The sequence below is a fragment of the Gimesia alba genome, assembly GCF_007744675.1.
Classification (GTDB): Bacteria; Planctomycetota; Planctomycetia; order Planctomycetales; family Planctomycetaceae; genus Gimesia; species Gimesia alba.
Genome location: NZ_CP036269.1, coordinates 6,411,075 through 6,641,760, shown reverse-complemented (window position 1 = coordinate 6,641,760; position 230,686 = coordinate 6,411,075). Strand labels below are relative to the sequence as shown.

Below are 230,686 nucleotides of genomic sequence, written 5' to 3'. Positions count from 1 at the left end.
ATGCCAAACTTATCGTCGGCCCCTTCCAACAGATACAGGGCCAAGCCATGACTGGTGATGCCGAGTTCGTTGCAGACGGGCGCTACGTTGACAAACACGTAAAACGTGGCGTGGGGATCAAGGGCATGGAAGTTCTCGATCTGATTCAATTTGTTCGTTAGCAGAACCACTTTTTCGCGGAACTTCAGCATGACTTCATCGCGTTCTTTCGAATCGTTATTGAGCGCAGCCGCACCAGCTAACTGAACCAGAGGAGGCGTACAGGAAAGCGTGGTGTTTACCATTTTCCCAATCGAAGTTGCGACTTCTTCTGATGCCACACAGAAGCCCAGACGCCAGCCACTCATGCTGTAGGATTTACTGAAGGTGTAAGCGGACACACATTGATCTATCATTCCCGGTTGTGCAAGAATCGAATGGTGTTTTCCCTGCCAGACCATATGGCAGTAGGGTTCATCGCTGAAGACAGCAATATTTTTCCCGCGAATCAAGTCGGCGATGGCTTTCAGCTCGGACTCGGCAATGACCCCTCCCGTAGGATTGTGGGGCGAGTTCAGAAAGATTGCTTTCGGAGAGGGATCTTCTGCCAGGAATTTTTCGATGTCAGCCAGGTTCGGGCTGAAATTGTTTTCCTGTTTGAGATCGGAAAGCACCATGCGTGCGCCGCGGCGTTCGATGTTGGGTAGATAGGTCGGGAAATAGGGACTGAAAACCAGTACGCCATCACCGGGGTTCAAAAAGGCTTCGCAGAAGAACTGCTCGAATACTTTGGCGCCCGGACCGACGACAATGTTTTCGGGTTTTGCGTCGACCTGAAATTCACGCGAGACAAAGTCGGCAGCCGCTTTACGGAACTCGGGAATTCCCGGGGATGCACAGTAGTGCGACTGATTATTCTGAATGGCTTCAATACCAGTAGATTTTGCGGAAGCAGTACTGTCAAACGGACTGTCTCCCACTTCGAGCTCAACAACATCTTTGCCTTCCGCTTTGAGTTGTTTGGCTACGGCCAGGACGCTGAATGCTGTTTCGACGGTAAGAGACTGAGCGAAATCGCTTAATGGTAAAGCCACGAAGGAATCCCCTTTGAGATTGAAGTTTTCTGGATGCACACTCGATGTAAACTACTTTATAAGGGCGTTCTGGTTTTGGAAACTGGACCAGCCCTCTTTCTCTAAAACACTCTTTATTTCGTTGAAATAGCCTGTGCCAGCGGCCGCAGGACTTGATCAATGACATAATCTTTCATCAGCTGATTTGATTTTGCCTTCAGATCCAGCATGGTATCTTCGAGTTTGGTGTCGGCGGAAAGACTGCCATACTGTCTCAATGTGAAGAACACAGAAATTTGCTCATCCGGATAATCGTCGCGTCGGACCTGATAGGCGTTGGTGCGCGTTTCAATTTGCAATCGCGCCTGGCAACGACAGGAATCGTCCAGACTGAGTGTAATCGATGGTTCATAATTCAACGCCTGGGAGCCGGGAATCTGCAGCAGACTGTCGATGGCCTGATTCGCTCCCAGTGCTTCGGCGACCAGCGCATCGTGATTGCCGCGATAGGAAAAATCGAAGCCGACAATATAATCCAAAGCCTCACAGTCCAGCGGACTGACGGAGAGCATGTAGGGCACCAGTTCCAGCATTAGTTGATGTTGGGACAGACAGTCGTCCGGATCCTTGGGATTTAAATACCCACTGCAGACGCGCTGTGATTCGAGTGACATCCAGCGCTGTTGTCCGACCTCTTCTTTGTCTTCTTCCAGAATGAAACCACTTTCTCCACGGTTATAAAAGTTCCGCATGCTGGGAAACGATTTTTGTACCCGTTCAAAAAAATTCAGAACCGTATCCCGTGAGGATGGCAGTGTCATTTCTGTACATAAATTGAGATTAATAAAATAATCGTCAGACAACATACTGTATTCGTGCATATTCGCTCTATTATCTTGTAACCTGGTCTCAACAAATCCTAAAATGGATTGCCGTATATTTTCGTTTTGAGTCGAGTCCATTCTATCGGAGAGTTTCAGATGGGTCAAAGAACTGTCACTGTTCCCAAAACGATTATGGGTACGGAACATAAAGCCACTTCGGGTGACATTCCCACGGCAAAATTGTCTGTTTTTTCCACAGAGATCGGCTGGTGTGGATTATTGGGCACTGACAACAGGGTCGAACGGCTCAGCATGGGGCACCCGTCTCAGGGCGATGTGCTGCAAACGGTCCAGCGACTCTATTTAGAAGACCATGCCGAAGTCGCGGATGAAATCGAAGAAGCGAACTGGTATCCGGAGTTACGCGCGCGGCTGCAGAACTATTTTCAAGGAGCTATTGTCGACTTCCGGGACGTGGAGTTGAATCTCCCGCGATTGACTGCATTTCAGAGTCGAGTGATCGGTGCTCTGAAACAGATCGGATACGGAGAGCTGATTACCTATGGCGAACTGGCCGCCAAGGCGGGCGCGCCACGCGCTGCGCGTGCTGTGGGGACAGTGATGTCGTCGAATCGTATTCCCGTGTTGATTCCCTGTCATCGTGTGATAGCCTCTGGAGGCAAGCTAGGTGGATTCTCAGCACCACAAGGGACTTCACTCAAGCAGCATCTATTGACAATGGAATCCCAGACGCAGCTGTAACAAATGGAGTAGAATGCGTTCAGCGTCATCACGACTGCTAATTGATTCGTTCATCAGGCAGATTTGCGCGATGCCGCTTCAGGAACTGAAGCGCTGGTTTGTGGCGGACGTGAAGTGGTTTGTCGTTTTTTCTGCGATTCCTGTTGTTCCAGCATGGCTTGTTCAAATAGGAATATTCGCTGGCCCAGTCGATCAATGCGGCGGCTCACCGAAGTCGAAGTATGTTCCATGCCGGCGGAGACGAGAGTAATGACTCCCAGAAACAGCAGCATCTGGCCGGCGGTACTGATCAGCCAGCCTGTGGATGCATAGTTTGCAGGCCCACCATAATATCCCCACAGAACGAGTGTCGTTCCAATGGTCAGAACGGCGACACCACCATAGGCCATTAGCTGACCAACCAGTCCCAGCCAGTTCGGACTCTGATCATCTTCTTCAATCAGATCCTGAATATCTCGATACTCTGAATGAAGTTGAGGAACGCGTGGCGGTTGATAAGCAACCGACTCTTCATTTTCCAGAGAATCGTGATGCATTGTTTCCTCAGCTGGATCAGAGGATTGCTCGTAACTATCAACGGGTATGGACTCGGGAGTTGGTAGAGGAGGCTCAATGTGCTGTTCAACCTGTGGTTCCACAGACGGTTGTGGAGCTGGCTTCGGATACTGTTTTTCCGGTTGATCAAATAGAGATGTCGCTACCTGGGGCCGGGTTTCAGATTTCGAGAGCGGTCCATACGGGTCCAAAACATCGTGATTCGACCAGCGGGCCAGCAATTCGCGGGCTTCTTTGGTCTTGTCACTCATTCGCGCAGCAGACGTGGTTCCCAGATCATTACCACAGATTGCGCAATGAATCCGTTTTGAGTCTGTAGAAACTTCTGCAGCCACTTCGGACTGGCAACTTGTGCACCACATAAGGCACCTGATTTTTTATAACTGGAGAGTAAGAGAGGACTTGAGAAATGTCTGTAAGTCTTTTTGTTTTGGAGAGAGCTCTGATTATCAATACTTGGCCAATTGATGCAATACCGGTTTATCGGAGGTTGTCTCACGCCCAGGAGCAACCGAAGTCTGAACTCTGATTGAGAGAAGAAATCGAAAAAAGAGTACGACTGTGAAATACACCACAGATTGAACCCAGTACTCCAGTCATACTTGGTCTGTGACAAATGAGAAACGAACTGGAATTGAGCAACCCGCTATCAGTTCGATTTTTTTTAGTCATGCAAACAAAACGGCCCCAACCCCAAACCGTAGAACCCAAGTTTTTCAGGAGAAGTCGATGAAGTTAACCCGATTCGTAAAGACCGCCGCCTTGCTGGCATCCCTTGCTTTATTCAGTCAGGGTCTTGAAGCCAAAGAAAATCAGAAGTCGAAAGAGGCCCCTGTTGCGCTCAATGGTCATTGTGCCGTCTGTCTGGTGAAAGGTCAGAAAGTCGTCAAAGGGACTGCAGAACATTCCGTTGTTTATGACGGTCAGACCTATCTGTTCCCTTCAGAGGAAATCAAAGATGTGTTTACTGCCAACCCGGCAAAGTATGCTCCCGCGTTGAACGGTGATTGCTCTGTCTGTTTTGCTCATCATGACGGCGTCCGGAATCCCGGCAAGATTGATCACGTGAGTTTTTATCAGGGACGGGTATTCCTCTTCCCGAATCCCCAGATCAAATCTATTTTTGATCGATCGCCACAGAAATATGCCGACGTCGATCTGGCGTGCGACGGGAAATGTATTGTGTGCAAAGTCGATGGTGGAAAAGACGTTCCTGGTAAGCCGGAATTCACAGCGATTTACAAAGGTATGCGTTACCAGTTTCCCAGTGCAGCTGTGATGCAGAAATTTCAGTCCAATCCTGCTAAATACGTCGGCAAAAAAGCGGGAGCTCAAAGCACAAGCAGTACGACTGCTCCTGCCTCTCAACTGGTTTCTATCAAAGGAACAACGGGTTGCGCTGCTTGTGAGTATGGAGTGCATCCCAAAAAAGATCCGAACACGTTAGGGCTGGCTGTGAAAAGTGATGACGGCAAGATCTATGTCATCGAAGGCGCCCATGATTCACACCCCGATCTTTACAAGCAGCGTTTCGAGAGTCTGAAAATCAGCGTGAAAGGGAAGCAAATTGCACAAAAAGGCAAATTTGTCTGGCTTGAACCGCAGTCGATTGAAAAGGTTCAATAGGGCCTGCAAAAAAATCAGCCTGATACGTTGAACGCATCAGGCTGATTGATCGATTCCTCAGATTGCACCTGGCAGCAGTTTTGTTCCTCTCCCTTCCAACCTAAGTTGAGGAATGCTGTCAGGTGTTTGTTATTTTTGCAGTAGATAGTAGGATGGGTTAGACGAGAACCGATCCCGCTCTGCGGCAGAAGAGAAGAAGACCAGTTTTTCCCGATAGACGCCGCCTGCATGTGGATCGCCTTCCACAGATTGATTTTGATCCAGCTTGGAAACACGACACTGCCCTTCAAAGGCAGGCCAATAGCGATCCGGGTTGGAGTCGAATTGCTGTTTGTGTTCCATAGAGGCAAAGCAGATTTTACGCCCTTTGTATTCAGATGAAATTTTTGGCTGTCCTTCGACCAGCTCTTGCTCGTCCAGCATGCTGACCAGACAAATCCCTTTGAAGGCAAATTCCGTCGTCACCTTTTTTTCGCTCATCTTTTTGATGGGTTGCTTAGAACGAGGTGATGCTTCCTGTTCGTGAGTTGCCAGGCAGATTTTATTGAGATGCCCTTCCATTTCCGGAGCAGCGACATAGCCTGAAATCTTTTTTACGATCTTCAGTTGCGGAGTGATAATCGCAGTGGTGGGTAACCCGGCAACGCCGATGGCTTCGACGAGCTCAGCATTCTGATCGGCGTCGACACGAATTGGAATGAAGCAGGAATTGACGTGTTTGATAACTTTTGGATCTTTGTAAGTCTCTTTTTCCATCTTATGGCAAAACCCACACCAAGTCGCCCCAATTTGAATCAGCATAGCCTTATTTTCAGCCCGAGCCTGTTGGGCGGCCTGTTTTAAATTGGTCTGCCAATGGATTTCTTCTCCCTGAACATGTGAGGAGATTGTTTGAATGAAAATCAAACTGATTGAAAAAACAATAAACTGTTTGGCACGCATAATAGTCCCTTATGAAATTGACCCAAAAGTCTTACACGCTTTACATATCGGTTAGTTTTGATGCTATGTTCAGTTTGCAGGAATATTCTGGTTCATATTTTTGTAATTGATTTGAGGTTTGGAACGGTTAGGAAAAACAGCCGATGAATTACACCGACATAGATCTCCTAAGTCCCCCGCGTTGACGAAGAGGCAATGAAAATAGGTGGGAGGTATATCACTCTGCTGATTCAACGTGATGGTTGGTGATTCAACCCCCAGTTGTAGTCCAGATACTTCACGGTCACATTCGGAGTTATCAAAAAAGACCGTGATGCCTCTGGGGCAAATTTAGCAATATAGTGAAGCTGTTCCGATTGCGTTGATCCGAAATCAGTCGCGAACCAGTCCAGAATTGAGCTGAGGTGTACAGTTCTTTGAGTTGGTTTGATCTGAAAATGTTTCTTTTGCTGAAAGAAATCAATCGCGTTAGCAGTCAATTGTGCATCAACTTTTTCCGTTGTATAGGCTTCGTTTCTCAGCTTTGGACAGCCGATGGAAGCACAGACAATTGCAAAATGAATACGGGGCTCATTCATCTTACGTAAAATTTCGTGTTCTATTTGGTTTAAAGAGTAATTTTTTCCGCCGACATTCAGGGGGAGATCGTCCCAGATGTTATATCCGAATACTTTCGCTGTATGATTTCGAATGCTGGTAGTGGGATAAACCTGCATGATTCCCTCTAGTGTGACTGCGTTGTAGGCATTGATCCAGAAAGCGAGCCGAGCCTGTTTCGGTGCTGTCGCACGTGGGTTGGCCCGACTGAGCAGCTTTAGATAATTCTGTAGAGCACGCCGATCTGTTTGAGATGCTTTCCACGCTTCATAATTAACCATGCCTTTCGTATCGACGTACTTTTTTAACAGTCGATCAAAGGTGCTGTGATCAACCTGTGACATCGAGATCTGTTGACTGGCAGGCCAGCGTTGCCCGATCGCTTCTGCAGCTTCCCCACGATGACTTTGAGGCATACTGAGCAACATGATTCCAAGTGCCCGCACGACTGACATTGAGAGCGATTTCAATCCTGACATGATTCCTGTGATCCTCCATGAATAAAGAATGTTGTTTGCGTCTGGATCAATTATCGAGCTTCTTGAAATTTGAATCTGTGAGTTAACGTACAACTCTTCTTGAGACCGTTGTGTTTCAGGAGCCCCTGTTTCGTAAACCCGGTAAAATCAAGTGAGTTAACAACCGCAAATTGCTGCAAAAAGCTATGGGAATTTTGGCTGAAATTGAGAATCCGCAGTTTAAATTCTGCTGGAAATGTGAGATAACTCACAGAACATAAGGGAATCTCTGTTTAGTCTCATGCTTAAATTTCACTTTCATCAATCCCCTAATCGAAACTCTGAGGTAATCCATGAAACGTCCCGATATCAATCGACGCGATTTTAACCGACTGACCATTGCAGCATTTGGCGGAATGGTGGCTGGTTCGATGACCGGTTGTCAAAAACCGGCCCCTCCGGCACCCAAGACTCCTGCTACCGATGCAGAAGCTGGCAGCTCGACCAAGGACGAGCATGATCATGCTGCAGATGAGACGACCGATAAGGATGTCAGCCTGCTGATGAAAGAGCCTCATGTCTGTCGTGGTCTCAATACCTGCAAAGGAACCTACGCCGGTGTGGAAAATGATTGTGCCGGTCTGGGGGCTTGTGCTACGGTGGCAGAACATGCCTGTGCCGGCTCGAATGAATGCAAAGGGCAAGGTGGCTGTGGTACAAACCCTGGCATGAACTCCTGCAAAGGAAAAGGGTCTTGCCACATTCCATTGATGGAAGACGCCTGGAAACTGGCCCGCGCCGAGTTCGAAAAAGCAATGGAGAAAGCAGGCAAAAAAGTAGGTCCTGCTCCCGCTGCCAAAAAGGAATAACCTTTGATCCAAGACAACCAAGACAGGCTCCTCTATCAACCCGTTTGATAAGGAGCCTGCTTTTTCATGTCAGCCAGAATGCAATATCCCTGTGATCTTCCGGTAACCAGTTGGTTCTCAGGGTAGGAGTTATCACTAATGTTGAAACCACGTCTCGGACATGAAAATCTGGGTTTGGGAGTGGGTCTGCGAACCGTACACTTCTCTCACATTCTGGAACACGAGCCTGAAGTGGACTGGTTTGAAATTATTTCAGAGAACTTCATGGACTCCGCCGGCCGGCCCCGGAATGTGCTGGAGCAGATTGCCGAACGCTATCCGATCGTGATGCACGGCGTTTCTCTGTCGATTGGCAGCACCGACCCGCTGAACCGCGACTACCTGCAGAAGCTGAAAACACTGGCCGAGTCGGTCAACGCGCGCTGGGTTTCCGACCATGTCTGCTGGACTGGAGTGGCGGGACGCAATACACACGATCTGTTACCCATCCCCTACAACGAAGATACACTGGCGCATATCGTCAAACGCATTCAGACTGTGCAGGAAATACTTGAGCGACCCCTCGTTCTGGAAAATCCGAGCAGTTATCTCGAATTCCAGGATTCTACGATGAGCGAGTCTGAATTCGTCTGCCGCATGGCGGAAAAAGCGGATTGCGGGTTGCTGCTGGATGTGAATAACGTGTATGTCTCCAGCGTGAATCACGAATTTGATCCTGTAGAATACATCGAAGCCATTCCCGCTGAACGTGTTGTGCAGTGTCATCTGGCGGGGCACACGAACTGTGGGACACACTTAATTGATACACATAACGGACGGGTAATCGATCCCGTCTGGAACCTGTTTCAGTTAATGCACCAGCGAACCGGCGGTGTCTCAACTCTGCTGGAGTGGGACGCAGATATCCCGCCGTTTCCTGTCGTACACCAGGAAGTTCTGAAAGCACAAAAATATATGGATGAGCATTTGCCGGCTGGGGAACCGGTCATTTCAGAAGACGTAGTCGCTGATACTTCTACAACAGCGATTCCTCACCCTGCTTCATTTATAACGGCTGAATTCGAATGAACCATCAATCACGAGATCTGGAACAGATTCAGCATTGGATGCAAACCGTGATCAGCTGGCCTGGCGGCGTCGAAGCCGGCATTGCTTCGGAGGCAGCACAAAGCAGGATTCCGCTGGACATCGATGCGTTGGAAACTGTGATTACTCGTTCCAGTCAACTGACAAGTCTGGAACGAGTCGGAATCTATGCCAACGCTTACTATGCCCGTCTTCTTGAATGTTTGAGCGAGGAGTATCCCGCTTTGGTGACAGCGATGGGGGCACAGGCCTTCGGTGTATTTTGCATGGAGTATCTGCAGGAATCTCCTTCTACCAGTTATACACTCGGAGAGTTGGGAGCCCGGTTTCCAAAGTTTTTAAGAGAGCACAAGCCTGCCGTGGAAGCAGGAGAGGATGGAGCCAACTGGACTGATTTTTTGATTGATCTCGCCACGCTGGAGCGCGTTTACAGCGAAGTCTTCGATGGTCCCGGCATCGAACAGGAAACACTACTGACACCAGAGACCTTAAATTCCATCGCGCCGGAAGACTGGCCTGGGCTGACGCTCAAGATGGCGCCCTGTTTCCGATTGCTGCAGTTTCAATTTCCCGTCCACGAATTCATTACCAAAGTCAGAAACGGGGATACGCCAGCAATTCTCGCGCAGCAGACAACCTGTCTGGCAATTACACGCCGCAACTTTATCGTGCGCCGAGAAGCGGTGACCCCCGCAGAATATTTCCTGCTATCCCGGCTGCAGGAGGGATTGCAGGTTGGAGAAGCAATCATGGAAGTTTCCGAATCAGGCCTGATCGAACCGGACGAGTTAGGCCACCAGCTCCATCAGTGGTTCAAGCACTGGACCGCATCCGCCTTTTTTATTGATATTTGCCAGGAAGGTTCTTGATTTGAGTACCTGCTGACTCAAAAGCTCCTCTCTTGCGTGCTTTCACTCCTCGGCTCAAAGCGACTTCCAGATCAGTCGGATTTGAAAGTTCTCCTTTTTTCGCTCAAAATCGTGCCTGTTGCGTAAACTGGGGTAAACGGGGCGTGGGGGCAAAAAATACGTGCTGTATTTGACTCCGATTTCTACTTTTGCGGGCGATTGCAATTAGAATTATGGGGACTTTTCCGTATTGGTGACGGCATCGCTTAAACAGCCGACTCTCCCCGCATTGACACAAAATCGACTCGGAATTACAGTCCCGACTTAGAAATTATGGTTCACGGAATGGGTTTCGGTTTTTTACTTTTTCAAATGAGTTGATCAGTTGGTTGGCTGTCAGGGAGGGCAGCGATATGAAGGGCATCATAATGTGTTGTGTCGCGATGCTGCCGGCGATTGAGATTTCAGGATGTACCCAGCAGACATCTTTGCCTCCCGTTACGATTAATTCTCCCAGTCCGATGCCTGAATATCCGCCTGTGGCTGCGAAGCCTGTTCCTCCGGGGGCTCCCCTGTTTACGACTCCGCCAACCATTGCCATTGAACCGCAAAACCCTTGGAAACCTGAAGCAGAAGTACGTGACTGGGAATATATCGTGATTCATCATACCGCTTCTTCAAAAGGGAGTGTGGAGAGTATTCACGAACTACATAGCAAGAAAAAAGATAAATCCGGTAACTCGTGGCTTGGCATTGGTTATCACTTTGTCATCGGAAACGGTAATGGGATGCCTGATGGGGCGATCGAGTCCACATTCCGTTGGCGCGAACAGATGCACGGGGCACACGCTGGAAATAATAAATACAACCAGAAAGGGATTGGTGTTTGTCTGGTGGGTAATTTTGAAGAAGCTCCCCCTACGGAAGCGCAACTGGCGGCCGTCAAAAAGCTGGTCGGCGTGCTGAAAGCAGAATACAAAATTGCCGGTGAAAACGTACAAGGGCATCGCGATGTCAAAGCAACTGCCTGTCCTGGAAAATACTTTCCTATGAGCGAAGTGGCTGCCGCTGTAGACCTGCCTGTATTCGGGGCCACCTCCCCACAAACGACAGCACGGCCCGCCAAGATCGAATTGGCTCAGGAATAAACGACTGTTACTCCCCACATTTAAGACTTACCTCAGATTCAATCACTGAAAGTAAAACGACAATGGATTATACGCAGCGTCTTAAATGGATTGAAAATGGATTCAAAGCCGAAAGTCCCGGATTGCCTTCTTCCTTGCTCAAAGACAGAATGGCAGGGAATACAGATTCGTCTGAGTCTTTGGTCAAATTACCGCTGAAGCACATCGCCCTGTTTCGTCCGGAACATTATGAACCCGGGTATGCATATCCTCTTGTTATCTGGCTGCATCCTGATAGTGGTTCTGAGCAGGCTTTACATGAGATCATGCCGCAGATCAGCACACGAAACTATCTGGGACTTTCGTTTCGTGCCCCTGCCATCAACCCGAAAGCACCGGAAAAAGGCTATTATTGGCCCGACAGCCACCTGTTCGTGAAACAGTTTGCCGAACAGATCCAGCAGACCGTACAGGAGTTGTCCAAAGTACTCAATATTCATGAGCAACGGATCTATCTGGCAGGAACAGGCACGGGTTGCTCAGTCGCCACAAAACTATTGCTGCAGATGCCTCACTTTTTTGCGGGAGCCGCCCTGTTCAAGGGACGCTTCGGTAAAACCGACTTCCAGAACGTGACCAGTGCCAATTTGAGAAACAAACGCATTCTGCTGGACCATTCGCTGGAAAATGCGACAGATGGTCCCATCTCTGCTGCCTGGGTTGCACGAATGTGGCAAAGCACTGGCGGCCAGATTCAGTCGGTCAATTCATTGAATGCCGAGCTGAGTCAGGAATCTGAACAACTGGCGGCTCTGAATCGCTGGATTATGGAGGGGATCTCAACAGCGCGTCTCGTTTGAGAACTCTTTCTCGCAAAAAATACTGTACGCGTTCAGTACTAATTGCGACGATTAATCCGTTTATGCTGAAGTTTCCTGTTGTGACGCCCCTGATCAGGCCGATGAATTAAGTGGTATCCTGAATCTTTCAGAATGCATACGCTTACAGACAGTCCATGCTGGACTGATCGCTTAATTCTACCGACTGGCAAGGAGAGAACTATGATGGTGCGGCGTCTCATGCTCGCAGGGTTGTTCCTGTTTGTGGTTGGGTTGGCCACGTCTACTTTTTCGCCTTCCGATGCAATGGCGGCTGGTCGAGGACAACCTACTGACTGGAACCGATTTTACTATTATCCCTATGTGTATTATCCCCAGAACTTTCAGAGACCACAGGGGAGCTATGATAATCTCTATTACCGGTATCCGGAAAATATGAGAATTCCAGTCTACAATCAGGATTGGCACAACTTCTATCCCAGTGAGCGTCCCTACCACAAAGGGAATCACTTTAAACTTGACGTATTTTAAGATCACTCACACACTCTTGCTTCTAACAGAGTGTCTCCAATTGAGCGCAAGTTGCTCCTGAGCAACAAAAAAGCCTGCGAGCTGACTCGCAGGCTTTTTTAATTCCGCAGACTCAATCACGATTCATTCCCATTCGCCTTTTCAGAATGGCCGCTGATTCTCTAAAATCGAACGATCTAAGTTCACAGAACGTCTACAGTGCCTGTTTGACGGATCGGTCGTAGAGTCTCTTACTTCTCATTCCAGATCGAGTGAACAACGCAAATTTTATCTGGCAGCACCTGACTTATGTCCAATGAGAAAACGGAAGGTATCATTATTCGGCTCGCTGATTTCAGCGAGTCCAGCAAGGTCATTACCTGGTTTACGCGGGATTTTGGTAAAACTGCGAGTCTGGCGAAGGGCGCGAAACGGCTGAAAAGTGCCTTCGAGGCTGCTATTGACTTGCTGGCCACTTGTCGGATAGTCTTCATCCGAAAATCTTCCGGCGGGCTTGATATTTTAACTGAAGCCCAGCTCGTGAATCGTTTTCGCCCTTATCCTGGAAGTCTTTCTAACCTGTATGTGGGCTACTACATTGCCGAACTATTGGATGCTCTGACTGAGGAATATGATCCTCATCCAGAACTGTTCGACGCGGCGTATGCAGTATTACTCGAATTGCAGGAACATGATGATTTTCAGAAAGCGTTAATAAAATTTGAGTTAACCATGTTAGAAGAGATCGGCCAACTTCCTCAGTTCGAATACTGTGCCGGATGCAGTCAGGATTTAGGACAGTTGGAATCGTATCTTTATGACGCCAATAACGGCGGACTGTATTGCCAGCATTGTGAACAACAGCGACACGGAAATGTGCGTGTCTCTCGAGGGACAGTGGCGGTACTGCAAAAGCTGTTAGACGAAAATACACAACTATCCCAGCGATTGAACTTATCCCTTCAACAACAACGAGAGATTCGACAACTGCTGACCACAACCATGTCTCATATCTTGGGGCGCCGTCCTAAAATGGCACCCTACCTGCAACTATAAACACTTCATTTCCCTCAGGTGGAAGTCAGGGATGACCATGTCCACTTATGACTTACAAAATAAATCTCCCTCTGTGACTCGCAGCATGTGCCTTTGCCTGGCTCTGGCGCTCTGCGGATTACTGCCGGGCTGCGCCATGTTTGGCGAACAGACTTCTGATTTTGCAGCATTGAAGCCACCCTGGTCTAAAAAGAGTGCAACCGATGATCCATCGATCGAGGGCGTACGCGGACCGATGCAGCGCGTGATGCAGACTGCACTCTGGAACAGAAAGAAAGATTCCACGTTCATTGAGCCTGCGGTCGGTGCGGCGGAATACAAACAGGCCAATGAAAAATTTGTGGCGAAAGAATATAAACGGGCTGAGAAGGAATTCAAAGCCATCGTCAAAAAATATAAAAATGACCCAATCAAAGAAGATGCTCAGTTCATGGTGGCAGAATGCCAGTATGCTCAAAAAAAATATTCCTGGGCACAGGACAGCTACGATCAGTTGCTGATTGATTTTCCCTCGACCCGACATCTGGATCAGACCACCAAGCGATTGTTCTCAATAGCTCGTTACTGGCTGCAGGAACCATCGATTGTGAAAGGGAGCGAAATTCAACAGGTGAACCTGGAAGAACCCGGTTCAGAAACTCCGGAAATTCCCAGTGACGGCAAGTCGCGCAAATCACGATGGGCGCTGGTACCGAACTTTTTTGATCGCACGCGTCCAGTATTCGATACCGAGAACCGAGCACTGGAAGCACTCAAATCAATCTGGCTGCATGACCCGACCGGACCACTGGCCGATGATTCTTTGATGCTGACTGCCAGCCATTATCTGAAAAAAGGGCGGTATATGGATGCCGACCGCACTTTCAGTCTGTTGCGTGAAGAATACCCGAAAAGTCCGCACCTCAAAGATGCGTTCATGCTGGGTACGCATGTGAAACTGATGTCCTATCAGGGACCTCAGTATGATGCGACCGTGTTGACAGATGCGGGAGATCTCAAAGCGACCACCATGCGTCTCTTTCCAGAGGCGGAACAGGCACGCCTTAAGGAAGAACTGAAAAAAATTGAAAAGGCCAAAGCCAAGCGAGACTGGGAAACCGTTCAATACTGGATGCGGCGCGGTAAACCAAAATCAGCGGCCATTTATTGTAATCTGCTGATCGAAAATCACCCCACATCCACGTTCGCGAATCAGGCGCGGGAATTACTGGCAGAGTTAGGAGACGAGAATACCAGCCATCTTTGGGCAAACTATGCCACACCGAAAAAGACGGTACAGCAACCCGAACCGAAAAGATCATTCGTTCCGGGATTACCTGGGTTTGGAAAAACAGATCCAGTACCAGCAACAACAAAACAAGCACCACCGGCCCAGCAGGGGTTGGAACCACCGGCTCGTTTGAAACTGGAAGGATTTGGAGAACCGATTCGGAAAATTCCTCTGGAAGATGAACCGGAACCAGCAAGAATCAAACTATAAATTTCGTTATCGCGTGGCAGAAACACTGAGTTCTGTTGAATAAATTCATGGTACGTATTGTGGCAAAATTGTTACTGCTGTCACTACTGTCGATAGATCTGACAGGCTGTGGTTACACGGTCGGAAATTCCTATCAACAGGACGTGCAGACCGTTTACGTCCCCATTTTTGAAAACAATACCTTTCGTCGTGGATTCGAATATCAACTGACTGAAGCCGTCCAGCAGAAAATTCAGTCACGGACTCCCTTTCGTCTGGCCAAAGGCATCGAAGCGGATACCCGGCTCAGTGGCACAATTAAACAAATCAACAAAAGCGTCTTAGGAACGACTCAAAATAATGACCCACGAAACCTGAATCTGCAGTTTGTAGTTGAGGTGACCTGGGAAGACATGCGCAGCGGGAGAATTCTGTCTCAACAGGAAGTTCCCATCACTCCGGATGTGGTAAATTTGGTCTCGCAGGCTTCGTTTGCACCGGAAGTCGGGCAATCTCTGGCAACAGCGACCAAAACTGCGACTGACAGTTTAGCAAATCAGATCGTCCAATTAATGGAAGCACCCTGGTAAACTGACATGACATAGAGACAAACATGGATAGTCAGGAATTTGCGTTCCTGCTACACTGCGGCCACATGTGGTCGCAAGACATTTCAGAACTCACAACAACGAAAATCAACCCCCCACCTCACTAGATCAACCTATCTTCTTCAATAGCACGGATTGCTATCACATATCGGGCCTCAAGCCAGTAAATCTGGTTCGTCGATCAGCCAGACCGGCAATTCAGGGAAGGATTTGGACAACTCATGAAATCGAAACTGGTTTTACAGCAAAGAGCACTCGTTTTTACCTGCTGTACTGCATTCACGTTACTGCTGATCAACAACGAAGTACAGGCACAGCTGGACCAACGGAAACCACGCCCCAACCCGGCTGGTGCTGTCCTCAAGGTGCAACAGTTACCTCCCGCGCTGGAAAAGATTTTGGAGAACTGGGAAAACCATTCGGAAAAAATTGAAAAACTGCAAGGTAACCACATTCGCCTCTGGTATGACGATGTATTTCAGATGGAAAAACGTTCGGATGGGAAATTCTATTATGAACATCCTGATAAGGGGCGGATTGATATTACCGGGATGGAAATTCCCAAAGGAGCGGTCAGCGACAAACGCAATGCTGAAGGAAAACCCTATCAATTAAAACCGGGAGAAAATGAATGTTGGATCTGTGACGGAAAACGCATCTTTTCGATTAACGAAGACGAAAAATCCTATGAAGTTTACCCGATTCCGGTGGATCGCCGCGGAGCGAATATTATGGAAGGCCCACTCCCCTTTTTGTTTGGGATGCCAGCAGAGACTGCCAAAAAACGCTACTTCCTGAAATTGCTGGTCAATACACCGGAACAAATTGTGATTGCCGTCAAACCCAGGCGTCGAGCCGATGCTGCCAACTACAGTGAAGCAAAAGTCAAATTAAACCCCAAGACTTATCTACCGGATGCAGTACAGTTGATTCATCCCGGGGGTAATCAGTCGACGGTTTATGTCTTCAAAAATGTAGTGGCAAATAAGAGGAAAGGGATCATCGATTGGTGGAAAGGAGATCCGTTTATCCCGGATCTGGATGACTATCAATTACAGGGAAAGGTTGCTGCGGTTGCCGAAGGGCCGAATACCCCGAATCCGGTTAAGCAGGTGGCGTTCAAAGTGCCTTCCATGATCGGCAGAGATTACAAGGCAGCACAACAAATGCTAGTCAAGATGGGATTCGTACCAGAAATCCACCGTGGTGCAGCAGCCCCGGAACCGAAAGTTATCTACCATGTTTATCAACAGTTGCCCAAGCCCGGAACAACGGCCAAAAAAGGGGAGACGGTTCATCTTCGGCTGTATGACAACCCTAAAACCACTCAAAATTAAGCGTAGCTGAAATTACAGAGACGCGGGACCTTTAAGGCCTTTGGAATTTGTTCCAAAGGCCTTAATTATTGCGTGCACGCATCGCACGCTGAATGTCCATACGTGCGGAATCTTTTTTGAGCTTCTCGCGTTTGTCGTGCAGCTTGCGGCCTTTGGCGATGCCCAGTTTCACTTTTACTAACCCGCGCGTGAAATAGACAGTTAACGGAATCAGCGTCAGGCTGGAATTTTCAGCGCGCTCAGCAAACTTCCTGATTTCTGATTTTTTCATCAGCAGTTTACGTGGACGCCGTGTCTGGTGATTCATTGTGTTGGCCTGGGGATACAGGGCAATATCACAGTTATAGAGCCAGACTTCCCCATTATGAATACGGGCGAAGGCCTCTTCGATCGAAATCTTGTTGGCGCGCACACTTTTGACTTCGCTGCCCGCTAATACAATCCCGCAGTCCAGTGTATCCAGGATTTCATAGTTATGCCGCGCTTTTCGATTCTGGCAGACGGTGCGCGAATTCGGGTCTTCTTTCGCAGCCTTCTTTTTCCCTTTTTTCCCCATTGCCAAAATCTCCCACCGACGACACGCCGGAACCACAGCTCATGTTTTTATCTAATAACTTGTTGAACGAAACAGGGACCAACGCTGTTCCCCGTTCAGGACCGACACATCTTCCGGCGGGAAGGTTCAGTTGAAAAGCGACCTTAATGGCTCTCTGGTCTTACCTGTACCTGAAGTGCTCCCAGCATCCGGGTAATCTGTTTTTCCTTTTTGGAAATGAAAGGCACATTGTCCAGCACGATCGCCCGGGGCTCGTTACGGGGATGCAGCACCAGTCGTCCTGATCGTAACAGGATGTACTCAAAAATATCGCTGATCTCTTTGTCAATTTTCAAATTCGGTGCCGAAAATCGTTCCAGATCGCTTAAAAAACCGTGGTGATGCAGCAACTCGTTGCCTTTCACTTCCCAGTAGTCAAAACGCACACTGATTCCCACCCCGACAAAAATCAGGCCCAGGATGCCGGAGAACATCCAATACATTTGGGAATTCGCCCAGGGACGTAGACTTTTCAAAAAATTGGTCAGGGCAGGCACAATGTCAGGATTGAATCGCAGTAGCATCCAGATCCCCATAAAGATCGCCACCCCCAGAAAGAACAGTGTCAGTGATGTGGTGCGCGGGAAGTCAAACGCCAGCACCGTAATGTTTAAACCAAACACGACGAGAAATATTAACGCCATGACTTCCGCCATGTGTTCGCGATTGCCGCCAATGTGGGCAGACTCCCCTGCAATCGACATGAAAATTGCAGCCACAATCGACACGATCAAGGTCGGATAGAGAAAGACAATTTTGGGATACGAAATCAAATAGATACTAGATGGCGTATCATCTTTGTGAGAAGCTTGATTAGGTTCCTGCTCGTTGCTCATATTGGAATCATCAGCCATTATCGAATCCCTTATCTGTAATCGCGTGTTGACGAAATTGCGTTCCAGGCACAATCCGGACTCTGAATCTTATGAAACGGACTCCTAACGGAAATGGATCACGAAACCAGTGACACTTTTCAGAATTAGAAGTGATTTCCACGATAGCATCGAAAGACACAAATCGTTTCTGGAATTCATATTAACTCTTTGTCAGTCCCAGCGGCCTGAACGGCAATAGTAGACGTGATCAAACAGGACTTCAAGCCTGATACCAGTCTGAAACGTCAGGCAGAGTCCGGAATCGCTGCAATTCAAGAGGTGCTAAAAGCCAGCCCACTCTTTTGTCTGATTCAGTGTTATTTTGTTCTGAAAGAGCCCAGATACGTGAAAAGAAGTCTATTTTTGTATAAAATATATAAAGAAAAATATATATAATATATCAAAATCAAAAGTAAGGACTTATCAGGCTTTCGGTTCCGTGGTAAATATTAAGGTATGAGACTACGACTAATGAGAACAATTCGTTCCACCTCAGTTTTCGGGCTTGGTTTTCTGGCGCTGTTGATTTCTCCGTCATTGCCTGCCGCTGAGAAGGTGGATTACTTAAAAGAGATCAAACCGATCTTCGCGGAGAAGTGCTATGCCTGCCATAGTTCGCTCAAGCAGGAAGCTGAGTTACGCCTGGAAACGCGCGAGCTCATGCTGAACGGAGGCGACAGCGGTTCGGTTCTCAATCCTGGCAACCCAGATCAGAGTCTGTTGCTCGAACGCATTCTCGCCAAAGCAGACGAACAAATGCCGCCACCGGAAGAAGGTTCCCGGCTGAATGAGCATGAAATCGCGCTGATCAAAGCCTGGATCGCACAGGGAGCCGTCACTCCAAAAGAAGAAATCCCCGGCAGTCCTAAAGATCACTGGGCGTTTCAGCCACCGGTCAAAGCAAAGCTACCGGGTGATTCTCCAACGCAAAATCCGATCGATGCCTTTCTGGCAGCGCAACGACAACAACAGGCTTTGATTACAGTAGCACCGGCGTCTAAGCGGGTCTTGTTGCGTCGTGTTTATCTCGATCTGATCGGTTTACCACCCACGCAGGAAGAGTTACAGAATTTTGTGAATGATTCTGACAAGGACGCCTATCAAAAAGTCGTACGCAAACTGTTAGCGAGCCCGCAGCATGGCGAACGCTGGGGGCGGCACTGGATGGATATCTGGAGATATACCGACTGGTATGGCCTGGGTAAGCAGCTCCGCTACAGTCAGAAACATATCTGGCACTGGCGCGACTGGATTGTTGAGTCCTTAAATCGGGATAGCAGTTATGCTGAGATGGTGCAGGATATGCTCGCCGCCGATGAGCTCAAGCCGACCGATCATGAAGCCCTGCGTGCGACCGGATTTCTGGCGCGTCATTATTATCTGTTCAACCGCACGACCTGGCTCGACAGTACTCTGGAACATACTTCCAAGGCGTTCCTGGGGCTGACCATGAATTGCGCCAAATGTCACGATCATAAATATGATCCGCTGACGAACGTAGACTACTATCAGATGCGGGCCATTTTTGAACCGTATCAGGTACGCCTCGATGCCCTGCCCGGCGAAACCGATCTGGAGAAAAACGGGTTGCCCCGGATTTTCGATGCCCACGCCGACGCCAAAACCTACGTACACATTCGCGGCAATGAGAAAGATCCCGATCAAAGCCGGGAAATGAAACCGGCGCCGCCCGGACTGTTTACGTTCGATCCTTTCAATGTCACACCGGTTGCTCTGCCCCCTGAAGCACACCATCCCGGAATTCAGGATTTTGTGCTCAAAGATCAGTTGAAAGCTGCAGACGTCAAGATCGCGGCTGCTGAAAAATCGGCCCAACAGGCAAAACAACAACTGGCGAAACTGGAGCAGGCCGCGCAAACTGAACTGGTTCAGCAGAAAGATCCCGAAAAAGCAGCCCCCTTTCTGGTAGATGATTTCAAGGCAGCGAAACCAGAACTCTGGACGATGGGCCCCGGTCAATGGGCCTATCAGGAGGGCAAGCTGATTCAAACCAAAACCGGATACGGCCGCGCATATCTGCGTTCGAAACAGGACCATCCGCAGAACTTCAAAGCGAAGTTCAAATTCAAAACGACCGGTGGCGATAAATGGCGTTCGGTCGGGTTGGCCTTTGATGTCGATGACAAGCGGGAAAAAATGATTTACCTGAGCGCGGTTCAGCCGGGCTCCAAGCTACAGGTTTCTTACAACGAAGGTTCCAAATCCGTTTACCCCGCCGAAGCACGGCATGGATGCGAAGTAAATCTGAACGAACCGTACGAACTCGAAATCAAAGTTCGCGATCAACTGGTCAACGTGTCGCTGAATGGCGAGCACGCGATTTCCTATCGCTTGCCGCTCCAGCGCGAGTCTGGAAAAATCGATCTGTTGGCATTTGACGCTGCGGCGGAATTCGAGATGATCAACGTCAGTTCGCTGCCCGCTGATGAAGAGATGATTGATGGCAAACAGTCTGTGAAACCTTCGTTAGCTCTGGCGAAAGCAAAGTCCAAAGCAGCCACGCTCTCATTGCAAACAGCACGCCTTTCAAAGACTGCTCTAAAAACTTCCTTCGCAGCCGATAAGGCCCGATATTCAAAACTACCAGAAGAAAAACAGGCAGAATTAAAACAGGCTGCAGCTCTGGCTGCCCGGAAATATGAACTGGCACAAGCTGAAGAAAAGCTGGCGAAAGCCGAAGAGAAGTCAGAAGCAGCAACCGGCGCAGCAAAGAAAAAAGTCGAAAAAGAAATTGCGGCTGCGAAAAAACAGGTCGCAACGGCAAAGCAGGCGATCAGTAAACCGGGCGAGAAATACACGCGCGTGCGGGCATCACTCAAAGCACTGGAAGGGCCAGCAGAAAAAGAGGCTTCCCGATTCCAGCCGTATCCTGAAGCCAGCACCGGACGCCGTGCCGCGTTTGCCCGTTGGGTTACACATCGTCAGAATCCATTGACGGCCCGGGTCGCTGTGAATCATATCTGGTTGCGTCATTTTGGGCAGCCACTGGTGGAGGATGTTACCGATTTTGGACTGCGTTCCAAACAGCCGTTACAGCATCAGTTGTTGGACTGGCTGGCGGTGGATTTCATGGAGCATAACTGGAGCATGAAACATCTGCACGAATTGATGACCACCTCCAAAGCATACCAGCTCAGCAGTTCCACGATGGGCGCCGATCCGCGAACACAGGAAAAAGATTCGGAGAACCATTACTACTGGCGACGTAATATGGTGCGGATGGAATCGGAAATTATTCGGGACAGCCTGCTCTACCTGGCGGGCGAACTCGATTTGACCAGCGGGGGGCCGACTATTGATCCGGCGAAAAACCCTGATAGTAAACGCCGTAGTATGTATTTTACCACATCTCGTGATGCTCAGGATAAGTTCCTCAGTATGTTTGATTCCGCTGATATCTTTGCCTGCTATCGTCGCAATGAAAGCGTGGTGCCACAACAGGCATTGGCGCTGGCTAACAGCAAGGTTTCTCTGCAGATGGCACGGAAAATAGCCGGACAGATTCGCAAAGAGCATTCCGAACTCAGCGATCAGGAATTTGTCAAACACGCCTATGAGAAAATTCTATGCATTGAACCCACGCCTCAGGAACTGGATATATGCCTGTCTGCGTTAGCTGAAACCCAGTCTTTGTTGAAAACGGCAAAAAGCCAGAATTCCGTCTGGCGATCGCGAGAAAACCTGGTTCACGCATTACTCAACCATAACGATTTCATCACGATTCGATGAAGGTGCGTCATGAATATTCAAAATGATTTTCAGAACTCTTCTAACAGTTTACCCCGTCGCAATTTCCTCACCAGTCTGAGTTCCGGGCTCGCGGGCATTTCACTGGCTTCACTGTTGCAAGAGGAAGAGCGCGCCCAGGCTGCATCGGAACATCGACTTCCTAATGGAAAAGCGCATTTCCCTCCCAAAGCGAAAAGTGTGATCTGGATGTTCATGCGGGGGGGCGTGAGTCATATGGAAAGCTTCGACCCCAAGCCGATGCTGACGAAATATGCGGGAAAATCGATTAGTGAAACTCCCTGGAAAAGCGTGCAGGAATCGGAAAAATTAAAGCGGGTCCGTGTGGTTGTCGTGAATGATGCCAATGGACAGCAGCGGAATAAAGTCTATCCGTTGCAGGTCGGTTATAAAAAGTATGGCGAAAGTGGGATCGAAGTCAGCGACTGGTTTCCTCATATTGGCGGCTGTGTGGATGACATCTCCATCGTGCGTTCTATGTGGACGACCGATGATAATCATGGTGCCCAGGTTCAATTCCATTCCGGCCGTCATATGCTGGATGGTCGAGTGCCGACCATTGGGGCCTGGGTAAATTATGGCTTGGGATCACTGAATCAGAATCTGCCGCAGTTTATCAATATGGGGCCACGTTATTTTGATGTCAGAGACGGTCACTATCTGGGGCCTGCTTACGATTCGGTTCCTCTCAAAGTCGACCCGAAGAACCCCCTGCCCTATGCCAAACCGGAACTGGACCTCAGCAACGAAGAACAAAAGATCGAGTTCTCACTCATCAATCAGTTGAACCGTCTGAATGCGGAAAAGTATCCGAATGACAGCACGCTTCAGGCCCGAATGAAATCGTACGAACTGGCTTTTCGCATGCAGACCGCGGTGCCTGACGTCATTCAGTTTGATCAGGAAACCAAAGAGACACAGGACCTTTATGGTTTGAATAATCCCGCCACCAAACCGTTCGGGATGCAGCTTCTGGCCGCACGCCGGTTTGTCGAGAAAGGTGTGCGGTTCATTCAGATCATGCATGGTGCGGGAGCAGCCGGTGCCTGGGATTCGCATTCCAATCTGAAAGCAAGTCACTCCAAGCTGGCAATGCAGGTCGATCAACCGGCGGCGGGTCTGTTAAAAGACTTGAAACGCAGAGGTCTGCTGAAAGATACGATTGTTGTGTTCGCAACCGAATTCGGACGGACGCCCGGTTCACAGGGGAGTAATGGCCGCGATCATCATCCGTATGGTTTTTCCATCTGGATGGCTGGAGGCGGGATTAAAGGCGGAATCGCGCACGGCACGACCGATGAACTCGGATTCCATGCAGAAGAAAATCCCCATTATGTGACCGACGTGCATGCCACGTTGATGAAACAGCTGGGGCTGAATGCCCGGCGTCTGGAAGTGCCCGGTCATAAACGCATCGAAATGGATTACGGCCATCCGATTGACGGAATCATTGCGTAGCCCGCATTTCTTTGATGCTTGTCTTGATCTGAAGTGCATACTATGGTTTCGTTAAGCCCGACTTGCTCTGTATAATTGATCTTTGTGATACCAAATCACAGTTGAATTCTCTTTTTTACACAGCAGATGCGAAAGGCTTCTCCATGTTTCGGCTCAAATGTCTTACTCTGGCTCTGATTGCGTTTCTAATCATCGTTGGGAATGAATCCGCCTCAGCGAAAACATACCGGGTGTATTTTCTGGGTGGCCAGTCCAACATGGACGGTTACGGATATGTCAAAGATCTCCCCCAGGATCTGAAGCAGTCGGATTCGGGAGTAATGATCTTTCACGCGAACCCGGCTCCGGATGGCGTGCCCGTGGATGGTCGTGGCATCTGGGCTCCCTTACAACCAGGGCATGGAGCTGGCTTTAAATCGGATGGCACCGCGAATACCTATTCCAACCGTTTTGGTGCTGAACTGACTTTTGCAAAAAAACTCAAAGAACTCGCGCCAGAAGAAAATATCGCCTTGATCAAAATTTCGCGTGGAGGAACTTCGATTGCCATCGAAGCGGCAGGCAATTTTGGCTGCTGGGATCCCGATTTTGAAAAAGGAACGGGTAAAGGTCAGGGTATCAATCAGTACGACCATTTTCTGGCAGGTATGAAGCGGGCACTGCAAACGCGGGATATCGATCAGGATGGCGAAGCGGATACCCTGGTCCCAGCGGGCATTGTCTGGATGCAGGGAGAGAGTGACGCCCACTACTCCGAAGAAATTGCCCGGCAGTATGAAGCCAACCTAAAGCGGCTGATGGACTTAATTCGCGCGACGATGTTGACAGATGACCTGCCTGTGGTGATAGGCCGCATTTCGGATTCAGGCGATAATCCGGAGGGAAAGGTCTGGAAGTATGGCGAGATCGTGCGGGGCGGTCAGGCGGCGTTCGTAGAAAAAGACAAACGTGCAGCGCTGGTGACGAGTACCGATGATTATGGTTATTCAGATCGTTGGCACTATAATTCAGAAGGTTATCTGGATTTAGGCAGGAAATTTGCCCAGGCCCTATGGAAACTCCCTCAGGAATAATATTATTCTGCTTGAATCATTCGTGCTTACACTTTGTTAAAGTCAAGATTTAGGTATCAAAATGAAACCGGAACTTCTTTCTCCCGCTGGAACTCGCAAGGCCATGCAGTACGCTTATGCGTTTGGTGCTGATGCAGTCTATGCAGGTCAGCCGCGCTACAGCTTGCGAGTTCGCGAAAATGAGTTCAACAAGCTGGAAGTGATGGCAGAAGCCGTCGAAGAAGCACACCGACTGGGGAAGAAGTTTTATATCGCCAGTAACATTGCACCGCACAATCTGAAGGTGCGCAGCTATCTCAAGAACATGGAGCCGGTGATCGACATGAAGCCGGATGCCCTGATCATGTCTGATCCCGGGTTAATCATGATGGTCCGGGAACGCTGGCCTGACGTCCCCATTCATTTGTCCGTGCAGGCGAACGCCGTTAACTATGCCACAGTCAAGTTCTGGCAGAAATTTGGCCTGACGCGCATTATTCTTTCCCGAGAACTCTCCATCAAAGAGGTTGCCGAAATTCAGGAAGAGTGTCCTGATATGGAACTGGAAGTCTTCGTACACGGGGCGCTTTGTATTGCGTATTCGGGACGGTGTCTGCTGTCTGGTTACATGAACCACCGGGATTCAAATCAGGGAAACTGTACCAATGCGTGTCGCTGGGACTACAAAGTCAATGAAGCCGTCCAGACACTGGAAGGGGATATCGTCCTCAAAAATCCTCCCCCGCCCAAAAGTCAGCAGCAGTTGCCGATTGTAGATCAGGTTTTTCTGCTCGAAGAGCCGCAGCGACCTGGCGAGTATATGCCTGCTTACGAGGATGAACATGGTACCTACATTATGAATTCCAAAGACCTGCGCGCCGTGCAGCACGTGAAGACTTTCAGTGACATGGGCATCAGCTCGCTGAAAATTGAAGGACGTACCAAATCGTTCTTTTACGCCGCCCGCACCGCACAGGTATATCGCAAAGCCATTGATGATGCTGCCGCGGGTATTGAATTCAATGACAATTTGCTGGAGATGCTCGACAGTCTCTCCAACCGCGGTTACACCGAGGGCTTCTTTCAGCGACATGCTTCTGAAAGTATGCAGAATTATGAGCATGGTCGTTCGATGGCCAATCAGCAGCAATTTGTCGGCGATATCATCGACCGTGACGAGGACGGCTTGATTGTAGATGTCAAAAACAAGTTTGGTCTGAACGATGAACTGGAATTGATGACTCCCGCCGGAAATACGGTCTTCAATTTGAAAGCATTGTTAGACAAAAATTCGGCGTCGGTTGACGTTGCTCCCGGTAGTGGGCATGTCTTCAAGATCCCGATTAGCGAGAATCAGCTTGAGGACAGCGCGGGGCAACTCAGTGATCACGATCAGCAATTTGCGTTACTTATGAAATCGGTCAGGACGCCCGCCCAAACGTCTCTGGCTTAGCGAATGCTATTTACCGGCAGTCGCAACGGTCAGTTCATTCTTGACTTTGCGTACGCCCGGTTCCAGCATTGCCAGAAACTCGACCAGTTTCTTAGCACCAGCTATTTCGACCTGGCCTCGCAGTGTCACACTACGATCAGCGTTGACTTCGAACTGTACGCCCCGAAATTGTTCATTACGTTCCTTGATCCGGTCGAACGAATTCCCCATCGAGGTTTGCACATTGCTGAGTGGAAGCGGTGGTGCGGTAAAGGCGACGCGCATTTGTGGACGGAAGGCGGGAACTTTCGGCCCTGTTTGCCCGGCATTGAACTGATTCTGTGCAGATCCGCCAGTATTGGCTCGGTTAAAATTGCGCGTCTGACCGGCATTATTAGCCGCGTTTTGTGCGTTATTCCGTCCGATGAATGAATTCTGAGCGGCGTCGGAACGGCCAATGAATCCATTCTGAGGTGTCAGGTTTTGCACCGTCCCCATGGTTGACAGACCGAACTGAGAATTTCCCGTTCCACGATTGCCCGAGTTTGCATTTCCAATTGTGGTTCCCGTGTTCCCCGAAGTCTGAGACGAACTGCTAGATAGAGTTTGTACTTGTGCCTCGGTTTGTTCGGTGATTCCAAAAGTGAAACACGCGCAAACTATTAGGTATAAGGCAGTTGTGATAATAGAGCGTGTCATGATTTTCCCCGAAACAGAAGCCAGAACGGACCGAACCCGTATGTCCCTAATTATAACATCGACATTTAAACGTGGAAGTAAATAATCTGTTTTTCAAGTGGGGAAAGACTTACTCGCTGGGGGCATTTAATCGAAACTGTCGGTAACTTGCGGATTGCTTTGGTGCGTTTTCCTGGAGCAGACTGTTAATTCTCTCAGCTGGTGCCTGGCTTTTATCATTCAGGAGATTGCTAAGCTGTTGCTCCAGTCGGCGAATTCGTTCGTCCCGTTCGTCCGATGAGGGCACGCTGACTTCAGCTTTGACCTGCTGGATTTCGTTTTGCTGTTCCGTAACACGTTTTACTCTCGAATCCAGGAGCTCCGAAGAGAGTTCCAGACGTTTTCCCTGTTCCCGCCGCGCCAAGGTTTCTACGAGTACATTTTCTTTCGGGGCTGGCTTTTGTTGCGCCAGAGGCTGCTCTGCCGCTTTGGGAGTTTTGCCATCCAGTTTGACGGAGATCATTCGTGAATAAATGTCAGCAGAACCCTCCTGAGTTAATTGCACGCGCAAGGCACATTCTGCCTGATCTCTTCCTTTTCGTACGTAGGGAATAAACACCTGATAGGCAGGGCCTAACGTTGAATCGACTGCATGGACCTGCCAGGCACCTGAGTCGAATTTGTATTGATGGATTGGTTTATTCTGTTCGCTGGTGGCTCCCTGGTCGTCGTAGAGATGGATCATGACCTCACCCTTTACATAAACGGGTGAAGAGTTGTTATGTTGAAAAAACATGAGCTGTCCTGCAAATCCGCGCGTCGGCATACCATCTACGCCTTTGCCTTCAGCAGCTTCCCACAACGCGACTATTTCCACGGCTGGTTTTTTGGGTGAAGCAAAATTTTTGGCACCCTTCCAATCCCAGGTAGACAACGCCAGGCTCGTACATCCGGAATTAGATGTCGAAAGTAACAAGAGCAATGCTAAAAATCGAACAGGCACGATCAGATGTTTCATTGTTTAGTCTCGTCCCCAATAAGGAAATTTCGCTTGAAATCGCTTTTGTTTAACCGGTTTTTTCGGAGAACGAACGGGTTGTTGTGTCTCGTAATTGATTTGCTGAATTGCTCCTTCCAAATTCGGATCGGACATGATCTCCGGATTCAGATTCGTTTGTGGCATTACGGTGGTCGGAATTGCTTCCAGCATCCCATCTCCTTCAGGGACAAACTCTGGTTCTCCCGGAGGGACCGCAAAAATAGGTCCCTGCATCTCTTCTGCTTTCTCAACCTGCAGATGAATTCGTTCTGCTTCGACCTGTTTAATGAATTCAGAATCGGCGTCGTTTCGAATGATGCGTGGTGTCAGGAACACCAGCAATTCTTTCCGACGCGTTGAAGTGTAGTCATAGCGGAAAGGAATTCCCACGAGTGGAATGTCACCCAGCCAGGGAACTTTACGCTCGATGGTCGTATCAGATTCCGTAATCATTCCCCCCAGTACAACCGTTTGACCGTTGGGAACACTGACCGTCGTTTGAACCTGAGTGATATTCTTGATCGGAGATTCCACAACGTTCCCTGTAGTAGCATCAGTGAAGATGGGAACGCTTTGACCATTGAAATCACTTTTCTCAGCCTGCGTCTCCATCACGATATTGCCATCAGGACTGATACGGGGGGTGACCGTCAGAATAATCCCGGCTTCTGACTGTTCGATCACAGGATTGGCAGAACCGACGGCAGTCACCGATACACCATTGACAACGGGAACAATCTGACCGACCTGGATCTGGGCTGTCACATTATCCACTGTTCGAATCTGCGGACGACTCAAAATATGCACGTTCCGCTTGGCTGCCAGAGCGCGAATCAGAATACTGACCGATTCGGAACTGGCGGAAAGCACCAAGCCCCCGAAGCCGAGGTCGCTGTTCCCGCGCTGCAGTGAAAAGTTACTCAGTGCCTGCCCTGCGGTATTACCAACGTTGTTGGTATTGTTCGTTCCTAGCGGGTTGATGCTGTTAAACAGAAACCCGGGAGTGGCTTCTTGTGACACAATCGTCTGATTGGTTTGTGTGACGTTGTTCTGTCCGGTGACGGTTTGCTGTACCGTTAATACATTGTCAATAATACTTCGGTTAAAGAGTAGTGAATCCTGAATCCCGAGTTCGACCCCAAATTCATCATCGTTATCCAGTTCCACTTCAACAATCAGAGCCTGGATGATGACCTGAGGCGCTTCCTTGTCTAAATTTTTGACCAGATTGGAAATCTCTTCAAAAAAGCGTGGAGTGGCACTGATGATCAAATTATTGTTGATTGGTTCAGGAACAACAATCACTTCCCGTTCGAGTAATTCGAAGCTACTGATCAGGTCCGGATCTTGCGCAATCAGCGAACGTTGTGTGTCGAGGAACTCATTGATGGCTTCCGAGACATCCGCGACGGGGGTGTTTTTTAGTTGAATTACCGTCGTTTCCCGTTTGCGGCTATCGGCGCCATCCAGTTTGAGCAGAATCGCTTCGACGATCTGGAGTGCATCCGCGCCCCCTTGGGCAACAACAGAGTTGGTGCGACGATCCACGGTAAAATTCAACGGGATCAGATTACTGTTTGCATCATTCACTCCGGCAATTTGAATCCCCAAATCTGTCTGTTGGTTTTCGGGAGAAAACGTAGCTTGGAGTAATGTGACCATCGATTGCGCGTCTGCATTTTTTAAGGTGAATACTTTGAGCTCTGCGACCGTTGAGACTCGTTGATCAAATTGTTTAATTAACGCACCAATCAGTTCCAGGCTGTCTTTGGGAGCAGTCACAACCAGAGAGTTCGCACGAGGGTCTGCAATGACACGAATGTCGGCTAATAGACCAGATCGGAGCACCCGGCTTTGAGTTCCTTCCTGAGCAAGGTATTCCAGAACGACAGACCGTGCTTCTTGTAACTGTTGGGCCGCTTCTCCGCCGGCACCACCAATATTAGTCCCTAAGCCCGAGGTCTGTGCCGCCGCAGGATTCAACACGCTTTGTAGTGTGGAATTCAAAGTCTCCGCCAGATCGGCGGCGATGGCATTCGTTAACGGGAAGATCTTGACGCGACTGACTGCCTGAGATTGGTCCTGGTCAATTTTTTGAATCAGAGCTGCCACTTCCTGCATATCCCGTGGTTGTGCCTGGACGATGATCGAGTTCGTTCGAATGTTGGCAGAAACAATCACCCGTGTTCCCAGTCCGCCACGTTCGTTGTAAAAATCTGTTAATGTGGTTGCGACCTGGCTGGCACTGGCACTTTTCAACTCAAATACGCCAAACTCGGTCTGCGGATTTACTGGCTGATCCAATTCTTCCGCTAATTTGAGAATCGAAGGCATATCGGTATCGGGGGCCAGAATCAGCAGCGCATTCGGTTTGACCAGAGGAATGATTTTGATTTTCTGAATCTGTCCCTGGATGGCGCGCAGTTTCACGAGGTCTTCGTAAACCCCATTCAATAGATCAGCGAGTGCCGTTGAGTTCACGTGACGCAAGTTTAATAAATGGATGTCAGGTCGCGTTCCCTCGCTCAATTTCTCCAGTTCTTTGATGATTTTCATCAACGCATTGACATCTTCATCTTTACCACGCAGGATGAGCACACCCAGATCAGGCACACTCTCAATATTCACATTGCCACTCAAATCCTGTAATAACTCCGGCAGAGAGGGTTGTTTGACGCCTTCGGTTGGTTTTTCTGCAGGTTGAGGCTGTTGTGGATTTTGTACTCTATTTCCAGGCTGTGCATCATCGAAGGCGACTTGATCAACACGCTGTCTGAGGCGATCAATCTGTTGATGTCGCGAGGGAAGACGACGGTTGGAATAAGTATTGACTGATAAGCCCTGTTGAGGACTACGGCGATTGCTTACTGCGCTGGTCTGTTTGTGGAGTGTCTGGGCGACCTGACCAATCTGAGCGGAACCGGTTACCAGTTGAATCGATTCTACTTTTCCGCTGGCAGCCTGATCCAGTTTCATCACGGTTGTTTTTAAAGCACGTGCTTTGGATGCCGCAGCTTCGAATATCAATTCATTATTTTGTTTGTCGAGTCCGACACGAAATTCAACTTGTGCTTCTACGATATTGAGCGACTCGTTTGTCTGATCATCAGTCAGACTTTTTTGATTTTGAGAGTAAACAGCGACTCCCGGCAGGCCATTCGGGCCTTCTCCCTGCAATTCTGCGCGTGATTCAAACGCATGATAAAACAGCCGCAGGATTTCGGTACTGTTTAAGGTACGTGGTCGAACTGCAAAAAGAGTCAATTGTGGTTTTGACGGTTGTTGTGGTAGCTGACGCGCACTCTGTTCAAAGGTTGCCGGAACATCAGCTTGTTTGACGGGCGGTTCAGAATGCTCAGCCTGTTCCACATATTCGACTTGTCTGACAGTCTGTTTTTTCTCTTCTACTTCTCGATGCTGTTTACCGCTTGTCTGAACGGTAGCCCGTACATATCTTGGTTTGGCCTGGCGAAGATCGAGAACAATTAAGAATTGATCTTTTTGAAGTAATCGAAACCCCTTTGGCTCGAGATCACGATTTAATATCTGAAATGTTTCTTTCAGCGAGTGTGATCTTTTATCAATGCGTGAAAAAAAGCCTTTGGGGACCACATCCATGACCAGCGTTAATTGACTCTGTTCTGCAACCTGTGTCAGGACCTTTTCCCAGGTTGCCTGAACGTGATTTAATGAAATGTCAGCGACTTCATTGGTTTGCTTCAAGTTATGTTTGATCTGAGCTGCAGGCTGGTTTTGATTTCGATTTCCCACATTTGAACTGGTCTGGTTTGCTGGCACCTGCGTATCGGACGACTTACGCAGGCGGCTCCAAAAGCCGGGTTTGCTATCGGCGTAAGCAGAAATTGTAGGTCCGCACAGCATGAGCATTGCCAGCAGACACCGCAATTGCCTGGAAACAGTTCTGGTTAATCGTTTAAAAGACAACAACGTTTCACCCCATTGATATCAGGAGTTAAATTCAGGAATTGAAGCCAAGGAGTGTGGACGTATCTCAAGCGAGATCTTCTCCGACAGAATCCCTACAATCGTTAATATCGGCAAAGTTTGACATTTTTGTTGAACAAAGGTTTTAGATTTGCAAAGAAAAAACGAGTTTTTTCGAGGATGACTAATGTCGATAACCTGTTATTTATAAAGGGGATGCGCACGATCTAATTCAGCCGAAGACTTCATTGAAGCCGGCTTCTGAGGTGACTTGATTAACAGGATAGGGCAGGCAGGTGCTTGGGGATAGGAAGGATGAATTGGAGAAAGAGGATGTAATAATCCCTTTAGAACTGTGAAAAGAGAGACGCTAATTCAACACAGGAACTCCCGTCAGGTTTCGCAGGGATCTGAAATTTTCTCCCAGTGAGAGCATCCACTGTTTGCCGTCGATTTCCAGAATGAGATGTTTCTCTGTTATCGCTTTCACAACAGCTTGAATTTCAGCCACGTTGATTTTATCGCCCGTTTGTACTTCCTGTTTCTGATTGGTGGCTCGATTACGAAGCCAGGCGACTTTTTTACCATCGATGTCGATGCTACCTGTCAGGAATGTAAAGAACGCATCATCCAATGCGACTTTGATACTAATCTGCTTTGATGAGGAAACGGGCGGGGTTCCTGAATCAGAAACCGTTACGGTAATCGGATACTCCTTCAGTTCCATGGAAACCGGGGGAGTCCATGTGAGTTCGCCTGTTTCTGAATTGATGCTGACACCGTCAGGAGCACCGGGACCTAACGAAAAGTTGAGTTTTTGTGGTGGGAGGTCGGCGTCTGTCGCTTTTACAATCAGAGACATTGGTTGTGTCTGATAGGCGGTCGCCGACGTGACAACTTCAATTTGGGGAGGCGTATTATTTTCCAGGAATTCGATTTGGAACAGTTTTTCAACGCTCTGTTCTCCTTGAGTGGCAGTCACGATCACCGGATACACGCCCGGCTTCTGTTCTTTTGTTGGGGTCCACTTTAACTTACCTGATTCGGCCACCAGGCTGGGCAGCTCCGCTATAACAGAGAGTACGGGAGCTTTTAATCCAGGATTCACCCCCTGTAAAGTCAGCGCGAGATCCAGAGTATTCCCTCTGACGACAGTCTGATCGGAAATGTCCTTTAGCTCCAGTTTGTAGACTTTATCGGGAACTGGTTTGGCAAACGGGCTGGATGCCGCCACTAAACCATAATCAAAGACAGTCTGTAAATATTGGGGCGCCTGTGTAATCGTGGCACCTTTTTTATGAGCAGCCGGTTTGCTGTCGAGCATGCCGCGTTGAACCGTCCAGTCTCCTCCAGCATGGTTTATTACATTCAGGAATTCCTGATCAATTTTGACAAGGAAGCTCTGGCCTAAAGGAAAATATTTGGTACTGAGAACTTTGATCAACTGTGCGTCTTCCGTAATCGGCTGTTGTAGCTTTGTGTTGCCTTCTGAAAACTGGTTCAAAGGAGCCAGTTCAACAGGAGTCCCCGTTTCATAGCGGGCAGGCACCGTTAGATCGGCACCCCGAACGATGGTCCAGGTATCCCCGGCGATCTCGCTGACGGTCAGAAATTCCTGATCGATGCGAATCCGAAACGGTGTTTGCTTGGGAAAATCAATCGTGTCCTGAACTTTTATTTTCGTTTCATCGAAGTTTAAATTTGAAGCTAACTTTGCGCGGGGAAACAGTTGCTCACGCGGCTTGGCTTTCGTTAATGCCAGCCCTTCAGCAGTGAGTTTGACTTCGAGTTGATCGGACTTGCCGGTGCCCGTGCTATTCAACTTCAGTCCGATAATGTTCTGTTGCAGATCTGCCTGATAGAAGTGTAAGAGAAATCGGCACAGTTGCTCGTATGTCGCAGACCCTTCGAGTGAGACCTGGATCGCGATGTATGTTTTGCCTTCGCGAATACGACGCCCCGGTGAGAGTTTCAAATTGGAAACTCCGGAAAGTTCTGCCAGGTCATTCAACCATTCCAGATACAGCCGCTGTGCATCGTGTTCATCGGGCGGCAAACTGTGTGCAACCCAGTTCCCCAGCTGTTTGGCGGACCGGAGAAGTTCCAGCTCTTTCTGTTCTTTCTGATCAATCTGTTGATTCAATGCTTTCAGCTGATTTTTACGTGATTCCACTGGTTCGATAAAGGTGCTGTCGATGACGGGCATCCCCAACCAGATCACAATCACGGCTCCAAAAACCGCTGCCAGTATTTTTTCTCGTTTTTGCATCGTTCAAACATTCAACTCAATAAAATAAATACAACTTAAACAGATTCATCATCCAAGAGCCTACCATTATTTGTTTTTTTCAGTAGCAGGTTTCTGAGGGGGTTCCGCTTTCGCGGGTAATCGTTCTGCATCGATCTCAAAGGGGACTGGATACGATGTATCCATGGTTGTATTATTACTTCGTTTGGGGTGAACCCGATAATTATGATTGGATAACTGTTGATTGAGGTCTCTGACATCAAGATCATCTTTGGCATGACCCGTTGCTCTGAGCCGACTGATGGATTGACCGGCCGAACGAGTGACATCCAGTTCGCCCAGATAAATTCGATCGGTGCCCGGGAGTACGGTATCTAATTCCTGCATGACTTTTAATGCTTTGGAATTTGAGTTTTCCCATTCATCGATCAACGCTACTGACTCCAGTGTCGGTTGGCCTCGTTTGAGAAATTCATCCAGGTCTTTCTGCACTTTCTGTCGTTCGGCAATCTGGTCATCCAGATCGCTAACACTACGCTGAGTCAAAAACATCGCTGTGAGCAGAATCAAAGCGACGCCGGCCACTCCCAGACCAATTTGAAGTTTACGGCGGTCCGGTTTTTCTTCCGCTTTATGCGGATGTAAAAAGTCGACAGTCTCCAGTCTCTTCTGGCTCTGTGAGTATAGCATTCCCAGTGGACCGGCTAAAACGCCCGGAGATTCCAAAGCAGAAACATCCCCAGTGCCAGTCTTGATCTGTAAGAGTGGGTCAATTACTTCCACGCGACAGTGTAGACGCTCACCTTGAGTTGTTGCAAAGTCCTGAAGAGCTAATGGATCTCCAATCAGAAAGACGAGTTCGATATTATGACCGCCAAGCTGAGCACTGCGGGCGAGAAGAAATCGATTGATTTCTGTCTGGATTGCCGACTCGATGGCTGCCTGATCTCCCGAGGTGATTGATGTCGAATGCGAAAAGAGTAACTGGTATTTGCTGATCAAAGAGAGTTCCAGATAGTGATCGATTTGATTGACGATCAGTGTGGGAACATCCAGATTCGCAAGGTCAACGTCGAGATGAGAGACCCATTCTGCTGCTGCCAGTGAACTGACTCCTGTAGAAACGATTTCCATACCCAACGACTGAAATGTTTTCATGGCTTGTTGATGCAAGTCTTTGGAGATGCTGGCCACAAGTACGTCCCGTGTTGTTTTGCCTTCCTGTGCTGGCAATAACAGATAGTCGAGCATCAGCTGTCCGAGTGGTACCGACGATTTGGTCGCAGTTTGAAATCGGACGATCTCAGGAACTTCTTCCAGCGGTACGTCTGGGATTTCGATCAGACGAATTGTGGAATCGTGGCGGGGAAACGAGATTAGGATCTGCTTGCTGGCGATTTTTAATCGGGAGAATTCGTTTTTCAACCAGCTGCCGGCGGAAATCGGATCTCGAGCCGGATGCAACTCGTCCGGCCAGGCGATCTGAAACGAACGCTTAACGGAAACAGCAGAACTGCTCACGTGTGCTTCGACTCCAGAGAGTCCGGTTTTTCCCCAATTGATTGCCAGATAGTCAGCCATAAATTGCTTCTTAAAAAAATCAGTATCAAAATCGTTTTGCAAAAAACATAATCGGAGAGTTACTCTTCTTCAGTTGCTCCCTGCAATGTAGATACCGGATATCCGGGACCCAGATTGCTTAAATCGCGAATGTAGGTGATTCGTGGGGGAATAAATGTGCCGTCGATGATGGCTTCGACCCGGGTAACCGGGCCTCCCTGACCAAAATAGCCGAGAGATTGAGCGCGAAATACATCACCGCCACTACAGATATGCGGGGCCAGTTTTCGCATTTGCTCTATTGTCGTAAGGCCTTCAATGACAAGCCATCCCGTTGTTTGCCGTGCCTGGCTGATTTCAGTAGAAGGTGCTCCGTTTGTAGCAGTCATTTGGGAATTTACGATCGCATTGGCTAAATCGTCGTCCATTTCCGGAATGCCTTGCAGTGTTTCCAGCCGCGCTTCATCAATCTGGATTCGTCCTTCGATATACTGGTTTTTGCTTGTCGTCAGAAGATCGTGGAGTATAGGCAATTCAGCAGTCATCGTTGCCGGGTCCGCAGCCCAGGGACTGGTGAGTGTTGTCTTTTGCCCGTCGATTTCGACTTCGACTTCTGATCCAATCAGGTCAAAGATCGAGTTGATCGAGTAGACTCCGCCTCCCGACAGATCAATTCCGGCCCGGGTGACTGTGACACCTTCTTCTGAAAACATGGCTTTCGCCAGACCGTTAGCCAGTTCATTTAAAGCCTGCTGATCGGACATGCCTCCACCGACGATGGTTCCGCTTCCCCCTGATTCCAGATCATCGACCGAAAGCACTGGTCCACTGACACGATATGCTACAATGAAGCGTGCTTCATCCGGTCCCAACTCTGCTTCCAGTTCATCATACAGTTCCGTCAGCATGGTGCCGTTGAGATTGATTTTCTCGGAGCCGTCCGGGCGGATATTAATCTCGCGGCTATGTACGGTAAAGTAAGCGAACCAGCCTGAGTCCAATACGCCATCGGCATTATCCATCGGCAGAGTGGCGTCGCCGTCATTTTCGTTTGGATCGAGAATCCCATTCCGATTGGTATCTTCGCCGTAGAGCAGTTCGGGGGTCACATCTCGGACCAGCAACAGCTCATCCAGCGATTCCAGAGGGCCATTTTTAGCAAAGTAAGGTGTTTCGAGTGTTTCGTAATAGTCGCTCTCTGCACCAAACGAACGCGTTTCATCGTCTTCATCGATCCAGTCGAGAATGGCAGCGGCGATGTCTTCCGTCATATTCGGAATATACATTAAGCGATCAACGGCGCTATCAACTTCGATGTCTTCTTCAAGATCTAATGATGGTTCGACTTCTTCAGATGCCAGGATGTTTAGATTCAGTTTGCCCGATTCATTCATCAGCCCGAAGCGGATTGTTTTTGACTGAGAATCTGAATTGACGGGTGCAACCACGCTGAGATAACCACTGGTGCGTGGAATCTCTCCCGGTATCATAATGATATTCTGAAACTGATCGGGATTGTGATACGAATTCCAGCCCTCGACCTCTGTTCGATCCCCCACATAAGCGGCTGCCAGTTCGATTCCCGATAACGCCAATTCGCGCGATTGGATCGATCGGCCATAAATGTTGGTGGCTTCCATTTCAACGATCATCAGTTCCGAAAACGTATAGGCGCCTAGGCTGAGCATGACCACAACGACCAGCACCACCAGCAGCGTGCTGCCTGCGCGCAGATGCGACGCTGTTTCCTGATCAGGAAAAGGTCGTCTGCATTCATGCTGTGAAGTGAGTTGTTTCATGATTCTCAAAAAAATATCTTTACGGATTTAAAAATCGCTGCTTTCCTGTTCTGTCGTCTGCAGGATTGCCGGTAATGCTAACGGAAGTGCAATGACCATGCTGAAGGTGTTTTCAAAACCATTGATTTTTTCATTTACCGTATTCAACACGCTCTGCTCTTCCTCATTGTTTCGAAAGCCAATCGTAACTTTCACTGCCAGGGGGACAGTGCCATATTCAATGCTGTCCCAGACTTCCAGCCAGTCAGTTCCATCAAAGTATTGAAACTGCAGACTGCCGATCTCCGGTGCCAGTAATTGTGACTGTTGCGCCAGCTGTTCATAATTGGCTGATTCATCGGCCTTACTCATCGCCAGCCGATCTCCTTCGAGACGGGCCAGACCCTGTGTTCCATTACCTGTGCCGGACGTTTCACGGAAACGATCCCCAACCGCACCCTGTAGCCCTTCCGAACCAGCAACTGCCAGAAAATACGAGACGGATAACAGGTCACTCTGTGAACTTGTGGAACTGCTGCCGCTGGATGATTGTGAAATAAGCATCGGTTGCCGTGCGGGGCGGCTGGTATGCAGCACCAGTGACTGTGCATCTCCATATACGCCAATGTTCCCGGAAGTGTAAGCGTCATCCGGATTGGTGACCTGGATTTCAACGACCTCTTCCTCATCCCCTGAGGAACTGGAAGAGTCTTCAGAGATTTGCTGTTGATAGGTCACACTGTGTAAATCGTGTGTGATTTTCTGAAACACTGCGCGGGCAATTTGAGCGCGTTCTACCTGCTGATGACCAATGGTTGTGTATTTCCAGTAGAGATCCAGGGCGGAATAAATGGCCGCCAGCAGCAGGCTGGTCAGACCGATCGCCAGAATGACTTCCAGCATAGTGAAGCCGGCAGTTTTTGGTGAGCCTGTTGGATCGCAGGTCGACTGACGTTTCATAACGATTCCTCCAGTACAGAAGTATCGTCGCTGGTTTCCACCGTATTGGCCGCATCGAGCAGCATCGCCGGGTCTCGGACCTGACGTGTTAGCTGATAACTTGATGAGATTGTTTCCGACTCACCGGCATATTGAACGAGGACGGTCAGCTTCAAGAGATTATCGTAGTCTCCCGGTTCGACATTCAGACTCCATTTCCAGTTATCGTCACTCTCTTCAAAACCAGCCTGACTGACCGGCTCCATCGGTTGCACGCCAGCCAGCACTTCAGCCAGTTTGGACTGACATTTGATAATCGCCTGCGTGCGCAGCTGTGATTGTACAGCCGCCCGCGAACCAATGCCGATCAATTGACTGAGAGCCGTCAATGCGCCCAGAAAGATGGAGAGTGAGATCAGGACTTCAAGTAATGTAAGGCCGGAACGGTTCTTGTCAGTTTGGGGAGTGTGTGTTGTAATGGCGTTCATTTCGATTTCTCCTGCTCATAAGAAATCGTCGTGTTGCCGGTCAGAGCCCGCAGTTGGACACGAGCCACCTGCTGATCTTTTTTGAGGACCTCATGCTGCAAGTCGATTGCGGCTGATCCGTCTGGATAGAACGTGATCGGAAACGAGGCTTCCATCCATTTCCAGTCCTTGGCACCAGGCAGCTTCGCCAGCCACTCAAAGGGGATTGCGGGCTGGCTGACTGTTGTGGAAACGGTTTTACTGAATTCGAATTCGTCAGGCAGTTTTCCGTCAATCACGGCGTGTCCGCTGGAGGCCGGCAAGGATCCACTCGATTCGGCGCCCAGCCCTAACAGACTTTGATCAACGGGGACGACCAGATAGTGCTGGCCTCCGAGTTCGAGATAAACCTGATAGTTCACGCCATGTTCAATCGCGCGAATGCGGGCAGCAGAGAACGCCGAATGCAGGTCCTGCATACTCTGTCTTAACCGGTTACTGGAACTGATTCGCAATACAGCCGGCCAGACAACGGAAACGAGCACCAGCAGCAGAGCTAGAACGAGCAACATTTCGAACAGCGTAAATGCTGCTCGAAGTTGTTGCGTGTTCGAATTCTTGTTCTGACTGTCTGTCACGTGCGACATCCCCTGAATTCATCTGTTGCAGTCCTTTTGCAATCGCAGATTATTCTGTCTGATCCCAGTTATTTACATCATCGCCCGAGCCATTTTCATCCTGTTGATTTGGTCCAGAAGACCAGATTGCCGGCTTGGTTGATTTCGATTTGTTGTTCGGATACTCGTATTGGAAGACCTGCCCCCATGCATCCAGTGGCATTGATTCGATAAAAGGCTCTGCAGCCTTATCGCCTGAAGTGGGAGGCTCCAGTAAAAGCTGAATCTGCTCCTGGCCACCCTGTGGATATTCTCCATTATTCTCAGCAGCATAAAGCTTGAATGCCTGCTCCAGATTGTGAATACTGGCGCGGGTAGCCTTGATGTTGGCTTTTTTCTGGCTGCCTAACAGGTTGGGAACCACCATGGCTGCAATGACGAGGATAATTCCCAGTACAATTAACATTTCCAACAGGGTAAAACCGTGACGTTTTTGTTGTGCTCGCTGTGTTTGTTTAACTCGATACATGTCTCCATCCTTTTTTTACTTTATACATTTTCCAGAAGGGAACGTTCTGGGTTCTACCTGCCTGAGATAAAACCAGTAACTCTCTTTTTATTATAGTAAACCGGAGCTTTGAAAAACCGGTAATAATAGCGCTAACATCACAAAAACCACAACGGCTGCCATAATCAACAGCATCAGCGGTTCCAGCATTCGCACAAACATATCCAGCTTACGGTTTGTCTGGCGTTCCATATTGTCTGCAATATCAATTAACACCTGTTCCAGGTTGTTGGCTTCTTCACCGACGGCGATCATTTCCACCACTTCTTCCGGAAACTGTCCGCAGCTCGAAAATGGTTGTGCTATCGATTTTCCCGACGAAATACTTTCAGCCGCCTCGCCGATCGCTTCGCTCATCACTTTGTTTCCGGCAGCATCTTTCGCAATCCGAAGTGACTGCAAAATAGGCACTCCATTTGCCAGGAGCGTTCCCAGGATACGACAGAACCGGGCAATTGCCAGGCTGCGTACGATCGGTCCGAGACCATAGGCACGTAAACGAAACTGGTCGAATTTCATCCGGCCTTCGGTTGTTTCTACATATTTATAAACAGCGACCACGGCGATTCCGATCGCGAAAAAGATCACAAACCAGTAGGATTGCATGAAGGCACTGAAGCCTAACAGAGTCGTAGTGGCCCAGGGAAGTTCGCCTCGTTCAGACATTCTGGCAAAAATGGGTTCGAATTTGGGTACGAAATAGACCAGCAGGAAACTGACAATGACGGTACCAAAGGTCGTCAGGAATGCAGGATAAATCATCGCTCCAACGACACGATTTTTGAGTTCTTCCTGATGGTCGGTGAAGTTGGCAATTCGTTTTAAGACGTCTTCCAGAAAGCTGCCTTCTTCTCCCGCACGTACCATGCTGACGGCAAGCTCGGAAAAGACTTTAGGGTGCTGTCCCATGGCAACGGCTAACCGGGTTCCGTCGGCGACTTCTCCACGTACTTCTTCCAGAACCAGTTTTAACGCGGGATTCGTGGATTGCTTATGTAGTAATTCCAGCGACCGTAACAGGGGCACGCCCGACTTCAACAGGTCTGCCAACTGGGTATAAAATACAGACAGATAGCGCGCCCGGACACGGCGGCCGGAATATTTCAATTGTGCTTTGGCCTGATCTGCCAGATCGACTTTTACCGGAAACAGGCTCCGCGCAGCCAGTGAATTCAGGGCGTCCTGCTGATTGGGTGCAGAGAGAATTCCTGTGACCTGACGGCCTGTAGCTTCTCGCGCGATGTATTGAAAGTCCGGCATATGATTAACTCTGATTTACTTTAAACTACTTCAAACATGATTCTCATTCGTCTTATGTGAAAAAATCTTTAGATATCTCCCTTCGTTACCCGCAAAATTTCATCAATGGAAGTCTGTCCTTCAATGACTTTTTGCCAGCCGGCATCTCGCAATGTCTGCCACCCGTTTTTGCGGGCATAGTCGCGAATTTGACCGGAACTGGCGTGTTCGGTACACAATTTTCTGATGACGGGATCATTCACCAGTAATTCCAGGATTCCAATACGCCCTGAATATCCTGATTCGCGGCAATGCCGACAACCGGCGGGCTCCCATAATTCTTTGATCTTCAAATCCGGAAAATCAGGTGGCAATTTTTCTGACTGTGGCTGGTAAGGTCGCTTGCAGTGCTTGCAGAGAACACGCACCAGTCTTTGCGCCAGAACTGCTTCGACTGTACTGGCGACGAGATATGGTTCTACTCCCATATCGACCAGACGCGTAAAGGCGCCGGGAGAATCATTGGTGTGCAACGTGCTGAATACCAGGTGCCCGGTGAGAGCTGCCTGAATCGCACTATTGGCGGTTTCGCCATCACGGATTTCCCCAATCAGAACGACGTCGGGGTCGTGGCGTAAGATACTGCGTAAGCCGGCGGCGAATGTGAGACCAATGCGGGAGTTCACCTGAATCTGGCTGATGCCCTCACTGTGATATTCGACCGGGTCTTCTACCGTGATGATTTTTGTTTCCGGGTTTTTGATTTCATTCAATGCACTATACAGCGTGGATGTTTTTCCGCTACCCGTTGGCCCAGTGACCAGTACGATCCCGTGAGGCAGTTCAATCATTTCACGAAACGTGGATAACATTTCGGGATTCAGGCCGACATTATCCAACCGGAACACCATACGTTCCTTATCCAGCAGACGCATGACGATTCCTTCGCCATAAATCATGGGGATAATCGAGACACGCACGTCGATTTCGCGGCCGGTAATTCGGAGCTTGATTCGTCCGTCCTGAGGCAATCGCTTTTCTGCGATGTTTAAATGTGCCATAATTTTCAGACGGGTAATAATGGCCGAATAGAAATGATTGATTTCCGGAGGAACGGACTGCACACGCAGCAGACCGTCGACACGGTATCGTACGACCAGACCCGTTTCATGAGGTTCAATGTGCACGTCACTGGCCTGCTGCTGCAGGGCTTCAATCAGTAGCTCGTTCACAAGACGAATGACGGAGGCTGCCTGCGCCATGTCGGCCAGTTCGCCGTGCTCTTCGGATACCTCTTCGAGCAGTTCTACGCCATCTTCTTCTGCGCGTTGGGAGACAAGTTCGTTGATGGTGTCACCACCAACGCCCAGATTATCCTTGATCAGCTCGACGACATCATCATGCAGTGCCAGTACCGGTTCCAGAACCTGACCACTGAGTGAACTCAACTCGTCGATGGCTTCAAAGTCAAATGGATCGCCAGATGCGACCAGCACGCGTCCGTTATTACGCTGTAAAGGAAGCAGGGAGTGTCGGAAAATGGGTGTGGCCGGAAACTGAGAAAGCAGTTCCGTATCAACCTGAAAGTCTTTCAATTCAAAATACTTCATGCCCAGTTCATCGGCGAATGCCTTGAGCAGGTCTTCTTCTGTTGCCAGTCCCATATCCAACACAACACGATCCAGACGATGACCGTTCGCCGACTGCTGCGCTAATTGCAGCTGGCGCTCGTCAAGGATACCGCGTCGCTGGAGAATTTCACTAATTTCCATGGGACTTACACTAGAGTAAAATGAGGAATGTTAGAATAAGCTAACTTAGCGGCCTCGGCTGGAACGTCTGCCTCCACGGGAGCCGCCATTACTACCGGGAAACTGAAAGCCGCGGGAGGAACGGCCGCCAAAGGGGGAACCACTGCCTGGATTTGAATTACCGTCGGACTGGGGAATTCCCATACGTTCGCGCATCCGTTGTTCAAAAAAGCGGCGGATTTCTTCACCGCGATCATTGGAATTCGAAGGTGACGTTGACTGATTGGGAGAACCAGGGGTTTGATCGGTCGTCTTTTTCTGAGCAGTACTGCCTGTGGTGCTGACTGTAACATTGGGTAACAGCGAGGTCAGGGCATTTTGAATTAAAGCGGAATTGGCTTCGTTTAATGTCACAACACGGACAGACTTGCGCGACATTTGTGCGGAATAATCCAATTCGCTCACCAGTGATTGAATTTCCTGGAACAGGGAGTCATTGGCAGAGACCAGCAACTGATTCGCGTTGGCATCCACACTGACGGCCAGTTTTGCTTCCGGCGGTTTGGCATTTGAGGAATTCTGTGAACCTCGCCCCCCCATCATCGCAGCAAAGGGATTGCCTCTTTGTGAATTTTGCTGCTGTTGAGGGGCTTGCATATAGTCTTTGTAAAGTTCTTTGATAATGTTCGCGACTTCATTGGCGGAAGCATATTTGACCGGAATAATTCCTGGTGACCGATCCCGCAGGGAGTCTGGCAGTTCAGAGGCATCGAGTACCTTTAACATCTGCTCTACAGAACGAACTTTATCGGGTGGGCCGGTGACATATAGTGCGTTGGAACGGACCTCCGGAATAATACGTAATGTTTGAGGCCCCATGCCTAAAGTGGTTAAACCGGTCGCATCCATCAAGCTGCCACCAATTGAAGACAGGCCTCCTAGCATTCCGGAATCGGAAGCCATGTCCGAAACCGAACTACTGGGAAACAGACTTTCCAGCATTTTAGCGGTCGAAGTCGCGTCGGCAGAACGGAGGTAAAACACGGTCCATTGGCTTTTCGGCGGAATGGCTTGAGTCAGCGCTTCGATCATCTGTTCCAATCGGTTTAATGCGTCCAGATCGGTTGAGGAAATAATCAGGTTGTCACCGTTCGTCGAAATGGCAACCGGATTCTTTTTCACTGCTGGTGGAGCAGACTCTGCCGGCTTTTTCTGTTCTGCTGGTTGTTGCTTTTCTTTTTCATTCGTGGGTGCTTGGGGAGTTGCCTTGGGTTGGTTCTGTGGTGCTTCTTCAGTTTTTTGATCGCTGGCGGTGAAGAAATAACGCTGGTTGTCTGAGTCAACCGGACGGCGTTTTTGTTGAATAGATCGATTTAGCCGGGTACTTGTGCTTTGCGAGGGGTTACGAAAGCCACGTTTTTGTGCGGGGGCTTCTTCTTCTCCCAGAACCCGTTCACGAATCAATGACTCTTCAGACGGCACCACGATTCGAATCGGGTTTTCATCTCCCGAAGAGGCAGACCAGAGCTTATCGATTAATTGCAGAATTTCTTTGGAGTCACGTCCGCCAAGAGGAATCGTACGAACGGGACCACGGTCACGTGTATCATTGGCTCTGCCCGAACCATCTTCTCCCAGTTGTGCCAGCAGGGCTTTGACTTGAATCACCTGATCGGGAGTACCTCGAATCAGCAGACGGCGGCCAAGAAGATCAGCTTCAATCGTGGGGGCATCATTGCCGTCACGCAGGAAAAGAGAACGAAGTGTTGTGGTTGCAGAAATGGGATCGAGGGAACTGAGGTTGATTACCGAAACAGACTGGCTCCCCCCTTCTCCATCGAGTTGGCGGATCATCTCTGCGATCTTTTCGTGTTCTTTCGGGGTGGCAACAATATGAATTTTATGATTGCGGGCATCTTCATTTACGACCACACCAGGAATCATGGCATCCAGGGTTTTCGTGACTTCGCGTGAGTCTGAAGAGTTGACGGTATAGACATGCAGGTAGGGTTTATTTCCTCCTGGAGACAAGAGGTCTCCGTCATTAACATCGATTGATTTGATGATTTCTTCTGCCAGTTTGATCTGAGCCGGCGTCGCGGTGACCAGTAGACGGTTTGTGCGAGGATCGGCTGTGACTTGAGTGGATGTTTCTTTGGTAGCCTGAGGCGGCGGTGAACTGTCCCGACTGCTTCTACGGGATCGGGATTCGTAATACCGCGCCATGGTCGCGCTGGAGCTGACATTTTGAGTTGCCGCAGGCAAGCCGAACTGGCTTCGGACAATTTTTTCTGCTTCAGCAGAATCAATATATTTCAAATCAAACGAGCGAAAAATCAGGTCGGTCGGTCCGGCATTCGCGATGGCTCCTTCGAGCAGCTTCTGGACACGCGACAGATTGCTGCCAATATCAGTAACAATAATCGAGTTGGCTGTTTTTAGCGCAACAGATTTTCCTTGCGGTCCCAGAATTGCCTGGACTTCTTTGGCAACCTGATCGATGTCGACCCCTTCCAGTTGGAAGGTGACGCTCATTAACTCATTTTTTCCCCGTTCAGCAATTTGATTTGGTTCCACTATGGGGACCAGATTAGGGGGGATGCCATTATCAATATTCAAGACCACCAGAAACTGATTGCGGCGGACGATGATATAACCTTTTTGAATCAGGTAGCCGTTGATAATGTCCAGCGCTTCGGTGGGAGTGTAAGAACCTTTGTCGAAATAGTTGAATGTACCTGGAGGGACATCGTTCAAATCGAGTGTGTAACCTGCAGATTCAGCAAATAATTTCAGGACGTCTCCCCAAGGAGCAAACCGGAAGTTGAACGACATCTTTTTGACCGCGTCTGCCTGTTTCCCATCTTGAGGCTGGTCGGTGGCACTCTTCATCGCAACCGTATTGCCACTTCCAAAAGAGATGCGGCGGTCTTCTGGTTTCAGTCCCTCCGGTTCCATGGGAATTTGAGGACGTGGACGCGGAGAAGGAGTTGCGTTGCTGCTGACAGCTGGTGGCCCGCCAGGACCAGGTTGACTTTGGTTTCGCTCTGAGACGAATGCGGGACCCAACATCTGTTTCCATTGGCCCTGCTGTTCTTTGGTTAAAACGGCTTCAATTTTCTGATCAAATTCCTGTTGTACCTTGTCTCGTTCTTCCGAAGAAGCGCGCCTTCCCAAATCTCGTCGCGCCTCGGATCGCTGCTCTTCGAGTTCTTTGATTTTATTCAGCTGATCTTCGGTCAGCTTGAGTTGTTTGGCAGTTTCGTCATCAGACAGTTGTCGATAGCCGCTTTCCTGTAACTGGATCTGTTTGATCCGGGCTGCCTGCTTTTCATTGAGCAGCCCCATGAGTTTCGCTTCGCCTTCAGTTCTCTGTTTCTGAAATGCGGCTCCCATCTCTTCCCGGACCTTTGTGCGCTCTTCGTCGGTCTGAGCTTCACGCATCCGCGTCATAAACGGTTCCATCATTTCCCGACTGGGGCGTAGCCCCTGTGCGGCTTCCTGCAACTGTTTGATTTGCTCTTCTGTCAGTTGGAGTTCTTTCTGAACATCTTCCCGAATGACCAGGAATCCAATGCCGCCACCACGAAATCCACCGCCGAAGCTGGGGCGTCCGCCTCCAAAACCACCCCCAAATCCGCCGCGGGGGCCACCGAAGCCGCCGCGACCACCAAATCCACCCCGGTCTCTTCTGCCGCCTCTGTCACTCCGATCTGGCTGGTCACTTGGCTCCTGAGCCTGTAATGAATGGTGAACAGATTCTGTACAAACTAAGGTTCCCGTCAGAAGGACGACAAAACAGGCGATGATTTTTGTGTTCCAGGTCATTGTAAACCACTATTCTGAATAAGATAAAACAGGTAACCAGAGAGATATTCTTATGACCATTATGCTATGAATGGCAAAAATCAAATACAAGTACAAAATCGGTAAACGCGTACTATCATCTGATACTTCAACAGCTTACGGTTCGTTTCAAAGATCAGCAGAAACTTTCGGAATTCAACGACCTTTTCCCCGGTGACTGGTGTTTCTATGTTAATACCGGGGAAAACAGCTTGCATCTTAATACTCCAGATGCGCAAAATCCCTGTATCTGTTTATTAAACACGGTAATTGCTTTGAAAGACCGCTCAAAATGACACGGAGTCAGAAAATGTTCCGTTTTATCTCTTTGTTGAGTCTATCTGTAGTGCTGGTAGGGTTCAGTGCTGATCTGGCATATGCGCAGCCCGGTGGCGAAAGTCGCACACGTGGCTTCTTTTCGTTCATTGATAAAAACAAAAATGGTGTGATCGAATCTTCGGAGTTCGATCAGATGCCGGGACGTTTCAAGGAATCATTAGAGGGAGTAGGCGTTGATACCTCTCGGAGTATGACGCAACAAGACTTTGAGCGGGTTATGCCCAAACTGATGGAACGGATGCGCAGTCAACGAAGCTCTTCGGGTGGCGATGATCGAGGACGATCTGGTTTTTCTCGTGGCCCCAGCAGTTTTGGTGGTCCTCCCCCTGGTTCATTTTCCCGATCGGGAGGCTATGGACCAGGACCAAGTGGTGGGGGATTCGACCCGGGTTCAATGCGAGGTCGGTATGGATCGTTCCAGCCAGGTCAAGGCGGCCCTCCTGGGACGCCGTCCAGCATCAGTCGCAGCAAATCAGGCAGTTCCTCCAAAACGGAACCGAGTAAGCCTGTTCGTGCCACGGTCGACTTAAACAAGGACTTTGTTCCCCACGATTCCGATCAGGATGGGCAGATTGGTCTGTACGAGTGGAGAAAAAATAATCCGACGAAGCTGGGCGAATTCTTTACGATGGACTTGAATGGAGACGGTTTTTTAACCCCGCGTGAAATCGCACTTTCCAAAGCAGGCAAGACACAACGCAGCGCTGCCTCATTCATGTTTGCTCTGAATACCGGCCAACAGAGTTCCTCTCCTGCTACTTCCGCTGGTGCGCAACCGGTCGCGAAACAGGATGCGTCAAAATCCGCCCCAATTAAAAAAGAGGCTGTACCCGATGCATCAAAAAAGGAATCGGTTCCGAGCACTGATCCGGTAGTGAATCAAGCCAATTACTTTTTCAAACTGCTTGACCGAAATAAAGACAGCTCAGTTTCTCCTGAAGAATGGAAAAAGAGCCGGTCGATGCGTCGCATGTTTGAAAAGGAAAATATCGATCTCAGCGTATCGATGTCGCAGGAACAATTCGTCAGCCACTACGTGGCGATTAAAAAGAACTGATACCGTTACGTTCTCCCAGCCGAGGCTGGTTGACAGTCATGGTATTAGTTTACCGGCATAGGTATTCTCTTTTTTGCACGGTCCCGTTCCCGCTTTGCCCGCCGTTCCTGGACGCTGTCAAATTGCTTCGAAATCGAGATTCCCAGCAGTTTGAGATAACCTTCATCGACTTGAATCCGTGTTCGAATTCCTGTTTCCAACGGTTGTGTGGTAATCAGAATGAGGTCATTCTCTTTTTGAAAGGCACCGTCCAGAATTTTCATGGTTCCACTCTGGTCAATTTCGGCTTCAGAGAACAGGCTGAGCCAGGGACGCATGTGGAACTCTGCCTGAAAGGGAGCGGTACGTTGTTCTTTCCGCGCTTCAGGTGAGGCATTGTTAATTTGTTCGATTGCTTCATTCAAGGCACCCACAGCGATCTCGGTCCCCATGGCGAACCAGATGACCTGTGAATCGGCGCCGACATACAAGGAAGGCACGCCCCCCAGAAATCGGTTTTGTTTATCGTCGGCTGTTTTCATGGTGGGTTGTAACTGATGCAAGGCGATTCCCTGCACGGTTTCCGCATTGGTATAAATTTTGACGCCATTGCCAGCACGTTGTTCTACGCGATTGACCAGGTCCAGTAACGCTGCTGGCAGATTCGCCGACGGGGAGACTTTCATCCCGCCAATTAATGCAAATTTCTTCGAGGGGGTTGCCACCAGTTGCGCGAATAGATCCAGGTGTCCTTTATCAACGACCGATTTGATCGGCGCAAAGAACTGCTGGACAGAATGGTTTTTCTGCAGGCGCTCATCTTCGGTTAATAATTTTTCAGTCAGCTGTTTCTCTGCGTAGGTCAAATAATTGAGATAGGTTTTTCGATCGCGCCGGGCGACGTTCATTGACATCGAAACCGCTGCAGGCAAGTTTGCGCGAGACGTGATTACACTGAAATAACTGGCTTTACCGGGAACATTTTTGATGTCACGTGCCAGATCACTATTCGGCCGGGCCTTGATCAAAATATCGATGTTTCCCTGTTTTTCTTCCTGGTCAACCCGGGCTCCGAGCACCAGTTCCTGGGCTTCGTTCAGCATGTATTCGATGCCTTCCAGATTCTGCTTACCCGACATGCGGCGCAGTTCATAGGCGGCATCTGTTTCGTTGTCTCGCTGTTGGAGCTGTGTTTCAATGGCGGTGCGGAAAAAGCCGAGGAACGTGGTTCGCATCAATTCAGGGATCGCACTGAAATCCAGTTTGACAGATAAGTCATAATCGTTTGTCAAAGTTTGAAAGGACTGCGCCGGATCACCGAAATCCCGGGAACTAATCAGATCCAGAGTTTCATCGGATTCACCACCGCGGAGCAGCATATGCGCATAAGCATCCTGGAGTCGAATGATCGACTCTCCCCGTCTGCCTTCGATGGTATAAATATCATCGCGTTTGGTGTCTTTTTTAACCCTTTCCTCATCGCCTGGAATCAAGGCTTCCAATGTCTCAACAAATGAGCGGATTTTTGAAACAGGGAGATAGGAAACTAACACAGGCTGAGGCAGAAGACCCGTTTTCAAAAAGACTTCTATACCCAGATTTTTGTTCTGGTCGATCCCTTCCAGATCATTCACATTGGCCAGTGAAGCGGAAGCGATTTCGGCGATTTCAGGACGCTCTGCCAGTTCAAATACCAGATCGATGTCCTGGAGGATGCGTTCGACGCTGGCGAAATTGACAATCACAATCGGTTTAGGGAGCAGCGATTCTACAGCTTGCTTGGGTTTGTCTTTTTTGGGAGGGGCCTCTTTATCTGCTTCCTGGGCAATAAGTGAATTGCCGAATAGCAGGCAAACGGCAACGACCAGGCTCAGAATGCGCCAAAATCGTGATGTCTGTTTTGAGAAAAATCTGTTTGACCATGATGAGAGGGAAACTGCCATGACATACCTTTTGCGCAGATTGAAAATTAACTTGAATGCACCTGTTATGACTGATTCGACAGACAGAGTCAAATATTGAAATTCGTCTACTTTTTTTTAATCAGTCATCAGGCAAAATCAATTCCCGGGAAACTTTATCCGGCCTGTTCAGTATACTCGTTCAGGCCAGAAAAAGATTCAGAGAAATCGAATTTTTGCTGCGAGTGGGAAAATGGTAGTCTCTCAGAGCCTTAGCCTTACAGGGCGGAAGCATCAGGCAGGTTGAGTTGATCCAGAAGCTTTTTCGCTTCTTGGCCTTTTTTCTTGTAGTGATGCGGCAGGACGCGATCATGATAGGTTTCTAATGGACGTACCAAGGTCCGATCCAGAACCAGTTTTCGCAGCCGCCAGTCTTCCTCGGAAATTCCAACTTCAGCGTGAATGTCTGCCATCGTTTCAAACGCCGCTTCAATTGCAGAAATACTAAGCTGAATATCATGCAATGCCTGTTTCGATGTGACAGGCCGTGCTTGCGAACGATTATCCCAGCGTGTCTTCAAGGCTTGCAGTAAGCCATTCAGATGATCCCATTGCTGGTCTTTTGATAAGAACAGTTCCGGTTTGGTCGCCGCCAGTTCGATGGCGCGCACTACAGAATTGATGGCCCGGTCAGAGCCGGCACCATAATTGACTGCATGCAGGCGATGTGCAAATTCCAGCTTCGGTGATGCGCTTTTTGACTTCTTATAAAGTTCGGCAACTTCATCGTGCATAAAGTAGCTGATCATGGGGTCGTAGGTGGATGTAAACCTGACGACGCGGCTGATCAATTCAACCGATGGATCCGCTTTTTCCATGGCGTCCGACAAAGCTTTGAAATACAGCATGCGGCGTTTGTCTTCGTCGTGAATATAATCGTCTTTGGCCAACCCTTCGGCGGCGACCTGTTTAATCAGCGAACGGGGATTTTCTGTGATCTGTTCCTTGGCTGGTTTACGATACTTCCAGTATTGATCTGGATATTGTGCCATCAATTTGTTTTGTACTGTTACTTCAGACAGTCTGCGGAGCACGATGGGGTCATTTTTTTCATTGTGCATCCAGTTAATCAGTCGGCCGGTACGGTCCTTCTGGGAAATCATTTGTTGCACTTCCCGGCGTTTCGGTCCCCAACGCATCATTTCATAGGGTAGTGTGAAGGCAAACGTCCCAGTGGATGTATTGTTAACCTCCGTTTTTACGTCTAAAGTCATTTGGTATAACGCGTCGGCTGAGTAAGCGGCCAGATTCAACAGAACTGACCAGTCCCAGCCTACCTGGGCCAGCGTGCGTCGTACCTGTGGAGCCTGGATGCGATCAATCAGGTTCTCGCGGATGAATCCCTGGCTTGAATTGGTTCCCAGGAATAAGGTTTCACCATTCGCAATTTCAAGAGCCATCACTTGCTTGAATTCGGACAGAAAAGTTTGTGCAACCACGCGCAGAGGCTGAGCACCGAAATCAATGTGTTGAAATCGCTGACAGAAAATTCCATCCTCGTTCAGATGGCGAGAGACATTCTGATAAAATTCAGCCGTGTATTCTGCCTGAGACTGTGTGACGACCGACTGAACCGGGTTACTGATGATCAAGTCATACCCTTTTTCGGTTTCCGATCGGGCGGCCATCGCCAATGCGACCGGCAGTTGATTCAATTGGACTCGCTCTGATTCAAAAGCAGAAATTGAATTCCGAGGTGCAATTTCTTCCTGATACAATTTTACCAGTCCGCTGTCAGACTCCAGGCAAGTGACACGTTGGACCGGAAAATCCAGGCTGGTATTCACGCCGACACCAGATCCCAGACCAAGAAACAGAACGTCTGCAGGTCGCTCATGCAGAATAACAGGAATCAGAAACGGCATCAGTTCGCCTGTTGTGTGGGGACACAATCCCGGGTCGACGCTGGTCACCCCAAAAGGCAATCCGCTTCTCCGGATCTGAATCTGATTCTCGTGATAGGACCAGAGTGTAAAAGTTCCGAATTCACCATCGATTTCGGAAAGGCACCGCCCTTCATCCAGGTGGGGTAACATTTCCGGTTTTAGTCCGTAGCGGAGCCCTGTGAAGGTGTTAGTTGAAAACAGCATTTTGGCAGAATGTCGGGCATCGTAATTGTGGTGAAAGAGCAGACCGAGTGTGAGTGCCACTAAGCCGCAGATACTGACGGCACGTTGAAGTCGCGTGCGCGGAATACCTTGTTGTGAAAACCAGGCGATAGCAGTCAGGCAGAGCAATGCCAGAGAGGTCAGCACCGTGATTGTCTTGATCTCAGCCTGCGCAGAACCAATCAGCCAGAAGCTGATGAACATGCCGGCCAGAAAACAGAATGGTTGCCAGACCGGAAGTAGAACAGTCGGCGTCTCGTCTGTTTTTGAATAACGAGGCGTTAGTGATAAGTTGAGCCATCCACCCCAGCAGGCGCCCAGAAGGGAAAAGATGATTGCCGTGAAACCGCCTCGCACCAGAGCCAGGACCAAGGCATATTCAATGTAAGCGTTTGCATGCAGCATCCAGGATACGAATAACGGAAAGAGGGCCAGGCAGCTCACGCTGATCAGAGCCGCCCCCAGTGTGAATCCGGCAGCCGCTCTTGATTGTTGTGCTGCGCTCCGAGCTCGAAAGCAGGCAAATGCGACAGCGATTCCAGTGAGGAAGGCCGCCCAGATCGTCACTTTCAGATATAAGGAATCAGGGAATAACTGAAACAGGACCCGGCTCAATGTGACAAACAGGATTCCGATCGCCAGACTCATCGGATAACTGCTGGCACGGAGCAGAAGCGATGAAACGGCTGCCTGTTCCCGTTGATCAGATTCGTTCGATGGTGAAGGCGCTGAACCGGACTCTGTCTTGTAGGAATCAATTTTGGACCAGAGGGGCAGCTCCGGCAAATACGCTTTTAAGTAATGCATTAACCATGGTCCGAAGCTGACGATCAGTGCCAGACTGACCGGTAAGATAAGAGTCAGATTCCACCCAAATTGTGGAACGATCCAACAGGCGGCTGAAATCAACGCGAATCCCACACCTGCCAGGTAACGGGCGATGTGTTGGTTCAGTCGAGGAACGGGATCGAATTGATTACCGGACTGTCTGGCTGTGAACCAGAACAGCCGGGTCGACCAGAAGGCAACGGGCATGATCAGCGCCAGCGCAGACAGAATCATGAGGCCAGTTAAAAAGACAAAGTTTGACATCTGCTGAACCGTAATCAGATGTAAGATCTGATTGAGTTGATTCAAGAGCAGCGGAAAACAGACTGACCAGAGAGATAAAACCATCAAGGAGATTTGAATTCTGGTTCGATCGCGAGTGGACTCGGCTGTCGGTTTTGAAAGTGGAGCCGATGCAGGCAGACCCAGCCAGATTCCGACCACAATCGACAGACCAATCCCGGCCAGCACTTCCGGGCTGTCGCTAACGAATGCCTGATAGCGCTGCACGCAGGAAAGAATAAACAGGCCACAGATCCAACCGATTAGAAACAGAAGTCCCAAGCGCTGTTGTAAAATCTGAAGCGAAAAAGTGAGTAGACGATGAGCGATTGAACGTAACATGGCTTCCTTGCCTGTCGATATTTATCAAACAGATTTGCATCTGAACTTAAAGTTGCTTACTCTAAGTCATTTCCTAAGAGTCTTTTAACAGCAAAATTTGCCGATCTATCTGCATGTGATGCAGCCCGTGTTTTATCGAAAATTCGTAAATGTATGCAATACCAGTCGTTGTAACTCAATCTGGATTAGTCCATGGTGACATCTTATGTACACCTCACTAGCCAAAAATGAGGCAAAGAGTAAGAATAGGTAGTCTTTGAAGCTCTCTTATCCCAACTTGAACAGAAGTTTTTCAGTGTGAACGAATTATTGAGCCACCCACATTCTCCATCCTTGTATTGCCAGCCGGAATCACAATTACCACGCATGAAGTATTTGTGGTGTTCGTTGCTGGCAGGGCTGCTATGTTATTTCAATGGCAGTCATTTGCTGCAGGCAGAGTCAAGTTATCCTGCTGAGTATAAAGCGGCTGTGAATTCGATTACGGTGGATGAACTCAAGTCACATATCGAATTTCTGGCCAGTGATTCGCTTGAGGGAAGAGAGGCGGCTTCACAGGGAGGCCAGGCAGCGGGGACTTACATTCGTGGAGAGCTTCAGAAAAACGGCATTCAGCCGGGGCTGGTTGATGAAGGATACTTCCAGGAATTTGACGGCGGCTTTCGAAACATCATTGGCATCATTCCAGGCAACGATCCGGAATTGAAAAAAGAATACGTGGTGATCGGCGCACACTACGACCATGTGGGTTATGGGAAACCATCGAACAGTCGAGGAGGGATCGGCCAGATTCATAATGGAGCCGACGATAATGCCAGCGGGACTGCGGCACTTCTGGAAGCCATCGAGGCTCTCTCTCAGCATAAGGAGCTTCCCCGACGATCATTGATGTTTGTATTCTGGGACGCAGAGGAAATGGGGCTGCTGGGTTCAAAGCACTGGGTAAATCATCCCACGGTTCCCCTGGATCAGATCGCCATCTATCTCAATTTAGACATGGTGGGGCGATTGAAAGATAATCCACTGTGTCTGTTTGGTTCACGCTCTTCATATGGTTTACGGTCTTGTACCGTTAAATGTAATCATCGTGAGACCGGAGTGAAAATAAAATTTGACAGCGCGATTCGCCCAGACAGTGATCATTGGCCCTTTTATCAGAGAGGCATTCCGTTTCTGATGCTGCACACCGGAAAGCATGCAGATTATCATAGACCAGAAGACGATGCTCATAAAATTGACTATGAAGGTGCGCGAAAGTGCTCACAGCTTTTGACTCAGCTTGCGCTCGATTTTGCATTGCAGAATGAAAAACCGAAATACAGAAATGCCAACCAGGATATTCTGGCAGGCATTGATCAGCAGGCACGCATTGATTCCTCTGAGCCACCCCGGCTGGGAGTGGCCTGGAATGCAGAAAAGTACAGACAGGGAAATCTGCTGATTACCCAGGTCCTGGCCAATACAGCTGCTGAAAAGGCTGGCCTGAAAGTCGGTGATGAAATTATAAAAGTTGATGGCAAGTCGCCCGTGTCTGAACCTGGATTTGCAGCCCTGATTCGCAGTGCGCCCGTGAAAATCATCATGCAGATTAAAAGGATGATGGAAGACAAGATTTTGGAAGTACCCGTCAATCTGGCAGGACAACCAGTGAGACTGGGAATTGAATGGAAGACCGATGAATCGGACCCAGCAGTCGTGGTGATTTCTGATATTGCCAAATCATCTCTGGCAGATCGGGCAGAACTCAAAATCAACGATCGAATTTATGAAATCGCTGACAAATCCTTTGCGAGCAGCGATGAATTCCGCAAACTGGCGACTACCTCACCGCTGCCTTTCACCGTTCTGGTGGAGCGGGAGGGGCTATTGAAAAAATTCACCATTCAATCGACCAAGTGAGTTTTCCAGTCAATCATTTGCGTTGAGAGTCCCGCTTTCTTTAATTCATCCTTGAGCTGTGACTCGGGTGTTACGCGGGCAGAACCTTTGCGGTAAACGCGGATGTGGATACCATCTTCGTCTCCCGTGGTCTGTTTAGCGAGCCGGATGATCTCGGCGATCTCAGCTGGTCGATATTGTTTCTGCGGTTGAGCAGCCGATTTGATCAGGTAGCTGCGATCCTCAATCAGGATGTCCAGAACTTTCAAAGGGAGTTCTGACTGTGATTTGTCTTTTTTCGGCTCCGGCTCAATGAGAATGGGCACGATATCAGATTCACTGGATGCTAGAATTGACTGGTTCTCATCGACCGATTCTGTGGTTTTTTCACATTCACCCGGGCCGGAATCAGTATTGATGCCGGGAGTCAAGCCGAAAAACTGGCCGAGAATGATTCCCAGAATCAAAACTCCCCCTCCTGCATACATTAGTCGTTTAGGACGCTTGGTCATATTCGATTTCCATTAGATGGTGAAGCCCGGCAGAAACCGCATTGTAATCGACGGGCTCTTTTTTGAAACCGCACTTTTCGTGTAAATAGGCGCACACTCTTCGGTGGGAGTCAATTCCATGCTACTATTACAATCTGGTCAAGCAAGTTTACGGCTTGTTGTGTAACTTACTCATCAAATCCAAAATGATCGCGACGATTTTATCTGAGGCGTCGATCTGAACGCGATTCGTACCCATCCAGGTTTCATAACCACCCAGTTTGTGCTGCGCGGGAGTTGGCAGGTAGCCATTATAGCCATTCGCGATTTCAATGGTGAATGCATCGTCGAAGGGCGTTTTCTCTTTTAGTTCGAGTCCGATTTCGCAGAACGTTTCGAAAGGGATGGCAGCGATACTTAAATCGCCGATGCGTAATACTTGTAGCATCACGGTCATTTCATCAGGGCCTTCAAGTAACCTTTGAACGCGGCCCGCATAATTGCGCTCGTAGCGATGGTGCTTGGGTGCATCCTCCGGTTGGGCCATGACTTTCTTGAAGTAAGCCTGCATGGTGGCATCCGGTTTGCGGATTGTTAAGGTCAATTCGCTACTCTCAGCACCGATCGGAACCCAGGTATGATATTTCACCTTCTTGTACGCTTCGGCAACTCGTTTCGCGACGAGGTCGGCGACTTGAGTCATTTTTTCATAAGGCTGCATGCGCTTGCCTGGATTGGTGAAATTGATGTTATTGATATCGCCACTGGTACCGTTGGAAAGCATGCCTACAAAGGGAGGCTGGTCTGGCTCGGCACCAATCAGCGAGCCAATTTTTTCGGAAAAGATACCAAAGTAGTCAGCCGAGATTTCTCCTTTTTTAACACCTCCTACATAGTGCAGGGAGTAATTTGCCAACAAGGCCAGCGGGCGACCATCCAAGGCTTGCACACTGATGAAAGAGATTTCAGGATCAATCGGACCGGCTGGTTTGACGAGAGCCGGATTTCCGCGGGGGGGATTCATCCTCACTGTGTCAGTGCCACCAAACGGATTCTTACAGAAATCTGGATTGGTCGTGAACCAGCGGCGATTGAAGACTTCAGATGGTTCATCGATGCCTCCCCAGCCAATTTTTGCAGGCACTCTGTTTTCCAATGCGCGGCGGACACAGTCTGCGATACGACGCGAGAGGAACTCATGATATTTGGGACTGCTGGCTCGTGTGGCGGAATGTGTATGCGTTGCCGCCATCAGGATATTTTCCGGAGGCAGGTCGGTTTCTTGCCTAATGAATTTTCGTGCGTTCTGATAAACATCATCCGTAATGCCCAGACTGTCACAGATGACGAACGCGATTTTGGTTTCCCCATTGTCAAGCACCAGACAGCGGGCGTGCAATTCGTCATGTATATTTTCAGAGGGGAATGGCTTGAAGCCCCCCACAATCGCTTCACCCAGCGGAGGTGTGATGTTACTGGTCGCAGCACCCGCCTTGAAGACTTTTTCGGCTGAAGTGTCTGCTGCTTCTGAAACAGATGAAATCATCAGACTGAAACAAACACACAAAATTCCTATCAAAGCCTGTCTTCGAGTTCCGGATACTGGCAGCATTATGTTCTCTCCTCAATCGAGTCGTAACTGGATGGTCGTGCGGTAGACTTGATTATAAGGAGGGGGATTTCAGAACACAACAGCCGACGTTGATGTGAGGTTGTCGAAAGAGGGGCGCTTACTCCTCTGCTAAAATCTGTTCATCCGGCTCAAGAACGTCTTCGAAGGGGTGCCCATTCTGCCAGCCGCTTTTCCCTGATTCACGCAGATATTCCAGGCGGCGGATGGAAATCTCACAGTAAATCGGATCAAGGTCTGCGGTGAGACAGCGTCGCCCCATTTGTTCACAGGCAATCAGGGTGGAGCCGGAGTGTGAAAAGAAATCAAGCACGTAATCATCAGGCTGTGAGCTCGCATGAATAATGCGTTCGGTTGATTTGAGTGGTTTTTGCGCATAGCAGCCCGATACATTTTCTTCCATTCGATAGAAGACTTGTTGAATATCAACCCAGACATTTCCGGGGCGGATATTTTCAGATCGACCTCGTTCCAGATTTTCCGTTTTTCGTCCATTAATCTTTTTGTAATAGCCACGCAAGATTTTCGGGATGTCTGTGTATTGGACTTCAAAGAATGGAGTCCCTTTGGTGTAGTACAAGAGTTCTTGTCTGACAGCCATCCAGTTCTTTTGAGTACCATAACCTCGCTGATTTCTCATGGTGATAAAAGAACGCGAATCAAACAGTCCCAGTTGCTGCATCAGAATCATGAATTGAGGTAATGGTTGGAAGTGCTGGTTTTGATCTGCGCCTAACCAGACATAAAAGGATGCATTCTCGCTCATACATTGCTCGGAAAGGCGGACCCACTCTGCACACCAGTCAATAAACGCATCTACATTCCGCAAATCAAAGGCGACCAGATTATAGGGGGGATCATGAATGGCAAGCGAGGCTCGGTCGTTGCGGACGAGCTCCTGAATTTGTTGGGGATTTGTAGCATCCGCACAAGCCACCCGATGGAGACCTTCAGGGTCTTCCCAAACCTCGCCTGATGTAAGCCTGCAATGAGGAATTAAACGCTCTCTGAGTTGTGGATCTTCATCAAGACGGGGCAAAGGGTTATTTTTCATATGCTTGTCTTCCTTAACAACGATTCCTCTTTAGTAGTCATCTCAAGATATGATCGAGGCAGTATAAATAAATTGATAATGTTTGAAATCTCAGCTTCGTTAAAACGCGATCCGGTCATTATTGCTGATAAGAATGATAGAGGGGGGATGTGTTCAATAGAATAGATCTGCCTGTGCATGTCCGGTACGTGCGAACATTATGTGGTATGTTAAAAATCAGGAAATGCAAAAACTTGGATGGATCAGAGTTCGAGTTGAACAACGAGTCTCTCAATGTTAACCCCCCGGATGGTATTGATGTTCGATATAAGTTGCTTGGGGATCAAAAAATTTAAAACAGGAAAGCGCAATCTCATTACCCCGGTTTATCTGAAACAGAATTGTCGTGTTTTCTGTACGTCTTGTCATCAAGGAAAACGAGTAGTTGATTGTAGAATCATACTCATGACAAAAGAGATTGTTTGTGAAGATCAGACTTGGCTCCCTGTGAATCAGTTCGATGACTCTGATCATTTATTAGAGGAATCTTGGGAGTAAGTTTGTTTCAATTTATTTCAAAGTAAGAAACCGAATTTGGAAGATTCATTTAGAATCTCATGCCTGAAAAACGAATAGCGCATTTGTATATGCTTGTCGAGTCTCATCTGCAACGGGGGTTTCTGCGAGAATTCGGTTTTGTTTTTCATTTGCTGGTCGTTTTCTACAGCAATCTCAACTTCCACTCTCTTTAATGAAGCAGGATCTTGTTTCTGAAGCAATTTTCTGATCCAGAGAACAGACCTTGTGTTGTCTGTTTGGCAGTGTGAGTTGGACCAGGCTTGCGATGAATTTTAATTCCCCGCATACTTAATGGCAGAAGATTCTTCACTCATTTTGAAAAGAGCGATGTGACCGATGCAGCTGGAACTCACCGAAAAAATAAAGCTTGATGCTCCCTCAGAGATCATTCATGACTGGCTCAGTAATCTGGAAAACTGGCCAAAGATTAATGAAAAAATCAGGTCCATTGCCGTAGATGGGAATAAATGTATTGGCCAGCTCGAATTTAAAGGGAGGACCGTCGATTTTGCTGGGATGGTTCCCGAAGACAATGACCCGTCGAATGTGATCTGCAATATCGTTGTGCAGGCAGATGAGAAATTGAAGGAGCCGGAGCATTTCTCGGTAATCTATGAAATCACTCCCAAGGGAAGCCAAACCCAGGTGATTGAGCGGATCATTTTTGAAAAAGAAATCCCTTTCTGGGGATGGCTGCTGATCAAGTTGATTATGAAACTGGGAAAACCGACAGGCTTGACCAATCTGCAACAAATCAAAGAACACATTAACACGGAAGAGGGATCTGATTGATCAATCGAATTCAAAGTTGAACAGAAGCCTATTTTTTCTGTTTCAACACGAACTCACCATAGTAGCCGATATTCGAGCGGTATTTTCCGCTCAGGGTGGCACCCTTCATAAAGCCCGTCCATTGATATTTGTGGCCACGAATTGTGGCATCACCGGTCAGATTCAGCTGCTGCCCTTTTGCCTGTGATCGAAAGGTTGCTTGATACTTGAACGGGTCCCCTTTGAACAAGCCTGTGAAAGTCGCTTTCCAGATTCCTTTTTCATCGGATGTCGCCACACACTTGAGAGGACCGGTTGTGTTATACTTGCGATTATTCCACTTCCCCTCCCAGGTTCGTGTTTCTCCTGCTTCCAGCAAACAGAACGGCTGCAGCGCAAAGCACACCAACAGAATAAAACGTGCCATTGTGTTTCCCCTTTTGATCAACTGATTCAGTTTGAATACGGACAGGATTTCCTGCCCGTTCCTCAAGTACTTCGTCAAAACAAGAGGGAATGCGACAATTTGAGAACCGCAAGAAGAATCAAAGTTTCTGCTGATTTCACTGACCGGCAGAAACTCTTTTAACAGCAGTTAGTTACGAAAAGTGCATGTGCCCGAAGTATGTCAGGCACTCCGTTTTAACTTTCGATCTTTTTCGCCAGGCTGTTCGTGTTTTGTTGCTGAAACGCTTTTATTACCCTGGGTCAAATTCTTACGTAAAGACCGTTTACGGAGTTGTTCATAGATATTACGCGCGAGTCTTCCATAGTGCAGATTCAGTACGCCCGTTGTACTGGCAAATGCCAGCACGGAACCGATCGTGACTTTGGGATACACGCAGGCAAAGCGTTTTTCATATTCTGGTCGAAATCGGCTTTTGAAGTGACGCAGACCTGTAAAATCAAAAATGCTGGTCAGGTGCTTTTCGGCAAAGGCCAGTCCCTGTCGAACCAGAAAACTGTCTCCTGGTAGCGGATGGCAATCTCGTCCCAGATCCAGACAGAGTCCGGCTCGTTGCACTCCTTCCTGTTTCAGCTGTTGCAGAACGTGATGGATCAAAAACGCCATGGTGCCTTTTACGGAATCGAGCCGATGCCGATAAAGCTCGGTGGCCCAGCCGGTCCCGTTCAGAATGGGATTACAGATTACGAAGCCTTCAATACGCCCTTCCCGGCGGGCAATGAATAGTCTACGCAGACCCAGTTCGTGATTATCAATCCGTCCTTCAAAAAACTGCATCGCTTTTTTTTGTGGTTTGCGAGTCAGTGATTCATTTGCGACTTGAATTACCTCTGAGATGATTTCGAACCACTGTACCGGATGCAGCTGTTCGGGACGTACTTCGCAAGCGGTTACCCCTTGTCGTAAACAGTAATTGGTCTGTCTGCGAACCCATTCGTAATCCTTCCCGCGCCAGGTGCAGGTTTCCAGATTTATCATTGGGTCCTCACCCCATTTCGTAATCTGAAACTGAAAGTCCTGAAACAAGGAGAGGTCTTGCTCACCGATATTATGAAACGCAATCGAGAGCCGATTCTGTCTGGCGAATTCCAGAAACTCTGCCACCAGTTGGGGCTTGTGATCATCGGGAGCGATTAAGCCTCCACCAATGATGACATGATTTCTCCAGCGTTTGTAAGAAATCAGTCCGCGACGACCGCGCGACCAGAATCTGAGTCGCCCCGGTTCCGACGCCAGATAAGAATCAAAATATCGACCATGCTGAAAAATAAAATCTCGTAATTCCGACTCTGAGATCTCTTGATCAGAATCAGGGACGCATGGCAAAAGTTGTGTGCTATTGTCATCAGAGGACTGACGATGAGAGGAATCAATTCTCACTGACAGATCTTGAAAAGGAAATTCGTATAACATTTCGTCTTCAGTTCTCTGATGTAAATTATGTTGGCTTTGCTTTCGCTGATTCAGGCCGAATTTTGGGCTGGGATCAGATGCGGACATCAAAATAACTCCGTTTCCTGGTGTAGATCTTAAAATGGTGTTTCCTGGAGAATTTCTTCGCGGTCAGGCGGCCGCTCGCTGTTCGCTAAAACTGTGGTCCTGAACCAGAGATTGGGGATTCGCTAAATAGGAACGCAATGTATTGATAAACGCTGCAGACTGATTTCCATTGACCATTCGGTGATCGAGTCGCACGAACAGGGACGCCTGTTTTCGAATCAAAATCTGATCTTCGATGGCCACGGGCCGCGGCTCAGTCGGTCCCATCGTGACGGCAATGCTGTAGGAGTTCATCGGCAGAGAGGCAGGCTTATGCGCAATCAGAGGGGGAGCACCGGGAAATCCCAGATAATTGACAAACGCCCCGGCATGGTTCAACCCCTGTTGCCAAGGCCAGATTGTGGGGGCACGCAACCAGTTTCCGGCTGTAAACCCCAGACTGCAGGTATGCAGTATCCAGGAAAGTCGTAAGCGTTTTCCTAATTGAATGCAGCGGTTTTTTAATGTATTTCCCTCTTTGCTTCGTTTACGTTCATCCGCCGTATTGAGTGCCTTTTCCCGGGCTGCCTCCCAGAAAAATCTGGCAACGCCATCTAGAGAGAAATCCTCGGCATTCCGCATGAATACACAGTCCACTTCGCCGGTACTTGTTTGCAGCATCGGCATTACAATATTCACCCCCTCGTACTGAAAGACTTTACGGCCTACAACACGCCGATTGACCTCGGGATGTTGACGCAGACTTTCTGTCACCGCACGAATCAACACGTGGGCGGGGGTGACCAGCGAATTCCCTTGTTGGCTTCTCTGTTCTTCCAGAAAGGGTCCCATTTCTTCCATATCGACAGTGGTTCCCCAGACCAGCATGGGATCACAACGTAGCGAGGTACTTCCCAGATAAGTGGTGTTAATCCAACCAATTTCAGAAAGTGGTACAGGTTTATTATGTGTTGCCCAGTACATGGAATCGTGGCCTGAATGAGAGTCGTAAGAGAAGAATGACGTTTGTGATAACTGTCTGTGAACTTAAGCAGCCTCTGTTTGATTTTGGGTAGCCAACCGATTGGCGATTAAATTTGCTATCGTTTCCGGGTTTTTGAACAGCTCAGGTTTGATGTCCTGGAATTCAAGACGGAGATGAAATTCTGATTCCACAAAGACCAGCAAATCCATCATGGTCAAAGAATCGAGCAATCCGGAATCAAGCAGGTCTGTGCTTGCGGTCAGATCTTGCTGTCCGGTTACGGATCGTAAAAAGTCAGTCACTTGGTTTTGTATTGATGAGTCCATGTTTCATTCCTTTTATCTAGTCTCGTTATTGTTTCAACAGTTGCTGATTTTTCTCGATATCTTTCATCAGTTGAGAGAGCCGCTGTCGATCCACTTTCATGGCATGGTTTAACGGAAAATTATTGACGATGTGGATATGATCCGGGACCATCTGTCGCGGCAGATTTTTGCGGCAAACAGTGATCATTTCAGAAACGGATAATTCTGGCTCATTGACGGCTGGCTTGATGTATAACGCCAATCGAGTTCCGACATTTTTCGATTCGAAAGGGATAGCGACGGCCTGCGCGATCGGAAACGATCGCATGGCAAATTCTTCCAGATCAGCCGGATGAACTCGATAGCCAGAAATCTTGACCAGCGAGTTACGGCGGCCTTTGATGAAAATCCACCCCGTCTCATCCGTCGTTGCCAGATCACCCGTGTATAGCCAGCCACCTCGAATTCGTTCTCTTGTGCTGGCTGGATCTCCCCAGTACCCCAGCATGAGATTCGGCCCCTGGGCACGCAGTTCGCCTACTGTTGCAGGTTCTACAGGCTGTCCGCTTTCATCGACTACTTCCAGTGTCACTTGGGGAATGGCCTGTCCGATACATCCTGCCGAAACATTCGCTAATTGTTCGGGAGGGACATAAGCTAACCGGGCCGTGGCTTCGGTCTGCCCATACATCACGAAAAAACGGGCAGGTGAAATTGATCGACTGATATCAACGGAAAGTGAATGCTCCAGCGCTCCTCCCGCGACACTCATATATTTGAGCGAAGGCGTTTCCGTCTGTCCGAAGGAGGTCCGTTCCAGCAGAATCCGAAATAAGTCGGGAACAGCTGACAGACTCGTGCATTGATGTTGATTCAATGCTTCAATGATGCTTTCCGGGAATGTCGTATTACCATCGAGAACTAAATGTGCCCCCAGTAACAGGTGGGACTGCAAAACCGAATTCCCGAATGCATGATGAAAGGGGAGCACGCATAAAGGGCGCTCCGATGCATCAAACTCAAGATACTCCTGGATTGACTGTGCGTTCGAAATCAAATTTGAATGGCTCAGCATGACACCTTTGGGAGTGCCACTGGAACCTGCCGTAAAAAAAATCGCAGCCAGATCAGTCGGAATATTATTGGAATGAGCAGAGAGCACACAGTCTGAATCCCGGTGCTCGTCACCTGGAGAGTCTGTGTTTTGAAGCTGCTGCAGGTCTGGACGTCGTTTAATGACCTGGGGAGTTGTGATAACCTGTGTTGCGTTCGTGGATTTGAGAATCTTTTCAAACGTGCCGCTCTCCAGGTTGATGGCCAGCGGTACAACCACCCCTTGTGCCATCAGAATACCGTAAAAGGCGGCAATATATTCGACCGAGTTTGGCGTCAGGAGCAGCACACGATTCCCAGGCTGAAAGCCGGGACTGTTTCGCAGTTGCTGAGCAATCCGATGCACTGCGGTCAGAAGGCTGTGGTAACTCCAGGATGTGCTGGCAGTCGAGACGGCGAGAGAGCTGGCGCGTTTTTCTGCGATTTCAGAGAATAAGTCTGCGAGATTGGTAGAGGTCGATTCCGCATGACATGAGGATGTGCCGGAGTCAGGCAATCTAACGGATTGCTTGCATAGATTGATGAAAATCAATTCTGAGATCATGTCAGTCGAACAGCACATAGTAAACAACCTGTTACAGGAAAAGGAGCCGCAATCCGTTCCTGAGTTGAGAGTAGTTCCAATCTTTCTTTACTGAACTGGACCAATAAACAGACTTGGGGGATTACCCTCATTACTATCGGAACTTCTGTCACTTTAAGACTCATTAAACTGAACAGCGTATGAGTTTTTCATCTTGTTTTCCGGCTACATTTCCTAGGTTCCCTATTTATTCGCGACTGGGAGAAATGGGATGGATGAAATGGGGTTGAGGCAGAGGGATTTACTTTAAGCCAGGAGAGAACTATTATCCCCGCAAAATCAATATGTGACTGGGAGGGACCTAATGTCATCGATTGATTTTCTTTGGATAAAAATATAGCTCTCGTCACTTAAGGACAGCCACGGATTGGGGACATAGCAGATGGAACTCAAGACATCTTTTTTAGAGCAAGTAGGTGAGCTTCCTTGTATCGTTGAACCCACTGAGTCAGGTAAAGCAACTCTCGATCAGTTGTTGGATCAGATTGCTGTAGAACAGAATTGGGTCAATCAGACCATTTTGGAAAAGGGGGGCGTCCTGTTTCGCGGTTTTCGAATTCAGGAAACGGAAGAATTTCAACGCGTTGCCCAAGCACTGATTCCGGAACTGAAACCGTATGTTGAAGGGCAATCTCCACGCACCAAAGTGACGGGGAACGTGTATACTTCGACTGAATTCCCGGCACAGTTTCGGATTACCCTGCACAACGAATTATCCTATACGAAAGCACCGCCCCCAAGAATTGTCTTTCACTGTCATATTGCACCCGAGACAGGGGGAGAAACACCCATCGTTGATTGTCGCAAGCTCTATCAGTCCATGCCGCCCGAGACACTTACCCGGTTTGAAGAACGAGGGGTCCGGTATGTGAAAAACATGCATGGACAGGAACGGGGCATTGGGAAATCGTGGATGGAATACTTTGAGACCAGTGACCGTGATCAGGTGGAAGCCTATCTCAAAGAAAATGACATTGAGTTTGAATGGACAGAGGATGGTAATTTGAGGACCTGGTCGATTCGCCCCGCCACGATTCCTCATCCCGTCACTGCGGAAATGCTCTGGTTTAATCAGGCCGACTTGTGGCACATTACCAATGTCAACGAACGCAATCGCGCGCAGATGTTACAACGTTTCGGCGAAGAGAATTTGCCGACGCATGCGTACTTCGGAGATGGTTCACCGATTACCGATGAAGATCTGGAAGCGGTCAGGAAAACACTGTGGGAGCAGGCAGTGATCTTTCCCTGGGAGCAGGGAGATGTTCTGGCGCTTGACAATTTCAGTGTCGCTCACGGCCGCATGCCTTACGAGGGACCTCGCAAAATTCTGGTTGCCATGGGATGACTTATTTCTCGTGAGAGAAAATCAACCGAGATCGACGACCAATCTGGATAGGGAAAAACGGGAATGTCTGTGATCAATTCTGGCAGTGCTACATTAGAAACTCTGCAGCAGTCGGAAATCTGGGTTCCCCCCGATTTAAATCAATCGCTGGAAACAATGCCCTTCTCCCTGCGAATCGGTGGTTGGTTGGCGAATCCCTACAAAAATTATCTGCTACCAGTTCCGTGGCTAAAACGCCTGCTCAAGTCCAGTGAGAGCGAATTGCTTGAGGAGACCTTTCGACGTCCGGGTGGCTGGCGTACGATGGAGATGATGTATCGTAACAGTCAATCGGTTGACTCGTTAGACCGACAGGCTTTAAGGGATAATCCCATTGCGCGTGCCTCTCGCAATCGGTTGCAGATCGTCACTCGAATATTGATGGATTTAATGACACAATATGCTTCAAAAGAAAAGGTCACTGTCGTTGGCGTGGGAGCAGGTCCCGGCCGTCATGTGCAGACCGCGATATCTCGACTGCATTTCAATGCCGATCAGATTACCGCCTATCTGATTGACCTTGATGATGACGCATTCGAGTATGGTCATCGTTTTTCACAGCAACTGGGAATCGCCGATTGCATCCACTTCTTACAGGGAGACGCGCGGCAGATTCACGAAGTCTTACCCGATGTGCAACCACACATCGTCAAACTGATCGGCCTGGTAGAATATCTCGACGATACACAATTGTTAGAGTTACTGGGGGTGTTGCATGAAGTCATACTGCCCGGCGGAACTCTGATCACGCATGGCTTAGTCGATCCTTACAACGGCAGTCCATTTCTCAAACGTGTCTTTGGTTTACAACATGTAAAACGGAGTGCAGACGATATACACCGACTATTAGAATCGGCAGGATTTCGTACGGTCGATCAGGTGACAGAGCCGATGCAAATTTATCCCATCATCACCGTGGTGAAGGATGCGTAGGCATCCCGGACGCATATTCTCGGCGATCACTGTTAAATGTAGTATTCGATCACGTGCTCTTCTTCAACCGAGATTCGATAATCGTGTCCCGGGGTGACCATCGTCACATCGTCCAGTAACAGTTGCGCCACGCGCATCGCCTGGCCGCGCAATTCCGGAACCGCCGTTGTTTCCCAGAGTGTACCTTTCATCAAGGGACCAATGGCAAACAGGAACTCAGAGTGATTTCCTTCCCCATCAATGACGGCAAAGTCGGCACCGACGTCGATCCCCATGTCCAATTCATCTGGACGAATCAGCCCGCGTTTCAGCAGGTTCTGGAACAGCGGCACGCTGGTGTCGGAAAAACCGCAATTCGGGCCGGTGCAATTGATGACCAGTCCCCCTTCCAGGATTTGTTCTCCGCCAGTTTTATTCTGCACGCTGACGCACACTTTGTCATCCTGCGCACTGAGGCCGGTGATTCTTCCTCTTACAACTCTTAAACGGCCTTCCGTGATCGCTTCAGTAATCCGCTGGTGGATCGGCTGGGCAATCCGGTGGCGGATGACATTCCAGCGTGCTGCATAGCGTTTGAGAAATTCCTGTTTTTCTTCAAGCTGAAATTTTTGCCAGATCCGTTGCGTATGTGGTCTCAGTCGGTCAACCACAATGCCGGGGTTCTCACCAATTCGTTGCAGTTGACGACAATGTTTTTCCAGCAACTGCACCAGATTATCCAGCCCCAGGTTTTCTGGCTCTTCTGGCAGAAAATCGGGATATTCAATCCCGCGAAAGTGGGCCTGTGGAATCATGCCGTTATGCGAGATCGCAATCATATTGCCTTCCCACTCCATTTCGCTGAGCGTCAGGAAGACATCAATCATCGAAAGGCCGGTTCCCAGAACAATCAGATCTTCCTGGGGATCCGGGATTTTTTCCATCCAATTTCCCCACGGATCGGGAGAGTAGGCTGCATGTGAAAATGCGCCCTCTGCCAGCGTCGAGGGAGGTTGATTCCCCGTAGCCAGTAACACGCGGTCTGCTTCGAGGGTAGTTCCATCTTTGAGCGTAATTTCAGCGCAGCCATCGAAGTTGAATTCAATGTCGACCGCTTCGCTTTCGATCACTTGAATTTCCGCCGGATGATGGCTGTCGATCGGCTGCATGTAGGTTGAAAGGATACTACGCAGATAGTCGCCGTAGATGCGGCGCGGCACATACGTTTCACGCAGCTGAGGATCTGGGAGGTCACTATAGTCAACACGGGTGCGGAGCCAGTCCAGGAAATGATTGGCATGATCGGGGACGGCTGACATGTTTCGCGCCGCGACATTCAGTAAATGCTCTTCGCGTTTCGTGCCATAAGCAACACCGCGGCCCAAAGGATATTTATCATTAATCAGTTGAATACAAAGCGGGCTATTACTCAAGCGTGCCAGGTTCACAGCCGCCATTGTTCCACTAAAGCCACCACCAATTATCGCCACTTTTTTCATCAGTATCTGGTCCTTTCACACTCATCACAGACAACAGGAATCGATCCTTCGTCAGGGAGTGCTTCACGCTGAATGATTGCGGGTGTATTGACATTGATCAGACTCAGAGAGTCCTTTCAATTGTACCCACAATATCTGCTGAATAACAGGCAGACAAACAGTTTCACGTTTCAAGTGACAGTGGAATTTGATACCGTTCAGCAACCATGTTTGACAATCGGCGTTTTTTTGCCGTGTTTATCAATGGCCACATACGTGAAATCCGCCTCGGTCACTTTGAAGTAGGGGCAGTTTGAATCTTCGTGCCGCAGCACCGGTTCGACCCAGACTTCAAGTTGCAGCCTCATTGACGTGGTTCCGATTTTTTCCACCGTTCCATAACAGCTGACCACATCCCCCACTTTGACTGGGCGGATGAATTTCATCGTCTCAACGGCAATGGTTACCGTGCGGGTTCCCGAAATTTCTTTCGACAGAATCCCGCCGGCGATATCCATTTGCGACATGATCCAGCCGCCAAAAATGTCACCGTTGGCATTGGTGTCAGCGGGCATTGCCAGCGTGCGCAGAATCAGTTTGCCTTCCGGCAGATCACAGGCTTCTTCCATAGCGACTCAATCCCCTTTATAACCAGTCGCGGATTTTCACAGTATGAGGCGACACTGTTTGTTTAAGCAAAACGTGGCGGACGACCATTGTTTTTCGCCACGTGTCCTCCCCAGACGAGCAGGTTCTTACTGCAGTCATCCCGGTCAATAGCGACTTCAATCAACGCCGGGCCATTATGCGAAACGGCGTTTTTGATCGCTTCATCCAGTTCCCCTTCGGTAGTGGCCTGACAGCTCCAGCCGTTCCCGTCTTCCGCGTTGAAAACTTTGACCAGATCGGCGTAGTTCCAGTTCTTGATGGTATTATACGGGCCGTCATGAATTTCCACTTCAATTGTATAACCGCGATTGTTCATCAGAAAAATGATCGGCTTAAGGTCATAACGAATGATGGTTGAGACTTCCTGCGCCGTCAGTTGGAACGAGCCATCCCCGATCAGCGCAATCGGACGTCGATCGGGGGCGCCGACACTGTAGCCAAGCGTGGCACCCACAGACCAGCCAATCGAACCGTATTGCATCTGCACTTCGAATCGGGAGCCGGTGGGCAAATTCAGCTGCATTCCGTTGAACCAGGAATCGCCGGTTTCGGCAATCACGGTTGAGTCGGAGCCTAACATGTTTTGAATGCGTGAAAACAGTTGTCGCGTGGAGAGTGGCGTCTCAGGATCGCCGGGGGAGAGTGGAGTGGCCTGTTCTTGAATGCGTTTAAACGCGATCATGGAACCGTCGTTTGATTTGATTTTTGTAGACAGTTCCTCCAGGAATTCAGCCAGTTTGACATTACTGAATGTCTGATTGGGAAAGACCACACTGTTGGGACGAGCTTGAATGACTTTGGTCGGATCGATCAAAGCCGCATGACCGGTCGTTGTGTAATCGGTAAATGTCCCGCCAGCAAACAGGCAGAGGTCGGAGGAATCGACAATCTCACCACATCCGGGTGAACCAACGGGCCCCCAATAGGTTCCCATGTAATGTGGATGCTGCTCGTCAAACATGCCTTTGGCGTTGGGCATGCTGGCGATCGCATAACCGGACGCGTCGGCCAGTTTATGAAAGCTGGTTTCAGCACCGAACGAGCGCAATTTGACGCCTGAGACCAGCACCGGTTTGGTCGCAGCATTCAGCATTTCTGCTGCACGCTCAACGGCGGCTTTCAATGAAACTGGATCACTGGCGGTCGGTCCGCCGAAGGAACGCACATTGGGTGCGGAAGTCACGGCTGACGCGATGTTGCAGGCAATTTCAATATACACGGGTTTGCGGAACCGGAGCGCGGTCTGAATCGCATGGTCGATTTGCGTGGGCGCTTCGCGCGGGTCGTGAATCGTGACTGCTTCCGCTGTGACTTTGGAAAAAATCTCGCGCTGATAGTCGTAATCCAGTTCACCCAACGTGTGATGGAGCATTTCAAACTCGGCTTCCGAGTTGGTGTTCGGCCCGCCTGAAACGGCAATCACCGGCAGATCTTCGGCATACGCACCAGCGACGGCATTCAGCAGACTCAATCCGCCGACACTGTAAGTCACGAAGACCGCACTCGCACCGCCGGTCGCCCGGCAATACCCGTCGGCAGCATAACCGGCGTTCAATTCGTTGCAGCAGGAAATCATTTTCAGGTTTTTATTTTCCAGCAGCTTGTCCAGCAGGACAAGATTGTAGTCTCCCGGCACCGCGAAATAGTGCTGTAAGCCGATTTCTTCCAGTCGGGAAGCCAGATAAGAACCAACGGTAGTAGTACAATGATCAGACATGAAAGTTCCTTCTATCAATGAATGCGTGCATGCGCCTGGGATATCAAATGTTGGGCTCTGTTAGTACTCGGGGGTCCACATGGTCTCTTCGATCCGCTGGTCGATTTCTTCGGCAGTGATGGAATCAGCCACGCCGGCTTCGATGGCTGCCGCAGCGACTGCCCGGGCAATCTTGCGTCCAACCTCGCGGATTGTCGTCAGAGAGGGGAGCAACGAAGCCGTGGGATCTTTCAGTGCCGGTGATGTTTCTTTCAAGGCAAACGCCGCCGCCATAAACATCGAATCGGTCACCCGGCGTGCCCGCGATGCCAGAATTCCCAGTCCCATCGCCGGGAAGATATAACTGTTATTACATTGAGCGATGTAATGGGTCACGCCATTATATTCGACCGGATCAAAGGGGCTCCCCGTTGCAATCACCGCTTTACCATCGGTCCAGTTCAGCAGATCCGTGGGAGTGGCCTCGGCTCGGGAAGTCGGATTGGAAAGCGGAAAGATCACGGGGCGCTCTGAATGTTTTGCCATTTCGCGAATGATTTCTTCGGTAAAGGCCCCCGTTTGTCCCGTGGCGCCAACGAGAACGCCGGGCTTGCTGTTCCGCACGACATCCGCAAACGAAATGGTGCCTGTTACATCACAGTCCCAGTCTTTTAGATTTTCGGGTGACTGTGCCAGTTGCTGATGCAGTGGATCCAGATCCGTCCTGCCGGAGTGAAGCAGACCGTCCCGATCAATTACATAAAAATGGGAACGGGCTTCGGCTTCCGAATGCCCGTTGTCGAGCATGGCCTGTTTCAATTGCAGGCAGATTCCTACGCCAGCCGAACCTGCTCCCAACATCACGATGTTCTGATCTACCAGTTTGCCGCCCGCAGCTGTAATCGCTGCGAGAATCGTTCCCGTTGTCACAGCGGCGGTGCCTTGAATGTCATCATTGAACGTACACAAATCATCGCGGTACTTATCAATAATTCGTTCCGCATCCACAGACGCAAAATCTTCCCACTGCAGGAGCACGTGTGGAAACCGTTTTTTGACAGCCGTCACAAACTGTTCAATAAAGGCGTCGTATTCCGCGCCCTTGATCCGGTTTTCCCGCCAGCCGATATAACGCGGGTCGTCCAGGCGTTCCTGATTATTCGTTCCCAGATCCAGGACAATGGGCAAAGTTTTCGCAGGATCAACACCGCCACACAGTGTGTAGAGTGATAATTTACCGATCGGAATCCCCATGCCTCCTACGCCCTGGTCGCCCAGACCGAGAATGCGTTCGCCGTCGGTGACGACGATGACGGCAACATCGTGTTCGATGTTTTCAAAGATCGCATCCATCGAGTCGCGTTCGGGGTACGAAATGAAAATTCCCCGTGGCCTGCGGTAGATATGGCTGAACCGCTGGCACGCCAGACCGACGACGGGCGTATACACGATGGGCATCATTTCGGTAATGTGTTCCAGCAGCAGACGATAGAACAACGTTTCGTTTTCATCCTGAAGCTGTCTCAGAAAAATATGCTTGTCGATATCGGTGTGGAAATCACAGAAGGCTTCATAAGCCCGTGCTTCCTGTTCCTCCAGAGTATCCACATGCGGGGGGAGCAATCCCAAAAGGCCATGCTTGATCCGTTCTTCCTGGGTGAAGGCAGTCCCTTTATTCAGGAGCGGATCTTCGATCAGCAGTACCCCGCGTTTTTCAATAGTAAATTCCTCTGTTGACCGTCCTGAATTCATGCTTAGGTTGTCCCGATGTGAATATGACGTGGGTTGATGATGAGTCGACCGTATGCAGTTCCCTGCGGGGTCTCTGAAGTCTGCCATAGAATAGTAGAAAAGCCGTCAGTCTGTCGATGTTACTCTTGAGAAACTGACCGGATTTCGGAAAGCCCCTGATTTTCTGCCTGGAAACAGGTGAAGTTTCTAATGCACTGCTTGCAACTCCGAATCAGATATCGTAAATATCAGGTCCTCTGGATTGATCTGGTTTTCTATCGCGTCGTCAGCCGGATTACAGGTTGCTCCCTTCATGTTCCCGGAAAAAAGATCTTATGGTTCGCCACTTCAAAATTGCTCTGGTGCAGGTATCGCTCAACGGACTGCCTGACCAGAACCTGTCAAAGTGTCTCGCGTGGGTTCGTGTCGCCGCCGAGCAAGGGGGACAGGTGATCTGTCTGCCCGAGCTTTACAGCTCCTTTTATTTCTGTCAGAAAGAGACCACAAAATATTTTGAGTTCGCCGAGCCGCTGTATGACAAATCGTTTACCGCGTTCAGCGAACTGGCGAAAGAGCTGGGCGTGGTCATCATTGTGCCCTTCTTTGAAAAGCGAACCGAAGGCCTGTATCACAACAGCGCCTACATTATCGACGCGGATGGCAGCGAAGCAGGCCTGTATCGCAAGATGCATATTCCCGATGATCCCTGCTTCTACGAAAAGTTTTATTTCACGCCCGGCGATCTGGGCTTCAAAGCCGTACAAACACAGTTTGGAAAAATTGGCACGTTGATCTGCTGGGATCAGTGGTTCCCCGAAGGTGCCCGGATTACCGCACTGAGCGGTGCGAATGTGCTCGTTTATCCAACGGCCATCGGCTGGCATCCGCATGAAAAAGCCGAGCACGGCCCGAGGCAGCACGATTCCTGGATGACGATTCAACGCAGCCACGCGATTGCGAATGGCACGTTCGTTGCGGCCGTTAACCGGGTTGGTTTTGAGCAGCCGGAACCGGATCAGCCGGGGCTGGAGTTCTGGGGTTCCTCATTCATCTGTGGTCCACAGGGGGAAATCCTCGCCCAGGCCTCCACAGACGAAGAAGAAATTTTAATCGCAGAAGTGAACCTGGATCTGATGGCGGAAGTCCGCCAGAACTGGCCGTTCCTCCGCGACCGCCGGATTGACGCATACGGCAATATCCTGAAGCTCTATCACGATGAATCGTCTCCATGAGCGAGATTACGCGCAGACTGCCCGCCGAGTGGGAGCCGCATCAGGCCACCCTGCTCTGCTTTCCGCATAATGGCAATGACTGGCCCGGTAAGTACGAAGTCGTCAAATGGGCCTTCGTCGAAATCATTCGCAAGGTCGCGGAGTTCGAACGCGTGCTGCTGGTTGTGAAGTCGGAAGAACAGCAGCAGAAAGTCGACGCGATGCTTCGGCAGGCGCACGCTGACACAGAACAAGTTAAGTACATCGTTCAAAACACGAACCGCAGCTGGATGCGCGATTCAGGTCCGATCGTGGTACAGCGGAGTGACGGCAAACGCGAGGCACTGCAGTTCCGCTTTAACGGCTGGGCCAAATATGCCAATCATCGGCTAGACTGGCAGATCCCGTCCGCCGTCGCGAAGGCGTTGAAGGTGCCTTTAACGGAAGTGGTCTATCAAGATCATCCAGTTGTTCTGGAAGGAGGGGCGATCGAAGTTAACGGACGCGGGACTCTGATCACGACCGAAGAATGTCTGCTCGATCAGAAAGTCCAAGTCCGCAACCCGGGTTTCACCAAAGAAGATTACGCGGCGATCTTTCAGGAATACCTAGGCGTGACGAATGTCATCTGGCTGGGGGACGGCATCGAAGGAGATGACACGCACGGCCACGTGGATGACATCTGCCGCTTTGTGAATCCGACGACGGTGGTTGCCTGTGTGGAATCGAATAAAAAAGACGTCAATCAGCGCCGTCTGGAACACAATCTCGACCGTCTGAAACAGGCGCGGTTAGAAGACGGCAGCAAACTCAATGTCGTACCCATGCCCATGCCGGGGCGGCTCGACTTTGAAGAGTTACGGCTCCCTGCCAGCTATGTGAATTTTCTGGTCACGAATGGTTGTGTGCTGGTACCGACGTTCAATGATCCGAACGACGCACAGGCACTCGGTATTCTCAGCGAACTTTATCCTGACCGACAAGTGATTGGCATTCATGCCGTCGATCTGGTCTGGGGACTGGGAACGCTGCACTGCCTGAGCCACGAGATCACGGCGGCTGTGGCGAAAAAATAACGAATTCGCCTTCGATTTTCAGGAATCGATTGAGTCTGGCCTGGATTACGGGTACGATAAATAAGGATTGTTTATTTATCCGCGAATGGCTGTTTCCTACCCTTGCCTACACAACCCTCCCGAATTCCTGCTGTTGAGGTCATGACCATGAATCGACTGCTGTCGCTGATCGTTCTGTTTTCTGTTCTCGTTGTTTCTCTGATTTCGGAAGCGGCGGAAGACTTGAATGTATTGCCCCCGTTGGATGGAGAAGCAGCCGAGTCCGGCCTGGTCTATCACGCTCTGCAAAAGCGCGCTCATGAAGCGTTTGCCAATCGGAAGGCGGCGTATGAGGAAATTAAAACTGCCGAAGACTGTTTAGCCTACCAGAAACGGATGCAGGAATTCTTTCGTTCTCAGATCGGCGGATTCCCTGAACGGACGCCGTTAAATCCGCGCGTGATTGGTAAGTTAAAAGGGGACGGCTTTCACGTTGAGAATGTGATCTATGAAAGCTGGCCCGGACATCATGTGACCGCCAATTTGTATCTGCCAGACTCCAAACCCCCTTATCCGGGCGTACTGGTTCCCTGTGGACACAGTCACAACGGGAAAGCCGCCGATGGTTATCAGCGAGCCTGTATCCTGCTGGCGAAAAACGGAATGGCGGCGCTCTGTTATGATCCCATCGGTCAGGGGGAACGCTATCAGGTGCTCTCGGAACAGCCCAATGAATTTTTCCGCGGCGGCAGTCGCTATCGTCCGCCTCATCCCCAGGTTCAGTTTTACTGCACGGCAGAGCATACGCTGATGTCGGTCAGTTCGATTCCGCTGGGCAGCAACTCGGCCCGTTATCGGATCTGGGACGGCATGCGGAGCATTGACTACCTGGTCAGTCGTCCGGAGATTGACGCGAAACGGATTGGCTGCACCGGAAACTCAGGCGGCGGAACGCTGACCAGCTATATTATGGCCCTTGATGAGCGTGTGCAGGCTGCGGCTCCGGTCTGTTATTCCACCATGTTTCGATATCTGGTCGATTTCAACGGGCCTCAAGATGGCGAGCAGGTGATTTTCGGTCAACTCGCTTACGGCATGGACATCACCGACTACACGTTGATGCGGGCTCCCAAGCCGACGCTGATCTGTGCCGGCACACATGACCGCACGTTCAAAATCGACGGCACCTGGGAACTATTCCGCGAAGCCAAACGCTTTTATACACGCATGGGTTATGCCGAGCGGGTTGATATCATAGAAGCCGACGCGCCGCATGGTTTCACGATTCAATTGCGTGAAGGTTCGGCCCGCTGGATGAATCGCTGGCTGATGCATAAAGAAAATCCGATTTTCGAAGGGGATCTGCCCGTCTTCACCGATGAAGAACTGCAGTGTTCGCAGTCGGGGCAGATTCTGCTCGACGCTGGCGAGCGTTCGCTGTTTGAGATCAATGACGGTCTGAATCAACATCTGGCGAAAGACCGGGCTGAGTTGTGGAACAGCGGCGATCTCAAAACGCTGCGTGATCGCGTGCGTGAAGTGAGCGGTGTCAAAAAACTCGGTGAGTTGCTACGACCAGAGTTCAAAGAAGTGGGTAGCATTCAACGACCCGATTATCAGATCACGAAGCTGATCATTAAGCCCGGGCATGGCGTGCCTCTGCCGGCTTTGTTGTTTCAGCCAAAAGAACGGTCGGGAGAACTGGTTCTGTATCTGCACGGCGGTGGTAAAGATGTTGACGCGGGAGCAGGAGCCGCCATTGAACAACGGGTGAAACAGGGAGACGTGGTCCTGGCGGTTGATGTACGCTGCATTGGTGAAACGTCGCGCAAGAACAATCGGAAGATCGGCTGGTCGCACGGCTTGCTCGGCCCCAATTATCATGAATGGGCGCTGGCCAATCTGCTGGGCAATTCGATGGTCAAGCTGCGGGCGGAAGACATTCTGGTCGCGGCGCGGTTTCTGTCGGAAACGCAATCAAAGAACAAACCGGAGCCGGTCGTCCTGACGGCCATTGGAGAAACGGCGATCCCCGCGCTGCATGCGGCAGCTCTTGAGCCAGCTATGTTTTCGAAGGTCAATCTGAGCCAGATGATTCCCTCCTGGGGGGCTGTTGTGAAAACGCCGGAAACGCAGAACCAGCTGATCAATACGGTGCACGGGGCGTTAAAAGTGTATGACTTGCCAGAACTGATCAAATTAGCCGGCGAAACGAAAGTCAAAATCACTCAGCCTGCAGGCGTGACGGATGATCTGGCGGTGAAAGCCCCTTAGGCCAGCTCCCGGTTTCTAAACAACTTTAAACAGCGGTTCATTCTTTGAACCACGCTGGACAAAGCCCGCTGCGCCCCTAATAATAACTATTCCACTCTCATTAAATTCATATTCTTACCGCCACGAAGATCGGCGGTTTGTGCTCGATAGGAGATACATTGATGCAATCATTGACCCGCCGAATGGCTCTCAAACTGTTTGCCTTGGGTACGACATTCTTCGGTTTGAAAAAATCGCACACTTTGGAAGCCGCAGAACAGAAGAGTGACTCTTCTGTCATGGGACGTTGGAATAAGACGAACGACCGAGTCTGGCTGGGTGAAGAATTTTGGGCTAATCCGATGGAAGACTGGCGGATTGTCGATGGTGCCGCCGAGTGCCAGACGACTGCAGGCAGCCGCAATATTCAACTGTTGACACATCAACTCACCAATGTGCGTGCTCCCTTTACGATGTCGGTGCATGTCAAACAGGTCGAAGTCAAACAACAGGATGGCGGCGTTGGTTTTCGTGTGGGAGTCAAAAGTGATCTCAACGAATACCGCAGCAATTGTTTTGCGAAAAGCGGTATCAAGGCCGGCGTGGTGAACGGAAAACTGGTGCTGGGAAATAAAGAACAGAAGCTCAAACAGCCAGTGGATATGAAGGATTGTGTGTTGACACTCACCGGAAAACCGGATGGCGATAAATATTCGCTGACGCTGCTGGTGACTCAATCAGAGTCCGATAAACCGCTGGGAACATTGTCACAGACATTTCCTCCGCAGGCAGTGCTCGGAAATGTGGCGCTGGTCAGTAACTTTGATGCACGATTCAAACGTCAGATCGGCGCCCGGTATCGCTTCAGCGACTGGTCTGTTGATGGTAAAGCATTCACAGTCTCACCCGAACATAAGTTTGGACCGATTTTATGGTCGCAGTATACCCTCAGCGATTCCCGCAGCGATGATGGTTTCGTGATGAAAATCAGCGCGCTGACCGGGCCATTGGGCGAGAAGGATAATAAAGACGTTGAACTGCTGATCAAGCAGGGAGACGCCTGGAAATCACTGGGCACCGCGACACTCGACACCGATGCCTGGACGGCGACGTTCCGGATTCCGAATTGGAACGAAAAGGAAGCCACTCCCTTCAAGCTGGTCTATAAAGAGAACCATACTGACGGAACCGAAACGACGAATGAGCGAACAGGCATCATTCGTGCCAATCCCTCAGGGCGTCCGCTGAAGTTGGGCGCGTTGACCTGCCAGAAAGATTATGGGTTCCCCTACGAACCGGTGGCGAATAACCTGCTCAAAGTCGATCCCGATCTGCTGTACTTCTCGGGTGATCAGTTATACGAAGATCATGGCGGCTTCGGTTTGATTCGTGATCCCGCTGTACCTGCGATATTGAACTACCTCCGTAAATTCTACATGCACGGCTGGGCGTTCGGTGAAGCGATGCGAGATCGTCCCACGGTTTGCATTCCCGATGACCACGATGTGTTCCAAGGGAATATCTGGGGAGAAGGTGGCATGAAGATGAAAGAAGGGACCACCTCTTCAAACGGCGGATACCGGGAGCCGGCGCGGATGGTGAATGTCGTGCACAAAACCTGTGCCGGCCATCATCCCGATTATTATGATCCGACCCCCTGCAAACAGGGGATCAGCGTCTATTACGGCGATATGGTGTATGGCGACGTCAGCTTTGCCATTCTGGGAGATCGGCAATTCAAAAGCGGTCCCGAACACGTTGATACCGGCAGCGGCCGCGCCGACCATGTGACGGATCCCAATTTCGATACCTCCAAACTGGATAAGCCGGGACTGGAATTACTGGGCGAGCGACAGGAAAAATTCCTGGAACACTGGTGTGATGACTGGCGGGGACACGCGCTCAAGGTCTTATTTAGCCAGACCGTCTTTTCCGGCGTCGCCACGCATCATGGTGGTTATAATGGATATCTCAAGGCGGATCTCGATTCCGGCGGCTGGCCGCAGACGGCCCGCAATCGGACGGTGCGCATTCTACGAAAAGGGATGCCTCTGCATGTGAACGGGGATCAGCATCTGACCTCACTTTCACAATATGGAGCCGACGCACAGCGCGACGGCAGCTGGTCTTTCTGCACACCCGCGATTTCCGCCGGTTATCCCCGCTGGTGGCGGCCCGATGAAGTGGGCATGCCGCACAAGAATCGGCCACAGCACGGCTTGCCGAACACGGGAGAATATCTGGATGGCCTGGGCAACAAGGTCTACGTCTATGCAATCGGAAATCCGGAACCGGGTACCGAAAAGAACCGCTATGATCTGGCCCATCAGAAAGGGAGTGGTTTCGGTCTGGTATTGATTGACCCGGAACAGAAAACCTATACGATTCACTCTTATCGTTTTCTGATTGATGCCACCGATGGAAAACCGGGTAACGAGTTTCCGGGTTGGCCGGTGACGTTGCATCAGAAAGAAAATGGTGGTGCAAACCAGCTGCAGTAACGAGTACGAAAGTCGACGTGTCTGATTCCTTTTAACCCGCCGGTGTCAGGAGATGGAACGATGCTGAAGAACATTTGTGTCTGTGTTATAGTTTTTTTGACGACGACTTCAATTTCCTTAGCACAAACGCGTGAAGAAAAAGTTCGTCAGGATCGTGAGAAAGTCGAAGCGGGCGGTTATTGGATCTACAACGATCTGCAGCAGGGCTTCGCACAGGCAGAGAAAACAAAACAGCCTATGCTGGTTGTGCTGCGCTGCATCCCCTGCGAAGAGTGCGTGAAGCTGGACGAAGAACTGATGGAGAAAGATCCTCAGTTGAAGCCACTGATGGACCAGTTTGTGCGTGTGCGGCTGATCTCGACTAACGGTCTGGATCTGTCGCTGTTTCAGTATGACTACGATCAATCGTTCGCAGTGTTCCTGCTGAATGCAGACCGCACGATTTACGGCCGGTTTGGCACACGCTCGCATCATACACTCTGGTCGGAAGATGTTTCGATCGAAGGGCTGGCACAGGCGATGCAGGGGGCTTTGAAACTGCACGCGAACTATGACACCGTCAAAGCATCACTGAAAGACAAACAGGGTAAGCAGCCCGAGGTATCCTCTCCAGAGAAATTTCCTCTGTTGGCAGGGAAGTATCGTTCACGAATCAATGAGAAAACAGACATCGTCAAAAGTTGTATTCACTGTCATCAGGTGGGCGACGCACAGCGGGACTTTTATTTACGTCAACAAAAGCCGCTGCCGGAACGGATTCTGTTTCAGTATCCACATCCCAAAATTCTGGGGCTGATTCTGGACCCCACGCAGAAAGCGACCGTGAAAGAAGTAGAGGAAAACTCGATCGCTTCGAAATCCGGTTTTCAACCCGGCGATGAAATCCTGACTTTGTCGGGACAGCCTCTGCTCTCGATTGCCGATGTGCAGTGGGTGCTGCATCACGCAGGGGAGCAGGACAAACTGAAAGCAGACGTAAAGCGGAATGGGAAACCGCTGAAGCTGACCATCGCGCTGCCAAAAGGTTGGAAGCGAAGCGATGATTTGTCCTGGCGGGTGAGTAGCTGGCCGCTCCGGCGGATGGTGCTGGGGGGAGCCGTTCTGGAACCGACGACCGCCGAACAACGCAAGCAGGCAGGTTTAACCGAAGACGCCCCGATGGCGCTGCATATTCGTGGTCTGGGGAAATATGGTTTGCATGCGACCGCCCGACGTTCCGGATTCAAAGTCGGCGATATTATTATCGGGTTCAATGGGAAAACAGATCTGGCTCGCGAGACGGATTTACTGGCTTACGGGGTGAATGCACTGCAGCCTGGACAAACCGCCGAGGTGACGGTGGTCCGAGGCAAGAAGCAAGTGCAGTTAAAACTTCCGCGGCAGAAATAGGTAGCGTTTATTTATTGGTTTTGAATGTGATTCCCAGGACCGCTACCTAACCCCGTTCGGTTTTAACCGCGGCTAACGCCGTGCGGCTGATTTTGTTTCTTGTACTTTGCCAGCCGGAATGACTTATTAGCCGAAGGGCGTTAGCCCCGGTTCTTCCTCATTTCTAAGGACAATTCGAATTAAGAAACGCTACTTGGCTGTGTTACCGTTAACGCCAGGTGAGCGTTTTCGTTTGCTGGTTCCAGCTATGTTTGGGATCGGTGGTGCGCGTGGTGAGTGTGACGCCGTTCGGGCTCAGTTTCGCAACGGTCCAGCCGGTCGTGGAGAGTTTGGGGTTTGCGACGTAAGACGTGGCCGGCGTGTTAAGAATATGAATGCCTTTGTGTTCGGCGTTGCCGCGATCGTGGATGTGCCCGTGAATGTAGGCTTTGACCTGCTTGCGCGGTGCCAGGATCTCCCACAGTTCGACCGAGTCGGTTAAGCCACCCGGAAAATGATTCGGATCGCCGCCGAGTCGTGGATTGTGATGTGTAACGATGATCGCGGGCTTATCTGCGTGTGCGTCGAGCGCATTGGTCAGCCAGGTGCGCTGTTCCTCGCCCAGCGTTCCCTGTGTGACCATCGTTTTGTGCAGCGAATCGAGCAGGAAGAAGTTTGCATGTTTTGTCTGGACGACGGAAATGTGTTTCGATTTGACTGGCGGCGTGGCTGGTTTTTCTTCCTCCATCACACCGTAAAAGACGTCGCGTTCGTCATGATTCCCCAGCGTCAGATGCGTGTCGATTTTCGCTTCACGTAATGGGCGGATTAGTTTGGCGAAGTGACGATAGTCGCCGGGCTGACCGTCTTTTAATGCCAAGTCGCCGTTAATCAATACGCAGGCCGGTTTCTGTTCGAGGTTCACCAGTTCGCTGACTGCCTGTCGCAAATGACTGGGGACCGGAGAGTTCGTCGGATGCTTTTCACCAATGTGCGTGTCGTTCAACAGATAGACCAGATCTTCCGACTGGTTTTCACTGGCAAAGGCGCCGGTGCTATAAGTGATGAATCCTGCTCCTAATGTGAACAGGAATTGACGACGGTTCTGGGCGGGCAGATGTACGGGCATGGCTGGGTCTCCACGTTGGAATTGATTCAGGTAGGAATGTGCGGAAGTTCGATAATTTTATCCTACTCGACGCACGGACCAGGCGAAACCGAAACTTCGATTAATTTTGTGTGAGCGGTGGTTGCTGATCGAGCAATTGCAGTGATTCTCGGCCCATGCGTTCGCAGATGCCGAGTGCTTCGGAAAAGGGGATGTCCAGTGTTTCGACGCGATCAGGAGTCATGAAGATCACGCAGCCGGACCAGGGATCGGGGGAGCCGGGCAGGTAAATTGAGATCAGGGGACCTTCAGTGCGCTCGGCTTGAAAGGCAATCCGGGTGACGTCATTAAAGCGGACGAGGACCGGAATCATTTCCGGTTTATTATGATCGCCGCCGATGCTGCCTTTGAGTTGCTCCCGATAAATGGCATAACGGGGGAAGAGCAAAATCAGATTCTTTTCGACGAAACGCGAGAGCTTTTTACCAATCGACCAGCGGGCAATCAGGCCGGCGGCAAAACACATCAGGAGGACAATGCCGATCGAGAGGGCAATTAACATCGCGATGCCGGCGGGAGTTTTCACAGGAATATAGTCGGAGAGCACTTCCGCCACGGTCAGCACGATGGGCACAATCTGGCCAACCAGGGCACCGATGACGATCAACGGGAGCAGAAAGATCAGGCCCCCAATGGCGGTGGTTTTCAGGAACCCGAAACTCTTTGTGACGTGCTGTGACATAAGTTGAATATCTTTGCTGTTAGATTAGATTGTCGCGTTGAGAGATCTGCTACTGAAGCCTAAGGTGATAATTGATCGGCAATTTCATCTCGACGTTTCTGGAACTCTGCCAGTTTTTCTGCTTTGTGTTGCTTCTGGTTCTGCTTCTCATAAGGGTCGGTTTTAAGGTCGAACAGAAATTCTTCGCCCGCTTCGTTCTGGATATATTTCCAGTCTCCTTGTCGCAACGCGGTCCAGCGGCCCCGTTTTAATTCTTCATGTGGACCCAGTTGCCAGAATAGTTCTCTCTTTCCGACAGGCGTTTGTTGAGTGAGCAGACCGGAGATATCCTGACCATCCAAGGTTAACCCATCGGTTTTTACATTGGCAAACTGGCAGATTGTGGGAAACAGGTCCAGCGCCCAGGTGACTTCGTTTGTTTCTGTCGCTGCTTTAATCTTTCCAGGCCAGCGCATGATGCAGGGAACGCGAATCCCCCCTTCAAACAGCGTGGCTTTCGCACCGCGATAGGGGTGATTACTGCCACCATAGACGTAGGTGCCGCCGTGATCTGTCATGAAAATGACCAGCGTGTTTTTATCCAGTCCGTTGTTTTTGAGAGTTGCCATCACGCGTCCAATGCCATCATCCAGCGCGACGGTCATGGCAGCGAATTCGCGGCGGACTTTGTCTTTAATGCTGCCGACCCGCTTCAAATCGGCTCCTTGTGGCTGCATGATATTTACGGGGCTTTGATCGCCGGGAGACCAGCCTTTCCCAAAATGCGGGGCGTTATAAGACAGGAACAGAAAAAAGGGTTTGCTCGCTGTGCGCTGTGCTTTCAAAAAATGTTCTGCTTCTTCGGTGATTAAATCGGTCGCGTACCCATTTTCGGAAACATGCTGCTGGTTGTGATACCAGTCGGGGAGATTACCATACGTCATTGTGAAATAGTCAATGCAGCCGCCCGTGTGTCCTCGGAACAGATCAAAGCCGTGGGAGGTTGGCAGGAAGGAATTCGCACCGTGACCCAGATGCCATTTTCCGATCAATGCGGTCTGATAACCGTTCTTTTGGAGAACGTCCGCGATGGTGGTTTCACCGGGTTGAATGCCGCGATTTCGATCAACGTCGCTCATAAACATCAACGCGCCGAGCAACTGGTCTTTTGAGCGACTCGGATTGCGGCCCGTCAGGATTCCAAAACGGGAAGGAGTGCAAATCGCGGAAGCCGAATAATATTGCCGAAACAGCAGGCCCTCTTTCGCCAGTTGATCGATGTGCGGAGTGGGAATTTCACTTCCATAACAGCCGACATCGTTGATGCCCTGATCGTCGGTAAAAATGATCAGGAAATTCGGCTGTTCTGCTGCCTTCGAAAAAGTGAGTGGGGCGAACAAAAACAGAATGAACAGCAGAGACCAGCCTCGGGAATGGTGCGATATCATATTTTAGCCAACGTGAGTTGAGTCATTCATTGGAAACACGGATCAACGAAATCCATGTACTTACAACTCACCATTGTGTACGAAATGCCTTGATCAGGCAATGATGTCGTGCACCACTTTGCCGCCTTCGGTGCCGGTCAGGCGGAATTCCCGTTCCCCCTGATGGTACGTCAGCTTGTCGTGCTGCAGGCCGAGTTGATGTAAGATCGTGGCGTGCAGATCGCGGAAGTGGACTTTGCCTTCGATGGCGCGGGCACCGGTGGGATCGGTTTTTCCATAAGCCAGACCGCGTTTGATGCCGCCACCTGCCATCCAGAACGTGAAGCCGCGGGCGTTATGGCCGGTGCTGTCTTTTTTACTTTCCGGAACCAGACCGGGACGGCCGAATTCGCCTCCCCAGACGACCAGAGTTTCGTCGAGCAGGCCCCGTTGCTCCAGGTCTTCCAGCAGGGCGGCGATGGGAGCATCCGTCGATTCACAATTCGCCGTCAGGTCGGCACGGTGATTCTTATGCTGGTCCCAACTGCCGTGATTGACTTCGATGAACCGCACGCCGGCTTCTGCAAAGCGGCGGGCTAACAGGCACTGGCGTCCGAAGTCGGAATTCTTACAGGTGCCGACCACTTTACCCTGGCCGACACGATAGCGTTCGAGGGTCGATTTCGTTTCCTGGCTGATGTCGAGCAGTTCAGGAGCCGCCATCTGCATGCGAAAGCCCAGTTCCATCGATTGAATGACGGCTTCCAGGCGGGCATCGTCGGGACGACGGGTGGCGTGCTCACGATTCATGGCTTGTACGAAATCGAGTTGTCGTCGTTTGACCGCCGTCGGTACGTGATCACTTTTGATGTTCTTGATGGTTGCCTTTGACATATTCGTGGTGTTGAGGCCAATTGGTGTTCCCTCATAAACCGGGGGCAGTAAGGCACTGGAATAAACGGATGGTTTCGAAGGATAGAGGCTGATGAAGCCGGGGACATTCTGGTTTTCGGTACCTAAACCATATACGACCCAGGAACCCAGACTGGGACGGGGACGCAGTCGATCGCCGGTATGCAGCTGCAGGAAGGATTGGGCGTGATTGGTGATGTCCGCGTACATCCCATTTAAGACGCAGAGTTTGTCCGCGTGTTTGGCCGTTTCAGGGAGCAGCTCAGAAATCCAGAGACCACTTTCGCCGTGCTGTGCGAACTTAAAAGCAGAGCCGGCGTGTTTCTTCTTCCCGGTTTGGGGTTTGTAATCGAAGGTATCGAGCTGGGCAGGACCGCCGCTCATGCAGAGGAAGATGACGCGTTTCGCGCGGGCCGGCAGTTGAGGAGATCGGGCATTCAGATTCGCGATGGCAGCGGAACCTCCGGCGAAGGATGTCTTGCCGCAGAGAGCAGACATCGCCAGATAGCCAAAGCCACACGAGGCTGATTTCAACATTTCCCGTCGCGACATTCCAAGCATGAGCGTATTCCTTGGGGAGTTTCTATATTTCAATTCTGGTCGTTAATCAACGTAGCGAAATTCATTAGTGTTTAACAGTGCCTGGCAGAGTGTGGCCCAGACCGTTTGACGACGAAGCTTATCCTGGGATATTTCTGTTTTCAGTGCTGTGTTGACGTCTTGAATCAATGCCAGAGCCCGCGACAGTTCAGACGATTCCGGAACACGATTTAAAGCGCGCCGATATACGAGATGAATGCGTTGAGAATCATTCAGTTTGGGATTCAACAAAATGTCTTTGGCAAATAATTGTGACTGTTCAATCAGGAAATGACTGTTAATCAGAAACAGACTCTGTGTCGGCAGTGTGGTTTCATTTCGTTTGCCAACCGGTTTGGTTGAATCGGGCAGGTCGAACGAGGACAGCTCCGGTGGTTCAGAATGACGCATCATGCACAGGTAAATGCTGCGGTGATTATCGGGCAGATGCAGGTTGCCGGCTTTGTTGACCAGTTCGTCCACATGTGCGATCGAAGAACCCAGGCCAGGTTCTCTGTTGAGTTGCCCGCTGGCAGCGAGGATGCTGTCACGCAACGATTCGGCATCCAGTCGGCGACGATTATGTCGACAGAGAAGTTTGTTTTCCGGATCCGCATCCAGAATCAGGTCGTCACAGAAGCTGCTGAGCTGATACGTGCGGCTGAGGACGATGCTGCGAATCAGTTGTTTGATCGACCAGCCTTCGGTACGGAAGCGGGTGGCCAGGTGATCGAGTAGTTGGGGGTGAGTCGGTCGTTCGCCATAGATACCAAAATCATCCGGAGTACGAACGAGTGCCTGGCCAAACAGGTGCAGCCAGATGCGGTTGACCATCACCCGCGCGGTTTGCGGGTGATCTGCTGAGGTGAGCCACTCTGCCAGTTGCAGGCGGCCACTTTGTTTGTCATCGATTTTCGGGGGCTGCGTCACTTTACAGGCCGACAGGAAACCGCGAGGTACACTGGGCCCCAGTTTCTTGGATTCCCCTTTGATATTGATTTTGCAGTCAACCGGTTTTTTCTTTTCGCGGACCCCCATCGCCAGAGCCGTCCCGGGAGGATAAACATTTTTCGGTTTCTTTTTTCGAGACAGGGTATGCGGATCAACCTTAGGCTGCGCACCGCTGTCTGGCGGTGGCATATAGTGGTGTTTCGATTTCAGAACATGCAGGGGAGTTTCCGGTGCGGTCAATGGTTGATTGGCGGCATAGCCCCACATCGTTTCGGTACTGAGGAATATGCCGGCCATAGCATAGTAGTCGGCTGTCGGAATGGGATCGTGCTTGTGATCATGACAGCGGGCACAGGCGACACTCAGTCCCATCACGCCTGTGCTGATGACGTTAATCTGATCGTTGACGACGTCCATATCGAAATTCACGTTCATTGCTTTCGCGGGCTTCGAGCCAATGGCCAGGAATCCGGTCGCGAGCAGCAGGCGGTCCCGTTCTTCGGGAGTCTTTGCTGTGAGTAAATCACCGGCAATCTGTTCGGTCAGAAAGCGATCGTAGGGAACGTCGTTGTTCAATGCCTGGATGACAAAATCACGATAGCGCCAGGCATGAGGAAAGGTTGGATTGCGACCCAGACCATCATTGCCGTTCGATTCACCGTAGCGCGCGACATCCAGCCAGTGACGCCCCCAGCGTTCGCCGAAATGAGGAGACGCCAGTAATTCATCGACCAGATGAGCGACTGCCTGTTGTTGACGCCGTTGATAGTCGTCCAGGAATGCTTCCACCTGCTCTGCTGTGGGGGGCAGGCCAGTCAAATCGTAGTACAAACGTCGCACCAGTCTGACGGGTGCTGCATCGTGGGTAGGGTTTAGCTCGGCCGCTTCAATTCGTGAGAGTACAAAATGGTCGAGAGGATCATAAACCCAACTTTGATTCTGGACAGCGGGAGGCGCTGGATTTCTGACCGGTTGAAACGACCAGAGTTCCGGTTTTGCTACCGTGGAATCTTCCGTCGGTTTTTTAGCAATCAGCGGATGATCAATGCGCGGATCAGGCACGCCCATTTTGACCCACGTTATAAAGTCATTGATGACGGCTTCCGACAGTGGCTCATCGGGTGGCATTTCCAGGTCATCATAACGCAGGGCTTGAATCAACAGGCTCTCATTAGGGCGACCTTCGACAAAAGCGGGGCCTGATTCACCCCCGACGCGCATGCCGTCGCGGGTATCCATCCGCAGCTTGCCACCCAGTTCCTCTGATTTGGAGGAATGGCAGGAGTAACATTTTTTGACGAGCACGGGGCGGATTTTATTTTCAAAAAATGCCCGCTGCTTCGGATCCATCTTTGCCTGGGCTGACTTACCTGTCGGTTTCTTTGCACTCCAGGCCGGTTCTTCTGCGTAGAACGAGATCGCGAGAAACCAACAAGCTGCAGAGATCAGGGTGATTCGTTTACGCATGGCCGACAAATTCTATTTGGCAGGAGTAGTCGTACGCGTTAAGGCAAGATTTAGTGAACAAGCATAGATCATACTTGGTTGATACGTTTAAGTCAACAATCTTAACAATGTTTCGGCACCAGGAAGCGGCGGGCACCAGTTTTTTACTGTTCATAGCCTGTATAGTATTAATCGCTATAGTCTGCCTGATTGATGTGACCTGAGGTTTTGCTACGATGATTGCTAGATGAAATCCAAATTGATCTTCAACAGAGAGTGTACAGCGTGTTATCCGAATATGATGTAATTATCGTTGGTGGGGGCGGAAGTGGACTGGCGGCAGCGGCGCGGGCGCTGGAGTTCGGGGCGCGGGTGCTGGTACTGGAAAAGCAGCCTCAACTGGGAGGCACAACGGGGATGGCCATCGGTTCGTTCACAGCGAATGGGACCGGTCTGCAACAGGCGGCGGGGATCAGTGATAACGCCGACGATCATGAAATCGACGCCGGTCAGTTTGCCGCTCCCGAGATTGAATCGCACAGCAACAACGAGCTCCGCCGATTTTTCCTGGGACAGACCGCCGAGACGCTGGAATGGCTGCGCGGCATGGGGCTGTATTTTCACGGTCCCAATCCGGAACCACCCAACCGCGTGCCACGGATGCATAATATTGTACCCAATGCGAAAGCATACATCGCCGCGTTTCAAGCTCAAATTTTGAAACACAAGGGGACGATCGTCTGTGATGCACCCGTAGTAGAACTGGTGTTAGAGGGGCAACGCGTTACAGGAGTGGTCGCGCAGATTGAAGGCGAACGGAAAACCATCAAAGCGAAGCGAGGCGTAGTTCTGGCGGCGGGAGATTATGCGAACGCGCCGGAAATCATCGGGCGGTTTAAAGGGGATCAATTCAAGTCGATCGAAGGCGTGAATCCCAAAGCGGGCGGCGACGGACATCTGCTCGCAGAACACGTCGGCGCGCAACTGTTAAATATGGACATCACCTATGGTCCCGAACTGCGGTTCGTGCCCCCTCCCGGTGATCCGTTTGAACAACTTCTGCCAACGAGTGGATTTCTCGCAAAAGTGATGGGGCGGCTCGTGCCTTTACTGCCCCAGTTTCTCATCAACTGGCGGATTAAACGCTTACTCTTAACCTGGCAGCATCCGGAAAATTCCCTGTTTGACGAGGGAGCAATATTAGTTAACGCGGACGGTCGCCGGTTCTGTAACGAAAAAGATTCTCCCCAGCGGGAAATCGCGATCTCGAAACAGCCGGGCAAAGCCGCTTATATTTTATTGGACGAACGGATCGCCGCGCATTTTAGTGCGTGGCCGCATTTTATTTCGACGGCGCCGAAGATTGCCTACGCCTATGTGGATGATTATCTCAAACTCCGGCCCGATGTCAGCATGGCTGGTACGCTGGAAAAAATCGCGGAGCAGCGTCATCTGAATGTGGCTCACTTGCATGAAGCAGTCAATCAATTCAACGAGTATGTTTCCGGTCAACAGACAGATTCGTTCGGCCGTGTCACAGATTCGCACCCCTTGGACGGCAATCGCTGGGTGTTACTCGGGCCAGCCAAAGCCTATTTCACGACGACCGAAGGAGGCGTGGCCATCAATCAGAGTCTGCAGGCCCTCGATGAAAACGGAACGCCGATTCCCGGCCTGTTTGCGATCGGCTGTAACGGCATGGGAGGTCAGGTGCTCTGGGGGCACGGCTTGCACATCGCCTGGGCCATCACCAGCGGTCGACTGGTGGGGGAACTCTTGGGCCGGAATACGAATTGAGCGACGAGTTGAGAATTGTGCTGACCAAGTGAGATAAGATCAAAGGCTGAAGCCCCCCTTTTCTGTTGTGCTACTTTTTTTCATCGCTGAAAATCTGACAGTGCTCACTGAATAATTCAGCCTTGACGTCAACCCGCGCATCGGCATGATCATGCGGAGATAACGTCGGGCGCGCGAGTGAGCACTACAGATTCAGTGACCAGTTTCAAACCACTGCAAAAATCAGCACCATAAAACCTCCTCGTTTCAGCACGATTTTCAAAACCACTACTCCCCTGCCCCTCACTCATCAAACGACATCGCAACGCTTCACGCCGCTTTCTTATGGCTTCGTAAAGACATCCCAGTCGAATTAGTGTCGTTCGCAAGCAAAACATGCGGTTCCCCCTTGACGCTGTCCCGCTGTTAACGATGATCTTTTTCACCAGCATATTTTCATCCTCCAAAAGTAGGGCGCGACCCTATGTGACCCCCACAAAGACCTGGCCACCCATCACAAACTGAGTGGCCAGATAGCGTTTATTTATTGGTTTTAAGTGTGATTCTCACGAATGTAACTTCACCGAGATCGACCTAAGCCGGGGCTAACGCCCTTCGGCTAATAAGTCATTCCGTCTGGAACATTACCAAAAATCGGATCAGCCGCACGGCGTTAGCCGCGGTTCTTCTCTATGTACAATGGCCAATTTGAATTAAGAAACACTACCTGGCCGCCGTTAGAACGTCTAGCAGCAAGCCAAAGCCAAACCTACCAGATATCACCGCCATACCGCAGATAAACATGAGAAAGCGAGCGTGAATAAAAATGCCCCATCCTCTCTCCCAGCCATTCAAAAACCTTTTGCTTACTCTCAAAATTACTTAGAATCGGGGCATTGTGACACGTACGGTGTTTGTATTGCCAAGCAAGACACTGCAGGGAGAATGAATGAAATGCGACTATCGGAAGAACAAATCAAACAAGCGATCCTGCATCCCGATCTTGATGCCAGAACCCTGGCGCTCCAATATTTCACCAAATCATTCACTGAAGATACTACGATCATGCCGCTCGTCATCAAAGCGGTTGAACAATATGGTCGTGAGCCATCGATCCCCCTGATCAGAGAAAGTTTCCATTTACCACAGACCGAAACCACGATTGAGTGGTGCATCGATGAACTACGACATCATGAAAATTCAGATGGTTCTCGATATACCTATGCCCTGTCTGATCTACTGACTCATGCGGACCCTCAGCTGACGCGGACCAGGGAGTCGGAGATCCTGGCTCTACCATGCTTTGATACGATTTTGGCATATTCTTTTTCTGAACGTATCCAGCTACTTGATGAGGATGCCGATTCCCTCTGGAAAAAACTGTTTGATTTTTGTGAAAGTGAATCAGACCCAGATCTATATGATATGGATTTACCACATGCATGCCGACTTTCTGAAGCCCTGGGACGTTTGGGGGCCGAGGTTGCTGATCGGGTTTTGGAACTGCTGAACGAAGAGATTGACTATTCCGTAAGTTCGCCGAGGCTCTTGATGCAGGCATTCCTGCTTTATCTGGCGGGTAATTTACGACTGACAGCGGCAGTTCCATTGCTGATCGAGTCTCTCAAAATCACCGATGACTGGCTTAACGAAGAAGCCGAAAGAGCGCTTGTCAAAATTGGTGGCGACGTGGTTGTCGAGGCTGTCGTGAATGAATTTCCTACGGCAGATTGGCATTTCCAGATTTCCGGATCCAGTATCCTGGAGAATATACACAGTGATCTTGCCATTCAAAAGAGCATCGAACTTTTTATAGAAGAACCTGACGATACGATTCTCACCTTTCTGGGCCAGGCGACCCTCTCGCATTTTTCAACGGACGCTATTGAACCGGTATGTGAATTCATTCGCACCACCGCAATTGATCCCGACGTGATAAAATTGCGAGAAACGTTGATTGCGGTCAGTACCGTACTGGGCGTCGAATTTCCCGAGTACGAAGAATGGAAGCAGGCCAATGAAGAAGCTGAGACAATCCGCAGGGCTCTTTACTCGGAACAGCTTGGAAACCATACCTTTGGTTTCTCAGGTGATTTGCTGGTCGATCTTGAAGAAGACATTGCTGATACGGAGATCGAACCAGTGACTCAACCAACCTACTTCCCAAATACAATCGTCAGGGAAGAAGCACGAATTGGACGCAACGATTCTTGTCCCTGTGGAAGTGGTAAGAAATACAAGAAGTGCTGTTTGAACAAATCGTGAGAATGAAAATGGTGTCATTTCAAGCAGGTACCTGACAGGGGACACCCAAGGAGTCGGGACGCTTAGTTTTAGCTTCCTGACACGAATGAATAGCAAAAGGGGTCAAGAATTTTTTTCGAGACGTGGCCTGCCGCGGGGGCGGGTGGTACTCTCTAATGAAAGTCTTACGGCGGTGTTGCTGATCCACTTGTCACCGCCGAAGGGGGTACCTCGGACGATGCATTTTCTGACGGCTTCCAGATCGGTATCGGTTTGGGGTTTATTGACCAGCGCCCGCCAATTTCGTGGCAGCGATGGTTTTTTAGGCGTCGCCAGCCATTCTGGTTTAGCCTGTTTCTGCTGTCGGGCCCAGGCGGATCCGTACTCCCACTCCTCGGCCTTCTTGACCAGATTCGCCCGCAAGGGGTTGCGTTCGACATAACGCATCACGGTCAGTAAATGGTCATCTGATTGAACCGGAAACGATTTAAACCGGCCTTGGTACAGATGACCGCTACCACCCGTCTCATAGTGAGCGTGCCAGCGCAAGGAGAATGCACATAGTAGCGCGGAATCATAATCCGTGTGTCGGGGATTCCACCAGATATTTCTGGGCCTGCCTGCATATGAATTACTTAGCCTTCAACGTCGGCGTTCCCCAGACCGCCAGGTTATGGCTCGGTTCGGAACCTTCACCGGCGATGGTTTGCAAAGTGAGTTTCAGCACATCTGCCTGGGGCAGGGGAATGTCCAGTTTGACTGGGGCATCGCCCACGCGAACCGGTTTGGTGCGGACCAGTTCTTTGCCGTTCGCCACGACCGCGAACTGGACGGCTCCTTTCTTACCTGCGGTGGGATGTAGTCCGACGTCGCAGGTGAAACGCGAAAAGACGTTCCCCGGGGCCAGCACGAAATCCAGTTCAAACGGGGTCCCCATTCCATAGCCGGTTTCGTATTCCGTCGCGCCGATTTTCAGGGGGTGCAGTCGTCGTTTTGCGTCCATCGCCTGATTCACCAGGAACGGTTTCACGTAATACGGGTGGGGAATCATCCGCCCCCGGAAGTCAGGCAACCAGTCGGTCAGGGGCTGTCCCTCGAAGAGAAACTCCTGATCTTCACTGTGATCGGTCGCCAGGCAGATCGCAGTGAAGATGACATCCGCCGTGTGGCGTCCGTTGGCCAGGGCCGCTGCCGCCCGGTGTTCGTCCGCTTTTGTTCCGTCTCCTTGCATCGTGTCCTGCACGATGGGAATGATATGTGCCGCGGCATGGTGCCTCAGCAGCTTCTGATGCTCATAGATTCGTAGCGCCGCTTCGCTGCGCGTCCGTCCCAGCAGCCGGGGCGTATACTTTTCGTCCGCCAGCTGATAATCGCCGGAGTCCATGAAGCCACCTGCCCCAAACAGATAATTGAGACGAGCTTTGTCTTTGGGAGGGGGAATCAGCGTTTTGAGCTGCAACTCGGAAACAGGGCTGCTGTGAGCCGAGGGGCAACCCGGATCTTCGTTCCAGTGACAGAGGACTCCCAGGAATTTCATCGCTTCATCCGTTTTGCCGGCCTGCAGGTTGTTGGCGATCTGTTCCAGGTACCATTGAATGGCAGTCGCACTTTGCATTGGCGGGTTGACATCATGTAGAGACAGCCGCACGCCCGGCACCAGGCAATAGGGATCCAGCTGGGGCGCTTTTCCGCCAGCATGTTTATCCTGCAGTGAAGTATAGTCCCGACAGAGACGGGCGAGATTCTCCTGGCCAATCAATTCGGTTTGCCATTCCGGCAGTCGTGCCACCGCCCAGAGTCGAATCAGCCGATGCCCTTTCCCCCAGGCCCAGAGCGAATTCGATGCAGAAACGCACAAGGTCAAGAGTATCAATCCAAAAACAAGACGACGCACGCGCATTTTTCTTTCCTTTGATGAAATGATGCGTTCAGAAAGTAGTCGAACGATTTAATTTTTTCCGTTTCTAATGTTGCCTCTCAGTATTCTTACAATACTAAGGTGTCACCCGAAACAGCACCCCGTAATTATAAGTGATTATTTTCCATTTCTAATCAAACTCAATCAACCGGTCTGATCCGATCACAAAGCGGCCTCAAACTAGATCGCATCACATTTAACGATAGCGTCTCTCGATCTATTCTACTTGGTCCAAATCGACATGTAGACGCTACAGTAGAACTGGACAGAGTCTAAATCACGGTTGATTTCCCTTTGGCTGAGGATCGATTCTCAATTTTCATTGACTATTGCCCCGTGAGTAGGTACGTTTATACACGTGGTGGTGTTGTTGATACCTTCGATTTATTCATTCGCAAACAGAACAAGGTACTCACAAGGCCATTACCGTATCCGTCAGCAGACTATAGCCGGAAGTCGAGTATTCACTTAGATTTCTGATTCAATAGTATCAGAGATAGAGGCCATTCAAACGAAGAGAAAGACCGCGGCGTGGCAGAATCAAAATCAAAATCAACACATGAACTTACCGACACTTTAAACGAGCCCAAAGTCAATGCACTGCGCGAATGGATGATTTACAGTGTCATTTTCACTGGCCTGATCCTTCTGCTTTGTGGTCGCTTAATCTATCTGGCACTCCTGTCGGATGTAACAGGAATCTGCATCCTGATCCTCGTCTTGTTTGTCTGCGCACTGGCGCGAAATGCATGGGACGTATCCTATATAGATCGACAACGTTCATTAGCACATCAGCAGGTTAAAGAACTGATTAAAAGCAACAAAATCAGCGCTGCATTTCTGAAAAATTCAGAGCCCAGCATACTCCGCGACCATCTACTGAATCTGAATGCGATTGCGAAAAAAGATCCCATGGTCTCGCAGGAAAACCTGGTGGTCCTCATGCAAAGCAAACTGAACGCTCGTTTGAGATTGACCGAGCTGGCCTCAAGCATGCTGGTCACTCTCGGCCTGGTAGGAACGATTGTCGGACTGATTGGATCGGTAGGTGGAATCAGCGTGGTTGTGGAAGCCGTTGGTTCCGATCGAGATCAGCTTATGTCCGGAATGCGCGAAACTCTGGGGGGAATGGGAACCGCGTTCTATACAACCCTGCTGGGTGCGCTGTTCGGAGGCATTGTCCTGAGAATTCTGTCTTCAGTCGTGAACAGTCATGCGGACAGTCTGATTGCTTATATCGCTGAACTGGCAGAAGTCTATATGGTCCCTACACTCCGCAGATCCAGCAGAAAAAGAACGAAGAACGGCAATCTCGAGATCGATGTTTCGGAAGCCGTTTCATGATCAAAACGGCAACATGGTATCTGAATGCAATCAGGAATTCCTACAGAGCAGTCAGCGGAAGAGAAACATGCAGTTAATTACACGGCGTGAGAACACAAGCTTCTACGAATCCTTTTCGGATCTGATATTTTGCACTCTGGTACTGTTTATCATTCTGGTCATGATTCTTTCGCTTTCGGTCAATGAACAGGTTGAATCTTACGCTGAAGAACAACAGGCAATCACTGAAAAACTCAAAGCACAGAAAGCAGAGTTGGCCCTGCTGAAAAGGCAGGCTTCAGAGGAACGCCAAAGATTGAGCAGCATGTTAGGCGGCACTCGATTTACATCTCATTTTGGCGATACTTATCTTTATATTGTTTGTGATACTGTCTCAGATCCGCCTCGTTATTGGCCCGTTCCTTCAACTTACTTTGATGATGCATCGACAAGTTTCATTAATGAAACAGACGAAGACCAAAAAAAAAGACTCCGTACGATACGAGCAGACATTCTGGAACTTACAGAAAACAACCGGTCTTATCGTGCTGAAGAACTTGGTCTAATCGTGCGTTCCTTCTCTTTTTACGAAACTGGTGAGCTAGATAAAAACTTCAAAAGTATTGGAGTTGATCTCAAACAGACAGATGCAGGATTAAGAATTGATTCTGTTTATCCATCTTCCGCAGCTGAGGAAGCTGGTTTAGAAACAGGTGATGTAATCACTCATATTCAGGGGATCCCCCTCAGGCAGAATGGATTGAAAATTTTAACAACAGAAAAAAATAAAACAGGGCCAGAAGAGAAGGTCATGCTTAGTGTTATATCAAAAAATCAAGAGCTCCGCAGCGTGATATGCAAGCCAAAATATGCTCAGGAAATAAGTCGTGTAAAAGAAGTCACAAGAGGCAGTTTTAATGTTCTTGTTAATGGATTTGTTGATATAGATGGAAACGCTAAAGATACCTCAGACATAATCGGTGCCATTAAATCCAAACGTCCCGATTTGCAGCGTAATCAAAACGAAACAGAAATCGCCAAGCTGATCATTTCCGTGAAGGACTCATTGAAAATCTATTCTGAAGTGGCAAAACAGGTTGATGCAAGCGAATTTCGTCCCCTTTATATAGGAAGTCTGCCTGAATTAAATATTTATGTCAGCAAAGAAGATGAGAGTGGTCTTATTGCAGGTATGAGATTGACAGCCGATGAAATACTGCAACTGGTTCGCGCCATCGGGGGCAGAGGTGCTGTTCTTAACTGGATCGTGAAGGACAATGCACCGATTCCAGATTGGGTCATAAAGAAAGTGCTCGAACCTTCAGGTTTTCGAGACAAAGCGCCTCTCAATTGATCCTTAATGTTCATTGACAAGTCCCCGGAACTGGGTATTAACAGCTTTTATGGATCACAGCAGTTCGCACCTGTATGCAAGAATTATGATCGGTACAACCCGGAGTGCCTCCTGCTGCCAGTAGCTCCGGAACTTATTACTCAGAGTCAATCCGATTTCTCACATCACCTTCGACTTGAATCGTGAGCCTCGGGCAGCTTCGGTGTAGTCGTCCTATCACCTCGCGGCTCACGCCTGGAACGTCGATGGACAGGTATTTCAGCGAAGACTTTTCGGGAAGTCGCTCCAGTCCACGACCCGTCAGCCGCTGGCCGTACAGCCCGAGATACTCGAACTGCTGCGTCGACAGTAAAAGGGGTCAGGTCTCTTTGTTTATATGCCAGAATCAGTCAGGTGACCGATGGGACAACGAATACGATCATGATTGGTGAAGTCGTCGGCCCGCTCTGTCTCTGGCAGGACTGGGGTTACCAGAGTTGGGGCACGATGGCGCATCCGATCAATTATCGGAATGAAGAGTTCATCGCGGGTACCCTCAGCCGAGGCGATGCGAATGCCTGTATCGGCTTTCGTAGCCGACATGAAGGGGGCGCCTTCTTCACCATGGCCGACGGCAGTGTGCATTTTCTGAGCGAAAACATCGATGGCAATCTTTACCGGAATCTGGGCGATAAGGCCGATGGGAATCCGGTCGATGGATTTGGCGGTTAAGCAATCCGTTGCTGCAAACTGTCTACAACGAGATTGAGTTTGAAATTGAGAGGAGCAACATGACTGGTTTTTCGAACCAAATACAGCGTTTCGTATTACTGTTATCGGGTCTTCTAATTTGCGGCTGCGGGGGCGGTGTGGACGACGCTCCCGAAGTCGCGTCAGTGCAGGGATTGGTGATGTGGAATGGCAAGCCCCTTGAAGAAGGGACGATTGCCTTTCATCCCCCCTCGGGCCGCTCTGCTTCGGGGGTGATTAAAGGGGGCGAGATTGTCGAAGTCACGACGACCACCAAAGGGGACGGCGCCCCCGTAGGCGAGAATCAAGTCACGATCTTTGCCACAAAGCCCGACCCCAAAGATCCCTCTGGAATGGGAAGTATCTCGCTGATCCCCGTGCGATACAATGATGTCAAAAAATCCGGACTGAAAGCCACGATCAAACCGAATGAGGAAAACAGGGTGAACTTTGATCTGGTGAAGTGACTGAAGGTGGTGTCTCTCTGCTGCTTTTTCTGAAAAGGGAGTAGGCAAGTATTAGCTGATATATTGGCTTTTACTGTTTTTTTACCAGTTTCGGAGAAACTTTGATCACGCCCAGGTCATTTTTACCGGGCTTGATCTTGATTTTAATTCTTCCCCGTTTCCATTCATCCTTTGCCTCAATATTCCCCAGCTGTTCATGCCAGACTTTAAACTCATGATCCCCCACGGGCAAATTCTTGATCGTAAAGGCCCCGGTTTCGTCTGTCGAGGTGAAGTAAGGATGGGCGAGGACCATCAGATATGCTGACTCCCAGGGATGCATCTTGCATTTGACTGGCACTGGAACAATTTCATGAGTGTGAAAACGAAACGTTCTCTGATTATTGATTTCTTTTGGTAGCCGATCAGGAAAATGATTTCTTAGTGTGAAGAATTGAATGAGATGCGGATGGGGGTCTTTATTAATGCAAATGAGCTGCTGGCGTTCATACCAGAGTCCTGACACATGCGGTTCATAAATTGAATTCTGGTGCGAAAGAAAGACTTTCTTCGGCAATTGATTATAGCTGGAATGAATTTTAATGTTCTGTGAAAATGTCTCTCGCAAATAGAAACAGATATTTTTGATTCCGCCATTTTTTCCAATGACGAGAGACTGGTTCTGAGGGATTTTAAGTTTTTTGGGGTGGGGGGCAGGAGGTTTACCGGTATAGATAAACTGCCCCGATAAATCCCCCCACTCAGTGGCCTCTAGTGGCTGCACTATGAACAAAAGCAGGCCGCACAGAGACAGGTACTTTGTGATTTGTTTTTGAAAGTCCTTCACAGTCATTTTCTCCTTGTGCGATTCATTTTTTACTTCAGACGTACTGTAAAGGGGTCAGGACTCTTTGATTATAGAGTCGCTAGTATCTTGGGTACGAGCAGTGTTGGACCTGTTTTACATCTTCTATAACTGATTGGCAGCTTCCATCTGAGCTTTAGGGCGGGTACCTCTTGCTTTCAACCAATCGAAGACTTTTGCAAGCCATTGATTCGTCTCTTCATCTGGATATTCCCCAAGTTCCCTTGTCCTCATGAACTCAATAAAAGATTCAGAATCCTTTGTTCCTTTTTGTTTGTAGTTTGCGCCGGCCTCTAAGAGAAAATAGACGATATCAAATCGAGCAAAATGAGCTGCCAATACTAGGGGAGTTTTACCATGTTCATCAGTCTGGCTGAGATCCAGTTTATACTTTACTAACAGTTTTATGTTTTCAAATGCATCATTTGATAGTGCATATATAAATACAGAACCATTACGTACTTTATTTGAACTTTTTATTTGAAGATTCGGATTCCCACCATGCTCAAGAGCAAGCTTTATCCAGAATGTATCTTTGATACTAGCAGCATCAGTCATAACTGAACGATTATAATGGGGCATACTCGCTACGTTATCAGCGATGATATTAGGGTTTGCACCAAGTTTGAGTAATTGCTCATAGCTTTTTCGTTTCCTGTTGATCAAAGCATAGAGTAATGGCGTTACTCCATCCCATGACTGACAATTCACGTCTCCGCCCGCTTTGACATATTGTTCGATGGCCTTCAGATTATCCTTCTCCACTGCCTCCCATACATCCACCCCACCCGCTGATCCACTACAGCTTTGAAGTAAGATCGTAAGAATTCCAAATAACCAGATGAGATAGAAAGATTTCATAAGACATTAAAAAGAGCGTTGGACTTTTTGTGTTAAGTGATCTGGTGAAATAAACAATGGCGTGTCTCAAGACACAGGATTGTTCGAGCCTGGAATGACTTTGGTCAGATCCCGGCCCAGGATTGAGGGGCACCAGTGCGTTTCGATGTGTTCGATAATCATTTCGGTGCCCCGGGTATGACTGACATAAGGACGATCGCGGGGATCGTACAGCGCGTCGGTCAAGTCGCGGCACAGGACCACGTTCTTTCCCAGATAACTCATCTGACGAATTCCAAACGGGCGTCCCAGAACGCACATGTTGGTATGCACGCCCATCAGCACGATGTTCTTGCGCTGTTCCTGCTCCAGAAAATTATAGATCTCCTGGCCGTTGGCACTGACCACATCGTAGCCGACCATTTTAATCGCCGGGTGTTCGTGGCGGTCGGTGTTCTTTTTGTAATCGGCAATCGGATCATCACAGCCTCGCAGACTCGATTCCGTGGAACGTTTTACTGTGTCATCCACAGGCAGCGGCGGCTCTTTCTCCGGGTTCAGGTAACACCAGCCTTGAATCGGAACGGGGGGCTTCGATGGTTTGGCCTCTTTGATCCGTTTGCGAAACGGTGTCTCTTCGTACAATTGAATCCCGCCACTGGGAGCGTGGATAATGGCGACACCCTGATCGCGGGCTTTAGAGATCACCTGATTCATTCTCGGTGCCATCCGGTCCACGCGCTGCGCAGCCAGCTTACAGGGATGGTCGGCCCACATGTCGCAGATGATGATGGCGGTTTCTGAAGCGTCCCATTCCGCCGTTTCGTTGACTGCTTTCAAAGGTGCTTTGGCGGTCCGTTTTCTCAGGTGGATCGAGAGCTTGCCGGGAACCGCGGGAATCTGACGTGTTGACTGAGAACGTTCGTCAGCCAGAAGCGTCGAAAAAGCGGGAAACAGGGAACCGGCTGCGCAGCCTTGAAAAACGGTGTTCAGAAAATGACGTCGGTGTTGGAGAGATGCAGTGGGCATATTGACTCCTGCTGTTTAAAGGAACAAGAAAAGAGGCTCTTGTATTGTGCAGCCGAGGGGGCATCAATTCAATCAGAATCAGGCAAGAAAACGCCAGACTGTTCGTTTCTCTGTGCAAAGCGGACTTTTCTTTGCCTGCTGTTACTCTCATAATGGAGTGCAGGTACAGTCACTTTTCTCAGATTTCTACTCAGGATCGGATTTTATGCGAGCCTCGTTTCTAATGTTGAGTTTCATGCTGGTTGTCTGCAGCAGTTTCCTGTCCACAGGTTTTGCAGCAGACACGCGCCAAAGTGCGTCCTCAGCGCATCAACTGGTTTTGAAAGAAGGAGATCGGATTGTCCTGATCGGGAATACGTTCGCCGATCAAATGCGACTGTATAACTATCTGGAAACTCTGTTGACGTCGCAGGCGGATGTCAAAGGACTCACGTTTCGCAATCTGGCCTGGTCGGGGGATACGCTGAAACTGCAGCCGCGACCACTCAATTTTGGTTCACTCGATGATCATTTGAAGCAGCAGAAAGCCGATGTGATTATCGCCTGTTTCGGCATGAATGAATCGTTCGACGGGCAGGCAGGTTTAAAAGCGTATACGGAACACTGGGAACAGTTTCTCAAGCATCTGGCCTCTCAAAAATATAACGGCGTTTCTGCACCGCGGGTGGTCATGATTTCCCCGATCGCGCACGAAAACATGGGCCCGCCCTTTCCCGACCCCGCGGCACATAATCAGAGTTTGTCAGAGTATACACGGGCAATGCAAGTGATCGCAGAAAAACATCGGGTACCTTTCGTGGACCTCTTCACAGAGACCAGAAAACGGATGGCTCAAAATCCTTCGCAGAAGCTGACCCGCAATGGCATCCATCTGAATGAGTACGGCTACTGGGCGGTCAGTCAATTCATTGCTGGTAAACTGTTGGGAAAGAAAATTCAGAGTCCCCAGTTGCTGGCCGATATGCAAGCCAAAACAGTCGCTGCCACGAATGCCACAATCTCTCAGCAGACATTCGAGCCAGAGCGAATTCAGTTTACCTTCAAAGCAAGTGTCCTGCCAATTCCTGCGGCTCCGGAATCGGCGATTGTGGACAGTGACTTGCAGGCGGCTCAACCGCGGCTGGCCGTCAAACATTTACCGGACGGCAAGTATCGTCTGCTGGTCAACGGGACAACGATTACCGAAGCCAGCGCAGCCGACTGGGGTCGCGGCCTGTATTTGCAGAACCTGCCTGCACAGGCGCAGGTGAATGAACTCCGGTCGCACATCGACCGAAAGAACGAACTGTTTTTCTATGTCTATCGCGCGCATAACGCTGAATATATTTTCGGCCGTCGTACCAAGCCCTTTGGCGCGGTCTCATTTCCTCCCGAGATGTTGACCTTTGCCGCATTGATCGAGGGACGCGAGTCCAAAATCGGAAGTCAGGCCCGGCCACAGAAAGAAACGCGCTGGCAACTGGTGCGTATTGAATAAGGCCCCCGCTTCCTGACGCGATTGATTTCATATGCTTTGGTGAATCACGGTTCACAAAACCTTTTATCATAAGAGTTGATTATGTTTAAGTCTCTAACGTTCCTGAAATGCCCTCTGGTGCTCTCCGTTTGCTGTGGCCTGTTTCTGTCAGCGCATCAAAGTCTTGCCGCCGAACAGGAAGAGAAACCACACGTGGTATTCGTGGTGGGGACGACACATTATTCACCTCAGAAGACGATTCCCGCTTTCGCAAAACGCTTAGAGCAGTATGGCTTTAAAACAACAGTGATTCTCCCCGAAGGAAATCCGGAGCGGAATCAGAACGGGGTGGGACTGCCCGGCCTGGAAGTGCTTGCGCAGGCGGATCTGGCGGTGTTTTATATGCGGTTTCTGCAACTACCGCCAAAGCAGTTTACTCACATTCTAAACTATATTGAATCAGGGAAACCGGTGATCGGCTTGCGCACCAGTACGCATGCCTTTGATTATGAAAACGGTCATCCGCTCTCGGAATGGAATCGGGGGTTTGGTAAGCGGGTTTTGGGTTCGGAATATTTCCTGCACCTTTCCAGTGAGACGGTTGTGGAACATGTGCCCGCGCATCGGAATCACGAAATTCTGAACGGCGTGGCTGCAAAATTTATCGATCCGGGTACGTTATACAAAACAAAGATTCCCGCCGATGCAACGCCGTTATTAAACGGTACCGGGAAGTCAAAGCGGACGGGGCTCATCAAGAATCAGTTCGGAACGCATGAGCTCACAGCCGAAATGAGTTGGCCTGTCGCCTGGACCTGGAAGAACGAATGGGGCAGCCGCGTGTTTACGAGCACGTTGGGGCATGAAGACTCGTTTAAGCTGGATGCGGTCAACCGCCTGCTGGTTAATGGCGTTCACTGGTGTCTGGAAAAACCGGTGGGAACAACCCCCGAGCGGATGGCAGTCGCGAATTCGGCGCCCAATTTGAAACGACCGTTCGAACTCACGCAGGATCATTCGCCCGAAGTCGAGCGAAAAACGTTTACGATGTTGCCCGGTTATGAAGTGAACCTGTTTGCTGCGGAACCGATGCTGGTCAATCCGATTCATATGACCTGGGATCCGCAGGGGCGACTGTGGGTGATTTGTTCGACCTCGTATCCCCAGGTCTCGCCGGGTGAAAAACCAAACGATCAGATTGTGATTCTGGAAGATACAGACCACGATGGCCGGGCCGATAAATCGACCGTGTTTGCAGATGGTCTGTATGTGCCCACAGGTTTGGAACTCGGAGACGGCGGCGTGTATGTGGCGAATGCGCCGGATCTGCTCTTTCTGAAAGATACCGACGGCGATGGGAAAGCCGACCACCGTGAAGTGGTGCTCACCGGTTTTGCGACGGAAGACAACCACCATTCGATCAGCGCCTGGCGCTGGGGGCCGGGAGGCTGGATCTACTTCCAGGAAGGGACGTTCATGCATTCGCAGGTGGAAACACCCTACGGGACTGTGCGACTGGAGAATGGGGGCGTGTTCCAGTTTCATCCCCGCAGCCGCAAGTTGAACGTCTTTGCCGACTATCGTGCGTCGAATCCCTGGGGGCATATGTTTGATGACTGGGGGCAGTCTTTCGTGATCGATAACCCGCGACTTTACTTCACCGCTCCCTTAACCGCCAACAGTCGGGCAAAGCTGGGCTACGATGCCAGCGGTCAGGGAACAAAGCAGTGTGGCGGCGAATTTGTTGCCAGTCGCCATTTTCCAGCAGAAGTGCAAGGCGAGATTTGGACCAACCAGTACAAATCACACGTTGTCGCCCGGTATGAAGTTTCTGATGACGGTGCCGGCTATACGATTAAGGGACTCGATCCGCTGATTCAATCCAGCAGTTCCTACTTTCGACCTGTGGACTTGAAGACGGGGCCTGATGGCGCAGCGTATATTCTGGACTGGTACAATCCGCTGATCGGCCACATGCAACATAGTTTCCGCGATGAACGCCGCGATACGACACATGGTCGTGTCTGGAGAGTGACCTATAAAGATCGTCCGCTGGTGGAGCGTCCAAAATTAGTGGGCGTGCCCCTTGCTGAAGTGGTTCCGCATCTGAAAGATCCCGAAAGTTTTACCCGGCAGCAGGTGAAACGCGTGCTGTATGATGCCAATCCGGATGATGCGAAACAGGCCCTCGACAGTTGGGTGGCTAAACTGGACTCGCTGGAAGCGAATTTCGCTCACCATCAACTGGAAGCACTCTGGTGTTATCAGACCATCGGCGTGGTGAACGAGCCATTGCTGCGTGAGGTGCTGAAATCAAAAGAGTCCCGTGCGCGGGCAGCCGCGTTGCGGGTATTGCGCTATTGGTATCCGCAGATTGAGAATCCGCTGGACTTACTGGAGACGGCCATTCACGATCCGCATCCGCGAGTCCGTCTCGAAGCCGTTCTAACAGCGGGCTACATTCCCGATCCGCGTTCGGTGACGATCGCCGTCAAAGCCATTGATGCGCCGATGGACCGGTATCTGGAACATGCACTGAAATTGACGATCGACGGTTTGCAGGAACATTGGGTCAAACCACTGCAACAGGGCAAAGTGAAATTCGAGAAAACAGATCACAAAAACTACGCGCTGGCGAACCTGCTTTCGAATGAATCGATCGATGTGATAATCGATTTGTTAAACGCGGGCAGCATTGATGCGGAATTGCTGAAAGGCCCGGCCCAGGTCGTTGCGGAAAAAGCGAACGCTAATCAGCTGGAGCCGCTGGTGTTGAGTCTGGTCGAAGTCACCCGCGAGTATAAAACGCAGGGAGGCAAAGGGATTTCGCCGGAAGCGCTGAGCATTCTGCTGGATGCTCTGGACCGTGCCGCCCGCGAGCGTGGTGTGATTCCTAAAGGCAACATTGGCTCAATGCTCAGCCGGTCTGCGGTGGTGCCGGGGCTGCCGGTACAAAAGTCGGTCGCCCGCTTAGTCGGTTCCTGGAAACTGACGCGCGAAGGTCGGCGGCTGCAACGTCAAATTACCGCACCGGACACAGACCCGGAAGTCAAACAGTTGGCGGCGGAATCACTGGGCATGCTTGGTGATGCAGCTTCGCTCAAATTTTTGAACGGACTGGCGAAATCGAAAAAGCCGATTTCGCAACGCTTATTAGGCGTCTATGGTCTGGCCGCACATGACATGAAGCAGGCAGCCTTATTGACGCTCGAAATATTGAATCAAGATCCGAAAGGCACCGACCCCGCCTGGTTCTTGCTCGCATTTACAAAACGCAAGGGGGGATCGGAAATTCTGGCCGACCAGTTGAAAGCGGCGTCGATTCATCCCCGCATGGCAGAGCAAATCCGACAGTACCTGATTGAAACAGGAGAAACGAATCAGGCTTTGATTACCGCCTTTGGTGGCACAGTCATGCAGGATTCACTGGAAGCACAATTGCTCAAAGAGAATGTGTTGGAACTGGCGACAGCAGTCCGCGAACAAGGAGACGCCGCACGCGGCGAGCAGATTTTCCGCAGAGCAGAACTGGCCTGTATGAAGTGCCACAGTATTTCGAATGCGGGACCGGTTCTCGGCCCCGATCTGGCTGCCATCGGTTCCAGTTCGCCTCCCGATTATATTGTCGATTCCTTTCTGCGGCCGTCCAAGGTGATCAAGGAATTTTACGAGAGCATGATGGTCGTGACGGATGAGGGCCGCGTGTTCAATGGGATTCTGGTGGTGCAGGACGATCAGAAAGTGGTTCTCAAAGACGCGGCTCAGCAGGGGAAAGTGGTGACGATTCCAGCGGATCAGATTGATTTTACGAAGAAGCTGCCTTCACTGATGCCTCAGGGACTGGCCAGTAAATTGAAGAGTCGGCAGGAGTTTCTGGATCTGGTGAAGTTTGTGACAGAACTCGGTCGCCCCGGACCTTATGCAACGAGTGTGGCTCAGGTGGTCCGGCGCTGGCGGTTAAGTGGGGCCGAGGCACCATTGACGTCAGAGGATCTGGCGAACTTTAAATCACTGGAACAATCCACGACGGCGGCTTACAGCATGGTGAATGGGACGTTGCCGGCCAGTGATTTGAATCTGCAGAAGCCGTTGACCCGTGCGATCGCGTTCGTGGATGTCAATCAGCCGGGCTATGTGCAGATGGAGATTAACTCAATCAAAGGCTTGAAGGTCTGGCAGAACGAAACGTCGATTTCGTTAAAGAAATCGACGCTATTGTTGCTGCCCAGCGGTCGCACTCAATTGACGTTTGAAATTGACCGGAACGATCGCGGTGATCTTGATCTGCGAGTTGAATTCCAGAAAGCAGACAGGCAACCAGAGGGCCGCTTCAAAGTAGTCGGCGGCCCCTGATGGTTGCGAATGTGTATTTAATTTCCGGTGGTTCGTTTCAGCCAGTCGCCGCATAATTTTGGCCAGCCGGAAATCGGGTTGTCAGAAGGACGCAGGCCGTACCCGTGCCCCCCTTTTGCGTAAATATGAAGCTCACCATCCACTTTGGCGTCTTTCAGGTCGCGTGTGTAGTTGAATGCACTGTCGACCAGACGTCGGTCATCGAGCGTCTGCACGATGAAGGCCGGCGGTGTTTGCGCGGTGACTTTGATTTCCGGAGCCGTTTTTCGTTTGTCCTCTTTTTCGTAGATGTACGCGGGATAAATCAGCACGGTGAAATCGGGACGGCAACTCAATTTGTCGGCGGCGTCGATCGGTTCATAATTTCGCTTCTGATAGTTCGTGGAGAGATTGGCCGCCAGATGACCGCCGGCGGAAAAACCGAGGACTCCAATTTGTTCGGGGTTGATGCCCCAGTCTTTGGCTTTACTGCGCACAATTCCCATGGCGCGTTGGGCGTCTTTCAATGCTGCTTCGCGCTGATTTCCGGGAACCGTGTATTTGACCACGACGGCGTGAATGCCAATTGAGTTCAACCATTCGGCAATTTCGGTCCCTTCCAGATCATAGGCCAGCACGTTATAGCCGCCGCCTGGAAAGATCACGACTGCCGGTGCATTCGGTTTGGCATTTTTGGCTTTATAGAATTCAATGGCGGGCCGATTGACTTTGGTGATGCGGATGATGTGACTGTAGGCGACTTCATCATCGCTTTTATCCAGCAGAGGGCGATCCGGCCAGACGGCGATCCGCTCATCAGGTTCGGGGGTTTCGATCGGCGCTGCGGCCAGGGATAAGAATAAAAAAACGGCCAGACAAAGATGCTTCATTGTTGTGGTCTCCGATATGATTTCGGTTGTGTTTTCCAGATACGGAAAGCTGATGTTCAGGGATTATGATAGCGGGAATTCTGCTCCAGTTGTAGTCCGAAGTGGTTCTCTTCACATTCTACAGTGAGTGATATTTCGGAAAACTGTTGATCACCGCGTTGGAGCCGGGTACGATCAATGTGATGAAACTCTCCGCGATTAGACTCGCTTCTGATTGCAACATGACACTCCTGTAAACGAAAAGGTCCCCAGCATGGTTCGATTCTTACTTTGTCTGCTGTTTGTTTTCAGTCTCTGTGTTTCCTCAAACGCAGCCGAACCTGCCAAGCCAGAACCTGTGGAATGGAAAGCGGGCGTTGCGACAGCCAAGATTACGCCAGCGAAGCCACTGCGGATGTCCGGCTATGCAGGCCGCAAGGAACCGGCGGAAGGAACCGAGCAGGACCTGTACGGCAAAGCACTGGCGATCGAAGACAAAGAAGGCAACCGGGTTGTCTTTCTCACGCTCGATCTGATTGGCGTGATTGACCGCTTACGAGCTGACGTCACAAAACAGGTGCAGGAAAAATACAATCTGCCGCCGCAGGCACTGCTGATGAATGCCTCGCACACGCACTGTGGTCCCGCGTATGGCCGCGATGATGCGAAAGAATATTATGACACACTGGTGCCGGCTCTGGTCAATGCGATTGGCGAGGCCATTGAAGGCATGCAGCCTGCGAAGCTGAGCTGGTCGGCGGCCCGCTGTTCGGTCGCCATGAATCGCCGCACTCCGACCGCGACCGGATATCGTAATCATCCCAATCCCAATGGGCGAGTGGATCATCAGGTGCCTGTCCTGCGTGTGGACGACCCGAAAGGGGAATTGAAGGCGGTCATGTTTGGTTATGCCTGTCACAATACGACGATGGGCTTTCGCAAATGGCTGGGCGATTATGCCGGGTTTGCGCAGGAGTACTTTGAAAAGGATCATCCGGGCGTGACCGCGCTCTTCATGATGGGCTGCGGCGGCGATCAGAATCCGTATCCACGGAGCGAACTGCATTATGCACACAAGCACGGTCGTTCTTTAGCGACGGCCATTGAAGCCGCCCTCGAAGTCAATCAGCGCACGCTGTTGCATCAGCATGTGTTGCATGGTCCGCTCAAGACGGCTTATGAAACGGTCGAACTCGAATATCTGCCCGAAAAGAAACGGGCTCCCTGGGATTATCCCGTGCAGGTGATTCAGTTCGGGAAAGGTCTGACGATTGTCGCGCTGGGGACCGAAGTCGTCGTTGATTATTCACTCCGCATTAAAGAAGAACTGTTCGAGCAGGAAGGACCTGCGATCTGGGTCGCCGGTTATTCGAACGTTTATTCCGGTTATATTCCCAGCAAACGGGTTCTGCTGGAAGGGGGCTATGAAGCGAGCCGCCCTTACAAGCCGGATGTGGAAGAGCGGATCATCGGGAAAGTTCTGGAATTGAATCAAGGACTGCAGAGTGCGGGCGCCCCATAAGGGGGCTTCGAATTCTCGGAATTCGTTCTATCTCTGATTGAGTTTTCCCTCTTGTTCTCATAGGATAAGAGTATATAAACAATCCTCAATATGATTCTGGACGCCTTCCTCAGTCACGTTCCGGAGAAACAACCATGTTTCCGGCCTGCCGATTTCCTTTTCAGATGCTTGTGTGCCTGTGCATTGTACTGCTCATGTCTTGCGTGGCAGGAGCAGCGAATGCGGAGAAGCCGTCGCCCGGATTGGAATTCTTTGAGAATAAAATTCGCCCGGTGCTGATCGAGCATTGTTACGAATGTCATTCGGCTGCGACGACAGAGATCAAAGGGGGCTTGAGAGTCGACAGCCGCGACGCGCTGCGCTCGGGGGGAGAAAACGGCGCCGCCGTGGTGCCTCACAAGGCTGATGAGAGTCTGCTGCTGGATGCACTGCGGCACGAATCGTTCGAGATGCCGCCCGGTAAGAAACTGTCTGAAGAAGTCATCGCCGACTTCGTGAAGTGGGTCGAACTGGGAGCCCCCGATTCGCGGGATAAACCGCCCAGCGTCTCAGAGGCCGCGTCGCTTTCCTGGAAAGCGATTTTTGAAAAGCGGCGGAAATGGTGGAGCCTGCAACCTCTGAAAGAGGTCAAGCCGCCCGTTCCGGAAGAGAATGACTGGTCACAACGGCCAATCGACCGGTTTCTGTTAACGTCGATGCAGGCCGTGAAACTGCAGCCCGCCCCGGATGCAGAGCCGCGAACGCTGGTGCGGCGGCTGGCGTTTGTGTTAACGGGATTGCCGCCTGAGCCTGAGACCGTTGCGCAATTCGTCGCAGATTCAAAACGCGATCCCGCGGCCGCTTATGAACGACTAGTCGATCAACTACTGGCTTCGCCTCACTTTGGTGAGCGATTTGCCCGGCATTGGATGGACGTCGTTCGTTATACCGACACCTATGGATACGAATGGGATAACCCGGCCAAAGGGGCGTGGGAATATCGTGATTATCTGATTCGGGCCTTCAATCAGGACATCGGTTATGACCAGTTGGTCCGCGAACAGATTGCCGGCGATTTACTGGAACAGCCTCGTATCGATCACAACAGCGGTTTTCAAGAAAGTCTGATCGGTCCCATGTTTTATCACATGGGAGAACATCGTCACGGCGACAGTATCAATTTCAATGGCATCCATCAGGAAATGATCAACAATAAAATCGACGCCTTTTCGAAAGCCTTCCTGGCGAATACCGTTGCCTGTGCCCGCTGTCATGATCATAAGCTCGATGCGATCTCACAGCGCGATTATTATGCGCTGGCCGCAGTTTTCATGACGCCCCGCTGGACATCACGCGTGATTGATGTGCCCGGGAAGCATGATGCCACCATTGAGAAACTCAAACAGTTGCGCGGTGAAATTCATCGGGAGTTAAAACAACAGTGGAACGAGGAAGCGGGGAAATTCACCGAGGAAATATTAGCAGCGGTGCAGGAAGCATCCGACAGTCCTCGCGCTGTGCTCTGGCGCAACGCGTTTGGATTGAATTCAGGCAAAGAAAAAAAAGCAGCCCCATCTAAGCCGGGCGATGTGGTTTATCCCGCGCAACAATTACTCTCAGCAAAGCCAACAGAAGTAAACGCGGTCTGGCAAAAACTGTCGATGGAATGGAAAACGGCGCACGAGACACATCGCCGGCAGAATCAGGAACGGTTCAAGGTTCTCACCGATTTTGAACAACCCGGCTTTCCTGATGGTTGGCAGACCGAAGGAGATGGAATCCTCCATGGCTATGTTTCCCATGGGACTCCCTTAATTGCATTGGAAGGGGCGGGGGTTGTTCAGCGTGTGCTGCCTCGCGGTTATCACACGCAGGCACTTTCTTCGAAATTACCAGGCGCGATCCGGCCTCCGTCGGAACGGGATATTCCGGGGAAAATTGTGAGTCTGAATTTAGCGGGCGGCGAATGGAGCGGCTTTCTGCGCGTACCCGACAATGCGTTTCAAACTGAGAATGTCGTCTTTTTCGACCGTCTTGAATCAAAGTGGCAAACGTTCGCCGACCGGCCGCTGGTCAATGGAATCCAACGAATTACGTTTGAAATTGCGACCAGCGATCTGAATCCGAATTTCCCGCCACGTTCCGGAAAAACACGGGCTGGTGGCAAGCTGCTGCCGGCGGAAGACTTTGGTTTTGATAAACGCAGCTGGTTCAGCGTAACAAGTATTGTCGCGCATGATGTCGCGGGGACTCCCGCTGATGAGTGGGGACGTTTTGAACCGTTGTATGAAATGCCAGCTCCCAAGAGTTCTGTGGAAGCCAGCCAGCGTCTTGGCGGCTGGTTGTCTGCGGCAGTGCAGCGATGGGCGGAAGACCGGGCGAGTGCGGAGGATGTGAAGCTCGTCAATTGGTTATTAGAGCAACAACTGCTCAACAATCAAGCCGCGACCGGTTCGCGGCTGGCTCGATTACTGACAGACTATCGACGGGTGGAACAGCGGCTGCCGTTTGCGCATACCGCGAACAGTATGGATGAACGCGGCTTTACTCCTGTCAGCTATCCTCTCAATGTCCGGGGCAATGTGGATGAACTGGGGCCGTTGGTCTCGCGTGACTTTCTGGAAGTCTTCGCCGGTCAAAATCAGGTCAATCAGAGTCCGGGGAGCGGACGAATGGAACTGGCCGAGTTTCTGATTAGTCCTCGTCATCCTCTGACCGCGCGGGTGTATGTGAATCGGGTCTGGCAGTGGGTGTTTGGTGCAGGACTGGTCAGAACGCCGAACGACTTCGGGCATCTGGGAGAACAGCCAACGCACCCGGAACTGCTGGATTATCTGGCGCGGGAATTTATGGCTGACGGTTGGTCGACCAAACGACTGATTCGGCGGCTGGTTCACACGCGCGCGTTTCGGCAGTCGGGTCAGGTCAGTGCTGCATCTGTCAATGTCGATCCCGATCATCGTTTGTGGCATCACTATCCCACGCGGCGGCTCGAAGCGGAGGCGATTCGCGATACGCTGTTAACGGTGTCGGGGAGACTGGACCGGCGGCTGTATGGCCGACCGATTGAAGCACCACGTTCCAAAGAAGATGCTGCCAAACGGTTGTTTAATGGTCCCCTGGATGGTGACGGGCGACGGTCGATTTATCTGCGGATGTCAATCATGGACCCGCCCCGCTTTCTGGTCGGTTTCAATCTGCCCGATCTGAAGTTGCCGACAGGAAAACGGGATGTGACGAACGTTCCGAATCAGGCGTTGATTCTGATGAACGATCCCTTTGTGAAAACGCAAGCCAAAGAATGGTCGGCTTTATTAGTGAAACAACAGGATAAAACTGTTGAGCAGCGCATCAGAACCATGTTTCTGAACGCATATGGACGCGCACCCGACGCATCGGAACTCAAACGCTGGACGGCTCTGGTGCAGGACCTGGGAGGCACGGGCGACCCGCAAGGTCTGCTGGCCGATCCGAATGTCTGGAGTCATGTAGCACACGCGCTGTTTAATACCAAAGAATTTATTTATTACCGGTAATCGACATGAAGATTTTACGCAAACATGCTAACTGTTGTCCGGGACATCTGCCTGTCGTGAATCGGCGTGGGTTTCTTAAAAATACCAGTGCCGGCTTCGGCTGGCTGGCGCTGGCCGGGTTGTTGGGCGAGCAGACACAGGCCCAGGCAAAGGCGAAAGAAAAACGACCACATCATGCTGCGAAGGTCAAGAATGTCATCTTCTGTTTTATGGATGGCGGGCCGAGCCATGTCGATACATTCGATCCGAAACCCGCGCTAAAGAAACATGAGGGCAAGCCGATTGGTGAAGGCGCCGTTTCCAAACGCTCGCAATCGAGCGCTGGTCGTGTCTGGCTGGGGAGTCCCTGGAAATTTCAACAGCGGGGCGAAAGTGGTCTGTGGGTCAGCGATCTGTTCCCAAAACTGGCGTCGGTCGCCGATGAATTGTGCGTGGTGCGTTCGATGGTTGGGGAATTGCCTCTGCATGGCCAGCAGAACTTGTTGCTGCACACAGGCCGCATCATCGGCCAGGCACCGAGCATGGGCGCCTGGGTTTCTTATGGCCTGGGGACCGAAAATCGAAATCTGCCTGCGTATGTCGTGTTGAATAATGACTGGGTTCCCAATGGCGGCCTGGAAAATTTCGGCAGTTCGTTTCTGCCAGCCACCCATCAGGCGACGATGGTCCGTGCGAAAGGGATTCCCGTCGATAATATCAAACCCGGAGATCCATTGGCGCTGCAACAACGCAAACTGGCATTGCTGGCAGAGCAGGATCGTGCGTTTGCGGTTCAGGCCTCAACAGCGTCTCCGATCGAAAGTGCCATTGCCAACTATGAAACTGCGTTTCGGATGCAGACGCTGGTTCCCGAAGTTTCCGATATCAGCGGCGAGCCGTTGCACATTCAGCGGGCTTACGGCGTTGATTCGAAAGACGAACATCAGCATTATTACGCGACGCAGGCGTTACGGGCACGGCGGCTGGTGGAAGCGGGCGTGCGGTTTGTTGAAATTACCTGCCCCAGTTTTGACAGTAATAATTCCCCCTGGGATCAGCACGGCCTGTTGAAGAAAAATCATGAAAAGAATGCCCGCATCACGGAACAATCAGTGGCAGCGTTGATTACGGATTTGAAGCTTCGCGGACTGCTCGATGAAACGCTGGTGGTCTGGGCAGGGGAAATGGGTCGCACGCCGCACACGCCGAAAGTTACGCCGACCTGCGGCCGGGATCACCATGTTAACGGTTACAGCCTGTTCATGGCAGGCGGCGGTTTCAAAGGGGGGACCACCTTCGGCGAGACCGATGAATTCGGCAATTCCGTCGTCATCGATCCACTGTCGATTCACGATATTCACGCGACGATTCTACATCAGCTGGGCGTGGATCATGAAGCACTCACCTTCCGGCACGGCGGCAGAGATCATCGTTTGACCGACGTGCACGGCCATGTGATCAAAGACATCTTGAGCTGAGCTCTCGTCGTGTTTTTCTCTGCGCGATAGAGAATGTTGGTTCGTGAAGTTCGCGTGAAATGTCAGCGAAGCACGTTCTTTTTTGATCATCTTTTGGTAGTGGGTCAGTTTACGTTTTTTCTTGCTTGAGCGATGAGGCATGGATAAAGTATCTACTGGCTATCAAGTCTCGGTAAGTCGAGACATCTCTTGGGGAAAGGACCGATGAAAGAGAAACCAATCGCCAAATTCAAACCGTCATTCAAGCGTTTGTACCTTGTGGTGATGGCCTGGGCTATTTCGGCATTTCTATTGTTTGTGATAGCAGATGTAGCGGTTCGCGGTGTTGAAAACATGAATTTTTCTGGTGCTCTGATCACAATCCTGGTGGCTATTACTGGAATGGCAGTCCTTGCAGTGGCTCTAGTAGCCCCTCTAGTCGCATACTACAAGGTAAGCGTTTATAAGGATCGAATTGGAGGCCATAGCTTTTGGGGTTTCTATCGAGAGCAAAAATGGAGTGAAACAGAGAATGTGCGACCGTTCAACTATCTGTTTGGGCTTAAAACGGCGATACTTCAAAGCCGTTCAAACAATATTTGGATTCCAATGTTCCTTGCGGATATGAATCGTTTCCGAACTCTGGTTACCGAACTGGCCAGCCCCGATTCAGCACTGGCAGAATACCTGACGCAAAACGAGCAACAAGAGATCGAGACCTAGTCAAACAACTCGACGCTTCCGTTCCCGAAGTCAAAGTTCAAATTGACCCACGACCCATCTTTTGTTGACCGTGGTCTACTGGCACTTTAGAATTAATTTCGCTGCCGAGTCTGCTTCCACCAACATACGATTCTCGCAGCACTCACCCCACATGCATCTTACAATGGTCCTTCCCGCCGACCTCCAGCAGAACAGAAAGCAAAGCAATGTTCGATTATCAACAACTCCAGGCAGCGATTAAATCCGAGAACGGCGTCAGTCGGCGGTTATTTCTATCCTATGGGGCGGCGTTATCCTCTCTACCGTTTTTGACACCGGCAGCCTGGGCCGACCGATCGCCGGTTTTTAAGAAAGATCCGTTTACGCTGGGTGTGGCGTCGGGCGATCCTGACTCGAACAGTGTGATTTTGTGGACACGACTGGCACCCGAACCTTTGGAACCGAATGGTGGCATGGGGCCGCAGGCTGTGGAAGTGCGCTGGGAAGTCGCAGACGACGAAGGGTTTCAAAAACTGGTGGCTTCCGGAACCGCTCAGGCAACGCCCCAATTAGGTCATACGGTGCACGTGGAAGTGCCCGGCTTACAGCCGGACCGCTGGTACTGGTATCGTTTTCAGGCCGGTGATGCCGTCAGTCCTGTGGGGCGTACGCGAACCATGCCTGTTGCATCAACAATGCCCGAGCAGCTGAAGTTTGCGTTTGCGTCCTGTCAGAACTTTGAGCAGGGATTATTTACCGCGTATGAGCAGATGGCCCGCGATGACGTCGATCTGGTTTTTCACTTAGGAGATTACATTTACGAGTATGCCTCCGGTCGGAATGGAAAAGTCCGCACACATCTGGGACCTGAAATTGAATCATTGGGTGATTATCGCGTGCGTTATTCCCAATATCGTTCGGACCCGCTGTTGCATCAGATGCATGCGAAATGTCCCTGGTTTCTGACGTGGGATGATCACGAATTTGATAACAATTGCGCGGGAGACATTTCCGAGGAATCGCAGGTCGATCCGGTTGAGTATCTGTTGCGTCGTGCCAACGCCTATCAGGTGTATTATGAAATGATGCCGCTCCGCCCACGCTCGTTGCCGCGGGGGCCGCATATGCAAATCTATCGGCAGGCGTCCTTTGGTCGATTGGCTGATTTCTTCGTGCTGGATACGCGGCAGTATCGTACGGATCAGCCGAACGGGGACAAGAAGTCACCCCTGAATGATGCCGCACTGGCCAGAAAGAATTCCTTATTAGGAAGTCGCCAGCGCAACTGGCTGCAGTCAAAGATGATTGCATCCAACAGTACCTGGAATGTCCTGGCACAACAGGTGATGATGGGCATGGTCGGCTTCACTCAGAAGGAAGGGCCGCTCGCTTATTCGATGGATCAGTGGCCCGGTTGTGCGTATGAACGGATGGGGCTGATGAAGTTTCTCGAAGAGCGGCGGGTTCCCAATCCGGTCGTACTGACGGGGGACATTCATTCGAACTGGGTGAATAATTTGCGTGTGGATGATCGGAACACGGAGACGCCGGTGATCGCGACCGAATTTGTAGGCACGTCGATCAGCAGCGGCGGAAATGGTATGCAGAAGCGAAAGGGGCATGCCGAATTGCTGTCGAACAATCCGTGTGTGCAGTTCCAGAATTCCGAGCGTGGTTATGTGCGTTGTACCTTAACTCCGGCGAAATGGACGAGCGAGTACATGGTGGTTGACGATGTAACGAAGCCGGGCGGTCATGTGACACCCCGGGCGGCGTTTGTTGTGGAAGCGGGGACTCCCGGTGCCCATCCAGCGTAAATGATCACGGGAGGTAGGTCGTGGATCACGGGATGCCAGGTCGTGTTTCTGAATTCGAATGCCTTTTTGCAAATGGAAGGAACCTGGGTTAGGTTGCGGTCCTGGGAATCACATTCAAAACCATTAAAGAAACAGGACCTAGAATGATACTGGAGGATCTTCCGTTTTCACTTCGACGTGTGCCATCCATTTTTCGACGGTCTGTGCGAGGAGTCTCCGATCGACGGGCTTGCTCAGGTAGTCATCACAGCCCGCATCCAGACATTTCTGACGATCTTCTGCCATCGCATGTGCTGTTAACGCAATGATCGGCAGGGTGGCGCCTTCGGCTCGCAGAACTTTCGTCAATGAGTACCCATCCATTTCCGGCATTTGCATATCGGTAATCAACAGATGATAAGGCTGGTCTACCATTTCTGCTTCGAGGTAATTCCGATAAGCTTCAGAGCCGTTATCGGAAACGTCGACTAACGCGCCGAGTTTCTTTAACAGAAATGAAATCAGTCGCTGGTTATCGAGACCATCTTCCGCAAGCAGGATGCGTGTATTTTCGGGAACCTGAAATGCTGCCTTTGTTTCCGTTGTCTCTGAATTTTGTGAATCGTCAAGCGAAGGGTTGATCAGGTAACGCGTTTGCGGCAAGGGTCGCTCAGGCATTTCAAAACGGAAGCAGGTTCCTTTTCCTCTTTCCGTCCAGGCCAGTGAAACTTCACCCCCCATTAATCGTGCCAGTTTTCGAGAGATGACTAACCCCAGTCCTGTGCCTCCATGCTGGCGTGTGACAGAAGTATCGGCTTGTGAAAATGACTTGAATATTTTTTCTGCCTGTCTGGGAGACATTCCCGGCCCCGTGTCTTCGATGTCGAATTGAATGAGCTTTTGATTTTCCTCTTCGATTTGCCGGACGATGATATTGATTTTGCCCTGCTCGGTAAATTTCACCGCATTCCCAACCAGGTTCATCAAAATCTGTCTCAGTCGGGTGGGATCACTTTCGATCACATCGGGAATGGGAGTTTCAATGATGGAACCCAGTTGAACGCCTTTTTCAATGGCGCGGGGACGTAATAAACTTTCAATATGTTCGAGCGTATTGAAGACCTGGGTCGGAGCCTTTTCGAGCCCCATTTTCCCCGCTTCAATTTTGGAGAGGTCAAGAATATCGTTGATGACGGTTAATAAATGATTTCCCGCCTCGAGAATGGTATTGACGGCCTGCTCTCTTTTCTCGGGTGATGTCGTAAATTCCGGATCCACTTTGAGCAGATCTGCATAACCCAGAATGGCGGTCAGTGGTGTCCGAATCTCATGACTCATGTTCGCGAGGAACTGACTTTTACTTTGCGATGCGGCGAGTGCTGCTTCCTGGGCCTGCTTGAGTTCGGTGATGTCGTTGCGAATGGCGAGGTAGCCGGTCGAGATTCCATCGCCGTCTTTCATGGCAGCGATGGTGGTGTCGACCCAATACAGTTCTCCATTTTTTTTGCGGTTGCAGATTTCTCCCTGCCACATTCCTGTATCGGCAATTGTTTTGAAAACGTTTTTCCAGAAATCTTGAGAGTGCATGCCTGAACTGACAATCCGATGTGTCTTGCCAATTGCTTCATGTCGTTCATATCCGGTGAGTTGACAGAACATATCGTTGACATGTCTGATATACCCGTTGAGTTCTGTTTCAGCAACAATCGCGTGTTGATCGAGTACTTTCAGGCAAAGCTCAAGACGGGTCGTGGCTTCTTTTAGTGATTTTTCCAACGCTTTCCGCTCGGAAATATCAACCAGCACATTCACGACTCCCGTCATTTTGCCTTCCAGGTCATGCATGGGACTGATGTGTGCCAACGCTGTTTTCGTGGTGCCGTTTTCACACTCAATAATCAGTTCTTTGTCGTGAAGCACTTCCTGTTTCTGCAAAGCGATCGCAGTCCAGCTTTCGTGATAGGGCATCGTCGATTTGCCCTCTGCATCCAATAGTTTGAAAGAGCCGCAATAACGGTCATTGGGATTGTTCAGATAAGGGGTACGTTCCCAGAATTCAATTGCCGCCTGATTGTAGTACGTAATGAGTCCGTCATTGTCACAGGTATAAGTTGCAACCGGCAGCGCATCCATCAAATGGCGAATTGTTTCACGACTTTCCAGAAGCTGTTTTTCGTTCTGCTTTTTCAGGGTGATATCGATGGCAACACCCAGGTAGCCTTCGATTTCGTCTTGCTGATTTCTGATTGCAGTAACTGTCAGTTCTACTGTTCGATGAATGCCGTCTTTGCAGACATAGGTCCATTCACGCTGATCATAACTTCCCAGCATGGCGGGAGTGACAAAAGCTTCAAAGTTCTTGACGGTTCTACCCAGGATTTCTGTCAGCTCTTGCCCGCGTTGTTCGACTTCTTCTGGCAGGTGAAAACACTCGGGAGTCTTGATGCCAATCATTTCTTCAGCGGTATAGCCCAGTAAGCGTTCTGCACCAGGGCTAAATAAAGTAATGATCCCTTCTGGATTGGTGGCGATAATCGAAACTTCGGTGGCAGCGGAAATGACACTTTCGAGTCGTGCATGCGAACTGAATTTCTCATCCTGCATCATCAGGAATTCGATCTCGCGTTGTTTTTCTGCCGAAATATCCTGGAATGCGCCAACCAGTCGGACCGGTTTGTTGTTTTCGAACTCCAGTTCTCCCTGAGTACGAACCCAGATATGACGCCCTTTGGCTGTGATAAAGGGAAGTTCCAGATCCCAGGGTTCTCCTGTTTCGATGGCGTGTTCCACTGCCTGTTGGATGACCGGACGTGCTTCAGGTGCATAAAAGGCGATACCGGTTTCGACTGTGGGGCGAAAGTCAGGTTCGACTTCATGAATCTTGTATGTTTCCGAGGTCCAGAACAGCTCGTTTGTTTTCAGATCAACGTGCCAGCCTCCGATTTTGGCCACTTTACCGACTTTCGTCAGGAGGGTTTCCTTATGGTCCAGTTGTAGTTTGGCCAGTTTGTGTTCATGAATGTCTTCGACTGTGCCGGCGAGATATTCCACTCCATCAGCTTCGTTCGTGATCATTTTCGCCTGGATGCGAACCCAGCGAAATGTTCCTCCATGAATTTTGGCAGAGAGTTCCAGGTGAATCGGAGCCCCGTTCTCAAGGTGTTGCTGGATTGCCGTTTCGAGCAGACCGCGGTTATCGGGGTCGATGTGTTTGAGAAAAGTTTGATATGTTGCGTCGGGATACTCTGAGGTCTCCTGATAGCCAAAAACCCGCCAGAAGGAATCGGAACACCAGAATTCTCCTATGCTTTCAGTCCAGGACCAGGTTTCATGAAATGATGCTGAAATCGCCGCTGAAAGTTTCTGTTGTCTGTCTTTCATGACACGCGTTAATTTGAGCAGTCTCTGTTTTTCCCGTCTCAGTTTGGATTGATACTTTTGTATTTGTGACAGCATATACCAGATCGCACAAAACAAAACGGCAATCAGCGCAAACAAAAACAGCAACTCCCTGGTCAGTTGGATTTTGTGTTGACTACTTTGCAGCAGATTTTTTTCCGTGGTCAAGGTCGCGTTATACTGATCGAGCAGTGGGACCAGGCGCTGTTCGCTTGCTAAGACAGTGGGGAGTATTGAAGCTGCTGCCCGTTGGCCTGATAAGACTTCATTCACATTTTGTGTGATCGTTGAGATCAGAGATGAAATCTGGTTGAGTAATTTGCGTGGCGACGTTCCGTTCCGGCTCTGGGAGTTTTCATATTGAGAGACTGTTTCCGTCAGAAACTGGTGTTCTCGATTCAGAGTTGCGAGATCTGCTTCAAGTGTCGTGTAGGCGTTGTTCTGATTGACTCCATTTGCGATCAGAAGCAGATTTTTCGCGATACGCTGGCTTAACATTCGCTGGCGCCCTGCGGTATCAACGATTTCACCCAGGGATGCCGCTTCCCGTATCTTTTGATTGTGAGCCTGCTCATTGAGAAGCACGATGGCAAGAAAAATTGCTAAGCTGATGATTCCCGCCTGAACTAACGGGGTTTGCAGCAACAACTTAAACCTGGAATAAAAGTGTGAGGAGCTATTACGATTGTCCTCGTCATGTTCCAAGGAGGGGGAATTCATATCGCCTGCCAAATTCTGAAATAACAACATTGTCTGATCGGATCTGATTGAGACACCGATTCGAATTGATATTAAAAAGTGTACTCCTTAAAGTTCGGTTGTCTGCAAGAGAGAAAAAGAGCAAATCAGAAAACAGGAAATGATTGTGAATTATCCACAATGGTTCAATTATGGGGAAACTTCCATGAGTGATTGTTTGCGTGATTCATGGTTCAGGGATTACCCTGCATTTTTACAGATTTCGCAAAGTAACGGGCAGTGGATTCCCTCCAAAGTACATCCAAAAACACAATAGGCGTGATCGAATGCATGGATTGCATTTCTGTTGAGTATGATCATATGAAAAGAGGGCAACGCGGTTCGATTTCCCCGTTCATTGCCAGCCGAGCGCCTGCAATTCAGAGCCGGAAGATCGTCACGAAGTCGGGGGAGTGCTTTCCGGATTATCTGGTTTCATCGACGATTCGGCTGATTCAACATCAAGATGAGTGGCCTGTTCACTACGACTGTTTTCCAGAAGTTTCTGCAACTTGAGGTCGATGGTTTTGAGTGCGCCTTGTGAATCGTACCACCAGTCGGGAGACCAGACGCGTAGAATTTCCCAGCCCAGATTGCGGAGGACCTGCTCGCGGATTTTGTCGCGATCGCGGGCGGTGGCGGAGCGATGATAGGCGGCTCCGTCACATTCGATACCCGCCAGAAATGAGCCTGGTTTGTCAGGATGAACGATGCCCAGATCCACCCGAAATGCCGAGACTCCGACTTGAGGAACAATTCGCCAGCCTTTCGCCTTTATTGCGGATGCGACCGCTTCTTCAAACGGAGATTCAAATTCGTGTTCCGCTTCACTGGTGTTTGCGCCGAGAATCGATTTTCCTTTCTGCGCATATTCTAAAAACGCTTTCAGGTCGCGCACACCCTGATACGTTGTACGTTCTGCTTTAAGTTGATCGGGCAGGAAGGAGACATAGACGATCAATTCCTGTCTGGCTCTGGTGACGGCGACATTCAGCCGACGCTCCCCCCCCTGGCGATTCAGAGCACCAAAATTAAGAGATACGTGGCCGATCTCACGACGGGCTTCATCCGGTCCATTGGTGATCGAGAACAACATGACGTCACGTTCATCGCCTTGAACGTTCTCCAGATTTTTTACTATCGTCGGTTCGATTCGCGCATCATCGAAAAACCATTCCAGTTCGGGGGCTTCCCGCATAGACTGGTCGAACAAATCCTGAATCAATGTCTGTTGCTGGCTGTTAAACGTCACGACTCCCAAAGTGGGACGATCGTCTTCAGGGAGTGTGAGCCAGAGCTTCATCCTTTCGACCGCATCCGCGACGAGCGTTTCTGCCTCAATCTGATTGGTCCGACTTTTCCCCCGGTCATAGATGGCTTGGGGTAAGTGCTTGAGAGAAACGGCACGGTCTTCCGTAACTGTGGATGGAAACGTGATCAGTTTATTTTCGTAGTAGTTGCAGTTTGAGAATGCGATCAGCGATTCGTGCTGGCTGCGATAATGCCAGTTTAACTGCAGGAGCGGCAATCCCGATGCGGTCGCTTCATCGAGAATGCTTTCCAGGTCACGGTCGTAGTCTTCCAGTTCCTCATTCTCTTCGTCACTGTCGGCGCGGCCAAAGAAATTCGTCGGGGGCAACTGTTTGGGGTCACCCACGATAATCGTTTGCCGTCCGCGTGCGATGGCGCCGATGGCATCCCAGGTTGTGATCTGGGATGCTTCATCAAATATGACCACATCAAACAGAGCCTGTTCGGGAGGCAGATATTGCGCAATGGACAGGGGAGACATCAATAAACAGGGGGCCAGTTTGGCGAATGTTTCCGGCATCCCCGAGATGACTTCGCGGATGGCTTTGCTGGGGCGTTTGAGCCCCATTTGATGTCGTAGCAGTCCCAGTTCTGATTTTCGCGGGACCTGATCGGGTTGTGGTAAATCATGGGCGACCTGATTGCGGACCTGAGTTGCAGACTCTGTTCGCGCCAATTGATCCAGTCTGCGGAAATCTTCAATCGTATCTTCATGTTTGAAGCGTTGGAATTGACGCAGTGTGTCGCTCCGGTCAATGGCTTGGGGCAACCACCAGCGGACAAACGAGACTTCAAATGTCTGACGCAATCCTTCCGGTTCGATCTGCCCTGCCTCTAACGCTTCTACGAAGACACCTAAGCCATGCTCAAAGGCTTGTTGCTTGATCGCCGACCAGGCAACCCAGCGTTTTAGCTCCGTTCGATTTACCTTGATCGATTCCAGAGTCGCCAGCGTCGAACTGATCAGACGAGGCTCCTCTTTTTCAAACAGATGACCTCCTGCAATTTCACGGAACTCGGTACACGCTTGAATGAACGACTGATTGGCGTCAATCAAGGCCTGGGCATCAGACAGAAGCCGGTGGTCTGTCGAATCGTCAATGATGACGGGCGCCAGCCTGGAAGAAACCACTTTGAGCGAGTTCGTTGCCTGGCCAAATTCGACAATCGTTTGCCGGATCTGTTCGGCTCGCTGCAGAAAGGATGTCAATTCATCCACGTCGGTCTGCAGGCCATTCCAATGGGGAGTGCGGTTGGCCAGCGGGCTGTTCGTGATGTTGGTGAGATATTTTTGCATCAAACGGATTTGCGGCAGATCCTTTTCCGGATCAGACACTCCCGCTATAGCATAAGTTTGTAATAACTTCTGAACTTTGCATTTTGCAAAAAAAGAGATCGGCCAAAACGACGTGTTCGCCTGCCGCCATTGAGAATCGAGATCATCGACCGGGATTCGCTGAATCGATTCCGGCCCATATGTCGCGCTACTTGCTGACTGCGCAATTTGATACGCCGTGATTTCTTTCTTCAGTTTGCTTGCCTGATCCGCCAGACTGGAAAAGTCTTTGTCAAAAATGATCCGTAGTTTTTCCCGGGCGGCTTCCTGCACCGTTCCTGCAAGAATTCGCAATTGTTTATACAGTTTCAGCGAATAATCGTCTGTCTCTTCCAGACCGATACTTTTGACAAAGTTCCGGAGTGGTGCTTCAAGGGCCGACACGATGGGAAGCACGGAATCGATGGTACGTAGCAGATTCGATTCCCAGGAGGCAGACCAACTTGTTTTTGTAATGGATTGCAAAGCCGGGTTGGGGGTGATGGCACGAAAGGTCAGCGCAATTTCATCGATGATATTTTCGAGCGTTTCAAATTTCTGTTCGTCAATCTGGATGGAATCGTCCCAGTCCAGTAGCGGTGCTTCCCGCGTATGGTACTTGACGGCAACACCCATGCCGCGATAGATCGACCAGCCACAGGCATCGACTGCATGCAGGGCCGTGACATATTGATTCAATTCATCACGCTTGATTTTCAAGCGATCATTGACCTTGATCCACTCGCTCGCATTGGTCTTCCCGGACGATTTCCAGGATTTTTGCAGCTGCGAATAAAACTGGCTCCGCTCTGCACTATGCGAGTGTAATTCAAGGCAGACATCGCCGAGACCATTCTGGCAGAGACGGCGATAGACCACATCCAGGGCTGCCGTTTTCTCAGCGACGAACAGGACCGTCTTACCGTTCGCCAGGCATTGGGCGATCATGTTCGAGATCGTTTGACTTTTTCCGGTGCCGGGCGGGCCGATCAGGACAAGATCGTGCCCCTCGGCAGCCGCCATGATGGCCGCCAACTGGGATGAGTCTGCCGCAAGCGGGTGAATCAGTTGTGCGGGAATATAATTGCGATCGATGTCCTGTGGTGCAGGAATGGCCGTCGTGGTGTCGGATTCGAAAGGCTTGTCTGGATTCCGGATTAAATGTCGGACCACCCGGTTTTCTTCCAGATGTTCCGTACGATCGACGAGATCCTTCCACATCAGATATTTCGAAAACGAAAATGTGGACAGCGCGATTTCATCGATCACTTCAAAACCGGGGATATCGCGCACCGCTCTGCGCATCTGATCTAATACGAGGGGGACATCAACGCCGCTTTCATCCTGGGGAAGATCCGTTTCGAACTGGGAAATATCGCGGTCAAAATCTTTCTTGAGCAATTGAATTAAGGTGGCATTGAAACGCACATCATCTTCGTGGTGACGCAGATGGAATTGCGACAAGACGCTTTTACGGGTGAGTTTGACGGGAATTAATAGTAAGGGAGCGCGATACGATCGTGCGTCTTCCGGCATCCGTTTCCATTTGAGGAAACCCACAGCCAGAAAGAGTGTGTTGGTTCCCCCTTCGGCAAGATCGTTTTTCGCGGTACGATACAAATTGGTTAAACGGGCATCGAGTTCGAGCCGCTGTAGCGGCGAGGCAATTTCGTTTCGTTCTAAAGCCGAGACGGCAAATTCGGTATGAATGTCCTGACCGGTTTTCTGAAAGTGCAGCTTGGCATCACGCTCACCCAACGGGTTCTGTTCCGGGAGAGAAATGACGCGAATCGAAGACTGATTGGCGAGACGGTCTTCCAATAAAGGGACATTCGGACAAAAAAACGGGACGGTCTGTTTAGTCGAACGAAAGTTCAACAGTCGATTTCGCAGGGAGAGATCGAGTAACTTTCGTTGCCAGCGTTCGATTCGTCCTTCTGGTGTTTTCGGTTTTTCTTCAGGGAGATCAATGGCCAGTTCCCCCGGTGCAGGCAGACTGGGCAGGGGAATCGCGACGTTGCCTGCAGATGGGGGGACTTCTTTTAGCTCAGATTCTACATGCGAAGCCAGCGGTCTGATTTGTGCCATGCGGGCGCGATTGACGTCAATGGCTGCGATAAACTCGTCTGCAGCCGATTCCAGCGTTCTCAATTTCGCGGCTGCGATGGCATCTTCAAAGTGGGACGGCGGGCGATTGGTCACCAGTGTTGTTTCAAATGTGATCAGCTCTCTGGCGGCCAGCCCCTTACGTACTTCTGCGGAGTCAGTCTCAATCAGATTATTGAACGTGCGTTCGATGACCCAGAAGCCGACAAAGCAGTGACCATCGACCAGAATCAGCGCCGGATTCAGGCCGATCGCTTCCAGGGCCGCGGCAAACAGCAGACTGGTATCGAGACAGGTCGCAAGTCCGTCTTTCAAAATCATAGATGGTCTGCGCGTTTTCTGTCCGACCGTCTCAAAACTTTTCGGGGGATTGGTATAGGTGAGTCCTTCCGCGGCAATCGCCGACCAGAGTGCCGCACCCTGTATAAAAGCGCGAGCGGGGTCGCGTTGTTGATATCCATCGAGGGCAGAGGAATGTCCGTGTCGGGCCAGGATCTCGCTGGCCGCCTTGAGGATGCGGCCAATGGCCGGATCATTCGGCATGACGAACGCAGCCAGCAAATCTGCCATCGCATTGAATCCCCCCCACTCATCTCGGGCTAAAATGCGCACATCATCGATTCGTTCTTCAAGTCGTGTGTCACCTTGCTGCAATGAGAACCGGACCTGACCACGTTCTGCTTCATTCAGGCCATTCAAATACGATGGATCCAGATCAACCAGCAGGTCGTTGACCTGGATGCTGGTGCCCGGCTTGATGCGTTCGAACCGCCATTGTTTCGGACGGGCAAACTCTGGCTCGGTGTACATGCTGAGTACGAGATCGGAGAGCGTTTCCGCCGTATGGTTATGAAGCGCAAGTGCTTTCAGAAACGGAACTGAGTTTTGCCAGGAGGCATAGTTCAGGCATTCATCGAGATCTGCGCGAATTTCGGGCTGCTGTGGCAGAGTCACAGAGGCGTCATCATCCTGATTTGGTGCCGAGTTTTCCATCTTGGTCATTGGCTTCATAAGCTGTGAGAGAGGAGCGGGTTGTCGTTTAGTATATCAATTCGAGAAAAAGGCCGCACCTGGAAGGCTGTGAAAAATCAGGTTTCCCGCTTTTACCTTGATCCGCGGTCTCTGCTCTTGCCAGAAGTGGAAAAAACTGAAATCATAGCCGTGAATTTCGATACTGAGTCGAAAAACATCGATCAAGGAACGGCGAGAGTCAATCCGTCGCGCTGCTGATCGCCAGGATGTTCGAATCGTTTTGAGACGATAAAACTCGTCAAATGCATGGAAGTATGAAACAATGTTGAAATCGCCCCGCCACATTCATTCGCCGCGTCTCCGTTTTCTATATCGGATTGCCCTCTTTCTGGGTGGTGCTGTGCTGGTTGACGGCATCGCTCTGATCGCGGGAGCTGTCGGCTTTCATTACCTGGAAGGGCTGGGCTGGATGGATGCTTGTCTGAACGCCTCTCTGGTCGTCACCGGAAACGGTCCCGTCGATCGCCCCGTCACATTCGGCGGCAAACTGTTTGTGACACTCTACGCGATCTTAGGAGTGATCCTGTTCGCCGCCGTGATTGGCGCGTTTTTAACGCCGGTATTCCAACGAGCCCTTTATGGTTTACATCGCCCACGGGGAAACAGCAGAAAGAGCGATTCGGATCAGGCGGCGGGTGACGATTCATAGTGTGATCAGGTGACGGGCGATGTGGATTATAGATACCTGACCTTTCAAATGATTCGGATAGAAAAAGGGGTCAGGACTCTATAATCAAAGAGTCCTGACCCCTTTATAGTACCCTCATAGAGTCACTGCCCCTTTTTATGTCTGCAATTCTGAAATATTTTTGATCCCTCGGCGGCATTTTTCGTTTTCGAAGATATGGTTTTGAAATGCGAAAAATGTGGTGGAAACCAGAGAGTGGTGCTCCGTATTATTCAGTCCGATGTCTGCGAGGTATGCGGCCATATCCCGCTGTCCGGACGTCTAATGCGGCTGTTACTGCAAGTGATTGCCGTGTTTATGTTTGTGGGCTGGTTGATGAGTTTCCGTGAGTCCCTGCTGGCGGGGATATTCGTTTGCGCGACCGCGTTCGCCCTGTTTGCCGTGTCAACAAACAATTTCCGTATTAAAGTGAGAAAGCTGCTGAAAGTGGCACGGAATGTTTCTGCCAAGGCCTCAATGTGGTCGCTCTGTTTTCTCTTTCTGGTACTGCTCATTGTGCCTGTCTGGCTCTGGATGGATGCCAGTTTCCAATCTGCGTATACCTGGGCGCGCATCGATCTGAGGATACCCGACGAGACGGGCCAGGTTTTTCTGAATTTGAACGCAATGGGGGCAAGTTTTTTAGAAGAAGTCGGGAAACCCACGTTTTACCAGCGAACGCACTCCCTCTCGGTCCTTGGACCCCGGATTGGTGTGATGATCTTCATCATGTGTGGCAGTGCCGTCTCTTTGCTGCTGGCAGGAACGCACATCATACTGAAGGGCGCGAGCAGAATGTATCTGCTGGGATTCACATTGGTGGTCTGCGGTTTCGTGGCTGTGATAGATCAACAGGACAATCTACTCTGGTACGCAGCCCGGCAGCGAATCTCCCGTGATCTCCCCCGTTTTGAGAGCGTGCTGGAACCGTTGCTGCAGAAATGGCCCACCAAGTCGGGGACGCTGCCTGGAATCGGGAAATACTTTGCGCATGAACAACGTCCGGGGAAGCTCACCCCCCTTGGAAAGACACAGTATAAAACCCATGAAACATTCGGTGCTGACATAGTGCAACTTCCGGATGGAGGCGTCAGCTTCGCACTGGGGCCGCACTATCTGTTTCTGTTAGAATATCACCCACCGGAGAGTGGGCCGCTGGAGAAAGTTCCCGGCAAATACTGGACTTCGCACCTCATCCGGTCGGAGCGGATTGCGGAGGGCTGGTATCTGACTCAATATGAGTCGGTGCATAACTGACGTGGGGAGGGCAAGTAAAAAGCAGACTAAAAAGGGGACAGGAACCAATACGAAAGAGACCTGCCTCCTCTTAATATCTAAGTTTGAATTGCAATTAGAATCAACTCGACAAGATATTCAATATTGTGAGCGGAGCCAGGTTGCGAGATTTGATTTCGAATTTCTTTTTTTGAAAAAACAGAGCCAAATACAGGCAAGTAACAGGACCACGAAACTGATACCGAAAAGCCAGATGAACCGATGGGGGAAACGGTCGGGTGGGCAGATCGTGTGTCTCTCTCCCGTTTTTCTCTTGCAAGTCACTTATTTTTTTCGTCAAGTTCTTTTAATAAACGCTGTGATTCTGCTTTGTGATAGAGATGCCATTGCGGCCAGATTTGTGTTAGCTCTTGAGTGACCTTTTCCGTGTTCTGTCTGGCAACACTCAGCTCAGGTGGTGGAATACTCAGCCGTTTGTATGTGGAACAAATCAGATGCTGCACATTGATTCGGCTTAAATCCGTCAGCAACTTCGGTAACTCGGCAGGGACCTGTAAGTCTGTTTGTGCAGAATGCAACTCTTCTTGATAGCGATTGCTATGCCGTTCATACATCGTCAGGAGAGTATTTAAATATTCTTCGTTAGTGAGAGTCGAATCGTTTTTTTGATTCTCCAGAATCGAACCTTTGAGGTCTTCCTTAAAAACAAATGATTTCAGCCTCTCATCAGTGAATACGAATTGGGCCCACCAGGCAAGCAACGGTCGAAACTGCTTATCTTCTGCTAATTCCTGGTACACCTTGCCTAGATTGGCTCGATGAAAGGCAATCACCCAGCGCTGTCTCTCTGGGGAATTCTTTGGCTGGAGAATTGTGTTCCATCCGGAGGGCAACTTGCTGAGCTCTTGTTTAAGTTGAGATTCTCTTGTTGACAATTCACCGTTGAGTTTCTTGACAGCTGTTCCAAGAAGTTGATTCTCTTCCAGAATTTTAAGCTGCAATTCACGTTCAATTTTCAGGGCGGATTGCCAATTTTTGTAAGCCTGATCGAACCGCTTTCTTTTCTCTGGCGGAAGATCATCAATCGACTTCGTGGGTGCAGAGTTTCCACTGGGAACCTTGGTCCGAGAATACATCACATATTTGACTTTCCGTGGCAGGGTGAGTGCAGCGCTTCCTGTAGAAACCGGCGAAGTTGTCTTAGAAGTCTCTTTTTTTTCAGGAATGATCTGATTCGGACGAAGACCGTTCTTCCACGGCTGACCCCAACTTTTCGAAAGCGGAGAGAGCAGGAGGACGATGAAACCGAAAATGAAAACAATCGGCAACTTAATGGGGACCGATCGAGTTTGCGAAGTCAATTTGTTGATGCCTGCCATCCCTCCTTGAAACTTTTAAGATTGACCACTGTCAGAAAATGGTGGCTGCTTAAACGTGCTGTTTTGATAGGAGATCATTCATCTGAATGAGATACTGAAGTTTAGTAGTTTTGCAATTTCAGGACAAGATCTAAAAAACTCGCATTCCATTCAGGTGGATGGTTTAGAGGGAAGATGAAAGGGGCTGGATTTTTTATAAGCATGCCCCCTTTATTCTTCTTACATCTCTTACTTCACCAGATCAAAGTTAACCTTATTTTCCTCATTCGGTTTAATCGTGGCTTTCAGTCCGGACTTTTTGACATCATTGTATCGCACGGGAATCAGCGAGATGCTTCCCATCCCGGAGGGATCTTTGGGATCTGGCTTTGTGGCAAAGATCGTGACTTGATTCTCACCCACGGGGGCGCCGTCCCCTTTGGTCGTCGTTGTAACTTCGACAATCTCGCCCCCTTTAATCACCCCCGAAGCAGAGCGGCCCGAAGCGGGATGAAAGGCAATCGTCCCTGCTTCAAGGGGTTTTCCATTCCACATTACCGATCCCTGCACTTGCGCCACTTCGGGTGCGTCGTCAACGCCTCCCCCGCATCCGCAAACCAGAATGCTCGATACCAGTAATACGAAACGCTGCATTTGGTTCAAAAAACCTGTCATATTGCTCCTCTCAATTTCAAACTCGATCTCGTTGTAGACAGTTTGCAGCGACGGATTGCTTAACCACCAAATCCATCGACCGGATTCCCATCGGCCTTGTCTCCCAGATTCCGGTAAAGATTGCCGTCAATGTTTTCGCTTAGAAAATGCACACTGCCGTCGGCCATGGTGAAGAAGGCGCCCCCTTCATGTCGGCTGCGAAACCCGATGCAGACACTGTGATCACCCCGACTCACCGTCCCGGCAATCAATTCTTCGTTTCGGTAATTGATCGGGTGTGCCATCGTGCCCCAGCTCTGATAACCCCAATCCTGCCAGAGACAGAGCGGGCCGACGACTTCACCAATCATGATCGTATTCGTTGTCCCGTCGGTCACCTGACTGATTCTGGCAGAGTAACCACTGCGACTGAACATGCCACGCACATCTCTTACCCTGGGTATACTGCTGAATTGCCCGTAGGCCGCGCCAGACGTTCCCGGAGTAGTCGAAGTATTGTTGGGATGACCGCCGGCTGAGATCGCGTAGTCGGTCTGCCCTCTCTGTTCGCCACTGATATCATCGGCCCCGGTATCGGTATCCTGAATCAACGGATCGGACGGGCATTCAACCACCTTCAGTCGTTCTTTCTTCAGCGCAAGATTGGTGCCATGCATGCCGTCCGTGCTGAAGTTGATCTGATTGTAAAGAGGAGCCTGGTCGACATAAGGCAGAATCCGTACCGTCCAGCTGTGTCGAATTCGCCACGTCTGCGGAGCAGGGGTTCCAGAGTCGGCCGGCCCGCAACAGGTCTGTTGCAGTGGAAATTGTTTGAACGTTTCATGATAATTATGAAAGGCTAACCCAAGCTGTTTCATGTTATTCTTACAGGCACTTTTCCGGGCCGCTTCTCGTGCCTGCTGAACCGCTGGCAGCAAGAGCGCAATCAGGATCGCAATAATGGCAATGACGACGAGTAACTCAATTAATGTAAAACCACGTTTCCGTGTATGCTGCTGCATCATGATCCCGATCCTTTGATGAAATGAAGAAAAACTCAATCGAAACTAAAACCGTCAAGACGGATGAGACATTCGTACACAATGATTCATCGAGAAATTTATTTTGATAGCCAGAATGGAAAACAACGTTTCACACTTAGAATTCAGTGCAAAATGGGACTGGTTATTATGTAAGAGCAGATATGATAAAACATTTGTTTATTAATATACATTAGATTAATTCAAAGTTTACTGATCTGTTAGTGAAATTGTCAAATGTTTTCTGTCTGGAATTAAAAACAGGGATACTTCTACCCGATTGGAACGATTCATGTGGACGATCATGCCCCGACAATCTGTGGGCCCGCTGTGTCTGGGGCAGACCCCCGCCTGGGCGAGATTCAGCTTCTCAACCGCGCGCTGCAGCAGGCAACAAGCGAACTCAATGGAACCAAAAACCTCTTTGAACAGGTCGACGTGGGTCTCGAAAATGCAGAGCTGGGTATTGTGCTGGTAGAAGTCGATGGTGTGATTGATGGCACCCTCGAACCGCTTCAATCACTAAAAGAACTGAGAGCATCACAAGCATTCGCTGTTGGAACAAGAATCGCATTTGAACGATTTGATGATGAAAGCCAGGACTCCAGAGATCCTTTCCAATGAACAACACAGAACTCATTCACAAATTATTCTATTTCGCCTTGATCGAAATGCGAGATGAAGGTCGAATTCACAAAAATAGTGTCGTCTTTCATCTGGCTGATTTATTTCATAATGTGCCCGCAAAATTGCAAAGCGCGGCTAAGGGAGAAATCAGCTATGATGAAATTCTGGAAGACATGATGGATCATGCCAAACGGGGAGGCTATGATTCCTGGATCACAAATACGATCGCCCATTTTGAGAAACAGGAACACCAAAAGTGAAACAGGTCACGTGCGGGAATCACAAGCGGGCTTACTTCATCAATTTCATCCCGATTTGCCAGAGGAAATCGTATGCGCAGAACTGAATCGACTCCAACCACGCATCGTTTCCTTGGGGAGCTCAAGAAACACTCCATTATGAGCGGCTCGTTGGGATGGAGGTCTTGGTACTTTCTCTGTGTTGTCGTTGTCGTCTGTCAACTTTCAATGTCAGTGGCCGCTGCTCAGGATCAGCCCCCGCCAGAAGCGCCACCGGAATCCACCGACACGAAAGCCCCGGAAACCCCGGAGAAGGTTGACGTGAATCCCGTTGCGGCCGACGCCGAAATTGAAACCCGACTGGTTCGGATTCTGGAAGCGACCGGGTGGTTCAAACAGCCTGAAGCGCACGTCGACGAAGGTGTCGTATTCCTCTCTGGTCAGGTGGATACAGAACCGCACAAGGAGTGGGCGGCAAAATTGGCATCCAAAACCCAGGATGTCGTGGCCGTCGTCAATCGCATCGAAGTCCGTCAAAAATCGATGTGGGATCTCTCGGATGCGTTTGGAGAACTCACGGCTCTCGGCTCGAAGATGGTTCAAAACAGTCCGCTGATTGTGGTCGGAATCTTGTTCCTGATAGTGACCTGGTGGGCCACTGGGTGGACAACAAGACTTACGGCCGGTCTGTTTCAAAGACGGATGAAAAGCCTCTTGCTGGGAAACGTCGTTTCGCGGGCGGTCGCCATCCCGGTCTTTCTGCTTGGACTCTATCTCGTCCTGAAGTTTTCGGGTTTAACGCGGCTGGCGATGACGGTTCTGGGAGGGACAGGACTGGTGGCTCTGGTGATCGGATTCGCCTTTCGCGATATCGCCGAAAACTTTCTCGCCAGTATCTTGATCAGTATCCAGAGACCGTTTGTGATGGGTGATCTGATCGAGGTCGCTGGCTACAAGGGGTATCTGCAAAGCGTTAATACCCGCTCAGCCCTGCTGATGACGCTTGAGGGAAACCACGTTCAGATTCCCAATGCCACCATCTACAAAGAAGTCATCACCAACTTTTCGGCCAATCCGAATACCCGCTTCGATTTCCAGATAGGGATCGGTTACGCCGACACCATTTCGAAAGCACAGGCGATCGCCTTGAAGGTTCTCGAGGATCACCCCGCTGTTGTCGCCGATCCGGAATCAATGGTACTGGTAGAATCGCTCGGCGCTTCTACTGTCAATTTAAGGGTTTATTTCTGGGTCAACACGGCCGAATTCAGCACGTTCAAAGTCCGTTCGGCAGTCATTCGTCTCACCAAACTCGCGTTCGATCAGGCAGGAATCTCGATGCCTGATGAGGCACGCGAGATCGTCTTTCCCGAAGGCGTGCCGGTGCAGATGATCTCAGAACACGACCAGATCCCAGAGCCTGTTGTGATACCACAAGAGCAACTGACGCCGTCGAGAGAAGAAGCAGCCTCGGCCAACGAAGCGGAAGGCGATTTGACCAGTGAAGCGAACGAGATTGAACAACAGGCAAAGCAATCCCGCTCACCAGAATCGGGGCAGAATTTATTGGAGGATTGAAAGTAACAGGAGGAAAAGAGGTCAGCGACTCTTAATTATAGACTGCCCCCCTTTGTGAGTAATTGACAATGACATATTTCGAGGATCTTTCTGTTTATAATTATTCGAGCCAGTGGACATATAAGAAAACGTTAAACATTGGTTGGTTAGGCAGAGGATTTGATTATACAATTGGGGAGGTAGAAGAAAAATTTATCGATCGTTTATGGTTATTTTGTTTAACACCTGTCCCTCAAACTAGAGGATTCCACGAGTGCGAACTTTGTAGCAATCCTGCAATTGGTCCACTTGTGTTTGAACATAATTTGCAGAAAAGAAAACTTGGTAGATCTGAAATACGAGTATTTGGCAAACATGGAATTGTGTATGCTGCTCCTAATCTGATTATGCATTATGTATGCGATCATCATTATCAACCACCGATTGAGTTTATTGAAGCAGTTCTCTCATCTGATTTACCATCAACTAAAAAATATGATGACAGAATGAGGGAACTTGGAATACAGGATTGGCCTCCCCCCCTACACGGATAATGCCAGTAATATGATTTAATGATCTGAATGGTTTAAAAGGGTCAGAATAAAGGGCGTTCGGTATGGAAAATATCAATTTAAATCTTGGCGGTGTGATCGGTGCGATTGTTTGCGGCGGTATTGCTGCAGCCATTATTTTTTCAACCGTTGACCTGAAAAACGGCAAGCGACCACAATTTCAGCTCATTACTTTGGGATTGATCGGGGGGGCGTTTGTTGGCAACTATCTCTGGGGACGAATCTTCAAAAAACCAGAAATTGAAGATTAAAAAGGGGGTCACCTGCCCCCTTTTGACTCCTAGTGGTAATGAGCAAAGTAATACGCACGATTTTTGGTCCGGTCATACGCAGCATAAACCCCTCGATCCTCTTTAGACCAACGATAGTACAAACCTTCCGATATCGTGGCAAAATCCGATCCATTCAAATCTGAACTAAGATTGTTAAAACGACGAATTGTGTAGGGTGTCGTGATCGACTGAAGCGAAATATTTGCCGCTTGGGATTCAAGAGATCCAATTCCAGAATCAACCCAATTTATAAATGCAATCTCATCGATTGTGAATTCGCAGGCAATAGTTCCGCGGGGCCCCTGACAGAATGATACGTTGCTGGCACCTGCCGGGAGGAGTTTAAATGGAGCTTTGTTATATGGGATATTTTCAGCATACTGAGGAGCCGTCGATTGTACGAAATAAACGACGAGTATCGTCACACCAGTGAGAGCAATCATTCCAGTAATAAGATCACGAAACATCAAACGATTACTATTGATAGTATGTGATTTTGAGGGAGAGCTACTTTTCAGTTGCCTTGACCAACCTAAATTGAGCCATCCTAAAAATAAAGCAACTACTCCAAAAGTAAGTACAGGAATGAGAAGTGAGACCCAAGGTAAACTTATCTGATTAAATATAAGATTGCCAAGCGTCATTATAAAAGCGCAAAACGCGAATCCGCCTAAAGCGAAAAGTAATTTAGCCGTAGTTAATGCAGCTGATTCTTTTGCATGAAATGTGCCATAATATTGCAGGATTGCCAAGACTAATGGAAGCGGGAGTAGAATAGCGCCGCCGAACACGGAGCATGGATTCCAGGTGGCAAAAAACATCGCAATACATAAAGCGACTAGAATTAAGGATGCGATAAGTACCAATATAGAGCAAACAACTAACGGAATTGATGGTTTTGGTTTGAGAGAGTGATTCAATTCGTACTTTCCAGTGTTTATTGGTATTAACTTGAATCATTATTTAAAACTATAAATAGAATCTAGACTATAAAGGGGCCAGAAAAAATGTCGGGCGATCAAAAGGGGTCAGAACCCGATTCCGCCATTAGGGGCTTTCTCCCCATCGATCAACTGGTTTATCGTGCTGATGATTTTATCTCTAACTATGTAAAATGGCTGTAAATCGGGCTCAATATCAGACCACCATTGGATCTTTTTCGAACGGGGCTGTATACCGACTCGTAAATTAAACCAGGAGCCGTCTTTCCCGGAGTGGGGCGTTCGAGATTTGGGCCAGATCAAGTCACGAACTGCATCGTAAATATCCGCGAGAGCAGCGCGAGTCACCTGGAGCTCCCGATACTCTTCCGATTCTCGGATCTCTTCAAATGTACTCGCCGAAAAGTAACTTAAACTTTGTTTGCGGACAATATAAATGATGTCATCAGCATCACAGTCCCACTTCTGCGCGATCTCATAAATCTGACCCTTGCTGCGGAATCCTGATTGATTCAATAAGATCTGCCAGGGATCCAGTTCATTAAAGCTTTCCAATTCAGACATAATGTAAGATGATCCAGATCTCTTGCCGTTGGACAAAAAAGGGGCAAACTCGAATCCAGCCTGCCAAGTCACACAGCAGGCTCAATAATCGATCACTTTTCGCACGACTGCTCCAACCGACCAACTCATTTACCGACCCGCTGCAATACAATACAGATTGTTGACGGTGCGGATGAAGATGCTGCCGTCGGCGATGGCGGGGGTGCCCCAGGCTTGCTGTTCGAGTTTATTGACGGCTACTACTTTCAGTTCGTCGCCGGCCGCGAGGACGTGGGTGTTGCCGTTGGAGTCCAATGCGAAGAGATGTTTGCCGTCGGTCCAGGGGGAGGCCCAGAACGCGCGGGCGCCCGGGACGCGGCTCTGGTATTCCAGACGCCCCGTTTCGATATCGACACAACGAATGATGCCCCGGCGACGTTCGAAGAAATACAGGTTCCCGTCAAACCAGGTCGGCGACGCCATTTGAATGCCGGAGCCGTCCATCCGCCACTCCACGAACTCCCCCTGCCTGCCGTCGCCCGGCGGAGTAATATCACCCGTGCCACCCGGTTTGACCGAGTAAAGGCGCCCACCACCGTCATCATCGCCCCCCCGGTTGCGCAGTTCGTTTCCGATAATCAGCCGATCGCCAACCGCAACGGGAGTCGCCGACGAACGCCCTTTATTCATATCCAGCGTCCAGAGTAACTTGCCGGTCGCAGGATCATAGGCACGATAGACGGTGCCACCCACGATTAGTTCATTCCGCAACGAATTCTTCCAGATCATCGGGCTGCTGTATTGCGACTTTTCATCGCGGCTGACCTTCCAGATCTCCTTTCCGGTTTTCGTATCCAGGGCGACGAGGAACGATTGCTCCTGGTTGTCAACCTGAATGAACAGCCGATCTTCGAAGAGCACGGGAGAGCTGGACGTGCCCCAGCCGGCCCGCATTTTATACACACCCAGATCTTTCTGCCACAACACGTTCCCTTTCAGATCGAGACAATAAACGCCGTTCATGCCGAAGTACGCGTAGATTCGTTTCCCGTCTGTGACCGGCGTTTCCGTGGCATAGGTGTTGGTGCTATGCCGCGGCAGCGGCGGCTTGCCTTCTTTCACCGTCTTCTTCCAGATCTGCTTACCAGTGGCGGCGTCCAGACAGACGACCTGGTATTGATACTGCACGTTGACCAGATCCTTGCGATCGCGGCCGTAGCCCCCTCTGTTAGATTCGGGCCGCGTGCTGTTTTTCTTTGCTGGATTGGAAGGTACAGCGGTCGTCATATAAACGCGACCATCCCAGACAATCGGCTGAGACCAGCCTTCACCCTCGAGCGGTTTTTTCCAGCGAATATTGGTTTGTTCTCCTTCCGCATCCGACCAGTTGACGGGCAGCGGCGTCGAAGAGACGGCATTGGAATTCGCGCCCCGGAACTGAGGATAGTTGTCGGCCAGGCAGGTGTGCCCCCAGGACAGAACAACGAACAGCACGAAATGTTGATAAGTAAAATGCATCATCTCTTCCTGACATCCATAACACGCTACGATGTTATGAATCATTGAAAACCATACGAGCGGTAATGAACTGACTACTAAATAGTGTAAGGTCTGCCAACGAGAAAGAAATAGCAATTCTGCCTGAGGGAAACAGGAGCCGCAGGTCTGATTCCGGGTAGCGTTTATTTTATCGTTCTGAAAGTGATTCTGAGGACGATAAAATGACCCAGGTAAAAAGTAATCGTGTCCGATGTTGTCCTGTTACCCGTGTTTCAGGAACATTGACAGCAGAAAAGACCAATTAGCCGCAGGGCGTTAGCCCCGGTTATGCGTCTTTGGTATGGACCGTTCGAATTAAGAAACGCTACCTGGCAGAAATGGTCTGGATGTTTCGGCGATCAAAAAAAGTCAGGAATATTTTCTACCAGGCTCTGATTCAATGAAGGCGAGTGGCGGCAAAGTTTACTTCCACTTCGCATGAAATAAAAGCGGCAGCGAGCCGCCAAGGATTCCCCCGGCCAGCACACCGGCGGGAACGGTGAAATACAGAAACACCCAGCCAGCTTGCACGAAACCGTCTCCCATGAGTGTGCAAAGAAAATAAAGTCCATAAACCCCCACGACGGCTCCAAGGATCATACCAATCCCTGCTGTGATGATGGTCAAAATCCATTTCATGCCTGTGGTGATTTCGTCGTCAATTCCATCCTGGATTTCGTTTGCTGCTGACATGCTGGAACCTCGGGTTTAAGTCTGGTAAAGCTGGGACGTTTCCTTTTCTCGTACAACTGAAAGGCGTGGAAGCGAATCAGATATCACGCATTGAATGAAAAAAAACTGATTGAGCAGAAAATGGTGTCAGTGAAAGCGTCGGCGGTCCCGTGATGAACGTTCCTGGTCCCTCTCAAGAATGACGATGGAGTGCAGAAAATGATGACTCCCCCATCCGTGCCGAATCAGATTCCGGAACTCACCAGATCGAAGCGATTCTGGGGGCGGGTGGCCTGGGGGGCTGGAATCGCCGTCGTCATCGCGCCCCTGCTGGGCATGTTGCCTACGATTGCTGGAATGCTGCGGGCTTTCAGGGAAATAGGAGAGCAGGGTGCAGCAGATTCAGAGGCGGTTGCGGAAGAGATTTCGTTTGCGCTACAGGCCACGATGTACGGCTTGGGAATCTCGTTTGTGTCAATGATCCTGTTTGCCGTCGCGCTCACGATCTTTCTCAAACGCCGACAGACATTACGCGCGGTTGAAGCAGAGGATCGCTAAGGGGAGGGGCTTTAATTTTACCCTACATCTTTATTTTGCACTTAGAAATAGTCTTCAAGCTTAAAATCCAGTGATGGTTTTGTTGTTGCAGTAATGAGTATCTCTAATGTGTCTGCAGAATAGAAATAGGGGGCAGTCCCTACTCTAAAACTACTCCCGCTCGAGCTGAAAGACCGTTCCTGTTTTATTTCGGAATAACACTTGTTGAAATCGAACAAGATCAGAATGTACTCCGAGTCCCAGGGCGACCGGGTGAATCCTCCAGTCATCTCGAATCGAAAGCTCTGATTGTTTTCCTTGCCAACGGAATATCTCCTGGTGATCGATCTTGAGAAAGATTGTTGCTGAGTCATCCTTTCCCAAAGTGACTTCGACTTCTACAATGTGCTGTTTTCCATTGACTATAATTCCTTCTCGCTTGACTCCCCAATATTCTCCATTGATGTTTTGAATACGAAACTGGTTCCCTTCGTTACCTAGCGAAACCATGCAGAAAGCATTGCCAACTGGGAGAAGTAGATTAATCTCTCCCATACCTGAGAGCCTCGTCAATTGGACCAATAATTGATAATCACCGGTTGGAACTACAGGCAAGATCAACCGTGAATAATCTTCTCTACTGCTTTCTAATTCTCGTCGTCGATTAGTACCATTCCCTGTTTGTGGGATACTTTTGACAAGCTTCCATGTTCCATTGAATTCGAGCTGTGGTAATTCGATTTTGTCGAGTAAATCTTTCCATTCTTGGTATTCTTCGGTTTTGGATTTTACCCAGTGTGCACGTGAAATCTTTGTATCTCGTTCCACGTTGAGCATCATCTTGTGAAAGATGACTTGCTCATAATGTGCCCCCAAGCCAAAATCTTTTTTGGGAATCTGCCAATCTCTGCGTAAAGCGAGCGCATCAACTGAACCACTCCAATCCAGAATCGACAAATCGTTTAGTTTTGCTTTAATGGATGCCTGTTGTTCCCTGGTCGAGACGGTAAGTGTCAGCTTGTGGCGTTGACCATTCGGGAAATGATCTTGTAAAACTTGGCCGAACTCATGTCCATTGACTAATTGTAGTCCACACCAATCTTCGCGTCCCAGTGATAACATACAAGCTTTGTTTCCAACGGGAAAAATGAGATTGATTTCCATTCCTCCCCATTTACGAGTTAATTCCAATTCAAGTTGATAATCGCCATCAATATGAACAGGGATCGATAATCGTGAATACTGCTGAGGGATCACCATCAAGCCATCCGGATTCAGCGCCCAATGCCCAATGATGACATCACCGGGAACTACGATTTCTCTCAATAGATCAATTTGTTTGGAGAAAACAGGTATGGATTCTGTAGAGACGTTTTGTAAAACTTTAGGCTTTGATTCTGGTGGGGGAGCATGAGCATTGAAGAACATTCCTATCACAGCAGTTAAAAACAAAATTGTAATAAAGGTGACAATCCACCATTTTCTGTATGGGTCGAATATTTTATGTTTTACAGTGACATCTAAGGAAATACTTTTATTATCGATTTGATTCAACTGTTCCAAAATAGCTGCGAATTCTTTCATTGAGGAAAATCGGTCTGTTGGAATTTTGGCAATCGCTTTAAGAATAATATGTTCAAGAGCAGTGGGAATGTTAGAGTTCATCAACGAAGGTGCAGCCGGTTCTTTGGAAAGAATTTGTCCGATTACTGAACTGACGGAGCCAGCAAAGGGTAACTCTCCCGTGCAAAGTTCGTAAAGAATCATTCCCAGTGAGTAAATATCACTGGCAGGGCCGATTCTTTTAAGGTCACCACTGGCTTGTTCCGGAGAGAGGTAGGCAGGAGTCCCAAGAAGTTGCCCTTGATGTGTTAGTTTTGTTTCATCACTATTTTCCAGAAGTGCCAGGCCAAAATCAGTGATCACTGGTTGAGATCGTTTTTCATCGATCAGAATATTGGCTGGCTTCAGATCACGATGAATCACGCCTGCTTCATGCGCATACGCCATAGCTAAAGCAAGAGTTCTCACCAGTTGAATCGATTTTTCCAATGAAAGATTGCGTTGTTCGATTATCTCTACCAACGATTTTCCTTCGATGTAAGGCATTACTAACACGATTCGATCATTGGTTTCTAAAAGATCAAACAGCGGGCAGATATTTTGATGCTGGAGTGCAGCGACTGCACGCGCTTCTCGTAGAAAACGCTCATATTCTTCAGATCCTGGCTGTAAAGACTGCTGCGGAACTTTCAGAGCGACATTTCGTTTCGTTTTTGGATCGTAAGCGAGAAAAACTTGTCCGAATGATCCTTTGCCAAGTAGTTCTTTGACGATATACCGACCATATTTTTGATGGGACAAGTTTTGTTTTGTCTGATCAGAAGACGAATCTGTTGTTTTTGCTTCCCTCTGTGATCGTGTCAAATTTTGTGAATGGCTCACAGATTCTTCATGAGCACTATGGGGAAAGTAATTTGGTTGATCTTGTTTAGCTGCATCATGCAATCTAGAGATCAACGATTCACCGAAATGTGGAAATCGGTTTGTATACTCAGAGACTTCAACTTTTGAGTTCGTTCGCAACCGTAAGATATATTCAGTAGAAATTAACTCATGAAGTGCATCGATATCCTCTGACAGTTCCGGGAAACGTTCCAGGTACTCTTCAACGCGGACAGCTTCTCCTGCTTTCAGTCTCCATTCCAACTCTGTATGCACCAGTTCAAAGAGTAAAACTAGCTCTTTGTTGTGGGAACTCCTCCAGATCGTTTCTACTTCCAGTGCATTCCCATTTCGTAAAGCATCCTCATATTCTGATACGACTTTTTCTAACTGATTCCAAAAATCTTGAGAATAATTGATGGGTTTGACCATAGTGAAACAATTCACGCTTTCTGACAGATCGTGTAGTCGCTTTTGTTTGTATGACTGCAATCCTACAAGGAAAGAAAAAATAGATCAAAAAAAATTCATATTTCTTGACCTATTAATTATTTGAAAACCATTTCCTTAATAAGAAGAGAAGGTTCGCTCATTTTAGCTGATCCTGAAGACCTTTAGATACACCTAATTTTTTACTTAGGAGAAGTCAACTCTTTTCTAACAGACTATTTACATCTAAATCATTCAACGAATTAGAAGGTTTAGAAATCTGACCCTCAGGTCTATAACGCCTCTTGATTTTGCATTTCACAGAGCGTAGCCTAGTGCTAACAATCTGGAAATGACGCAAGTGCGTAAAGTTACTGCTTTCCGAAATACGACCAACCAAAATTCTAGGATTTTGGAAAAACATCGAAGCAGACAACTTGGATCGCGTTCCCTACGTATTGGGAACGTCGGGTCAGGTTTCGTTTGTATGTGCCCTTTGGTCGGGGTTTCGGAAACGTACCTGGTTTCGGCGTTCCTTTTTTTTATGCGCTGAAGATTTTGACTTGTCAGAGACTATGGAAAACTCTCTGTGCTGAAGTTGATATAGCAGCTGGAAGCTCAATCTGGCTAGGCCGAAAACGAATTAGGGAACAAAAACAAAGAAGTCCTGTGTTTTCGCATGATTTCATTGAGAAGCGACTATTTCTACGAAAGGTAACTACGATGAGCTTTGATTCTGATCAGTTAATCTACCAACAAGATTTCGAAGAGAAATTTAAAATCAAAATCACGAAAAAAGGCTTTACGCTGATTGAGTTGTTGGTCGTCATCGCAATCATTGCAATCTTGATTGCCTTATTGCTTCCCGCTGTCCAACAGGCTCGAGAAGCTGCACGACGTACTCAATGTCGGAACAATCTCAGGCAAATGGGTATTGCTTTTCATAGTTATCTTGATTCGCACCGGACATTCCCACCAGGTTGGGTTGAAGCCTCGGGCAACATCCCAACGAGACCGCCAGAGAATGGTTTTAGTTGGGCCGCTTTGATCCTTCCACAACTGGATCAGGGAAATTTATACAGCCAGATACGTTTCACGGCGCCTCTTTTCCTGGAACCGGATCGCAATCCTTCTACGACGGCCATCGAGAATAACGAGACATTGGTAGCAACACAAATTATTCCTATATTTCGTTGCCCCTCCGATGCAGGACCAGCTAGGCAAGACAATTTAGGATCACTTGATCCTGTCACAATTCAAAATCAGGCAACTACAAGTTACGTTGCCTGTTTTGGAGACAAAGTGGTGGCAGATAATGCGAGCGATGCAGGTCCAGGTGGTGGAGTATTTAGCAGAAATAGCGCTGTTCGAATTCGAGATATCACGGATGGCACTTCGGTTTCTCTTTTGGCAGGTGAACGTCGATGGGCCGGTTTCTATTCACCAGGAATCCCAAAATTTGGTGATGCATACTGGGCGGGAACACCAGATAACTGGCTGATGGACATTCTGGGTACTGCAGGAGTTAATATTAATTCCATTCATTCCGCAAAATTCAGTAGTGAGCATGATGGTGGTGCTCACTTCCTTTTTGCAGATGGTCATGTACGTTTTCTTAGTGAGAATGTGGAATCAAATCCTGGAGCGACTTCCGGCTCTGGTATGGGAGTTTTCCAGAAGCTGGCCAATATCAAAGATGGTCAAACAATAGGAGACTTTTGAGCTTAATCCTACTTCTTCCAAGAGAGATTCAGATGACTGGTCAACCAAACTACAGCGAACGAAAAGCTGGAAATGGAGAGATGGATTTTATTGATAAGGGTCCATTTGCTCTGCGATCTATTACTTCCGGAGCTACGCTTTTTTTTCAATACAGTCCTAGCTTAATCGGTCGAAATAAAAAGAAATGCCACCTGATTCTCAATCATAGTTCTGTATCCAGAATACATTGTGCGGTCTTTTGGTCTCGAAATAAATTATGTATTAGCGACTTGGGCAGTAGAAATGGCGTCTACGTAAATAGACAACGTGTAAGTTTTAAAAAACTATCAGTGGGAGATAAAATCCAAATTGGAAGATTTCGATTTCAATTTACTGAAGTCGCCAATAATTCGAATGAAGAATTATTGTTACAGGAAACAAAAAATCCGAATACGAATCATTCTGATAGTGAATTCTCTTTAAAGGATCTTGCCATTTCACCACCGTCCGTCTCTCCATGTGATCTTCCTGAATATGCTGATGATATTAAACTTTTTGAATTTGATGATCTCAGCTCCGATTTAGATGATGATACTGAAGGCTACGAAATCAATCCCGTGGTGAAACTTCCTGTGTGTCCTGAAAAATTAAAACGACGAAAATACAGTGTGCCTGATGAGCACGAAGAAAGTAGGCGAAAAACAACAACAGTTTTGTTTTCAATCGACGGCTTAAAAGAGAACCCTTTGTTGAGACGCATTTTTTACACAGCTGGTTTAATTATGTTTTTTTGGGGGCTAAAGGCGCTCTGGTATTCGGGAACTTCTGACTATGAAATTTACAATGCTTTGCAAACAAAATTGAACATAGTGCAGTCACACCGTAAGAATGGAGCAGGACCTTTACAATGGGAAACTTTAGCAAATAACTCCAAGACTGAATTTCAGCCGATGATTAGCTATCTTGAAAAAAATGCCAGCTCCAAAAATCGAGTTAAGCAAGAGCTTTTACGTGCTGCCCGGGACTGTCTTCCCAAGGTCTTTCTGGAATCTCGCCAAGAAATTAGTTTGCATGAAAAACGTCTGGAAAAACATCTGGAAACCGTAAAAATGATGCTTGAGAACAATTACATTGAAGAAAATAACTATGACTCCAAATATCCGATTAAACCACCAGGTAGCTGAGTGAATTTCGTTTCTCGATTCGGTTTATCCTGATTTCGTTTGGATCGTAGGTTAGAGATCTATTTTCTGTCGCTTCATTTGGACCAGCACCTTTAGGAAAACACGAAAGGTTAAAGCTTATAAAAAAATCTCATATAATTCTTTTTATATCTCACCAACCATTCTTTCTCTGGGAGTCTATATGGCTATCGCATTGAAATCACTCCATCGCATTCGACAACTGAGAACGAATTCGATTGAGCGTGCGACGAACAGTCCGTTCTGAACGGGCAATTTCTTCGCAGATCTCCCGTTCACTAAAACCTTGCAGACGCATCATAAAGATCGTCTGTCCCTGTGGGTCTAGAGAAGACATGATTTCTTCTAAAAGCTCTGTTAATAAAGCCGCTTGTTCCGGAGTCGGTTCATTCGAGATCATTTGCCATTCGTTTAATTTATTTTCTTCTGGCGTTTGGGAGGGCGTCTCTCGATTCAGATCACGCCTCTCTCTGTGGTAATGACGCACCTGTTGACAACATTTCCGGACCGTGATCGTTGCCAGTAATGCCCAAAGTCCATCCCAACTATCGAGGTTGAATTCTTCATTTTGATGACGTCGAAAGAAACTTCGATACACCGATTGCAGCACATCTTCCGGGGCAACTTTTTGTTGTAACCGGGCATCAAGTCGAGTTTGGGCTAACGCCAGTAACCTTCGGGTGAATCTTTGAACGATTTGCCGTGCTGCCTCTTCATCACCCATTCCCAGATCATCAATTATCTGCTGGAATGAACTCTGTTCATCCATCATTTAGTACCTCTGGAAAATTGTTGAAAATGAGAACTTTTATTATGGCCGGTAAACCACTGTTGTTTCTATTTACTTTGTAAGTGATGTCAAACACAGCACCATTGTCTGTCAGTTAAATCCATTTTCCATCAGCCTGAACAAAAAACAAGAAGAAGGTCATGCACATGTATAAATAAGTCAAAAACTGATGCTTCACGAATCTTCTAAATCACAAGCACAAAACTGACATCGTTAGAAACTAACCCGGTGGAACGCGGAAAAGGTGTCCGGAACCATTTTCGCGCTGGGAAACCTACTTAGTGAATCTTCTTCACGCCTGATGCGGTCTGCTTATCTCTCTGGCTTTGTTGCTCTGTGGGAAACTGGTTTGCTGGTTTTGACTGGATTCAATCGGCCGATCGTTTTTTACCGGCGGCTTGCTCCGGACAGCTCACATTTTTTGCTCTAAATCGATTTGAGCGTTGGTTCAAGGCTGCTGGTCGTGAAGCGGGCGGAGACGTGGGTACCACCCCTAACTACTGGGGCAGCATGATTGTGAAACGGATTTTCCTGAACCGCATAGGGTAGTCCAGGGGGACGTCTGTTTCGTGGAACGGAGGGCAGGTTTCTTGATATTTCGGTTGCGGTCAGGCTGAATCAGGGTAAAATAGGAGTACTACCTCAAGCGTTTGTAAATGAAGTTATCTTGCCTCGCTCAAACACCCGATACCTGTTCCAGGTATCCTACCACGACCATCTTACCCGTGATGTCGCGTTTCGCTGCTCCAGGGATGTTTTGAACGGCTCCCGAGACACGCTGAGATCACCAAGAAACCACCGGACTGTTTTCTGAAAGATCGATCATGCTGAACCGTAGAAAAATGCTGCAAACAATGGCCGCTGGTGCAGGTTCTGCACTCGGCTTCTCGCTGCTTCCCGAACGTCTGCTGGCGATGCCGAAGCTCAAGGAAACGCCGAAGCGGATTGTCTTCTTCATGCAGAATCAGGGTTTCGATCCGGCAACCTGTATTCCTGAAGGGATGAAACGTAGCGGTTCGCTGGCGAAAGTCAAACTCCCCGAGCCAATCAGTCCCTTGGAACCTTATAAGGAACGAATGCATATCATCAACGGTCTGCATGGCATTCACACCAGTCCGTCGCATAGTGCCTTTTTCGGCGCGCTCGGCGGCTATCGCGGGAGCGACGGAGTTCCTCCCAGCGCAGCGACCATCGATTATGAGCTGAGCAAGATCCTGCCTCAAACGCTGCTGCCTCATCTCTGCATCGGCATGGACTCCATGGAGAACATGACGACGAAACCGACCATCGCGACGCTGTCAGCGAGTGGCGCCGGTCAGCCGATCTTTATGCATTCCAATCCGAACCATCTGTATCAGATGCTCTATGGTGGCATCTCCACAGGCAACATTCGACGTCATCACGAAGCACGCTCCAATGTGTTCAATCAGATTGAAAAGCTAGCCGCCTCAAAGGGGACATCACTGCCCACAGCAGACCAGCAGCGTTACGGTCAATTTGTTGAGGGTTTCAAAGAAGTCAACGGCCTGCGTGACCGCCTCGACTCGGTTGCCGATCACCTGCGCAAATTCGCGCCGAAAGTCGACGGCCGCTATACCAGTCCTGAGCATGAAACCGACTGGCACGATGTGCTGCTGGACCTGGGAATCTCTTCACTCACATCGGGTATCACCAATACGCTGACCATTGGTTCGGGACGGGGCGAAATTTTCGGTGCCTGGAAAGGACTGGGGATTGAGCAACAGGGCCACAACCTGGGCCACATGGAACAGCCGGGGAATCCGATCTGGATTAAGATCCGTCAATACAACAGCCGGATGCTGGTGCGGATCATCGAAGCCCTGGAAAGCGTCCCGGAAGGGAGTGGCACCATGATGGACCACACGCTGATTGTGTATACCAGCAACAATGCCGACAAACAGCACACCAGCGGTGCCAACTGGCCGGTGATGCTGCTGGGCAATTTCGACGGCGCCTTCAAGACAGGTTGCTTCACCCAGCTGGATGGCAAACGCCCGATCAACTCACTCTATGCAACGCTGCTGGAAGCCGCCGGCGTTCCCTGTGAGCACTTCAACATGAATGAGAAGCTGGCCCGGAAGTTTGATTCCGGTTCAGGCCCCCTGCAGGAACTGCTGGTATGACCGGGTTTCGTTTCGTATCAGTTCTCGCACTGCTGTTGAGTTTTGTCACTGTCGCAAAAGGCGAGACGTACACGCCCGGGCAAAAGGTATCGAAAGACTTTAAGACCTTTGCCAAATCATTTCTGGCGACACACTGCGTCGACTGTCATGGTAAGACCGAACCGGAAGGGAATCTTTCGCTGCACGACCTCGGTCCAGTGGACGAAGTCAATGCTGCCACCTGGCGCAGTGTTTGGGCACAGGTCACTCTGAAAGAGATGCCGCCCCGGGATATGACTCAACCCAAAGTGATCGAACGGTTGCAGTTTTCGGACTGGATTGTCGGCGAACTGACACGCGTGATGAAAGACAAGGGCGGATTTCACGATCACCTTGATCCGAATAAAGCCAACTATGTCGACCACGGGCTGCTGTTCGGTTCCTTGCCTGAGAACATCAAACTCATCCCGACAGCATCACCGGCGCGCCTCTGGCGATTAACGCCGCAGGAACATATCACGCGCCTGAATGAATTGATTAACAAAGAGCCGGAGTTTGATCCGAAAAAGCCGGGCCTGCGAACGCACGGCGATGTCGTTCCCACGAACCATGGTGGCGAACTCAAACTCTATTTTGGTACGGATCGCATCATCAAATGGCAGGGAGGAACCGTAGCGTACGCGACCGCCGTCAAGAGCGTCCCCGCCATTCTGTCTTCGGCTCGCACACACGGGTTGGAAAACTATTCCGATTTTTACACCGTCAACAGTGCGGAAGCCACACAGGTCCTGAGTATGTCCGGGGACATTCTGCGGTACATGGCTTACGGTCCGTTGAGTATCGCCAAGCCGTATCAGATCACCGATGATCCCCGGTCCATCGCAGACAAGATGAAAGGCGATATTCGCGGTTTGCCCACCAGTATCGTTTATAGTACGAAGGTCGTGCGACCTTTAACGCCGGTCTATAATCTCATGCAGCAGGAGGGCGTGACCGATGCGAGTCTGCAGGCCGCCATCAATTATCTGTTTGAGATGTTGACCTTCCGCCCGCCGAGCAAGAAAGAGTCGGATCAGTATCTGACGATCGTGAAAGAGTCGATCGAGAAACTTGGCAAGGAAGACGGCGTTGTCCTGGGTTTGTCGTCTCTGTTCCTCGATCGCGACGCGCTGTTCAGGCCGGAACTGGCAGAGGCCGGTCAACCAGATCAATATGGACGCGTGATGCTGCAGGACTGGGAACTGGGACTGGCCGTCAATCACGCGCTGCGCTACATCAGGCCGGACGAAGAACTGAGAACCGCGATTGTCGAAGGACGCATGCGGACCCGCGCGGATGTAAAACGGGAAGTCGAACGAATGCTGGCAGACGACAGTATCAGGAAGCCACGCATTCTGCGTTTCTTTCGCGATTATTTTGATTATGACCTGGGCGGTTACATTTGTAAGGATGCCCGGGCTCTGGCAAATACAGGGGTGAGCAATCGAGGGCAGGCCCATTATCGGGCAATGTTCGATTCGACGGCGAGTACGGATCGGCTGATTGAATTGATTTTGAAAGAAGATCGGGATGTATTCAAGCAGTTGCTGACGACTGACAAGGTTGTGGCGACCAAAGCAGATGAGATCTATTTTGGCAAGCGACGTACCCGGCAAGAAGAGCTCGCTTCCCGCAAGGCCGCTCAGGAGCGTGCCGCAAAAGAGGCTGCGAAAACCGGAAAGAAACCCACCAAGGCCGACAAGAGAAAAGCCGCGCAGGTCAACCATAAAGTCACACCGACGAAACTCACAGGACCGGAGATATTCGCCCGCGTCAGTCGCCGCAGTTTCGGCAGAGGATCTATGAAACCGGAGCGGATTCTGGCCACTGTCCCCGCCGATCAACGTCTGGGGATTCTAACTCAGCCCAGTTGGCTCGTCTCACATTCCGATGCCATGGATAATCATGCGATTCGTCGCGGCCGCTGGATTCGCGAACGATTACTGGGCGGTGGCATTCCCGATGTACCGATTACCGTGGATGCCATGTTGCCGGATGAACCCAAAAATACGCTGCGCGAGCGGATGCGGGTGACCCGGCAAGAATATTGCTGGACCTGCCACAAGAAAATGGATCCGCTGGGCTTGCCGTTCGAAATGTTTAACCATGCCGGCTTGTATCGAGAGACGGAACTCGAAAAACCAGTCGACACGACGGGTGCGATCATCGATTCAGGCGATCCTAAGCTTGATGGTGAAATCGCCAACGCCATCGAGTTAATCGAAACGCTTGCCGAAAGCGAGCGGGCCGAGCAGGTGTTTGTCCGCCATGCATTTCGTTTCTGGATGGGCCGCAACGAAACGTTGAACGATGCCCCCGTGCTGCAGGCAGCCTACCGCGCCTACAAAGACAACGGCGGCAGTATGAATGCGTTGCTCGTCTCACTGCTGACCTCAGACGCGTTTCTCTATCGCACTCGAAGCGGAGCCGCGCTGGCGGAATCTAACTGAGAAGGTGCGCAGTGAAAGCCGTGGTTGGCAGGGCGTAAAATGAGCCTGCACGGTTTGTCTCGCCCCCCGTTGCTCTTAACGTTGTGAAGTGAACGATGGATTTTATTTCTCAGACAGCGAAAAAAACGGTCGCCATTTTGGGGTTCACGTTATTTGTGAATACCTTAACTCTGATTCTGATTTTTAACATCTCATTTCGTAGAGATGATGCCTATATTATGGGATTTGTTCCCGCAATGTTTTTATTGCCTGGATGGATTTTGTATTTTATTTTTGAACGATATCCGAAACGTTTCATTAATGAATATTCTGCATTTCTCTGCTATTCATTTTTTCCACTATTGTACTTTTCTCTCGGTGTTATGAAGGGAGGGGAAGGTTCGGGTTATGTATTCGTTTTTGGGATCTACTTTTTGGTGGCAACCATTTTATCTCTGCCTTTATTGAAACAACTGGAAAAGCAGTACGTAGTCTATGTGTTTTTAGCTTCAGGCTTGATCTATCTTTTGGGTTTATTATCACCCTTGATAAGAAGTGTTTATTTCAACTAAAAGTTCGCAATAAGTGTGCATAAATTCAAGGAGGGGAACACTAAAGGAGATGAGGTCATTTTATTCAATGTGTCATAGGTAGCGTTTCTTGATTCGAATTCTCCTTAGGATTAAAGATGAACCGGGGCTAACGCCCTTCGGCTAATAGGTCATTCCGGCTGGCAATGTGGCTAGAAACAAGATCAGCCGCACGGCGTTAGCCGCGGTTAAATTCGAACTGGATTAAGTTGCGGTCCAGAAAATTACATTCAAAACCATTAAATAAACGCTATCTAGTATCTCGGATACGAGCAGCATTGAGCAGGGGTACTGAAGTGATGTGGCAATCGAAGGTGACAAGGATAAAAAAAATGGTCGTTGCAAACCACTCGTTTTTAAGTGCTTACAACGACCATAGATTTGAATACGGAGAGAACGGGATTCGAACCCGTGGAACCGTTTACACGGCTCACCGGTTTAGCAAACCGGCGCATTCGGCCTCTCTGCCATCTCTCCTGGCTTTATCGACCGTTGATGTAACGGGAGCGATAAGCACTCTTTATGCTGTTTTTTGTGCAGAATGTCAACGATTGAAGCCTTGAATCTAACAAGACTTCGGTAAATCGACACAACTGCGAAGAGGGAGTGTATCAAACCAAAATCGGTGCTGCAATGGTTTCCTCCGTCTGAAGTGTGAAAGCCAGCCAGTGCGGGGCAAAAAACTGATTTTGCAGTGAAAATCGATAGATCCCGCAATCGCGGAACGGCGCAAATTCTCGATCAGCCACTCAGCATAAGTGATTACTATAAAATTACTTATTGATATCTAAATCGGGTGATTCCAGATACGTTGAAAGTGACTGTTTCCAGTGAGGGAAAGAAAAACCGGTGACTTCTTCCAGTTTTGAACAGTCGAGCACGCTGAAACGAGGACGTTCGGCGGCTGCCTGATATTGTTCTGTTGTGATCGGGTTTGTCTGCACCTCGATCCCCGCTAGATCGAAGATGGTTTGTGCGAATTCATACCAGGTCGTCTTTCCCTGGCTCGTCGCGTGATACAGGCCAAACTGGTCTGTGGTGATCAGTCGTGTGATGGCAGCCGACAAGTCATGTGTGGAAGTAGGCGTGCAATGTTGATCGTTGATCAGAGAAAGTTCATCGCGTTCCTTGCCCAGACGCAGCATGGTTTCCACAAAGTTCCCATTTCCGGTTTTGCCGGCTTTCCCATACAGGCCGCATGTGCGAACGACATAATGTTGCGAGCAGATCGCCCGGATGAAATATTCTCCCGCAAGTTTGCTCTGTCCATACGCGCTGATCGGTCCGGGCGGGTCGTTTTCTTTGTAGGCCGGTTTACGGAGACCTTCCAGACCAAACACATAATCGCTACTAAAATGAAGCAAGCAGATCTTGTGCTTCTGACAATACTGAGCCAGGAGACGCGGTCCCAGTGCATTGATGGCGAATGCGATATCGGGTTCCGATTCAGCCTGATCGACTTTGTTATAGGCGGCGGTGTTGATGATCAGATTGGGGGAACTTTGATCAAGGGCCGCTTCGATGCTGGCGGCGTTTTCAATCGAAATATCTTGATGTGTCAGACAAGTGAGTTGATGACCGTCTGCAGCGAGACTTAACCTCAGATCCTGTCCCAGTTGTCCCCGGGCGCCAATGATGGTGATTTGCATCGCGTCCTCTTCGCTGATTCAAAAGATCTGTCGACTTACGGGCTCTCTTCCCTGGCAGCGGGGGACAGTGGTGCGACGAAATGGACCTGTTTCACAATTTCCTGGAACCCCAGCGAAGTGTAAAGGTGGTTGCCAATCGCATTCTGTTCCAGAGTTTCTATTTTTGCAAGGGAAAGATTGAGCTGACGAAAGTGTTCCAGTGCATATTCCAACAATTTGCGGCCCATGCCCTGCCCCCGGCATTCGGGAATAAACGCCATATTGGGGATATAACCGATACCGGTTTCTGCATCGTGCCAGGTCGAGATATACCCTACTATCTGGTCGTCGATTTCTGCGATGAAAATCCCCTCGGGTTCGCGTTTGGCATCGGCTTCCACATGCCCGGCTTTGCGCCATTTCCAATCGTGGCCGTTGATGATGCCAAACTCGCGTTCGATGCCTTCATCAATGGAAACGCCTTGAAAGGCTTCGACGGTAATCTCTTTCAGAGTCTGTAAATCTTCAGGCTGATAGGGACGAATTTTCATGATCATTAATCAAACAGGATTGTTATGGCGAAACGACAGGTAAGACTGACGAGAGAGCTGCCTGTATGCTATGATGTTTCAAGGAAAATTGAAAGTTGAGACGAATTTACCTGCAACCGGGCCAAATTCTCGAGAAATATAAGCGTAGCCTGATGGGAAAAATGGATGTCAGAATCGCAAATTTATACGGCGGAACAATTTTTAGAGGCCCGGCTTGAGCTGCCGGAAGGAGGTCGCTGGACAGAACTGGACCAGGGAAAAATCATAACACTCGAACCGCTCGATATTGAACATGGGACGATTGTTTTGAATATTTCAAAAGTGCTGTCCGTGTTTTTCCACGAAGCCAATCAGGGATACGCCTGTTTTGACTTGGGATTGATCGTTCAACGGGACCCGGATACGGTTCGTTTTCCCGCGATCAGTATCTTTAAAACCGGGGAACGGTTCGAAGAGACCGATAAAGCAATTTCAGAACGGAAACCAGCTGCGATTATCGAAGTCGCATCGACCAATTTGCGGCGTCAATTGATGAAATCACATGTCACCGAGTATGTGGGTTGGGGGGTAGAACTGGTTTGGGTGATTGATCCTCAAACACGGGAAGTGCTCGAATATCGGCTCGGTAAACAGAGTCAGGTAATTGATGTTGCTGGAAAAATGATTGGTGGAGAGTTGTTGCCTGAGTTTTCGATGAAAGTAATAGACTTGTTTGCGGAACCGGATTGGTGGTAAGTTTCGCTACCATTCTCAGCTTTATTTTTTAGATCTCGTATATTTCAGTAAAAATCATATATCGTTGTTAAAAACTGGCTGCTCGTTTCAGCGATATCTCGTGCGAATTATCAAGGAAAATTTCAGGATGTCAGAAGCACATTTTAATGTGGCAGTGATTGGAACCGGCCCCGGTGGTGAAGGGGCAGCGATGCAAGCCATTAAACAGGGCAAATCAGTGATCTCCATCGAGAAGTTCTATGAGATCGGCGGTAGCTGCACGCATAAAGGGACCATTCCCAGTAAGGCACTGCGGTATTCGATTCTGAGAATGTCCGAGATCAATAATTACATGCGCCAGATGGGGCGCTCCGGAATGATTCTGGATCTGGAGTTTCCGGAACTGCGAAAGACCGCCGCTTCCGTGATTCAAAAACAAGTCGGCATGCGGCGTACATTTTATGAGCGCAATGGTGTTGAGCTTGTCGAAGGAGAGGCGCGATTTTTGGATCCGCATCGCATCCACATCGACACACCCAATGGTTTGACAGAAGAAATCACGTTTGACTATGCCGTGATCGCCACCGGATCGCGTCCGTATCGGCCTGATGACATCGATTTCAGTCATCCGCGCATTTTCTGCAGTGATACAATTCTGGATCTGGATTTCACGCCGCGCTCGATCAGCGTTTATGGTGCCGGTGTGATTGGCTGTGAATATGCTTCCATGCTGCGGACGATGGGCATGAAAGTGAATCTGGTCAATACCCGCAGTTCCCTGCTCGACTTTCTGGATGACGAAATCAGTGATGCGTTGAGTTATCATATGCGCGAGAGCGGTGTATTGCTGCGGCATTGCGAATATTATGAATCGATCGAGGGAACTGATGATGGTGTGATTATGTCGCTTCAATCCGGTAAGAAGTTGAAAACCGATATCATACTGTTTGCGGCGGGGCGATCCGGGAATTCAGAAAAGCTGGGTCTGGAGAACCTGGATATTCAACCCGATTCCCGTGGGCAGCTTGAGGTGAATGACGATTTCCAGACCTCGCAGCCACATATCTATGCCGTGGGCGATATCATCGGTTATCCATCACTGGCCAGCGCCGCCTATGTGCAGGGACGCTACGCCGCCAGTCATCTGGATAATGGTGAATGCGAGCGGGCTTTGATTCGCGATATTCCGACGGGCATTTATACGAGTCCTGAAATCAGTTCTTTAGGTAAGACCGAACGGGAATTAACCGAAGCCAAAATTCCCTACGAAGTCGGGCATTCGATGTTCAAGCATCTGGCCCGTGCGCAGATTATGAATCGACCGGTCGGGATGCTGAAGCTGTTATTTCATCGCGAGACGCTGGAAATTCTGGGGATTCATTGCTTTGGACCGAATGCTTCGGAAATTATTCACATTGGTCAGGCAATTATGTCTCAGCCCGGGTCGGCGAATACGCTGCTGTATTTCATCAATACGACTTTCAATTATCCCACGATGGCAGAAGCCTATCGCGTTGCTGCGCTGAACGGGTATAATCGGTTGTTCTAATTAAAATAGAAGTCAACTCCAGCCTGCTCCGTTCTTTTAACGGGGGGATGTCCGATGGGATTGCGGGAAATATTGCGCAACTATCTGTTCCTGGAACTGGTGTTATGCGTGATCCTGTTCGGCGTGATGGCCTTTCTTGTACTTCAAGTACGAGATGCCCAACAGGCTGCCTTTGATTCGCGTCTTAAAGGGCAATTGAGCTATATTTCCCTGGGGGTTACCAATTACAAGACTGTAAAGGGAACCTCCGTTTTTGAGGATGCACAACAACAGGGGGTCAGCTGGCGAGAACTAATAACGGAGATTGATGACCAACTTCAGAGTGGAATCGAAGGCAGCGGCTCTGAACGCACCGTTCCCGGCTTTCTGCGGACGGATGAGCGCCCCGGGCTACTGAGATTCGATTCAGACAATCCAGCGCCCTCGGATTACCTGACCTGTTTTCGTGCCGTCAAATTGACAGCGGGAGAAGATGGAAAGAGTCCGGTCTGGCTCATCGCGTATTTGCCAATGCAGCAGGTAAACTGGCTATCGTCGGAAGTGCTTTCTCTGGAAACGTTGGAGACTCTGGTCCGCTCCGATACGAAGCAGCGAATTTTCTGTAAAATCCCTGAAGAACGCCGGTGTATACCACGCGATCGATTATTGGAACTTTTACAGGCAGCAAAAGCGAACAGAAGCGTGGAGACGTTCCCGGTGAACCCATAGCGGAGTGTCTAAAATGCTTTCAATGTGTTACCGGGGATGGTTATAATCGTCTGTTCTACTAATTCATCGCCCATTTTCTACACAGAGGGTTTTATGAGTCGCTCGCTCCTTTCGATCTTGTTGTTGGCGTTGTTTGTCTTTTCTGATGCAGCAAGTACCTTTGCTGCGGAGACCAAGCAGCCGAATGTCCTGTTCATTGCCGTTGATGATTTAAACGACTGGATCAGTTGCCTGGGGGGGCATCCGGATTGTAAGACGCCCAACATCGATCGACTGGCGTCGCGGGGCGTGTTGTTTACCAACGCTCATTGTGCAGCGCCGGCCTGTAATCCTTCGCGGGCCGCCTTGATGACGGGCATTCGTCCTTCGAATTCTGGCGTGTATTTGAATCCTCAACCCTGGCGGCCTGTGATGCCCGATGTGGTGACGCTGCCTCAGCATTTTAGCAAGCACGGTTATCATTCAGTGGGATCGGGAAAGATCTTTCATGGTCGCTATAACGATCCTGATTCGTGGGATGATTATCTGAAGCAAACCGGCGATCCCAAGCCAACACCTGCTGTATTAAACGATCCGCACAGTCGCGCCGGTACGATTATCTGGGGCGTGCTGGATGTGGAAGACCGGGAGATGAGTGATTATAAGATGGCCAACTACGCCATCAATTATCTTGGTCAGAAACATGAGAAACCCTTCTTCCTGGCGTGTGGCATTTATCGGCCGCATATGCCCTGGCAGGTGCCTCGTAAGTATTATGACATGTATCCGCTTGACAAAATTCAGTTACCTAAAGTACTGGAAAATGATCTGGATGATATCCCCCAGGCGGGCGTGCGAATGGCGCGGCCGCAAGGAGATCATGCGAAAATTTTGAAAACGGATAACTGGCGTCATTCGGTGCAGGCGTATCTGGCGAGCATTGCTTTTGCGGATGTGCAAGTCGGGCGCGTGCTGGATGCACTCGATGCCAGCCCGTATGCAGACAATACGATTGTGGTTTTGTGGGGCGATCATGGCTGGCACCTGGGTGAAAAACATCACTGGCGCAAGTTCTCGCTCTGGGAAGAAGCGACACGGGCGCCGTTGATGATGGTCGTGCCTGGTGTCACGAAAGCAGGTTCACGCTGTCAGCAGGCGGTTGATTTTATGAATATCTACCCGACGCTGTGTGAGCTGTGTACGCTGCCGATTGGGAAACATCTGGATGGCGTGAGTATGGTGCCTTTGATGAAAGACCCGAAGAAAACATGGGACCGCCCTGCACTCACGACACACGGCCGATTAAATCATGCGATCCGAAGTAATCAGTATCGATTGATTCGCTACAAGGACGGTAGCGAGGAGTTGTATGATCATTCGAACGATCCGATGGAATGGAAGAATCTGGCGGACGATCCCAACTTTAAGACGGTGAAACAGCAACTCGCTCAGTGGTTCCCTGAAAAAAACGCCCCCGATGCACCGCACGATCAATCGCTTGGCAAGAAGAAAAAGAAACAGCGCGGCAGTGGAAAGCAGAAAAAGAAAGCAAAAGCCGTGAAATAATCGGTTGATTTACTGTTCGATTTCCAGAACCACGCGAAACCCGACATTATGTGCGGACCTTGAGGGGGCAAGTTTCGAGCGGGAAGCGGCGCGTGCGTGCTGAGGAAAGAACGACCAGCATCCCCCGCGCAGGACGCGGTCAGATCCGGTTTCTGGTCCCTGGGGATCAGAGGCGACTTTTCCATTGAGTGTTTTGTAGTACTCATCCCCCATCCAGTCACTGCACCATTCCATGACATTGCCGTGCATATCGTAAAGCGACCAGGGATTGGCTTTGAAACTTCCTACCGGTGCGGTAAAGGCAAAGTTGTCCTCGGCTGAGATGCCTTTCAGATTTGCATAGTTGACTCGAAACTGCTGGCTGGCGGTTTTGTCCCAGATATTTCCAAATGGTGCCATCGCTTCTGGATCATTGCCGTAGTAAAACAGACTGGTTGTCCCGGCACGACACGCGTACTCCCATTCTGCTTCGGTCGGCAAGCGATATTTCGCTTTCTCTCTCTGGCTGAGCCATTTACAAAAACTGACGGCGTCGTTCCAGCTGACATTGACGACAGGGTGAAAATTACTTTTAGACCAACCTGTTTTTGCCCAGTTGAAATCTGCGATTCCGGTTTTGAATTTTTGTGAAAAATCGTCCCAGCCTGCGCCTCCTCTACCACTCCGCTCGAGATCTGTTTTATAACCGGTCATGTTGATAAATTGTTTAAAATCATCGATTGTGACCTCATGCATTCCCATGTAGAAAGGCTTTTCGATTTGGACTTCGTGCTGAGGACGCTCATTTTCGAAATAGGATGGATTGGAGTCGAACTGTCGGGCGATTTCTGCTGCAGGTTTGCCACTTCCCATCATGAATTTCCCGGCAGGAATCAAGGCAAAATGCATATCCAGAGAATTGATGATTTTGACTTTTCTGTCCAGTGATTTTGCTGATAACGTCTGCTGTTTTTGTGCGATTGAGTCAGGGGCTCCCTGGCCTGCTGCGAGCAGGGGAGGCACTGGTTGAAGGTCTGTTGCTTCTCCCGGCATGACAATTCTGAGCTTATGAATGCGACCTGAATAGCAGCCGACCAGCAACGTTCTGTTATCGGAAGCAATCGCGATGTCATTTGCTTTATCCTCGAACGCATATGTTTTGAGTAACTTGCCCTGGATCAGATCCCAGAGTCTGATGGTTTTATCGTCAGCATTCGAGACCGCCAATGTTCCGTCTGGAGATACTGCAAGGCACCTCACTCTCTGGGTATGCCCTTTGAGAGTGTGTTTCCGTTTTTTCTCGAGGAGATCCCAGACCAGGATTGCATGTTGTTTATCAACGACGCCGCTGGTCAGCGCGTACTTTCCGTCAGAAGTCAATTTCAGGTGACGAACCAGTCCCATCGGTTCCTCGTAGGTGTGCAGCAATTCTCCCGATTCCAGATCCCAGACTTTAAATTCGTTTAAGCTACCTGAGAAGAGCCGCTTCCCGTCCGCGGAGATGGCCAGACTGGCAATGCTTTTTTTATGTGCAAACATTGTGCGAAGAAGTTTACGTTTCGTGAGATCCCAGATAGTCAGTTTTTTGCTTTGGGTGCGAATGTCTTCTGATGTGGTAATGCCGCGTGATCCGTCCGGTGAGACAGCGACGTCGCCCATGTGGTTTTTGGCTTTGAAATCGTGGATTTCCGCACCCGTGTCGATATCCCAGCCATGAAATGATGCAGATGATCCGGAGATGATGAATCTTTCGTCCGGTAAATAGGAAATCCAGTTATTGGAATGTAACGGCGCTTTGAGATTGTTCTGCAGTTTTCCCTTTTGCAGGTCCCATACTTTTAATTCGCCTTGTGCAGCGGAAACGGCCTGCTTTCCATCTGATGAGATGACGACGTGGTTTACTTCTCTGCTGTGGGCTTGGGGTGTGAGAACCGGACTCTCGTTTTCCAGGCTCCATAATTTCAAGGTGTCATCATACGAACCTGAAATGAAGTGCTTCCCATCGGGTAAAAAAGCAATTTGAGTGACTGTATGGGAATGTCCCAAGAACGTCTTACTCAGTTTACCCGTCGCGATGTCAAATACTAACAGAGCACGCGAGTGTGTGCCGGCGATCACCTGCTTTCCATTGGGAGAAACGGCCAGGCAGGAAATTCTGAATCCTTCGTCGCCTTCGAGATTCAGAATTGGACTTCCTGTGGCCAGGTTCCAGATTTGAGGTTGACTACCGCTCGAAACGATAAATTTACCATCGGGCGACATGGAAAAATTATCGAATGCAGCACGATCCGATTTTAGTTCCAGGATTCCTTGCCCATTATCAATTCTGCTTACGATCAGGTTCTGGTAAGAGGCAGAAAGAATCGTTTGACCGTCTGGTGAAATCGCGATTGATGAAATGGCTTTTTTGTGCAAGCCAGATGATCGCAGCAGCTTTCCTGTTTCCAGATCCCAAAGCTTCAAACTCTGATCGTATCCGCCGGTAACGATCCGTTTCCCATCGGGAGTGATAGCCAGAGCGGATACCGTATCGGTGTGCCCATCGAGTGTATGGATTGCTTTACCGGTTGCGATATCCCAGACGATGGCTTTTTTATCATAGGAGCCGGAAACAAGCCGTTTTCCGTCGGGAGTGACCGCCAGGCATTTCAGACTGCTCCTATGTCCTTTCAGGTTACGACTTAATTTGCCGGTTGAGATATCCCAAATGTTGATAAGCCTGTCGCCTCGTCCTGTGATGGCGTATTTTCCGTCAGGTGTTACCGCCAGACAATAAATGCCGCGATTGGAATCCAGGATTGTTCGGATCAATGGACCACCCGCCCGATTGAAGGTGGGCCATTGAGATCGGATCTGAATTTTCTCATCTGGCAGGGACTGAAAAACTGCCAGTTTGGGTTCCTGATGATACTGAAGCCTCAACTGCAACTGGTCGCGGAGGGTTTCAGGGTGAGCTTGCAGAAGATGTTGAGATAACTCCAGTGCAGAAGCGACTGCTTGAACAGCCGGATCATTCACCTTCCGGTATTCAGCAATTAAATCGTTGAGTTTGACTTCAGTGAGGCGTTGTTCGATCCATGCCGGATTGAGATATTCCGGCTCAAGTTGAACAGGGATCTCCAAATTCTGTGCCAGTTCGTTGGGAAAGTTATTCAGCATGCGTTCCCAGGATTCGTTTTCACGGGTCAATTTGACCAGAAATTTCCCGGTTTGCTGTTTGGGAGTCAATTTGACTTTTAACGTTCCCTGACCGTTGGCGCCTGTTTTGAATGTTCCCAGTGGAATCTGTCCCTCTTTTTTGAGACCCGGTTGGTAAAGCAAGTCGACGGTGACGTCTTCGAGTAGTTTGCCCGGTTTTTGATTCAGAGTATCAGATCGAACCGTGAACTGACCGGTGAATTCGTCCGCCGGCGGAGGCATGGGTTTGTCTGGTTTGTTGGGAGCAGGCTTAGCTTTTTGTGGAACAGGATTATTCTCTTTGGCTACCAGTGCCTGCTTGTTTACGACCTCAGTTTTCGGCGACTTGCTGGTTGCCGATGGTTCTGGTGTGGGAGAAGGCTGGGGGATGTTAGTTTGTTGGGCAGAATCGTTTCCCACAAATTGCATTCCCAGCAGAATCGCAACGATGAAAATGCCAACAATTCCTGCCGCCGCTGATAGATAACTGATCTCGAATCCAGCCAGTTTGAGTTTGGATGCCTGTTTTGATTTTTCCAGAGAAGAGTCAGTAGATGGCGAATCCACCTGGATTGGTGAGGGACTCTCCTGAGACTGGGACGACGTTGGTGGTGCTGGTTTCGGATTCTGTTTACTGCTTGTCTGTTGCGTGGGGGCTTCTGGTGCTGACACCTCCGGGGTAGAAATTCCCAGTTTGGCTTTCAGCTTTTTGTCATACTTGGCTTTGTGAGGAGGAGACATCAGGTAAGCGGCAACCTTCTCGATGTCTTTCAGTAGCCTCTGTGACTGTTGTAATTCTTCGCCAAAGGCATTTTGCTGGATAAATGCGATCGCATTTTCGGCGGCGGCTTTGATGATTTCGGGATCTTCTTCGAAGAGTTCCAATCCCAGTAAGCGGTAAAAATGGGGAGGTTGATCTTGCGGTGGGATGCCAAGCCATCTTTGGTAAGGGTCAAACTTTGTCATTGCTCGATTAATCGATGATACAGCTGGGGATCAAGTACTATTTTAATTGTTATGTCTGGCGATGCGCGGCCTTATTGCGTTGGTTCAATGTTATGGCCGTTTAAATGCATGATCAATACAAATATATATTATTATTCATATGGTCTGATGAAAGGGTGAAGAATGCCTCGATCTTTTGGGGCTGTGCAAAGATTGAAAGGCTGGCAGAAATGTGGGGAGAATTAAAAAAAGCCACTGTCAGTCGAGTGAAATCTTCTGACAGTGGCTTTCGCTTGAAACAAAAATTTGCGTAGAAAAACTATTCTTTTTTCTTGCTGCGTGTTTTTTCGATCATGGTGGCGAGTTCATCGACGGTGACGATCGCGTCCTTGTTCTGGTCGGCTTTGAAGAACAGGGGCAGTTCCGTGAGTGGTACCTCGGCCTGTTCCAGCTTGCCGTTCGAATTTTTATCGCGACGGCGGACGAGTCGGAAGGCGACGGTTTTGAACTGGTTCTCTCCCTTCGCCTCTGATTTGGGGATCGCGACGTTGAAATAGCCGATCATCATTTCGTGCCAGGTCTGATCACCCCAGGGAACGGGTTCGTTCGGATTGGGGTTCGATAAATTGCTGTCCGAGTTGTTGTAGTGTGCAACACAATGAATGTAGTCGCCGATTTCGATGGGAATCGGTTTTTCAATGCCGTAGGCTGTCTGCCAGTTGAAATCGAAGGCGGGGACATCGAGTAGAATTTCGCCCGGCTGATCCGGAGTTTTTCTCAATTCGTAACGGAACGATTTCCCGCGCAGGTGCATGTGCGGCATATAGCTCAACAGCAGAGCCTTGCGATCACTGGGGGGCGAAGTCGCTTCGATTTTGAAGTTGTCGTCATTGGCGGCAATTTTAAACCGGCGGCGGACAAAGTCTTCATTGATGACCTGCGCTGTCACGACCTGGTGAGTGACCTTGGATTCCTCGGTGAAAACCAGACCGACTTTACTGCGATCCTGTTGCTCGGTGCCGATGGGGGTGTAATGCATCTGGAAGACCAGCTTGGAGCCGGCTGGAATTTTCTTGGCCATTCCCGGATGCAGCATGACTTCGCGTGATCCGGGAACGTAGCCGACGAGGAACTGATCACCTTCGCCGAAGACGCGGACCCGTTTCCCCTGAGGGGGGCGGGCGAAGATTAGAATGTGATGCACGACGGCCCGGTTGCCGGGCAGTGCTTCGGCACCAGTGATCCACTTATCTTCTGTAAAGCCGGGATCGACTGTGAAATACTGATATTTGACGCCCCGTTTCCCGGCTTGTGCGGGGACCGTGTATGGTTTGTCATCCATGTAGAAAACGGCGTCTGGTTTTTGAGGCAGCTTCCAACCGGTGACAAAGGTTTTCGGTGCGGGCAGATCTTTGGGGTCTCCTTCCGGTGCGCCGTTTTCCACCCACTGGTAAATGAGTTCTTTTTCGTCTTTGGTCAGACTGCGGTCGTTTGCAAATTTGCCGTGGGCCGGGTCGGCGTGCCAGGGAGGCATGCGTTGATCGCGGACGACTTCGGCGATGGTTTCGGCCCAGCCGGCGACTTCCTGATATTCCGTCAATTCGAACGGAGCAATTTCTCCTTTGCGATGACATTCGACACAATGTTTCTGAAACAGTCGAGAGATCTGATTGGAATAGGTGACCGTGCTGTTGGCATCGGGCTCGCGGATGCGACCGATGAAACAGCCAACCGGTTTTGTGGAAGCAACGCTGACCGGTTTCTGTGCGAGCAGTTCGGTGATGGCGACTTTCAGATCTTCGCGGTTGGGTTCGTCCCTGAGATAGCCGACGCCATACTGATCATCCACGCGACCGTGATAGCGAATTTTTCGTTGCTGATCGAGAACAAAGACTTCGGGGGTTCGTACTGCACCCATTTGATCGGCGACATGGTTGCCGGCATCTTTGAGGACTGGAAATTCAATTTTGTGTTTCCGGGCGTAAGCGGCGATTTCGGTCAGCGAGTCCTGCTGATTAGACATGATGGCATAAAAGGCAACGCCCTGCTCTGAAAATTCATTTGATAATTTCTGCAGACGACCGCCGTACAGTTTGGCCAGCGGGCATTCGGTTCCCAGAAAGGCGATGACGGTCAACTTTTTGTCCTGCTGGTCCTTCAGTTGGACGATTTTGCCGCGAAAATCTTTGAGGCTGAAATTTTTGACTTTGTTTCCGATCAGGGAATCAGTTGGTTCAGCATGTACCGACGCGGTAAACAGGCAGACCGACAGGAATCCCACGATTAGATAATAGAAGCGTTGCATTCGACCTTGAACTCCCCTCTCAACTCATATTTAATGATGGGCGCTGATTCTGTTTAAAACACCATTTCCAATCAAACCCGGAATCGGGTTAAAGGTAGCGTACTGTTTGCGAGAGCGATTTGATCCAGTTTTGTTCAAGCCGCTCTAGAGGTAAATACCCCGCTGGAATTGATTCTGTTTCAGAAATCAGAGAAAGATTTGAAATCGCCTCCATTATACATGCGATCAGAAACAAGGTAAATATCAGTGATAGTTGGATTGGGAACAGATATCGTCGAGATCTCACGCATCGGTCAAATGATTGAGCGGCATGGGGATACGTTTCTGAATCGGGTATTTACAGAGAATGAAAACGAGTATTGCGGCTCCAAGAAAAACAAGGAGCAGCATTACGCCGGTCGCTGGGCCGCGAAAGAAGCGGTGATGAAGACATTGGGGACCGGCTTTATCAAAGGGATTGGCTGGAAAGAAATCGAAGTCATCAATTTAAAAAGCGGCAAGCCGACGATTGTGATTTCGGGGGGAGTCGAACTTCACGCCGGAGAAATGGGCATTGAAGAGATTCTGATCACCATTTCTCACAGCCGCGAATTTGCGACGGCGACGGCGATCGCACTGGGAGCGGCCCCTTAACCTGTGTCCTGGTTTGTTTTAGATAGCATCTCGTTCATTCGAACGATCCATACCAAAGACGTCCAACCGGGGCTAACGCCCTGCGGCTAATGGACCATTACTGCGGTCAGCGACCAGTAAACAAGGGCAACATGACACTGTCGGCTACAATGAAATCTTACATCGCGCACGCTGTCGACCTCAAAATCAGGATCAGAACGATTCAAGAAACGCGTGCTAGACTGTGTCCAGTTTTACTGTAGCGTCTCCAAGGTGATTTGGACCGAGTATATTAGATTGAGACACGCTATGATAAAATGTGATGCGCTCTAGATCTGCTCGGGGTTCAGAATCTTTTCGATCTTGGGCAACTGGTGACGCTGGAGATGTTCGAGCAAAGTGGACGGGCTGTCATCGGCGATAATCAGATCCCGGTATTTGGGTTTGATAAACTCCGTTTCGATGCAATGTTCGACCATGTTCAAGAGCGGATCATAAAAGCCGGCTGTATTCAGCAGGCCGACCGGTTTGGAATAAATTCCCAACTGCACCCAGGAGACGACTTCGAACAGTTCTTCGAGAGTGCCAAAGCCGCCCGGCATGGCGATGAAGGCGTCTGAGCATTCAGACATTTTCGCTTTGCGGGTGTGCATGTCGTCGACGACATACATTTCTTCGACGCCGGGATGCAGCAGTTCTCTGGTTGCCAACTGTCGGGGAATCACGCCGATGACCTTTCCCCCGGATTCCAGCACGGCGTCGGCGATGATGCCCATCAATCCGACGCTGCCACCACCATAGACGAGCGAGATGTTACGCTGCGCCATCAGACGACCAAGTTCAATGGCAGATTGCTGGTACTGCTGATCACTTCCCGATTTCGAACCGCAAAAGACGCAGAGACTTTTGAGTGTGCTCATGCTCCCGTTCCGTCGGCTGGTTGATCGTTTTCGGATGGGGGCTCTTCTTTTTCCTGATCGCTGGTTTTGCTTTCGGGTGTACTTTCTTTAAAGGTACCCGGTTTGATTTGCGGCCCCCGCTGATGTTCTTTCAGAATCGACTGCAGCTGATCCATGTCCATCACTTCGCATTCGAGTAAATCTCTGGTGAGATGTTCCAGCAGTTCGCGGCGTTCATCCAGAACTTCGTAAGCGATTTTTGAGCATTGATCAATGATCCGTCTGATTTCCAGATCGATTTCCCGCAGTGTATTTTCACTATGAACGCCTTCTCCCGAATTTTGCGAGTCACCCAGGAACGGGGAACGTCTGGTTTCGCTGTAATGCACGCGACCCAGTTTCGGACTCATGCCGAATTCGGTGACCATGCGGCGTGCCAGGTCGGTGGCCCGTTGCAAGTCGTTCTGGGCGCCGGTTGAAGTTTCCTGGTAGATGATTTCTTCCGCGGCGATACCACCCAGCAACACGCAGATCCGGCTTTCCAGTTCACTTTGTGTGACCAGTTGCTTTTCTTCTTCAGGACGCTGCAGCGTGTAGCCGAGCGCACCTAAACCACGGGGCACGATCGAAATTTTGTGAACGGGGTCGACGTTCGGTAGCGAACAGGCCACCAGGGCGTGTCCACATTCGTGATAGGCGACGCGACTTTTTTCATCTTCGTGAATCAGTCGGGTCGATTTTTCCAGACCTGCGACAACGCGTTCAACACCTTCTTCACATTCATGCATGGAGACGGCATCTTTATTGTTTCGCGCGGCGAGCAGAGCTGCTTCGTTAATCAGGTTTGCCAGATCCGCTCCCACAAAACCGGGGGTGATCTTGGCGATGTGTTGCAGGTTGACCGATTCGTCCATTTTGACTTTGGCGCTGTGCACTTTGAGAATCGCTTCGCGTCCGCGGACATCGGGACGATCGACGAGGACGTGACGATCGAATCGACCAGGACGCATTAACGCCGGGTCTAATGTTTCCGGACGGTTGGTGGCGCCCATGACAATCACGCTCTGGTCCGAACCGAAGCCGTCCATTTCCACCAGTAAAGCGTTGAGTGTTTGTTCGCGTTCATCGTGACCACCGGGCATGCCGCTGCCTCGGGTTTTACCGAGTGCATCGAGTTCGTCGATGAAAATAATCGCCGGAGATCTCTGGGCGGCCTGCTGGAACATATCTCGCACACGGGCGGCTCCCACGCCGACAAACATTTCGACAAAGTCAGAACCGGACAGACCAAAGAAAGGCACACCTGCTTCGCCGGCTACGGCTTTGGCGAGCATGGTTTTCCCTGTCCCCGGAGGACCGACGAGCAAAACCCCTTTAGGAATGCGACCACCGAGCGCCTGGTATTTGGCGGGTGTTTTCAAAAACTCAACGACTTCGCGGAGTTCTTCCACGGCTTCTTCGATGCCTGCGACATCGTTGAAGGTAACTTCGATGTCATCTTGTGCATACATCTTCCCGCGACTGCGTCCGAATGACATGGGCGAGCCTGCGCCTCCCATACGACGGAAGAGATAAATCACAAAAATCAACAGCACGATCGGGAAAAACAAAACGGCAATCAGCGATTCCCATTCGGAGGGGCGGCTTTCTGAATCGACCACGATATCTTTTGATTCCAGTTTCGATTGCAGTTGTGCGCGGGTTTCCGAGGGGATACCCCAGACCGGGATATAATATTTCTTGGTGGTTTCCGACAAGGTTCCTTTTTCGGGAGATTCCGGTTTGGGCTGATCCTGAAAGACGATGTAGTCGGTGCCGAATTTCAGTTCGTGCACGTTGGTCTTGTTAAATTTCCCATCATCGAGACCTTTGACAAAGTCTCCGAATTTGAGTTTGTCACCCCGCTTATTATTCGTGAAAACGGTCAGCGTGATGACCAGAATCAACCCGCCTACAATCAGATACCAGAGTGCATTACTCTTGGGCCCCTTTGGTTCAGGGCGTCGACCATCACCTTTGGGAGAGTTTTCAGGTGGTGAAGGACGTTCTTTTCGATTTGGTTGATTCGGATCCATGTTTGGCATGTGGAATTATCTTTTCAGAGGAGTGCGCTATGCTGCCTGGTTCAAACGAAACAGACAGGGTTCATAGGTTCATGTGAATAAGTTCTCGATTTATACCGTGCCCGAGAAGAAGTGATCTTAGCACAGAATGCATCTTAACTTTATTGTTAATGTATGTCGTTTCAGCAAAGGGGTCAATCAAACGTTTCCAGAGAAATCCCCGTTCTGAGTAAAAGGTGCCCGGAAAAGGACCTGCAGTAGCAGGAATGCCTCTTGCCATGTTTAATTATTACGCCTAAAATGCGAATTCGTTGGTGGTTAGGGCAAAAAACTGAACCGAGACATGTCTTTTTTCCGCTCTTCAGAGAATCGATAGCACAGTCAATTATACCGACTGAGGATGAGAAAACAGGGTCGAATGAAGCGAATAGCCGTTCTCGGGTCTACGGGTTCGATTGGTACCAGTACACTTGATGTGATTGCCGCCCATCCCCGGGAAATGCAGCTGACTGCAATTACCGCACATAACAGCTGGGAACAGCTTGCGCAGCAGTCAGAGCAGTTTCATCCCCGCTGGTCTGTCTTGAGTAATGCGGCGTTAAAATCGACCGTGAACCCAGATGCGTTTTCCGATTCCTCGGAACTCCTGTTTGGCGATGAAGAGATCGAGCGCGTGGCGTCTTCTGATGAAGTGGATGTCGTGATTTGTGGGATTGTCGGAGCCGCTGGCTTGAAGGGAGCCTGGGCAGCCGTTGAAGCGGGCAAAACGGTTGGCATTGCCAATAAAGAGACGTTAGTCGTTGCAGGGCCACTAATTATGGACCTGGCGGCAAAGAACAATGCGACATTATTGCCCGTAGATAGTGAACACAATGCAATCTTTCAGGCGTTGCAGGCCGGACACCCCCAGGAAGTGAAACGCGTCATTTTGACCGCCAGCGGGGGTCCCTTTCGTGGTGCGACACTTTCAGAACTGGAAGATGTCACTCCCGAAAGTGCGTTGGCCCACCCGACATGGGAGATGGGTCCCAAAATCACCATCGATTCTGCGACGATGATGAATAAAGCGCTCGAGATTATTGAAGCCAAATGGCTGTTTAACCTGTCTGCTGAGCAAATTTCGGTGGTCGTTCATCCGCAGTCCATTGTGCATTCGATGGTGGAATTTGTGGATGGATCAGTCGTCGCACAGCTCTCACCTCCCGATATGAGGCTTCCCATTCAGTACGCACTTACGTATCCTGATAGGAAAGCGGGCCTGAATACTCCGATGGACTGGAGTCGGTCTTTTGAATTAACCTTTGAACCACCTGACTTGGAAGCGTTCCCTGCATTGCGACTCGGATTTGAAGTTGCGGAAAAGGGGGGAACGTGCGGTGCGGTATTAAATGCGGCGAATGAAGCGGCCGTTGAACGATTTTTGTCGGGTGAATTTCGTTTTTGCGATATCGCGACCTCCTGTCAACAAGTATTAGAATCACATCAATTCGATCCTGAGCCGGATCTGGAAGAACTGTTTCTCCTGGATGGCTGGGCTCGCAAGGAGATAAAAAAGTGGAAGTAGTGCTATCCGGTCTATTATTAGGAACCATCGCTGGCAAAATCGCCAACATCGCCCTGGTTGCATTGGGGCTGGGGCTGGTGATTTTCTTTCACGAACTGGGGCACTTCGCCGTTGCCAAATGGTGCGATGTCAAAGTGGAGCGATTCAGTATTGGTTTCGGACCAATTATTTACAGCTTCAAATATGGCGAGACCGAGTACGCGCTGTCGATCATCCCCTTTGGTGGTTATGTGAAAATGCTGGGGCAGGATGACGTCGATCCCAGCCAGTTGACGAGTGAAGAAATTGCCCTCGATCCCCGTTCGTATTCCGCGAAGCCGGTCTATCAGCGAATGGGCATTATTTCGGCGGGCGTCATTATGAACATTATCACCGGGATGTTGTTCTTCGCCCTCGCATTCCGGATGGGAGTGGCTTCGATGCCGAGTGTGGTGGGGGCGGCAATTCCAGGTATGCCCGCCTGGAAAGCAGGCATTCAACCCGGTGATGTGATCGAAAAAATTGATGGTGAAAAAGCCACCTCGTATATGGATATCATTCGCAGCAGTGCTTTCAGTGATGGCGACATCAAGATGGAAGGGACGCATCTGAATGGTGTGAAATTTGATGTGACGATCACCCCGGACCGAACCGGCACGCGGCCGCAAATCGGGTTGATTCCTGCAAACAGTCTGAAGATTCCCACGTTTCAAGATCCAGGGGCCAGTGTCACCAGCAAAGGAACGGCGGCTGCCAAAGCCGAGCCGAGTTTTCTACAGGGAGATACATTTCGAACCATCGATGGCGAAGCAGTTGAGTCTTATGCCCAGCTGCAACGCACGTTTGCCGCCAAAAGCAATCAGACTTTAAAAACGGGAGTCAATCGCAAGGGAACGCCGGCTACGGAAATCGTGGAAATCACGGTGGGAAATAATCCTTTTCGGAGCCTGGGGCTCTGGATGGATATCGGACAGATTGAATCGATCCAGGATGGTTCACCGGCTGCACGCGCTGGTTTAAAAGTCGGCGACAAGATTACGCATATTGATGGAAAAGATGTCGGGAAAGCGTTGAACCCCTTACGACTGCCGAATTATTTTGCAGAGAAAGCGGGGGAAACCGTTCCGATCGTCGTGAAACGGCAGCAGGATGCAGCCAACCCGACCGAAGTCAATTTGAATGTGGTTCCACTGGACAATCCTGCCTGGCTGGAACATCCGATTTATCCGAATACGCCTTTATCAGTCGGCTCACTGGGGATTGCCTTCCATGTGATTCCGACGGTGCTCAAAGTCGAAGAGGAGAGCCCGGCTGCAAAAGCGGGAATTCAACCGGACGAGCGAATCAAAAAAATCAAGATCATGCTACCCGAAAGTCAAACCACTGCTGACTGGGGAGGCATGCCGGAAGTTAGTTATGAATTCGATGACAAAAATGTGAACTGGGCCAATGCGTTTTGGGAAATGCAGATGCGTCCCGGTTGGCCTGTGGAATTGACTGTCAGTAATAAACGGCAATTGCGCGAAGTGAAGATGACTCCCTGGGTGAATCCGAACCAGGAATCGGGAGCACAGTGGTCTCTTCCCGTGCGAGGGATCAAAATGGAACTGTTGCGGGAAACGCAACAGGCCCACGATATGGGGCAGGCACTCGGAATGGGAGTCGCCTACACGACCAACTCAGCGAAAGATATTTATTTGACATTAAAGAGCCTGTTCACGGGACGTGTTTCTCCTCTGGAATTGAGCGGGCCAGTGAAAATCGCCTCTGTGGCATATGAGGTGGCACATCAGGGGTATTCCGAACTGTTGTTATTCCTCGGTTTTCTGAGTGTGAATCTGGCCGTGTTGAACTTCCTGCCGATTCCGGTTCTGGATGGCGGCCACATGGTCTTTCTGTGCTGGGAAGGAATTACCCGAAAGCGGCCCAACGAACAGGTTTTGGCTGCCGCCACCTATGTAGGTATGATTTTCGTTTTGGGGTTAATGCTCTTTGTGCTGTATCTGGATATTTTCCTGTAAGCGAAACCGAAAATTATTTTGATATACGGCACAAAACTTGTTATTCTGATAAGCAACTCAGCATTTCCTGGCTGTTCTAAGAACGGCACATCATATCTTAAGTCATGTGTAGTATTCCGGAGAGCCCTCAGATGACAGCAGGTCGATCCCCTCATGGTTCAGGAGATCAGGCGGCGGCCTGGTTGGCAACTGTGTTTACCCTGGTCGGGGGATTGTTTGCCTGTATCTTCGTGGTCGTCACGAGTGGGGAACCGCCGGGCAGGCCGATGATGGTGGCGATTGGCGTGATCACAGTGTTGCTGCTCGTGCTGTGGCTGTTGCGCGAAAAACCGCCCGAAGCGCATCAGGAATCTCTCAGTTTGTGGCACTTTTGGAAAAAGAAAGAAGCCGAGACTTGCGAGTACAAGCCACGGCCTCGAAAACGTTCCAGTCATGTTGATTATGGTAATAATCAACCGCCGACGCTGGAGTCGATCCGTGAGACGGTTGATGATCAGCGGACCTGGGTGCCTTCCATTCGAAATATCAAAGAAACGAATGGCGATTCGTCTGAGACCAAAACCGAATAAGTGTTGGTCCGTCTGTCTTAGCGGAAACGTGAGAAGAAGCGGCGGCGTGCCTGTCGTGAGGTCGGCTGATTGGACTGATTCGACTGATTGCTATTTTGATATTGTGGCTGGTAATTATATTGAGGTGCATTTTGCTGCTGTTGCTGAAATCGCTTCGAGTAGCCAACAATTGGTTCCGAGGGTTCTGGTTGATCAAAGTCTTTCTGCTTCGCAAGTTGTTCAAGGTACTGGGCATATTTCGGGCGAGTGCGTTCCCGGTAGATCACCAGAGAGTCAATCGCGTGATACATGCCGCCCGGTTCCAGAGGCTGGCTCTTGTATTGGATCAGGTCATTGGCAATCCGGGAAACGGCACTTCTGACCCAGGGTTCGTTCAAACGTTTTTGCGGTAAGGCTTCCATGATGAATTCCAGCGTATGTCCGGTTGTGGAAACTCGCTTGTTGACATCGCTGGCGTATTCAGGGCCTTCAAAATACTTTGATGAGAAGGAACCGTCCCGGTTCTGCATCGAGCGGGCATATTCGATATATTGACGCACTCGCATGCTGGCTTCCAGCCAGGTGCCACGCAGATGCTTTTGATCTTTGGCATAGCTGTTGACTGCACTCGCTAATGCGAACAGGCCATGCGTGCCGCCGCAGGCTGACTTGGTGGGCTCTGACTGCATCTGGACTCGAACCAGCTTTTCAATGCTCCACTCTTCACTTCGGTTGCTGGTCCATTCGGTATCCCAAGGCAGGTAGCGTGAAAATGCCCAGAGGGTCCAGGTGATTTCTTCGTCAGTATTCACTTCTGCTTTGGCATTTCGAATCATGTCAGCGATGGTAATCGTTTTTTCGCCGGTGTTAATTTTATGATCCAGGGGGATGCCGGCCATTCCATAAAAGGCAAGGAACTGGTTGGGGTGACCTTCAAAGGCATAGGGCTCGGTAAAGGGGTGCCCTTTCCCGCCATTGTCTGTAGTAATGAACCAGGGGCGACCGCGGAAGTTGGGACCTGTCGAGACCCAGTCGATGGCGCGGATGCGTTTTTTGTTTTGATACAGTGCGTATTCCCAACGGAGGGCCAGAATACCATGAGCGATCTGCCAGGGAGTGTGAACGTTGGTGTGCAACATTCGACGATGAGAAACCTCAATTGCTTCATCAACCAGTTTATCAAGCGGGTCGACAATTTTGGGGACTTCCGGCGCTGTTGGCTTTTCCATGGAAGGCGTTGTCTTTTTGGCAATTCCCGGGAACGGTTTCGGTTCGGGGACGGCGTCTGTTTTCGATTTCTTGCTGGTTGCGTCGTCCGCGACGAGGTTTGGTTTCCGCGCTTCGATGCTGAGGTCGGGTTTGCGGGCGACCAGTGGTTCTTCCACTTCTGTTTCGGTGGTATTCACCTGTCGTATTTTAGCTGGTTGATCGCTGATATTGGGAACGAGCAATCGGGGACCTGGTGCTGCATGAACATCACAGGCAGTCTGCAGGACGGTTGTGAATACGATTAATGTTGAACATTTAATCCAAAGGTGCGGCGTCATCCTTGAATTCATTTCTGTATTCTTTCCAAAATCGACAAGATGTATTTTGAGTATTGCAGGAAACGACATTGAGCGTTTGAGTTTCTTGCAAGAATCTGGATGGTCTCTCTGTGTTCAGTAGGAAGTAAGAAGCCTCCCCCGTCAAAATGCAGAGTGGACTCTGCATCTGATCAGGTAAAAATTCGAGATTCTTGACGAGTCTGAATGCTGCTTGCTTCTTGAGATACTCTTTCGCATACGATTAGATGGAAATTTGAGAGATTAGATTCGTATCCGAAGGAGTCGAGGTCCTCATTTTCTTAATTTTGAGATGTATAAATTATCGGTACATGGAATTGGTTGTGTTGACTGAGGATTCGGAGAAAGCGGCAACTTGTCCCACTTTCAGAAAAGGGGGGTACCAGTTACGTAAGATGGTGTAGGTATTTTTGTTTGGCATAAAAAATTGATGTTTCGAATTCGTCTGATTTGAATTGTACTCGGTATTTTTCGGGACTGCCGGAATGGGGGAATTGTGCAATTTGCCGGAATCCATTACTTTTTGATGAAGTGAATAGCGCGTTTTTAATGAATGGCGCGTCTGGATGACCCTTTTTCAATGAGGAAGCAGTCGTGGGTCGATCAGGTAACAAGAACTCAGTATTGTGAAACAGATGAAACAATAGATAGACACTGAACCATGCATCCGATGTTAGTGTATTCCTCAAGTATCAGCTTGTGGGGGTTGGAGGTTTTTACTGCAGTCTGGTGCTTCGTCATGGGATCAGTGATTGGCAGTTTTTTAAATGTGGTCATCTATCGCCTGCCGCTGGGGTTGAACATTTCCAAGCCCAAGTCGCGTTGCCCCGTTTGTGAAACTCCGATTCAAACCCGCGATAATTTGCCGATCATTGGTTGGCTCCTGCTTCGCGGAAAATGCCGGACTTGCCAGGCACCGATCTCCATACGTTATCCGATCGTCGAAGCGATGGTCGGCTGTTTCTTTCTCCTGTTGTATTTCTCACTCGTTCATTCGGGGGGGCGGTTTGTGCCTTACCGGATACCGAATAAATTTTGGGGTGCTTACCAGATTCTGGAAGGGCATACCTGGGATCTGATTGCCCTTGATCTTTACTATTGTTATCTCTTTGTGGTGGTACTGGCGGCTGCTTACATTCAATTTGATCGCCAGAAGATTCCCTTGCGGCTGTTGATGTGGTGTTTTGTGATCGGCTTTTCGACGGGGCTTTTTCTGCCGGAACTCCATCCAGTGCCTGCGATGATTACGGCGGCAGCCAAGCCGACTGCGACAGACCTGATCCTGAGTGAGGTGCGATACCACGGCTCACTTCACTGGGGCTTTCAAGGCGCGTCCTTGATGACGCTGTGGTGGGGATTGTTTTATGGTGGAATTGTGGGCTTCCTGTATAGCTGGCCGCTCATGATTCAAAAAGAGAAGCCGAGCACGCTGTTTCAATCCGGGACGAGTTGTCTGTTGATTCTGACCGGTTTGTATCTGGGTTGGCAGCAGGTTGTGACCGTTGGATTCCTGGCGGCGTTTTGTCTGGTCTGCTTTCAGATGGTAGTTCGAAACAGGAAGGCGGAACACTTACCACTGCCGGCATCCGCTTTTGTGGCTGCTGTCTTAACGCTGCAACTGTTACTGGGAAAATATTTGACGCTTTTGCCAGGAGAGACTTCAACCACAGTCTATATGATCATTGTCGGTTGTCAGATTATTGCCATTCCGATACTGAGTGGTCTGGCAAAAACGATTTATCGCAAACGAGAAACTCACAGCCTTTTCCAGGAATCTATTTCAGTTGATGAAACCTCAACCCTCACAGAATGAATCCACGTTACCAGTTGAGGTCACGCAGGCACTCAATCAGGGAACTTGTATTCAGTTGGTTTTGAGTAAACCGCTCGAGAAGCGTACGTCTGCCTGGAAAAAAGTGACGTTGCGACCTGTGATCATCAAAGACAAACTTCATTTTCAAGCAGCCCTTTTAAAGGGACAGCAGGAAGTTCATGAAAATCTGCAGCCGGAGGAGGTGGGTCAGCGTGTTGCCGAATTATGGTCTGATCATTTTCGGGAAGGCTATCTTTACACTCAGGAAGCCGATTTTCATTTTCAAAAAACAAAACAGGGAACCGTCCGCCTGAAAAAGCAGGCACCGACCAAAGCCAAACCCCTGTCGGCTGAACCGCATAACCGCAGCAAGCAGTATCTGATTCCGGAAGGGACTCCCTGCGCGTTTCTGGAAGCGATCGGTGTGATGTCATCTGCCGGCAATGTGAAGTCGGCACAGTACCGCAAGTTTCGTCAAATCAACCGTTATCTGGAATTCATCAACGATATCGTTCCTGGATTGCCTGAGACGGGAGAGCTGCAGATTGTTGATTTCGGCTGCGGAAAAAGTTATCTGACCTTTGCGACACATTATTTTTTCACGGAAGTGCTGCAACGCGAAGTACAGATTACGGGACTCGACCTGAAACGAACTGTGGTGGAACATTGTCAGAGTATCGCCGACCGGTTGCAGTGCCGGGGACTCTCGTTTCAGACCGGCGATATTTCTCAGTTTGATGCATCTCACCGAAAATGTGACCTGTCAATTTCACTGCATGCCTGTGATACTGCCACCGATGCCGCCCTGGCGTCTGCGATTCAAACTAAGGCGTCAGTCATCATGGCGGTCCCCTGTTGCCAGCATGAAATCTTTCAGCAGATCACAAGCCAGCCGCTGAAAGGATTGCTGCAGCATGGAATTCTCAAAGAAAAAACGGCGGCTCTGGTGACGGATGCCTTGCGGGCTCTGGTGCTGGAAATTTGCGGATATCGCGCACAAGTTATAGAATTCATCGATACGGAACATACTCCGAAGAATTTATTGATCAAGGCGGTCAAACGGAAAGCAGAGTTGAGTCCGAGTGATTTATGCGAGGCCGTAGAGCAGTATCAGTCACTCAAGAGTCAGTTTGGAATTGAATCGTTTTCTCTGGAACGCGCGTTGGGGGCGCCGTTTCAGAAATTGTGTGAATCATCTCGACAGGACGGAGTAGATTGATATGGTGCCTGAAGAATTGATGCCCGAGGAATCGGACCACAGGATTCGAGTCGTCAAACGCATCCAGCCGGGAGCCCTGCTGTTTGGTTTTATTGTACTTGTTTCCGCCTTGCTGATTTACAAGATTCAGAGCCAGGAATCAGTTCCTGTGCAATCAGAGACTACGTCATCGCAGACCAAAGGCGAGCCTGCCTATTCGGTTCCACAATCCGATTCTTCAAATACGCAACCAGAGGAAACAGAGACGGATCGAGAGATTCCGAATACTTCGCTGTCACAGACAACACCACAGACCGAACTGGTGCTGACGCAGACCGCAAATCGGCAACCGTTGCTGCCCGATGTCGGCACTCTCAAAAAAGGCGAGCTGGAATCCACGAGTTGGCAAAATCCGTTTTACCGCTTGCTTTGGAAAAGCAAAGGCTGGAAGTTTACTGATGAGGGAATGGTATCCACTCCGGAACAGATTTCGGCAGCGACGTTTGTGCGGCCTTATCAAAAAATCAGTGTCAGTTTTGCCGTGGAAGTGGAACAGCGGCTTCCCGCGTTTGAATTGCAGCTCTTGACCAGAGATCCGGCACATCCGGAAAAAGTGCTGGTGACGAGTTCGGTTCACTTTCAACATGATTCAGTGAGTGTGTCTGCAGAATTGAAAGACGCAACCAAAGAACTGAAACGTAACAAACTGCATCTGGAAGCGAGTCCCAAGTCGAAACGGGTCCGCATTCGCTTTGTGGGTACCGGGAACCGGTTTGTGATCAGTGTCGGCCGACATCGCGTACTGACTTGCACTCAGCCTGCCCAGCAATCGGGCAAAGAATGTTATCTGAGCTTTCTGGCGGACGCAGATCCCGTCAAAATTACCGCCTTGCGGATTGAAGGCGAGTAAGCGAGACGGCTTTACAATCGGTTGCAATCAGTCGGTTTTCGGGCTGTACATGTAACAAAAACTTGCAATCTGCTGCGCCCGGTGGTACGCTGATAATTAATCTACTTAAATAACGCGCGACCTTCCATGCTTCTCCAGCAAACCGGCTTTCTGCATCGTAAACCAGGGTGGGGACGAGATTGATCTCTGATCACAGAAGTGCGGTTCATTTTTAATTCAGGTTTACCAATGCGGAATTTGTTAAGACGAGTGACAACCGCTGCTTTCATCCTGCTTGTATTCGTGCAGATCGGATGGGCCGTTGAGAAACAAGCACAGGTTGATTTTGAAAAACAGATTCGACCTTTACTGAAGCAGCACTGTTACGACTGTCATTCTCAAGATGCCGAAGAATCGGGGCTGCGACTGGACTTTGGTGCGAACATTCTCAAAGGGGGAGACCGGGGTCCGGCGGTGATTCCCGGTAAGAGTGCCGAGAGCCCTCTGTTCCTGAGTCTGTCGGGGCAAGGCAAAATTCCCCGGATGCCTCACGATCAGGAGCCGTTGAAGCCAGCCGAAATTGCGCTGATTCAACAATGGATTGATCAGGGCGGCCAAATTCCTGAGGCGGAACGAACGCTAAAAGCGACGCAGAAACAATCAGACCACTGGTCATTCCAACCAATCCAGCGGCCAAAAGTGCCTGAGGTCAAACAGCAGGCGTGGGTCAGGAATCCGATCGACGCATTGATTCTGAGCCGGTTAGAGCAGAACAAACTGAAACCCTCAGCAGAAGCAGACCGCAGCACATTGATTCGTCGTTTAAGTCTGGACTTAACGGGGCTGACTCCTTCTGTAGAAGAGGTGCAGCAATTCCTGGCAGATACGAAACCGGGGGCGTATGAGCGGCTCGTTGATCGGCTGCTGGCCTCTCCTCACTATGGTGAGCGTTGGGCGCGGCACTGGCTGGATGTGGCCCGCTACGCTGACTCCAATGGTTTTACCATCGATGGCCCGCGTTCGATCTGGAAATACCGGGACTGGGTGATCGACGCCATCAATGCAAACATGCCCTTTGATCAATTTGTGAAAGAACAGCTGGCCGGCGACTTACTGCCCAATCCGACGACCGAACAATTAATCGCGACCGGCTTTCATCGAAATACACTGATCAACCAGGAAGGGGGCACGAACCCGGAACAGTTTCGTGTCGAAGCAGTCGTCGATCGGGTGAATACAACAGGGGCCGCATTCCTGGGACTGACTGTCGGCTGTGCTCAATGTCATAAGCATAAGTACGATCCGATTACACAGCGGGACTTCTATCAACTGTATGCGATCTTCAATAGTACGGCTGACATAAACAGTGCGCCACCGACCTTAGCACTGCCAACCGACGAACAGAAAGCGAAGCAGGCCAGTCTCAAACAAGAGATAACAAAGATCGAGAAACAACTGGCAGAACGCAAAAAACAACTGGAACCGAAATTTCAGACGTGGCAACAGGATCTGAAGCAGGCTCTGAAAGATTCCGAACAGCAATGGGCGATTCTGAAATCAGAGACTGCGAAATCCGAGAATGGAGCGACGATCACGGTATTGGAAGATGATTCACTGCTGGTCGGTGGCAAGATTCCTAACAACGATACCTATGTCGTCGAAACGGCGATGGTTCCCTCGGGAACGACGGGAGTGCGGCTGGAAGTACTCACGCATGAGAGCCTGCCGAAAATGGGACCCGGCTGGGCCGGCAATGGGAACTTTGTCTTGGATGAAGTCAGCGTGGAAGTCGCACGAAAATTGAAAGCCGGCTGGTCAGCATATGAGCCGGTGAAGCTGGCGAAAGCGACCGCCGACCATTCGCAAGTGAAGTTTCCCGCTCAAAATCTGGTCGACGGCGATTTGAAAACCGGTTGGGCGATCAACGTGAAAAAAGGCAAGATGAATGTGAATCGTCACGCGATACTACATTTGAACGAAGCACTCACATCCGACGAGCCAATGAAGTTGCGAATCACCTTAACCCAGACTCGTGATTCCAGGTACAATGTCGGTCGTTTCCGTTTCGCGATAACGAACGTTGGCCCTGGCGTGTTGAATTTTGATTCTGAGCTTCTTGCTCAGCTAAAGCAACCGGAAGAAAAATGGGATGCAAAACTGAAGGCGAAGATAGCCGATGAGTTTCATAAGTCGGATGCAAAATGGTCTCAACTGAACGAGCAGTTGACAAAGCAGAAAGCAGAGCAGACCAAACTGAATAAAGCCATTGTGACGACGATGGTCTTGAAGGAACTGCCAAAACCACGCGAAACGTTTATTCTCTTGCGAGGTAATTTTCTGGCACCCGGTGCGCGTGTCAGCCCCGGAGTTCCGGATGTCTTACCGCCGATGCCCGAAGCTGTGAAAACACCGACGCGCCTGGATTTTGCCAACTGGCTCACCAGTCCCGAGCAACCTCTGACGGCCCGGGTGACCGTCAATCGTTACTGGCAACGCTTCTTTGGTAAAGGGATCGTCGAAACCGAAAACGATTTCGGCACGCAGGGAACCGCGCCGACCAACCCCGAGCTACTCGACTGGCTGGCTGCAGAGTTTATGCACAATGGCTGGGATATGAAAAAACTGCATCGACTGATTGTGATGTCGGCCGCCTATCGTCAGGCGTCGGACTTTGTTCCTACTAACCAATCACAGGACCCGCGCAATTTGCTACTTTCTCGTCAGAACCGGTTTCGGATGGAAGCCGAATCGATCCGTGATATTTTTCTCGCCAGCAGCGGTTTGTTGACGCGAAAAATTGGCGGCCCGAGTGTTTATCCACCTCAACCTGAGGGGATTTATGTTCTGACACAAAACAAAAAAGCCTGGCCGGAAGAGAAAGGCGAAGATCGATACCGCCGTGGCATGTATACGTATTTCTGGCGTTCAAGCCCGTATCCGATGCTGCCGACCTTCGATGCCCCCAACAGTAATACGACGTGCACCCGCCGCGTTCGTTCGAATACACCTCTGCAGGCGTTAACGCTGGCCAACGATCATTCCCTGTTTGAACTGATTCAGGGCTTTGCTGTGCGAATACTCACAGAAGGTCCCGATTACGATGAAGGTCGAATGAGACAGGCATTCCAGATTTGTCTGTCCCGGACGCCCTCTGATCATGAACTGGATGTGCTGACCCGTTACTTAAACGAACAGCGGGCGCATTTTAAGGAATCACCGAAAGAAGCGGCTCAGGTCGCTTCAGATAAGCGACCGAAAGAAATCGATGTCGCGGAAGCCGCCAGTTGGACGGCGGTCGCCCGTGTCCTGATGAATCTGGATGAATTTATTACACGCGAATAACACATTTTCTCAAACTGAATGCCGTGTTTCAACAACGTGGCATTCAAGGAGACAGCGGATGAGTTTTGACGACCTCGTATTACGCGATCAGACACGACGCCACTTTTTTGAGAATTGCGCTGTGGGAGCCGGTGCGATGGGGCTGGCTGCACTGCTGCAGAATGAGCAACAGGCACAAGCGGGGCCTTCCGCGCTGGGGAAAACACATCATCCCCCCAAAGCCAAAAACGTGATCTATCTGTTCATGGCGGGAGGGCCGAGCCAGCTGGAGTTGTTTGACTTCAAACCCAAACTCCAGGAACTGGAAGGCAAAGTCATTCCCGAATCGTATGTCGAAGGCAAGCAGTTCGCGTTTCTGAAAAAAGACGCCAAGCTGCTGGGCACGCGCCGCAAATTCAAAAAGCATGGTGCCGCGGGAACGGAACTTTCGGATGCGGTTCCGCACCTGGCGAGTGTGGCCGACGATATTACGGTTCTGAAAAGTATGAAAACGGATGTGTTCAATCACGGACCGGCCAAACTGTTTATGAATACGGGCACACAGCAGTTCGGGCGTCCTAGTATGGGGGCCTGGGTGACGTACGGGATTGGCAGTGAATCACAAAATCTGCCCGGCTTTGTCGTGCTGCAGTCTGGTCCCCGCGGACCCCGTGGCGGGGCTCCTCTTTGGGGTAGCGGGTTTCTGCCGACCACGTATCAGGGCGTTCCCTTTCTGAATGGCGCCGATCCCATTTTGAATCTGTCCAGCCCGAAGGGAATTGATCAGAAACGGCAGTCCGAATTTATCGATACCGTGAACGAACTCAATGCGCTGCGTCTGGAAAAAACGCGAGATCCCGAAATCTCGACACGCATTTCCGCTTACGAAATGGCGTATCGCATGCAGTCCAGTGCACCAGAGTTGATGGACTTGTCCGGCGAAACCAAAGAAACACTCGATCTGTATGGCGTCGACCCGGCAAAGCCCTCTTATGCTCGTAACTGTTTGCTGGCACGCAGGTTAATCGAAAAAGGCTGCCGCTTTGTCCAATTGTACCACACCGACTGGGACCATCATGGAAATAAAGGGACTGATCTGGGCGATGCGCTGGATGCACGCTGTCTGGAAACCGATCAGGCATCGGCGGCACTCGTCAAAGATTTGAAACAGCGCGGGCTGTTAGAGGATACGCTGGTCATCTGGGGGGGAGAGTTCGGAAGAACCCCTCAGGGCGAACCCCGCGATCTGATCGGCCGCGATCATCATATCGATGCATTCACAATGTGGGTGGCTGGCGGCGGTTCGAAGCCGGGTGTCACAATAGGAGAAACTGACGAACTGGGATACTACTCGGTCGAAGATACGGTTCACGTTCGCGACTTTCATGCGACCGTGTTGCATCTGTTGGGCATTGATCACCATGAGCTTTCCTATTTTTACCAGGGTCTCGATTTTCGTCTAACGGGTGTGGAAGAAGCCCATCTGGTTCAGAAAATGTTGGCTTGAAACCAGGCTCTCGGCTGATACTGAAAAAAACTTGAACGAAATATTAAGAAATCCTCTGGACAGAATTTGAAGATTTCATTATCACTCGCCTCTCTCTCATCCATCTCAAAATCAAATCAATTCACTTCCTTACTGTTCTGTAATTCCTACTCACTAATCCAATTTACTGTATATCGCGGAGGCATGGATGCCACCGGAGTCTAAAACCGGTCTATCCGGATCAATCTTGCGCAATTCCGGGCTGATTTTCCCACTAGTCATAGTGAGTTCAGTTCTGGTGATCATTGCGCCGTTGCCTCCGTTCGTGATGGACTTCTTATTGTCTTGCAACATCACGGTTTCGGTCGTGATTTTGATGACGACAATCTACGTCAAACGCCCGCTGGAATTCAGTGTATTCCCTGCCATTCTGCTGGGTACCACGTTGGCGCGACTGGTGCTCAACGTGGCTTCCACCCGTTTGATTTTAACCCGTGGTGCTGCCGACGGAACGGCTGCTGCCGGCGGTGTGATTGAAGCCTTCGGTCAGTTTGTTGCCGGTGGTGAATTGGTAGTGGGACTGATTATCTTCGTGATTCTGGTCACGATTCAATTTATGGTGATTACCAAAGGTGCGACCCGCATCAGTGAAGTGGCCGCCCGTTTTGCACTCGATAGTATGCCCGGTAAGCAGATGGCGATCGACGCCGATTTGAATGCCGGTTTGATCAGTTCGGAAGAAGCCAAAGAACGCCGCAAAGAGGTTACCGAACAAGCCGACTTCTACGGCTCAATGGACGGTGCCAGTAAGTTTGTCCGCGGCGATTCCATTGCCAGTATTATCATTACGTTGATCAATGTGGTCGGTGGTCTGTATGTCGGCATGGTCGATCATGGCATGGAGTTGGGCAAAGCGGCAACCGTCTTTACCACACTCACGATCGGTGATGGTCTGGTCACACAGGTTCCCGGCTTCCTGATTTCACTGGCCGCTGGTTTGATTGTAACGCGAACTTCGGTTGACAGTAATCTGCCGCGTGACGTGGTCAGGCAGTTCTCCGGTCACCCCGAAGCCTTGTTCCTGGCATCAACGTTTCTGTTTGCACTGGCCTTTACCGGCTTGCCCGCGGGGCCGATGCTGGCATTGGCCGTGGGATGTGCCATTACCGGAACCCTGCGAAGAAAAGGCCAACAGGCAGCGGAAGTGATCAAACAAAAAGAAGAAACACAACAACAGGAGCAGCCTCGCCCCGAGCCCAAGCCTGAAGATCATCTGTTTGTTGATCCGCTGGAACTGGAGCTGGGCGTGGGCTTACTGCGAATGGCGGACCCGGCGACCGGCGGCGACTTATTGGATCGCGTGACCCGCATCCGACACAAAATTGCCCAGGAGCTGGGAATCATTCTGCCTAAGGTTCGCATCAGAGATAACATTCGACTGGGACAACGCGACTACCAGATTAAAATCCGCGATGTGGCCGTGGCCTGGGGAGCGATTTATCCCGACGGCTTATTGGCCATTGATACGGGAGCCACCAACGGCGACATTCCTGGAATCGACACTGTCGAACCAGCATTCGGTCGACCAGCGAAATGGATTGAACTGGGACAAAAAGAACGCGCCGAGTTGATGGGATTCAATGTGGTCGAACCCTCGGCTGTGGTGATTACGCATCTGACCGAAGTCGTTCGCGAACACAGCAGCGAACTGTTGACCCGCGAGCAGGTGCATGCCCTCATCGAAAACCTCAAGGAATCATCTCCCAAAGTGGTTGAAGAGCTGATTCCCGATGTGCTGAAAATTTCACAAGTGCAGCACGTACTTTCGAACTTGCTGCGTGAACGTGTGCCGATTCGCGATCTGGAAACCATTTTGCAGTCACTCGGCGATTATGCAGACCGCACCAAAGAACCCATGATTTTAACGGAATATGTCCGCAATGGTCTGGCCCGTAGCATCTGCCAGCAGTATCGCGACAGCAAACGCCTGTTAAGAGTCGTCACCCTGGATCCCGAACTTGAAGATGTGCTGATGTCGGGCATTGATTACAACGAACATGGGCTGGTTATCAAACTGGCTCCCCAGACCGGAGAAATGATTACGCAGGCAATTGCCAATCAGATTGAACCGCTGGTCGCTTCCGGCGGACATCCGATTGTGATCTGCAATCCGCAAATCAGAGCCGGCTTGAAACAGATTACCTCCCCCTTATTACCACGACTGGTGGTATTGAGCTTAAACGAAATTACCCGCGACACGGATGTCGAAGCGGTCGGCCAGATTTCGGCCAGTCACTTGAATCCAGAGCAAATGGTGGGGGCGGCATGAGTAACACAGATTTAAACACGAGACAAAGACGCTTTAAGAGAAAAGCTGGAATTCAGAGACTCCACAATACAAACAGAAACGTGAAATAGAGGAAACGTGAAACATGTCAGATGTTCGCACTTTCAAAGCCGCATCGATGCAGGAAGCACTGAACCTGGTTCGCCAGGAAATGGGCAGTGATGCCGTCATCCTGCAGACCAAGCAGGTTCCGGGCCGTAAAGGTCTCTTGCCCTGGTCCAAGCCCAAAGAAGAATTCGAAATCACAGCCGGTCTGGATATCAAAACACGTACCCCAGCCGCCGTGCAAAAAAATAACCGGGCAACTTCCGGCCTGCGTCATCGCGCCTCCAATTTGCAGCCCACGAATGCGAATGTGAATGCCTATACGGAATCAGATGCACCCACTGCTCCCGCCCAGCGAAGTGCGGCTCCTCCCCGTCGACCGGATCTACCGGAACGCCAGCCCGAATATTCTGCTGCACCGACTCCTCCGCGGGTTCGAAGTCGTTTTGATCAAAGAGCATCCGAGCGCATTCCGCGACAGAGTCCACCAGAACAGAAAGCCTATGACCCGACGGAAGAGTTCGCAGAAAAACTCAACGCCATTCAAGAGATGCTGGAATCTTTGGATCGCCGCACTCGATCACAGCGATCGACGGATGTCCCGACGGAGTTGTTCCAGATTTATACAAGTCTGATTGATGCCGAAGTCGATGAATCCATCGCGCATGAACTGATTACGAAGCTCAAAGAAAATGCGACACCCGAACAACTTAAAGACACCAATGCCAGCAAAGCACTGCTGGCTGCGTTAATCGAATCTCAACTCTCCTGTACCTCACCGATTCGGGCGGTTCCCGGACAACGCAAAGTGGTCGCACTGGTGGGACCGACGGGGGTCGGGAAAACCACCACGATTGCCAAACTGGCCGCGAACTTCCGATTACGTGATAACGTGAAAATGGGGCTGGTCACGGTCGACACCTATCGCATTGCCGCCGTCGAACAGTTACGCACCTATGCCGAAATTATTGATCTGCCGATGAAGGTCGTCAGCACACCCCGCGAGATGCAGCAGGCACTCGATGAAATGGTGGGCCTGGATCTGATTCTCGTCGATACCGCCGGCCGCAGTCCCAGCGATGATTTGAAAATTCAGGAACTCGAACAGTTGTTCCGCGAAGTGCCCATTGATGAAGTCTCTCTGGTCATGAGTATGACCTCCAGTTTGAAAAGTCTGGAAGCGATTGCAAAACGATTTCAGGTTGCCAATCCGACGTCGATGATTCTGACCAAACTGGATGAAGCGCCGGTGATGGGCAGTCTGTTGACTTTAAGTCAGAATGTTCAATTGCCCATGCGTTATCTGACGACCGGCCAGGACGTTCCCGATGATATCGAACCCGCCAATGCCGCTCGGATGGCCCGTTTGATTTTGGGAGAAGATCAATTGCGTTAATGCCGATGCAGATCGGACTTCATTATCAGGAATTCAAAAGTTTATCACAGGCGTTTTGTTTAAAACGAAATTTAGCGAAAAGGGAAGCCAGATGGCTCCAGTTGTCAATGAAATCTTAGTGAGTCAGGCAGAAGTCATTTCTACTGATCCAACGACGGAGAATCTTCAGCCGTCTCTCGCATCGCGGGGCGACCAGGCCAAGGTTCTGCGTGGTCTGATGGAACAACGGCAGCCGGGAATCATTGAGAAAGACAAATCAACACGCTGTCGGACACTTGCGGTTTGCAGTGGAAAAGGGGGCGTCGGAAAATCAGTCATTTCTCTGAACCTGGCGTTGGCGCTGGCACAATCGGGGGCCTCGGTTTGCCTGATGGATGTGAATCTGGCGCTCGGAAATATCGATTTACTGAGTCGTTTAAACGGCTATTGGAATCTGTCGCATGTGGTCAGCGGTGCCCGTTCTTTAAAAGAAATTCAACTCGAGGGACCTTTAGGAGTCAACGTGGTCACCGGTGCCAGCGGCCTGACCGATTTAGCCGACTGCTCGGAAGCGGTTCGCAAAGATGTGCTGGGGCAAATGCAGGAACTGGAAGCGACACACGATTATCTGATTTTAGATAACGGCACTGGCATTCATCGCAGTATCCGGCAGTTTGTCACAACCGCCGACGATGTGTTGATCGTGACCACTCCCGAACCAACGGCGATTGCCGACGCTTATGCCACGATCAAATCGTTATCGACCATTCAATCATTAGAAATACAGACGCTGGTCAATCAATTTACTTCTGAAGACCAGGCCGAGAATGTCTTTCAGCAACTCAAGAAAACCACCGAATTATTTTTACACACCGGCTTAAGTCAGGCTGGTCAGATTCCGCATGATCTGCATGTGGTACAGTCCGTTTATGACCGGGAGCCTTTTGTATTAAGTCACCCGGATTGTCCCGCGTCGGAGGCAATTTATAAACTGGCCGATCATCTGATCGATCTGAATAAAGTCAAAGAACCGAAACACAAACAAGAGTCTTACTTTCCGCGGCTTTGGAAGCGCTTGCTTGGTGAAGCCGCATAACACTCAGGAATTACGGTAAGAAATCACAGGAAATTCTCTCTCATCTCTCTCTGTTCCTGTTCTTTCTCACTCTTGAGTCACATCATTTTACGAAACCCTTAACAACTGATTTTTGACTGGGCGTGCAGACATTCGTCTGTATTGTCGTGGTTCAACTACTGGTAAATGCTGAGGTTAAAGCAATATCAGGGGATCGCGGTACGCATGCAGGAACGATGAAATGTTAGGTTTTAACGATTAATTAAATTGTAGGAGAAAGGTTAAATTTTCTGGAGCAGGACGCCGATATAAAAAGATAGACGAGCGAAGGTCCCTTCGGAGTGAAGTGAAATTCATTCCGGACATTTTTCAAACTCTATCCGGGAATATTCTGTGGCCCTGCATTATGCATTTCGATTATCGCTAATCGCTTTTGCGACTGAATCAGTGCGAGGGATTCTCTCTCATGCTGATTTCATTGGCGCGACTCAATCCGCATTAGTAGCTGCAGTCATATTTTTTGGTCTCGGTCTGGTGCTCGGGGAAGTTGCCGCTCGACTGGTTGAAGAATCAGCGCGAGCAAGTTTTGAAAAATGGAAAAATAATCTTGATTAATTATAGAACGTTTTAGCAGTCATACTTTTCATCTCTAACCCATTTGAAACGGCTGTATGTTGATCACGGAGGAGTAAATGGCCATCAAAGCCAGTGAAGAAATCGCAGAAATCTGGAAGGTATTCAAGCAGGATCAATCCAACCAGGCTTTGCGTAACAAGCTCATAGAGCAATACGTTCCCCTGGTTCGTTATAATGCAGAACGGGTGTGGGCCAAACTACCCGAAGGTGTGGATTTGAACGACCTGATTTCGGCTGGTGTGTTCGGTCTGATGGATGCCATTAATGCATTCGATCTGGAACGGGGCGTCAAGTTTGAAACCTATTGCGTGCCCCGTATTCGTGGTGCCATGCTGGACGAACTGCGTACGATGGACTGGGTGCCGCGACTGGTTCGCAGCAAAGCCAGTAAGCTGGAAGCGGCCCGCAAAGCCGCCGAAGCAGAACACGGCAGACCTCCTGCGGATGAAGAAATCGCCCGCAAAATGCAATTGTCGCGTAAAGAGTTTGATAAACTCAAAAACGAAGCCAACGCCGTCGGCTTGGTAAGTTTGAACAAAAAATGGTACGAAACGGATAGTTACAAAGACGTCCGAGAAGTCGATATTCTCGAAGACGCCAAAGGCGAAGATCCCACCAAGAGCATTCAGAAACGGGATCTGATGCGACTGGTCACCAAAGGCCTGAACCGCAACGAGCGTCTGATTATCATCCTGTACTACTACGAAGAACTGACCATGAAAGAGATCGGTACCACCCTGGGCCTCTCCGAATCCCGCGTCAGCCAGATGCACTCCAGCATCGTCAACCGCCTGAAAGAACAACTGGGCCGCCGCCGTCCCGAATTCGCTTAATCAAGCCTGTCATTATTTGTGTATACACACAAGGTCTCCCTGTTTAGGGAGGCCTTTTTTTGTGTGTGCTGGGTGTTTTTATTTAATAGTTCTGAGGGTTGTTAAAAAAACAACTTTACAGAAATCAACGAAAACCGGGGCTAACGCCCTGCGGCTAATTTTTCTGTTTGTTAATGGATATCTCTGGCTTTTCGGTCCTGTGCTTCTGCTGTATACAGGATGACCTGTTCCAGTTCCTCTTCGGAATTCACACAGTGCCAGTCGCCGCCAACGGTCCAGACGGGGCGGTCCATGAACACAGGCCAGCCTTGCCGAATGACTCGTGTGCAGTTGGCCTTGATTTGATCTCGCACTTTCACCGTTGGACAAGCCAACGGTGCCACCCGCCGCACAGTCGGGCAGTTTCGTTTTCCACTGCCGATCGTTGAGCTTTGTCGAGCAGAATGACGTCGTGCTTGAGCCGATCACGGTGCCACTGTTCCAGAAACAGTTGAGGAGTCCGCGAACCTTTGCCACGAGACCGCCACCACCGCACGTCACCCTGCAGGAAGGTACCATACACTGTAAACGTTATGAAATAAGCCAGCGGTTGATCATGCATCGACACCCCACCCTGTTACACGTCAGGCATTAGAGATCATTAGCCGCAGGGCGTTAGCCCCGGTTCTTGTTGAGCTAACATAATCCACGGCTAACACCGTACGGCTGTTTTTTGTTGTACTTTGCCAGTCATTGTTCTAACACATTGTTCATGAAGATGATATTCAGTTCTTGTTTTCTATTCTGTCACCTGCCGGGTGTTTGCCTCGGTTTTGATACTGAGATATTTCTGAACCGGGGCTAATGCCCTGCGGCTAAATTTTCTATTTGTTAATGGATGTCTCTGGCTTTTCGGTCCTGTGCTTCTGCTGCATACAGGATGACTTGTTCCAGTTCCTCATCGGAATTCACACAGTGCCAATCGCCTCTCCCCTACCTTTAGGGAGTAAAATCGGCTTGACGTAGCGAATTCCTTCGCTATAATCGTGAGGCAGATAGCGAATTCTTTCGCTATTCTGGTGCAACGACTCGTATGGGGGAGAACGCGATGGCACGACCAGCGTCGAATCAGCCGACCGAGGTTGAATTACAGATATTGCGGATTCTGTGGCACAATGGGCCCAGTCCTGTGCGCGACATACATCAGGGATTGCAAGCCGACAAACAAACCAATTACTCGACGACAGTCAAGATGTTGGCCGTCATGTTGGAGAAGGGGCTTGTCAAGCGTGACGAAACCGTCTCTCCGTACGTTTATCAGGCTGCCATCACGCAACAGCGTACGCAGAAGAAAATCCTCGACTCCCTGGTTCAGCAAGTTTACGACGGCTCGCGCATGAGTCTGGTGATGCAGGCGCTTTCAACGGGTCGGGCATCTGCTGAGGAAATCGAAGAAGTGCGCGCACTTCTCGACAAACTCGAAAGGAAGCAGTCATGAGCAGTCTCGTACCGATCCAGGAAACAGTGGGTGCTCTTCTTCTGGCGTCCGATATCTTCAATTCAGTAAATATAGAGCTGGTTGATCGAATTGGCTGGACGCTGCTCAACAGTATCTGGCAGTTCACGCTGTTGATGATCATCTACCTGGCCGTGGAACGACTGCTGGCAAAGAGATCGCCTCAGGCCCGTTATCTGGCCGGAGTTCTGACAATGGGATTCATGTTGTCGGCGTTACCGGTGACATTTCTGGTGCTGGGCCAGCATTCATTGACATCGGTGGTGTCGGAATGGCAAACAGAAGGGGCGAATCTGTCTGAGCCGAGACTGAATGAAAACTCCGAGCATGACGCAGCACGGAGTAGCACGAGCAGCGAAGAGCTGGCTCTGCCGGGAACTCGAAGTTCGGAGTTTTCTCAAGCAGACAGCGAATTTTCCGCCGAGGTGAATCCGTCTTCGAATGCCGAGCACGGCGGCGAGCATAGCGATACAGCGTTGTCTGGACACAAGAAATATTTCGGAGGCGGCGGTTACTCGATTTCCGAGGCTTTGATGAAAACCAGTCAATTGGTACATCCGTGGTTGCCTATTGTGGTCTACTGCTGGATTCTGGGAACACTCCTCGCATCAGTTCGCCCGGGGCTGGGCTGGCTGACGGTTCACAAGTTGAAAACATCGGGATCAACGCCCGTTCCCGAATCAGTGCGGCAGCTTCTACTTGAAACTGCGCGGCGGGTTGGATTGTCGACGCGCGTTGATGTTATTCAGTCATCACTGGTGACGGTACCCGGAGTGGTCGGCTGGTTCAGACCTGTGATCCTGCTCCCGGCCGGAGTTGTGACGGGACTGACGACACAGCAACTGGAGGCCATTCTCGCGCATGAACTGGCACATATTCGACGACACGACTATCTGATTAATCTGCTTCAGGCACTCTTGGAAACCGTTTTATTTTATCATCCTGCAGTCTGGTGGGTTTCTCACAGAATTCGTTTACACCGCGAAGATTGCTGCGACGAATGTGCTGTATCGCAGGTCTCAGATCGAGTGACTTACGCTGGCGCATTGCTGGCCGTGCATGATCTGCGAGGGAGCGTTCCCATGCCCATGCTCTCTGCCAAAGGGGGCTCGCTGCACGCTCGAATCCGGCGGATTGTGGGCCAGGAAGAACCGCTGTCCGCTTCCTCGGGGTGGTGGATGGCGTTGACGCTCGCCGGATTGATGATCGGGGCCATTTATCTGGCCAACGCGGACAAGCAGGCCTCTGCTGGTTCCGAGGAATTTGCGACACGAACAGTTCGGGTCGCCAAACCAGAAAAAGTCAGCGCGGTTGAAGAACATTCCGAAAAGAAGCCGGCTAACGCATCCGAATTTCAATCCGCCTTCTTCAGGGCGGATGAGCAGGCGCCTGTTCTGAGCAAGCTTGAATCTCTCGGGCTCTACAAAGCAACGACGTTCGACATGCGCGGTCCCAAAAAGCAGACAGCCTACCGTGTGCGGCTCTTCGGTAGAGTGCCGGAGGACGCCTGGCCATTGATCGGGAAACTGGGGACGCTGCGATACGTCAACCTCACCGGCGTCAATACGTCGTCGAGGAATCTGCGATTTCTCATTCGCGCCCGTTCAAGGTGGGACGCTCGAGTACCCCACCCCTGTTTGCGCGAACTCCATGTGGTCAATTCCCGTTTCGAACCAGTCGATCTGGCTCTCCTGGAATCACAACCCTATTTGCAGAAACTCAACGCGATGCTGACGGTCTTCAAACTGACTTCAGACGAACGCAGGTCGCGGCTGGGAAAACTTTCAAATGAGGAACAGCAACGATTTTCGACGATCGCTCGTGCAGACGGCAGTCGTACTCATATCGCCCAGGCTGCCATTCTGACGGATCGTGCCATGGTACGACTCAAAAATTTGACGCAACTCCGCGAGTTGATCCTGATTAATACGTTTGTCTCGGAAGCCAGTCTTTCAGCGCTGTCTGAAATGTCACAGCTCCAAGTGCTTGAGTTTCCACTCATCACACCCCTGGACGAATCGAAAGCACAAGTCTTCAAACAGATGCAGGCGCTTCGCAAGTTGTCGCTACCCGCGATCGGGCCTGGTACGGGGGCAGTCCTGGCGGGTTTGCCCGCTTTAGAAGAGCTGGACACGCGGAGTCTGACCGATCAATCGGCGGCTGAACTTGCTGGTGCCCCAAAGCTGAAGCGACTCACGCTCTGGTCCAACAACCTGACCGATGCGGGGCTGCAACAACTGGGCCGAATTAAGTCGCTCGAACGGCTTGATATCCGGGCCAACGATGGTCCGTTGACGCTTCAGGGAATTGCTCAGTTCCAGGCAACGCGACCGGACTGCGAGGTGATTCATTCCTTGAAGCAGCCTGAGCTAAATGAAAACGTGCGGAAGCTCCCGGCTGACTTATTTGTTGTTGGTTTCAATTGGACCGGAGCGCGTTCGCGCGAGGAACTCCTGAAGCATGCTAAGGAAAAGTTTGGCGATTCCCAATTCTGGGTCGAAGTCCAGCCGCAGACGCGGAAGGGATATCTCGGAGCACTGGCGCTCGTGCGCGGAAAGTCCGGACGTGACTGGCTGACTGCAGCGTTAAACTCCAGCGAAGACTACACGGTTAAAATGGTGGTACCATTGACGCACCAGTTACTGCGTACAGAAGGCGTGGATTTCCGTGTGCTCAGTCAGAACAATCAAGAGGAAACTTCGGATAATTCCAGCAAAAAGGCGAAGACGAAAACGCGTCCTGAGTCAAAAGAAGGGACCTCTGCAACGTCGGCAACTTCTGGCAGCGGTCAAGCGGACGACCTGAGTCTTCCGCCGTTTGATGAATTCATAGAACAACTGCGAAAGACGAATCAGACCGAAGCGGCAAACTACCTCACGGGGCGCCGTGAGTCTCTTCTCAAAAGGTTGGAAGGTCATCCGACAGCCGTGTTGGTTTACGGGCAAATCGTAGCTCCCGAAGGAGAACCGCCGCAGTTGTGCAACGCGCAAATGAAAATCATCAAAGGGGGCTATTTTATCGGCAGTGTTGGGAACCTCGCGAAACCTGTTGGTTTTCGTATGTTTGGCTGCCGAAAAGTCGATCTCGTTCCGCGCGAAGCCGGTGGTGATCAAGTCAAATCGGGCGACACGGTTTCACTGGGACGGATTGTGATGCAACCCTATGCACGCGAAGAATTAGCGACTGTTCGTGGTCGCCTGAAATTTGGCCGAGACATCGCTGTCTCCGCTGTCCGCATTCGCGTTGTGATAGATCCAGCGAAAACGAACAGCATCTCCGGTGGAACGGACGGCTTTCTGGAATGGCCGGAAAAGGAACAGGTGACGATCGGAAAAAACTTTGAGTTTGAACATCGTCAGCTGGCTCCTTTGCCTCACCGACTTGAGATCGAGTCCCCCGGCCACCGGCGCGTGTTCCGCAACTTGCATCTGACTTCCGGAGGAACGCTTGAATTGGGAACCATCGAAGTTCCTGCAGCTCCCCAATTCGAAGTCGAACTGCGGACGGCAGACACTCTTGATTTCAGCAAGGCCAAACAGCGGAAGGTTCACGTATTTCTGGATGACGTGTGGAAGTCGAATCCGGACAACCCCATGCTGGCGAAATACTCAGGCGGCGATATGCGGTTTGTCATGCGTCGCAACCGGTATGTCCGTCGTGGAAGGGCTATTTTGAGTGAAGAAAACCAACCGGAGCTTGTGACTTTACACAGTGGTGTCGCCTCTTTGAAGATTGCCGATCTGGGGGAGGGAGATCTCAACAGTCACTTAATGCCGTCAGTACTACGTAAAGACCTGTCTTCTGCTCGGGAGATTCCGATTCGCGAAGGGCACGTTTACCTGACCTGGCATACATACTGGAAACACTGGACGCTGTTGCAGGTGAAGATCCAAAAGGACTGATTCCTTGAAGACTGTGTACGCAGTTAGCTAGTGTTTGCCCGACAGATTTCAATTTTCTAATTGGTCCTGCTTCATCACCAGCGATTGCTAGTTTCAGTGCGGATGGTTCTCTGCGTGGTTGCGGTGCGATCTGATAGAATTTGTTGTCATGTGTGTGACAGTTTATTTCTAAATCGACGATAACCGGGGCTAACGTCCTGCGGCTGATAGTTAGGGGGGGAGTCTCACGTTCAGTTTTTTCAGGGTGAATCAGGGATACGATTGGGAATTCTTTGTGGATGTGGAGTGTGAAAAACAAATTAATGGTTGACACGCGGTGATGTTATGTCACTCTATACGCTAGTGTATTAGAACTGACACATTGCAGCCAGGACGATTCTCATGCATCCACGACACCGAAACCTGAAGGGTTACGCCTTTGACCCTTCACTCTCGCTGCTGATTGACACGGTTGATATCAACACAATTGTCTATCGAATTCCGTGGGAAGAACTCAAACCCGGACCGATAGGCGAGTACGTCGAAGTTGTTGACTACGATCCCACAATCAGGCAAATGTATCAACCCGTCGACTTGAATGGTGAATTTGAGCTGGTCAATAATGGTCTGGATCCCAGTGAAAGTAATCCGCAGTTTCATCAGCAGATGGTTTACGCGGTGTCGATGGTGACCATCAAAAACTTTGAAAAAGCACTCGGTCGAAAACTGTTCTGGGCCACGCGTTTGAAAGAGGGGTCGGGTGCTTATGAAGATTATGTTCCCCGCCTGCGGATCTACCCGCACGCCCTGCGCGAGGCCAATGCCTATTACAGTCCGCTGAAGAAATCGATTCTCTTCGGCTATTTTTCCGCGACTCCCAATAATGTCGCCTTACAGATGCCTGGTTCCCTGGTGTTTACGTGTTTGAGCCATGACATCATTGCCCATGAAGTCACTCACGCCATTCTGGATGGTCTGCATCGTGAATACAATCAACCTTCCAATCCCGATGTCCTGGCCTTTCATGAGGCATTCGCCGATATCATTGCTCTATTTCAGCACTTTACGTTTCCGGAGGTGCTGAAGCATCAGATCAGCCGGACCCGGGGGAATCTGGATGATCAGAATCTGCTGGGGCAACTGGCTCAGCAATTTGGAGTTTCGATCGGGCGTTACGGAAGTTTACGTAATGCACTGGGACGCTACGACGAATCCGGCCAGTGGGTTCCCCAGAAACCTGATCCGGCAGAGTATCAGGAAGTCATGGAGCCGCATCATCGGGGAAGCATTCTGGTTGCCGCAGTCTTTGAGGCATTTCTGACCATTTATAAACGACGGATCCAAGACCTGTTACGGATCGCCACCGCCGGCTCCGGTGTGATACCGGAAGGCGAACTTCCCCCAGATCTGGTCAATCGCCTGGCAAACGAAGCCTCGAAGTCGGCCCAGCACATTTTGAATATGTGTATCCGGGCAATCGACTATTGTCCGCCCGTTGACATTACTTTTGGCGATTTTCTTCGGGCGATCATTACAGCCGACTTTGATTTGGCTGATGACGACAAGTATCACTATCGTCTTGCGTTCATCGATTCCTTCCGCCGCCGCGGAATCTATCCCAGCAATCTGAAAAACCTGAGCGAAGAGAGCCTGCGTTATCCTTCCCCGATGAATCTGTCCGAAGAGACCCAGCGCAGCATTCGCATTCTGGTCGAGTTTCTGAAACAGTATCGCGGAAGGTTATTGTATGAAACTGATCGCGAAAAAATCTTTAACATCACGAGAACCTATATTGCAGGTAGTTCAAGTGTGACCGGGTTACACCGGCGTTTGACTCAGAAATTCAAGATTACCTACGAATTTGAAAAGCTGACCGGACTGATTTTCAACTGGGAAAAATTTGATTTTGGCGACTCGGTGGTGCGCGATCGTCCCTCGTTTCAGGTACAAAACCTGCGCATTGTCTCGCGGGTCGGGCCGGACGGCAAAATTGTCAATCAGATCGTATTCAGTCTGATTCAACGAATGGGAGTCGTGATCCATGGTGGAAAATTTGTTCGCTACTACGATCCTCTACATGAAGAACGACCTACCGGCGGCTTCGAAGTCCAGGGGGGCTCGACACTGATATTTGATCTGGATTACGAAGAGAAGCCGAAAACAAAAGAGAAGTCGAATTCAAAACAGAAGCAGAAAACCGAAACTGAAACAGTGCGGCTCAAATATGCGATCTCGAAACCGTTGTTTGAACCAAAGCGATTGGATGGAAGTAAGACGCGACTCCCCAGTGCCCGGATTATGAGCCAGCACGAATTCCAGACTGAAGTCTTGCCAGACACGGTTTCCGAATTCGCGCACTATTTCGGCCTGGGGCTCGACAATCGATTTGGTCACATGTTTTCCATCCTGCACAACCACTAAGCATCAGGGTTCAGTAATGCCTGACAATCCGAAAAAAAATATCACTTCTGTAAAAGTCCGCATGTACAAAATGGGGACGGGAGACTGTATTTCGCTGAAGTTTCAACATGAGGCGGAAACCACTTACACGATGTTGTTTGATTGCGGCTGCATCAGTGGATCGAAGGCCAGGCTCACGCCGTTTGTCGAGGAACTGATTAACGATCTTGATGGTCATGTTGACGCACTGGTGATTACGCACGAGCATCAGGACCATGTCCTCGGCTTTCAGCGTTGTGAAGAATTATTTGTCGAAGGGCTTTCTGTCGGCGAATTGTGGATGGGTTGGACGGAGAACGATGCCAAACCCAAAGTCAAGAAATGGAAAACGGACTATGGACAGAAAAAGATGGCTCTTGCGAGAGCCGCCCGGCAGTTAAATGAGGATATGAATTCCGCGAATTTTAAAAACCAGTTGGCCGGTTCGCTGGCTGCGGACGAACTGTTGTCGTTTCACCAGAATTTTGCGGAATCGGTGCAGGGCTTTGCCAGTCTGCATGTGAACGAGGATGAGAGGGAATACAAGGGCCCGCTGAAAGGAATGCAAATTGCCAAAGAGAAATTGGAACGGCAGCATGAGATTAATTATCTCTCACCCCGCGAGATCCTCTACGATATCGAAGGTCTGGATGGGGTTCGAATTTTTGTTCTCGGGCCGCCGACGTCTCACGCTGAAGTTGCCAAGGAAAGTGGGGAGGCAGGCGAATCCTATCAGCATAACAAGAAGCTGGATCCTGAAGACTATGCGCTCGACTCATTGCGTTTTCAGCTTCAGGATAGCGACTATTTTACCCGGACGATGAATTTTGACGGCGATGTTTCCAGCAATACGACCCTCGCCCCGTTTTCCGCTTCCGCGTTTGCTTCAAAGTCGACTTTCCGCAAATCTCCCTATGAGGACCCCAAGGAGGCCTGGAGGCGGATCGATTATGAATGGTTACAAAGTTCAGCCAATTTGGCCTTGCGCATGAACAGCCTGACGAACAACCTGAGCCTGGTACTGGCGATCGAATTTGAAGAAAGCGGCAAGGTGATGCTGTTTCCCGGAGATGCCGAGTTCGGGAGTTGGGAAAGCTGGCAGGGGATTGAGTGGAATAAAGTATTGCCAGGTTCTGACCTGACGACGGAAGATCTTCTGAATCGGGTTGTCTTTTACAAGGTGGCCCATCACCTGAGTCACAATGGGACGGCACAGAGCATCGGGCTCGAAATGATGAATCATCCTGATCTGGTCGCCATGGCCACGCTCAATTATGACGTGATCAGTTCAGGATGGAAATCGACGATGCCGAACCGTGCCATTTTGAAGGCGCTGCTCGAACGAACCAAAGGAAGAACGATTATCCAAAATACCGATCAACTGTTTTTTGATCTGGACAACGAAATTCCGCTCGCTGACAAAATCACAGAATACCAGGGAAAAATGGCAGCAGATGAGCACCAGCAATACACGGACTCCCTGATCGAAAATGATAAGTATGTCGAGGTTTCCATCTCTACGAGGTAGGCTGCTTCCGTTCGACGACGAACGGTTGTTACCAATGTGTCCGTACTAAATAGCTTGTCCGACAGTGCTTCATTCCTAGTTCATTTGACCTCAACTTTCAAACTGCCGATGTTCTTCCCTTTGAAATCGGATCGGGAGATGGTATAGACCTCGGTCCAGTCTTTCAGCTTGAGTTTTTTTCCGGGCCCATATGATTCCTGTTCAATTACGTCGGAGCGGAGCAGTAGCGGTAGTTTTGCGGTGAAGAGGTTATTTTTGCCACCAACTTTGGCATGGAGATCGATCCTGTGGTTCAATGGGACAACAGCAAGATAGAGTCCGGTCTTGTCTGTCTTTACCAGTTCCCGCTGAATCTGCTTTCCGTTGAAGAAGAAGCGTAGCTCTGAGATTGGTTTATCCGTCTCGAATTTGAGAACGGTTACTGTATTAATCTTGGCAACGATGCTGTCTCGATTGAGATTACGCTTCGGAAAGTTGGAACGTTTTCGGTCTGCTGCGTCTGCGCTACAGATCATTGCCATGAAGAGAAGTAGAAAAAGACGTGGTTTCATTTTTATCTCCTTTTCAATCGGACAGAATCACCTGCATGTTCCCATCAGGAGGATGTATTAGGATTGCCAGGTTGATGGTCAGTTCATTCGAGTGACAAGCCAATGGGCGGCGAGGCCGTCGCGAAGGACTACGATGCCTTCTACACCTGACATTGTCGACCATGTCCAGGCAGGAGTTCGGAACCGCCAAACCTCGTCTTCGTTTCGTAGCAGGTCGCCCGGATCTCCGGAGTTCTGTAATTCGCTTCTCGCCTGAGCTACGGTGATCTTCTCGGACATGAGTGCGCGAAGCGTGGTGCCAGCGAGAGGGATCTCTTCCGGGTTTCGCAGTCCCAAAGATTGTTTTCGCATGACTTTTTAAGCCTCACCGTAGACAGGAATATATTCTGACTCAATTTATCAGGACCGCGAATGGCGATCAATTGGGATTCCTGTGCACGCGGAAGATTATTGGTAGGTTCAAAACCGGCGGCTAGGTAGCGTTTCACATTTCGAATATCTCTTTGCAAATGGAAGAAAACCGGGGCTAACGCCCTGCGGCTAATGGGCATTTATTACGGTCATAGTCCTTAAAATAAGAGCAACAGCACACTGTCGGCCACGGAGAATTATTACATTGATAACTCTATAGACCACAAAATCACTCTCAGAACTAATAAATATACGCTACCTCGCGCCGTGCCGCTCAGGGTGGATGGTGGTTATTCTTTGTCTGGGTCGAGCCTGGGAGTGCCGTCTGTCTTGCGCATCGGGTAGAGCGTAATCGAAATCGAGAACCCGGCATTGGCAACCTGCGTGAGCAGGTCAAGCGGGAAAGCGTAATTAAATCCCCATGAGTCCCAGCAATCGAATCCGACGTTGAAATCGCGTTTTGTGCAGGCGGCAAGTTGAGCCGTGGCTGAATCAGATAACTTTGCGATCGCAGCAAGAAAGGCACCGATGTCGTTCGGGGCGTCTGACTGTAGTTGATTTGCCTCGTAGCAAGCCGACCATGTACCGTTTGCAGTTTCCGCGTAGTGCAAAGGACAGCACAAAGCGGCGAGTTCCGTGTGGAGAACATCAAACGCGAACGGCGAAAGCAAATCGAGGTCTGTGTTGACATACCTGGTATCGACGTCAGTCAATGGGGCTCCCTTTCTTCAGGTGAATTACGATCGGCATCACCAGACCAGGAAAGTTGATTGTCTACGTCAAAACGCTCGCAAGCCCCGTTCCGGTGTATGCCATGGTGATCCGCCACTTTGAGTTACAACCAGCGGGGATCAATCAGTGGAATCCGGTTTCTCGGAATTCTTTTTGTCCCGGTCGAGGTAGCGTTTGGCACGTTCACCCAGCGCACGAATCGTCTTGTCCGAACTCTCCGTCGCAGTTTCGGAAAGTCGTTTTGCATCCATACTCTTGATGGTCTCGACAGCCTTGCCGGCTCCGGCTCCGATGACAGGTTGCACGTCATCCGCGAACGATTGGAACCGCGCTTCGACACGTTCCGTCGTGGCGACAGCACGTTCCAGTTTGGGGATCATCATCGCTACCAGGGCGACCAGCAGCACAACCATCACAACAAGATTTGCGATAGAAACCCATGTCAGTCGCTTCACGTATGCGGTCAGTTCAGCATTGTGTGTTTCGTCAGTTGCCATAATGTTTGCATTCAGTCTAGAAAGATTTCAGTCGGATCAATATTGATAGCCAAAATTTGAGACGGTTTCAATCTATCAGAATGTATGTTCATGATCAATGAATTTCAGTGCGGGGTGTTTATCTGCGTGGGGGCGGGGATATCTGGTAGGATTTGTTTTGCGTGAGAGTTTGTTTTTGAGGGCTTAGGTTTCCTGTATCAAAAACGGCGGCTAGCGCCGACCCGCTCAGGGTGGGTGGATTTTCTTTTGTTTGATCGCTGTTGGCAAGCCAAAAGCGACATAGGCTGCCATGGTCTGGTTTGTTTTTTGCTACCACGAAAAACACGAAAGGGCACGAAAAGTCAATTTTGTTTTCTGTAAGAACATTCGTTGGGGCTGACATAAATTACGTCGATACCGCGGGCGGCCACATAGGGCCGCACCCTACTTTTTTCTGGTATGAAATCGTGACTATTTTCAGGAAGGGCGTGGGGCGGTCAAGGGGGAGAGAAACGAAATGGTTGGCGAAGGAGTGCAGATGTGTGTTGGGGCTGTGGTGGGACTGGTTGACAGGGGGGCGGTTGTGTGGCGATGTGTGTCGACCCGCATAACTTTTCGAGGATTCCATTTGAATAATCGTTCTAAAACAAGCGTTTTTTTGCAGGTGCGGTTAAAACCGGTTTCACTTTTTCACCTGAACCAGTGGTGCTCACGCGCGCGACGCGCAACTGGGATGATGGCGAAGTGCGGGAGGGCGTCAAGAGGAAATTTTTCAGTCCCAACTCAATCTGGTCAGGTGAACTTCAGGAGTCAGGACAGTGTGTGTTGATATCAGCCAATTTGAAAAAAACGGTCAGTTCTTGACTGAGTTGCTCGAAATTCGAACCGGATTGGATTTAGAATAAACGGCTCAGGGAACATCAGTTCCGGATCGGCGATTTCCGAATCGTGTTTGATTTACATACTTCAGCTAGACAGTCAGGGTTACGGTTCATTCATGGATGTTTCTCAAATCGAAGATTACTATCAACGCTCACTGGCCGAAGTGGGAAAAGTTCTCATGGGTCAGGAAGATCTGGTAGAAGGCGTTTTGATCGCGTTATTCTGTGAAGGGAATGTGCTGATCGAAGGCGTGCCCGGCTTGGGGAAAACACTGCTGGTGAATGCACTCAGCCACGTGCTGTCGAGCGAGTTTCGTCGGATTCAATTTACGCCCGACCTGATGCCTTCGGATATCACAGGGCATTCCGTGTATGACATGCACGAGAAAGTCTTTACCTTCAATCAGGGGCCGCTATTTACCAATCTGCTGTTGGCCGATGAAGTCAACCGGGCTCCCGCCAAAACACAATCGGCGTTACTGGAAGCGATGCAGGAACATCAGGTTTCCGTCGATGGCAAAACTTATCCGCTCGAACGTCCCTTTCTCACGATTGCGACGCAGAACCCACTGGAACAGGAAGGAACCTATCCGCTGCCCGAAGCGCAGCTGGATCGTTTCATGTTCAAGCTGATGGTCGATTATCCGACGCAGGATCAGGAAAACGAGATTCTCAAACTGTATGCTGACGGTAAGGATAACCGCGACCTGGGCAGTTTCGGCATGGAATCTGTGTTGAATACCGAAATCATTCTGCAGATTCAGAAACGGGCCACCGAAATTATTGTCGAGCCTTCGATCATTCAATACATCACCTCGATTGTTTCGCGGACCCGCAGCTGGCATACGATTGAGGTGGGGGCGAGCCCCCGTGCGAGTGTGAATCTGCTGATTGGTTCCCGCGTGATGGCAGCCTGTCAGGGGCGTGACTTTGTGGTTCCCGATGATGTGAAAGAACTGGCGCTACCGATTCTTCGCCATCGGATTCGTCTACATCCCGAAGCGGAAATTGAAGGCATGAATGTGGATGACGTGATTCGCGAAATCCTGGAAAGTGTCGAGGCGCCTCGCCAATGATGCCGCGACTCCCATTACTGTTTCTATTCGCGTCCGCGATGGTCCCTTTTGCATTGGGAACCGTTTGGGCTGAAGCAGGGCAAATCGGCATCCTGATCTGTCTGGGAGTCTTTCTGCTGTCGCTGGTAGATTTGGTCATCACTCCTTCTCTGCTGGCGATTGAAGTGTACCGTGATGTCAGCGATGTGCTCAGTGTCGGCACGCAGAACAGTGTGAAACTCTGGTTTACGAATCGGGGTCCGGTTTCGCTGTTGATTCACGTGCATGATGAGCCGCCGTTGCCCTGTCATTATTCCGATCTTCCGTTTGATATCAAGCTGATACCGAATAAGCATCATTACAGCATCTATCATGTGGAGCCGTTGCATCGGGGGAAAAACCGGTTTCGTCGGGTCTTTCTGCAGATGAAAAGTCGGCTCGGTTTATGGACGGTATATGACGAGCGGGACATTCATCAGGAAGTACGTATCTACCCGGATATCAAAGCCGTGCATGGCGTTGAACTGCTGGCCCGCCGCAATCGGCTGGCAGAGACAGGAATTCGGCTCTCCCGTTTAAAAGGGCGCGGAACGGAATTTGAGCGTTTGCGCGAGTATCGGCGGGGTGATGAATTTCGCAGTATCGACTGGAAAGCAACATCGCGGCATCAGGAGTTAATCAGTCGGGAGTACGTTGTCGAAAAAAATCAGAACATCATCATTCTGATCGACTGCGGCCGCTCGATGTGCAATGAGGCGGAAGGGGTGACGCACTTTGATCGGGCTTTGAACGCGGCGATTTTACTGAGCTATATCGCGCTGCGACAGGGGGACACGGTTTCGCTGATGGCCTGCTCGAACAAGGTGGAGCGCTGGGTACCCCCAATTCGGGGCGCCGGTTCGATTCAGAAACTGATCCGACAGGTTTACGATCTGGAGCCGGTTTATGAAGCCTCCGATTATCAGTTGATGTCCGAGCAACTTCAGCTGCGTTACCGTAAGCGTTCGCTGGTGGTCGTTTTGACGCATGCTTTGGATGAAGTGCATCTGAGCCACCTCAGCGATTCACTGCGAATGATGCGCTGGCCGCATCTGGTGTTGTCTGCATTTTTGCGAAACGTGCCGCTACAACATCGGATGAATGCGATTCCGGAGACGGACCGCGAAGCCTTTCAGGTCGCCGCCGCCGCGGATATTGTGGCAACGCAAACCACACAAATCGCATCACTGCAAAAGTCCGGCCTGCTGGTGCTGGACACGCTGCCGGAAAATCTGTCGGTGAATCTCATTAGCCGCTATTTAGATATCAAAGCCCGGCAGTTGCTTTAGTGATTGCATTTGTTGACAGCTCGGATTTTCAAGTCGAATGATCGCAGTATTGGAATTGATGTGCGTACAATGTTATAGTTGTATTCATTAGTGCAATCGCGTTCTGTCAGCCTGCTGTTTATCTTTCCTTTTGGAACCACACCATAATGCGAACTACACTGTTTTTTTTACTGCTCTTCTGTCTGACAGGCTCTGTTTGCAGGTCTCAGAAAGTTCCCCCTGCTTCTAAAATTAATTTGTCTCAAGAGCAGGCAGTGCAGCGGATCAAAGCGTTGCATGGTAAAGTTGAATTTGCGAAGACAGGTTCAAACCCGAAGATTGAAGCCATCTCTTTCTCAAACTCGCAAATTGATGATGCCGGGCTTGTGATTTTGAAAGATTTGACCCATGTCAGGAAGCTGGGCTTTTATCAAACCAAGGTGACTGGTAGTGGGCTCAAACATCTTACTGGTTTGACCAAACTGGAAAATCTGGAATTTATCAGAAGCCCCCTCAAGGATGAGTCGCTAGCTTATCTGAAAAACTTTCCAGCCTTAACGCACCTTTACATTCGAAATGCGGCGCTTTCTGATGATGCGTTGAAGCATCTCCAAGGGCTCACAAAACTGCAAACACTCTGGCTGCTGGGAACGCATGTTTCCAATGACGGACTGGTGTATCTCAAAGATCTCAAGCAGCTGAAATCATTGAATCTATTTGAGACCCAGGTCAGTGATGCCGGGTTGAAACATCTTTACCATTTCAAAAACCTGAAGTATTTGGATCTGGGACACACCCTCGTGAGTCAGTCTGGAGTTGATCAACTCCGGGCCGCATTGCCGGATTGCAAAATTGAATTCACTCGTCCGCTTTCGTCGGCAGACCAGGCTCTGGTTGCTCAGGTGAAGCAGTTACACGGTTCTGTTTCTTATAGCAGCACGAATCAAATCAAACATATCATTGGCGTTACGCTTTCCGGCAGACAGGTTGATGATCACAAACTGAAATGCCTGAAAGAGAGTCAGGATTTGAGGTCGCTGATTCTCAATTCCACAAGTGTCAAAGGTGAGGGGCTGGCAGTTCTCAAAAACCATACCAGCTTAAACTTTCTGTCGTTAATGCATTCGCCTCTATCCGATTCAGGTCTGGTTCATATTGTAAAACACCAGAAATTAACAAGCCTGAATCTGAATGATACCAGGGTGAGTGATGCGGGATTAATCCATCTGAAGAAACTCAACAAACTCAAATATTTGAATCTACAGAAAACGAATGTGACAAATCAGGGGGTTAAGCAGCTACAGTCCGCACTCCCAAACTGCAAAATCGAATTTACTTTCAAGCTTTCTATGAATACTCAGCGCGCCATCGCCGCGTTGAGAGCCCTGCGGGCGCGGGTGATGATAACCAGACAACAGAAAGCTCCCTTTCAAACTTCAGAAGTGGTGACCTCGGTCAGTCTTTCTGGAAATCAAGTGACTGACACTCAGTTAGAGCATTTCAAAGAACTTTCGACTTTGAAATCGCTCAGCCTTCAGTCTACAAAATTCACAGACAAAGGACTGGTGCACCTGTCCGGTTTGACGGAACTGGAACAGCTCAAATTATCGGGGGCGCGGATTACAGATAACGGCCTGGCTGTTCTCAAAGGTTTGACCAAGCTTAAAGAGCTGGATCTGAGCCGAACCTCCATCACTGAAGCCGGACTTGCCTCTCTCAAAAATTATCCCGCTTTACGAAAGTTGCATCTAAGCAGCCTGCCATTAACCGATGCGGGGCTTGTCAATTTGAAAGGACTCTCGAATCTGGAAACATTAAGTATCGATGGTACCCGGGTTACAGGAGCTGGTTTTCACGAAATAAAAACGCTACCCCAACTGAAATCGTTGGATGTATCGAAGGCACCTATTGATGATGCCGGTTTAGAACATCTCGCCTGCTTGTCTCATTTGCAGACTTTGTCTCTCACGAATACAAAAATAACCGATGCCGGTTTAAATATTCTGGTGCAGTTAACAGAACTCGCTTCGTTGAAACTTGGGTTGAATCAAATTGGTGATGCGAATCTGGCAGCGCTCTCGAATCTCACGAAACTACACTCATTAAGTCTTCGAGAGACCGCCGTGACCGACTCTGGCCTGATGCATTTACGGAAATTAATCAACATAAAATACCTCAACCTGCAAGGCACCAAAATTACCAGTACGGGATTGAAACATTTGAATCAGCTCCACCAGATTTCAGTTCTGAATCTAAAGGACACGCAGATCGATGATTCGGGCCTCGCAGCACTAAAACCGTTTTCCAAATTAAGGCGATTGAATTTACATGGCACGCAAGTCACAGATATTGGCTTAGCACATTTAAAAGACAGGAAGCTCAAATTGACGGAACTGGTTTTGTACAAGACAAAAGTTACGAAGTCAGGAGTCAAAATGATGCAGCAGGAATATCCTCGCTGCATGGTCCTGGCTTCGCCACAGGATTCAGCAGAAATGCAGGAAATTGTTGAAAGACTGAAAAATTCAGGAGTCGTCTTGATTCGTTTAAAAAAAGATCTGCATACGGACTATTTTATTGTCTCATTTAATGCTGCTTCCCGGCAGAAACCGGAAACAGAGCACATTCATTCTCTGTTAAAGCTGCTTCGAGGGATCAAACACTTAGAGCAGCTGAGTATCAATAGGAAACAACTGACAGATGCGGGCCTCGAACATCTGCAGCGTTTCACTGATTTGAGGGAACTTGGAATCATCGGTGCCCGGATCACGGATCATGGTCTCAAGCAATTGGCGAATCTTTCCAACCTGGAAAGCTTAAGCATTATCGACACGCAGATCACTGATGCCGGTCTGGTGTATTTAAAACACTTCACCCGTTTGACGACACTTAAACTTTCCCGTAATCAAATTACGGATAACGGCTTGAAGCATCTGACCGGTTTAGCCGGTCTCAAAGTTCTGGATCTCAGTCAGACTGAAGTGACGGATAGCGGCTTGAAACATCTGGGAAGACTGCCGAGTCTCACCAGTTTGCACCTGAAAGACACCAAAGTAACCGAGGATGGGGTAAAAGCATTTCAGAAGGATCATCCTGGTTGCATGGTCGATTATACAATCCCTCTTGCGATGAATGAGGAAAAAATTGCAGCGCGGCTCAAGGAATTGGGTGCCTCTGTCAGTATCTATCAACGGGGAAATATGAAAGCCGTTCGCTTTATCTCTTTCCCACGAGAATACCGTGCAAATAGTAAGCGAGAGCACATTGATGATCGATTGGCACTTTTGAAGGGGTTAGAGCATGTAGAGAATCTTACTGTGAATAATCAGGATGTTACAGACGCGGGTCTGAAACATATGGAGAATTTAACCAGCTTAAAAAACTTGATGATCACTGGTCCCAAAATAACCGATGCCGGGATTCAACATTTAAGCGGTCTGACGAATCTCCAGCATTTGAGTCTTGAAGGCACTCAGATTTCTGATGCAGGATTGGTCCATTTGAAAGATTGCATTTTTTTAGAAAGCTTATCTCTACAAAGTACGAAGATCAGTTCTTCCGGGATCGAAAATCTGGAAGGACTTATTAATTTGAAATCGCTATATCTCGGTAGTACAGCTCTGGATGATCGGGGACTGAAGAGATTGAATGGGCTCTCGAAAATGAAATTATTGTCTGTTTATGGAACACAAATATCCGATACCGGATTGACCGAATTAGCTAAAGTTACGAATTTAAGCGTTTTGTATTTGAGTCACACTCGTATTACTGATGTAGGATTACAGCACTTGAAATCGCTTAAGAAACTCGTTCGTCTTTCTCTACAAAATACAGCGATCACGGATGCAGGACTCGCGCACTTGAAGACAATGACACATCTAACCAGTCTCTATTTAAACGAAACCAAAGTCACGACAGAGGGAGTTCTCAAGATTCAAACACATCTTCCAGAGTGCAAAATAGATTTTACGATTCCACTTAGTGAGGAAATTCAAGCAGTTGTGAATTCTCTCCGAAAGCTGGGAGCAAATGTGGGAGTGACGAAACAGGGATTTCAAGAAGTGGTTGGAGTAGTCGTTTTTTATCATGATCTTCGAAAACAAAATAATTTGGAACACATAGATTCCAGATTAGCGCGTCTCAAAGAGGTAACCACTTTGGAGCGAGTAGAAGTATTAGCACCACAAGTCACGGATGTGGGTTTGGCTCACTTGAAAAAACTGACCGGATTAAAAGAACTTGTCCTTCGCGGAAAAAACATTACTGACGCCGGGCTCCAGAATTTAACTGGACTCAACGAACTACAGAAATTAGATTTAGAAGAGACCCTGATTTCTGATGCAGGCATGGAACATATTGTGAAACTGGTCAAACTCAAAACGTTAAATCTGAAAGGCACTAAAGTCACAGCAGTAGGGCTTGAACGATTGCAGGAACTGAAAAACTTGCGTGAGCTCTCTCTCGTCAATCTCAATGTGCCAATCAATGTACTGAAGAAACTCTCTTCCGACATGCCCGAACTTTCAATTCGTTATTAAAAAAGGCAACTCAGAAAAGTTTCCTACAAATCATTTCCTGAACCAAAGAATCCACTCTGAATTCAATTTGCACGGTATACGCCAGTGCGGTTATGCCGAAGTTAATGATTATATCGGGCAGTGTCCACGTCGATTGACTAGGCAGGTGAATCACTGCTTTTTCGTTTTCTCACTCAAACCGGGGAGAATTGAGATCAGATGATCGAGTGCATATCCAGTCGTAGCCGATATTTATAGATAATTCATATACCCAAAAGCCGCGTAATCTATGCGGGTTCTTGTGTGGATTTCTTCGACTCTTCTCTGACCGCTGACTTTTTTCTTTTACTTGCTACTGGGCCAGTCGTATAATGAAATTTCCTTAAGTTTGCTACCGTTTCGTACTGGAGTCCTCTATGGCAGTCTGTTTAGTCCCTGTGAATCAAGGTCGCCCGATCGTGCTTGATAAGGCAATCATTCTAGTAGGACGCCATCCGGACTGTGATATCGTCATTACGGACAGCCCTAAAATCTCCCGAAAGCATTGCTGCCTGGCGATTGTGAATGACCGCCCGGTCGTCCGCGATCTGGGAAGTATGAATGGCGTTTTTGTCAACGGTAAGCAAATCGATCAGCAGGCCTGGTTGAAGCTGAATGACGAGTTGAAGATCGGTAACGTCGCCTATCATCTGCAAAATATTGGCGCTGATTCCAAGAAGAAAAACGACTCCTCTGACAACGCCCCTGGCGGAGATGATGCTCCTACCAAGGCACCTTCGGTACAGCACTTCAAGAAGCCGACGAAAGACGTTGATCTCTCGCAGCAATTTCCTGTTGCCATTTCAGACAGCGGGCAAAATGTGAGTGTGAACGATATGCTGCCCAGCGATGAACTGGAAAAAGCTGACGACGAAGACGACGAAGAAAATTATTCGGACAGTAATAACTTCGAAGGCTCCAGTTCTGGCTCACATATCGAGTTTATCTCGACCTGACCTAAATCCAGTTTACTTCTAAACTCAGTCAGGCTTCACTTCCATCGTCCGATTTTTCATTTGAGAAAGAATCGGATTCCAGAATCGGAAGTGCGCTGTCGTCATAATAATTAACAGCGTGACACAGCTGATAATCCCGCCGATCAAAAACCAGCCTGATTGGTAGGTCCAGATCACTTCATGTTTCCCCGCGGGTAGTTTTACGCCACGATACATGCCTTCGATCAATTCTCCCTCTGCGGGCTGACCATCTACATACACTTTCCAGCCGGGGTAATACAGGTCGGTCAGAATCAAAGTGTCTTCCGTTGGCGTGTCGGCTTCAATGATGATTTCATTCGCGCGGTAGGTTTTAATCGTGGCTGACTGATTGGCTTCCGGATGCGTCCAGGCGAGGCGGCCGCGAGAACCTTCCAATTCGTAGAAGTAAAGCGGTTCATCGAAGCGGCCCCAGGCCGGATTAATCACTGCATCGAAGTCACTCCAAACCGGCTTAACCGGCCATCGATTCAAGTCCAGTTTGTGCTGGCTGAGGATATGCGTCACTCCGGCTTTACGGAGCCATTCGATCTGTTCGGGAGTCGCCGGTTCTTTAAACGGCAGCGGTGCGGGCATGGTCAGTTTGGGATCGAAATACTGTTCGGGGCCAATGCCCAGATACACGGGGGTGGATGACACGCCGATCAATGTGGGCAGGTTGGCTCCCGGAGCAAATAGTCTTACAGGTTTGCCATATTCGTTGACGATTTTTCTTAAGGCACTCTTTTCGACCTGATTGATCGGCGGATTGGGGATGATGGCGGCGTACGTCACATACCGGCTGACAATCCAGAAGTCGGCGATCGTAAACAGGCAGACGAGTGAGACAACCACCAGTTGGATCATCTTGTTCCAGTTCATGACGAGTCGTTCGAGACAGACACCGGCGAGAACCGCGACGGCGAAGGTAGTCACGATCCCATATCGACCGGGGCCCGTGAAGAAACTGAAGCCGGGCAAATGTTTCGTCAGCGGCAGGAACCAGCCCGGTGTATAGAGCAATGCCAGGAAGCCGATGATGGCTAATAGCACGAGTCGGCGATCGCCGGTCCAGGCTTTTTGGAATGTCCCATAAATCAGCAATAGCACGGTGGCGATGCCGAAATAGAGGTGTGCTTCCACCTGGTTGGTCGCATCAGATCCGGGGCCAAGACCGGCATCAAGATTGACTTCATAGGGGTACCAGGCCCAGGGAGCAACGACCTGCGACAGATACCAGACCGGAATATGACCGTAGCCCGGCTGGTGGGAGCGTTCGCCGACTTCAGCCCGCTGGCTTAACTGTTTCAATTCCCAAGTCGGCCCCAGTTGCACGGCTGAAAGACCATAGGCGGCGATCAATGCCAGCAGTAACAGGATCACCGTGGACCGTCGACGGGGTTTGAGTTGTTCGGTGGCGTTATCGCGGCTGAACCAGATCCGGGCCGGGATGTAAACGAGTAGCATGAGCTGTGTAATAAATGCGAGATTAAAATGTCCTGGCAGAATCTGCATGGCGAGTGCGAAGCAGAGCAGGATCGGATAGCGCCAAAGCCGGGTCTGAAAAAACGATTCCACACACCAGAGTGTCAGTGGCAGCCAGGCGCCGCCGATGATGGCCCATTCCAGACAGATTCGCGAAGGAAACCAGCCGTAGGTATAAACGAGTCCGGCAAACAGGGCCGCAATCAGTGAATAGCCGAGCCGCCTGACATACATGGCGGTAAACACAAACGCCAGGATGTAGTGCAAAATCTGGACGAAGTTATAAGCCGCATTCACGGGGAGAAAGCGGTAGGCGAAATAGTTGAACGGATAAAAGGCACCCGTCTGGCTTTCAGCGACAAGCGGGACGCCATGCCCGATGTTCGAATTCCAGAGCGGAAATTCGCCCGCGTGGAGCCGATCAGCGAAGAACGATTTTTGCGGAAAGAAGTAGGTATAAAGGTCACCGCCGATCAAGCCGCCGCCCGACCAGAGACCGCCCCAGAAGATCCAGGTGAGCCCAACGGCGGAGATCAGAATGAGACCGGTAAACCAGGGAGCACTTTGCGAGGAAGACGTTTCCGACTGAGGTGCATCGGTTTTCTGCTTGCTCTTTTTTGAGGACTTGCTCAAGCGACTGAACCTTGTGTTGGCAAAATGAAAGGCGGCTGAATATCAGAAAGTGTATTCTAAGCCGCTTGTGCTGATGTCTCAACACACAGGACACAGAAGTTAGACTGTGTCCTGTTTTGCTGTAGAGTCTCTAGGTCCATTTGAATCGAATTTATTTGATTGAGACGTGCGAGAGTAAAATGTAATGCGCTTCAGGTAGTGTTTTTTAACTCGAACGGGCCTGACCAAAGACGCTTAACCGGGGCTAACGCCCTGCGGCTAGTGGGCTTTTACTGCGGTCATTGTTTATAACCTGGGGGAACATCACACCATCGGTCACGGTGAATTCTTTTATCACTAATGCTGTAGTACTCAACATCAGGCTGAGGATCTTATTCACCAAACATGCGGTTCAGGCGATTCTGGTGGTAAGCCAGTCGCTGTTCCGAATTCATCGAAGCAAAATCAGGAGCCCCGTTACCGTTGGTCGCGGGTTGAGACGAAGTTGTTTTGCCGGATGTCTTCGCTGCCGGTTTCCCGTTTGCTTTCTTTGTGGGGAAGCTGAAGGTTTTTCCATCTTCGCCGCCATAACTCATTACGGCGGTTTGATAAGTCAGATCGACTTCCAGTTCGCGATGCGGTTTGATCCCGAGTTCCTGCAGTACGCCGTGATAGGCTTGGACGGCTTCGACCGGTTGGATTTTGTCTTCGACCAGAAACCGCAGGAATTGAATGAATGCCAGCTGGTGCTCGGCCTGATTAATCTTGCGACCGAATAACGCCACGCGGGCACCATATTTTTTGGCGTCATAGATTAACTGGAATGCGTCGAGAGTCGTTCCCGCGGAGCCACCCAGGATGCCGACGATCAAATGCGGATCATAGGCGACGAGTTCTTCCATGGCCCGAGGTCCATGATAAACCATCTTCAGAAACGTAGGCCGTCCGGCTGAAGTGACGCCGGCCAGAGTCCGAGCGATCAAATCATTGATGAACCCGGGGGCGACGTCTGAGGCGACGGCGTTGCTGGTGTTGGGATCAAAAATTTCCAGGAAGTGGCGGAATTTCTTGCGTTCGGCTTCTTCGCGGAATTCTTTGTAGCGTTCTAACGTATCGAGATCATCTTCGAGATTATTATTGAACGTGACCGAATACAGACCGAGGTCAGCGCCGTAGGCCCGTTCTTCCGGTTTGCAGTCGAGATGTCCGCATTGAATATGATCCAGGCTGGCCGAGCGAAATGGCTTGGCCGCCGGGATATGAATCTTACCGCCGCGAGGCACGTGGACGTCGGTCGTATCATTGGCGCGGGCGGCGGGGGTAATCGGCGAATTGTCGAACAGGCGTTCGTCAATCGTCAACTTTTCGCTGGTACTGGCGGACATCAGGACGATGTCCACCACTTCCTGCTGAATGACTTCACGAATCTGTTGTCGGTATTCAGCCAGCGTTTTGTATTTGAGTTCCTGGTCATGCCGCTCAGGCGACAGACCGGGAGCACCAATGCCGAAGGCCATATCCGCATCCTTGGCATCGGCGATGATAAACTCTTTCGAGCCGCTGGGATCAGCGTGGATCGATTGAATTTTTCGATCAAGTGATTTTTCCATCAGACAATCATTTCAAATCAAAACGCAATAGTGGCTGAACGCAATTATAATATATCGACTAACCGATCGAGATCAGCCGAGTACTTTGTCGACGGTTTCCCGCAGTACTTTACCCGACTGAGTCAAAGCCATTTGTTCTTTCGGCCAGAGTTCGATTTCCAGATGCTGCATCACACCGGAGCGACCCATGACGGTTGGAACGGAGATGCAGACATCCCGTAGACCGAAGGCTCCATTCTGGAGTGAAGATACAGGCAGAATTCGACGTTGGTCAAGGGCGATACAGTGCACGACATCGGCGATGCTGACGCCCACCGCGAAACCGGCTCCCCCTTTTTTCTTGATGACTTCGGCTCCGCTGCCACGCGTCTTCTTTTCGACTTCGGCAATCAGAGATGGACTCGCGCCGGGGAACTTGTCCAGCGGCAGACCACCCACTTGAGCGGCCGACCAGATGGGAACCATGCTGTCGCCGTGTTCGCCGAGAATCAGGGTCGAGACTTGTGTCGGTGGCACATCCAGGCGGGCCGCCAGCATGCTGCGAAGACGAGTCGTGTCCAGAACAGTACCAAGACCGATCACTTGTTGTGGCGGCAGTCCGAGTTCTTTCATGGCCAGATAAGTCAATACGTCGACCGGATTCGAAACGACGAAGACAATCGCTCCTGGTTTCGTGCCAACGCGTTTGACGTCTGCCAGAATGTTTTTGAACAATTCGACATTGCGGTTGATCAAATCCAGGCGGCTTTCATCGGGTTTGCGTCGCAGACCGGCGGTGATCACGATTACGTCACTGTCTTTGACCAGTTCGGTTCCGCCGGCGTAAATTTTCTGGTCGGCGGTTAAAGAGCTGCCGTGCAACAAGTCGAGGGCCTGGCCTTCCACCAGATCCTGATTGACGTCGACCAGAGCAATTTCCCGGACGATGCCTCCGGCCTGTAATGCGAAGGCGGCACAGGAACCTACGAGTCCGCCACCACCAATAATACTGACATTCATAATCAAATCTTTTCTATATGATGATGTAATGTGTGTTTGTGAAAATATTCAACTGAGAAGAATTATTTACCCAGTGCTGACATCACCTGTTCGGTGATCGCTTTAACTAAATGCTCAGAGTTACCGCCGTTCGAAGTCGGAGTGGCTTCGGTCGATGGCTTCTGCAGGTATCCCGGGTAGCTGGGAGCAGGTTCAAACGATTTCTGCTGTGGAATTCCTTCTTTGTATCCGTCACGGAAGGCGCTGTTGCCACACAGGTCACAGTCTTCTACGTGGAAGCGAGGATCATCGAAGCCCAGTTTCTTCTTGAGGTCGAGCAGTTCACGGGTTTCTGTTTCCGTGAAGTAGCTGACGCGTCCGAGTTGCTTGGACAACAACAGGATTTTACAGTACGCGTCCAGAATTTCCGTTTTCCAGTAAGCGTCTTCCAGAGACTTACCGAAAGTGACGGTACCGTGTCCGGTCAGGATGATGGTGTTCGTGCCCCCTTTGAGGAACGGTACCACGGTGTCAGCGAATTTCTGTCCGCCCGGAGTTTCGTAAGGCGCCATGGGAACTTCACCCATGAAGACTTCAACTTCGGGCAGTACGCACTGTGGAATCGGCTCGCGAGCAACGGCGAAGGCGGTTGCATGTGGCGGGTGACAGTGAACGACAGCTTTGACATCGGGGCGTTCTTTCATGATCGCCAGGTGCAAGAGGATTTCGCTGGTTCGTTTACGAGTACCGGCAATCTGGTTTCCGTCGAGGTCAACGGCACAGATGTCTTCGGGTTTCATGAAGCCTTTGCAGATCATGGTCGGAGAGCAGAGGACTTCGTTTTCGCCGACACGAATCGAGATGTTTCCGTCGTTAGCCGCTGCAAATCCTTTATTGTATACGCGACGTCCGATTTCGCAGATCTCTTCTTTCAAATTTCGGTCGTGAATTCCACTGTTCCATTGATTTGACATTGTTTTGACTCCAAACGTAAATTTAAAAATGGTGTTTTCAGTAATTGTGATTGTGATTTGATTAGTAAACTTCGACCTGATCCAGAATCGCCGACACATAGGCGTCAATCGGTTTTACATCAGGGTGAAAGGGAGCGGCTGCTTCTGCTCCTTCACTGACTGCAATCTGGCAGCCCGGTGAAGCACCCAGCTCGTCGTAAATAATAAATGGTTCCGTTTTCTTTTTTTTCTTGCTGTTGAGCTCATCGCTCTTTAAGGGAATCGCAATCACCCACCGGGCAGCATCCAGACTGGGATGCTTGCGTGAAAGCGTCACTTTTCCGATGACTTCTGCGATTTTCATTATTTGTTTCCTCATGCAGGGACTAACCTGCGTTGACAAAGACCTTCATCAGATTTCTCAGTTCCATAAACGATTTCTGTTCCGGATTCACACAAATCAGATTCGGGCTCATTTGTGCGATGACGGTTCGTAAATGGTTCACGTCCTGAATGGCGGCCGCACAAACTTTTTCGTTTCGGTTGGCCAGACAGGCGGCTTTCTCTGCCGTGGAGGCGAACAGGATGACTCCTGCCGCATCGGCACGACATAAACTGCTGATCGCTTCCTTGACGGATTCTTCCAGTGAAGAACTCAGCTCTTGTGACCAGCGTACGCCGGTCTGTTGTTCGATGGTGGTCAGCGCGTTTTCAACAGCCATTGAGTTAGAAAGCACAATGGCCCGCCAGGGAGTCCCCTGCCCTGTTTCAGGAGCAGCAGACGACGTGGCACGATGCACGCTGATTTGAAATTCTCGCAGATAATCTTTGGCTGAAGGCGTCAACAGTGATCCCGCGGCGATGCCGACCGAGGAATGCCCCTTGGCCTTTTCTGCCAGCAGATCTGCGGTGATGACTTTTTCTGATAAAGTGACGGAAGCGGCAGCCGCTGTCACAGAGGGTACGCTGCCCGTTGTTTGTCCGCCCTGCCCCTGTTGGGAGAGGGTCGACAAAACATTGGCGACCACCTGATTGACTAACTCTTCCGAAAACTGCATATCGTTGTAATTAACTTTGTTTTGAATTTGATGATTCGCTATCAATAACACCCATTGTGGCCCAGCGAATGGGGGTATTGTTGGTTCCCACCATTTCCCGTACCGCGGCTCCGTCTGAAGTGAGCAGGACGGTATCGCCTTTGCCGCACCCCAGTTCGTCGATGACCAGCTCAGGAAATCCTTCTGCGTTGCCTTGGATGTCGAGTGTTTGCACCAGCAATAGTCGCCAGCCGGCAAGACTGGGATGTTTTGCCGTTGCGGTTGCTCGTCCTATGACTCGTCCTGTCAACATATGAATTTCATTCCTGAGGCGGTAATCTGCTGTTTTGTAGAGAGAACTACGGTCCTGTCCACGTTCTGTTGTATTATATGACTCTGAAATGCCCCACAGTCGTAGAACGACGGAAGCGTGTAAATGTCATCGGATTGGTGACTCCTTCTCCGGTCGGCGTTGCGATACTGAAGGACCCATAACCTTCGCCGCCGTTCCCCAGAGCAGCACCGCAAGGACCATTCTGCACGAACAGCGTGGTATCCATGATGCGGCCCATTTTGGTGATCGTTTCAATATTTCGTGAGTGGATCATGCTGGTGTGTCGGAATCCGTGTTCGAATTCTTTGGCCAGTTCGATTCCGTGATCGGCATTGCGGCAGCGAATGAAGGGCACGAACGGCATCATTTGTTCTTCGGGCACGAACGGGTTGTTCGTGTCGGTTTCGCCGTAGAGTAACTGTGTACCTGCAGGAACGCTGACGCCGATCATACCGGCCAATACGGATGCATCTTTGCCGATCAGATCGCGATTGAGTACTGCGTGTCCGCCCGGTTCTGTCGGAGGCGAGAATGCCAGTGATGTCAGTTGCGCGACCTGTTGATCGTTCAACTGATATCCGCCATGCCGTCCCATAGCGGACATCAGTTCGTTGAAGATGCTGTCGACGGCGAAGACCTCTTTTTCGCCGATACACAGCAGGTTGTTATCGTAAGCCGCTCCGATGATGATCGATTTGGCCGCATTCTCCAGGTCCGCTGTTTCATCGACAACGACGGGCGGGTTACCCGGACCAGCGACAATGGCTCGTTTCTTGGCAGCCAATGCGGCACGAGCCACACCAGGTCCACCGGTAACGCACAGCAAAGGCACGCCGCGATGATTGAAGATGGCATCGGCGGATTCCAGCGTGGGAGTTCCCAAAATCGTGACCAGGTTTTGTAAGCCGGTTGCCTGATAGATGGCTTGATTGAAACGTCGAACTCCTTCGCAGGCGATTTTGGCTCCGCCGGGATGCGGATTGACGACCAGTGTATTACCGGAGGCAACCATGTTAATGAAGTTACAGGCTAGTGTGGGCAGGCTGTGTGTGACGGGAGTGATGGCCCCGATGACGCCGAAGGGAGCGTATTCAGTCAGGCTGACTCCGTTATCACCGGAGACGGCTTCCGTCTTCATGAATTCCATGCCGGGAATACTTTTGATTAAGTGCAGCTTTTCAATTTTATGATCGAGACGACCGATTTTGGTCTCTTCCAGTTCCATGCGGCCCAGTTCTTCGGCCTGCGTATCACAGATCTGACGCACAATTTCGAGTGCTTTGGCCCGGTTTTCCAGCGAGGAGTTGAGCAGTTGTTTCTGTGCATCGTTGGCCGCAGCGACAGCCTGGTCAACACAGCTGAAGACACCCCAGTCACCATCATGCTGTGGTGTGGAGGAAGCGGAACCATAGCCGCCTCGATTATTGAGTTGTGATAACACTTCCTGTACGACACTGCGAATGGCTTCTTCTGTCGTCTGCATAATCTATTTCTCCCCGAGTTGTCTGGCTGTGAGACAAAGCTCAAGCCGCCGTCTCAGTCTTTTGAATTTCAGTTTTGGTGTTCCAGGTTATAGTTTTCCATCTGGTTGCGAATCCATCCGTCCAGTTTTGATTTCGTTGGTATCGACGCAATCATGACCAGCAGTAAAATGCCGACCGCTACAATAGAGAGTATCTGGCTTTCTACCATGAAGACCACGAGATTGAACATTGCGGCTCCTTCCAGTAATGCCAGTCCGATAATCATGCGGGTCATGAAGGTCGCATAGAATCTTCCCAGCATCTGTTCTTCATCCTGATTTCCTTCTGCCTGTGCTGCTTGCATTGTTTGCTTAAACAGGTTGCGAGCAACCAGATTCGGGACAAACGTACGCAGTACCAGCATCAATGCTGACATCGCGATTCCCAGATAGGTGATGATTGATAAACCGTCACCCGGTTCTACATCCAGCCCCTTGAACCCAGCTATGATGCCAAACGTAACCACACCGATAATCATCGCAATCCAGATGATAAACATCACTCGGATTTGCTGCTCCGGATTTAGTTGTTGTGGTTGATTTGTCATCGTTCGATTCCTGTTCAGAACGCTCATTAATCCTTCGAGTTAAAAATCTCTTTTGAATTCACGTGGACCTGATCGACGATGCCGATGATGGCGGCGTCGATGGGTAGTGTTTTGGTTTCGGGTGTGAAGCGGGCTGATGACCCCTGTACACACAAGACGATTTCACCCTGCCCTGCTCCCACGGTATCGACGACGATAAACGATCGTCCGGTGGGAGTCAGATCACTCTGGTCTTTTTCGTTGACTCGCAACGGTTCGACAATGAACAGTTTCTGCCCGACCATCGTTTCGACTTTCTGAGACGAAACGACGCTTCCGGTAATACGTCCTATAAACATCGAACCAACTCCTGTAAAATCCTGAAAAGGATACTTATTCTCTGCGGGCGTTACGAACGCCCTTCGATGGTTTCTACTGTCTGCCGTCCAACCACAATTTCCTCATTGGTCGGTACGACCCAGATTTGCACGTTACTGTCGTCCGCCTGAATTTGTGCCTCATCTGAGGCTGACTTGTTCCGTTCGGCATCCAGACGAATTCCCGCCCATTCCAGGTTGCTGCAAACTTTTTCTCTTAAACTTACGCTGTTTTCACCGATTCCACCCGTGAAAACAATCGCATCGGCGCCGCCCAGTACCGTCAGGTAGGCTCCCAGGTAATGCCGGATTGCAGAGTGAAACACGCCCAGAGCCAGTTGCGCCCGTTCGTGTCCATTGGCAGCCGCTTCTTCCAGATCGCGACAGTCGCCACTCAATCCGCTCATGCCTAACAGGCCTCCCTTGCTCGACAGGTCTTCCAGAAGTTCCGCCAGAGATTTTCCGGTGGCCTTCATTAAGACAGGCAGAGCAAACGGATCAAAATCACCCACACGATTATTGTGCGGCAATCCTGTCTGGGGACTCATTCCCAGACTGTTGGCTTTGGAAACACCACCTTGCATGGCACACAAAGAGCTACTGCCTCCCAAGTGACAGGAGATGACCTTCAGATCGTCTTTGCCGGTGAGTTCAGCCATACGAGAGCCGATATACCGGTGACTGGCACCATGAAATCCCCAGCGTTTGACTTCGTATTCTTCCTGCCATTCAAAGGGAATGGCGTAGGTACGATTTTCCGGCGGGATAGTTTCATGGAAGGCGGTTTCCAATGCGGCAACAAGCGGAATTTCAGGGAATGCCTGACGCAGTTGTCGCATGGCCCGGGCATACGGAGGGTTGTGAGCAGGTGCAATATCTGCCAGCGCCTCCATCTTGGTCAGTAATTCTTCATCTACCAGACGAATGCCACTCAAGTTTCCGGCAAAGACCGCTTTGAATCCAATTCCGGCAACTTCATCGGCTGACTCGAGACAGCCCCATTCGGGGTTGGTCAATTGAGACAGACACAAGTTGACGGCGGCTGCATGGTCGGGCACATTTTGTTCGTGCTCTTCCCGATGCTCACCAATTTCCACGAAACAATGACTCTGTTCGCCGCCGATCCGATCAATGCCGCCGCGTGCAAGCTGCACTTCTGCGGGCATATCGAACAAGCGATATTTGAAACTGGTAGAACCTAAATTGGCGACAAGTACTTTCATTGCAGGAATCCATTCTGTGACTTAGAGACTGGTGTTTCGACTTCCGTTTCTCCGATCAGCACTGGATGTGATGACCGGAAAGAACCAACAGTACGTTCTCTTAGATAAAGTTAGACATCAGACCTTCAGAGGGGCGTGCGATCACGTGAGCGCCAACCAGTTCTCCGATTTGAGAAGCAGCAGCAGCACCAGCGTCAACGGCTGCACGAACTGAGCCGATATCCCCTTGAATGACTGTGGTGATAAATGCACCGCCGATTTGAATCTGGTCAACCAGAGTCACGTTGGCAGCTTTGAGCATGGCGTCGGATGCTTCGATTTGAGCAACCAGACCTTTAGTTTCAATAAGACCAATAGCTTCAGAACTCATTTTGTCCTCGATCTGTTTAGTTGTGATGGGTTGAGCTGATTTGCCTGTTGCTTCATACCAGTTGAACGTCAGCTGGTTATGATCATCGTCGTTACGATCAGTTTCAGGAATTTCAGCCGTCAATGTTCATAACCCGTAATTATTTCTTTGCAGCAGAAGTTTTACCTGGCAGAACGTTTGCCAGTTCTTCGTGAGGACGTGGAATGACCTGAACGCTCACGACTTCGCCTACTTTGCTGGCAGAAGCAGCACCGGCGTCGACAGCAGCTTTGACAGCAGCAACGTCACCGACAACAAATGCGGTTACCAGACCACTACCTACTTTTTCCCAGCCAATCATCTGTACGTTGGCCGCTTTCAACATTGCATCGGCGGCTTCAATCAGGCTGATCAGCCCTTTTGTTTCCACCATTCCCAGGGCTTCCATTGCTTTCGCCATGAGTCAGTTCTCCTTTTTAGAGATAGTTAAGAAAAAAACAGTTCGTTCGTTATGCAGAACCAGAAGTTGATTCTGCTACAAGAGTCAATTCGCCGATCACGGGGATCAGCTATGTTTGCATTTACACGTTTCCGGGACATACAGTTTCACGGAGCTTGCATGGTCCAGATCGACAGCGTTGCCTTCATCGGTATCGATGTGGACTTCGAGTTTGACTTCGGGGTTTTCACGCACGACGACGTCTTCCAGAACGGTCGTGCAACCTGCCGATTCAATTCTCAGATGTAAATTATCACCGTTAGAGCAGCCGTAGTAAGCACAGTCGGCGGGAGACATATGTACGTGGCGGGCAGCACGGATGACGCCGAATTCTAATTCAACAACGCCTTTGGGACCCATCAGCACACAGCCGGGCGTGCCTTTGAGGTCGCCACTAATGCGAATGGGAACTTCGAGGCCCAGTGAGATCGTGTCGGTAAAAGCGAGTTCCACCTGAGTATCACCCCGGCAGGGTCCTAAGACGCGCACGTTAGGAATCATCCGGCGGCGGGGACCGACGACGGCGACGGTTTGAGTCGCAGCGAAGTATCCTTCCTGGTACAGATCTTTCTGAACTTCGAGCTCAGCTCCTTTGCCGAAGAGGACTTCCAGGTGTTCCTGTGAAAGATGAATGTGCCGGGCGGAGATATTCACCACCAGCGGGTTCGGGGCAGACGAAGGTGCGGTAGCAGGGCCTGCTCCAAGTTGTTGTGATAAAGCCTGGCGAACCAGTTGTTCTACCTGCGAGCGTGAGATGGAATTAGAAAGTTGTGTCATAATATCAGATCTCAATTTTTCGAATTGAATGAGTAAACTCTACCGGAATGGGATGCTTATGTTTCTACAATCGTTAGTTCGATGCCTGCGTCCTGGATGACGGTTTTCCATTCCTCCGTGATGCCGTCATCAACGACAATGTGGTCGACTGTATTCAGCGGGCATAAATAAGCCAGTGCCGAGTGGCCGAATTTGGTGCTGTCTGTCACAACGATTACTTCTTCTGCTGCTTCAAACATTTGCTGTTCTGTTTCCACCAGTAACATGTTGCTGTTGTATAGTCCGCCTTCTGTAATGCCGCCGACACTGATAATGAGCCGTCGAACATGGACACTCTTCAGTGAGTCAACTGCTGTCTTGCCTAATGCGACTCCCGTTTTGGGGAATAGGAATCCCCCGATCAACATCAAATCAATTTGTGGCTGATTCACCAGCAGATTGGCAATCGGCAGTGAATTTGTGACAACCTGTAATTGTTTTCCCGCCAGTTGCCGGGCGACTTCCAGTGTGGTGGTCCCTCCATCCATCAGCACTGCTTCACCGGGAGAGATCATGTCAGCCACAGCTTTAGCAACCTGCCTTTTTTGCCTGGATGACATAAAGGACCGATCTTCAAATGTAGCTAAAGACTCTCCACTATAAGCAGCCCCACCACGGGTTCGTCGAATTTGACCGATTCCGTCAAGATACTCCAAATCCCTCCGAATGGTAGATTCAGAGGCACCCACAGAATCCATCAAATCCACAAGAGACACAAATCCCTTGTTTTCAACAATCTTTAGGATGCTTTCCCGTCTTTCGTCAAGCAACATTGACATGCAAACTCCTCCTGAGACGATATAATTCCCTAAAGAATATGCCTTACAAAGCGCTGACATTCAATCAATATTTTCAAAATACCCCTATAAACTTTCAAAATCAATCAAAATCTGTCAGTTGTTTTGAATTTTCCTAAAAGCTTCATCTTACCTAAAGAAAATATTCACTTTAGGACGGAATTCGGTAAAGTTTCGCCAAATCACCTGGCTTGAAGAGGATGGAGCCCTGTTGAGAAGCAGAATCGGAGGTTCGCCTTCCTCTCACCAAAGTGGCCCGCTTTTCTTTCTTCTCCGATTCGGATATCCGGATTTTCTCTTTCTGAAGCTAAACCTAAACTCCATTTCCTCTTGTGTCACTGCCTGTGATTGGTCCGGCATAATCGGAATATGTCGGTTTTCCTGATTGATCGGGTTGCCGTCGTTCTGATCTGACGTCTGTAGTGGTTTTGAGCAAAACACTGCACCGCGAGAAACTCGTTTCGCCGATGAACAGACTATGACTGCGCGATAGGAATGCGCACGTGTAAAGCCGACAGGGAGGTCGCGGTGAAACGGGAAATTTCGATAGCCGTATCGGCAGTGATGGTGATTGCCAGTGGTTGTGCCACGGGGCCGGAACATCACGCTTCGAAGTCGCAGGATCTGAAGCAGAGTGTAGACCGCGTCTCGGCGATAGAAGAAAAGCCGTACCGTCTTGCACTTGAAGACGACGATGATTTTACCGCACCCAAACAGCGTTCCGAGTCAACGACGCGTCAAGTCGATCATGAAGAAGAGATCGCGCTGCCGTTAACGCAACCGGAGTCAATTCTGTTGCCGGCTCCTGATGAGAGTCTGCCCACACCATCGAGCGAACATGACGTGGTGATGTCATTGGAAACACTCGAACAAATGGCGCTGTCGAACAATCCCACATTGATCCAGGCGATGGCGCAGGTGGATGCCGCCTCGGGAGCCGCTTATCAAGCGGGACTTTATCCCAATCCGGTGGTCGGGTATGCCAGTGATCAGATCGGGATCGAAGGGACGGCGGGTGAATTGCAGGGCGCCTATGTTTCTCAGGAATTTGTTACAGCGGGAAAACTGCAACTCAGTCGTGCGAAATGGTCACAGGCGGCCTGCATCGCAGAGACCAATCTTTCCGCTCAATATGATCGTGTACTGAATGATGTGCGGATTCATTTCTATAAAACGTTGGCAGCACAGCAGCATGTGGAACTTCAAAAGCAGTTGTTGGCCAACGCGAAAGATAATATGCAGACCCACAAGGAAATGCTCAATCTGGGGCAGACCAATATGGCAGGGTTTCTGCAATCGGAAGTGGATCTGAGCCAGAATCAGTTAAACTTGCAAAAGGCGGAAAACAATCTGGAACGGGCGTGGCGGAATCTGATGGCGATGGTGGGGACGCCGGATCTGCTCCGTTCTACTTTGAGTGGGTCACTGGAACCGACCGAAGAAAAACTGGACTGGGATTCCGCGTTTCATCATTTGTTGCAGAACAGTCCCGAGCTGATCGCTGCCGGAGAAAAGATTCATCACGATGAAATCACTGTTGAGCGCGAACGCGTTCAGTCAATTCCCAATATTCTGGTCGACGTCGATTTTGGTCACAACTTTGAAACGGACAACTCTGTGGCGGGGGTGACCGCCGGAATTGCGTTGCCGATTTTTGATAACAATAGTGGAACCATCGATCAGGCACAGGCGGATCTGAATCGATCGCGGGCGGATGTGAAACGGCTGGAATTAACCTTGAGTATGAAGCTGGCTGAGAAGTACCGTGACTACCAGACGGCCTGGCAGCATATTCAGGCATATCAGAATGAGATGTTACCCAAAGCCAGACGGGCTCACGAGCTACTCTATGAAAGTTATTTCAAGCGGCGGGCGGCCTGGCTGGATGTGTTGCTGGCGCAACGACGTAGTCTGGAGCTGCAACAGCAGTATGTCGATGCACTACTGGCATACCGCGAAACGGATATTGTGATTCGAGGCATGTTGTTGACGGGGGGATTAACCCAGCCTCCCGCTCCCCTCAGCGGTGGACATATCGACGCGGTTCCGAAGCCACGCTAAGGATGACGCGGGACGAATGAAATTAATTATTGGATGAAAGAGGAATCATGGTGACTCCCAACGATCGCAGAGAATTTCTGGTCAAAGGTGCGGCTGCGACCGCCGGTCTGTTTGCCGCCGGTACGGTCATGGGGCAACAGGCTGAAACAGCGAAAGCGGATGCAGCCTCCCAAGCAGGCCCTGGAGTCGATGACGGATATCCCCGGATGCATCCCGGCCTGGGTGGGCCAATCGGCAGTCCGACGGATCGGGGTAAGCTTGTTCCCGGTCTTCGCGCGCCGGGTTTGACGCCCGTGAATGTCATTGCCCCCGATTTGCCAACGACGTTCGGGAAAATTGTTGATGGGGCGCGGGAGTTTCATCTGCGTGCGATGCCGGTGCGCCGCGAGGTTTTACCGGGCATCTGGATGGACGCCTATGGTTACAATGAACAGTTTCCGGGGCCCGTGCTCGAGATGTACCAAGGGGAACGGGTACGGATTATTTTCAAGAATGAACTGCCAGAGGCGACCACGCTGCATTCGCATGGAATGGAGTTGCCGGTCTATATGGACGGGATTCCGGCGGTGACTCAGAATCTGGTCAAGCCGGGTGAGACGTTCGTGTATGAATATGATGTGCATCAGGAAGGCAGTTACTTCCTACATCCTCATGTCGCAATGCAGGAAGCGATCGGGATGGTGGTCCCGTTTATCATTCATCCCAAGGTTGCTTTTGAGCCCACCGTCGATCGGGATTTCGTATTGATGACGCAACAGTTTTCCATGCTGCCGAATACCAGTATTCCTGATACGACGTCGATGGACTGGAACTTTCTGACGATCAATGGTCGTTGTGGCCCTTACACAACGCCGCTGGTCTGTAAGCTGGGGGAACGCATTCGCATTCGGTTTCTGAATTTCAGCACGCTGCATCAGCATCCGATGCACTTGCACGGTCATACCTTCTGGGTCACTGCAACAGAGGGGGGCCGCATACCGGAGTCGGCGTGGATTCCTGGCAATACGGTGATTGTGGGTGTCGCGCAATCGCGCGAGGTGGAATTAGTCGCAAACAATCCGGGAGACTGGGTGATGCACTGCCATATGTTCCACCACATGATGAATCATATGGTGACACAGGTCGGACCCATCGTGCGCGATAATAAAAACAAAGCCGGTTTTGAAGTGCCCGGATTCCCACAGATGATGTCGAGCGCGAAACTGACGCCGGAAGACGTGTATAAACTGACAAGTCGTCGAGAGACACAAGGGATGCGGGAAGGCTGGTACCATGGCGTGCATGGATTGTTTACCGTACTTCGCGTGCTACCGCCGGAGCTGTATGACAAAGTAATGTACACGAACGATCCGATTCCGCCGAATTCGAGCAACCCCTTCGGTCCGCCTCCGGGAAGTCAGAAGCTTTAGGTCGAGAAAAATTGGCAGTGGAGTTTACTCTTCGATGACGGCGCGGCGATCGACGATTTTGATTTTGCCTGCGGCGAAAAGTCGGATGACGTGGGGGTAGAGCTCACATTCGGCCTGGAAGACATTGGCGGCGACTTCGTCGGGAGTGTCGGTCCCTTTGACGGGAACAGCACTCTGGCCGATGATGGGACCGTGATCGTATTCATTATCCGCGAAATGCACAGTACAGCCGCTGACTTTGACGCCGCGTGCGACGACCGCTTCATGAACTTTATGGCCGTAAAAGCCGTGTCCGCAGAAGGCGGGAATCAGGGCCGGATGAATATTCATCACACGATACTGGAAGTCATCGGGGATATGGATCAGTGACAGAAAACCAGCCAGTGTAACCAGATCGGCTTCGGCTTCGCGGCAGAGGTCAAAAATCGCGCTGCTGAAGTCATGTGTGTTTTCAAAATCGCGGCGTCTGATCACTTCGCTGCGCAGACCGGCGGCTTCAGCTTTGGCGACTCCGCCGCAGTCGGGGCGGCTGGCGATAACCAGCGGAACCTCAATATTCAGTTCGCCGGCTGCTTTTTTTTTCAGAAAGTTTGTGAGTGTTGTTCCGCCGCCGGAAATCAGAACGGCCAGTTTAAGTGGACGGTTCAGGACAGGAGCGAGAGTGAGATCCGCGTTCATACTAGTGATGCAATATTCTTTTAAAGAGGACGTTTATTCCGGCGTTTTGTCGTCGGTTTTGGGTTCTGGCTTCGATTCTGTTTTTGGTTCTGATTTGGATTCCGCCAATGGCTTTGATTTTGATTGAGAGGGAGCGGACTGTGACTCCAGTTGGTTGAAACTGACTTGTTCTTCGCTGGTTTGCAAGCGTGACTCTCTGAACTGTTTATCTTTCTGACTGGCTTTCCACATCGCGAAGGCAACGCCGGCAATCAGGATGATCAGCGTACCCGCCAGGATTTGAGAGAAGAGTTGACTGCCTTGTTCATCAACGACCGGGGGATTCCATTCGAGTTGTTTCGCTAAAATTAAGGGAGCAACCCGTGTCGTATCCTGGGCATTATAAACGTACATTTTGAAGAGGTAGCCGGTGATGGAAACGTGATCGATGACATCGGTCCCTTTGGGCAGTCCGTCTTTCAGTGCGGGGGGCACTTCGGTGCAGATGACGACAGTCGGGTTTTGTTGTGAGTCGTCGGTAAACAGCCAGGCTTCGTAAAGTGTTTTGATGCCATACTCATTTTTTTCGGCCGGATAATGAATCAGCTTGCGTACCCGTCCGGTTAAGGTGACCAGCCTGCCTTTATAGCGATCACTGTTTTTAAAGAGATCCGGAAAGACCGGGAATTTCAAATTGGGATGCTCTTTAAAGGTTTTGAGTTCTGCGCGTCTTTGTTGCAGGTTGAACTGGGCGGCCTGTTTCTGGTCTTCCAGACTGGTTTCGCGGAGATGCTTGAGGACGTCGTAGTAGAGTGCTTTTTCCTCGGCCCGGATGCCGAACTGGTATTTATCTTCAACTTCATTAAACAGCGAGGGGGCGAGTTGATCCGGAAAAGGCTTAAAAGGGTCTTCGGTTGCCTCGTCGGCGTGTGCTGGAATGGGAGCGAGGGCGCTGATGAGTGCTGCCAGTAACAGAGATTTGATGTACGAGTGCATAATCCGCTCCCAGAGGTTCTGTCATTAAGTTCTTTAATATAAGACGATTATGACAATTGTGTGGTGTCCCTATTTTGTCGAGAGAGACTCAGTTTGTCGAGTTTAAAATATTTCGATGCGCGATGTACCGCGTGGCGTAATCCCTTATTTCATAAGAGTTTTTGTCATTTGCCGCTTCGTAGAGAGCATTGACACAATATACAGGATCTCTATAATTCTCTACAATTGCAATGAGAAGCGAAGCAATTTTGTTCTTGATTTCCATTGGGTTAGCGCGATCCTGGAATAGGGAACCGATGTCATTGCAGGGTAGTCGAAGCGATTTTCTCTGCTTTTTTCAATCGAGTATATCGAATCCAATTGTAACGGAGACAACCAGTAATGGCTGAAAATGTCCTGGAATTCACTGATGCGAATTTCCAATCTGAAGTAATTGAAGCGTCGGAACCAGTTTTAGTTGATTTTTGGGCTCCCTGGTGTGGTCCTTGTAAAATGATGATGCCGACCATCGAAGAAATTGCCAGCGATTATTCAGGCCGGGTTCGTGTGGGAAAGTTGAACACGGATGAAAATCCGGGCGTGGCTTCCTCCAATAACATCAGCGCCATTCCCACCGTGATGCTTTACAAAAATGGCCAAGTTGTTGAAACGTTCGTGGGTGTGACTCCCAAAGAACGCTTTTCTGCATCTCTTGACAGCCAGTTATAATCGCAATTGAAATTGTGATTTGAATAAATAGTGGGCAGAGGATGGTCTTCAATCCTTCTCTGCCCTTTTTAACGTTTAACTGATTCGTTTGAACTCAAGTGCGAAGTGATTTTGAGGAATGGGATTCCTCATTTTTGTGCTTGCGGCAGACGACAAAGCGAGACGCTTTTCAGGGAAAGGAATCCCGGCATGAGCGATGAAACCAAGCCTGAGCAGAAAATAGAGTCCCCTTCTCCGTTTGCGGGTATCCGACCGTCGAGCGACGATTTATCTGGCTCTCAGCCGCTTTCCAGTCCCCAAGGCGTCGAACGCCGGGCTGACGCTCCCCACACTTCGCAGGCACCCATTCCACAGAATGAAGCTTCGTCTTTCAGTGCGCAGAAGCAGGCAGCGCTTGAAGAAAGTCTCTCTTTTGCAGCGGTTGCTGCCGAAACGCAGACACAAGGGGCGACGGAATCAGGTGCTTCTTTAACGGGCGCTGAGCTGTTATCGCAGGCGGGTGAAATTGCCAATTATCTGAAATCGCAGTTTGCTGAAATCAGCCGTCGAGAGCAGACGCTGAACAGTCAATTGAGTGAGCTTGATAATGAGCGACGCAAAATTCGGATGTGGGTCGGTCAGATTGAGGAGCAGTATGACGAACGCGAAGCCAGCGTACGCGAGAAAGAAACAGAGTTAATTCGCAAAGCGGTGGAGTGCGAAAAGCTGGCGAAAACTGTGCAGCACGAGCAGGAGAAAGTCTTCGATGCTCAGGATGCGCTGGAGCTGGAACGCAGTGAAATGCGAGATCAGATTCTGATTGAATTTGCCCAGCAGCGGGAAGCCCTGGAGCGTCAGCGTCTGGACTTAAATCAGGAACGGGACCGAATTCGTGAGGATGTTCTGTCTTCACTGTCTGATCAGCGGCGCGACCTGGAACACGCTCAGGAAGAGTGGCGGGGCGTGAAGCAGACCGAGTTGGACCATCTGAAACGAGAACGTGAGATTCATGAAACCGCGATTCGAAAAGTAGAAGAAGAACTCGCTTCTCGCAAAGAGAAATTTGAGCTGGAGCTGAAAACACAAAAAGCGGAGTGGGAGTCAAAAAAACAGGCAGAGCTGGAATCGCTGGAATCGCAAAAGCGAGACTTTGTAATTCGTTCTGAAGAGATCGAACACCAGCTGACAATTCAGCGCGAGGACCTGCAGCGCGAATACAGTTCCCGGGAAGAACAGTTTGAACAGAAGCGTACGCTGATCGAGAACCGAATCAAGTTTCAGGAGAATCACCTGCTGCGGTTGAGAAAGCAGGTCGAGCAGGAACAGCATGAATTCCAGCGGCAGCAGCAGATCCAGCAACAGCAGCACGAACAGAACGAACGGATTCATCTGTTGCGAATGAAACAGCTTGATCGGTTCCGGGACTTATTACATCAGCGCGAAGAGTCTTTGAGTCGTGAACGGACGTTGCATTTAGAACTGCGGCGTAAGGTCGAACGCCAGGAACTGAATCAGGCGCAGCGGATGACGCAAGAATATGAGTCCTGGAAAAAAGACCGCGACGCACAAAAGGCTGAACTGCGTCGTCAGCAAGACATGTTAGCATTGCATGCTGAAAATCTGGAACGCCGTCGCGAACGATTGGATACATTAAGGGCTGAAGTGGAAGAGACGCATCGCGGTACCTTGGAAATGCGTCTGGCTCTTGAGGAAGGTTGGGCACAACTGACTCAGGTGGAAGGTGAAGAAGCGGCTCGCGAGCGATTGGAGAAAGCCAGAGATGCTCTGGCTACGCATTACCGTCAGTTACGTGAATCTCTCTCGGTGGAACGGCAGGAACTGGATCATTCTCAAGAAGTATTTCATCGCCATCGTGATGAATTTCGACAGGAGCGTCAGGATCTTTCTGAATGGATTGCCGAGCGCGACGAACAATTACGATTGCGCAGCGAACAGTTGCGATTTGAAGCAGAGCAGATGTCGATTCGGGATGCGGCCTGGGATCAGAATCGGGAAACTTGGCTGCAGGAAAAAGTGCATGCTGAACTGATTATTCGTGAACTGCTACAGCAGTTGACTGATCTGACCGGGAATGAAGAGATGGTCGATGAGGCGGCATTATTATCCAAACCCAAACCGATTGATTCACCAATCGAAGCGTTATCTGATACACAAATGGATGAGTTTGTGGATCAGCAAGTGGAAACAGATACTCCGGAAACGGAGCTTGATTCAGAAGCTTGAGACGTGCCTGATTTGCGCTTATCGCAGGTCTTTCCAGGCATCCCAGCAGAGAAACAGAACCAGAGCGGCTGAGATGAGAAACATGATATCCATCATCGTGCTGCCTCGGAACGGGATGCCAATAATGATATCCACCAGAGCGAGAACAGCCACCAGTCCGGAAACGGCCATTGAGCCCATGATCATTTTTTTGGGTGCATCCGTCATTGCGATCCCTGTCCCTCTCTACTCGTTCTTAAAGCGGTATGGTTGTTGGAAGTCAGTCTGAGCTGCAAATTCTTAAAAACAGAGCCAATGAAGACTCTTTTTTAAGTATACCGTATCATCTGGTGGAATTTCCAGTCGATTCTGCTGCTTGTGAGTGGTTAACTTTTCCTGGCTCTGTGCCCTGCTGAACGAATACCTGAAAAACCGTTAAAATGCTGATATCCGGAGCAGGTTTGGGGGCTCATGAGAGTGAGCAGAGCTCGATAATGTGGCCGTCCGGGTCATTCACAAAGGTTTGGGTGGCACCATCGGGCCGCGATTTGGGAGGCGAAACGATGGGAATTCCCCGACTGACGGCTTTCTCGTAGGCTTGTTTTGCATCGTTGACTTGAAACGCAAAATGATGGGTGCGCGTGTTCTGATCAGGGTCGAGATTCCCGGCTTTTCCTGATTGATCGTGTTCGAGGATCAGGTGAATCTGCTGATCTCCGATTTGAAACCAGTGCCCTTCAAATGAGAACCCCGGTCGAGGAACATGTTCCATTCCCAGGAAATCAACGTAGAACTGACGGGAGGCTTCCAGATCTTTCACGACCAGTGTGATGTGGTCAAACGACTGGACCTGAATCGAGTCAGTAACGGCAGAATCGGTCATAGTGGGTCTCTCCTGTTTTGAAATCAATCACTCACGAAGCGGCGGAGGTCAGAATTGGTTCGCCTACGCTCCAGTCAGCGCCCTCTCTGACGATATGTCGATAGAGTGTGTCGCGTTCAACGGGAATCCGGCCGGCTTCGTTGATCAGACGGTGTAATTGTTCGACTGTTAAGCCTTCAGGCGTTTTGGCCCCGGCGTCGTGGTAGATCAGTTCATGAACCACGGTCCCGTCCAGGTCGTCGGCTCCGAAGCTCAGTGCTGTCTGTGCGGTCTTTTCGCCGAGCATGATCCAGTAGGCTTTGATGTGGTCAAAGTTATCGAGCATGATGCGTGACAGGGCAATCACTTTCAGGTCCATCAGTCCCGATGGTTTATGGATTTCTGACATGCCTGTATTTTCCGGATGGAATGCCAGAGGAATGAATGTCTGGAAGCCGCCGGTTTCGTCCTGTAATTCTCGCAAGCGGCAAAGGTGATCAATGCGGTGTTTTGCCTGTTCATAGTGGCCATAGAGAATGGTGGCGTTACTTCGCAGGCCGAGGTTGTGGGCTTCGCGATGCACTTCAAACCAGGTTTCTGAGTCGGCCTTGTGCTCGCAAATCTGCTCACGCACTTCGGGGTGGAAGATTTCCGCCCCTCCGCCGGGCATACTGGATAGGCCGGCTTCCATCATCTGCTCCAGAACCCAGCGTGTCGGTTTTTTGGTCATAAAGCTG

At 50.0% G+C, this 230,686-nt stretch carries 171 protein-coding genes, 1 tRNA gene and 1 pseudogene (2 of these 173 only partly in view); 82 read left to right on the top strand and 91 right to left on the bottom strand.

Annotation, left to right across the window (positions count from 1 at the left end; translation table 11 throughout):
• Positions 1-1,073: the 5' portion of a pyridoxal phosphate-dependent aminotransferase gene (locus Pan241w_RS24720; protein WP_145221027.1), read on the bottom strand. 190 nt of this gene lie to the left of the window's left edge; the window shows 1,073 of its 1,263 coding nt (coding positions 1-1,073); the start codon lies at positions 1,071-1,073; its stop codon lies beyond the left edge, outside the window.
• A gap of 113 nt (positions 1,074-1,186) precedes the next feature.
• On the bottom strand, positions 1,187-1,873 hold the full coding sequence (locus tag Pan241w_RS24715; RefSeq protein WP_232107267.1) for a hypothetical protein: 687 nt from the start codon (positions 1,871-1,873) through the stop codon (positions 1,187-1,189).
• A gap of 159 nt (positions 1,874-2,032) precedes the next feature.
• Here Pan241w_RS24715 and Pan241w_RS24710 point away from each other — a divergent pair, with 159 nt between their 5' ends.
• A complete protein-coding gene (locus tag Pan241w_RS24710; RefSeq protein WP_145221021.1) occupies positions 2,033-2,638 on the top strand; it encodes a methylated-DNA--[protein]-cysteine S-methyltransferase in 606 nt (201 codons plus the stop codon).
• 53 nt (positions 2,639-2,691) lie between these two features.
• Here the strand turns inward: Pan241w_RS24710 and Pan241w_RS24705 are convergent, their stop codons facing one another.
• Positions 2,692-3,555: a hypothetical protein gene (locus Pan241w_RS24705; protein ID WP_145221019.1), complete on the bottom strand. Its 864-nt coding sequence runs from the start codon at positions 3,553-3,555 to the stop codon at positions 2,692-2,694.
• A 367-nt stretch (positions 3,556-3,922) separates the two neighbouring features.
• Between Pan241w_RS24705 and Pan241w_RS24700 the strand changes: the two genes are divergently transcribed.
• Complete coding sequence (locus Pan241w_RS24700; protein ID WP_145221016.1) at positions 3,923-4,819, top strand: YHS domain-containing protein; 897 nt, start codon at positions 3,923-3,925, stop codon at positions 4,817-4,819.
• Between the two features lie 129 nt (positions 4,820-4,948).
• On the opposite strand, the gene Pan241w_RS24695 is transcribed toward Pan241w_RS24700, so the two are convergent.
• Both Pan241w_RS24695 and Pan241w_RS24690 read right to left on the bottom strand, forming a co-directional pair.
• On the bottom strand, positions 4,949-5,761 hold the full coding sequence (locus tag Pan241w_RS24695) for a DUF255 domain-containing protein (RefSeq protein ID WP_145221013.1): 813 nt from the start codon (positions 5,759-5,761) through the stop codon (positions 4,949-4,951).
• Positions 5,762-5,991: 230 nt separating this feature from the next.
• Complete coding sequence (locus tag Pan241w_RS24690; RefSeq protein WP_145221010.1) at positions 5,992-6,837, bottom strand: DUF547 domain-containing protein; 846 nt, start codon at positions 6,835-6,837, stop codon at positions 5,992-5,994.
• Positions 6,838-7,169: 332 nt separating this feature from the next.
• Between Pan241w_RS24690 and Pan241w_RS24685 the strand changes: the two genes are divergently transcribed.
• The 10 genes from Pan241w_RS24685 (at position 7,170) to Pan241w_RS24640 (ending at position 16,555) form a co-directional block, all read left to right on the top strand.
• Entirely contained in the window at positions 7,170-7,685 is a 516-nt protein-coding gene (locus Pan241w_RS24685; RefSeq protein WP_145221007.1) for a hypothetical protein, read from the top strand.
• 138 nt (positions 7,686-7,823) lie between these two features.
• Complete coding sequence (gene bufB / locus Pan241w_RS24680) at positions 7,824-8,753, top strand: MNIO family bufferin maturase (protein ID WP_145221005.1); 930 nt, start codon at positions 7,824-7,826, stop codon at positions 8,751-8,753.
• Entirely contained in the window at positions 8,750-9,640 is an 891-nt protein-coding gene (locus Pan241w_RS24675; RefSeq protein ID WP_145221003.1) for an HvfC/BufC N-terminal domain-containing protein, read from the top strand. The genes bufB and Pan241w_RS24675 overlap by 4 nt, the downstream gene beginning before the upstream one ends.
• Before the next feature lie 392 nt (positions 9,641-10,032).
• Positions 10,033-10,767, top strand: a complete 735-nt coding sequence (locus tag Pan241w_RS24670; protein WP_232107266.1) for a peptidoglycan recognition protein family protein — start codon at positions 10,033-10,035, stop codon at positions 10,765-10,767.
• Between the two features lie 62 nt (positions 10,768-10,829).
• The gene (locus Pan241w_RS24665; protein ID WP_145221000.1) at positions 10,830-11,606 is read left to right on the top strand and encodes an alpha/beta hydrolase; all 777 of its coding nucleotides are present in this window, start codon (positions 10,830-10,832) and stop codon (positions 11,604-11,606) included.
• 204 nt (positions 11,607-11,810) lie between these two features.
• The gene (locus Pan241w_RS24660; protein WP_145223504.1) at positions 11,811-12,116 is read left to right on the top strand and encodes an MFS transporter; all 306 of its coding nucleotides are present in this window, start codon (positions 11,811-11,813) and stop codon (positions 12,114-12,116) included.
• A 288-nt stretch (positions 12,117-12,404) separates the two neighbouring features.
• The gene (gene recO / locus Pan241w_RS24655) at positions 12,405-13,151 is read left to right on the top strand and encodes a DNA repair protein RecO (RefSeq protein ID WP_145220998.1); all 747 of its coding nucleotides are present in this window, start codon (positions 12,405-12,407) and stop codon (positions 13,149-13,151) included.
• Between the two features lie 37 nt (positions 13,152-13,188).
• The gene (gene bamD, locus Pan241w_RS24650; RefSeq protein ID WP_198000134.1) at positions 13,189-14,631 is read left to right on the top strand and encodes an outer membrane protein assembly factor BamD; all 1,443 of its coding nucleotides are present in this window, start codon (positions 13,189-13,191) and stop codon (positions 14,629-14,631) included.
• Positions 14,632-14,690: 59 nt separating this feature from the next.
• Positions 14,691-15,200 carry an LPS assembly lipoprotein LptE gene (gene lptE, locus Pan241w_RS24645; RefSeq protein WP_232107264.1) on the top strand — a complete coding sequence of 170 codons (510 nt, stop codon included), beginning with the start codon at positions 14,691-14,693 and terminating at the stop codon, positions 15,198-15,200.
• A gap of 239 nt (positions 15,201-15,439) precedes the next feature.
• Positions 15,440-16,555, top strand: a complete 1,116-nt coding sequence (locus tag Pan241w_RS24640) for a PASTA domain-containing protein (RefSeq protein ID WP_145220988.1) — start codon at positions 15,440-15,442, stop codon at positions 16,553-16,555.
• A gap of 61 nt (positions 16,556-16,616) precedes the next feature.
• Here the strand turns inward: Pan241w_RS24640 and smpB are convergent, their stop codons facing one another.
• The gene (smpB, locus tag Pan241w_RS24635) at positions 16,617-17,111 is read right to left on the bottom strand and encodes an SsrA-binding protein SmpB (protein WP_145220985.1); all 495 of its coding nucleotides are present in this window, start codon (positions 17,109-17,111) and stop codon (positions 16,617-16,619) included.
• Between the two features lie 143 nt (positions 17,112-17,254).
• Positions 17,255-18,004 carry a sulfite exporter TauE/SafE family protein gene (locus Pan241w_RS24630; RefSeq protein ID WP_145220982.1) on the bottom strand — a complete coding sequence of 250 codons (750 nt, stop codon included), beginning with the start codon at positions 18,002-18,004 and terminating at the stop codon, positions 17,255-17,257.
• Between the two features lie 492 nt (positions 18,005-18,496).
• On the opposite strand from Pan241w_RS24630, the gene Pan241w_RS24625 reads away from it, so the two are divergent.
• The 4 genes from Pan241w_RS24625 to trhP all read left to right on the top strand — a co-directional run bounded on the left by Pan241w_RS24625 (position 18,497) and on the right by trhP (position 25,756).
• A complete protein-coding gene (locus Pan241w_RS24625) occupies positions 18,497-21,775 on the top strand; it encodes a DUF1553 domain-containing protein (RefSeq protein WP_198000133.1) in 3,279 nt (1,092 codons plus the stop codon).
• Between the two features lie 9 nt (positions 21,776-21,784).
• Positions 21,785-23,251 (top strand): DUF1501 domain-containing protein, encoded by a 1,467-nt coding sequence (locus tag Pan241w_RS24620; protein ID WP_145220977.1) that lies wholly within the window; start codon positions 21,785-21,787, stop codon positions 23,249-23,251.
• A gap of 143 nt (positions 23,252-23,394) precedes the next feature.
• Positions 23,395-24,324: a sialate O-acetylesterase gene (locus tag Pan241w_RS24615; RefSeq protein WP_145220974.1), complete on the top strand. Its 930-nt coding sequence runs from the start codon at positions 23,395-23,397 to the stop codon at positions 24,322-24,324.
• Between the two features lie 61 nt (positions 24,325-24,385).
• Positions 24,386-25,756, top strand: a complete 1,371-nt coding sequence (gene trhP, locus Pan241w_RS24610; protein WP_145220971.1) for a prephenate-dependent tRNA uridine(34) hydroxylase TrhP — start codon at positions 24,386-24,388, stop codon at positions 25,754-25,756.
• 6 nt (positions 25,757-25,762) lie between these two features.
• On the opposite strand, the gene Pan241w_RS24605 is transcribed toward trhP, so the two are convergent.
• The 13 genes from Pan241w_RS24605 to Pan241w_RS24545 form a co-directional block, all read right to left on the bottom strand.
• Entirely contained in the window at positions 25,763-26,434 is a 672-nt protein-coding gene (locus Pan241w_RS24605) for a BON domain-containing protein (RefSeq protein WP_145220968.1), read from the bottom strand.
• A 109-nt stretch (positions 26,435-26,543) separates the two neighbouring features.
• Positions 26,544-27,431 (bottom strand): hypothetical protein, encoded by an 888-nt coding sequence (locus Pan241w_RS24600; RefSeq protein ID WP_145220966.1) that lies wholly within the window; start codon positions 27,429-27,431, stop codon positions 26,544-26,546.
• A 3-nt stretch (positions 27,432-27,434) separates the two neighbouring features.
• Complete coding sequence (locus Pan241w_RS24595; protein WP_145220962.1) at positions 27,435-31,397, bottom strand: secretin N-terminal domain-containing protein; 3,963 nt, start codon at positions 31,395-31,397, stop codon at positions 27,435-27,437.
• A gap of 370 nt (positions 31,398-31,767) precedes the next feature.
• Positions 31,768-33,666, bottom strand: a complete 1,899-nt coding sequence (locus Pan241w_RS24590) for a cadherin repeat domain-containing protein (RefSeq protein ID WP_145220959.1) — start codon at positions 33,664-33,666, stop codon at positions 31,768-31,770.
• A 66-nt stretch (positions 33,667-33,732) separates the two neighbouring features.
• Positions 33,733-35,226: a type IV pilus biogenesis protein PilM gene (locus tag Pan241w_RS24585; RefSeq protein WP_145220956.1), complete on the bottom strand. Its 1,494-nt coding sequence runs from the start codon at positions 35,224-35,226 to the stop codon at positions 33,733-33,735.
• 59 nt (positions 35,227-35,285) lie between these two features.
• Complete coding sequence (locus Pan241w_RS24580; RefSeq protein WP_145220951.1) at positions 35,286-37,004, bottom strand: type II secretion system minor pseudopilin; 1,719 nt, start codon at positions 37,002-37,004, stop codon at positions 35,286-35,288.
• 27 nt (positions 37,005-37,031) lie between these two features.
• Positions 37,032-37,943 (bottom strand): prepilin-type N-terminal cleavage/methylation domain-containing protein, encoded by a 912-nt coding sequence (locus tag Pan241w_RS24575; RefSeq protein WP_145220948.1) that lies wholly within the window; start codon positions 37,941-37,943, stop codon positions 37,032-37,034.
• Positions 37,940-38,410 carry a type IV pilus modification PilV family protein gene (locus Pan241w_RS24570; RefSeq protein WP_145220945.1) on the bottom strand — a complete coding sequence of 157 codons (471 nt, stop codon included), beginning with the start codon at positions 38,408-38,410 and terminating at the stop codon, positions 37,940-37,942. The genes Pan241w_RS24575 and Pan241w_RS24570 overlap by 4 nt, the downstream gene beginning before the upstream one ends.
• Positions 38,407-39,036, bottom strand: coding sequence for a hypothetical protein (locus Pan241w_RS24565; protein ID WP_145220942.1), 630 nt, complete (start codon positions 39,034-39,036; stop codon positions 38,407-38,409). Before Pan241w_RS24565 ends, Pan241w_RS24570 begins: the two co-directional genes overlap by 4 nt.
• Positions 39,037-39,076: 40 nt before the next feature.
• Positions 39,077-39,535, bottom strand: a complete 459-nt coding sequence (locus Pan241w_RS24560) for a type II secretion system protein GspG (protein ID WP_145220939.1) — start codon at positions 39,533-39,535, stop codon at positions 39,077-39,079.
• Positions 39,536-39,625: 90 nt separating this feature from the next.
• Positions 39,626-40,834, bottom strand: a complete 1,209-nt coding sequence (locus tag Pan241w_RS24555) for a type II secretion system F family protein (protein ID WP_145220936.1) — start codon at positions 40,832-40,834, stop codon at positions 39,626-39,628.
• A gap of 68 nt (positions 40,835-40,902) precedes the next feature.
• A complete protein-coding gene (locus Pan241w_RS24550) occupies positions 40,903-42,585 on the bottom strand; it encodes a GspE/PulE family protein (protein WP_145220933.1) in 1,683 nt (560 codons plus the stop codon).
• Positions 42,586-42,630: 45 nt separating this feature from the next.
• The gene (locus Pan241w_RS24545; RefSeq protein ID WP_145220930.1) at positions 42,631-46,392 is read right to left on the bottom strand and encodes a secretin N-terminal domain-containing protein; all 3,762 of its coding nucleotides are present in this window, start codon (positions 46,390-46,392) and stop codon (positions 42,631-42,633) included.
• Positions 46,393-46,720: 328 nt separating this feature from the next.
• On the opposite strand from Pan241w_RS24545, the gene Pan241w_RS24540 reads away from it, so the two are divergent.
• A complete protein-coding gene (locus tag Pan241w_RS24540) occupies positions 46,721-47,806 on the top strand; it encodes an EF-hand domain-containing protein (protein WP_198000132.1) in 1,086 nt (361 codons plus the stop codon).
• A 44-nt stretch (positions 47,807-47,850) separates the two neighbouring features.
• Here Pan241w_RS24540 and Pan241w_RS24535 read toward each other — a convergent pair whose 3' ends face one another.
• Together Pan241w_RS24535 and Pan241w_RS24530 are read right to left on the bottom strand one after the other, a co-directional pair.
• The gene (locus tag Pan241w_RS24535; RefSeq protein ID WP_145220924.1) at positions 47,851-49,728 is read right to left on the bottom strand and encodes a hypothetical protein; all 1,878 of its coding nucleotides are present in this window, start codon (positions 49,726-49,728) and stop codon (positions 47,851-47,853) included.
• 236 nt (positions 49,729-49,964) lie between these two features.
• Entirely contained in the window at positions 49,965-53,306 is a 3,342-nt protein-coding gene (locus Pan241w_RS24530; RefSeq protein WP_145220923.1) for a spermine/spermidine synthase domain-containing protein, read from the bottom strand.
• Between the two features lie 297 nt (positions 53,307-53,603).
• On the opposite strand from Pan241w_RS24530, the gene Pan241w_RS24525 reads away from it, so the two are divergent.
• The gene (locus Pan241w_RS24525) at positions 53,604-55,205 is read left to right on the top strand and encodes a M20/M25/M40 family metallo-hydrolase (protein WP_145220919.1); all 1,602 of its coding nucleotides are present in this window, start codon (positions 53,604-53,606) and stop codon (positions 55,203-55,205) included.
• Here the strand turns inward: Pan241w_RS24525 and Pan241w_RS24520 are convergent.
• The 3 genes from Pan241w_RS24520 to Pan241w_RS24510 all read right to left on the bottom strand — a co-directional run bounded on the left by Pan241w_RS24520 (position 55,190) and on the right by Pan241w_RS24510 (position 58,359).
• Positions 55,190-55,696 carry a hypothetical protein gene (locus Pan241w_RS24520; RefSeq protein ID WP_145220917.1) on the bottom strand — a complete coding sequence of 169 codons (507 nt, stop codon included), beginning with the start codon at positions 55,694-55,696 and terminating at the stop codon, positions 55,190-55,192. The two genes, Pan241w_RS24525 and Pan241w_RS24520, sit on opposite strands and share 16 nt — an antisense overlap.
• A 148-nt stretch (positions 55,697-55,844) precedes the next feature.
• Entirely contained in the window at positions 55,845-57,287 is a 1,443-nt protein-coding gene (locus Pan241w_RS24515; RefSeq protein WP_198000131.1) for a hypothetical protein, read from the bottom strand.
• A gap of 118 nt (positions 57,288-57,405) precedes the next feature.
• Positions 57,406-58,359: a DNA-methyltransferase gene (locus Pan241w_RS24510; RefSeq protein ID WP_145220914.1), complete on the bottom strand. Its 954-nt coding sequence runs from the start codon at positions 58,357-58,359 to the stop codon at positions 57,406-57,408.
• An 894-nt stretch (positions 58,360-59,253) separates the two neighbouring features.
• Between Pan241w_RS24510 and Pan241w_RS24505 the strand changes: the two genes are divergently transcribed.
• Positions 59,254-59,709 (top strand): SRPBCC family protein, encoded by a 456-nt coding sequence (locus Pan241w_RS24505; RefSeq protein ID WP_145220911.1) that lies wholly within the window; start codon positions 59,254-59,256, stop codon positions 59,707-59,709.
• 28 nt (positions 59,710-59,737) lie between these two features.
• Here the strand turns inward: Pan241w_RS24505 and Pan241w_RS24500 are convergent, their stop codons facing one another.
• The 5 genes from Pan241w_RS24500 to Pan241w_RS24480 all read right to left on the bottom strand — a co-directional run bounded on the left by Pan241w_RS24500 (position 59,738) and on the right by Pan241w_RS24480 (position 64,532).
• A complete protein-coding gene (locus tag Pan241w_RS24500; protein ID WP_145220908.1) occupies positions 59,738-60,115 on the bottom strand; it encodes a hypothetical protein in 378 nt (125 codons plus the stop codon).
• A 201-nt stretch (positions 60,116-60,316) separates the two neighbouring features.
• Positions 60,317-61,534: a bifunctional lysylphosphatidylglycerol flippase/synthetase MprF gene (locus tag Pan241w_RS24495; RefSeq protein ID WP_198000130.1), complete on the bottom strand. Its 1,218-nt coding sequence runs from the start codon at positions 61,532-61,534 to the stop codon at positions 60,317-60,319.
• A gap of 183 nt (positions 61,535-61,717) precedes the next feature.
• Complete coding sequence (locus tag Pan241w_RS24490) at positions 61,718-62,617, bottom strand: 2-oxo acid dehydrogenase subunit E2 (RefSeq protein WP_145220901.1); 900 nt, start codon at positions 62,615-62,617, stop codon at positions 61,718-61,720.
• 63 nt (positions 62,618-62,680) lie between these two features.
• Positions 62,681-62,944 carry a phosphopantetheine-binding protein gene (locus Pan241w_RS24485; RefSeq protein WP_145220898.1) on the bottom strand — a complete coding sequence of 88 codons (264 nt, stop codon included), beginning with the start codon at positions 62,942-62,944 and terminating at the stop codon, positions 62,681-62,683.
• 25 nt (positions 62,945-62,969) lie between these two features.
• The gene (locus Pan241w_RS24480; protein WP_198000129.1) at positions 62,970-64,532 is read right to left on the bottom strand and encodes a class I adenylate-forming enzyme family protein; all 1,563 of its coding nucleotides are present in this window, start codon (positions 64,530-64,532) and stop codon (positions 62,970-62,972) included.
• A gap of 469 nt (positions 64,533-65,001) precedes the next feature.
• Between Pan241w_RS24480 and Pan241w_RS24475 the strand changes: the two genes are divergently transcribed.
• A complete protein-coding gene (locus Pan241w_RS24475; protein ID WP_145220890.1) occupies positions 65,002-65,967 on the top strand; it encodes a TauD/TfdA family dioxygenase in 966 nt (321 codons plus the stop codon).
• A gap of 63 nt (positions 65,968-66,030) precedes the next feature.
• A complete protein-coding gene (locus Pan241w_RS24470; RefSeq protein ID WP_145220888.1) occupies positions 66,031-66,939 on the top strand; it encodes a class I SAM-dependent methyltransferase family protein in 909 nt (302 codons plus the stop codon).
• A gap of 32 nt (positions 66,940-66,971) precedes the next feature.
• Here Pan241w_RS24470 and Pan241w_RS24465 read toward each other — a convergent pair whose 3' ends face one another.
• The 4 genes from Pan241w_RS24465 to Pan241w_RS24450 form a co-directional block, all read right to left on the bottom strand.
• A complete protein-coding gene (locus Pan241w_RS24465) occupies positions 66,972-68,417 on the bottom strand; it encodes an FAD/NAD(P)-binding protein (protein ID WP_145220885.1) in 1,446 nt (481 codons plus the stop codon).
• Between the two features lie 197 nt (positions 68,418-68,614).
• Positions 68,615-69,025 (bottom strand): acyl-CoA thioester hydrolase YciA, encoded by a 411-nt coding sequence (yciA, locus tag Pan241w_RS24460; RefSeq protein ID WP_145220883.1) that lies wholly within the window; start codon positions 69,023-69,025, stop codon positions 68,615-68,617.
• A 62-nt stretch (positions 69,026-69,087) separates the two neighbouring features.
• Positions 69,088-70,782: a thiamine pyrophosphate-binding protein gene (locus tag Pan241w_RS24455; RefSeq protein ID WP_145220880.1), complete on the bottom strand. Its 1,695-nt coding sequence runs from the start codon at positions 70,780-70,782 to the stop codon at positions 69,088-69,090.
• Positions 70,783-70,842: 60 nt separating this feature from the next.
• Positions 70,843-72,513, bottom strand: a complete 1,671-nt coding sequence (locus Pan241w_RS24450) for an NAD-dependent malic enzyme (RefSeq protein WP_145220877.1) — start codon at positions 72,511-72,513, stop codon at positions 70,843-70,845.
• 314 nt (positions 72,514-72,827) lie between these two features.
• Here Pan241w_RS24450 and Pan241w_RS24445 point away from each other — a divergent pair, with 314 nt between their 5' ends.
• From Pan241w_RS24445 to Pan241w_RS24425, 5 genes are all read left to right on the top strand, one after another.
• On the top strand, positions 72,828-73,724 hold the full coding sequence (locus tag Pan241w_RS24445) for a carbon-nitrogen hydrolase (RefSeq protein WP_145220875.1): 897 nt from the start codon (positions 72,828-72,830) through the stop codon (positions 73,722-73,724).
• Positions 73,721-74,779 (top strand): agmatine deiminase family protein, encoded by a 1,059-nt coding sequence (locus Pan241w_RS24440; RefSeq protein WP_145220873.1) that lies wholly within the window; start codon positions 73,721-73,723, stop codon positions 74,777-74,779. The genes Pan241w_RS24445 and Pan241w_RS24440 overlap by 4 nt, the downstream gene beginning before the upstream one ends.
• Positions 74,780-74,926: 147 nt before the next feature.
• Complete coding sequence (locus tag Pan241w_RS24435; protein ID WP_198000128.1) at positions 74,927-77,032, top strand: acetylxylan esterase; 2,106 nt, start codon at positions 74,927-74,929, stop codon at positions 77,030-77,032.
• Positions 77,033-77,193: 161 nt separating this feature from the next.
• Positions 77,194-79,512, top strand: coding sequence for an alkaline phosphatase D family protein (locus Pan241w_RS24430; protein ID WP_145220869.1), 2,319 nt, complete (start codon positions 77,194-77,196; stop codon positions 79,510-79,512).
• 60 nt (positions 79,513-79,572) lie between these two features.
• The gene (locus Pan241w_RS24425) at positions 79,573-80,901 is read left to right on the top strand and encodes a Trx7/PDZ domain-containing (seleno)protein (protein ID WP_145220867.1); all 1,329 of its coding nucleotides are present in this window, start codon (positions 79,573-79,575) and stop codon (positions 80,899-80,901) included.
• A gap of 208 nt (positions 80,902-81,109) precedes the next feature.
• Here the strand turns inward: Pan241w_RS24425 and Pan241w_RS24420 are convergent, their stop codons facing one another.
• From Pan241w_RS24420 to Pan241w_RS24400, 5 genes are all read right to left on the bottom strand, one after another.
• Positions 81,110-82,009 (bottom strand): metallophosphoesterase family protein, encoded by a 900-nt coding sequence (locus tag Pan241w_RS24420; RefSeq protein WP_145220865.1) that lies wholly within the window; start codon positions 82,007-82,009, stop codon positions 81,110-81,112.
• 100 nt (positions 82,010-82,109) lie between these two features.
• Complete coding sequence (locus Pan241w_RS24415; protein WP_145220858.1) at positions 82,110-82,730, bottom strand: DUF502 domain-containing protein; 621 nt, start codon at positions 82,728-82,730, stop codon at positions 82,110-82,112.
• Positions 82,731-82,789: 59 nt separating this feature from the next.
• Positions 82,790-84,157 (bottom strand): sulfatase family protein, encoded by a 1,368-nt coding sequence (locus tag Pan241w_RS24410; RefSeq protein ID WP_145220856.1) that lies wholly within the window; start codon positions 84,155-84,157, stop codon positions 82,790-82,792.
• A 93-nt stretch (positions 84,158-84,250) separates the two neighbouring features.
• The gene (locus tag Pan241w_RS24405; protein WP_145220854.1) at positions 84,251-85,609 is read right to left on the bottom strand and encodes a DUF1501 domain-containing protein; all 1,359 of its coding nucleotides are present in this window, start codon (positions 85,607-85,609) and stop codon (positions 84,251-84,253) included.
• 42 nt (positions 85,610-85,651) lie between these two features.
• Positions 85,652-88,045, bottom strand: a complete 2,394-nt coding sequence (locus Pan241w_RS24400; RefSeq protein ID WP_145220853.1) for a PSD1 and planctomycete cytochrome C domain-containing protein — start codon at positions 88,043-88,045, stop codon at positions 85,652-85,654.
• A gap of 264 nt (positions 88,046-88,309) precedes the next feature.
• On the opposite strand from Pan241w_RS24400, the gene Pan241w_RS24395 reads away from it, so the two are divergent.
• Together Pan241w_RS24395 and Pan241w_RS29505 are read left to right on the top strand one after the other, a co-directional pair.
• Complete coding sequence (locus Pan241w_RS24395; RefSeq protein WP_198000127.1) at positions 88,310-89,821, top strand: FAD-dependent oxidoreductase; 1,512 nt, start codon at positions 88,310-88,312, stop codon at positions 89,819-89,821.
• A 933-nt stretch (positions 89,822-90,754) separates the two neighbouring features.
• Entirely contained in the window at positions 90,755-92,065 is a 1,311-nt protein-coding gene (locus Pan241w_RS29505) for an SEC-C metal-binding domain-containing protein (RefSeq protein WP_198000126.1), read from the top strand.
• 102 nt (positions 92,066-92,167) lie between these two features.
• On the opposite strand, the gene Pan241w_RS24385 is transcribed toward Pan241w_RS29505, so the two are convergent.
• Complete coding sequence (locus Pan241w_RS24385; protein WP_145220849.1) at positions 92,168-92,593, bottom strand: hypothetical protein; 426 nt, start codon at positions 92,591-92,593, stop codon at positions 92,168-92,170.
• 82 nt (positions 92,594-92,675) lie between these two features.
• Complete coding sequence (locus tag Pan241w_RS24380; protein ID WP_145220847.1) at positions 92,676-93,944, bottom strand: NPCBM/NEW2 domain-containing protein; 1,269 nt, start codon at positions 93,942-93,944, stop codon at positions 92,676-92,678.
• 549 nt (positions 93,945-94,493) lie between these two features.
• Here Pan241w_RS24380 and Pan241w_RS24375 point away from each other — a divergent pair.
• The 4 genes from Pan241w_RS24375 (at position 94,494) to Pan241w_RS24360 (ending at position 97,835) form a co-directional block, all read left to right on the top strand.
• A complete protein-coding gene (locus Pan241w_RS24375; protein ID WP_145220845.1) occupies positions 94,494-95,306 on the top strand; it encodes a MotA/TolQ/ExbB proton channel family protein in 813 nt (270 codons plus the stop codon).
• 67 nt (positions 95,307-95,373) lie between these two features.
• A complete protein-coding gene (locus Pan241w_RS24370) occupies positions 95,374-96,639 on the top strand; it encodes a PDZ domain-containing protein (protein ID WP_198000125.1) in 1,266 nt (421 codons plus the stop codon).
• A gap of 234 nt (positions 96,640-96,873) precedes the next feature.
• The gene (locus Pan241w_RS24365) at positions 96,874-97,350 is read left to right on the top strand and encodes a DUF1559 family PulG-like putative transporter (RefSeq protein WP_145220841.1); all 477 of its coding nucleotides are present in this window, start codon (positions 96,874-96,876) and stop codon (positions 97,348-97,350) included.
• 59 nt (positions 97,351-97,409) lie between these two features.
• Entirely contained in the window at positions 97,410-97,835 is a 426-nt protein-coding gene (locus Pan241w_RS24360) for a hypothetical protein (RefSeq protein ID WP_145220839.1), read from the top strand.
• Positions 97,836-97,905: 70 nt separating this feature from the next.
• Here Pan241w_RS24360 and Pan241w_RS24355 read toward each other — a convergent pair whose 3' ends face one another.
• The 3 genes from Pan241w_RS24355 to Pan241w_RS24345 all read right to left on the bottom strand — a co-directional run bounded on the left by Pan241w_RS24355 (position 97,906) and on the right by Pan241w_RS24345 (position 100,548).
• A complete protein-coding gene (locus Pan241w_RS24355; RefSeq protein WP_145220837.1) occupies positions 97,906-98,661 on the bottom strand; it encodes a carboxypeptidase-like regulatory domain-containing protein in 756 nt (251 codons plus the stop codon).
• Between the two features lie 123 nt (positions 98,662-98,784).
• Positions 98,785-99,462 (bottom strand): ankyrin repeat domain-containing protein, encoded by a 678-nt coding sequence (locus tag Pan241w_RS24350; RefSeq protein WP_198000124.1) that lies wholly within the window; start codon positions 99,460-99,462, stop codon positions 98,785-98,787.
• Between the two features lie 144 nt (positions 99,463-99,606).
• The gene (locus tag Pan241w_RS24345) at positions 99,607-100,548 is read right to left on the bottom strand and encodes an isochorismatase family protein (RefSeq protein WP_145220833.1); all 942 of its coding nucleotides are present in this window, start codon (positions 100,546-100,548) and stop codon (positions 99,607-99,609) included.
• A 205-nt stretch (positions 100,549-100,753) separates the two neighbouring features.
• Between Pan241w_RS24345 and Pan241w_RS24340 the strand changes: the two genes are divergently transcribed.
• On the top strand, positions 100,754-102,025 hold the full coding sequence (locus tag Pan241w_RS24340) for an SGNH/GDSL hydrolase family protein (protein ID WP_145220831.1): 1,272 nt from the start codon (positions 100,754-100,756) through the stop codon (positions 102,023-102,025).
• A gap of 81 nt (positions 102,026-102,106) precedes the next feature.
• Positions 102,107-106,357 carry a PVC-type heme-binding CxxCH protein gene (locus Pan241w_RS24335; RefSeq protein ID WP_145220829.1) on the top strand — a complete coding sequence of 1,417 codons (4,251 nt, stop codon included), beginning with the start codon at positions 102,107-102,109 and terminating at the stop codon, positions 106,355-106,357.
• A 17-nt stretch (positions 106,358-106,374) separates the two neighbouring features.
• Here Pan241w_RS24335 and Pan241w_RS24330 read toward each other — a convergent pair whose 3' ends face one another.
• A complete protein-coding gene (locus Pan241w_RS24330) occupies positions 106,375-107,226 on the bottom strand; it encodes an alpha/beta hydrolase (protein ID WP_145220827.1) in 852 nt (283 codons plus the stop codon).
• Between the two features lie 253 nt (positions 107,227-107,479).
• Between Pan241w_RS24330 and Pan241w_RS24325 the strand changes: the two genes are divergently transcribed.
• The 5 genes from Pan241w_RS24325 (at position 107,480) to Pan241w_RS24305 (ending at position 116,197) form a co-directional block, all read left to right on the top strand.
• On the top strand, positions 107,480-108,727 hold the full coding sequence (locus tag Pan241w_RS24325; RefSeq protein ID WP_145220825.1) for a neutral/alkaline non-lysosomal ceramidase N-terminal domain-containing protein: 1,248 nt from the start codon (positions 107,480-107,482) through the stop codon (positions 108,725-108,727).
• 194 nt (positions 108,728-108,921) lie between these two features.
• Entirely contained in the window at positions 108,922-112,242 is a 3,321-nt protein-coding gene (locus tag Pan241w_RS24320) for a PSD1 and planctomycete cytochrome C domain-containing protein (protein WP_198000123.1), read from the top strand.
• Positions 112,243-112,247: 5 nt separating this feature from the next.
• Positions 112,248-113,699, top strand: coding sequence for a DUF1501 domain-containing protein (locus Pan241w_RS24315; RefSeq protein ID WP_232107263.1), 1,452 nt, complete (start codon positions 112,248-112,250; stop codon positions 113,697-113,699).
• Between the two features lie 204 nt (positions 113,700-113,903).
• Positions 113,904-114,401, top strand: a complete 498-nt coding sequence (locus Pan241w_RS24310; RefSeq protein WP_145220821.1) for a hypothetical protein — start codon at positions 113,904-113,906, stop codon at positions 114,399-114,401.
• 206 nt (positions 114,402-114,607) lie between these two features.
• A complete protein-coding gene (locus Pan241w_RS24305; protein WP_145220819.1) occupies positions 114,608-116,197 on the top strand; it encodes an alkaline phosphatase D family protein in 1,590 nt (529 codons plus the stop codon).
• Between the two features lie 138 nt (positions 116,198-116,335).
• Here Pan241w_RS24305 and Pan241w_RS24300 read toward each other — a convergent pair whose 3' ends face one another.
• The gene (locus Pan241w_RS24300) at positions 116,336-120,220 is read right to left on the bottom strand and encodes a PAS domain S-box protein (protein ID WP_198000122.1); all 3,885 of its coding nucleotides are present in this window, start codon (positions 120,218-120,220) and stop codon (positions 116,336-116,338) included.
• Positions 120,221-120,710: 490 nt separating this feature from the next.
• Positions 120,711-126,038: a DUF4011 domain-containing protein gene (locus Pan241w_RS24295; protein WP_145223501.1), complete on the bottom strand. Its 5,328-nt coding sequence runs from the start codon at positions 126,036-126,038 to the stop codon at positions 120,711-120,713.
• Positions 126,039-126,339: 301 nt separating this feature from the next.
• Between Pan241w_RS24295 and Pan241w_RS24290 the strand changes: the two genes are divergently transcribed.
• Positions 126,340-126,726 (top strand): potassium channel family protein, encoded by a 387-nt coding sequence (locus Pan241w_RS24290; protein ID WP_145220814.1) that lies wholly within the window; start codon positions 126,340-126,342, stop codon positions 126,724-126,726.
• A 234-nt stretch (positions 126,727-126,960) separates the two neighbouring features.
• Positions 126,961-128,001 (top strand): hypothetical protein, encoded by a 1,041-nt coding sequence (locus Pan241w_RS24285; RefSeq protein WP_145220812.1) that lies wholly within the window; start codon positions 126,961-126,963, stop codon positions 127,999-128,001.
• Between the two features lie 299 nt (positions 128,002-128,300).
• Here Pan241w_RS24285 and Pan241w_RS24280 read toward each other — a convergent pair whose 3' ends face one another.
• The 3 genes from Pan241w_RS24280 to Pan241w_RS24270 all read right to left on the bottom strand — a co-directional run bounded on the left by Pan241w_RS24280 (position 128,301) and on the right by Pan241w_RS24270 (position 131,017).
• Positions 128,301-129,359, bottom strand: coding sequence for a hypothetical protein (locus Pan241w_RS24280; protein ID WP_145220810.1), 1,059 nt, complete (start codon positions 129,357-129,359; stop codon positions 128,301-128,303).
• A gap of 228 nt (positions 129,360-129,587) precedes the next feature.
• On the bottom strand, positions 129,588-130,013 hold the full coding sequence (locus Pan241w_RS24275) for a hypothetical protein (RefSeq protein WP_145220808.1): 426 nt from the start codon (positions 130,011-130,013) through the stop codon (positions 129,588-129,590).
• Between the two features lie 59 nt (positions 130,014-130,072).
• Positions 130,073-131,017, bottom strand: a complete 945-nt coding sequence (locus Pan241w_RS24270) for a DUF1559 domain-containing protein (RefSeq protein ID WP_315940500.1) — start codon at positions 131,015-131,017, stop codon at positions 130,073-130,075.
• Between the two features lie 309 nt (positions 131,018-131,326).
• Here Pan241w_RS24270 and Pan241w_RS24265 point away from each other — a divergent pair, with 309 nt between their 5' ends.
• From Pan241w_RS24265 to Pan241w_RS24245, 5 genes are all read left to right on the top strand, one after another.
• Entirely contained in the window at positions 131,327-131,656 is a 330-nt protein-coding gene (locus Pan241w_RS24265; RefSeq protein ID WP_145220806.1) for a hypothetical protein, read from the top strand.
• Positions 131,653-131,919, top strand: a complete 267-nt coding sequence (locus Pan241w_RS24260; RefSeq protein ID WP_145220804.1) for a hypothetical protein — start codon at positions 131,653-131,655, stop codon at positions 131,917-131,919. The genes Pan241w_RS24265 and Pan241w_RS24260 overlap by 4 nt, the downstream gene beginning before the upstream one ends.
• A gap of 72 nt (positions 131,920-131,991) precedes the next feature.
• On the top strand, positions 131,992-133,476 hold the full coding sequence (locus Pan241w_RS24255; RefSeq protein WP_145220802.1) for a mechanosensitive ion channel family protein: 1,485 nt from the start codon (positions 131,992-131,994) through the stop codon (positions 133,474-133,476).
• Positions 133,477-133,544: 68 nt separating this feature from the next.
• On the top strand, positions 133,545-134,009 hold the full coding sequence (locus Pan241w_RS24250; RefSeq protein ID WP_145220800.1) for a DUF7919 family protein: 465 nt from the start codon (positions 133,545-133,547) through the stop codon (positions 134,007-134,009).
• Between the two features lie 62 nt (positions 134,010-134,071).
• The gene (locus Pan241w_RS24245) at positions 134,072-134,278 is read left to right on the top strand and encodes a hypothetical protein (protein ID WP_145220798.1); all 207 of its coding nucleotides are present in this window, start codon (positions 134,072-134,074) and stop codon (positions 134,276-134,278) included.
• 29 nt (positions 134,279-134,307) lie between these two features.
• Here Pan241w_RS24245 and Pan241w_RS24240 read toward each other — a convergent pair whose 3' ends face one another.
• The 4 genes from Pan241w_RS24240 to Pan241w_RS24225 all read right to left on the bottom strand — a co-directional run bounded on the left by Pan241w_RS24240 (position 134,308) and on the right by Pan241w_RS24225 (position 138,015).
• A complete protein-coding gene (locus tag Pan241w_RS24240) occupies positions 134,308-135,219 on the bottom strand; it encodes a hypothetical protein (RefSeq protein WP_145220795.1) in 912 nt (303 codons plus the stop codon).
• A gap of 108 nt (positions 135,220-135,327) precedes the next feature.
• On the bottom strand, positions 135,328-135,804 hold the full coding sequence (locus Pan241w_RS24235; protein WP_145220793.1) for a hypothetical protein: 477 nt from the start codon (positions 135,802-135,804) through the stop codon (positions 135,328-135,330).
• A gap of 129 nt (positions 135,805-135,933) precedes the next feature.
• Positions 135,934-137,304 carry a PQQ-binding-like beta-propeller repeat protein gene (locus Pan241w_RS24230; RefSeq protein ID WP_232107262.1) on the bottom strand — a complete coding sequence of 457 codons (1,371 nt, stop codon included), beginning with the start codon at positions 137,302-137,304 and terminating at the stop codon, positions 135,934-135,936.
• 441 nt (positions 137,305-137,745) lie between these two features.
• Positions 137,746-138,015: a hypothetical protein gene (locus Pan241w_RS24225; RefSeq protein ID WP_145220792.1), complete on the bottom strand. Its 270-nt coding sequence runs from the start codon at positions 138,013-138,015 to the stop codon at positions 137,746-137,748.
• 198 nt (positions 138,016-138,213) lie between these two features.
• On the opposite strand from Pan241w_RS24225, the gene Pan241w_RS24220 reads away from it, so the two are divergent.
• Positions 138,214-138,552, top strand: coding sequence for a MotA/TolQ/ExbB proton channel family protein (locus Pan241w_RS24220; RefSeq protein ID WP_145220790.1), 339 nt, complete (start codon positions 138,214-138,216; stop codon positions 138,550-138,552).
• 150 nt (positions 138,553-138,702) lie between these two features.
• Here the strand turns inward: Pan241w_RS24220 and Pan241w_RS24215 are convergent, their stop codons facing one another.
• Positions 138,703-141,408: a serine/threonine protein kinase gene (locus Pan241w_RS24215; protein ID WP_145220788.1), complete on the bottom strand. Its 2,706-nt coding sequence runs from the start codon at positions 141,406-141,408 to the stop codon at positions 138,703-138,705.
• Positions 141,409-142,128: 720 nt separating this feature from the next.
• Here Pan241w_RS24215 and Pan241w_RS24210 point away from each other — a divergent pair.
• Both Pan241w_RS24210 and Pan241w_RS24205 read left to right on the top strand, forming a co-directional pair.
• Positions 142,129-143,127, top strand: coding sequence for a DUF1559 domain-containing protein (locus Pan241w_RS24210; RefSeq protein WP_145220786.1), 999 nt, complete (start codon positions 142,129-142,131; stop codon positions 143,125-143,127).
• A gap of 32 nt (positions 143,128-143,159) precedes the next feature.
• Positions 143,160-144,290: an FHA domain-containing protein gene (locus Pan241w_RS24205; RefSeq protein WP_145220785.1), complete on the top strand. Its 1,131-nt coding sequence runs from the start codon at positions 143,160-143,162 to the stop codon at positions 144,288-144,290.
• Positions 144,291-144,489: 199 nt separating this feature from the next.
• Here Pan241w_RS24205 and Pan241w_RS24200 read toward each other — a convergent pair whose 3' ends face one another.
• Positions 144,490-145,080 carry an RNA polymerase sigma factor gene (locus Pan241w_RS24200; protein WP_145220783.1) on the bottom strand — a complete coding sequence of 197 codons (591 nt, stop codon included), beginning with the start codon at positions 145,078-145,080 and terminating at the stop codon, positions 144,490-144,492.
• An 842-nt stretch (positions 145,081-145,922) separates the two neighbouring features.
• On the opposite strand from Pan241w_RS24200, the gene Pan241w_RS24195 reads away from it, so the two are divergent.
• The 3 genes from Pan241w_RS24195 (at position 145,923) to Pan241w_RS24185 (ending at position 150,261) form a co-directional block, all read left to right on the top strand.
• Positions 145,923-147,242: a DUF1552 domain-containing protein gene (locus Pan241w_RS24195; RefSeq protein ID WP_145220781.1), complete on the top strand. Its 1,320-nt coding sequence runs from the start codon at positions 145,923-145,925 to the stop codon at positions 147,240-147,242.
• On the top strand, positions 147,239-149,710 hold the full coding sequence (locus Pan241w_RS24190) for a DUF1588 domain-containing protein (RefSeq protein ID WP_198000121.1): 2,472 nt from the start codon (positions 147,239-147,241) through the stop codon (positions 149,708-149,710). Before Pan241w_RS24195 ends, Pan241w_RS24190 begins: the two co-directional genes overlap by 4 nt.
• Positions 149,711-149,805: 95 nt before the next feature.
• Complete coding sequence (locus Pan241w_RS24185) at positions 149,806-150,261, top strand: hypothetical protein (RefSeq protein ID WP_145220779.1); 456 nt, start codon at positions 149,806-149,808, stop codon at positions 150,259-150,261.
• Between the two features lie 406 nt (positions 150,262-150,667).
• Here Pan241w_RS24185 and Pan241w_RS24180 read toward each other — a convergent pair.
• The 3 genes from Pan241w_RS24180 to Pan241w_RS24170 all read right to left on the bottom strand — a co-directional run bounded on the left by Pan241w_RS24180 (position 150,668) and on the right by Pan241w_RS24170 (position 152,458).
• Positions 150,668-150,756, bottom strand: a tRNA-Ser gene (locus Pan241w_RS24180).
• A gap of 296 nt (positions 150,757-151,052) precedes the next feature.
• On the bottom strand, positions 151,053-151,928 hold the full coding sequence (gene rfbD / locus Pan241w_RS24175) for a dTDP-4-dehydrorhamnose reductase (protein ID WP_145220777.1): 876 nt from the start codon (positions 151,926-151,928) through the stop codon (positions 151,053-151,055).
• A 35-nt stretch (positions 151,929-151,963) separates the two neighbouring features.
• Positions 151,964-152,458, bottom strand: coding sequence for a GNAT family N-acetyltransferase (locus tag Pan241w_RS24170; protein WP_198000120.1), 495 nt, complete (start codon positions 152,456-152,458; stop codon positions 151,964-151,966).
• Between the two features lie 165 nt (positions 152,459-152,623).
• On the opposite strand from Pan241w_RS24170, the gene Pan241w_RS24165 reads away from it, so the two are divergent.
• The 4 genes from Pan241w_RS24165 (at position 152,624) to Pan241w_RS24150 (ending at position 156,974) form a co-directional block, all read left to right on the top strand.
• Entirely contained in the window at positions 152,624-153,193 is a 570-nt protein-coding gene (locus Pan241w_RS24165; protein ID WP_145220773.1) for a Uma2 family endonuclease, read from the top strand.
• Between the two features lie 127 nt (positions 153,194-153,320).
• Positions 153,321-154,721, top strand: a complete 1,401-nt coding sequence (gene sthA, locus Pan241w_RS24160) for a Si-specific NAD(P)(+) transhydrogenase (protein ID WP_145220771.1) — start codon at positions 153,321-153,323, stop codon at positions 154,719-154,721.
• A gap of 54 nt (positions 154,722-154,775) precedes the next feature.
• The gene (locus Pan241w_RS24155) at positions 154,776-155,429 is read left to right on the top strand and encodes a hypothetical protein (protein WP_145220769.1); all 654 of its coding nucleotides are present in this window, start codon (positions 154,776-154,778) and stop codon (positions 155,427-155,429) included.
• Positions 155,430-155,522: 93 nt separating this feature from the next.
• On the top strand, positions 155,523-156,974 hold the full coding sequence (locus tag Pan241w_RS24150) for a sulfatase (protein ID WP_145220767.1): 1,452 nt from the start codon (positions 155,523-155,525) through the stop codon (positions 156,972-156,974).
• A 9-nt stretch (positions 156,975-156,983) separates the two neighbouring features.
• Here the strand turns inward: Pan241w_RS24150 and Pan241w_RS24145 are convergent, their stop codons facing one another.
• Together Pan241w_RS24145 and Pan241w_RS24140 are read right to left on the bottom strand one after the other, a co-directional pair.
• Entirely contained in the window at positions 156,984-161,096 is a 4,113-nt protein-coding gene (locus Pan241w_RS24145) for an SUMF1/EgtB/PvdO family nonheme iron enzyme (protein WP_145220765.1), read from the bottom strand.
• Between the two features lie 298 nt (positions 161,097-161,394).
• Positions 161,395-163,380 carry a redoxin domain-containing protein gene (locus Pan241w_RS24140; protein ID WP_145220763.1) on the bottom strand — a complete coding sequence of 662 codons (1,986 nt, stop codon included), beginning with the start codon at positions 163,378-163,380 and terminating at the stop codon, positions 161,395-161,397.
• Between the two features lie 246 nt (positions 163,381-163,626).
• Here Pan241w_RS24140 and acpS point away from each other — a divergent pair, with 246 nt between their 5' ends.
• Positions 163,627-164,013 (top strand): holo-ACP synthase, encoded by a 387-nt coding sequence (gene acpS, locus Pan241w_RS24135; protein WP_145220761.1) that lies wholly within the window; start codon positions 163,627-163,629, stop codon positions 164,011-164,013.
• Between the two features lie 308 nt (positions 164,014-164,321).
• Here acpS and Pan241w_RS24130 read toward each other — a convergent pair whose 3' ends face one another.
• The gene (locus tag Pan241w_RS24130) at positions 164,322-164,912 is read right to left on the bottom strand and encodes an LOG family protein (RefSeq protein ID WP_145220759.1); all 591 of its coding nucleotides are present in this window, start codon (positions 164,910-164,912) and stop codon (positions 164,322-164,324) included.
• Complete coding sequence (gene ftsH / locus Pan241w_RS24125) at positions 164,909-166,966, bottom strand: ATP-dependent zinc metalloprotease FtsH (RefSeq protein WP_145223497.1); 2,058 nt, start codon at positions 166,964-166,966, stop codon at positions 164,909-164,911. Before ftsH ends, Pan241w_RS24130 begins: the two co-directional genes overlap by 4 nt.
• Before the next feature lie 406 nt (positions 166,967-167,372).
• On the opposite strand from ftsH, the gene dxr reads away from it, so the two are divergent.
• The 3 genes from dxr (at position 167,373) to Pan241w_RS24110 (ending at position 171,087) form a co-directional block, all read left to right on the top strand.
• Complete coding sequence (gene dxr, locus Pan241w_RS24120) at positions 167,373-168,518, top strand: 1-deoxy-D-xylulose-5-phosphate reductoisomerase (RefSeq protein ID WP_232107260.1); 1,146 nt, start codon at positions 167,373-167,375, stop codon at positions 168,516-168,518.
• Positions 168,509-170,518, top strand: a complete 2,010-nt coding sequence (locus tag Pan241w_RS24115) for a site-2 protease family protein (protein WP_198000119.1) — start codon at positions 168,509-168,511, stop codon at positions 170,516-170,518. The genes dxr and Pan241w_RS24115 overlap by 10 nt, the downstream gene beginning before the upstream one ends.
• 131 nt (positions 170,519-170,649) lie before the next feature.
• Positions 170,650-171,087 carry a hypothetical protein gene (locus tag Pan241w_RS24110; RefSeq protein WP_145220753.1) on the top strand — a complete coding sequence of 146 codons (438 nt, stop codon included), beginning with the start codon at positions 170,650-170,652 and terminating at the stop codon, positions 171,085-171,087.
• Between the two features lie 17 nt (positions 171,088-171,104).
• Here the strand turns inward: Pan241w_RS24110 and Pan241w_RS24105 are convergent, their stop codons facing one another.
• Positions 171,105-172,625, bottom strand: coding sequence for a hypothetical protein (locus tag Pan241w_RS24105; protein ID WP_145220751.1), 1,521 nt, complete (start codon positions 172,623-172,625; stop codon positions 171,105-171,107).
• A gap of 745 nt (positions 172,626-173,370) precedes the next feature.
• Here Pan241w_RS24105 and Pan241w_RS24100 point away from each other — a divergent pair.
• From Pan241w_RS24100 to Pan241w_RS24055, 10 genes are all read left to right on the top strand, one after another.
• On the top strand, positions 173,371-174,444 hold the full coding sequence (locus tag Pan241w_RS24100) for a prepilin peptidase (RefSeq protein WP_198000118.1): 1,074 nt from the start codon (positions 173,371-173,373) through the stop codon (positions 174,442-174,444).
• Positions 174,419-175,663, top strand: a complete 1,245-nt coding sequence (locus Pan241w_RS24095; protein WP_145220749.1) for a class I SAM-dependent methyltransferase — start codon at positions 174,419-174,421, stop codon at positions 175,661-175,663. Before Pan241w_RS24100 ends, Pan241w_RS24095 begins: the two co-directional genes overlap by 26 nt.
• 1 nt (position 175,664) lies before the next feature.
• The gene (locus Pan241w_RS24090) at positions 175,665-176,552 is read left to right on the top strand and encodes a hypothetical protein (RefSeq protein WP_145220747.1); all 888 of its coding nucleotides are present in this window, start codon (positions 175,665-175,667) and stop codon (positions 176,550-176,552) included.
• Between the two features lie 228 nt (positions 176,553-176,780).
• Positions 176,781-179,873, top strand: coding sequence for a DUF1553 domain-containing protein (locus tag Pan241w_RS24085; RefSeq protein WP_145220745.1), 3,093 nt, complete (start codon positions 176,781-176,783; stop codon positions 179,871-179,873).
• Positions 179,874-179,931: 58 nt separating this feature from the next.
• The gene (locus Pan241w_RS24080) at positions 179,932-181,359 is read left to right on the top strand and encodes a DUF1501 domain-containing protein (protein ID WP_145220743.1); all 1,428 of its coding nucleotides are present in this window, start codon (positions 179,932-179,934) and stop codon (positions 181,357-181,359) included.
• Between the two features lie 187 nt (positions 181,360-181,546).
• Complete coding sequence (flhA, locus tag Pan241w_RS24075; protein WP_198000117.1) at positions 181,547-183,667, top strand: flagellar biosynthesis protein FlhA; 2,121 nt, start codon at positions 181,547-181,549, stop codon at positions 183,665-183,667.
• A 103-nt stretch (positions 183,668-183,770) separates the two neighbouring features.
• A complete protein-coding gene (flhF, locus tag Pan241w_RS24070) occupies positions 183,771-185,126 on the top strand; it encodes a flagellar biosynthesis protein FlhF (protein ID WP_145220741.1) in 1,356 nt (451 codons plus the stop codon).
• Between the two features lie 91 nt (positions 185,127-185,217).
• Positions 185,218-186,201 (top strand): P-loop NTPase, encoded by a 984-nt coding sequence (locus tag Pan241w_RS24065; RefSeq protein ID WP_145220739.1) that lies wholly within the window; start codon positions 185,218-185,220, stop codon positions 186,199-186,201.
• 372 nt (positions 186,202-186,573) lie between these two features.
• Positions 186,574-186,795: a hypothetical protein gene (locus tag Pan241w_RS24060; protein WP_145220737.1), complete on the top strand. Its 222-nt coding sequence runs from the start codon at positions 186,574-186,576 to the stop codon at positions 186,793-186,795.
• 77 nt (positions 186,796-186,872) lie between these two features.
• The gene (locus tag Pan241w_RS24055) at positions 186,873-187,649 is read left to right on the top strand and encodes a FliA/WhiG family RNA polymerase sigma factor (protein ID WP_145220736.1); all 777 of its coding nucleotides are present in this window, start codon (positions 186,873-186,875) and stop codon (positions 187,647-187,649) included.
• A 170-nt stretch (positions 187,650-187,819) separates the two neighbouring features.
• Here the strand turns inward: Pan241w_RS24055 and Pan241w_RS29500 are convergent, their stop codons facing one another.
• Positions 187,820-188,023 (bottom strand): hypothetical protein, encoded by a 204-nt coding sequence (locus Pan241w_RS29500; RefSeq protein WP_198000116.1) that lies wholly within the window; start codon positions 188,021-188,023, stop codon positions 187,820-187,822.
• Positions 188,005-188,250 carry a hypothetical protein gene (locus Pan241w_RS29495; RefSeq protein ID WP_198000115.1) on the bottom strand — a complete coding sequence of 82 codons (246 nt, stop codon included), beginning with the start codon at positions 188,248-188,250 and terminating at the stop codon, positions 188,005-188,007. The genes Pan241w_RS29500 and Pan241w_RS29495 overlap by 19 nt, the downstream gene beginning before the upstream one ends.
• A gap of 486 nt (positions 188,251-188,736) precedes the next feature.
• Here Pan241w_RS29495 and Pan241w_RS24045 point away from each other — a divergent pair, with 486 nt between their 5' ends.
• The 4 genes from Pan241w_RS24045 to Pan241w_RS24030 all read left to right on the top strand — a co-directional run bounded on the left by Pan241w_RS24045 (position 188,737) and on the right by Pan241w_RS24030 (position 196,992).
• Complete coding sequence (locus Pan241w_RS24045) at positions 188,737-189,126, top strand: BlaI/MecI/CopY family transcriptional regulator (RefSeq protein ID WP_145220734.1); 390 nt, start codon at positions 188,737-188,739, stop codon at positions 189,124-189,126.
• Positions 189,123-193,046 (top strand): M56 family metallopeptidase, encoded by a 3,924-nt coding sequence (locus Pan241w_RS24040; protein ID WP_145220732.1) that lies wholly within the window; start codon positions 189,123-189,125, stop codon positions 193,044-193,046. Before Pan241w_RS24045 ends, Pan241w_RS24040 begins: the two co-directional genes overlap by 4 nt.
• A 381-nt stretch (positions 193,047-193,427) precedes the next feature.
• Positions 193,428-195,446 carry a gluzincin family metallopeptidase gene (locus Pan241w_RS24035; protein WP_145220730.1) on the top strand — a complete coding sequence of 673 codons (2,019 nt, stop codon included), beginning with the start codon at positions 193,428-193,430 and terminating at the stop codon, positions 195,444-195,446.
• A 16-nt stretch (positions 195,447-195,462) separates the two neighbouring features.
• Positions 195,463-196,992: a ComEC/Rec2 family competence protein gene (locus tag Pan241w_RS24030; RefSeq protein WP_145220728.1), complete on the top strand. Its 1,530-nt coding sequence runs from the start codon at positions 195,463-195,465 to the stop codon at positions 196,990-196,992.
• Positions 196,993-197,072: 80 nt separating this feature from the next.
• Here Pan241w_RS24030 and Pan241w_RS24025 read toward each other — a convergent pair whose 3' ends face one another.
• From Pan241w_RS24025 to Pan241w_RS24010, 4 genes are all read right to left on the bottom strand, one after another.
• The gene (locus Pan241w_RS24025; RefSeq protein ID WP_145220726.1) at positions 197,073-197,543 is read right to left on the bottom strand and encodes a hypothetical protein; all 471 of its coding nucleotides are present in this window, start codon (positions 197,541-197,543) and stop codon (positions 197,073-197,075) included.
• A gap of 78 nt (positions 197,544-197,621) precedes the next feature.
• Positions 197,622-197,894 (bottom strand): hypothetical protein, encoded by a 273-nt coding sequence (locus Pan241w_RS24020; protein WP_145220724.1) that lies wholly within the window; start codon positions 197,892-197,894, stop codon positions 197,622-197,624.
• Positions 197,895-198,244: 350 nt separating this feature from the next.
• Positions 198,245-198,667, bottom strand: coding sequence for a hypothetical protein (locus Pan241w_RS24015; protein ID WP_145220721.1), 423 nt, complete (start codon positions 198,665-198,667; stop codon positions 198,245-198,247).
• A 138-nt stretch (positions 198,668-198,805) separates the two neighbouring features.
• Positions 198,806-199,183, bottom strand: coding sequence for a hypothetical protein (locus Pan241w_RS24010; RefSeq protein ID WP_145220719.1), 378 nt, complete (start codon positions 199,181-199,183; stop codon positions 198,806-198,808).
• A 976-nt stretch (positions 199,184-200,159) separates the two neighbouring features.
• Between Pan241w_RS24010 and Pan241w_RS24005 the strand changes: the two genes are divergently transcribed.
• The 4 genes from Pan241w_RS24005 (at position 200,160) to Pan241w_RS23990 (ending at position 207,917) form a co-directional block, all read left to right on the top strand.
• The gene (locus tag Pan241w_RS24005) at positions 200,160-201,119 is read left to right on the top strand and encodes an AAA family ATPase (protein WP_232107259.1); all 960 of its coding nucleotides are present in this window, start codon (positions 200,160-200,162) and stop codon (positions 201,117-201,119) included.
• The gene (locus Pan241w_RS24000) at positions 201,116-202,426 is read left to right on the top strand and encodes a DUF58 domain-containing protein (protein WP_145220715.1); all 1,311 of its coding nucleotides are present in this window, start codon (positions 201,116-201,118) and stop codon (positions 202,424-202,426) included. Before Pan241w_RS24005 ends, Pan241w_RS24000 begins: the two co-directional genes overlap by 4 nt.
• Positions 202,427-202,680: 254 nt before the next feature.
• On the top strand, positions 202,681-206,943 hold the full coding sequence (locus tag Pan241w_RS23995; RefSeq protein ID WP_198000113.1) for a leucine-rich repeat domain-containing protein: 4,263 nt from the start codon (positions 202,681-202,683) through the stop codon (positions 206,941-206,943).
• A 395-nt stretch (positions 206,944-207,338) separates the two neighbouring features.
• Positions 207,339-207,917: an FHA domain-containing protein gene (locus Pan241w_RS23990; protein WP_145220711.1), complete on the top strand. Its 579-nt coding sequence runs from the start codon at positions 207,339-207,341 to the stop codon at positions 207,915-207,917.
• A gap of 24 nt (positions 207,918-207,941) precedes the next feature.
• Here the strand turns inward: Pan241w_RS23990 and Pan241w_RS23985 are convergent, their stop codons facing one another.
• From Pan241w_RS23985 to Pan241w_RS29940, 16 genes and pseudogenes are all read right to left on the bottom strand, one after another.
• Positions 207,942-210,053, bottom strand: coding sequence for a YfhO family protein (locus tag Pan241w_RS23985; RefSeq protein ID WP_145220709.1), 2,112 nt, complete (start codon positions 210,051-210,053; stop codon positions 207,942-207,944).
• A gap of 371 nt (positions 210,054-210,424) precedes the next feature.
• Complete coding sequence (locus tag Pan241w_RS23980) at positions 210,425-211,642, bottom strand: beta/alpha barrel domain-containing protein (RefSeq protein WP_145220707.1); 1,218 nt, start codon at positions 211,640-211,642, stop codon at positions 210,425-210,427.
• A gap of 72 nt (positions 211,643-211,714) precedes the next feature.
• Complete coding sequence (locus tag Pan241w_RS23975) at positions 211,715-212,641, bottom strand: malate dehydrogenase (RefSeq protein WP_145220705.1); 927 nt, start codon at positions 212,639-212,641, stop codon at positions 211,715-211,717.
• Positions 212,642-212,703: 62 nt separating this feature from the next.
• Positions 212,704-213,594 carry a class II aldolase/adducin family protein gene (locus Pan241w_RS23970; RefSeq protein WP_145220703.1) on the bottom strand — a complete coding sequence of 297 codons (891 nt, stop codon included), beginning with the start codon at positions 213,592-213,594 and terminating at the stop codon, positions 212,704-212,706.
• A gap of 61 nt (positions 213,595-213,655) precedes the next feature.
• Positions 213,656-213,937 carry a EutN/CcmL family microcompartment protein gene (locus Pan241w_RS23965; RefSeq protein ID WP_145220701.1) on the bottom strand — a complete coding sequence of 94 codons (282 nt, stop codon included), beginning with the start codon at positions 213,935-213,937 and terminating at the stop codon, positions 213,656-213,658.
• A gap of 22 nt (positions 213,938-213,959) precedes the next feature.
• A complete protein-coding gene (locus tag Pan241w_RS23960) occupies positions 213,960-214,631 on the bottom strand; it encodes a hypothetical protein (RefSeq protein WP_145220699.1) in 672 nt (223 codons plus the stop codon).
• A gap of 10 nt (positions 214,632-214,641) precedes the next feature.
• On the bottom strand, positions 214,642-214,923 hold the full coding sequence (locus Pan241w_RS23955) for a EutN/CcmL family microcompartment protein (RefSeq protein ID WP_145220697.1): 282 nt from the start codon (positions 214,921-214,923) through the stop codon (positions 214,642-214,644).
• A 73-nt stretch (positions 214,924-214,996) separates the two neighbouring features.
• Positions 214,997-216,427, bottom strand: coding sequence for an aldehyde dehydrogenase EutE (locus tag Pan241w_RS23950; protein WP_145220695.1), 1,431 nt, complete (start codon positions 216,425-216,427; stop codon positions 214,997-214,999).
• 68 nt (positions 216,428-216,495) lie between these two features.
• A complete protein-coding gene (locus tag Pan241w_RS23945; protein ID WP_145220693.1) occupies positions 216,496-217,014 on the bottom strand; it encodes a hypothetical protein in 519 nt (172 codons plus the stop codon).
• 26 nt (positions 217,015-217,040) lie between these two features.
• The gene (locus tag Pan241w_RS23940; RefSeq protein ID WP_145220691.1) at positions 217,041-217,352 is read right to left on the bottom strand and encodes a EutN/CcmL family microcompartment protein; all 312 of its coding nucleotides are present in this window, start codon (positions 217,350-217,352) and stop codon (positions 217,041-217,043) included.
• 50 nt (positions 217,353-217,402) lie between these two features.
• A complete protein-coding gene (locus Pan241w_RS23935) occupies positions 217,403-218,593 on the bottom strand; it encodes an acetate/propionate family kinase (RefSeq protein ID WP_145220689.1) in 1,191 nt (396 codons plus the stop codon).
• 100 nt (positions 218,594-218,693) lie between these two features.
• Positions 218,694-218,963, bottom strand: a complete 270-nt coding sequence (locus tag Pan241w_RS23930) for a BMC domain-containing protein (RefSeq protein ID WP_145223494.1) — start codon at positions 218,961-218,963, stop codon at positions 218,694-218,696.
• 139 nt (positions 218,964-219,102) lie between these two features.
• A complete protein-coding gene (locus Pan241w_RS23925; protein WP_145220687.1) occupies positions 219,103-219,402 on the bottom strand; it encodes a BMC domain-containing protein in 300 nt (99 codons plus the stop codon).
• 105 nt (positions 219,403-219,507) lie between these two features.
• Positions 219,508-220,218 carry a phosphate propanoyltransferase gene (gene pduL, locus Pan241w_RS23920; protein WP_145220685.1) on the bottom strand — a complete coding sequence of 237 codons (711 nt, stop codon included), beginning with the start codon at positions 220,216-220,218 and terminating at the stop codon, positions 219,508-219,510.
• Positions 220,219-220,274: 56 nt separating this feature from the next.
• The gene (locus Pan241w_RS23915; RefSeq protein WP_232107497.1) at positions 220,275-220,817 is read right to left on the bottom strand and encodes a DeoR/GlpR family DNA-binding transcription regulator; all 543 of its coding nucleotides are present in this window, start codon (positions 220,815-220,817) and stop codon (positions 220,275-220,277) included.
• A gap of 51 nt (positions 220,818-220,868) precedes the next feature.
• Positions 220,869-221,030: pseudogene (locus Pan241w_RS29940) on the bottom strand (DeoR family transcriptional regulator); the annotation flags it as partial.
• A 552-nt stretch (positions 221,031-221,582) separates the two neighbouring features.
• Here Pan241w_RS29940 and Pan241w_RS23910 point away from each other — a divergent pair.
• Both Pan241w_RS23910 and Pan241w_RS23905 read left to right on the top strand, forming a co-directional pair.
• A complete protein-coding gene (locus Pan241w_RS23910) occupies positions 221,583-223,115 on the top strand; it encodes a TolC family protein (protein ID WP_198000112.1) in 1,533 nt (510 codons plus the stop codon).
• Positions 223,116-223,162: 47 nt separating this feature from the next.
• Entirely contained in the window at positions 223,163-224,524 is a 1,362-nt protein-coding gene (locus Pan241w_RS23905) for a multicopper oxidase family protein (protein WP_145220681.1), read from the top strand.
• A gap of 24 nt (positions 224,525-224,548) precedes the next feature.
• Here Pan241w_RS23905 and purN read toward each other — a convergent pair whose 3' ends face one another.
• Together purN and Pan241w_RS23895 are read right to left on the bottom strand one after the other, a co-directional pair.
• Positions 224,549-225,202 (bottom strand): phosphoribosylglycinamide formyltransferase, encoded by a 654-nt coding sequence (gene purN, locus Pan241w_RS23900; protein WP_145220680.1) that lies wholly within the window; start codon positions 225,200-225,202, stop codon positions 224,549-224,551.
• Between the two features lie 33 nt (positions 225,203-225,235).
• Positions 225,236-226,177 (bottom strand): hypothetical protein, encoded by a 942-nt coding sequence (locus tag Pan241w_RS23895; protein WP_145220678.1) that lies wholly within the window; start codon positions 226,175-226,177, stop codon positions 225,236-225,238.
• A 381-nt stretch (positions 226,178-226,558) separates the two neighbouring features.
• Between Pan241w_RS23895 and trxA the strand changes: the two genes are divergently transcribed.
• On the top strand, positions 226,559-226,885 hold the full coding sequence (trxA, locus tag Pan241w_RS23890; RefSeq protein WP_145220676.1) for a thioredoxin: 327 nt from the start codon (positions 226,559-226,561) through the stop codon (positions 226,883-226,885).
• A 189-nt stretch (positions 226,886-227,074) separates the two neighbouring features.
• Positions 227,075-229,108, top strand: a complete 2,034-nt coding sequence (locus Pan241w_RS23885) for a coiled-coil domain-containing protein (protein WP_145220674.1) — start codon at positions 227,075-227,077, stop codon at positions 229,106-229,108.
• A gap of 18 nt (positions 229,109-229,126) precedes the next feature.
• Here Pan241w_RS23885 and Pan241w_RS23880 read toward each other — a convergent pair whose 3' ends face one another.
• From Pan241w_RS23880 to mqnE, 3 genes are all read right to left on the bottom strand, one after another.
• The gene (locus Pan241w_RS23880; RefSeq protein ID WP_145220672.1) at positions 229,127-229,315 is read right to left on the bottom strand and encodes a hypothetical protein; all 189 of its coding nucleotides are present in this window, start codon (positions 229,313-229,315) and stop codon (positions 229,127-229,129) included.
• Positions 229,316-229,556: 241 nt separating this feature from the next.
• Complete coding sequence (locus tag Pan241w_RS23875) at positions 229,557-229,970, bottom strand: VOC family protein (protein WP_145220671.1); 414 nt, start codon at positions 229,968-229,970, stop codon at positions 229,557-229,559.
• A 31-nt stretch (positions 229,971-230,001) separates the two neighbouring features.
• On the bottom strand, positions 230,002-230,686 hold the 3' portion of the coding sequence (gene mqnE / locus Pan241w_RS23870) for an aminofutalosine synthase MqnE (protein WP_145220669.1). 461 nt of this gene lie beyond the right edge of the window; 685 of the gene's 1,146 nt are visible here — the last part of the coding sequence; the start codon falls outside the window, past its right edge — the gene reads right to left on this strand; it ends in the stop codon at positions 230,002-230,004.

Excerpts from the sequence above, each read along its gene's own strand:
- Pan241w_RS24585 (WP_145220956.1), bottom strand. The coding sequence starts at position 35,226 with ATGGCTGACTATCTGGCAATCAATTGGGGAAAAACCGGACTCTCTGGA.
- Pan241w_RS24665 (WP_145221000.1), top strand. The coding sequence starts at position 10,830 with ATGGATTATACGCAGCGTCTTAAATGGATTGAAAATGGATTCAAAGCC.
- Pan241w_RS23930 (WP_145223494.1), bottom strand. The coding sequence starts at position 218,963 with ATGAGTTCTGAAGCTATTGGTCTTATTGAAACTAAAGGTCTGGTTGCT.
- Pan241w_RS24055 (WP_145220736.1), top strand. The coding sequence starts at position 186,873 with ATGGCCATCAAAGCCAGTGAAGAAATCGCAGAAATCTGGAAGGTATTC.
- Pan241w_RS29495 (WP_198000115.1), bottom strand. The coding sequence starts at position 188,250 with ATGCATGATCAACCGCTGGCTTATTTCATAACGTTTACAGTGTATGGT.
- Pan241w_RS24210 (WP_145220786.1), top strand. The coding sequence starts at position 142,129 with ATGAGCTTTGATTCTGATCAGTTAATCTACCAACAAGATTTCGAAGAG.
- Pan241w_RS24360 (WP_145220839.1), top strand. The coding sequence starts at position 97,410 with ATGACTGGTTTTTCGAACCAAATACAGCGTTTCGTATTACTGTTATCG.
- Pan241w_RS24475 (WP_145220890.1), top strand. The coding sequence starts at position 65,002 with ATGGAACTCAAGACATCTTTTTTAGAGCAAGTAGGTGAGCTTCCTTGT.
- Pan241w_RS29505 (WP_198000126.1), top strand. The coding sequence starts at position 90,755 with ATGCGACTATCGGAAGAACAAATCAAACAAGCGATCCTGCATCCCGAT.
- Pan241w_RS23965 (WP_145220701.1), bottom strand. The coding sequence starts at position 213,937 with ATGAAAATCGCAGAAGTCATCGGAAAAGTGACGCTTTCACGCAAGCAT.
- pduL (WP_145220685.1), bottom strand. The coding sequence starts at position 220,218 with ATGACACAACTTTCTAATTCCATCTCACGCTCGCAGGTAGAACAACTG.
- Pan241w_RS24540 (WP_198000132.1), top strand. The coding sequence starts at position 46,721 with ATGTTCCGTTTTATCTCTTTGTTGAGTCTATCTGTAGTGCTGGTAGGG.
- Pan241w_RS24250 (WP_145220800.1), top strand. The coding sequence starts at position 133,545 with ATGACATATTTCGAGGATCTTTCTGTTTATAATTATTCGAGCCAGTGG.
- Pan241w_RS24515 (WP_198000131.1), bottom strand. The coding sequence starts at position 57,287 with ATGCTGCCAGTATCCGGAACTCGAAGACAGGCTTTGATAGGAATTTTG.
- Pan241w_RS24685 (WP_145221007.1), top strand. The coding sequence starts at position 7,170 with ATGAAACGTCCCGATATCAATCGACGCGATTTTAACCGACTGACCATT.
- Pan241w_RS24310 (WP_145220821.1), top strand. The coding sequence starts at position 113,904 with ATGAAAGAGAAACCAATCGCCAAATTCAAACCGTCATTCAAGCGTTTG.
- Pan241w_RS24660 (WP_145223504.1), top strand. The coding sequence starts at position 11,811 with ATGGTGCGGCGTCTCATGCTCGCAGGGTTGTTCCTGTTTGTGGTTGGG.
- Pan241w_RS24155 (WP_145220769.1), top strand. The coding sequence starts at position 154,776 with ATGGGATTGCGGGAAATATTGCGCAACTATCTGTTCCTGGAACTGGTG.
- Pan241w_RS24195 (WP_145220781.1), top strand. The coding sequence starts at position 145,923 with ATGCTGAACCGTAGAAAAATGCTGCAAACAATGGCCGCTGGTGCAGGT.
- Pan241w_RS24025 (WP_145220726.1), bottom strand. The coding sequence starts at position 197,543 with ATGAAACCACGTCTTTTTCTACTTCTCTTCATGGCAATGATCTGTAGC.
- Pan241w_RS24705 (WP_145221019.1), bottom strand. The coding sequence starts at position 3,555 with ATGTGGTGCACAAGTTGCCAGTCCGAAGTGGCTGCAGAAGTTTCTACA.
- Pan241w_RS23955 (WP_145220697.1), bottom strand. The coding sequence starts at position 214,923 with ATGTTGACAGGACGAGTCATAGGACGAGCAACCGCAACGGCAAAACAT.
- Pan241w_RS24130 (WP_145220759.1), bottom strand. The coding sequence starts at position 164,912 with ATGAGCACACTCAAAAGTCTCTGCGTCTTTTGCGGTTCGAAATCGGGA.
- Pan241w_RS24235 (WP_145220793.1), bottom strand. The coding sequence starts at position 135,804 with ATGTCTGAATTGGAAAGCTTTAATGAACTGGATCCCTGGCAGATCTTA.
- Pan241w_RS24305 (WP_145220819.1), top strand. The coding sequence starts at position 114,608 with ATGTTCGATTATCAACAACTCCAGGCAGCGATTAAATCCGAGAACGGC.
- yciA (WP_145220883.1), bottom strand. The coding sequence starts at position 69,025 with ATGGAAGAAGCCTGTGATCTGCCGGAAGGCAAACTGATTCTGCGCACG.
- Pan241w_RS24590 (WP_145220959.1), bottom strand. The coding sequence starts at position 33,666 with ATGCAAAAACGAGAAAAAATACTGGCAGCGGTTTTTGGAGCCGTGATT.
- Pan241w_RS24325 (WP_145220825.1), top strand. The coding sequence starts at position 107,480 with ATGGTTCGATTCTTACTTTGTCTGCTGTTTGTTTTCAGTCTCTGTGTT.
- purN (WP_145220680.1), bottom strand. The coding sequence starts at position 225,202 with ATGAACGCGGATCTCACTCTCGCTCCTGTCCTGAACCGTCCACTTAAA.
- Pan241w_RS24040 (WP_145220732.1), top strand. The coding sequence starts at position 189,123 with ATGAGCAGTCTCGTACCGATCCAGGAAACAGTGGGTGCTCTTCTTCTG.
- Pan241w_RS24640 (WP_145220988.1), top strand. The coding sequence starts at position 15,440 with ATGAAATCGAAACTGGTTTTACAGCAAAGAGCACTCGTTTTTACCTGC.
- Pan241w_RS24485 (WP_145220898.1), bottom strand. The coding sequence starts at position 62,944 with ATGGACTCATCAATACAAAACCAAGTGACTGACTTTTTACGATCCGTA.
- Pan241w_RS24380 (WP_145220847.1), bottom strand. The coding sequence starts at position 93,944 with ATGCGCGTGCGTCGTCTTGTTTTTGGATTGATACTCTTGACCTTGTGC.
- Pan241w_RS24700 (WP_145221016.1), top strand. The coding sequence starts at position 3,923 with ATGAAGTTAACCCGATTCGTAAAGACCGCCGCCTTGCTGGCATCCCTT.
- rfbD (WP_145220777.1), bottom strand. The coding sequence starts at position 151,928 with ATGCAAATCACCATCATTGGCGCCCGGGGACAACTGGGACAGGATCTG.
- Pan241w_RS24095 (WP_145220749.1), top strand. The coding sequence starts at position 174,419 with ATGAAACCTCAACCCTCACAGAATGAATCCACGTTACCAGTTGAGGTC.
- Pan241w_RS24035 (WP_145220730.1), top strand. The coding sequence starts at position 193,428 with ATGCATCCACGACACCGAAACCTGAAGGGTTACGCCTTTGACCCTTCA.
- Pan241w_RS24185 (WP_145220779.1), top strand. The coding sequence starts at position 149,806 with ATGGATTTTATTTCTCAGACAGCGAAAAAAACGGTCGCCATTTTGGGG.
- Pan241w_RS24335 (WP_145220829.1), top strand. The coding sequence starts at position 102,107 with ATGTTTAAGTCTCTAACGTTCCTGAAATGCCCTCTGGTGCTCTCCGTT.
- Pan241w_RS24430 (WP_145220869.1), top strand. The coding sequence starts at position 77,194 with ATGCAATCATTGACCCGCCGAATGGCTCTCAAACTGTTTGCCTTGGGT.
- Pan241w_RS24200 (WP_145220783.1), bottom strand. The coding sequence starts at position 145,080 with ATGATGGATGAACAGAGTTCATTCCAGCAGATAATTGATGATCTGGGA.
- Pan241w_RS24520 (WP_145220917.1), bottom strand. The coding sequence starts at position 55,696 with ATGACCAAGCGTCCTAAACGACTAATGTATGCAGGAGGGGGAGTTTTG.
- Pan241w_RS24670 (WP_232107266.1), top strand. The coding sequence starts at position 10,033 with ATGAAGGGCATCATAATGTGTTGTGTCGCGATGCTGCCGGCGATTGAG.
- sthA (WP_145220771.1), top strand. The coding sequence starts at position 153,321 with ATGTCAGAAGCACATTTTAATGTGGCAGTGATTGGAACCGGCCCCGGT.
- Pan241w_RS24415 (WP_145220858.1), bottom strand. The coding sequence starts at position 82,730 with ATGTCACAGCACGTCACAAAGAGTTTCGGGTTCCTGAAAACCACCGCC.
- Pan241w_RS24435 (WP_198000128.1), top strand. The coding sequence starts at position 74,927 with ATGAATCGACTGCTGTCGCTGATCGTTCTGTTTTCTGTTCTCGTTGTT.
- Pan241w_RS24410 (WP_145220856.1), bottom strand. The coding sequence starts at position 84,157 with ATGATATCGCACCATTCCCGAGGCTGGTCTCTGCTGTTCATTCTGTTT.
- Pan241w_RS24225 (WP_145220792.1), bottom strand. The coding sequence starts at position 138,015 with ATGTCAGCAGCAAACGAAATCCAGGATGGAATTGACGACGAAATCACC.
- Pan241w_RS24560 (WP_145220939.1), bottom strand. The coding sequence starts at position 39,535 with ATGTATCGAGTTAAACAAACACAGCGAGCACAACAAAAACGTCACGGT.
- Pan241w_RS24710 (WP_145221021.1), top strand. The coding sequence starts at position 2,033 with ATGGGTCAAAGAACTGTCACTGTTCCCAAAACGATTATGGGTACGGAA.
- recO (WP_145220998.1), top strand. The coding sequence starts at position 12,405 with ATGTCCAATGAGAAAACGGAAGGTATCATTATTCGGCTCGCTGATTTC.
- Pan241w_RS24440 (WP_145220873.1), top strand. The coding sequence starts at position 73,721 with ATGAGCGAGATTACGCGCAGACTGCCCGCCGAGTGGGAGCCGCATCAG.
- trxA (WP_145220676.1), top strand. The coding sequence starts at position 226,559 with ATGGCTGAAAATGTCCTGGAATTCACTGATGCGAATTTCCAATCTGAA.
- Pan241w_RS24445 (WP_145220875.1), top strand. The coding sequence starts at position 72,828 with ATGGTTCGCCACTTCAAAATTGCTCTGGTGCAGGTATCGCTCAACGGA.
- Pan241w_RS24570 (WP_145220945.1), bottom strand. The coding sequence starts at position 38,410 with ATGAACGCCATTACAACACACACTCCCCAAACTGACAAGAACCGTTCC.
- Pan241w_RS23905 (WP_145220681.1), top strand. The coding sequence starts at position 223,163 with ATGGTGACTCCCAACGATCGCAGAGAATTTCTGGTCAAAGGTGCGGCT.
- Pan241w_RS24215 (WP_145220788.1), bottom strand. The coding sequence starts at position 141,408 with ATGGTCAAACCCATCAATTATTCTCAAGATTTTTGGAATCAGTTAGAA.
- Pan241w_RS24320 (WP_198000123.1), top strand. The coding sequence starts at position 108,922 with ATGTCTTGCGTGGCAGGAGCAGCGAATGCGGAGAAGCCGTCGCCCGGA.
- flhA (WP_198000117.1), top strand. The coding sequence starts at position 181,547 with ATGCCACCGGAGTCTAAAACCGGTCTATCCGGATCAATCTTGCGCAAT.
- Pan241w_RS24575 (WP_145220948.1), bottom strand. The coding sequence starts at position 37,943 with ATGAAACGTCAGTCGACCTGCGATCCAACAGGCTCACCAAAAACTGCC.
- Pan241w_RS24600 (WP_145220966.1), bottom strand. The coding sequence starts at position 27,431 with ATGAAACATCTGATCGTGCCTGTTCGATTTTTAGCATTGCTCTTGTTA.
- ftsH (WP_145223497.1), bottom strand. The coding sequence starts at position 166,966 with ATGGATCCGAATCAACCAAATCGAAAAGAACGTCCTTCACCACCTGAA.
- Pan241w_RS24105 (WP_145220751.1), bottom strand. The coding sequence starts at position 172,625 with ATGAATTCAAGGATGACGCCGCACCTTTGGATTAAATGTTCAACATTA.
- Pan241w_RS24340 (WP_145220831.1), top strand. The coding sequence starts at position 100,754 with ATGCGAGCCTCGTTTCTAATGTTGAGTTTCATGCTGGTTGTCTGCAGC.
- Pan241w_RS24490 (WP_145220901.1), bottom strand. The coding sequence starts at position 62,617 with ATGTACTGGGCAACACATAATAAACCTGTACCACTTTCTGAAATTGGT.
- Pan241w_RS23880 (WP_145220672.1), bottom strand. The coding sequence starts at position 229,315 with ATGACGGATGCACCCAAAAAAATGATCATGGGCTCAATGGCCGTTTCC.
- Pan241w_RS24045 (WP_145220734.1), top strand. The coding sequence starts at position 188,737 with ATGGCACGACCAGCGTCGAATCAGCCGACCGAGGTTGAATTACAGATA.
- Pan241w_RS23940 (WP_145220691.1), bottom strand. The coding sequence starts at position 217,352 with ATGTTTATAGGACGTATTACCGGAAGCGTCGTTTCGTCTCAGAAAGTC.
- Pan241w_RS24550 (WP_145220933.1), bottom strand. The coding sequence starts at position 42,585 with ATGGAAATTAGTGAAATTCTCCAGCGACGCGGTATCCTTGACGAGCGC.
- Pan241w_RS24565 (WP_145220942.1), bottom strand. The coding sequence starts at position 39,036 with ATGTCGCACGTGACAGACAGTCAGAACAAGAATTCGAACACGCAACAA.
- Pan241w_RS24675 (WP_145221003.1), top strand. The coding sequence starts at position 8,750 with ATGAACCATCAATCACGAGATCTGGAACAGATTCAGCATTGGATGCAA.
- Pan241w_RS24450 (WP_145220877.1), bottom strand. The coding sequence starts at position 72,513 with ATGAATTCAGGACGGTCAACAGAGGAATTTACTATTGAAAAACGCGGG.
- Pan241w_RS24505 (WP_145220911.1), top strand. The coding sequence starts at position 59,254 with ATGCAGCTGGAACTCACCGAAAAAATAAAGCTTGATGCTCCCTCAGAG.
- Pan241w_RS24465 (WP_145220885.1), bottom strand. The coding sequence starts at position 68,417 with ATGAAAAAAGTGGCGATAATTGGTGGTGGCTTTAGTGGAACAATGGCG.
- Pan241w_RS24255 (WP_145220802.1), top strand. The coding sequence starts at position 131,992 with ATGCGCAGAACTGAATCGACTCCAACCACGCATCGTTTCCTTGGGGAG.
- Pan241w_RS24580 (WP_145220951.1), bottom strand. The coding sequence starts at position 37,004 with ATGAAACAACTCACTTCACAGCATGAATGCAGACGACCTTTTCCTGAT.
- Pan241w_RS23960 (WP_145220699.1), bottom strand. The coding sequence starts at position 214,631 with ATGCAGTTTTCGGAAGAGTTAGTCAATCAGGTGGTCGCCAATGTTTTG.
- Pan241w_RS24400 (WP_145220853.1), bottom strand. The coding sequence starts at position 88,045 with ATGCGTAAACGAATCACCCTGATCTCTGCAGCTTGTTGGTTTCTCGCG.
- Pan241w_RS24605 (WP_145220968.1), bottom strand. The coding sequence starts at position 26,434 with ATGACACGCTCTATTATCACAACTGCCTTATACCTAATAGTTTGCGCG.
- Pan241w_RS24150 (WP_145220767.1), top strand. The coding sequence starts at position 155,523 with ATGAGTCGCTCGCTCCTTTCGATCTTGTTGTTGGCGTTGTTTGTCTTT.
- Pan241w_RS23895 (WP_145220678.1), bottom strand. The coding sequence starts at position 226,177 with ATGCACTCGTACATCAAATCTCTGTTACTGGCAGCACTCATCAGCGCC.
- Pan241w_RS24345 (WP_145220833.1), bottom strand. The coding sequence starts at position 100,548 with ATGCCCACTGCATCTCTCCAACACCGACGTCATTTTCTGAACACCGTT.
- Pan241w_RS24615 (WP_145220974.1), top strand. The coding sequence starts at position 23,395 with ATGTTTCGGCTCAAATGTCTTACTCTGGCTCTGATTGCGTTTCTAATC.
- Pan241w_RS24405 (WP_145220854.1), bottom strand. The coding sequence starts at position 85,609 with ATGCTTGGAATGTCGCGACGGGAAATGTTGAAATCAGCCTCGTGTGGC.
- Pan241w_RS23925 (WP_145220687.1), bottom strand. The coding sequence starts at position 219,402 with ATGGCGAAAGCAATGGAAGCCCTGGGAATGGTGGAAACAAAAGGGCTG.
- flhF (WP_145220741.1), top strand. The coding sequence starts at position 183,771 with ATGTCAGATGTTCGCACTTTCAAAGCCGCATCGATGCAGGAAGCACTG.
- Pan241w_RS24455 (WP_145220880.1), bottom strand. The coding sequence starts at position 70,782 with ATGTCTGATCATTGTACTACTACCGTTGGTTCTTATCTGGCTTCCCGA.
- smpB (WP_145220985.1), bottom strand. The coding sequence starts at position 17,111 with ATGGGGAAAAAAGGGAAAAAGAAGGCTGCGAAAGAAGACCCGAATTCG.
- Pan241w_RS24470 (WP_145220888.1), top strand. The coding sequence starts at position 66,031 with ATGTCTGTGATCAATTCTGGCAGTGCTACATTAGAAACTCTGCAGCAG.
- Pan241w_RS23945 (WP_145220693.1), bottom strand. The coding sequence starts at position 217,014 with ATGACAAATCAACCACAACAACTAAATCCGGAGCAGCAAATCCGAGTG.
- Pan241w_RS24630 (WP_145220982.1), bottom strand. The coding sequence starts at position 18,004 with ATGGCTGATGATTCCAATATGAGCAACGAGCAGGAACCTAATCAAGCT.
- Pan241w_RS24275 (WP_145220808.1), bottom strand. The coding sequence starts at position 130,013 with ATGACAGGTTTTTTGAACCAAATGCAGCGTTTCGTATTACTGGTATCG.
- dxr (WP_232107260.1), top strand. The coding sequence starts at position 167,373 with ATGAAGCGAATAGCCGTTCTCGGGTCTACGGGTTCGATTGGTACCAGT.
- Pan241w_RS24090 (WP_145220747.1), top strand. The coding sequence starts at position 175,665 with ATGGTGCCTGAAGAATTGATGCCCGAGGAATCGGACCACAGGATTCGA.
- Pan241w_RS24145 (WP_145220765.1), bottom strand. The coding sequence starts at position 161,096 with ATGACAAAGTTTGACCCTTACCAAAGATGGCTTGGCATCCCACCGCAA.
- Pan241w_RS24535 (WP_145220924.1), bottom strand. The coding sequence starts at position 49,728 with ATGGCAGTTTCCCTCTCATCATGGTCAAACAGATTTTTCTCAAAACAG.
- Pan241w_RS24085 (WP_145220745.1), top strand. The coding sequence starts at position 176,781 with ATGCGGAATTTGTTAAGACGAGTGACAACCGCTGCTTTCATCCTGCTT.
- Pan241w_RS23875 (WP_145220671.1), bottom strand. The coding sequence starts at position 229,970 with ATGACCGATTCTGCCGTTACTGACTCGATTCAGGTCCAGTCGTTTGAC.
- Pan241w_RS24205 (WP_145220785.1), top strand. The coding sequence starts at position 143,160 with ATGACTGGTCAACCAAACTACAGCGAACGAAAAGCTGGAAATGGAGAG.
- Pan241w_RS23935 (WP_145220689.1), bottom strand. The coding sequence starts at position 218,593 with ATGAAAGTACTTGTCGCCAATTTAGGTTCTACCAGTTTCAAATATCGC.
- Pan241w_RS23915 (WP_232107497.1), bottom strand. The coding sequence starts at position 220,817 with ATGTCATCCAGGCAAAAAAGGCAGGTTGCTAAAGCTGTGGCTGACATG.
- Pan241w_RS24080 (WP_145220743.1), top strand. The coding sequence starts at position 179,932 with ATGAGTTTTGACGACCTCGTATTACGCGATCAGACACGACGCCACTTT.
- Pan241w_RS24100 (WP_198000118.1), top strand. The coding sequence starts at position 173,371 with ATGGGATCAGTGATTGGCAGTTTTTTAAATGTGGTCATCTATCGCCTG.
- Pan241w_RS24420 (WP_145220865.1), bottom strand. The coding sequence starts at position 82,009 with ATGCCCGTACATCTGCCCGCCCAGAACCGTCGTCAATTCCTGTTCACA.
- Pan241w_RS24555 (WP_145220936.1), bottom strand. The coding sequence starts at position 40,834 with ATGCCGGACTTTCAATACATCGCGCGAGAAGCTACAGGCCGTCAGGTC.
- bufB (WP_145221005.1), top strand. The coding sequence starts at position 7,824 with ATGTTGAAACCACGTCTCGGACATGAAAATCTGGGTTTGGGAGTGGGT.
- Pan241w_RS24190 (WP_198000121.1), top strand. The coding sequence starts at position 147,239 with ATGACCGGGTTTCGTTTCGTATCAGTTCTCGCACTGCTGTTGAGTTTT.
- Pan241w_RS23885 (WP_145220674.1), top strand. The coding sequence starts at position 227,075 with ATGAGCGATGAAACCAAGCCTGAGCAGAAAATAGAGTCCCCTTCTCCG.
- Pan241w_RS24530 (WP_145220923.1), bottom strand. The coding sequence starts at position 53,306 with ATGTTACGTTCAATCGCTCATCGTCTACTCACTTTTTCGCTTCAGATT.
- Pan241w_RS24290 (WP_145220814.1), top strand. The coding sequence starts at position 126,340 with ATGTTGAAATCGCCCCGCCACATTCATTCGCCGCGTCTCCGTTTTCTA.
- Pan241w_RS24620 (WP_145220977.1), top strand. The coding sequence starts at position 21,785 with ATGAATATTCAAAATGATTTTCAGAACTCTTCTAACAGTTTACCCCGT.
- Pan241w_RS24000 (WP_145220715.1), top strand. The coding sequence starts at position 201,116 with ATGATGCCGCGACTCCCATTACTGTTTCTATTCGCGTCCGCGATGGTC.
- Pan241w_RS24220 (WP_145220790.1), top strand. The coding sequence starts at position 138,214 with ATGATGACTCCCCCATCCGTGCCGAATCAGATTCCGGAACTCACCAGA.
- Pan241w_RS24625 (WP_198000133.1), top strand. The coding sequence starts at position 18,497 with ATGAGAACAATTCGTTCCACCTCAGTTTTCGGGCTTGGTTTTCTGGCG.
- Pan241w_RS23980 (WP_145220707.1), bottom strand. The coding sequence starts at position 211,642 with ATGGAAAAATCACTTGATCGAAAAATTCAATCGATCCACGCTGATCCC.
- Pan241w_RS24425 (WP_145220867.1), top strand. The coding sequence starts at position 79,573 with ATGCTGAAGAACATTTGTGTCTGTGTTATAGTTTTTTTGACGACGACT.
- Pan241w_RS24370 (WP_198000125.1), top strand. The coding sequence starts at position 95,374 with ATGCAGTTAATTACACGGCGTGAGAACACAAGCTTCTACGAATCCTTT.
- Pan241w_RS24280 (WP_145220810.1), bottom strand. The coding sequence starts at position 129,359 with ATGGCAGGCATCAACAAATTGACTTCGCAAACTCGATCGGTCCCCATT.
- Pan241w_RS24715 (WP_232107267.1), bottom strand. The coding sequence starts at position 1,873 with ATGACACTGCCATCCTCACGGGATACGGTTCTGAATTTTTTTGAACGG.
- Pan241w_RS24315 (WP_232107263.1), top strand. The coding sequence starts at position 112,248 with ATGAAGATTTTACGCAAACATGCTAACTGTTGTCCGGGACATCTGCCT.
- Pan241w_RS23950 (WP_145220695.1), bottom strand. The coding sequence starts at position 216,427 with ATGCAGACGACAGAAGAAGCCATTCGCAGTGTCGTACAGGAAGTGTTA.
- Pan241w_RS23970 (WP_145220703.1), bottom strand. The coding sequence starts at position 213,594 with ATGTCAAATCAATGGAACAGTGGAATTCACGACCGAAATTTGAAAGAA.
- Pan241w_RS24230 (WP_232107262.1), bottom strand. The coding sequence starts at position 137,304 with ATGATGCATTTTACTTATCAACATTTCGTGCTGTTCGTTGTTCTGTCC.
- Pan241w_RS24005 (WP_232107259.1), top strand. The coding sequence starts at position 200,160 with ATGGATGTTTCTCAAATCGAAGATTACTATCAACGCTCACTGGCCGAA.
- Pan241w_RS24545 (WP_145220930.1), bottom strand. The coding sequence starts at position 46,392 with ATGACCTGGAACACAAAAATCATCGCCTGTTTTGTCGTCCTTCTGACG.
- Pan241w_RS24695 (WP_145221013.1), bottom strand. The coding sequence starts at position 5,761 with ATGCGTGCCAAACAGTTTATTGTTTTTTCAATCAGTTTGATTTTCATT.
- Pan241w_RS23975 (WP_145220705.1), bottom strand. The coding sequence starts at position 212,641 with ATGAATGTCAGTATTATTGGTGGTGGCGGACTCGTAGGTTCCTGTGCC.
- bamD (WP_198000134.1), top strand. The coding sequence starts at position 13,189 with ATGTCCACTTATGACTTACAAAATAAATCTCCCTCTGTGACTCGCAGC.
- Pan241w_RS24065 (WP_145220739.1), top strand. The coding sequence starts at position 185,218 with ATGGCTCCAGTTGTCAATGAAATCTTAGTGAGTCAGGCAGAAGTCATT.
- Pan241w_RS24245 (WP_145220798.1), top strand. The coding sequence starts at position 134,072 with ATGGAAAATATCAATTTAAATCTTGGCGGTGTGATCGGTGCGATTGTT.
- Pan241w_RS24010 (WP_145220719.1), bottom strand. The coding sequence starts at position 199,183 with ATGGCAACTGACGAAACACACAATGCTGAACTGACCGCATACGTGAAG.
- Pan241w_RS24500 (WP_145220908.1), bottom strand. The coding sequence starts at position 60,115 with ATGGCACGTTTTATTCTGTTGGTGTGCTTTGCGCTGCAGCCGTTCTGT.
- Pan241w_RS24170 (WP_198000120.1), bottom strand. The coding sequence starts at position 152,458 with ATGAAAATTCGTCCCTATCAGCCTGAAGATTTACAGACTCTGAAAGAG.
- Pan241w_RS24140 (WP_145220763.1), bottom strand. The coding sequence starts at position 163,380 with ATGCAACGCTTCTATTATCTAATCGTGGGATTCCTGTCGGTCTGCCTG.
- Pan241w_RS24330 (WP_145220827.1), bottom strand. The coding sequence starts at position 107,226 with ATGAAGCATCTTTGTCTGGCCGTTTTTTTATTCTTATCCCTGGCCGCA.
- Pan241w_RS24165 (WP_145220773.1), top strand. The coding sequence starts at position 152,624 with ATGTCAGAATCGCAAATTTATACGGCGGAACAATTTTTAGAGGCCCGG.
- Pan241w_RS24295 (WP_145223501.1), bottom strand. The coding sequence starts at position 126,038 with ATGGAAAACTCGGCACCAAATCAGGATGATGACGCCTCTGTGACTCTG.
- trhP (WP_145220971.1), top strand. The coding sequence starts at position 24,386 with ATGAAACCGGAACTTCTTTCTCCCGCTGGAACTCGCAAGGCCATGCAG.
- Pan241w_RS24020 (WP_145220724.1), bottom strand. The coding sequence starts at position 197,894 with ATGCGAAAACAATCTTTGGGACTGCGAAACCCGGAAGAGATCCCTCTC.
- Pan241w_RS24030 (WP_145220728.1), top strand. The coding sequence starts at position 195,463 with ATGCCTGACAATCCGAAAAAAAATATCACTTCTGTAAAAGTCCGCATG.
- Pan241w_RS24270 (WP_315940500.1), bottom strand. The coding sequence starts at position 131,017 with ATGATGCAGCAGCATACACGGAAACGTGGTTTTACATTAATTGAGTTA.
- Pan241w_RS24510 (WP_145220914.1), bottom strand. The coding sequence starts at position 58,359 with ATGAAAAATAACCCTTTGCCCCGTCTTGATGAAGATCCACAACTCAGA.
- Pan241w_RS24690 (WP_145221010.1), bottom strand. The coding sequence starts at position 6,837 with ATGTCAGGATTGAAATCGCTCTCAATGTCAGTCGTGCGGGCACTTGGA.
- Pan241w_RS23990 (WP_145220711.1), top strand. The coding sequence starts at position 207,339 with ATGGCAGTCTGTTTAGTCCCTGTGAATCAAGGTCGCCCGATCGTGCTT.
- Pan241w_RS24260 (WP_145220804.1), top strand. The coding sequence starts at position 131,653 with ATGAACAACACAGAACTCATTCACAAATTATTCTATTTCGCCTTGATC.
- Pan241w_RS24110 (WP_145220753.1), top strand. The coding sequence starts at position 170,650 with ATGACAGCAGGTCGATCCCCTCATGGTTCAGGAGATCAGGCGGCGGCC.